The organism is Rhodopirellula sp. UH5 (assembly GCF_056839225.1).
Genome location: NZ_CM166390.1, coordinates 6,944,875 through 7,175,560, shown reverse-complemented (window position 1 = coordinate 7,175,560; position 230,686 = coordinate 6,944,875). Strand labels below are relative to the sequence as shown.

Below are 230,686 nucleotides of genomic sequence, written 5' to 3'. Positions count from 1 at the left end.
CGTGGCGTTTCAGCGACGCAGCCAGTTCGGATTCGATCACGGGCAAGCTTTGCCGAAACGTTTCGAATACCAACGGCAACATTGCTTCGCTGATTTCTTCCCCGTGTTCCCGCATCGCCGCTGAGATCTTTCGCGCCAATTGTTCCCGCTTGGGTTTCGGCAGCAACGTCGCGATCACATCATCGACTTTGCCCGACGAGCGATGCAGGGTTGCGTCAAGTGATTGCTCGGGATCCCAGAACGGGCTGACCGAATCGAGATCCATGGGTGCGTACAACGTCAGCGTCACCGTTTTTGCGTCTGGATCAACCTGCCCAACGTGCCCCACCTGATGCCACTGATCTCGATCCATGTCCTTCGCAAACGCTGCGTCACCCATGCTCAGAGCCGACGTCGGATCCGACAGGACCACCGATTGCGTTGGTGTCCAAACGGCTGACACCAAGGGGCGGGCACCACCGCGTGAGGAAGCGATCAACCAACCGCCGCCGATCACCAGGCACGCCAACCAGAACGCTGCGCCCAAAAAACGAGTGGTCTGCGTTGTCATGCCGAATCTTTCTTGAGAGCTCGCAGTCGGTCGACGTAAACCGCCGCGACAATGATCACACCCAACAAGATGTTTTCAATGTGGTTTTCCAATCCCAACGAGGTGCAACCGTGAGCGATCACGCTCATGATCAACACCCCGCACAACGTTCCGACCACGCTGCCGCGTCCTCCCAGCAATGATCCACCGCCGATCACCACCGCAGCGATGATCTCCAGTTCCAATCCCATCCCCGCCGACGCGTCGCCTTTTCCGAGCCGGGCGATGTCGACACAGCCTGCCAAACCAAACAACGCACCCGCGATCACGTAGACCAAAATCTTGGTTTGACGGACCTTCACACCGCACAATCTCGCCGTCGCTTCACTGGATCCAATCGCGAACACGTGACGGCCAAACACCGTTTGATGCATCAGCAGTGCGGTCGCGATCGCCAAAGCAACGGTCAACCAAACACCCCAACCAAAGTTGGGCATCACCGGGTAGGCGATCCATTCCGGACTGGGAAACGGCGTCACCGATGCCCACAACCACTCAGGGATTGTTTCTGCCGGAGGTGTGATCGTGCCGCCCTGATCCGACAGGCTTTTCCCCAATCCCATGAAGATCGTCATCGACCCCAACGAGATGATGAACGGGGTCAGCCTCAGTCCCGCGATCAAGACACCGTTGAACAACCCGCACAGTGCGCCCGCGCCGACCGCCATCGCCAGCGCCGCGAAAATCGACCATTCGTTGTCGAGCGTCAGTGCCGCGACACAGCCACACAAGGCCGCGGCAGTTCCCGCGGACAAATCGATGCCGCCACTGACGATGATCAAGGTCATTCCCAGCGACGCGATGCCGATTTTGACGCTCTGAACGCCCACCAATCGCACGGATGCCATGGACGCGAAGTTCCCATCGCTCCCGGTCACCCATTCCGCAACGGCAAAGAACAGGACAACGATCACCAACGCCAACAGGGGTCCAGCGGTATTCAATCCTCGCTTCAACAACGCAGTGGGTTCCTTATGAAAAGATGACAGACGCGAATCAGGTGGGCTTTTGCCGCTCAACCCGGCTTCGCAAACGCAAGCAGAGCAGTGTACCAGCGCAAACGCTCCGGATCAGTTGGGTTGTGCGGCTTGCAGGGCCGTCCTGGCAAACATGGGAAACCTTACCGGCAATTCGCCTCAGCGAAACGGCAACGACTGGTCGATCGTTTCGGGTAGGCGGCAATTGGCAAGGATGTCAAGCCATTGTTGACTCCCCTCCCTTGTCATTCACCCAGTACCTGCTGTGTCCAGAAACCCATCCAATTTTTTGCGTGTCCATCGTGGCGATCATGCAACGGATTCTGCCAAGCTTGCTTCCAAGCAAAAGCAGATGAAGTCGCATAGCAAACGTGCGTTGGTGACTTCCGGTGACGCTCATCGTTTGGCCAATCAAGCCAACGAGTTGGCGGATCACTTGCAGGCACAGCAAGCGGTCCTGCGTCAGCAGCAAGTGGAACTGGCGATCCAAGCCACCTTGGCGGCCGGTCAGTCCTCGCGTCCCGATCCGACCGATAGCATCGATCGGCTGCTCGGCGACGCGACCTTGGCGACCGGCACCACGGCGGCGGCGGTGTACTTGCTCGACGACGAAACCGAGTTCCTGGCAACTCGATTTGTATTCGGCTTGTCACCCGCCGAACGCTTGGGTTCCCAGCGGCCACTTCGTGGTGCTCGTGGTGACTTGGAAGCCATGGTCAAAGGCTTGGTCGCGATTGACGACATGGACCTCGGCCCGATCAGCACGTGGCGTTCTCCGGAACCCTTCCCCTCCGGAATCTGCGTGTGTCTGGGTGAAGCCGAGATGCCAATTGGCACGATGTGGTTGTATGCCGCCGCTGTGACGGCATTCAACGACGTGCACACCGCCGCGGCCCGTTTGGCCGCATCCAACCTGCAGCAAACGTTGCTCCGCTTGGCAGAACAAGACGCCGCACCGGATTCCTCCATCCGGTTGATTCTGCCCAGCGACGTGACCCTGGATCATTCCCGTGATGTCTCGCCCCCACCCAACGAGACTCATGACGACATGGAAATGATCTGGGAGAACAATCCCACGAGCAACGCCGCTGCCCCCGTCGAGGAAAACTCCGATGGTGTTGTCCCTCCCGACACCATCGCGCCCCCAGCGGGTCTCATCGGCTGCCCTCCCGCCGATGAGTCCGCGTCCGTGGTTGGCCCGATCGCGGAAGATTCCTCCGATGAAGTCCCTCGGAAAGTCCCCTCGAGGGACCACCTGGATTTGATCGACGACGAGAGTTTGTTGGATGCGGCCCTGGAATCCGCCATCGAAGCCCAACTGGTCAAAAGCGACGAATTGATCGCCGACCTGCAACGCGATTCGGATTTCCACGCGGAACCCGAGTTCGGGCTGTATGCCGCAGAAGAGGATGACGACGCCATTGACGATGCTCCGGTGCCGGCCCAGGACGCCGACGCAGAACAATGGCCGCTGCTGTCCGGTTACGACGAAGAAACAATGCGTCTGGCAGCCAAATTGGACATCCAGGACGCTCAGTTTCTAGCCGGTGAATACGACCCAACCGAGATCGACCAGTTCGACGCCGATGCGTTGGAGTTTCACCATGGTTGGGACAACGAGGAACTGGATCGCAACGTCGTCGACGATGAGGAATCCATGTGCAGTGACTTCGTCGACACCAGCGACGACGAAGAAGAGGATGATGACGGGAACATCGTTTCGTTTGATCTGTCACCCGACTCGAAGCCCACTCGAGAATCGGAAACAATCGAGGCAATCAACGATATCATCGCCCTCATCGATGACTTCGATGCGGACTTCCCCACCCGTGCACCGGAGCACGACAAGGGCGACGATTCGATCCTCACGAATCAAGCGATCGCCGAGGAAATTGAATCCGAAAACAGTGACTTGGCTCAGCAAGTTTCGATTTGGCAGCACCAAACGCTTCCGATGGGCACCAAGATCTGCCCGTCTTGGTACGCCGATGGGATGATTGAATCGCCGTTGGATGTGGCTCAAAGTTGGCACCACTGGGACATTTTGCCCGATGGACAGATTGCCATCGCGATTTGCCAGCCCAACGGCGGGGCGACTGCGAAGATCGATCTCAGCAACGTGATGGATGTGACCGTCATCCGAGCCGCCTTGCAGGCTCACATGGGTTACCGGCATCAACCTGCCGATGCGGTCCGCCGAGCCTACGACACGCTGTTCCAAATTCGCGATCACTCCTTCGCAGGCGAAGGGCATGGCAACGTTTCCTTGCTGTACGCCCACATCGATCCTGAAACGGGAGAAACGAGAATGGCGTCGACCGGGGACTGGTCGACGCTCGCGATCTCGAAGTTTGGATACCGGCCCGTCGGATGGTTGGACCGCGAATCCGATCGCAACCATCGTGATCTCGGAACCAGCGACCCGGAAACAACCTGTCTCGGCAACGTTGATATCACGAGCAGCCACCTGCACTTGCAACAGGGCGAAGTGTTCTTGGTCGCGGGCTGCCAATGGATGGGACTGCAACCGGCGACCGGTGTCCCCGGATACCCGCAGCATCAAATCGGAACCGCGATCACCCAAGCCATGCGGGAAGGCAAAGTCAGCCCCCTGGCCGCCCTCCGAACTTGGATGGCCCAGACGACGCTCAATGGCGAACGATCCGCCATGGCACTTCACCGAATGGGATGATCGGCGAACGACCAGAGATCGGTCACGTTCAGATGTCGATCACGCTCGCGACGGGCAAGACAAAGATCTTGCCGTCGCCGATCTGGCCCTCCGTTCCGGTTCGCGAAGCGTTGCGAATGATCTCGACCACCGGCTCTAAATCGTCGTCGTCGATCACCATTTCAAACGTGACCTTTCGCAACAAATCGATTTTGTATTCGTTGCCGCGAAACAACGCCGTTTGTCCACGCTGACGACCATAACCGAGCGCGTCCCCCACGATCGTGTCGCTGAAGCCCGCTTCATCGAGAGCGGACTGAACGTTGGAAAGTTTGGTCGGTTGAATGATGGCTTGAATCAAAATCATAGCGTCACCGTTTGGCCAGTCGTCATGGATGTTTCCATCGCCTCCAACATCCGCTGCGTTTCCAACGCTTGCCGATGATACTCCGCCCACGGAGGCGATGGCGAATCCCAAAGCTGTTCGTCGTCGCGTGTCGCGTGGATCCAACCGATCAATCGCGAAATCATGTTGTGCTCTTGGTGGCATTCGCAACTGAAGGGATGCACCTTGCCCGATGCCTCGTGCACCCAGCCCCGCGCCGGTTTATCAGGCCAAGGCCGTGTGAAATCATCACAAACAATGGATGCTTCTTCCCCCGCGATCTCAAACCATTTTCGCGTCGAGGTGTCAAACGCGCACGACATCGTCGCCGACACGTCGCGGGGAAAATTCATCATCGCAGTCACGCGGTACGGCACGCCGCCGCGCATCACCGCTTGCGCGTTCACCGTGAGCGGCAACGCCTCGTTGGCGAGGCGTAAAATCCCGGCCGCATACCACCCCAAATCCAGCAGGCACCCGCCACCCAGCGAAGCGTCTTGGCGGTGGTCGCCCGATTGGAACGGATTGAAAAACGAAACCGCCGAACTGACGTGACGCAGTGCCCCGAGTCGAAAGTCCGCTTCGCCTTGTGGAACGGTTGCACCTTTGACCCACTGACGAAACATGTCCGTGCGGTCGTGATGCAGCCAGGCGGTTGCATCGAGCCAATGCACGCGGGCCTGCGTGCAAGCGTCCGCCATCGCTTGAGTCGCCGGAACCGTCGTCGCCAACGGCTTTTCACACAACACATGTTTGCCAGCCGCCGCAGATGCAACCATCCATTCCGCATGCAACGACGGCGGCAACGCCACGTACACCGCATCCACATCGTCACGAGCGATCAAGTCCGCGTAACCGGACACGGCCTGGGCGATCCCATACGAATCAGCGTACCAACGCGCCCGCTCAGAAGTCCGACTGGCGATCGCGGTCACGCTCGCCCCCGGCGTCGATTGCAGGTCGGCAACCAACCGGCGAGTGATCCGGCCGGTGCCCAAAATGCCAAACCGGATCGGCTGGCGGTCGTCTTCCGTGAGGGTGGGTGCTGCCTGCAAAGGTTCGGTCGTTGCGTGGGAGGGAACGGATGTCATGGCGAAAGCCTAGCCGATCCCCCGGGCAATCGGCACCACCGGTCGGACCGTTCCTCTCATCGCAAGGAAACGGCTCGAATTCCGTTTTCTATCTTGCCATTCCGAGCACTGCCCCCCCTGCGTGCTAACTTTCCTACGGACGGAATTCTTTCTCGACGTATGCCCGATGGATCGATGAAAACGCAAACGATCATGAACGATCAAAGCCCCCGCAATGGCCTGCACGCCATTGCCGGTCGCTTGCGTTTTGCCTCGCTGGCCTGCGTTCTTTTTTCGGCACTGCTTTCCTCCGGTTGTGCCAACCTGCGTTTGCCCGCGATCAATCCCACGGGCGAAACCCTGTTTGCACCGCTGCCCACCACGACCAGCCTCGCTCTGCCCGGTTGCCTCGATGATGGCAGCTGTGGTTGCCTGGGTTGCCTTCGAAACCTGGGCACCTGCTTGAAATCCCCGTGCTTGGGAATTCCTAACTCGGCATTCCCCGAGCCCGAAGATCCGCCCAAGTGCGTTGATCCCAATGCCCAAATCGGCAGCGGCGTCGCGAACACCGGACCTTGCGTTCCCGGCCCCGGCTGCTCAGGCGATTGCCTGACTGGACCTCCGGCTGTTCTTTATGGCACCGAAATCACGGCTCAGAAAGCTTGCCAATTGCCACCTCGCGGCGATCGAGGCTGCATCCTGCTGACGCCGCAAAAGATCGTGGCCCCCGTCGGCGGCGAGGTCATGTTGCTGTCGGGCATCTGTGGCACCGACGGCTATCTGCTGACCGGTGAGCCGCTGGAATGGATGATGACCCGAGACAGTGTGGGCAACATCATCGAAGTCGGCGACGACGATCCCGGTCTCGTGCATCGCTTGACCAAGGTGCCCGTTGCCAAGAAAGAATCGCCAGGGTTCGCTCGCGGTGTGACCAGCACCAAAGAGATGGTGGTCACGCGTGGCAACGCCAGTGCCGCCGATGACATCAAACTCGAAAAGGGCCAAACCTACATCACGGTCAGCAGCCCCAGTGAAGGAACCAGCCACGTCACCGTGCTGGCTCCCGACAGCGATTGCTGGGACCAACGGAAAGCGACCGCGACGATCTACTGGGTCGACGCTCGTTGGCAATTCCCCTCGCCACAACGCGTCCAAGCGGGCACGGTCGTGGACCTGGTCACCCGAGTCACACGTGCTCAAGGCAGCTTGCCCGCCCGCGGTTGGAAAGTCCGCTACGAAATCATGAACCCCGAACTGGCGACGTTTGCCGGCACCGGTGGCTCTTCCTTCGTGGAGGTCAACGTGGACGATTCCGGCGACGCTCGCGCAACACTGGAACCAGTCGCCGGAACCAGCGGCAACGCCATCATCGACGTTCGCGTGATCCGTCCCGGTGGCACGTCGGACAACATGCCCGACCTGACACTCGGACGTGGCCAAGCCTATGTGACCTGGAGCAGCCCGCAACTGGAACTGCAAGCCGGTGGTCCCGAAGTTGCCTCGTACCAAATCCCCTTCGACATTTTCGCGAACCTGCGGAACCCCGGCGACCAAGACGCAACCGGCGTCAAAGTCGAACTCGGTTTCCCCGCTGGCGTGCGAATCATTTCCACCGATGCATTTGCCCAAGTCTTCACGAACACAATCGTGTGGGACATCGGCACCATGCCCGCGCAGCAACAATTGGACCTGGCTGTCAATCTCACCTCGCCCACCGCACTCAACCTGACGTTCCGCGCCTCGGGCGACTCCGGATTGATCGCCGAAGACACCGTTCGCGTCGACGTGTTCCGTCCCGCATTGGCTCTTCGTGTGACCCCCAAAACCGATCGCGTGACCGCGGGCGATCCAGCCACGTTTGACATCGAAGTCGAAAACACAGGCGATCGGGCCCTGCAAAGCGTCGAACTGCAAGCGACCGGCGACAACGCCATGACACACACCGTCACCAACAGCCGCGAAGTCGGCAACGAGAAAACCGATGGCCCACTGGAACCCGGCGAGATCTGGTCCACCAGCGTCACGTTCGTGCCCACCGATTCGGGGCAACGCTGCGTCGATGTGGTCGCCTTGGCCGCGGGAGGCCAACGGGCGCAGGCTCAATCATGTGTGATCGCAATCAATCCCGCTCCGCCCACCCCAGCCATCACCGCCAACCTGCAAGTCCGCGACCGTATGTCGGTCGGTGACCGGGTGCTGGCAACCGGACGAGTCACCAACTCGGGCAAAATCCCGCTGACCAATGTCCGAGCCTCCATGGCGTACGACGTGCAATTGATCCCGCGTCAAGCGACCACGGATTATCCCTATGTGATCGACACCCCCTATGTCATCGCCTGGACGATCCCTGAAATCGCCCCCGGCCAAACGGTTGTCTTGGAAACGGAATTCGAAGCCCAAACGACGGCCCAAAGCAGCCGCATCGTGTTTGCCACCTCCAGCAATGAAGGCGCGACCAACAGCGTTTCTGACAACGTTCAGATTTTTGCAGCCGCTCCCAGCAACGCCCCTTTGACTCCCGGCCCAACACTCCCGCCCGTCAGCCCCTCGCCCAACATCCCCGGCGGTGCCGGTACACCACCCGCCGACCCGAACGCCGGCCAAAGCACTCCGATCCCCGGCAACAACACGCCGGCTCGGGCGGGTGTGTTGCGGCTGCAAGTCTTGCAACGTGACGTCTCACCTCGCATCGGCGATCCAATTCGCTACGCCATTGCGATCACCAACGACACCGACCTGCTTGACTCGCAAGTTCAGATCCACTTTGACCTACCACCGGGCGTGATTGTGGAGCGATTGGTGCAAACCAAGAGCCCTGAACTGGAAGGTTTGACCCGCAGCGGCAACACGGTCTACTTCACCGAGATCAAGACCATGAAACCAGGCGAAACGATCGATTACGAACTGGTCCTGCGAAGCAACCAAGCCCAAGACTTCAACCTGATCCTCGAAGCCGAGAGCCGCAACGTTCCCCAAGGCATCGGAATCCGAGAACCCACCACCGTCTCACCGTAGTTGAGCCCCAAGCAATCTTGTTGGTTCAACCGAGGATGCTTCAGCCACAACCCGGGGCGTTGCCCTGGGCTGTCATCGGGCTGTCCCGGTGGGGCGAAGTCGTGGAACAAAACTTGGGCAAACCAATACGCTCCGCAACATCAAACATTTCGCAGTCCAAGCTAAGCAGGTCGCCAGGAGTCTTTCGGCATTTGGACTGTTTCGGTAAACGTCGTTGCTCCCACGTCCAACCGGGACCGACGCCCAAACGGCTCACATGATTGTGCCCGATCATTCCTGCCGATCTGCTTCTTGTTCCAGACACATCGACTCAATCGCCTGCCGCAGAACATCGGAAGTGATCCCATGTCCGAAGACACCCTTCTCATCCGTTGAACCTCCCTGATGCATGCCCGCCACCTCACCGGAATCGAACAGCAACGGCGCACCATCGGTCGCTTTCAATGACAGACGTTCATTATCAAACCGATAGCGAATGATTCCATCTTCGACATCGGTCACTTTCAATGCATGACACTTCTGACTCGGCGAGGCACCCGCGAAGACGGCGGTGACCATCCAGAGTCTCTGCCCCGGTTGAACGGATTGTTCAGATAGCTCCAGCATGGCTGGCTTGAATCTTCCTACCAGGTCAAACGCCACGACATCTGTTTCGGTGAACTTCTGCTCGGCCGCCTGATCACAGGGCTCATAGGGAGCCCCAATCTGTTTGACACCATCCGTTGCACCGAACACATCGCTCAGAAAGGTCGACTCAATCGAATCATGAAGTTCGGTCGGACGAATATCCGCTTCCAAACCACCTCCTGTGCCGAACAGATGCAATGCTGTCACGAAAACCGGCTTTGACTCTTCGCTCAATTGAAAAGCAAACCCCGTCCCAATCATATCGCTCCCACTCACATCGCCCACGTCCGTCATGAAGAATGGCCGCCACGCGGTGTACTCCTGCACGTCGGGAGCCCCTTCTGGCTTTTGAACGCCCATTCGTGTCGGCGGCGTAGAAGGCACCGGCGAACCGGGGCCGCATCCGGGAACCAAACACGACCACAACACCGCCAACAGAACAACGTTCAACGGCAACTTACCACGACAATTCGCATTGACCATATTCACAAACATTGTAAGGAACCGTTCGTTAATCACTTCGTCTTAAGCAGGTCGGCAGGAATGATCGGGCACAACCATGTGAGCCGTTTGAGCGTTCGCCCCGGTTGGACGTGGAAGCAACCACGCTTGCCACGACATTTCAAATGCCAAAAGACTCCTGCCGACCTGCTTACCAATTGAGCGGCATTGCGTTCGCGGCCATTCCGCTACTTCGCCTAATTTTTAACGCGATGCCTAAAGAGCAGATTCTTCGTTCGCAATCTGTTTGTCTTCCTGCTCAATCTGTTGCTGCAATTCTTCCCCGAGTGGAGGTGGGGTTTCATCCCCGCCGCACCCGCTCATACCCAAACAGACAACAAGGCACGCCAAACGCAGTGCGGTTTTTGCTCGACTCATAGTGACTCTCCACCAATGATTTCCCCGTCATCGCAAACGCACAGGTTCTTCCACAGCGTCGCGTCCACGTTGTACGAAAAGAATCGAACCGAGCCATCCACGAACGCGGCATTCAAACCAGATGCATGAGCCGCCCCAAAGTAACGATTCCAGTTCGTAAAGGCGTCATAAGATTGCGGGGGCAACGGAGCAACTGTTTGGCGGTCATGCTTTGGCGGAAAGTGCCAACGAAGCACACACTCGTCCCAACCGGCGTTGTTCCAGCGTTCGTTGTCTCCACCGTCGCGTCCATGTTGCGAGGTGTGAAGCGACTTTTCAGAGAAAATGATGGTGTTCGAGGTCCCATCGAGGATTCCAGCCAAAGTTCGCTTGTCACCCTCGCCAGGCCACACAATCGCTCCTCCCTTGGAGGGCTCCAGGCCACCGTTTGTCTTGGAACGCGTCGAAACGGCAGGGGCACCCAGTGGAGCTTCCGGAATGTAGTCGATCGTTGAGTCAGGGCGACCACTATAGAACCCTGCACAACCTGCATAGTCGACCCGTCCAAATCGTGCACTGCCGTATCCCTTCGGCGACCGCCGTGACGGACAGTAATAGGTTGAAACCAGGGCTTGGGCAACTTCGTCCTCGCCAGCATTGTTCGCAACGTTCGGCCAGTATGGTGGGTCATCCCGAGCAAGCTCGTAGATGTTATTCCCTTCAAGAAACGGAAGGATTTTGTATTGAGTGCTCCATCCTGTCCGGGTTGCTGCTCGGCAACAGGTGCCGTTTTTCGGATAGCCTGCAGAATTGGGGGCGTCGTCCGTTGTGATTGCGTTCATGGCGCCATCCAGCGGACCTTCTGGCAACTTCTTGTAGGTGCTCTCAAAGTTGAGAGCCGCCAGACTCATTTGCTTCAGGTTGTTCGAGCACTGCATTCGCCGCGCTGCCTCTCGAGCCGACTGAACCGCAGGAAGCAACAAGCCAACCAAAATACCAATGATTGCAATCACAACCAAGAGTTCAACCAGAGTGAACCCCTGGGCTTGGTTGCCCCCGTCCCTGCCCGTTCGTTTTGCACCGGAGCCAGCATCACTACCACGCGTCGCCTGTCTCAATCGCAACTCCATCAATCATACTCCCTGTATTGCCAAAGGTGATGTCCACTGGGCACGCAACCACGTCGATTGAAACATCTTCTCAACCGCTACGTGGTGGCCCTCATCTATAAGACTCAGGAAACTCAAGAGGTTTCCCCCATCCGCTCGCAAGCAAGCGAAGAGCTTGCCTTGGCGGGTCGCGAGAAGGATAGAAACAATCCTTGCATGTTCAATATGAACACGACTCATTTCGCAGATCCTTCACGCAATGCAAGCGGGACTTCGATTCATTGAGTGAATCGTGTTAACACTCGATGAAGCAACAGCTCCACAGAGGTAGCTGCACACCTCTACCTTGGCAGCCTGTTGATCGAGTCAGCCGGAACGCGATCCCGTCGGTTCGTCTCCGGTAACCGTGGGCGAGCGCCCGTCGGCTGATCGTTCGATCTGCGAAACGTTTTGAATCAACAGTCTGCTAGCCATCATGGGAAGCCGAAGAGATGCCGTTTCGCGAAAACAGAGTGCGCGACAATGAACGGAAGCGAAGCAGGTAGGTAGGCAACTGGGGAGCCAGCGATCGAAGCCAACTCGCAACGCAACCCTTTCACGATCAACATCCCCGCAGGCGTCTGACCGAATATTGCTGGCGGACACAAATCCATTCCAAACGCCGTCACTCAAAACCAGATCGTTGCCGAACCGAGGGCAGTTGCCTTGAGAAAATCAATGCCAATTTCGATTGCGGTGGTGCCGACCATGACATTCAATTCGCTTTCCGCCACTGGCTCATTGACGAACGACCACCATCGATCGCGTCTCCTGTCACCGGGCGAACACGTGTGCACTGCAACACAACCAATGGATTTTTGCGTTGCGTTCTCAGGTCCACATCGCCGAACTGGGGCACGGCGAGGCCACACGGGGTTGGTGTGCGGCGGAGATCACCCAATCGTGCGGATCAATGCCACCGTCACGCAGCGGCGTGATGTGACTCAGCGCGAGGTGGCTGGAACCATCCCAATCTCCTGGCAACATCCCAATCTAAAACGGCTCAAACGCGAATGAGCATTTTGTTGCGGGACGTTGGGCTGGCAGAAATGGGTCACCGCGGCTGGGCGTCTAGTTGACGCTCACAAGTTCGACGATGAAGTGCAGGTGGGCGTGAGCAGGAATGGAGCCTGGGGAACCACGCTCGCCGTAACCGAGGTGGGAAGGCACCCACAGTTCGATCATCCCGCCTTCTCCGACGAGCTGCAACCCTTCGGTCCAGCCGGCGACCACGTTTCCAAGTGGGAAGGTCGTCGGTTCGCCTCGATCATACGAGCTGTCGAATTCTTTTCCGTTGTCGAGCCAACCACGGTAGTGGACGCTCACGGTGCTGGCAGCCGTCGGCTTTCGACCGTTGGAATTTCGCAGCACCCGGTAGTTCAACCCGGACGCGGTTTCCGAAAACTCCGGTGCGGGCCCAGCATCCATCGGTCCCGTGTCAGCCTGAAGCTCAGGCTTGTCCAGAAACGAAATGGAGGTCCGTCTCGGAGGTTCCGGATCGAGGGTCCCCAGCTCGGACTCAATGGGTGGGGTGATCGGCGGGCTCGGCGGCGCCGTGGAGCGACATCCCAGCGTGAAGGACAGGAGGCCGAGAAGGCACCATGAAAACCAAGTATTCATATCCGCTGCAACGCTCCAATCACGCATCCCGCATCCATTTAAAACGCCCCTCAGAAATGAACCTTGTGTCCAAATTTCGGTTGGACGTTAGCGAATTCAGTTCCTGCTCGAAAGTCCGATCTTGGGCGGTCCCCGCTGCGGACAGCGGCGAGTCAACTGAAAAATGTGTGCCCCTGCCCTCCCGAGTCGAGCGTGTGCCCGGGGACGATGGCCATGGTGCCGGTGCCGCGAGCGTTTAGACTCAGGGGGTGAACCACGGACCAAGCTGGAAAAACAAGGGAGTTTGCTGAGATGAAAGTCATTGTCGATTTGTGCGTCGTCCCAATGGGCGTGGGTGTTTCGGTGGGCAAGTACGTCGCGGAGTGCCAGAAGGTGCTGCAAGAGGCTGGGCTAACGCACCAACTGCACGCCTACGGCACGAACATCGAGGGCGACTGGGACGAAGTCTTCGCGGCGATCAAACGTTGCCACGAACGGGTGCATGCGATCGGTGCCCCTCGCATCACCACCAGCATCAAAGTCGGAACCCGGACCGACCGCGAGCAAACGATGCAAGACAAGATCGACAGCGTGAATGAGAAGAAGTTTTAGAATTAGGCGTCAGAGCAGAGAACATTGGAAAAGTGATGTTCATTCCGAAATCCAAACCAACGCTCGAACTTCAGTCCACGTTGATCGATGAGGTTGGCGTGAGAGAGACGAATCGTGCGGAGAGTGGTCTCACAACACTATCGTTTCAAAGCCTTGAGTTCCCAAATCGGCACGCGTGGATTGACACTGACTTAGGAGGCGACATCTCGGTCGATCTGGAGGACTGCTCGACTGACGAAACGTGGGACAATGCAGTCGCCAGTTTCATTGCATGCAATGCCGAGTCCGCTTCCACTGTGACAGCACGCTGGCTTCAAGGAGAAAATCTAGAGTCTTGCCGAAACACAAATGGTGTGCGTGAGTCCAGTAGGCCGGATCGAGGAACGGAATGACGCCACTCTGGCAATGCACTTGAGCGGCCGTGTTGGATGAAGATTGAGTTGCTAAGCAGGCACGCAGGTGTCATCGGGTATGTGAGCCGCTGGCACTAGCCGCGGTTTTGACGCACAACCGGGGCTAACGCCCAAACGGCTCACATGGTTCTGCCCGATCATTTCTGACTACCTACTTAGAATGGCGTCTTGCTTGGTCCGGCCTACGTTCTGTTGCCGATGCCTCACAACCACAGGCTGGAAGCCTATGCCACTACGGTTGAGCGGAGAATCGACTGGCGACGTGTTCGCAGTTGATAACTTTTTCCACGAGGTCCAGTGGCACATAGAAGTAGTGGTTCGAAGCCTCGTAACCGATTCGTGAATCTTCGCTCACGACGTCAAACATGTCGCGGGCAAGAGAAACCTCGTTCTCGGTGATTTGCAAAATCTGTTCGACGAGCTTCTGCTTGGAATCGTCGCTGGAGGCCAACGCAGCATCCCGGGCAAGCACAAACCGTGCTTGGTTGGCAACACTCGCAAAGTGGAGGTGGGCAGCGCGAGCCACACTCAGGTCCGATTCAGCAGCTTCTCGCTGCATACCCGCTGTCGCCTGGACAGCTTGCTCCAAGTGGCGAATTCCCCCGGCCCATCCATCCGCAACCATCTCAAATTGCGAGGCAAAGGCGTCGGTGGAATAGGGGCTTCGCCAACCGTTGAGATCATCGTAGGGAAAGCACACCATCGTCGCTCGGTACCCCGTTGGGTCAGCGTACAACAAATTGGCTGGCCCCATTTGCTGCGGTGCTTTGTACATCACCGCACCGCTGTAGGGGAAATTTCGAAATGCATCGCTGAACGCGGTCCAGGCCTGGCGGACCAGAGGTGCCGCGTCGTCGCCAAAGCGATCTTGGGCGATCCGGTTGAGCACCGTTTCCTTCGTGGCTCCCGGTTCGGTTGAGAAAGACTGGGAGACAAGCAAATTGGGAGACGGGTAGCCGCCCAACGTCCAGCTCAGCATGGTGCCGTCCACGCCAACCTCACTCAAATTCTCGCAATGCTCCGCCACCAAATCCATCACGGGAAGAAACGGCACGGCGGATATTTCCCAAGTGTTGTTGACGGCAACTTTGGCGACGGTTTTGAGCCCGGCTTGCTGAGCCTGCTTCCAGTGCTTGGTCGCACGAGGTCCCGGCCCAACGGCAGACATGGAATACTCACCGATCTTGGATGCCACTCCGCCCCGTTCGATTGGCAGGGCCCATTCGCTGACCGACATCAGGGCGACATCCTTTGGAAGCAGTGAGATGATATCCGGCGCGTCACCGTGCCCCTTCCATCCCCAGTCCCAGGCGATCACTCGGGCATCTGGATTGGCCCGGTGGACCCCCTCTGCAATCGTCGCGTTGACTTCCGCAATGATTTCGGCATCGGTGCGTGTGCTGCAGTGAGGGCAGAGATGATGCTGCCCCTTGGATGCGCAGTTGGTGAGGTTTTCAGAAGCGGTGATTGTGAACACGCCGCCAAGATCCGGCACTTCGCCAAACACGTGGGCCAGCGAGTCGCTCATCCAGTTGCGGACTTGGGGTGTGCTCGTGCACATCGTCCAATAGTCACCTCGGCGAATGCCTGCCAGTTCTGGACGCGTTTCGAAAAACGCAGGCGGCATCGCGCGGGGTTCGTTGATGTAGAGATAGATCCCGATGCCGTACCGTTTGGCTTGAGCGACCAGTTTCTTCAACGTCTGAATCCTCTGCTCGTGGCCGGCTCCTAACTCGGGGAATGCCTCTCCGCCCGGAGCAAGTTGTCGAAGGACGACATGCATCCAGATGCCGTTGACGCCTTTGTCAGCCAACCGTGCGAGCAAGCCATCTGGAATCGGCTCGATTTCTGGTTCGATCAATGGATCGCCAAACAAACCAAAGTAGGAGTAGACCATCCGCAACGGTTGTTCACGATTGACGGTGTTGCGATCGGGTAACACGGTGGTTCCTTCGGTGCTGCTGAGTGTTTTCACAAACCGAAATCTTGGCTCGGACTCAACCAATTCCAAGTCGCCAAAATGTTCTCTCACGACCTGTTTGATTTCTGCGGCCCTTTGAACGGCGGCCTCGTCTGGTTCTTGATAGCGAAGGGGCTCGCACTTGGGCTTGAGATTCCCCAGTTTGATGTAGAGAAAGTCATCTTCACGCAACGTCAGGGCGAGTTCATCCGGAGTCATGTCGAGCAGTTCCAACATTTGCTCGTAGGGCAAGAGATGCCAGTTGCGGCGGATCAACGTGATGTAACCACGCTCACGCATCTCACCGGATACTGAGTCGACTTGGGGCAAGCCCATCGACTCAGCGATTCGTTCGATGTTGGTGGTTTCCGTTCCAACCAGTTGCGCCATTTTGGAGGGAGGAACCAGTTGCCAGTTTCGCCAGATGAATGCATGCAGCCGGCTGGGGAAATGAGGTGATTCGAGGGCGAGAGGATGAGTCCCCACCGGCAAGCGATCGAAAGCTGGCAGGGACAATCCGTGCAGCGAGACCAAGGTGACGATGCAGAAGTTGAAAACGATTGCAATGATGCGATTCATAGATGGGGTGTCCCCGTTGCAGAACGGACGCACAAGTTTTGAGATTGGGGCAGCGACATTGTAGTGCGCTAGATCAAGGATTGGGCGACGCTTTCACGGCGACAATGGGAGCCACCAGGTACTAAGCAGGTCGGCTGGAATGATCGGGCACAACCATGTGAGCCGTTTGGGCGTTAGCCCCGGTTGCGAGTGAAAACCGTGGCTAACGCCAACGGCTCACATACCCGATGACACCTGCGTACCTGCTTAGGGTTTGCCAGTGGTTGCAGAATCGTGCCGCGAGTCGAGCGGTTGGTTGGGTGATTGCGTGAGGGACCGGAGGGCTCGCGCCCTTCCGCTAAAACAGCGGTGAACTTTGTTAGCGGAGCGGCGCAAGCCGCCCGGTGCCGTCCTGCACATTTCCAGTTGACGAATCGAGCGATCGTTGCGGAAGGAAACGAGTTCTCCGTTTTTTGGGTAAAATACGAGCAGCACCGCACGGCTCGCGCCGGTAACGCAAGGTAGTGAAGAACGTGTCCGAACTGAACCGCTCATTGCACGAGGAGTATTGAGGTTGCAAGACGACCCAATTGCATTCTTTCTAACTTGGACGTGCTATGGAACCTGGATGCCAGGTGACGATCGCGGCTGGACCAAGTGGCATCACGGAGACCAGGTGCCACAACCTCGGCTTGCGGATTGGTGTCGTGGCCAGATGATTGAATCGGCAGTCGTTTTGGTACTAGAGCAGCGAACGATGATCGAATCCGTCGTTCGTGAACATTGCGAAAAGCGGTGTTGGAATTTACAGGCTGTCAATTGTCGGACCAACCATTGTCGTGTTGTAGTGACGGCACCGAACTACGACGGCGAGAAGGTTCGAGATCAATTGAAGTCTTGGGGCAAGCGGCGGACGAAAGAACGTGAGCGTCAGTTGGGTGTCGCTGAAGAAGGCGTGCGAGATCACTGGTGGACGCGGAAGGGAAGTGTGAGGTATCTGTTCGATGAAGATTCGCTTTCGGCTGCGACAGCGTACGCTTTGGAAGCCCAAGACGCGGGCGGTTCCAGTGCGAACTCGTCGTGATCCAGCGATGCGAGTTCGACGTCAGCTCGGTCGTTGCGTGTGGGACCGGAGGGCTCGCGCCCAGCCGCTAACAAAGTCAGGCGCAAGCCGCCCGGTGCCACGCTCCAACTTTCGAGCCGATGCCACAGGACAAAGAGGACTGGGTCAGCTCTGTTGGGAACGCAGTGGGACTTCGAGGTTGTATCGGTTCGGGGGAACTGCTTCGCCCTGCAAAACTTCGTTGTACAGGTTGACCTTCACGCCGCCCTCCACCGCTTCGGCGCGACCGAGGGGTGGGGATGGTGAGCCTTGATCACCTTGGCGAGGGTGATAGATCGAAACCGCACTTGGAGGCAATGGCTCGCCGTTGACCACCGGTGGTTGAAACACGACGGATACTTCAGGGACTTCCGAACGAGGGATCTTGGTGGTGGCGTAAATCTCAACGAAGGAGGTCGAGTGACCGTTGAACGAGAACGTCTCGCCTTCAAACCGCAACGCTCCCACACGAATTTCATCTTCGCGGTCATGGTCGGTTAAATAACAAGCGAACCAGGTGTGAGGCTCGCCGTCGATTTCCTCGGTGGACTCCTTTCTAACTTCCCAGGTGTAGGTGCCCGCTTTCCAGCGATAGGGTTTCCGGACGCTCACGAATTCTCCTTCGTAACCCGCGCTCTCGCACAACCCACCTTCTTCGGGACGGGCTGCATCGATGCTGACGGGCTCACCGCCCCACCGCGAAAAAATTGCTCCGGGGCCGGGATGGACGCGACGTTCTTCTGTTGGCGAGGGCCAGCCATTCACGTTCGACTGGATGCCACCGTAAAAGACAATTTTGTTGAGGTACTGGCCACCCATTGGGGAGATGTACAGGTTGACCGTGTCAGGCACGTCACGATCGACGGTGAAGGTCACGCCGATGGTTTCGACGTCATCGATGGTCCGTGAACCTCGCCATCTCACGTCCGTTGTGTGCCATGGAAGACGGACTCCACCGGCCTCGATGGGTTTGGTTTCTGCTTGTTTTTCATCGGCAGCGATGGCAGGAACCAACTGCAGGAAAACAGACAGTCCACTCAGAACCAGGACGCGACCAAGCTTGTTCATTTGATGCCTCGACTAGAAGATTGCGATTGAAATGCGTTCCGCCTCCTCCCATTGTTGAGGCACGGGTGCGAAATGCAACGCCTCGGAAAGGGCAGACGAATGGAGTCCGGTTTGCGCGGCCTTGTTGTCTGATAAAGGCGGCGGAAAATCCGATCCGACTTTCAAGCCAAAGGTTTGGTTGGTGGCATAGGATTTGGATCCTGCGAATCATCCCATGCGACCAAAGGCTGGAAGCCTATCAGGCTGTTGATTGAAAACGTTTCGCAGTTCGAACGATCAGCCAACGGGCGGTAGCCTAAGACGCGGGCGGTTCGAGTGCGAACTCGTCGTGATTCAGCGATGCGAGTCCGACGTCGGCTTGGTCGTTGCGTGTTGGGCCGGAGGGCTCGCGCCCTGCCGCTAACAATGTCGGCCGAGGCTTCGGTAAAGTCCTTCTCGCGGAGTGGCGCGAGCCACCCGGTGTCGCACTCCTCATTCCGAACGTGTGCCCAAGGCTCATCATCGATCTAATTCGACACGTCGAGCTGGATCGTTCGCAAACGCAGAGCGTTGCCGATCACGGAGACGCTGCTGAAACTCATCGCCGCGGCGGCGAGCATGGGGCTGAGCAAAATCCCGAAGAAGGGGTACAGCAGACCGGCGGCGATCGGGATGCCCAGTGCGTTGTAAGCAAACGCGAAGAAGAGGTTTTGGCGAATGTTTCGCATCGTCTTTTGGCTGAGCTGTTTCGCTGCCACGACGCCTCGCAAGTCGCCGCCAACCAACGTCACCCCAGCGGACTCCATCGCGACGCTGGTTCCGGTGCCCATGGCGATCCCGACATTGGATGCCGCCAAGGCCGGTGCGTCATTGATTCCGTCGCCGCACATCGCGACCGTTTTGCCCTCTTGTTTGAGTTGCTGAACAAAGTCGTGCTTGGCTTCCGGTGACACGTTGGCTCGGAAGTCATCGATGCCCAGTTGTTTGGCCACCGCTTCGGCGGTGGATTGAGCGTCGCCGGTCAGCATCACGACTTGCAGCCCCAGCGAGTGCAACGCCTTGATGGCCCCCGGCGTGCTGCCCTTGATCGGATCTTGGATGGCAATGATCGCGGCGAGCGTACGATCGATGGCGATGTAAACCACCGTGGCCGCGTCCGCTTGATGCGTCTCCGCTTGCCCGCGGACGCGATCCAATCCCGTCACATTCAAATCGGCCAACCAATTGGGGTTGCCAATCGCAACGTGTTTGCCATCGACATGTGCGACGACACCTTTTCCGGTTGTGCTTTGAAAGTCCCTGGCAACACGCTTTTCGAAACCCGAGGATTCCGCGTGCTCAACGATCGCGCGGCCAAGGGGATGTTCGCTCGATTGCTCCACCGCCGCGGCAATGGACAAGACATCCGATTCGCTCCAGTCACCCTGCGGTTCGATTGCGGTGACGGTGGGACGCCCGTTGGTGAGCGTTCCTGTTTTGTCGACGACGATGGTGTCGACCTTTTCCATGATCTCCAGGATTTCAGCGTCTCGAATCAAGACACCTTCTTTGGCACCACGCCCCACGCCCACCATGACGGACATGGGCGTCGCCAACCCGAGTGCACACGGGCACGCGATGATCAGGACCGCGATCGCGGACACGAACGCGTAGGCCAGCGATGGCTCAGGGCCAAGGATTGACCAGGCGATGAACGCGAGGATGGAACTGAGGATGACCGCCGGCACAAAGTACTGGGCGACTTGATCGACGAGTTTCTGGATCGGGGCTTGGCTGCGCTGCGCATCGGCGACCATTTGCACAATCCGGTGCAGAACCGTGTCGCTGCCAACTTGCGTCGCAGTCATCACCAGCGCCCCAGATTGATTGAGGGTCCCACCCGTCAACGCGTCGCCTTCGGTCTTTTCAACGGGGACCGGTTCGCCCGTCAGCATTGATTCGTCAACACGGGACGTGCCGCTGATGACTTCGCCGTCGACGGGGACCTTTTCACCTGGGCGAATTCGCAGGCGGTCGCCCGATTGAATCTCATCGAGGGAGACGTCGCTTTCGCTTTCTCCTTCGATTCGATGGGCGATGTCGGGGGTGAGCTGCATCAGTTCTCGGATGGCTCCACCGGTTTGCTGACGGGCTCGTAGTTCGAGGACTTGCCCGAGCAACACCAGCGTGATGATCACGGCCGCGGCTTCGAAGTACAACGGTGGCCTGTCAGCGTCGTAGAACGCAGCGGGGATCCAATCCGGGACCAAGACGGCCAGCAAGCTGAACCCAAACGCGGCCAGTGATCCCAACGCGATCAAGGAGAACATGTTGAGGTTCCACGATCGGAACGATTTGGCCCCCCGAACCAGCAGGGGCCATCCACACCAGAACACAACGGGCGTCGCGAGAGCGAATTGCAACCAGCCGTCGATACGAGGGGAAATCCAGCGATCGATCGCAAGACCGATCATCGGCCCCATCGAAAGGATCAACAATGGAACCGACAAGGCAACGCCGATCCAAAACCGACGCTGCATGTCTTTGTACTGGGCTTCGTCCGCGGTGGACGAGGGATCCACGAATTTTGGTTCGAGGTCCATGCCGCAGATCGGGCAATCACCTGGGCCGATCTGTTCGATCTCCAGGTGCATCGGGCAGGTGTAGACGGCGTCGGGGTTGGCGGGTTGGTCGCTGGTTTGAGACTTACTGTGCGAGCCGCCACAGCACGTCGGTTTGGTGCTACAGCACGAGGGTTCGGAACTGGCCGAGGCAGCCTCTTTTTGCTTGCGGGCCCGCAACACCGCTTCTGGATCCGCCTCGAATTTTTTCTGGCAGCCAGCGCTGCAGAAGTAGAACGTTCGCCCGTCATGGTGGCTGGAGAGTGAAGTCGACGGGGCCACCGACATGCCGCAAACGGGATCGATGGCTTGGATTTCGGTGGGATTCATTGTTTTGGCTTGGGAAGGAGGCTTCCCTGCAGCTTACGCAATTCTCATTCCGACTGTTCTGGGCCGGACAGTGCCATCGTACGATTGGAACTAGCTGCCTGCTGATTTCGTCAGCCGGAACGCGATCGTGTCCGGTTCGTCTCCGGCAACCGTGAGCGATCGCTTAATGGCTGATCGCCCAATCTGCGAGGCGTATTCAATCAACCGCCGGTTAGCGGACGACGATCGTGAGCCAACCGTCGCGAGCATCAATGCCAATGACTTTCGCCGAGCGTCCTGCGAGCGTGGGAAGCTTCAGCGTCGAGGGAAGCTTCCATTCGCGATGCAGCAGCGTCATCGGGAAAAGTTTGTCAAAGCCTTCTTCGATGTTCGCTTTGATGGCCGTCTGTGACAGCGTCAAACGACGGCCACCCGGAAACTTCAGATCAATCTCTTCGTCGCGAATCAACATCATCCGGCCGTCTTCCGTGATCGCGGGATGGTAGACGGCGGAGACTTCCAAGCGACGATCCAGTTCTCGGTCCCCTTGGGCGAAGCGGTCGCCTCGCAAGCCAATGCGAAGCGTTTGATCGCGAGCTTCGAAATAGACCGGACGGAAACCGGAGAAGTCGACTTCAAAGCTTTCGGGTTGCTCTCCCTCAGCGGCTGAGGCTTCGTCAGGGGTGTCGCTCTTGTCCGATGGGATCCCAAACGAACTGGTGAGGTCACGCAGTTTTTCAGGTGTGAAGGTTTCTCCGGCCAGCAACTTCATCACCGTGTTGTTGAGGATGCTCTCGTGAACCTGAATCGCGGCACTGTAGCCACCCGGGTAAGTTCCCGATGAGGCCGCGGTTCGGACCGTCGACAACGAGGGGCCTTCGCTGGGTGCCGACAATCCATACGGTCGCCGCATGGTCGCTCGAACGTGCACGGAATCCGTGGTGGATCCAATCGTGCGAACAGGCGAGGGCAAATCCAGACGACGCAGCCAAGGGCTCATCTTCGCGTCGAGGTCGGGGAACGTGCGAGTCGACGCTTCGTCGGTTTGCTGGCGAAAACCTTCCAACACTCGGTCTTGCAGTTTTCGGCGAGAGATCGCTTCGGCTTGCGGTTTCATCTCAGCCGCTTTCTTGGACGCAATTTTGCGGACCAGCTTGAGCGGGTGATTGATTTGGTTGATCTGCGTCGAAAGGCTGGCCGTTGCGATTGGTTCACCTGCGAAAATTCGTTTTTCCGTGATGATCAATTGCCGAGCCGCGTAGACCTGACCAAAGCCTGACGACCGGAGTGTCACAGGGCCGTTGTAGCCTTTCGTCGATGTCGAAAATTGACCGTCGAGACGAACCAACAAGCGGACATTGCCTTCGGATGGCAGCAACGAACCGGTGACGTTTCCGACAACTCGGGCGTCGCCGATGATGCGGGTGCCGAGCAAGCAATCGTTGACTCGTTCGGGATTGTTGACCGGACGGGTGATCGCGTCGCTGATCACGCCACCGTCGACATAGGCACGCAGGTTGGGCGACGAGTAGCGACCTGTGATTCGGGAAACCAATTCGTCGGCTTGATTGGCTGATGCCAGCGACTCGATGATCGATTCGATTTGGGCAACTTCTTCGCCCGAAAGGTCCGTCAGTGAACGAGGCGTTGAACCGGCTTCTTCATCAGCGGCCAAAAGCTTGGCGAGTGTTTCGAGCTGTCGTTCGGAGAGCGCGAGGCCACGTTCGGGATCACCATAACGAAGCGCGGCGAGGTATCGATCCAGTGAAGATCGCAATGCGACCAGACGCGAAAGTTCCAGCCCTTCTTCGGGGCCGCTCAAACGTTGGGACAGTTCAGTGGCGGCGTTGCCTCGTTTCGCGATCGATTCGTTGTTTTCAATCGCGGATCTCAGCGGTTCGAAATCGAGGAAACGCATCCAGGCCTCGTGATTGGCCTGATCCGTCACTCGCTGGAAAAATGCACCGGCGGCCTGCATCGACTCCACCACATCGGCTTCCGTGGCTTCCACGGACGGCAACTTCCCCGCGTCCAAACCCAATTGGGATTGATCAATCAACTGCAACCACTGAGCGGCTTCATTCGCGACGACACCTGCTGCGCTCAGGCAAACCGAGGCACCCGTCAAGGCGATCGCCAACACAAAACGAACTGAAACGGGAAGGACAGAGGAAGGCATGGGGCACGCTGTCGAGAGAATGTGCGGGTTGAGTGGAGTGGGTATTCTAGCTGGTGCTGGCGACACGCAAGGCCCCGGTTGGCTTCGCAATTCGATCCATCGGCTGGTTGAGCCTCTGGGATCGATTGCGGCGGGTGTCTGAATCGCAGCGATTGTGGTATTCGTTCCGATTGAACCGCTCAATTTCCCGCTGGAGAATACTTGGATGTCGTCTGACTCGGCCAATCGTGACCTTGCCCCTCTGATCGCCTTGATGGAAACCGAAGCTTTGCAGCGTGGGGAGTTCACGCTGGCAAGCGGCAAGAAGGCGAACTATTACCTGGACTGCCGCCGCGTCACCTTGCACCCCAAGGGCGCGGGCTTGATCGGACGAGCGATGCTGGACGTGGTGCTCGAGAACGCGAAGGAATCCGGCGTGATGCCCGCCGCGGTCGGTGGCATGGCGATCGGTGCCGACCCAATCACCGCGTCGATCGTGACGCTGGCTGGTGGTGACGACATCGACCTCAAAGGGTTCATGGTCCGCAAGGAAGCCAAGGGCCACGGAATGGGGCAGCAAGTTGAAGGCCCCGTCGCTCCCGGCCAAAAAGTCGTGATCGTGGAAGACGTGATCACCAGCGGCGGCAGTGCGTTGAAGGCCGTCGAAGCGGTCGAAGCATTCGGACTGGAAGTCCAGTACGTGCTCGCGATCATCGATCGCTTGGCCGGAGGTGCCGAGGCCTTCGCCAAGAAAGGCCTGGAGCTGAAAACGCTGACCACCATTCGCGACTTCGGCTTGGAACCCTGATCAGCCCTGAGGCGTGTCGATCTCGACATGCACAATGATCAACACGTCGCCAGCAGCGAACGAATTCATCGGCCCGTTGCCGGCTGAGGGTGCGGGTGCCAGATTGCCATTGATCGAAAGAACACGAGCGCCGCTCTTGCGAATCCAGCGATTGATTTGCCGTTCGAGTTCGGGCAGCTCGGAATCCACACCTTTGAAGAGTTTGACTTGTTGCACGAGGGTTTCCGGGGTCAGTTTTCAAGAGAAGCAGGACGTTTTCAGCCTTCATCGATCGCACCAGAATGCATCGGCGAAGGCCCGCATCGTAACAAATCCCAACCAAGATTGGCTGCCGGAGGGGCGGTTTGGTGAGATGCGGCCAACCCGGACGAAGGTCTCAGTCGTGGCCTGCCACCGGACGAGAACGGCCGACGGAGCGGAATGTTCGAATTAGACTGGTCGGTTGGTTTGATCCACTCAAAACAACCCGTCGGAGTGATGCCTGATGTTTGCTTCTGGCACCCAGTCAACAATCGTGAATCCGCTTGGGCATTTCGCCAAGGCTGTCTCCGCCCATCTGCCGGTCGCGGCCGCTTGGGTTGCAGCGACGCTGTGCATTTCTTCGTCGCTGCAGGCCGATGAATCGGGCAACCAGGCCATCGTGATCGAAGCGGCCCAAGCGACTTTGGTCACTGACCTCCCGCTCGCCGCACCGGTTGCAGGGCGAGTCCGGTCCTTGAGCGTGGTCGAAGGCCAGCAGGTTTCCCAAGGCGAACTGCTGGTTCAGCTGGACGATCGCCGCGCGAAAGCGGAACTGGAAGCGGCACAAGCAGCCTCTCAAGCGGCTGCGCTGCAATCCACCAGTGACGTTGACCAACGCTATGCCGAACGCACCCGTGAAGTCCGAATGCGAGAGCTCGAACAGAGCCTGGACGCGAATCGGCGTTTTCAAAACAGCGTCACCGCGACTGAGATTGATCGCTTGCAATTGGTGATCGACCAGGCGGGGCTGTCGATCGAACAGGCTCACAAAGAATCGGAAATCGCAGAAGCCAACGCGAACGAAAAACAGTCGCTCGTCAGAATGGCGGAACTTCGGGTGGCGGAGCATCGCCTGGAGTCACCGCTCTCTGGAAGCGTGGCGGAAGTGACGGTCTCTCCCGGCGAGTGGGTGGATGCCGGCCAACCACTGCTGCGTTTGATCTCATTGGATCCGATTCGTGTCAGCGGGTTCGTCGACGGACGCCAGCACGGAGCCGAACTGAACGGCCGAGCGGTTGAATTCGAGTGGACCGAATCCATCAACGGTCAAGAAAACATCACCGTGCTGCGTGGTGAAGTGACGTTTGTGTCATTGGAACTTCACCCGGTGAACTCACAAGTTCGGATGTGGGCAAGCTTGCGAAATCCAGATCGCAAGGCGCGACCTGGAGTCCGGGGGACACTGCGAATATTCCCCGCGGACCGCACGCTGGATTTGCCAGCTGAATGAACTGGCTGATTCGCTTCCGCTGCGGTTCATCCATGCGGTCCACAGAATGAACCGCGTGATGAAGGGGACATTCAATCAGGGAGCAGGCGGGACCAATGCGGCAGGCCCTGCATCCAAGTTGACTTCGGCTGCCAACAGCATCTTGTAGAGGTCAACTTCGTTGTCGATGTTCAGCTTGGTGAAAATGCTGCCACGGTGTTTCGACGCCGTTTGGACGCTGATGCTGAGTTCCTGAGCGATGCCTTTGAGTGGCGACCCACCGGCCAGCAGCAGCATGACTTCGGTTTCGCGAGGCGAGATTTTCCGCAGCAGGTCGAGAGCTTCCTTGCGAACTTGATGCCGAAAGCGATCGCGACGGTGTTTGCGAATGGCGCTGTTGATCGCATGCAGGATCTCTTCGTGCCGGAATCCCTTTTCGATGAAGTCGAAAACGCCTTGCTGGAATGCCGCTCGGCAGTTTTCCGCATCGCCGTGCCCGGTCACCAAGATCACAGGAACGGTCAGTTCCCGGCGAGACATTTCGGCTTGCAGTTCCAAGCCGCTCAGTCGCGGCATCCGCAGGTCGGCAACGACACAGCCGTGGGATTCGGCATGCAAGACTTTGAGAAGATCTTCGGCCTGATTGAAAGTTTCAGTCTTCAAGCCTTCTTGAGAACACCAGCGTTGCAACAGGTCCAATTCGGCTTGTTGATCGTCGACCAAGTAAACGACTGGTTCGGGACCAGCGTCCTCCTGGGGTGATGCATTGGGATCGAACAAGTCGGAGTTCAGATTATCAAGAGCCGTCATGGGAGAATCGTCCAAAGAGAACGCACGCGTTATGACCGCCAAATCCGAAGCTGTTGCTCATTGCGAGGTCAACTTTTTGTTCCCGAGGTTGATTGGGGACGTAGTCGAGGTCGCAACTTGGATCTGGCGTGTCGAGATTAATGGTGGGGGCAATCACATTGTTCTGAATGGTTTGACAAAGGATGACTGCTTCGATCCCGCCGCTAGCACCCAAGGAGTGCCCGAGGGCGCTCTTGGTGCTGCTGATGGCAACGTTGGGGGCGTGGTCACCCAAAACGGTATGGATCGCGCGAGTTTCAGCTTTGTCACCCAAGGGTGTGCTTGTCCCGTGAGCATTAATGTAATCGATTTCGTGGGCCGCGCGGCCACTGTCCTGAATTGCAGCGCGCATCGCGGCGGCAGCTCCCAATCCTTCTGGGTCGGGAGCGGTGATGTGGCCGGCATCGCTGGTGGTGCCATAGCCCAAAACTTCTGCGTAAATCTTCGCGTCTCGAGCTTGAGCGTGCTCAAGTTCTTCAAACACAAGCAGACCGGCGCCTTCAGCCAACACAAATCCATCGCGGTCGGAATCGAACGGGCGACTGGCTCGTTGTGGGTCGTCATTCCGCGTCGACAGGGCCTTCATGTTTTGGAACGCAGCCAATCCCATGCGAGTGATCGCCGCTTCAGTTCCGCCGGTGATCACGACATCGGTTTCGCCACCGCGAATGCTGCGAAGGGCATCGCCCATCGCGTTGGTGGCACTGGCACAAGCGGTCGCCACCGCGTAGTTCGGACCCTTGAGCCCGTATCGGATGGAGATGTTTCCGCCGGCAGCGTTGACCATCATCTTCGGGACGGTGAACGGGCTGACTCGATCGGGGCCTTTGTTGAGCATCCGCTCAATCTGCTCTTCAATTTCGTTGAGCCCGCCGATTCCCGAACCCAAGATCACGCCGCAGCGTTTGCGATCGGTTTTGTCCCAATCGATGCCCGAGTCCAGGACGGCTTGCGCCCCGGCGTGAACAGCGAACTGGGTGAAACGGTCCAGTCGCTTGGCTTCTTTCGCTTCCACGTGATCCGCGACATTGAAGTCAGGGATGTCACCGCCAAAGTGAACCTTGTACTTGGAGGTGTCCATGATGGACAACTCGTGGATCCCGGACTTACCAGCCAACAACGCCGACCAAAGGGTGGCGACATCGGATCCCAATGGCGTGACGGTTCCCAATCCGGTGATCACAACACGTCGTGATTTGGAAGGGTCGTAAGATGGCGTTGTGGAGGCGTCCGTCATGAGCGTGGTGACGAATGAACGTCATGCAATGTTGGGAGAAGGAACCGCAGGGAGCGTGACTGGCACCCTAGCAAAAAACGCCAATGAAACCTTGTCAATGTAGCGAAATGACAGGGCAAAATGGCGACGATGCGGTCTGTGATGCGGATGATTGCGATTGGCGAAAGATTGCCGGGGCGACGCCGAGCCCAGAAGTGCGTCGAGTCATCCGGTGTGCAGAAATCAAGTGAACGAAGCACCCGCCGCAGGATTCGGATGAGTCAAGCAAGCATGGCTGGAACACTCAGATCGCGATTCACACCAGGGACAACGACCGCGTCTGGCTTCGCCGTCTTGGATCGGAGCCCCTCACGGATCTTGCTTGGAAGATCCCGCGAGGCGTTCCGTGGTTGAGCATTGCATCCCACGGCGAGTGATTCGCCATGGATGCAATCAGATCGGGAACTAGGCGTCTTCGCCTTTTTCCTTTTCGATGAAATCAATCGCTTCGCCGACCTTTTGGATCTTTTCGGCGGAGTCATCAGGAATGCTGATGTCGAACTCTTCTTCGAGCTCCATCACCAACTCAACAGTGTCGAGCGAGTCGGCACCGAGGTCGTTGACGAACGATGTTTCGCGGGTGATTTTGTCTTTGTCAACGCCGAGCTGTTCAGAAACAATGTCGACCACGCGTTCTTCGATAGACGCCATGGGCGTAACTCCGATTTAAATGTCAGTTAGATTCGAAAAGGGAAAGTGCAAATCTGTGGGGCAGGGCACAACCGAGACGGCACTCCATAGCCGCTCGGGGCAGAACATAGGTGACGCAGCTAAAACGCGTCAATATGCCGTTAGCCGACCATTCCACCGTCAACGACAATGGTTTGCCCAGAAATGTAGCTGGCATCACGGCTGGCCAAGAACAACACCGCCGCAGCGACATCCTCCGGCTGACCAACCCGCTTGGCGGGGATTCGTTTTTTAACTTCTTCCAGGATGACGTCGCCCAGTTCAGCGGTCATTTCACTGGCAATGAACCCAGGAGCGACGGCGTTGACCGTGACGCCACGTGAGACGAGCTCCTTGCTCATCGTCCGCGTCATCCCAATCATCCCCGCCTTGCTGGCCGAGTAATTGGCTTGACCTGGGTTGCCGATCAGGCCTGAGATGCTGGCCATGTTGATGATTCGACCATACTTGCTGCGCCGCATCACTCCCGCGGCCGCGCGACAGCACACGAAGCAGCTGGTCAAGTTCGTGGCGATGACAGAATCCCACTCTTCGTCGGACATGCCCCGCATCAGCTTGTCACGCGTGATCCCGGCGTTGTTGACCAAGATGTCCAGACGACCGTGTTTTTTGTGGGTGCCTTCGATGGCTTCGGCGGCGGCTTTGCGATCGGTGACGTCGCAGGGCAGGGCTTCGCCCGTTCCCCCAGCGGCTTCGATTTCCGCGACGGTAGCGGCCAGCTTCTCTGCGTTGCGAGCGACGCAAACCACGTGGGCTCCGTTTTGCCCCAGTGCGACAGCGACAGCTCGGCCGAGACCTTGGCTGGCACCGGTGACAATGGCGACTTGATCTTTCAAATCAACCGACAGGGAGAGATCCATGGGGGCAGGTCTGTGGGGTTGGGAGGTTGGGGAGCATGGTTGTAAGAACGGACTGCCCCGCGATGTCAGGGGCGTTGTCTTCGTCGGTGGCGTTCGCAAGCGTCTGCACGATGGCCGGCATTTGTACGATGGCCTTCCAAGGCCGTCGAATGGTGTCTGTACGATGGCCTTCCAAGGCCGTCGGATCGGATTTCACCGGCTCAGGGCTGATCGCCGAAGCCGTCCGTTGGCGTTTTGCGAGCGATGCGTTTGATCGTGCCTCGCAGCACACGGCCAGTCCCCGCTTCCAGAAAACCATCCACGCCGTCACCAAGCATCGCGTTGATGGAATCGTCCCAACGGACGGGATTGACGACCTGACGTGCCAGCAGCTGGCGAATTTCCTCGGCGGAGGTGTGTGGTTTCGCGTCGACGTTGCTGTACACCGGAATTCGCGTGTCCGACAACTCGACCTCTGCAAGAGCCTGCGTGAGCAATTCCACTGCGCCATCCATGATGGGCGTGTGAAAAGCACCCGCAACACTGAGTGGCACGACCTTCATCGCACCCGCAGCAGTGGCGGCAGGTCCCAGGCGTTCCAAAGCGGATCGATGGCCCGACACCGCAATGTTGCCGGGGCACAGCAGGTTGGCAGGTTGCAGAATCTCGTCCCCGCTGCGGCACTCTTCGCAAACCGCGGTCAGCTTTTCGAGATCCAGCCCCAGTACGCTGGCCATGCCTGAATCGGTCGCGTCAGCACAAGCCTGCATGGCTTCGCCGCGTTTCTGAACCAGCTTCAGGCCATCGGCGAAGGACAGGCCTCCGGCGTAGCAAACGGCGGTGTATTCACCCAGGCTGAGTCCCGCGGCGGCAATGATTTTTTTTGCCAGCTCGGGGTTCAACTCGTCATGCACACGTGCAGCAGCGACCCCCACGACAAACAGTGCCGGTTGGCTGTGAACGGTTTCGTTCAGCTTTTCAGCTGGACCGTCCGCACACAGGGATTTCAGGTCGTATCCCAGCACATCGCCTGCTTCTTCAAACAGTTCGTTGGCGAGGGGATATTCCGCGCACAACCATGTCCCCATGCCGGGCGTCTGAGCACCTTGGCCGGGAAACAGGATCGCTGGTTTTGTTGCGTCGAGACTCACAGCAGGTCGTACTCAGTTCAATTGGTGGCTGGAATTACTGGTCAGTCGATTCAACGACTGTGCGACCTTGGTAATAACCACATTTCGGACAAACGACGTGCGTCGGCACTGCGGTGCTGCACTGCGGGCAGTAGGTCACTTGACGTTTTTTCAAGTGATCGTGGGCGCGGCGTTTGCCGGTACGGCTGTTGGAGTGCTTGCGTTTTGGGACGGCCATGGCAGACAAGCCCGCGAACGGGCGATCTTGGAATGGGTGGTGTGGACGAATTTCAAACCGCGAAAGATAAGCATCGGACGTGGGTTTCGTCAACGCGTCCTGGACCCAAAAGTCCCGCTTTCAATGGCCTTTTGCTCCATTCGGGTCACGGGGTGGTTGGTTTGCACCAATTCGGAAAGAGTCTCTGATTCCTCCGAGATGTCCGAACCAAGGCCCTCCCCGGTTGCATACGATTGAATCAGATAGGATTCACGCCCCAGAAGTTGCTTCCCAGCACCGACGCCTTTTTCCCCCGAGCCCACACGTGACCAGCCCTGTGCCAAGTCCCGAGAAAATCACGATGGATGCCCCCGAAGCCCGCGATTTGCAGCAATTGATCGACAGCGGATGGTCTTCCAAAACGGTCAAGCACGAGATTCGAGACAATTTCTCTCGAATGTTGGCTCAGCGAGAGGAACTGTTTCCAGGAATCATCGGATACGAAGACACGGTCATCCCAGAAATCAGCCTGGCGCTGCTGGCCGGTCACGACATGTTGTTCATGGGCGAAAAGGGGCAAGCCAAAAGCCGGATCATGCGGCAGTTGGTGCAATTCCTAGATCCCTGGGTTCCCTACATCGATCACCCTGATTTGCCGATCCATGAGGATCCGCTGAACCCGATCACGTCGCTAGGCAAGCGTCTGGTCGCCGATCGCTCCCCAGAGGACATCCCGATCGGATGGTGGCACCGCAAGGAACGTTACGCGGAACGCTTGTCCCCGGGCACGAAATTCGCCGACATCATCGGCGAAATTGATCCGGCCAAGTTAACCGGTGGCGTCAGCATGAGCGCCGAAGAAGCCCTGTCGTTTGGTTTGATCCCACGGATGCACCGCGGAATTTTCGCGATGAACGAGCTGCCCGAACTGGATGATTTGGTCCAGGTCGGCCTGTTCAACATCCTCGAAGAACGCGATGTGCAAATCCGCGGTTACCCGATCCGGTTTGACTTGGACGTGATGATTTTGTTCTCGGCCAACCCCTCGACTTACAACCGATCGGGGAAAGTCATCCCGCAACTCAAGGACCGCATCGGGACCATCGTCCAGACTCACTACCCCAGCGAGCGGACGCAGGGGATCGAGATCCTGCAGCAGGAGGTCGGCGACGATTTGGGTGGAGATTACCCGGTGCATGTGCCGCTGTTCATGTACCAGATCATCGAAGAAATCACCCACCAGGCCCGGCAGAGCAAGTACATCGACCAAGCCTCGGGTGTGTCGGCACGGTTCTCATTGGCGAACTTTCGGACGATCGTGGCCTCGGCTCGCCAACGCGGGATTGTGCACGGCGAGAACCCCGCGGTGCCTCGAATCAGTGACCTCGGGCACCTCTACGCGAGCAGCCTCGGCAAGCTGGAATTGGATTTGATGGGCACGCATCAAATGTCTGAAAAGCAAGTGATCGATTCGGTGATTGCGGAAGCGATTCACACCGTTTTCGCCGAGTACATCGAGGAACACGGGCTGGCAGAAATCGCAGAGATCTTCCGCGGCGGCGTTCGCGTGGAGGTGGGAACGATGCTGCCCAGCAGCGAGTACGCGGAGCGTTTGCAGCATGTCCCGCCGGCCTGGGACCGAGCGTTTGAGGTCAACGCCAGTGAAAACGAAGCGATGCGAGCCTCGTGTGTGGAGTTTGTGTTGGCAGGACTCTATAGCATGGACAAAATCAGTCGCTCACAGCGGCACGGCAAGATCAGCTACGAGACTTGAGTGCCAAGGCGAGCCTCGGATGCCTGGGTTGCCGGCCGGGTGGCTTCTTCGCCCTCGGCCCAAACCCGGCGATTTTTCAGTGTGTCATTGCTCGGGTGCAATTCTCTGGCAATGACGTGATTGCGGTGACGTGGTACAAGGTCGGCTCTCCTAATTCTGACCACCGACGCCCCAGCCATTGAAGGGTGACTCGCCACGATGAACCAACACAGCCCGTCTTACGCCATCACGATCCGTTTGCGTTATTCCGATTCGCCTGGCGCGATGGGCAAGATCACCACGGCAATCGGCGAAGCGGATGGAGCCATTGGGGCGGTCGACATCGTCAACATTCGCGGCGGAAAAATCTCGCGTGACTTCACGGTCAACGCTCGCGACGTCGATCACGGCAAACGAATTGTCGAGCACCTGCGAACGGTGGAAGAGGTCGAGGTCGTGCACACCTCCGACCGAGTGTTCCTGATGCACCTCGGCGGAAAAATCGAAGTCTTGCCCAAGATGCCAATCAAGACTCGGGACGATTTGTCGATGGCTTACACGCCCGGCGTCGCTCGGGTTTGCAACGCGATCGCGGAAGATCCCGATTCGTCCTTCGCACTGACCATTCGCCACAACACCGTGGCGGTCGTCAGCGACGGCTCGGCGGTGCTGGGACTGGGCAACATCGGCCCCCGCGCTGCCATGCCAGTCATGGAAGGCAAAGCGATGCTGTTCAAAGAGTTCGCGAACGTCGACGCGTTTCCAATTTGCTTGGACACACAGGACACCGAAGCCATCATCGAGACGGTTCGACAATTGGCACCGACCTTTGGCGGCATCAACTTGGAAGACATCTCCGCGCCACGGTGCATTGAGATCGAGCAACGATTGGACAAAGAACTGGAAATCCCGGTCTTCCACGACGATCAACACGGCACGGCGATCGTGGTGCTGGCGGGATTGAAAAACAGCTTGCTTCGCGTCGGGAAAACACTTGCGGATGTCCGGATCGTGGTCAACGGCGCTGGTGCGGCCGGAACCGCGATTGTCAAGTTGCTGCTGATCTCTGGAGCGAAAGACATCGTCGTCTGCGATCGCGAAGGAGCGATCCACGCCGGCGAACCCAGCCAGCCCGATGATTCCAAGCAATGGATCGCGGACAACACCAACCCTCGCGGTGCATCCGGCAAGCTTTCTGAAGTGATTTTGGGAGCCGATGTGTTCGTTGGCGTTTCGGCGCCGAACGTTCTGCAAACCGAAGACGTGGCCAACATGGGCAAGGACCCGATCGTGTTCGCTCTCGCCAACCCTGATCCTGAAATCTTGCCTGCCAACGCGGCCCCACACGTTCGGATCATGGCAACGGGGCGCAGTGATTTCCCCAACCAGATCAACAACGTGCTGTGCTTCCCCGGGTTGTTCCGCGGGGTGCTGGACGTTCGCGCGACAACGATCAACAACGAGATGAAATTGGCTGCCGCGGAAGCCATCGCGGCAACCATTCCTGAGTCCGATCTGTTGGACGATTACGTGATCCCCAGCGTGTTTGATCGCCGGGTGGCAAAGGTCGTCGCCCAAGCGGTCGCGAAAGCTGCGGTGGAGACCGGAGTCGCTCGCCGGCGAAACAAGGCCGCCGAAGACATCCTGTAAGAGTCCTGGATCGCTCCGCCAATCCAAGGTGGTGCCGCGAGAGTCGACCTCGTTCAGGTCTCGCCTGGCGTCTCGTTCGAGACCTTCGAACAAAACGCGGCGGACTGCGGTGTCGCACGGCGGCCCCCGCCTGCTGAGACAGAATCGGGAGGCGGAGCCTCCAAGACAGTGTGTTCCCAGGCAGAGCCAGGGAACAAGAAATTCGAAACTGCACGACCTCTTTCTCGGTGGAGACCACCGAGCGACAGGTTGTTGGCTCGCGGATCAGCCGTCGGCTGGCAAGCGTCCCGGCTCGATGACAGGGAAATCGCTCTGCAGACCCTGACGCATGAACTCGACCAAGTCCGCTTTCTCTTGCTCGGTCAGGTTCAGCGGCTTCATCTTGTCGCTGAGGTACGGGTTGGCGTGGCCACCCTTGTTGTACCACTCAATGACTTCTTCCAGTGTCTCTTGGCTGCCGTCGTGCATGTAGGGACCGGAGTCGGCGACGTTTCGCATCGTGGGGGTTTTGAACGCACCACGATCTTTGTCGTCCTTGGTGATTTCAAATCGGCCCAGGTCAGGTTTTTCCGTTTCCATGCCCACACCCAAGTTGTGGAACTGTTCATCGGTGAAGTTGGCACCCGCGTGACAAGCGGTGCAGTTGGCTTTGCCGAACGTCAGTTCCATGCCGCGAATCGATGATTCGGTCATCGAATTCTTGGCGGCCTCTGCCTGGAGCTTCGCGTATTGCTCGGCCAATTCGGGTTCTTCGTCGAGGTATTCCAGGTCCTCCGCAAACGTCTTTTCAAACGCCGACAACGGGGCGTAGTAATCGTAAGGAGCCGGCCCCGTCACGATGGCACGTTCAAACGTTGCAAGTGCCTTGCCAACGTTGTCGATCGTCACGCCGTCATCGAAGACCTTGTCAAACTGTGCCTTGTAAATGGCGTTGTCGGCGAGCGTCTTCACGCAGACATCGTGTGTGTTGCCCATTTCGATGGGGTTGGCGATGGGTCCCACGGCTTGCTCTTCCAACGAAGCGGCGCGTCCATCATGGAATTGATGCTTGCTGAGAATGCGATTGAACGAGACCGGTGAGTTGCGGTTTCCGGTGAGGCCGCGGATGCCCACGCCGAATTGAGTGGGGGCACCCCAGCCGGTTTCGGCGGCGTGGCAAGTGGCACAGGAAATCGTGCCGTCGGCTGACAAACGCGGATCGAAATACAACTGACGGCCCAGCTCAATCTTGGCCCGCGTCATCGGATTGTCTTCTGGGATGTAAATGTTTCCCGCGGCGGCATCGAGGCCCTTGGGGAGCGTGACATCCAGTTCGGCGTGGTTTTTCGAGTCGGCCATGAAACGTTGGGCTTGTTCCAACGTCAGTGGGCCTTCGCCAGGGATTCCGGCCGTCAGGGTTGGGTCGCCAAGCGAAACGGTTTCCGCGGCAAAAACAGTGGGGCTGGTGGCAACCAAGGTCGCCGCGGCACACATCAAAATGCGCTGAATGGTCATGGTGAAATCAAGATTTGTAGGAAGGCATCGTTGAAACGAAGGATCGGGCGGACAGCGCCGGTCTCATTCCCCTCGCGTCCGTCGCGGCGGAGGAATCGATCAGAAGGCGGCACAAAACACGTCGTTTTCTCGCCTGAAGGCAGGAACATCATTTTAGCATCTCTGCCAGCAGGTGTGACTGAAATCAGACCGATTCGACACGATTCGAATCTCGATGCGGAACCGCATTTGCCAACCCTGGCCTCGAGACTCAGATCTCTGAAAAAAGAGACCGCTGGGGACGGTCCAGCAACCGGACGATTTTGCGTCCGGTCACGGACATCGGCATGTCCGCCAGCTCGTCAATCGAGGCCCAACGCCAAGGCTCCGGTAGCGGCCCGTGTTCCTCGTCCGAGTTGTCGCCTGCATTCTGCCTAGCCAAATCGGCGAGGTGAATGTGCAGCGTCATTCGATAGCGAGTGACCGCGTGTTTGATGGTTTTCAAACGCATTCCGATCGTCACGTCGCCACCGAGATGCTCGGCCAACCACGATTCCATGCCGATCACGTCCTCGGCTTCTGGTGGTCCAGCACGTGGGAAATCAATCATCCCGGCGAACCGGACGCCCTCGGGGATGGTGCGAACCAAGTACTTTTCAGCCTGTGAAATCACGACGGCGATTTCCGTGCGTGACTCGTATTGAACCTTGCTGATCTTGCCAGGGATTTCTGCTTGCAGTCCCAATTGGTTGGCGTGGCACATTGTCGCGACGGGGCACACATCGCATTTGGGCGTCTTAGGCGAGCAGATCAGTGCCCCCAATTCCATCGCGGCTTGGTTGAATCCTGCCGGGCCGTTGGTCCGATCGCCAGCCTTTTTTCGTGGCAGCATCTTTTCCGACAATTCCCACAATCGCGCCTGAGCGATCTTTTCCGTTGGCGGCGTGGTCAGTCCGATCCAGCGGCTGAAAACTCGCTGGGTGTTGCCTTCCAAAATGGGGAAGGCTTCATTGCGAGAAATCGACAGGATGGCTCCCGCGGTGTAGCGTCCAATCCCGGGAAGCGCCAGCACGTCTTCAAACGAATCGGGGAACTCCCCTTCGTGTTCCGCCGCCATCTTTTTCGCCGACGCATGCAACGACCTGGCCCGGCGGTAGTACCCCAGTCCTTCCCACATCCGCATCAATTGGTTCTCGTCAGCGTTGGCCAAATCACGAATGGTGGGGTAGGTGCTGAGGAACCGCTCGAAGTAGGGCAGCACGGTGGCCACCTGAGTTTGCTGGCACATGATCTCGCTGATCCAAACCCGGTACGGCGAGTGGTCACGTCGCCAGGGCAGGTCGCGTGCATTTTCTGAGAACCAGGTCAGCAGCCGCTTGCGCACTCGAGACCGCCAGTTGGAATCACGCCAATTGCCGGAATCGATCTGCGGGACTTCGGTATCGATGGTGCTGGATGAAGGTGAGGCGTTGAAAGGCGGGCGAGAACAATTCGTCAGTGGCAGGCCAGTGCATCCGCCACACACAACCTTTAGGTTGGACGATGGCACGACGGACTTCCAATTGCGTCGGTGCCAATGACGTTGGACGGACCTGGACCCCCGTCGGACCCAAAGTCGATGGCAGGATGATGCATCAGTTGGGCTCAGTCAGTTTGCCAAGTTTCGCGTCGGTTTCATACTCGACGTTACGGCGTCGATATCCGATGCGAATGGTTTGCCCGGGGTCTCGCGTGTTGATGACGGCTTGCAGGTCCGCGAATTTACGAATGGGTTCGCCGTTGGCTTGAATGATCACGTCGCTGGGGAGCAGGCCTGCAACCTCGGCGCCGCTGCCCTCGACGACACTTTGAATGATGCATTCATTGAAGGAATCGTTGCAGCGGACCCCCAAGAAGCCGCCGCGTTTGAATTCGATGTTCAACCCCGGCAGGGCTTGCCGCAAGGCGTCAACTCGCTCGGTTGAGAGATCGGTGCCATTGAGGGTCAGCGAAATGCGAATCGGTAGCTTCGCAATCGCATCGATCAATTCATCATTGAGCGGGACATAACGGAATTCCAAGTGATCGATCGAATCCAAATCACCGATGACCTTCATCGTTTCGAGATCGATCTCGCCGTACAGCAACGACAGCGTCTTCAGGTCCGGCATTTGGATCACGCCCTTCAGCACGCTTTGCCGAATCGCGGCCCCTTCGATGCGAGCGAACTCGACCTTGTCGATCCAGCGAAGCAGTTCCAACAGCGAATCATCACCGGTGTAGTCCTCCGTGATCTCGACAATGCGTTGCAGATTGGTGGTCGCGTTGTAGACAAATTCTTTGACACCGATCATCGCTCCCTGCATCGACAGCGTTTGAATGGTCTGTGCCCGTCGAACTTGGGTGATTTCCTCCACCGCCATGGTGGCTCGTTCACCGCGACTGCCGCCCATCGTGGACAGGGCCAGCAACGTTTCCCACGCATCGGGTTCGTTGGGATCAGGTTGAGCCAATTGGGGACGATCGGATTCGCCTTCGAGAATCGGGCGAGCCATTGCGATCGATTGCAAAATGCCGATCGCTCGCTGGGTGGTTTCCAAGTCGCCGCGCTCGAGGACCTGCAACAAAGGCTCGATCGCGACCGGGCCGGCCTTGAGCAAGGCCTCCGTAGCGTTCTCGCGACGCAAATAGGAATCGCTGGACAAGCTTTCAATTTGAGCAGCAACCCCCTCAGGTGGGGCCGCTTGAACGGTCGGAAAGAGCGCCAGGAGCAACCCAAAACCAGCAATTTTCGTGCTTTGGTGAATCAACGAAACAAAACGCATGGGGCCACAGGATGGGTGGGAGGGCCGCGAAAGGGCATGGTTGAGGTCAGGATGACACCTTTGCAGTGCGGGGCAGGGTGTCCCGGGTCGGACCGTCACCGTATTCTACCGGAAATCATGATGAACGCACGTGTCGATTGCGTCGAGTGCGGTCTGCTTGCTCTTGAGAATTGAACTCGAGCAGTGACTCCATTGCAACGCAAGCGTGTGGCCCTCCCCACAGGCCGCTGGAACGCAAACTGGTGTGTCATGGTCCATCCTCCCCATCGACTTGTCACTGGAGACTCCCCGGAATGTTGTCACGCGTGTTAGTTGTCGTTTGTTTGCTCACGTGCACCCTTGGCGTGCCGCTGGCCGGCTTGCCGGCCTCCAGTCTGCTGGCACAGGACGAGGTGGCGCAAACCTCGGGCACGGAGCCCTCGACACCTGAAAATCCACCCACTCAATCGGAGGTTCCCGCGGCGGAAGCGGAAGCAGCCGACGAATCCGAAGCCCCCACGCTGGAAAGCCTGCAAGCGGGAGTCGATGAGGCCCTGCTGGCCGGTCACAACGGCTGGATGCTGGTTTGCTGTGCCTTGGTGTTGTTCATGACCGCACCGGGACTGGCCATGTTCTATGGCGGTTTGGTGCGGCGCAAGAACGTGCTCAGCGTGATGATGCAGTGCATCTTCTTGATGGGAATGATGACGGTGCTGTGGGCGTTGTACGGGTACTCATTCGCATTCGGTGGATCCGGCGGTTGGTTCGGCAACACCGAGTACTTGTTCATGAACGGCGTCCAGCGGTACTGGGACGATGACTTGGGCAAAGCCATCACACCGATGGAAGGCTCGATGACCCGCCTGACTCACATGTTGTTCCAAGGCATGTTCTTCATCATCACGCCCGCACTGATTTGCGGTGCGTTTGCCGAGCGGATGAAATTCAGCGCGATGGTGATCTTTTCGATCCTGTGGGGAACCTTCATTTATTGCCCGCTGACCCACTGGGTTTGGGACGAAGGACCACTCTCGTACTTCGCGGGTGACAAAGCCTTGGCGGGCGGAGCACTGGACTTTGCCGGCGGCACGGTCGTGCACATCAGCAGTGGGATCTCGGCCTTGGTCGCGGCTTTGTTGATCGGTCCTCGGATGGGTTACCCACGCGAACCTTTACAACCGCACAACCTGACCTACACCGCACTGGGTGCGGCGATGTTGTGGGTGGGATGGTTCGGTTTCAACGCGGGCAGTGAACTCGCATCGGATGACTTGACCGCCAGCGCGTTTGCGGTGACCCACTTTTCGGCCGCGGCCGGCGCCGTTGCCTGGGTGACATTGGAATGGCTGGTGCTCGGAAAACCAACCGTCCTCGGTGCCAGCAGTGGTGCGGTCGCGGGATTGGTTTGCATCACTCCTGCCGCTGGATTCGTTCAGCCCATGCCAGCCTTGCTCATGGGTGCTTTGGCGGGCGGGATCTGTTACTGGGCGTGCTCGACGCTCAAGCACAAACTTCGTTACGACGACGCGTTGGACGCGTTTGGTGTTCACGGCGTGGGCGGAACCCTCGGTGCGATCTTGACCGGAGTTTTCGCAACTCGCGCGGCCTGGGACGTCAGCGACGGTGTGCCAATCGGATTGATTGAATCGGGCGGCGACTTCACGTTGGTCATCGGCCAAATCGTGGCTGTGCTGGTCACCTACGTGTTCGCCGGGCTGGGAAGTTTGATTCTTCTCAAGCTGATCGACATCTTCATCGGTTTGCGAGTTCCCGCCGAAAGCGAGCAACGCGGCTTGGACATTTCGGACCACGGCGAAGAAGGCTACCAGTTCGCCTGATTTTCGCTTCGAAGATCCCATTCAAAAACGCTCGAGCATTCCGGTGCTCGGGCGTTTTTCTTTGGGATTGCGAACGCTAAGCAGGTACGCAGGTGTCATCGGGTATGTGAGCCGTTGGCGTTCGCCACGGTTTTCACGCACAGCCCAGGCTAACGCCCAAACGGCTCACGTGGTTGTGCTTGATCATTCCAGCCGACCTGCTCAACCGAATGAATCACCAGGCGAAGTAAGGCCAGGGTCCCGGCGCATTCGCATGGGGTGGCATCTCAATGAAGCCATCGGTCAGGGCGAGCGTTGCCAAGTCACCAGATCCCTTGCCGAGCACGAGTTCCGCAACACCGGGCTGGATCATCCGGACACCTCGCATCCAGTGCAGCGGCAGAGTCTTGTCGCCGACTTCGTCGAGCATCACGTGAGGCGGGAATTCGGCCCAGTCGCGTAGGCCGGCGAATTTGCGAATCAGCGGCATCGCGAAACGGCGGGCGCCCATCGTGGCGCTGACAGGGTTGCCGGGCAGGCCCAGGATCAACGTGGCCCCGGTTGGGCTGCTCTGAATCGCACCCAAGATCGGTTTGCCAGGACGCAGCGGAAGTTTGTGAAAGACAATCTCGGCGCCGACTTCTTGCAATATCCGAGGCACATAGTCGTAGTCGCCCATCGAGACCCCACCGGTCATCAGTACCACGTCGTGATGCTCGATCGCCTGCAGCACAGACGCTCGGAGAACGCTTGGTTTGTCGACCGCATGCATCGGCGACACGCTATCGATCCAAGGTTGATTGGCCAGCAAGCCGATCAGCGCCGACGCGTTGCTGTTGCGAATCTTCCAAGGCGGAAGCGGCGTTTCGTTTTTCGATGAGGCGGATGCCAATTCGTCGCCGGTCGTCAGCACGGCGACACGAACCGGGCGGTGGACCTGCAATTGTTGAACGCCAAAGTTGGTCAACGCAGCCAGGCGTGGCGAGGTGAGTTCCAGGCCTGCGGGAATGGCAACGGATCTTGCAGTCAGATTTTCGCCCTGGCAGCGAATGTTGGCTCCCGGGGGAATCGAGCGGGCTCGTTCGGTCCAGCGAATTTGGCCCCGTGAGTTTGGGCCCCGTGAGTTGGAATCGTCCGTCGATGTGCCTGCCAGTTCTTCGGTGTGCTCTCGCTGGATGACTCGGTCGCAACCTTCGGGGACGATTGCTCCGGTGAAGATCCGGATGACGCCAGAGTCCGAACGCGAAGGAGGTGGCGAACCAGGGACGCTCTCGCCGGTCACCTCGATGACGCCGTCACGTTTCAAATCGGATTCGTAGATCGCGTACCCGTCCATCGCAGAAACATTGGCGGCGGGGCTGTCTCGGTCCGCCAAGATGGGTTCCGCCAGGATGCGGCGATGAACCGATTGCAGGGAGGCAAGCGACGATCCGAAGTCCACGCTCTGGACGTCCGTCGGAGTGATTCGCTGAGAGAGAGCCTGGATGGCTTGATCAGGTGAGTCGAACGCAAAAGGGGAAGTAGCGTTCATGGTGTTTCAATCAGGTGTTGTCGAAAGGAGGGCCCAGGTCAGCGGGCGTGTTGACGTTGCGAAGTCGTTCTCGCGAAATCGCAACGGTCCGGTGATCGTTCGAACGAAGGCTACGATACAGGCTGCGGTGATCGGATTCGACAACACGTTGGATCTGTTGGACGCAGCCAACGGGATAGATGCCCACCAACGGTTGCAGGCGTTCCCGATCCGCTTGTTGGGCCAGGACGATTTGTCGAGGCGATTCCCGCCAGGCACGAACCAAGGTCAACAGATCATCAACCAGCAAATTGGGCAGATCCACGGGCGTGAACAAGCAGCCGTCGTCGCCGTTGGACGCCGCGTGTTGCAGGGCAACCCACACCCCCATCGCTGGTCCCATGGCAGGTTGGGCATCGAACAAAGCGGGAACGGAGGATGGCAATCGAAGTTGTTCTCGATGGGCCTCCGAGGCCAAGCTGACCACCACCTCATCCGCACAAACTGATTGCAAACGCTGGAGACTGTGGGTCAGAAATGTTCCCCCGCTTGGATGCGGCAACAAAGCCTTCGGCGTCCCCATTCGCGAGGAAAGCCCGCCGGCAAGCAACACGCCGAGCAGTCGAGGAGGAGCGGCGTGGGGCATGGCGATCAGGTCACTTTGGAACGCAATTCACTTCGCAACGCGACGTTGGTAGTCGGGCCAGACTTCGTCGGAGAACTTTTCTTCGCCGAGCGTGATGGTCTCGTTGACGTTCAAATTGCCTTTGACGATGTGAGCGGAGTTCAAAGCGTAGAAGCCTGGAACGCTGGTCACAATGTCGGGCAGGCGTGTGGAGTAATCGATCGTGGCAAGCGCCGCGACATACTTGGCGCGAGCGATCTTGAAATCCAGGACTTGATCGCGAGAAAAATGGTCGTACATCTTCTCCAGCGTCGACAGGCATTTTTCTTGATAGTCCTCGTCAGACTCGTTCAACCCTTCGTGGTCGTCGGGCAAGTACTTGGGCAGATAGACCAAATGATTGCCGCCCAGTTGCTTTTCGGAGTTCACGATCGTCGACATTTCGATCACGGCGGTCAATGGAACCCACGTGTCGGTGATGTTCGTCACGTAGTACTCGCTGATCGGTTTCTTCATCAGCATCGAGGCGCAAACCACACCGAGGTACCGAATCCCACGGTGCTTTTGCTTTTCGTCGTCGGACAGTTGCGGCACCGTGTCAGCGATGACGGGCGACGCGATGGTGGAAACAACATTGTCGAAGTTTTGCACGCGCCCATCGCCGAAGTCGACTTCGAACTCACCGCTGTCGAGTTTGGTGACTCGTCGAGCAGGCGACGACACCAGCGTTTCGGCGCCGCGTTCTTTCAGCCAGCCAACCCACTTGTCCAAAATTGTTGCGTAGCCACCGGGAACATAGCCGAACATTTCGGTCTTCATGCCGCTGCGGCGGGCTTTGTACATCCGAGCGGTGTGAGCCCAAATGAAGGCCGCGGAGGTTTGCTTGTAGGCTTCGCCCAGCTTGGCTTGTAAAAGAGGTTGCCAGATCTTTTCAAAGACACCTTTGCCGGACCAACGCCGCAGCCACTTTTCAACGGACAGTTTTTCGAGTCGACGCCAGTTTTTGATTTTCGAGGCGTAGAAAATGGTGCCGCCGAGCCGCAGTTTTTGAATCAAGTTCAGCGGCGGGAATTTCAGAAACTCCGCCGTATTGCTCATCGAAATCAGTTGGCCGTCCGAATAGAACCCCGTCTTGGTTTCCACCCAGTCCATCTGCGATTCCAGCCCCAGGTCGGTCAGGAGGTCTCGCAGTTTGGTGTCGCTGAGCAGCGTGACGTGATAGAAGCGATCCCAGATCACGTCGCCCAGATTCCAGGCACTCGTGAGCCCACCAAACGTGGGCGCAGCTTCGGCAATCGTGACTTTTTGTCCACGATCGACGAGGTCACGAGCGACTTGCAACCCCATCACACCGCCACCGATGACCAACCAGCGGCTGCTGGGGGTTCCGTCGTGGTTGTGATGGGATGGGATGGCAGCCGAGGAAGCCACGTCGGAGGTCGGATTGGACGGGGGAGCAACCGACATCAATCAGGCTCCCTTGACGCGGTGCCGGCCCAACATCTTGAGCGTCAACCAAATGGTCTTGAAGACTTGCATTTTGCTGTCGCCACCCTTTTGGTCGTATCGCAAACGCAGGGGCGATTCGCCAAACACGCAGCCTTGTTTGCGAAGCTTCAGCAAGATGTCCGCCATGCACGAAAAGCCGGTCTCGCCAACGAAGTCGTCGCCGTAGTGCTCAAACGCATCTCGCAGTGCCGATGCTCGGTAGGCTCGGTATCCGGACGTGTAATCGCGAACACCACGCGTTGGAAACAACACCGTGAACAAAACGCGCACCCCGATGCTGAGGAAGTGACGCTCAACCGGCACGCCCACGACTCGCGAACCATTCTGAAATCGGGAGGCGATCACGCAGTCGCAGCCTTCGTGGACCGACTGCACCATGCGGTTGATCAATCCCGGTGGGTGAGTGTTGTCAGCGTCCATGGTGACGATGATGTCGCGCTCCCCGGCGCGGTCAACGGCTTCTTTCAGGCCGTCCCGAATGGTGACGCCGAGCCCTTGATTGACCTCGTGCCGCACCAAGTGAATCGGCATCTGAAACGACATCTGCGAGGCGATCTTCGCGGTGTCGTCCTTGCTGCCATCATCGACAATGACGACTTCATAGGGCAGTCCACTGTCTGCGAAGGCTTCGCCGATTCGTTCCAGCAATTCTGGCAGGGACTGCTCTTCGTTGTAGGCCGGCAGGGCCATGATGACTTTGGCCGGGCGGAATCGATTGGTGATCGGGGCCGCGGTCGACGCGGAGACAGCCGCGGGAAGGGGGGATTCGGAGCCGAGGGTGGGGTCAGTCATGCTGTCAATCAAGGAGAGGTGGGATGCCGATTGTGACGATGGGGCAGAAAAAGACGCGGGAATCGTTTGGAGGGACCGCATCGATTCGGCAGGCGTCAGTCTATTCCGATGTTTTGGCACGGCAACCGCGACCATGAACAGACACACCCTACCCGCAGAGCTACACCAAAGTACCCCGGGCCAATTTCGCGTTGGAAACGCTACAAAACAGGGCTCCTTCGTGCTGGGGTGGCAGTTTGACTCACGTCGGTGGGGACGGATCCTGCCAGGTGCTATGGGAGAATTTCGCGTGAAAAGCTACTCTGAACGGGTCGCAGGTCACTCCGGAGGGTTCCGTTGAACCAGAAACTGGCTGCGGGGCGGTCTGAGGCACCTGATCGTCGCCGCTTCAGCACCAGTTCTGGCCAGTGGCCGTTTGGGCGGTGGATTTGAATTTCATTGAATGATTGTGGCGGCGAGTGGCTTCACGGCGCATTTCGTGCTGCATGCTATCAGGGTGGAAGTGGATCCTGCCGTTGCCCGGCATCTGATGATGGAGGTGTCGACCGAGAATCCGCTGTTTGCTGATTCACTGAATTTACTCGCCGGCACCCGTCGGCATTGATGGAACGACGTCTCATGTCATTAGCCGGTCCGATGATCGATCTTCGCCGTTTCGCTGACCGTGAACACTTGTTGCTGGCGTCCTACGCGATGCACAGTTCCGACACGGCGGGGCGAATCCATCCCGAGGAACCGCACGCTTACCGCGGCCCCTACGGTCGCGACCGAGATCGCATTTTGCACAGCAGCGCGTTTCGGCGGTTGTCGGGCAAAATGCAGGTGTTCACGGGAGAGATGGGCACCTACCACCGAACCCGCCTGACTCACACGTTTGAAGTTGCCTCGGTGGCCAGGACGTTGGCGCGTGTGCTGCGATTGAATGAAGATCTGACTGAGGCGCTCGCGCTGATGCATGACATTGGGCACCCACCCTTTGGTCATTGCGGTGAGGATGTGCTGTCCGAGTGCATGCGTTCGGTTGGCGGATTCTCACACAACCAATTCGCACTGACGATCGTTCAAGAGTTGGAACAACGTTATCACGCGTTTCGCGGGCTGAACCTGTCCCAGGAGACTCTGGCCGGCCAGGACACCAGGGCGCACAAAGCAGAGGCCGCGGTCGGCATTGCACCGTTGTTGGAAGTCCAGATTGTGGATGCGGCGGACTCCATCGCCTACGACGCTCACGACATCGACGACGCCCTGCAAATGGGATTGCTATCAATTGATGCGTTGTCGGAACTGGCCATCGTCCGCCGAACACTGCAACGCGTCCGCGAGAAGGCAGGGCAGTTGCCGGTCGGCCCGCTGCGGCAATTGCTGGTGCACGAGCTGATTGACTTGCAAGTCGGCGACTTGCTGCATGTTTCGATCGAGCGTCTGCAGAACATCGAAGGCCTGTCCGCCGACGCCGCGTGCCAAGCCGGAATTCGTGTCGGGCATTCACCAACCATGGCGTCCGAACGTGCCGAGTTGGAGAGTTTCTTGTTCGAGGCGGTTTATCGGCACGCTCGTTTGATGCCGGTCCGCGAAGCTGCCGCCGATCGAGTGCACACCTTGTTCGCTGCCCTGAGGCGAAACCCTGAACGATTGCCGATGCGTTTTCGCCGTCGACTGGAGCACAAACCCAAAGAGCGGGTGGTCGGGGAGTACCTGGCGGGGATGACGGATCGATTCTGCGATCAACAATTCTTGGTGCTGCAACAATCCAAGAACGGCCCTCTGTCCGACTGGTGAGCCGCGAATGTCGCCTGCTGGTGCTCCGACTGGGGGATCAAACCGACAGGGCTTGGCGACTCCACCGTCCGATGAGCTGCCTCCCACCGGCCTGTTTGCATTGTCGGAGGCCACTTTTTGTCGGCTTTCTGACGCAAAACGCCGTGTTTTACGGTTCAAACGAACCCCCTGGGCGTTCCAGCGGTAGCATCTACACTGAAGCCTCTCTTTCCGTCCCCCGTTTTTGCTGAAGCGGCGTTTTGACCAACGTCGCACACACCATGGCACTGATTGTCCTGCGATTCATCTTTTTGCTGTGCGCCGGAGGCGTTTCAGCAATCATCAACACCTCCCTGCCCAGCGGCGGGTCAGAGGCAGTGCCGTGGTTGACGTTTGTCGCCATCATGGGACTGGCTGTGGGGATTGTGGTGCTGGACATCTATGTCCCGCGAAAACGGATCGACACGATCACCTCGGTTTACTTTGGGGTTCTGATCGGTGTTCTGCTGACGTTCATCCTGACGATCGCCGCGGCGCCGTTGATCGAGATGACCAGCAACCTGCGAGTGTTCCAATTGGTCGTCGGTTTGGTGCTGTGCTATGTCTGCACGTCCGTCCTGTTGCAGACCAAGGATGACTTTCGGTTTCTCATTCCTTATGTGGAATTTGTCCGTGAAGTCAAAGGGTTCAAACCGTTGGTGCTGGACACCAGTGTGGTCATCGACGGCCGAATCGCCGACTTGGTCGCCACGGGAGTTTTCGACAACCAACTGATCATGCCGCGGTTTGCCCTGAGCGAATTGCAGGCGATTGCGGACAGCAGTGACAAACTGCGTCGCACGCGTGGTCGACGCGGTCTGGACGTGCTCAACCGTTTGCGTGCTGACGAGAATGTGGACCTGCAGATCTTTGATCGCGAATTGCCAGAACTGGCGGGGCAAACGGTTGACTTGAAGTTAGTCCTGTTGGCCAAGCACCTGGAAGGCAAAGTCGTCACGGGTGACTACAACTTGAACAAAGTCGCCAAGGTCCAAGGCGTGCCGGTCATCAACCTCAACGAGATCAGCAATTCGTTGCGGCCGGTGTTCTTGCCTGATGAGTCGTTCCGATTGCGGATCATCAAACCCGGCGAAGGGCCTGAGCAAGGCATTGGTTACTTGGACGATGGCACGATGGTTGTCGTCGAAGGTGGCCGCCACAAGATCGGGCAAGAGATTGATGTGCGGGTGACCAGCACGCTGCAGACCAACGCTGGCAAAATGATTTTCACCAAGGTGGACGGCCGCTAAGGCTCGTTCGCAATCGGCCTGAGAAACAATCGCGTCGCGGCGACGGTCCATCGCGACGACCAAGGGATTCATCGCGAACTCCCACACGATCCATCTGAATGTGCTCTTAAGAAACAGACATGGCAAAAAAGAAAACCGCGCCCAAAGTATTTGAATACGTGGAGCCGATCGGTGATCGGGTGCTTGTTCGAAAAGACGAGCCCAAGCGAGAGACCCGAGGCGGGATCGCGCTTCCCGATGCAGCCGAGATCCCAACGATCACGGGACGCATCGTGACGATCAGCACCGTGGTCGAAAACGACGAGGAGCTGCCCCTGCGCCAGTACGACAAAATCCTGTTCCACCCCAAGAATGCGATCCCGGTGGATTTGGAACACGACAATCAGCTGTTCGTGGTTCCCGTGGATGACATCGTGGCGGTCTTCCGCCGCGACACGCCGGAAGAGTGAGCCCTGGCGGCCGCTTCAACGGTCCCTTCACCGGCAACGGCGATCCTTATGAAACCAGGCCTTCTGTGACGCTCATGAAGACATCCTCGAGCGTTGGGTCTCGGTCGTAAAACGATCGCATCTGAACCCCTTGAGCAATCAAGTGATTCAGCAATGTGGCCAGCCCTGCGTCGTCGGTTTCCAGCTCCGCGATCACGCGATCGGGACGCAGCTCCAGGTCTCGCAACGCGGGACTGCTTCGCAGGATGGAGATCCCCGCTTCTGCGTTTTCGGTGAAGGCAATTTCGACCGTGCGGTTGCGTCGGATCTTGCGATACACCTGATCAATCGGTCCGCTCATCAGCAGTTGACCTCGCTCGATGATTCCAATCGAGGTGCAGCAGTCGGCCAGTTCGGTCAGGATGTGACTGCTGATCAGGATCGTTTTTCCCATCCGGCGCAGCTCTTTCAGCAACGCCTTGACCTCCACCCTGGCTCTCGGGTCCAGCCCGCTGGCAGGTTCGTCCAAGATCAACACGGGTGGATCGTGGACCAGCGTCTTGGCCAAGCACAAACGCTGCTTCATCCCTCTCGACAAACCATTGACGAAATCGTCTCGTTTGTGCCCCAGGTCCAGCAGTTCGAGCACGTTGTCGATGATCGGTCCGCGTTGCGATCGGGCGATGCCGTAGGCGACCGCGAAGAAGTCCAAGAACTCCCACACCCGCATCCCGTCGTAGACGCCAAAGTTGTCGGGCATGTATCCAATCGCCCGACGGACTCCCATGGGATCGTTCATCACATCGCAACCTGCGACCTCGCCGCGTCCGCGAGTGGCTCGCAGCAACGTTGCCAAAAAACGAATCGTGGTGCTCTTGCCAGCCCCGTTGGGACCGATGAAACCAAACGTTTCTCCGGCATCAATTTGCAGGTCGATGGATTCGACCGCGGTGAAATCACCGTAGTCTTTGCCGAAGCCTTCCAAGGTGATCATGGCGTTTCCTTCGAGGTGTCTGATTCTTCGGTGTTGGGAGAGTTCGACCGTTCTTGTTCGCTCGCTCGCTTTTCTTCCTCGAGCTTCGTCGTGCGTGGCCGGAAGTCGTCGGCCAAATTTTCGTCTGGCTGCGGCGTGTGCAGCGGTGAGTATTCCAGGTGAGCCAAGACAATCGTGCCGGCGTTCACTTGGCTGCACTTGGGAGAGATTTCCAATCCGCCCCAAGCGGAGCTTTCGTCCGCGTCGGCTTGGTCAGGCGGGACACTAGCAAGCCGTCCTAGCAAGCGAGTGGAGCCCGGCGGAACGAATGAGCTCGTCAGGATTCGCTGCATGCACAGTCGGATTCCCGAATCGACTTCGGACGAGACTCGGATCTGTTCGGCGGGTTGATAGGACAACGAGGGCGATTCCCCTGCGCAACTCCTCCCAGCACAGCGATTTCGACGTTCGAGGTCGCGTTGTCTCCCGACGGGCGACGAATCACATAGACATCCGTCAGGTCCAAGTTGGAATCGTTGCGAAGCGTGCCTCCGTCTTCAGAGAGCGACAGCGGGCCGCCAACGGAAACCATTTGTTCGGTGTGCACTGCGGCGAAGGAATTGCTTCCTACCGCGATCCCGTCCAGTCTCGGTCCTGCATCAAAACCAAGTTGCAGTGTCAGTCCATCGGAACCGAACAAATTCGCGTTGCGTGAGTCAGTCCGCCGAGTGGTCAGCATGGTGATCGCCGCGTCAGGGTTTTCGAATTGAACCGAGTAGTTGCTGGCCAACGAGTTGTACAGTGCGATGGCACGAGTCAGATGCCCGCGATCGTGTTCCCGTGGGATTTCCAAAAACGCCAGTTCGTTTCGACTGCGTGCGAAGCCCATGTCCAGTTGCGCGGCACGCGCGACCAGGAAGGCTCCCACCAGTGCAATGGGAATCATCGCCAGCCATGCCCACTCAAGTCGCCCCATCCAACGGAAGACCGCGTAGTTGAGAGGAATGAGAACGATCAAATAGATCAGCAAGCTTTTCACAACCAATGACGAGTCGGGGATCGTGACTCCAATCCGTTCTTGCAGCGAATTTCGAAACGAGGTCAGCACAGGGCTGTCGTCTTTCCAGCCGCCGACGCCGCTGACCGGGTGCAGCAGAGTTTCTGACTCGAGTCGGTTTCGGTAGTCCCTGGGCGATCGAACGGAACCCCGTGGCGGTTCGTTGACGGATGTTGCGGGGGCGGGCGATGCGGTGGGTGTGCTCGGGGACGTCCCCAGTCGCATGTCGCGTGTGAACAGTCGAAAGCTGGAGTTGATCGATGGCGGCACATCTTCCAGCGTTATGCCCACCAGCTTCTGTTCGAAGGAGGGTTGATTGAGGACGGCTGCCATCTCTTCTTCGGAAACCGTGTCGATTTCATCCTCACTGAGGAACGGTCTTGGGACCATTGATTGGTAGGAGTTGACCGCCTGGCATCGTCGTGGTGGCCGAGCGAGCACGGCGCTGTTGAAGAAGCTGTCGTAGGACTTCCAAGCGGTCATCCATTCGCTCAGCAGGTCCACCCGACTTTGAACGATTCGCCCCCGCCCGATTCGGCGTTGATAGACCAAGTCGCCATCGCCCAGAGACGTGGCGTCGGAGGCGGGTTGGCCGGCAACCGCGACGGTGCTGTTGTCGCCGGACAGTCTGGCTTGGATCGCCGGGAGTGATTCGTCTGTGCGGACCTGATGCGACTTCAGAAAGGCAATCGCATTGTCGCTGTTGATTTCTTCATTGCCATCCGATTGGATCGGCAGCAGCGACTTCAGGTTTGCGTCCTCGATCGCGTCAGTTCCTGAGGGACCGTTGACGATCAGGATCCCGCCAAAGTGCACCCAGTCCACAATGGCGTTGCGTTGCCCGGGCGTCAGAGCAGACGATGTCAGATCGTCCCAGAAGAGAACCGCGGTCGAGGTCCAATCCAGCATCGTTTCGGAAAGTGGCAAGACGCCTTGCGTGGGGGGGATCACGATCCGGTAGTTTTCTCTCGGGCGATAGTATTCGTCGATCGCTCGCAGCGGCTCGACCCAGTCCGATGTCTGCAGGCGTGTGAATCGCTCGGATCGTTCGGTCAACACCACAAAGAAGAAGGACTGAGTTGGCAGGGCGGCAAAGGTGCTTGATCGCAGGGGCACGGAAGAACCGCTTTGCGACGAGATAAAGTCCCCATCAAGTTGAAGTCCTGCCAGCACCTTGCCCCCAGCTTCAGGAGCCAGGGCACGGGTTTCCAATTCCCGACGTTGGCCGCGTGGCAACACGGCAGGCCGGCGGACGCGGAAGGGCTTGCCGACCGTTCGAGCGGCAGCGTCCTCGAGGCTTTGTTCGATTTCGGCTTGCTCCAGCGTGTCAGCGAACGCGTCGACGGGGCGAGTGAGTTTCGTTTCCGTCTGGATCACGCCGCGTTCGTCTTCGCGGTTGCTCTTCAGTGCCACTCCCGCAGCAAACCAGTGCCCTGGCTTGATCGCTCCGTCCGTGGCACCTTTGGTTCCCGCGTCGGGTCGCGTCGCAGGAAAAGCCTTCGCGGAGCTGATCGTGAAGGGAGGCAGCTTCTGCTGTTCGACCTCATCTTTGAGATCAATGTCCTCGGTTTGGCGGCATCCATCGCAGCCAGCGAGCAGAGGCACCAGCATCAACCACGCAAACCACAGCCATGGGTTGGGGAGCGACGCTGGTTTCATCATGGAATCTCAATCGGAAAGGAAAGGATGTGGGGAGGCCTCAAGCGAGTCCTTCACCATCCCATCACCATATTGGATTCGATCGCGATGCGGGCTTGTTCGAGGTCGCAGCCAGTTTCCATTCGGTACAAACGGATTGCGTTGACCTTGTCGCCCGCTGATTTGCTCAGGCAATCGCGAGCTGTCATGCACGGGTCGAGCGTTCGGTCGGTCAGACCCAAAGCACCTTTGCTGATCACCCAAGAATCCCGAGGGCGTTTGGTGAGCCGCATCAGTTCATCTTCGGGGTACGCGTCATCCACCACTTCGCGAGCGGCGTCTTCATTTTCAGCCCAGGTGATGATGATGTGGGCGTCGGTTTCGATTTCGAACAAAGGCATGGTCGAGACGTTCGTTGGAGGAAAGGGCCGTGACGCAGCATGCGCTTGCTGGTCCTACATCCTAATCCACACCAGCACCGGGCTGTAGGTCCACCGCCAGCGATTCTCGTTTGCTCTTTGTGCCCCACCTCAGTCCCGACAGAGACGACGCGTTGGCGCCACGTCTCAACTCAGTCCCGATAGGGACGACATGTTGTCGCCACGTCTCAACTCAGTCCCGACAGGGACGACATGTTGTCGCCACGACTCACCTCAGTCCCGATCGGGACGACATGTTGTCGCCACGGGCGTCAGCCCGTGGAAACGAACTCCCCAACACCCACCAAGCCCGGAAGGGCAACGCCGTGAACGATTTTGAGGCCGCGATTTGTGGTGTTTTGCTGAACTGCCCTTGAAGTGTAAAAGCCGGATCCCCCTACCAACCAACTGAAACACTTCAGTCAGAAAGGAATCCGGCTGTGTCAAAGAAACTCGATTCTCACGAATCAAGCAAGGCCAAAGAACATGCTCGACAAAGGAAATCCAACCGAGCTAAGCGCAAGGTCAAGATCGAATCTCAGCGAGAGCGTTATCGGAAAGCCCAGACGCGCAACGCCAAAGAGTTCCGCAGTGCGATCGATTGGGTGCTGGGTGACGAGCAGGCAGTGCCGACGCAGGCCCACGGCAACACTGGCTGGAAGACAATGACTCTGATGATCCAAGCCTTGCTGTGGATCTTCTCTGACAAGGACAAGCTCAAGGATGCTTTTGATTCAGGCACCCGGCAATGCAAAAAGGTCCACGGGAGGATCGCATTTTCAAGTTACTCTGGACTGATCAAGGCGCTGGTTCGATGGACTCCCTGGTTGTCCGAGGTTTTGCTTACTCGGATTCACAAGCAAATCGAGGCAACCGCCGGCAAGCTTTGGAGGACGACTGGTTGGGTCGTCATGGCTGTCGATGGTTCTCGAAACACAACGCCGCGAACACTGAGTAACGAAAAAGCGTTTTGCGCTCCCAATCATGGTCACGGGACAACGGCTCGGTATCGAAAAAAGAAGACCAAAGGAATGCGCCGTCAGGCCATCGAGAAGAATCCACCGGCACCGCCAGTACCCCAGATTTGGATCACAAAGATTTGGCACGTTGCCACGCAACTGACTTGGTGCTGGAAACTTGGGCCTAGCAATGCGTCCGAACGAGCACACGTGCAAGAGATGCTAGAAAACGGCGAATTCCCGGGGAAAACGTTGTTTACCGGTGACGCGGGATTCGTTGGCTACGAATTTTGGAAGAGCATCATCGATGGGGGACACCACTTTCTCGTTCGCGTCGGCGCGAACGTCAACTTGCTGCATAGCCTCGGCTACGATGTCGAGCCTGGCGAAGACAACCTTGTTTACTGCTGGCCCAAGGACAAACGCCGTGAGGGCATGCGTCCCCTGAAGCTTCGCATGATTCAGATCCAACTCGGCCGCAAAGAGGCAGTTCTCTTAACGAGCGTTTTGGATGAGAAGAAGCTCACGGACGAGCAAGCACTGGTAATTTACAAGAGCCGCTGGGGAATCGAATTGGAATTTCGCAACCTAAAGCAAACGTATGGACGACGACAACTTCGCTGCCGCCAGAGCGTCCGGGCGTTGGTGGAGTTGCATTGGTCGATCCTCAGTATTCTGATCGTCAAGCTGTATGCCTTGAAAGTACACCTCGCGAAGAAACGTCGCCGGGGTGATCCGGTCGCGATGCCTGGTCGAATCAGCTTCGCAGGGGTGGTGCGTTCTTTCCAACGCATTCTTGAGAACCTCAACGAGACCGATCTCGAGGAACCGAGCTTATCGGAGATGCTGAGGGATGCGCTGATCGATGATTACGAACGCAAGTCGAGCAAGGAGGCGAGGTATAAACCGAACAAGAAAGACAAGCCTCGTTGCGGTCTCCCCAACGTCACTCGCGCCACGAAAGAAGATCGCGATCGACTTCAAAAACTGGGGTTTTGTACCGTCGCCTAAATCGTTCACGGCGTTGCCGGAAGGGGCGACAGGACTCAATCCGCCCGCACAACCTGCCGTCCCTCCGGGACTTCGCCAATTCGTTTCCCTCGATACCCATCGGCTGGCGCCGATGGCTACATCCTGTCGCCACTTCGTGGCTGTTGCGTAAGGGCATCTGATCGCCCCGATTTCGCGATCGAACTCCATTCCAATTGGACGACACCCAGTGCTCGCGACTCAACTCAGTCCCGCCGGCACCACCTGCTGTCCCTCCAGGGCTTCGCCGACTTGTCTCCCTCGATACACTCGCGTCCACCGCCAACGCCCCTCTCGCTTTGATTTTCACGTTGCCCGCTCATGACCGCAGATTTGCAGCCGTCCCACCCCCCTGAGCCTGCACAACTTCGCCGTGACGTGGGTCTGTTCGGCGCCATGATGATGGGACTGGGATCGATCATCGGCACCGGGGTCTTTGTCAGCATCGGAATCGCGGCGGGAATCACCGGCCCATCCGTCGTGTTTGCGATTCTCGTTGCCGCCTTGGTTGCCGCCTTCAATGGGCTCAGCAGCGCACAACTGGCGGCGGTGCATCCAGTCAGTGGCGGCACTTATGAGTACGGGTATCGCTGGCTGACACCATCGCTGGGCTTCACGGCCGGCTGGATGTTTCTGTGTGCCAAGTCCGCTTCAGCTGCGACCGCCGCGTTGGGCCTTGCCGGGTACGCCCTGCAACTCCTCGAAATCGATCGCGTGGGTTGGGTCGTGCCAGTGGCCGTTGGTGCGGTGCTTGCAACGACGTTGTTGTTGCTGGGCGGGATCCGGCGGTCCAATTGGACCAACATTGCCATCGTCAGCACGACGCTGATCGCGCTGGCCAGCTTCGTGATCGCAGGCTTGCCGGTCGCTTGGCGAGAAGGCTTCGCCAACATGACACCGCTGTTTACATCGGATCATCCCGCGACCGCAACGCGGCAGTTCCTGGAGGCTTGCGCGTTGATGTTCGTTGCCTACACGGGCTATGGCCGAATTGCGACACTCGGCGAAGAAGTCCAGACCCCACACCGGACGATTCCGCGAGCCATCATTGCCACGCTGCTGGTGTCTTCGCTGCTGTACGCAATCGTTGGAGGCGTCGCGGTCGCGGCAGTCGGAACAGGAACATTGAGTTCCACCTCTCAACCAACCTCGCCGCTGCAACTCGTTGCGAACCAATTGAATTCACCGCTGGTCGCCAAACTGGTTTCGATCGGCGCCGTGACCGCAATGCTCGGTGTGCTTCTCAACCTGATCCTCGGCCTATCAAGAGTTGTTTTCGCGATGGGCCGACGCGGTGACTTGCCTGGTGGTTTGGCGACGGTCTCGCACCAGAGTTCCACGCCATACGTCGCCGTCATCGCGGTGGGAATGGGCGTGGGATCACTTGCGCTGATCGGTGATGTCAAAACGACTTGGTCGTTCAGTGCCTTCACCGTGCTGGTCTACTACGCGCTGACCAACCTCGCAGCAACGCGTCTGACCGTGAACGAACGCCTGTTCCCTCCGATTGTCCCCTGGCTGGGCTTGGCCTCTTGCCTGGGTTTGGCGTTCTGGGTGCAACCCAAAATCTGGATCATCGGACTCGCTTTGGTCGCGATCGGCTTGGTGTTCCAACGATGGATGCAGCAACGGAGTGAATTGGCAGACTGATCGCTGGTCAATCAAGCGGATCATCGAAATCTCTTGCCTACGCTTTTGAAGCTGTGTTCATTTCGTTGATGGCCAAAGGCCTTTGGCAACCCCATTCGTAACGTACCCTCCATCCATGGGCGATGCCGTTGTCTATGATGTTCATGGAAGATGGCCAATCAAACCAATCGACAAGACGCAACTTCAAAACTTGCAACGCGTCCCAGTGCATCAACAGTCAATGATCCGACTGGTGTGTTACCGGAGGGTACGCGTCCTTCCTCCTACTCTCGTCTCAAAAGTTCCTTCCCAATGATTTCGAAGCCAAACTCAAGAGCGCAAAGAGCATGCTTCATTGCCCACCCAAGACAAGCAGAATGAAAACCAAGAGTCCTGAACGATCTTTGCGCCCTTGGGGGCAACCTTGATGCTCGCTCTGGTCGCCCTGCTGCCGATCCTGACCGTTGGCGTGTTGTTGGTCGGGCTGCGTTGGCCGGCTGCACGCGCGATGCCGGTCGCGTTTGTCTTGACCGCCGCGTTGTCGGCTTTGGTTTGGCAAGTCCCCGCTCTGCAGGTCGCGGCCGCATCGATCAAAGGCGTGATCATTGCAGTCAGTTTGCTGTTCATCGTTTTCGGCGCGATTCTGCTGCTGGAATCCTTGACGGTCAGCGGCGCGATCAGCACGATCCGCTCTTCGTTCAGCAACCTGTCGCCCGACGCTCGGGTTCAAGCCATCATCATCGCGTGGCTGTTCGGATCGTTCATCGAAGGAGCCGCCGGTTTCGGCACCCCGGCGGCCGTCTGCGTTCCGCTGTTGGTCGGGCTGGGATTCCCAGCCTTGGCCGCGGTCTTTTGCGGCATGATCATCCAAAGCACGCCGGTCTCGTTTGGCGCGGTCGGGACGCCGATCTTGGTCGGCGTCGACAAAGGTCTGTCCGGATCCGCCGCCGCTCAAACGCTGGCGGTTGAGCAGGGACTCGTCCCCTGGTCCGAATTCCTGCAACTCATCGCAATCAAAGTCGCGGTGCTGCACGCGACCGTCGGGTTGTTCATCCCGCTGATCATGGTTTGTGTGCTGACCAGAACCTTCGGTGCCAACCGTCTGTTTTCCGAGGGACTGGCTGTCTGGCGGTTCGCTTTGTTCGCCTCGCTTTCAATGACGGTCCCGTACGTGTTGACGGCGATCTTCCTGGGTCCGGAATTCCCCTCGCTGATCGGTGCCTTGGTCGGTTTGACGCTGGTGACGACGGCGGCCCGTCGTGGTTGGATGATGCCACGGGACGGCAAGGTGTGGACGTTCGCGGAATCGTCCACGTGGCCTCCGGAATGGACCGGGCGAGCGCCGGACGCAAAGACAGAGCGGGACACGCTTGCGTCTCCCAACGCGATGCGGGTCCTGCCACCCTGGTTGGCTTGGACGCCGTACTTGTTGGTTGCGGTGCTGCTGTTGCTCACCCGCTTGGTCGCCCCCGTGACGGAAGCGATTCGTTCGGTCGCCTGGAATTTCGATTCCATTCTTGGCTGTTCGTCCGTCAGCGTTCGGATCGAACCGCTGTATTTGCCAGGAACGATTTTCGTGGTGGTTTCGCTGCTGACGGTCGCGTTGCACCGGACACCAACCGCAGCCACTCGCTTGGCGTGGCGTCGCAGCTTTCGCATGATCGCTCGGGCATCGATCCCGTTGCTGTTTTCAGTGCCGATGGTTCAAGTCTTCATCCATTCCGACGGCGGTCGCGATGGAACACTGGACAAAATGCCGATCGTGCTCGCAACGCAAGCAGGTCAGTGGATGGGCGACGGATGGCCGCTGGTCGCGCCGCTCGTGGGTGGCCTGGGAGCCTTCATCGCCGGATCCAACACGTTCAGCAACATGATGTTTTCCGAGTTTCAATTTTCGGTCGCTCAACACATCGGCACGGATCCGACTTGGGGTGTGGCGTTGCAAGCGGTTGGAGGTGCTGCAGGCAACATGATCTGCGTTCACAATGTGGTCGCCGCCTGCGCCGTGGTCGGCTTGCTCGGACAAGAAGGCCTGGTGCTGCGCCGCACCCTTCCCGCGTTCCTGTATTACACGCTGTTCGCAGGGATCATCGGTTGGATCATCTCTTGATCGTGTGTCTGCGCTGACTCGAGGAAGGATCGCGGCGCGCGAGCATTCCATCTCTCGTCGATCGAACCCATTCGCCTGCCGAAAACCAGCCCGCTGGAGAGGCTATGATGCTGTGCTTCGGAGCGTTTCTATCTGTGGAGTTTCAACATGAGTCGATTTGCGTGGCTGGCCGGGGCCGTGATTTTATTCTGCGGTTTCAAAGCACCCCCAGCGGTGGCTGCCGATCCCAACGTTGACGTGGTGGTGTACGGAGCCACACCAGCGGGCATTGCCGCGGCGGTGGCTGCTGGTAAATCCGGGCAGTCGGTTCTGTTGATCGAACCGACCAACCGAATCGGTGGATTGGTCACCAGTGGTCTGTCGCACACCGATTTCCATTCGCTCGAAAGCCTCAGCGGGGCGTTCCTGGATTTTGCGAATCGTGTTGAAGCTCACTACATCGAAACCGATGGCCCGGACTCGCCGCAGGTGGAGGCTTCCTACCACGGCACATTCGGCGAACCCAAAGTCAACCTCGCTGTGTTCCACGCCTTGCTGGACGAACAACCCCGCGTGGAACGGATCCATCAACACGCTCTCTCGGCGTTGAAGCTCTCTGAATCTCAATCGCAGAAACGCATCGAATCGGCCACCTTGGTTGACCCACAAGGCAACACGCGGACGATTCGCGGCAGCGTCTTTGTCGACGGCAGTTACGAGGGCGACCTGATGGCGATGGCAGGAGTCGAGTGGCGGGCTGGTCGTGAAGGACGCGATGAACACGGCGAATCGCTGGCACCAGAAGCCGCAGACGATCAACTGCAAGCCTACAACTTTCGCTTCATCATGACCCAAGAGGAATCCAACCGCGTGACCCCTGTCGCTCCGCCTGGCTACCAGCGTGAAGACTTTGTGGGCGTGCTGGATGCGATCGCATCAAAGAAGATCGAACGTGTTTTCGACTACCCGAGCAAATGCATTTTCAAAGCCCACCTGCCCGTGTTGCCCGGTGGCAAATACGACATCAACGATGTCTCGCGAGGCTTGGTGCGGCTTTCATTGCCAGGCAAAAACCTCGGTTGGCCAGACGGCACCGCAGAAGAACGCCAAGCGATTTATGACGAGCACCTCCGAGATCAAGTCGGGCTGCTGTATTTCCTGCAAAACGACCCGGAGGTTCCCGAAGCGTTTCGCCAAGAAGCCAAGCAGTGGGGATGGTGCCGCGACGAATTTCTGGACACCAATCATCTGCCACCGCAACTGTATGTGCGAGAAGCTCGCCGCATGCAAGGAGTTTCCATCTACACGCAGACGGACAGCGAGTACGCAGAGGAAGGCACGCGTGCCAAATTCCACCGCGACTCGATCGCCATGGCGGACTACGGGAACAACTGCCACGGCACCCACCACGAAGGGCCCCGTTTCGGCGGCAAACATAGCGGCGAGTTCTACAATCCCGTGCCGCCGTATCAGATCCCCTACGGAGTCTTGCTCCCCAAAGAGATCGACAACTTGTTGGTACCGGGGGCCGTTTCATCCTCCCACGTCGGATTCTGTGCGTTGCGGCTGGAACCGGTCTGGATGTCGTTGGGACAAGCCGCCGGGCACGCTGCAGCCCTGGCCGTGCAGCAAGATCAACCGGTACAGCAAGTCGACGTCGCGAGCCTTCAAACTCAACTGCACGCCAATGGTTCTGCCACGATCTACGTCAGCGACGTGCTGCCTGATTCACCCGACTTTGCCGGCGTGCAGTGGTGGGGCGCCGCTGGAGGACTGTTGAAACTGTATCCCGAGGGAACACCACGCAAACCACGCGGCAAGAAACTGCACGGGCAATACACCGAGGCCGCACCAGGGCACGCTGTCGAACTTGACCAACCGCTCGACGCCAAACTGGAACAACGCTGGCGAGCGTTGGCCGAGTCGATGAGTGTGCCGCTCGCTGGTCTTCCGAAGGCCAACGGCACCACCACCCGAGGCGATTTCATCCGCGCCGCGGCAACGGCAGCACGTGAATAGCCAGCCGCCTCCCCACCAACATCCCCACCTAAGAAAGCACCATGAAGACACAACTCGGACTGCCCACCTTGCTGATCGCAATGGCTTCGCTCTTTTTCGCTGACGATGCCCGTGCCGATGATCCGGTGACGCTGAACCAAAAGGCCGATGGCTACCGAGGCATTTGGTACATGAACCAGCCCTCGGGCGATGAATACGTCTACAAGTACAGCGGTGGCCTGGGAACTTACTGTGCCAAGCACAAACCGTTTGCGATCCACTGCGAACAAGTCAACAAAACGTTCTTCTGCTTCGGAGGCGCGACGGCAGACGACAGCCGCAAGTTGCTGCACATGGTTTCTTACTACGATCACGAAACCAACACCGTTCCCCGCCCCACGATCCTGCTGGACAAGCAGACCGACGACGCGCATGACAACCCCGTGATTTCCGTCGACGACAAAGGACACATTTGGATCTTCTCGACCTCCCACGGTCAGTCACGCCCGTCCTACATTCACCGCAGCAAACGTCCCTACGACATCGCCGAGTTTGAACTGGTGGAGGCAACTCGCGCCGAGGAAGACGGTCGCACGCCGATCAACAACTTTTCCTACATGCAGATGTGGCACTCGGACAACGGCTTCCAAGGTTTTTTCACCCGCTACAACTACCCCGCTGCCCGCACCATTTGTTTCATGAGCAGTCCTGACGGTCGCCAGTGGAGTTCGTGGCAACGCCTGGCCGCGATTGGGCAAGGCCATTACCAAGTCAGTGGCGTCGGCGCCGCCAAAGCAGGCTCGATGTTCAACTATCACCCGCAAGGCAAAGGACTGAACTGGCGCACCAATCTGTACTACCTCGAAACAGCCGACAACGGAGACACCTGGCGAACGGCCGGCGGCGACGAACTGACGCTGCCGCTCAAGGAAGTCCACAACCAAGCACTGATCCACGATTACGAAGCGGAAGGTCTGAACGTGTACCTGAAAGACCTTCGCTATGACACCAACGACCATCCCGTGCTGCTGTACATCACCAGCAAGGGATACGAATCCGGCCCCAAGAACGATCCTCGCACCTGGATGCTGGCACGCTGGACAGGTAGCGAATGGAAACGCTCGCCCATCACCACATCGGACAACAACTACGACGCCGGCGAACTCTGGTTGCTGGCCAAAGACGACTGGCGAGTCGTCGGCCCAACCGAACCCGGACCGCAGCCCTACAACCCGGGCGGCGAAGTCGCGATGTGGAAGAGCGTCGACCAAGGCGCGACCTGGACCAAGAGGCGGCAAATGACCCAAGGCAGCGAGATGAACCACACCTACGTTCGCCGAGCCCTCAACGCGCACCCGGACTTCTTTGCCATCTGGGCGGATGGACACGGACGAAAACCGTCGCACTCCCACCTGTACTTTTCCAACGCAGCGGGCGACGTGTTCCAACTCCCACGGATCATGACGTCCGAGACAGCTCGACCAACACGTGTTGAGCTGAAGTAACGTCACGGCAAACACCCCAGCTGCAACAATCCAATATCACGCTGTCGCAGCATCAAGAAAAGATCGACAGAGCTCTCGCCACCGTGGAAGTCGTTACGGATGCCAAAGAGCGAAGGTGATCGCGAAGCGACTAACGCAAACACCATTCATCGACCCGGCCCAACTCAAAACACCGTGCCACTGATCGAAAGCGGCCGCCCAAAGCATCGTCACGAACCGGAACGCGGATAGAGCCCTCCGTCAGAGCAGGCACCAACGGACAAAACCACCAGGGAACGGTCGCCGGCTCGCCCTCACCGCAAAGCGGCTCGCCTTGAATGAGCATTTAGATCCAGGCTCGTAACTCGCTGACCCTAAATCCCGAATAGTTAGGCGACCCCAACGCTACCGGCCGCACCAATATCCAGGACGGCGTTTTGCATGGGCAACTGCAATGACAACGATACGATCATCGTTAACGCGAAAAACCATTTGAAACGGAAACTTGATGACACTACAGGATTGGTGCCGATCGTCAATGCTGAGGAACCGTTTGGGATCGTCCATGATTGACGCAACCGCTACATCAACTGCCACCAAAAAGTTGCGAGCAGCTCTCGAACTTCGTTCGGCGTACCATTCGGCGGACTCGGAAAGTTCAATTGTCGCATCAGGGTGAAAATCAACCTGCATCGCGGACAGCGTGTTGTTCAAACAACCGGGCGCGAATCGTTGACCAGCTTTCAGTTTCGACAGTTCCAGTGTCAATCTCATTGCTGCGGCGGTCGATCTCAGCAAGCCACTCAGGTGAAAGACGTGGTGGATGGTCGTCGGGAACCGACGAGGCCAAGTCGTCGATCAGTCGAAGACGGTCGTCGATCGGCAGTTGCGTAGCGTTTGCAAGAATGTCTTGATATTCAGACATGGCTAGGTCGCCTAACGGAAGTTCTTCACGACACCGCTTCTCTCCGAAGCCAACAAGCGTCGCAACTCCAAACAGTTTACCAAAGGATTGCCAGGTTGCCAAAGATGCGGTGTCCGCGTCGTTGCCAACCAAAATGCGTCAACGAAGCGAACGACGCGGCAAACCAAACAACGCTCCAACGACGAAGCCGCGGCTCTGCGCAAAAACCCTGTTAGTGGCCGCGGTTGCTAGATGAAGATGGTGCAGAAACTGTCGCCAGATTCCAGTTCCCAAAACGGTTTCGAGAAATTGGCAGTGCAGTTTTTGCAGAGGCTGATCCATTGTGGAGCTTGACCTTTGATGGAAGCCATCGCGTCGAATTTCATGATGTCACCGCCGCACGCTGGGCACGGGCCAACGGCGTTCGGCAAAGCAGTCGGGCCAGTGTGTTCGTGCCTGAGCAGATTCTAAAGCGGTTGATTCGCGGCAAGTTGAAACACAAACTGCGATCCGAATCGTTCTTTGATTCGATTCCAGGCGAAATCTGGAAGGGCCGCTTTGTCGTCGACAGCGAAGCGGTCGGCAAAGGGACTCGTTGCCTCGTCCACAACCAAATGCTGCCCTTCATCAATCGACATCCCCTGCCTGCTGAGGAGGAAATTGATCCAGTTACGTGTAAACGCGTCTTAACTGGATTCGACCGCATGTTCGCGCATCCAAAATATCGTGACCGTTTCGGTGGGGCTAATATTTAGCGTTCTGAGAGCATCGCAGAAAGCATCGGCGGCGGCGTTGTTCCAGTGATTCATCCAAGTGAAGAAGATGGATGCGTCTCGCACGAGCTGGGCGGGCCATTCGGTTTGATCGAGGAGCTTGAAGTGGCGATTGCTCGCGCTGACGAGGTGTTTCCAGCGAGTCGATGCGTCAGATTCGTCAAGGACGTTGATTGCGCGCTGGTCTGCATCAGCGATCGGTGGATCGTTGTGGAAGCAGCCGGGAATCACGGTGAAGTCTTGCTATCGCACATCGCCGACTGACAGCAGTGCAACAACAACGCCGATCCCGCTATGGTCGAGATGAACAAATTGTCCGAGCGTGATTTGCATGAGCATTGGATCAGCCAATGACCGACAACGGAAGTCTTTTACGACACCGCGCTGAACGAAGCGAAAAACGTGGCACCTGGGGCGTTTCTACCAATGCCAGCCCAAGTCGCCTACAATCGAGGGCGTGCCAAAGGCCCTTGCGGCAACCCCCTGCTGGGCGAACCGGTCGTGAAAAAGGAACACTGGAATGAATATACAACTACCAGACGATGCGATGCAGTTTATTGAGGGTCTCGTCACGTCCGGCGAATTTGAGTCGACAAGCGAGGCGATCACCGAAGGGGTTCGGCTATTGATGAGCCGACAACGATTGCGAGCCGATATCCAGAAGGGCATCAACGAACTCGATGCGGGACTGGGAATTGACGGCGACGAAGTGTTTTCAGAACTGCGAGCACGCGCCAAAGCGGCAGTTGAAGACGCCAGCTAGATGGCAAAGCTATTCATTTCGCCGACAGCGAAACAGGACTTGTCCGATATCTTTGATTTCATCGCGAGGGACAAACCGAGCGCGGCAGCGAATTGGATCGAGAAGATCGAAGAGAAGTGCAGGCTCATTTCGACGGTTCCAGATTTCGGTGAATTGCGGAACGAGTACGGTGCCGACATTCGCAGTAGCGTTGTTGGGCGTTATGTCATCTTTTACCGATTAATTCAGGACGGAATCGAAGTCGCGCGGGTCATTCCCGGTGATCGTGACATCAGATCGCTCTAGGGTCGCCCAACGAAAGTCTTTTGCGACACCGCCCTAAGCGAAGCGTTGGAGTTTGAATCATCAGAAGGTGCACCATTGCCAACGCGCGTTGCCTACCAACGAAGGTGTGCCGCAGTCCTAGCGTAAAACCCCTGTTGTGCGGCCTACGGTTCTGGGATCCCAAGATCACGGCAGATTTTACGTGCCAAGTGATCAGAAATCTCGCGATGACGCGGCACCGCTGACCGTGCACCAGTAGCGGGATTGCCCCACCAAGAATGGTTGCCGCCCTCACGCACTAAAACGCAGCCACTGTCGTTCAAATGTCGAATGAGGTCACGGCGTTTCACGGTTGAATTGCCACCTCTTCGTATGCTGCGCCAGCAGCCTTACGGGCATCCTCGCGGTTCATTTCGATGGCCTCTGAAAGGGCCTCGCGCAGGTTGTCGATCAGTTCGTCACGGGTCGCACCCTGCGAATTGACGCCGGGCACCTCCTCGATCCACCCGATCCACCATTCGCCGTCTTGGCGGATTACAGCGTTATAATTGGGGGTAAGCATCGGTATTCCTTGGAGGAGTCCGCACAAAGGAAGTTATTCACGACACCGCCTAAACGAACGAAGCGACATCTGAACTACGGGAGATTGTACCAATGCCAGCCCGCGTGCCCAACCAAGGAAGGTGCTCCAAAGGACATTGCGTAAAATCCCTGTTGGCCGACCCTGCGCTACGGATCAGCCACCACCGCAAAACGGTCAAGCAGCAACTGCAAGTCATCGAGAGCGGTGCAAACCTGCGGTTGCAGCTCAGGCCACGGTGCATCGGAATCATCGGTTAGCGGAACAGCATGTGTGCGAATGTGGTCGATAGTTGCACGAAGCGCATCGGCGATGCGACGGGCGAGCTCAGGTGATTCCTGCAGATGGCGGTCAAGTGAGATTCCGCCGCAGTAGCCGCTGATCGTCAGTTGCTCGACGACGTCCGGTTGGTCAGTATGCAAGTCGGCGACACGCGCGACCAGCCATCGGTACACGGCATTGCGGATGATCCACGTGTCCTCGCTGGTCGGCGCAATCGAGATTGTCACGGACATTAGTGATCTCTGGGTCGGCCAACGGAAGGTCTTTACGACACCGCCCTGAACGAAGCGAGCGATGCTTGAACTACGAGAGATTCTACCACCAGATGGAGGCTTGAACAAACGACAGCGGTGTGCCGCAGGCCTAGCGTAAAAACCATGTTAGACGCCGCGGGCCATCAGTAGTCGACGCCCAAGTGCCAGCGAACACCCACGGATTTCAAGCGAGTCAAAACGGTCTGAAATTCAGCAAGGTCGGATAGAACGCCTGCGAAATCCGGTATGGAATCTGGATTATCAGAAATGTGTTTGGCGATTGCGTTAACGGTTGCCAGCCCACTATCCGCGTCGAACCAAGTGGCAGGCGGTAACTCGATGTCAGCATCACCGCCCTCGTCCTCCATGAATGCGGCAGCTTCGGCAGGGTCGATGCTGAAGAAGTCCATCAGGCCCGCAACGCCGAGATCGGCCGCGATCGACGATAGTTTGTGTTCGGCAGCCGATAAAGCCTTGCCATTTACGAAGGGGTCGAAATCAGGGATTTCACGTTCGGTGACGATGTAGAGTGCTGCGCCCATGAATCACCAGTAATCTAGCGGCGTCTAACGGGGTTCTGGACGACAGGGTGTCGTCTAGGCTTGGAAATGGGGGAGAAAGGGTGTTGACTTTAGCTGAATGGGGCTCGGTCTGCAGCACTTGCGCGACCGGGCGTGGATGGCGTGACGCGGGGTTGCGTTCGCTGCTTCCGAGGCACGGGTGCAAAAGACGGTGTTTTTCACCCGTGCCTCGGTACCAGCGAAGGAAGCGGCCCCAAGCGGAGCGATCGTTTTTGATGGTGTTGACGGCGTAGACAGGTACGCAGGTGTCATCGGGTATGTGAGTCGCTTGGCGTTGGCCACGGTTCCTGCACTCAACCTAGGCCCACGCTGGACTGCGAAATGCTCTGTGTTGTGAAGCATTGTGGTTGCGCGAGTTTTCATCCCGGCAGGGATTCAAGACGGTAGCCGTCGGCAAGCGATCGCGCCACCGACGGACATGTCAATCCCACCTTCCCGTTCCGCCTCCCGCCGTGGCCGATGGCCACGGCGGGAGGCGGAGTATTTGGGGGTACGTTCGTTTTCCGGTGGTGCGCTGCGTTGCAGCGACCACCGGCTACCGTCTGACATCCCTACCGGGATGAAAACAGCCGGTCTCGCGATCCGGCCCCGAGCTATCAACGCAGACTCCTCCGGAGCCATCCATGCTCATCCCCTCAGATGTGCCTCCGCTTTCAAGCTCCGGGGTCAGGAGATGCTGGCGAGTTCCTGTTGCAGTACCGCCATCGTTTCTCGTTGGCGGTTTTCGACGAATCGGCGTGCCTCATCCGCCTTGGCTTTGGCCGCGTCCAAGTCATTTGCCATCTGCAAAACCGCCGGCACGATGCGGTTGCGATCCGTTTCCGAATCCAGATCGAACAACCAGTCCCCCAAGCCGATGTCCTCCCACATGTAGCCTTTGCTGGTTTGTTCCTCGAACCGACAAACGATCGCGGGGATGCCGTGACCGATGCACATGATCGGCGAATGCATTTCATTGCCGAACAACCCGGCGCTCTTCATGTAAACGCTGACCGCTTCCCCCGCCAGCCAATAGTTCGGACGCCAAACGACTCGCGACAGCACGTCCTGTGGCAATCGATCGATCAGCATCTCCTTGCCCACCGCCATCTGCGTTCGGTCTTCCGGGCACACCAAGACCTTGCGATCGGTTTCGCGAACGACTTGCACGATCGCTTCGCGAAGCTGCGCATGGTCGTGCTCCTTCATCGCTTCGTTGCGAGCGTGCTTGACGGGATCAAATTTCACATTGGGTTTGATGGTCCAGTACGGCGTGTAGCGCAGTCGCGGGATGCAGCATAGAAATTCCTGCGGTTTCAACTGGTTCTCTTCCAAAAAATGATCGGCAGCAGGCTCATCTCGCAAGTCACAGGCGAAGGCTCCGTCGGGACCGAATTCCATCACCGGCGACGAGGCACCGAGACTCTTCGCGAGAGCGAGCGATTTGCTATCGCGGAAGAACACAAACCGGGCATGACTCAATACTTCGACCGAACGAGCCATCGCGTCCTCGTTGCGAGCCCTGGTCGCGGAGGATTTCTTCATTGGGAAAGTGATCCCGTAGATGCCGTACGGCTTTCCCGTTTCCTCTCGCCATCGGATCAAGTCACGTTCGGCGACGATGGATGCTCCTGATCCGTGCAGTAGGAAATCGCATTCCCGGAAGGCTTGCTTCAATGCTTCGGATCGCGGCTTGGCAATCTTCAGTTTGGGAAATTCCTTTCGCAGCAATTCCTCCACGCCGTTGTCAACGTTGGACGGCCAAAGCGTGACCTCCACGTCGGGCAGGTGCTCGCGAAGGATGCTCAGCACGCCTGGCGTGTGAGCGATGTCGCCGATGTTGACGGTTTGCCAGGAGGATCGCAGCAAGACTCGTTTCGGCGGCTTGCCATCGTCGGCGGAGGCCAACGATGGCAACAGCGAACTGTTCAATCCCAGTGTTCCTGCGGCCATCCCCAGCTTGGCAGTGCCGCTCAGGAAAGCGCGTCGATCGAGGGCGGAAGATCGTTTTCCAAATTTTGAATGAGTCATGCAAACGTGCGATAAATGAGGCGGGGACGGGCAAGCAAACGTTTGTTCACGCCAGTCTTTGAGGTGGGAATGAGGGTTCCATCCTACTTCAGCCGCCAAGAATGCTGGGGGACATGGCGGAGCAGAGAATGACAAAATTCAAAAAATCCGATCGCTTTCATGTCATGATTGGATTCGAGCGGATAAGGAACTCATGCAAGCCAATTCTCAGGAGTTTTGAGTGGACGATTCAACACGCCATGCGACCCGATTGTGGACCTCGGCTCAGCCGGTGGTGGCTGCTTTCGTTGCGTCGGTGGTTCGAGATCGGCGTGACCGTGAAGACGTGCTGCAAGAGACAGCACTCGCGGTTTTGAACTCATTTGAATCCTACGATTCCTCGCAAGCGTTTCAGGGCTGGGCGATCGGCGTCGCTCGCAACCAAATCAGTTTGTACCTGCGCCGCCGACGACGGGACCGGCTGGTCTTCAGCGAGGAAACGATCGCGAATTTGCAGTCCACGTTTGAACAGTCCTCTCCCCCCGAAGAACTCGATCACCTGCCCACATGCCTCGATCAACTGCCCGGCCGTGCTCGAAAGATCTGCGAATTGCGATATCAAAAAGGACTCAAACCGATTGCGATCAGCGAACAAATCGGCATGACAGCGAACTCGGTCTCCAAAGCCTTGCAGCGGATTCGAGAGCAACTGCGTGAATGCATCGAAGACAAGTTCGTCTCCGAAGGAGCGAACGGATGAACAACCGCCACCCAACCTTGATCGACGGCTACCTGGATGAAACTCTGACGCCGGATCAACTGTCTGAACTGGAAAGCTGGATCAATGCGAATCCGGATCACGCCAAGCAGTTCGCTGACACGGTTCACTTTGACGAGCGAATGACGGCCGAATTGAGCTGGCAACAGTTCACCCAATCGGGACCTGATGAATCCAATCCCGCGGAGCCCACGTCCAGACCAGTCGCTCTCGCCACACATCGACGAAGTCAGCGACTCACGTGGGGCGTTGCCGCCATCGCGGCGACCGTGTTGCTGGTCACTGGATTGGTGATTCGGACCAAGGTCGATCCCTCGAAGTCTGGCCGACCAACCACCCCGTCCGTCGCACAGAATCCCTCTTCGCCGGCATCCCCCGACAACGAAATCGACACAACGTTCGCGACTCTGGTTCAGTCCATCGATGCCACCTGGGAAAGCGATCACGCGTCCCAATCCGGCGACCGGTTGAACGCTCGAACCATTCGTCTGCGATCCGGCATCGTTCAAGTTCAATTCGACAGCGGCGTCGAAGTCACGCTGGAGGGCCCGGCATCCTACGAACTGCAATCGATGGATCGGACCAAGTTGGCCTACGGACTTCTGTCCGCCACCGTGCCGCCGGGCGCAGAAGGTTTTCGAGTCGACACACCCTCGGCACAGGTCATCGACTTGGGAACCGCGTTTGGGATTGAACTGGAACGCGATGGACTGTCAAAGGTCTCCGTCTTTGACGGCGAAGTCGAGGTGGTCACGGACAAGGATCATCACAAGCGTTTGCTGACCGAGGGGCAGAGCGTCGAATTGTCTTCGGATGGCAGCATGAGCGACATCGCGTTCGACACCGGGCGTTTTGAAAAGTTGTGGCCGTTTGGGTCGGGAATCGTCAAATCAACCGGTGCCTTCCGTTTTGCTCCTCCTTGGCCGCGATTGGTCAACCGGATCCAAAGCGACCGTCGGATCTTTGTGTTGCCCGAGGGCTATGCGACTCGATTGCAGTCACCATGCTCCGTCGATCTCACGGTCCCCGGACGGTACACAAAAGCGGCGTTATTGTTGCCCGCAGAGGTTTCAACGGGTCACCGCGTTCGCTCGTTTTTATTGATGTTCAATCCGAAGATTCCGATCGACACCGAGAACAATCGCCAGCGTCCCACGATTCGCGACTTGGAATTGGTCGAAGGCAGCATCACGTTTCAACAGCCGATTCTCGGTGTGATTGTTGAAGACAAAACGCTGTTCGCAACGGATGGCCGATTCTCACTGCGGAGTGCAGCCAGCCTGCCGTTCGGACGAGGCCTGGAACTGGATGCGTCACGCATCAGCGATGTCATCACGCTCAGTGAAGACGGCCGAACAATCGATCTCAGTTTGATGTCATTTGGTCGACGAGGCGATCACGTCCGTGTGATTGTCGACGCGTCCATCCACTCGCGTTTTTCACGACGACCTTCGTCGTCCAAATCCTTGCCTCAGTTCTCATCGAGGAGTCAACCATGAAGACCGAAACCGAAAGCTTGGTTCAATCGGCAGAAGAACATCCCCAGCGACGTCGTTTCTTGTTGAAACTGCTCGCCGGCAGCACGGCGTTGCCGCTGATTTCGTCGGTCGCGTTCGCTCAAAAGCCAAATCGTTTGGACAAAGATGGCGAGCGTGACCCACAAGCCCGCCGTCGCGCGGGGGCAGGGTTGCAATTGGATCCGACCAAGATCGCAGCGAAGCTGATCAAGGACCACGACAAGGATGGTGACGGCGCACTCAATGAAAAAGAACTCGCGGCAGCTCTGACGGCTTTTCGCGAGGGTCGAACGCAAGGCATGCGTGGCCGCCAAGGCGAAGGGCGTGAACGCATGCGACCGGGTGCCGACGGCCAGCGAGCGATGCGAAATCAGGACAAGGGGGTTCAGCCCAAACGTCCCGGTGAATGATTCGCCACGACCGTTTGCTCCGCGTGGACGGATCCCTTCCTTTTCTCCACTTGCCACCATGCTTGCACGTGTCGCTATGAAACCATTCGTCATTCCTCTGTTGGTCACTTCGCTGAGCGTGCTGAGCACGTTTGAGTCGCAGGGTCAAGAGACTGCGGGAATCTCTCCGGAACAACTTGAGTTCTTTGAGAACCGAATTCGTCCGGTGCTGGTCCGCGAATGTTACGAGTGTCACTCGGCCGAGTCCGGCAAGACACGAGGTGGACTGAGACTGGACACCCGTGACGGGTTGATGCTCGGCGGTGAATCGGGTCCTTCGGTCGTTCCTGGGCACCCGGAAGACAGCCCCTTTTGGGACGCGGTGACGTACAACGGTTGGGAGATGCCACCACGAGGACAGTTGCCCGACGATGTGCTGGCGGATTTCAAACGTTGGATCGAAATGGGTCTGCCCGACCCTCGCGTTCGCGAATCGATCACGGTGGAAAGCAAGGTTGACTTGGAATCCGGACGGGAACACTGGGCATTTCAAAAGCCTCGTGAGCAAGAATTGCCCGAGGTTCAGCACACCCAATGGCCCAAGTCGGACGTGGACGTGCATGTGCTGGCAAAATTAGAAGGCAAGGGTTTGCAACCGGCGCTCGATGCCGACGCGGCAACCCTGTTGCGTCGCCTCTCGTTTGACTTGACCGGGTTGCCCCCCACTCCCGACGAAGTCCAATCCTTCCTCCGTGCAACAGCCAGGGATCGCGACGCGGCAATCGAATCCAAAGTCGACGAACTGCTCGACAGCCCCCGGTTTGGCGAACGCTGGGGTCGTCACTGGATGGACGTCGCTCGCTACGCGGAATCGTGTGGCAACAGCACCAACAACACGTATCCTCATGCGTGGCGCTATCGCGATTATGTGATCGATTCTTTCAACGCAGACACTCCCTACGATCGCTTCATCGCGGAACAGGTCGCCGGTGATTTGTTGCCCGTCAAAACAGATGAACAGTGGCAACGCAACTTGATCGCGACCGGTTTCTTGGCGATCGGAACGAAGAACCTCGTTGAACGCAATCCACGGCAAGTCCAAGCCGACATCGTTGACGAGCAAATTGACACCGTCACCAAAGCCTTCTTGGGTTTGACGGTCGCCTGCGCCCGTTGTCACGACCACAAATTGGATCCGATCCCAACGACGGACTACTACGCGATGGCGGGGATTTTCCAGAGCACCGACACGTACTATGGAACGGCCGAGGGGATCACGAACCGCAACGCATCAGATCTGTTGCAACTGCCGATCGCGGATGACATGGCTGCGGGCCGAGTGTATTCAACCGACGAGATCGAAGATCTGAACGAACGGATGCGGGACCTTCGTTCCCAAATGGCCGAAGCGGTTCGCGATCGGGAAAATCCATCGCAGCAGCAAACCGTGATTCGGCTGCGGGCTCAAGTCGCGTTGATCCAGGGAGTTTTGTCAGAGATTGATGATGACGGAACGCCGCGAACGTTGGCGATGGGAGTGCAAGAATCCGATTCATCCCAAGACGCCGCCGTCCTGGTTCGTGGCGAGGTGGAAACCCCAGCGCAACGTGTGCCACGCGGGTTTGTCCAAGTCCTACCGCACAGTGCAGACTTCTCGATCCCGGCCGATTCCAGTGGGCGAATCGAATTGGTTCAGTGGCTGACGTCAACCGAGAATCCGTTGACCGCACGTGTGATGGTCAATCGCATCTGGTTGCACCTGTTCGGCGAAGGTCTGGTCTCAACACCCAACAACTGGGGAATGACCGGGCAAGCCCCTTCCCATCCCGAGTTGCTCGATCACTTGGCCATCGAGTTTGCCAGGGACTGGTCCGTCAAGTCCATGATCCGCACCCTCGTTCTATCGCGAACCTATCAGATGAGTTCACGAATGAACGAGACCAACTACGAGGTCGATCCAGACAACCGATTGCTTTGGCGTGCCAGTCCGCGTCAGTTGGATGCGGAGTCCATGCGGGACGCGGTCCTCGCCATCGGCGGCGGGTTGAACCTAGAACGTCCGGTTGGATCGCCGATCGCTCGCTATGGCAACAACCGAATTGGGCGAACTCTTGACGCGTCGCTCTTGGACGGCCTGAACGATCGCCGGTCGGTGTACTTGCCCATCGTTCGTGACGCTGTGCCTCGTTCGCTGGCGCTGTTTGACTTTGCCGATCCGAGTCTTAGCAACGCGAAACGCGACGTGTCGAATGTTCCCACTCAAGCGTTGTACTTGATGAACGATGAATTCGTTTTGCAAAACGCGGAAGGACTCGGCCGACGCCTTTTGAAAGAACACAAGAACGTTCGTGACAGTGTCTCGGCAGCGTTTTTGGCGACGTACGGACGGCCTGCCACCGACTCAGAAATTCGAAGTTGCGTGAACTTCTTTCAAGAGTTCATGGGACCGGCTCGCAGCAAGTCGAATCGTTTTGTGCAAACGCAGCAACTCGCGATGACAGCATTCTGCCAAGCGTTGATCGCCTCGGCCGAATTCCGATGTCTGAACTGAAACCTTGTGGCATAGGCTTCCAGCCTGTGGGTACTCGTTCACAGGCTGGAAGCCTATGCCACATTGAATTGATGCACCGGGCGGCTTGCGCCGCTCCGCTAAGGAACCATTCCGAAACAACTTCGCGATTTCAAAAGATAGCGGAAGGGCGCGAGCCCTCCGGTGACACACCGGGCGGCTCGCGCCGCTCCGCTAAGAAGACTCGATCACTCCACTTCGCTCTCTCATCAGGTTCCGTCATGTCCGATTCAACCACCCTGTCGCGTCGCGGCGCACTCCAAGCCGTCAGCAGTGGATTCGGCTACCTCGCGTTTGCTGCGTTGGCGACGGAGCAAGCTCGAGCCAGCAGCCCGTTGGAAGTGAAAGAACCTCACTTTGAACCGAAAGCGAAACGGGTGATCTTTTTGTCCATGCGTGGCGCACCCTCACATGTCGACACGTTCGATCACAAACCACAACTCACGCGAGACTCCGGCAAGGTCGGCAAGTATGGTGGGACCGGACGGCTGTTGGGATCGCCTTGGGAATTCCGCCAGCGGGGCGAAAGCGGGTTGTGGATCTCGGATCTGTTCCCGGAACTTTCCAAGCAAGCCGATGAACTGTGTTTGCTGAGAGGCATGCATTGCGACCAACCCAACCACCCGCAAGCCACCACGCAGACTCACACGGGTAACTTTCAGTTCCCGCGACCATCGATGGGTGCTTGGACGCTGTATGGACTGGGAACCGAAAACGAGAACTTGCCTGGGTTCATCGTTTTGAATCCCTCGCCTGGTGACAGTGGCAATTACGCCAGCTCGTTCCTGCCGGCGATCTATCAAGGCACCAAGATGAAAGCGGGTGGACGAAGCCGCGGCGGGTTCGCTCAGAACATGATGCGATCAAACACGTCGAATCAACCCGGCCGATCCCGACGCGGGCTGCAATCCGGCATGGGCGGCGACCTCCGCCGGCGCTACGCGGAGTCACGGATGGGCATGTCCGGCGGCGCGGAAGCGCCGATGCAACAACGTCCCTTCGGCCGCCCCCTTCGCGATCAATTCACACAACGCGAAGACAGTGCGATCCCCAATTTGACAAACCGCATGTTGGATCCGGAATTGCAACGCATTCAGTTGGATTTGATCCAAAACCTGAATCAGAACAAACTCGATCGCGACGGTCATCAACCGCAAGTCGAAGGCATGATCGAGTCGTTTGAGTTGGCTTATCGCATGCAATCGGAAATGCCCGAGGCCGTCGACTTGTCCGATGAATCGCAGGACACGCTGGAACTGTACGGCATCAACGGTTCGGGGACCGACGACTTTGGTCGCCAGTGTTTGATGGCGAGACGTTTGGCGGAACGCGGCGTCCGCTTCATCGAATGCGTGAGCCCAGGTTGGGATCACCACCGAAACCTACGTGACGAACTGGACGATCACTGTTCGCAGATCGATCAACCCATCGCGGGCTTGCTGCAAGACCTCAAGCAACGTGGCTTGCTCGACGAAACGCTGGTGATTTGGGCCGGTGAATTCGGTCGCACGCCGCACGCCCAAAACGGGGATGGCCGCGACCACAACAACAAGGGCTACACCACCTGGATGGCGGGCGGCGGAGTTCGCGGCGGCTTCAGTTACGGCGCCACCGACGAACATGGGTATGAAGCGGTCGAAGGCAAGTCTCACATCCACGATTGGCACGCCACGATCCTCCACCTGTTGGGGTTGGATCATGAACAGCTGACGTACCGCTATGCCGGACGTGACTTCCGATTGACCGATGTTTATGGAAGTGTGATCCGCGACATCGTTGGCTGAACCGCCTGTCGATTTTGTCAGCCGGAACGTGATCGCGTCCGGTTCATCTCCGGCAAATGTGGGCTAGCGTTGGGCTGCGAAATGTTTGCTATTGGCGTTCTGATAACGGATGCAATTTCCCATCCGGCTTCTGCCTTTCTTCATCCCGGGAGGGATGTCAGATGGTAGCCGTCGGTAAGCGATCGCGCCACCGACGGACATGCAAATCCCGCCTCGCCACTCTCCATCCCGCGGTGGCAATGGCCACCGCGGGATGGAGAGTGCTTTTTTGGGGCTCGTTTTCCGGGGGTGCGCTGCTACGCAGCAACCCCCGGCTACCATCTGATATCCCTCCCGGGATGAAGACTTGCGCTAACGAAGAGGCTTCACGACACCAAATTTTCAGCAGTCCGGGCTAGCGTCCATCGGCTGATCGCCAAGCGATGAGCAGGTTGCTCATCCAAGCCGTTGGAAACCCAACATTCGTCCATGAACGGGTGCACGGAAGATGTCATGGATCACGGCGTCGACGTGACTTGGTTTCAAGTGATCCGGCAACACCGGCCCGATGAAGGGTTTGTTCTCTGGCGGTGCAAACATATCCGTTGAGCGAGCAGATTGCATGACAGCACGGTCCGTTGGATCGGGTCCCACCACGGGTTCCGATTCCAACTCAATCGTGCCCTCATTCAACCGCACTTGCTGGAGATCCAGTTTCGGCGGTGTCAGACAAGCCGCGTTTCGCGATTGATCGAGTTCAATTTCGAGGAGGTTGCCGTCGCGACCGAGCACCGGTTGGGTCGAAAACACATAAGCGACCACAATGCCATTTTCTTGATCGACATTGGCGATGAGGGCTGCTTTGTTGTCCCAGATTGCTCCCGGTCGTATGTCTTCCTTTTCGATCTGCACGAGTTTGGGATTGAACTCGAATCGAATCTCAGCTGCCCTGAGAGCGGGAGCGTCTTCGACTCGGATTGAGGCGACTGACTCTTGCTCTGGAGCGGGCCCCAAGGCGTCCAATGAAACACTTGCCATCAAGTGTCGACCTTCCAAGCGTTCGGTCGTCAACACGCGACATGTTTTGGCCATCCTGGCTCCCATGTATGTTTCCGAATGGAATCTTCTGTTCATCGCGAGTGCAATGAACGCCCAGTTCGTTGTTTTGAAAAGCGGTGCTTTCCATCCAACGCCGGGACTTCAATCGAAGAAGTAATCCAGGCTGAACATTTGTGTCAACGTCACCTAGCCTCACTCTGCAAGAATCAGCCGGCGCAGATTCGAGTTTCATTGACGGGGTTCACACCGCCCCAGGAGGATACTTGGCTGGGCAGCACCAAGCCGAGATTTGTGAAGTTGCGTCTACTTTGCTTGCTGGCCAACGGCCATATTCAATCTAAAACGTGTGGGTTGATGGTCGCCGTTGGCCAACGAAACCCACTGCAGAAACGCAATTTCAATACGCGTCCGCAAGGCACGAATGAGTACATTGCGTCAGTTCCACGCCGTCGAAAACATTTGCTCAAAACAGATTGCTTGCAAAGACTTCGTCCACCGCAGCGGTTTCATCTGAGTCGTCGTCGCTGGACCCAACGGGGGATCCCATCGCCGCCGTCTGTGCGGCCGCGACGCTTGACGCGGTAGAAGCAATCGGCGAGGTGGATGCTTCATCGACCAAGGGTTCGCCGCTGGCGGTTGAATCCGATGTCGCGGGGGTCGTGGACTCGGTGCCGCTGGAGGACGAAGTGGATGCCGCCACCACACTGGAACTGGCTGCAACGGAGCTTGCTGAACTGGCACTGGCGGTTGATTCCGCAAACGCATTGATGTCAGTGATCGCGTCTTTCCAGGTGTCGGAACCGACAGGCAACACCGAGGAAGTGTGCAGACGATTGAAGATGTACTGAGGAAGCAAACCCAGTTCGCGGAAGTTCTGATCGTCGAGCGTCGTGCCCTCGACCAGCGTGACGGTCAGCTCATTGACACCACTGTCCAGGTAAGCGACCGGTTGGGACTGAACAATTTCATATTCACCGGGTGCCAAATCCGTGAATTCGTAACTGCCGTCGGAATCAGTGGTTGTCTGCAATTCCGCCCCCGTGGAAGTGTTTGTCAGCGTGATCGTGACGCCCGGAATGGCTTCGCCAGTTCCAACAGCGTTGTCATTGTTGGCGTCCGCGTATACAAATCCAGAGATCGAGTCATCGCCCGTCGCAGCCGCGGTGATCGTGATCAAACCATCGGTCGAATCAGAACCGGACACGGGGGCGGGATCGACTGAGATTTGCCCTTCGTTCAACGTGACAAGTGTCAGGTCGAGCACGGTGGTGCTATCCAGCACCGCATCGCTGGCCACTGAAAATGGAAGTTCCACCAGACTGCCGGAGACGTCAGTCAGTTCACTGGAGGCTGAAACAAAGATGACCACTGTTCCTGCCGCATCGTCCACATTCGCTGTGACTTGGGTGTCGTTCCCGGTCCCCCAAACACTGCCGAAGTCGATGTCATCGGCATCGAGGTCCAACACCGACGTGTCGTAGCTCAGACGGATCTCCGCCGCACGCACTCCGGTTGCCGAGTCAATGTTCACAGGAACGGACACGATTGCATCGGGTGCAGAGGTGAGGTCGTCGGGGACGTTGACAGCCGCTAGCAACCGACGCCCTTCGAGCGATTGAATGGAAAGGCGACGGGATCGAAAAGGTTTCATCAGAGTTTGCCGGAGTCTTTCTGGATTGTTCACAGCCACGATCAAAGGTGGAACGACGCTTGTTCTCACCACCAGCTTGTCGGGCAATTCGCATCGACATCAATCAATCAGCGTGTCTCACACTGGTCTTTGCACCGCACTTGCAACGTTGTTCGTCTTCACCTGACGGTTTCCAACACCAATTCCTCAAAACCGGAATAACCGGATTGATCCGTCAGGACGGGGGTGCAAATGTCACACTCAACGATACCTCTGACGCACGAACTCACAAAAAATTTCTTAGAAAATTTCAAAAGCCCAGTGACGAAAATCATCGAATGACGTCTTAAACTCTCAGTGGGCTCGAATTGAGCACTACGTTTGTCGCCAGGGACCGCGTGACAATCCACACCTCAGCAGGGACGGCAGAATTGCTTTTCTATCGACTTCCGTCGAACAAGGTCCTCCATCGATGAAACCAGTTGTCCAGCGTCTTCTCGCTCGTCTGACTTCGAATCAATCCCGCCATTCCCGTCACAAGAACCGATATCTCGGATCCAGTGATCGACGATTGAAGGTGGAATCGCTGGAGTCACGTCGGGTGCTGGCTGCCACGATTGCTTCCTTTGCTCCCACTCCATCGGGCTTCACCGCCGAACTGAGTGAAGAAGTCAGCATCCCGCAACTCAGCCTTTACGACACCGAAGCAGGCGACGCCGGTGCGGCCGACGTGACATTGCAGGGTGCCACCACCGGCGAAGTGCGTGGTTCACTCGTTGTAAACGGCACAACCGTTACATTCATTGCCACCGATGGACCGCTCGCAGCGGACACTTACACGGCGACCCTTCGAAGTGCCAGTGACGGATTCACGGACCTCGCCGACGGAGAACTTCTGGATGGCGATGGCGACGGAACGGCGGGTGGCAACTACGTCACCACGTTCACGGTTGCCAGCCCCGCCTCGTTGGTCGTTGGTTTGCCTGACATCGTTCGCGGCCCCAGCCAAACGGTTCAGTTGCCGGTCGGCGGCAGCGGAACCGAGTTGCCCGCCGGATTGCCCATTCAACTCAGCAACGCCGATGGCGTGACCTCGGTGACGCTGACAATTCAGTACGACCCGGCCATGCTGGACATCTCCGGTGTCCAACTGGGCGAAGACGCCCCGACCGGAAGCCAAGTCGAAGCGAACCTGGACACCCCCGGTGTCGCCACGATCACCTTCTTCAGCCTGGAGGCAATGGATGCCGGCCAAGCGGACATCATCGATCTCATCGCCACCATTCCTGAGGACGCACCGTATGGCTCGACGGGAACACTGACGATCAGTTCCTTGGAAGTGAATGCCGGGGGCATGACCGCCACCGCGGACGACGCCATTCAAGTCGTGGCGTTTCCTGGCGACGTCAATGCAAACCGCCGCTACGACGCAGAAGACGCGCGTTTGGTTGCTCGAGTTGGAGTTGACCTGGACACCGGCTTCGTCATCACAGATGCAACCGGATCGGGCGAGGCCTTTGTGCCCTTCGCAGCAATCGACCCTGATTTGCTCGGTGATGTGACGGGACAAGACGGATTGAGCCCCTTGGACGCCAGCGACCTCCTGAGACGGGTCGTTGGTTTGTCGACGCCAAACATTCCTGACCTGCCGGATGCCCAAGCGCCGACAAGCATCAGCCTCTCCACCACCACCATCGCAGAAAATGTGGCAGTCGGGACTTCCGTGGGAACATTCTCCACGATGGACCCGGACTCCGGTGACACGCACACCTATGCCTTGGTTTCTGGAACCGGCAGCACCGACAACGGTTCGTTCACCATCTCAGGCAACACCTTGGTGACCGCGGAAGTGTTCGACGCATCCGTTCAAGACACCTACACCATTCGTGTTCAAACCACCGACTCGACCGGACGCACACTGGAGCGTGTCTTCACGCTCTCCGTCACCGATCAAAATGTCGCTCCCACGGCAATCTCGCTGAGCGACTCATCGATCGCTGAAAACGAAGCAACCAGCACAGCGGTGGGCGATTTGTCGACCACTGACAGCAACACCGGTGACACGTTCACCTACAGCATCGTTTCCATCGATGGCAGCACCACCGACACGACGTTCGCCATCTCCGGCAATTCGTTGGTCGCCACCGAAACGTTCGATTTCGAAACCAAGAGCAGTTATTCCGTCGTCGTTCGCACGACCGACCAAGGCGGGTTGTCATTCGATCAAACCTTCACGATCAATGTCGATGACATCAACGAGGCGCCCACCGCGATCGCTTTGAGCGACGATTCGATTGCCGATGATTCGGTTTCCGGGACCGTGGTTGGCTCCTTCACCACCACCGACGTGGATGCCTCCGACACGTTCACTTATTCGTTGGTTTCCGGCACGGGGGACACCGACAACGCTTCGTTCACCATCGTCGGCAATGAACTGCGAACCGCGACGACGATCGACTTTGACACGCAAAGCAGCTACAGCATTCGGATTCAGACGACGGATTCAGGCGGCGAAACGTTTGAGCAAGTCTTCACGATCGTTCAAAGCAACGAAGGGCCGACCGCGATCACACTCAGTGATTCCACCGTCGCTGAAAATGGATCGGCAGGAGACACCGTTGGCACATTCAGTTCCACCGACCCGACATCTGGCGACACATTCACTTACACCTTTGTGACCGGAGAAGGTGACGACAACAACGCGTTGTTCGCGATTTCGGGCGACGAATTGCAAGCCGCTGGATCGCTCGACGCCGAAACACAAGGCACGTTGACGATCCGAGTTCGCAGCACCGACTCAACCGGCGAATTCATCGAAGAAACCTTCACGATCACGGTCTCCAGCGTCAACGAAGCACCGACCACGATCTCCTTGTCCGGCACCCATGTCGCCACCGGCGAGCCAAGTGGCACGACGGTCGGAACCCTGGGTACCGACGACCCCGATGTTGGCGACACGATCACCTACACCTTGGTTTCCGGAACCGGCGACACCGACAACGCCTCCTTCACGATCTCCAATGGAGAACTGATCACCGCGTTTGCCGCCGACCAGTCATCGCAGTCTTCCTACTCGGTCCGAGTGCAGGCTCAAGATGCGGACGGTCTTTCCACCGAAGAGACCTTCACGATCACGATCACGTCCACGAACGTGGCCCCCACCGCGATCGCGATTGACAACAACGACGTGGAAGAAAACGCCGATGTCGGCACCACCGTTGGCACTCTCAGCACGACCGATGCCAACGCGATGGATTCGTTCATCTACACGTTGGTGAGCGGCACGGGTGACACCGACAACGCCTCCTTCGCGATTGACGGCAACGATTTGGTGACCGCCGCATCGCTGGACTTTGAAACGCAATCGTCTTACTCGGTTCGAATCCAAAGCACGGACCCGTTTGGTTTGTCGACCGTGGAAACCTTCGCGATCGCTGCCACGGACGTGAACGACGCGCCAACTGCGATCGCGATTGACAACGCCACGATCGCCGAAGACACCGCATCGGGAACAACCGTCGGTGCCTTCACCACAACAGACGACGATGCGTCGGACACATTCACGTACGCCTTGGTTGCGGGAGATGGTGACACTGACAACGCCGCCTTCACGATCAGTGGTGGCAATCTGGTGACGGCAACCACGTTCGATTTTGAAACACAGTCGTCCTACTCGATTCGAGTTCAGTCAACGGACTCCGCTGGCGCGACTTTCGAGCAAGTCCTCACGCTCACGGTGACCGACACCAATGAAGTCCCCACCGCAATTGCGTTGGACAACAGCAGCGTTTCGGAAGACGCCGCCTCCGGAACCACCGTGGGTGCCTTCAGCACGACCGACGCCGATGCGTCGGACACCTTCACCTACACCTTGGCCAGTGGCGATGGGGACACTGACAACGCCGCCTTCACGATCGACGGTGGAAACTTGGTGACGGCCACCACGTTCGACTTCGACACCCAGTCGTCTTATTCGATTCGAGTTCAAACCGAGGATTCTGCGGGAGCCACGTTTGAACAAGTCTTGACGATCACCATCACCGAAAGCGAAGCCAACGTCGCACCGACCGCGAATTCGATCGACAACACGGACATCGAGGAGCACGCCACCGTCGGAACCACCGTCGGAACGCTCAGCACCACCGACGCGAACGCTTTGGACACATTCACTTATGCCTTGGTCAGCGGCGATGGCGACACCGACAACGCCGCTTTCACCATCGATGGTAGCGACCTCGTCACGGCAACCTCCTTTGACTTCGAAACACAGTCCTCCTACTCAATACGGGTGCAAACCACTGACTCCGGTGGCGCCACGTTGGAGCAAACCCTGACCCTGTCAGTGACGGACTCCAACGACGCCCCCACATCACTGGCACTGGACAACTCGACGATCGCTGAAGACGTCGCATCGGGAACAACCGTCGGTGAACTCAGCACCACCGACGCGGATACTGGCGACACCTTCACCTACGAACTCGTCAGTGGCGATGGCGACACCGACAACGCTTCCTTCGTCATCGATGGCAGCAATCTGGTGACGGCGACCACCTTCGACTTCGACACCCAGTCGTCCTATTCGGTCCGAGTCAAATCCACGGATTCGAACGGCGCGACCATCACACAAGTCCTGACGATCACCGTCACCGACACCAGTGTGAACGCGGCTCCCACGGCGATCGCAATTGACAACAGCAGCATCGCAGAAGACATCGCTTCCGGATCCACGGTCGGTGAACTCAGCACCACCGACGCGGATGCCGGCGACACGTTCACATACGCTCTCGTCAGCGGCGATGGCGACACTGACAACGCTGCCTTCACCATCGACGGCAGCAACTTGGTAACAGCGACCACGTTTGACTTCGATACCCAAGCGTCTTATTCGGTTCGGATTCAAACAACCGATTCGGCCGGAGCCACCTTTGAGCAGGCTCTGACGATCACGATCACCGACGCCAGTGTGAACGCGACTCCCACCGCGATCGCGATTGACAACAGCAGCATCTCAGAAGACACCGAATCCGGATCCACGGTCGGTGAACTCAGCACCACCGATGCGGATGCCGGTGACACGTTCACATACGCTCTCGTCAGCGGCGATGGTGACACCGACAACGCTGCCTTCACCATCGACGGCAGCAACTTGGTGACGGCGACCACGTTTGACTTCGATACCCAAGCGTCTTATTCGGTTCGGATTCAAACAACCGATTCGGCTGGAGCCACCTTTGAGCAGGCTCTGACGATCACGATCACCGACGCCAGTGTGAACGCGACTCCCACCGCGATCGCGATTGACAACAGCAGCATCGCGGAAGACACCGCTTCCGGATCCACGGTCGGTGAACTCAGCACCACCGACGCGGATGCCGGTGACACGTTCACATACGCTCTCGTCAGCGGCGATGGCGACACCGACAACGCGGCCTTCACCATCGACGGCAGCAACTTGGTGACGGCGACCACGTTTGACTTCGATACCCAAGCGTCTTATTCGGTTCGGATTCAAACAACCGATTCGGCTGGAGCCACCTTTGAGCAGGCTCTGACGATCACGATCACCGACGCCAGTGTGAACGCGACTCCCACCGCGATCGCGATTGACAACAGCAGCATCGCAGAAGACACCGCATCCGGATCCACAGTCGGTGAACTCAGCACCACCGACGCGGATGCCGGTGACACGTTCACATACGCTCTCGTCAGCGGCGATGGCGACACCGACAACGCGGCCTTCACCATCGACGGCAGCAACTTGGTGACGGCGACCACGTTTGACTTCGATACCCAAGCGTCTTATTCGGTTCGGATTCAAACAACCGATTCGGCTGGAGCCACCTTTGAGCAGGCTCTGACGATCACGATCACCGACGCCAGTGTGAACGCGACTCCCACCGCGATCGCAATTGACAACAGCAGCATCGGAGAAGACACCGCATCCGGATCCACGGTCGGTGAACTCAGCACCACCGATGCGGATGCCGGTGACACCTTCACATACGCTCTCGTCAGCGGCGATGGCGACACCGACAACGCGGCCTTCACCATCGACGGCAGCAACTTGGTGACGGCGACCACGTTTGACTTCGATACCCAAGCGTCTTATTCGGTTCGGATTCAAACAACCGATTCGGCTGGAGCCACCTTTGAGCAGGCTCTGACGATCACGATCACCGACGCCAGTGTGAACGCGACTCCCACCGCGATCGCGATTGACAACAGCAGCATCTCAGAAGACACCGCGTCCGGATCCACGGTCGGTGAACTCAGCACCACCGACGCGGATGCCGGTGACACGTTCACATACGCTCTCGTCGGCGGCGATGGCGACACCGACAACGCGGCCTTCACCATCGACGGCAGCAATTTGGTGACGGCGAACACGTTGGACTTCGAAACTCAATCGTCCTACTCGGTTCGAATTCAAACAACCGATTCTGGCGGAGCCACTTTTGAGCAAGCTCTGACCATCACGATCACCAATGTGAACGAGGATCCCACCGCGGTTTCGATCAGCAGTAGCGTTATCACAGAAGAATCAGCCTCGGGCACCACGGTTGGAACATTTGGGACCGCTGACGTCGATGCATCGGACACCTTCACCTACACCTTGGTCGCTGGTGATGGAGACACCGACAACGCATCGTTCACTGTGGATGGTGAAAATCTGGTGACCGCAACGACGCTCGACATGGAAACTCAACCGTCCTACTCGATTCGAGTGCGAAGCACCGATGCCGGCGGTTCTTTCGTGGAGCAAACGTTCACAATCACCGTGACGGACACCAACGCAGCCCCCACCGCCATTTCGCTTGACGACACCGCGGTCGCGGAAAACGCAGCCATCGGCACGGTCGTGGGTGGTCTCAGCACCACCGACACCGATGTTTCCGACACGTTCACGTATTCTTTGGTCGGTGGTGTGGGTGACACTGACAATACCTTGTTTGCGATCGACGGAGACAACCTGGTGACCGCCGCGACCTTTGACTTTGAAACTCAATCGACGTACTCCGTTCGCATTCAAAGCACCGATGCAGTCGGAGCCACGGTCAGCCAATCCTTCCTGATCGGGGTCACTGATATCAACGAAGCCCCCACTGGATTGGCTTTGGCGTTCCCTGCCGTTGCCAGTGGTCAAGCCAGCGGGTTTCTGATCGGTGAACTGGGAGCGATCGACCAAGACGCCGGCGACACCTTCACGTTTGAATTCGCAGATGGTGATGGTGACCTCGACAACGATAAATTCACATTGATCGACGGGGCCTTGCGAACCGCTGAAGCAACCGATGATGCCATCCAAGCCCTCTACTCGATTCGCGTTCGCGTGACCGACTCCGATGGACTCACCTTCGAGGACACGGCGGATTTGATTGTCACCGAAGACAACGTTGCACCGACTGGCATCCTGCTGGACAACAGCACCGTCGCGGACGGTGCATTGAGCGGCACGACGGTCGGAAACTTGTCTGCCATCGACGCCAACGACTTCGACGACCACACGTTCGAATTGGTCGCCGGAACCGGTGGCAGCGACAACGCTTCGTTCACCATCGTCGACGGCGTTTTGCAAACCAACTTCGAGGCCGACGAATCGACTCAATCCAGCTACAGCATTCGTGTCTTGTCAACTGACCGGTACGGAGCGGCCGTGGAAGAAGTGCTCACGATCACCATTGAGACCACTGTGTGATCGTTGTCGTCCGCCCCACCCACGTTTGACTTCGGCCCAACGTGGGTGGTCGGATGATGAATTGAAACGGGACTGCGAGAGCATCATTCCGCTCGCCCCAGTGCTTTCGCGTGCATGCGAACGTCGCATCAGAACTGGAACGCAGCCCCGATGTTCAATCCGTGAGCAATGAAGCTGCTCGTCGTCAGTTCGTACGCCGGTTGATTGCTTCCCGTCGGTGCTTCCGGTGGGAACTGCGAGACGTTGCGATCGATCGCGTCGTCCACTCGAACGGCATCGGACCAAACCATCAGGCTGTATCCGATCGTCAATTTCATGTCGCGATGAACTTGAGTCGTCAAGTTCAATCCGATTTCGGGGAGCGCCATGAACGACGAATCGTCATAGCTCCCGATGTTGGTCGACTGGGCCAGCAAACCGCCCGCGAAAGTTGCTGACCCTCCGGCCGGAACGGTGTTGGTCGTTTGCCCCGCGATGGTTGTTTCGCCTCGATTGACTCCAAACGCGATCTTGGCGTGGGCGTCCCAGGTCGTCGCACCGACGCAGCGCTGAAACTGCAGGCCAATTTGAGCCCCATGGAATTGGTTGTCCGCTTCGAACTGATCAAACAGGTCCACGGTTGTGCCTGAGATGATTGGTCCTTGGGCTGCTGTGTACACCGAGGATTGATCGACCCGCAGCATTTCGTTCAGGTTGCCGTATCGATATCCCACCAGGAAATCCACACGTTGGCCTCGCATGGAAGACAACACTTGGCGGCGGTTGAACTCAAACGACGCCAACTCGCTTTCCGCTTGGACGTTGACAGACCCTGTCAGAAAATCGGGGTGAGCGATCAACATCGATGACTCGGCCCCCGCTTCGGTGTCAAACACAGGACGAGCCAACAAGCCTCGATTGCTTTGATAGGTCTCGTCGTCTTGGAAGATTCCCAGGCCGCTGAGTTCAAATCCGTTGCCACAATGGTCATCGCTCCATCCCAGCGTCACACGCAAACCGGACCGCATCGAATCCAGCACGTTGCTGTTTCCAAACAACGTCGTTGTTCCGGATTGCCCCAGCACGCCGGTGTCCTCTGGGTCGGTGCCAGCCGGACTGGTTGTCACCAAAGGTGGCAAGTCCATTCCATCGAGCGACCACAGCAAGTATTCCGCACGGACCCAAAATCGACGTGCCGATCGACGAGAGATGCATTGATCGCAATCACCACATCCGTCACACGAACGGATGCCGTGAAAGGGTTCCTCGTAAACCTCGTACTCGGGTGAATCGAAGTACTGGGGTGAATCAAACGAAACGCCTTCCACCACGGAGTCGGTCAGAACACTCCCGTTGAGGGAATCGGCGGGTGCAGCCTCAGTGCTCTTGCCGTTGATCGACTGGGGATACCAAGTCATCTTTTCAGTTGGCTTCGCCGCTTTGGCCCGACTCGACGCCCCGTTTGGACTTTGAGCCGAGACGTTCTGCGGTGCCAGCATGCACCCCAGAATCGCGAACCACGGTAGGAGTCGGACAATATTCATGAATGAATGGGACGCCGGGGGAGACCCGTCGTCGTTCAAGTTCAGAGATTCTGATTCAAAACAGCGGTGAATCGTGGCGGCCTGATCCGCCTCAACGCTTGGTCCCTCGAATGTTCAGAGAGACCGTGCGTGCGCACCTCGTGCCACGTCAACACTGCAACCATGCTGTACTACACACCAGCGAGCCTCGCCAACAAGAGAGTCTGGTGAAATTCCGACCGGAATCCGATCAACCGGCTCTCACTTTGAGTTTCCCGGGCAGGAAGGTCAGCCGCCTCCCAAGGTCATGCGTGGACACCCCCTTGTCACCTTTCGAATACAATCGCGGCGTCCCTCCTGCCACAGAGTGTCTCGGACCGAAATCGAAATTCGGTTTCGCGAATCGGTCCCCTGGTCTCTCCTCCCCGCCAGCACGTGCTCCATGATCTCGCTACCCAACTCGCTGCATCTCCGAAAACAGCTGATCGCGTTGCTCGTTGTTTCCTTTGCCTTGCACGCCACTGAATTGGTGCAATCCCAAGACACGCCCGAGGCCGATCTCGTCATCGCTGATTTCGAAGGCGACTCCTACGGCGACTGGATCACCCAAGGCGATGCATTCGGAACGGGCCCCGCCAGGGGAACCTTGCCGGGGCAAATGCAAGTGAGCGGGTACGAAGGCTCCGGATTGGTGAACTCGTTCCGAGGAGGCGACCGGGCAACCGGAACTCTGACGTCGCCACCGTTCGCCGTGGAACGCGATTACCTCACGTTTCTGATCGGAGGCGGTGGGCACGCCAACAAGACTTGCATGAACCTCCTGGTCGACGGACAAGTCGTTCAGACGATCACCGGTGAAAACACCCAATCCGGTGGCAGCGAAGCTCTCGCACCCGCGTTTTGGAATCTCAGCGAGCTTGCTGGCCAGACCGTCCAGCTCCAGATCGTTGATCAAGCGACCGCCGGGTGGGGACACATCAACGTCGACCACCTCGTTCAAACGGATACCAAACCCAACCTGCCCGAATGGGATCGTCGCGAGAAAGCGTTCGTCGTCACGGACACTTACCTGGTCATCCCCATCGAAAACGCGGGACGTGGCAAGGGACAAATCCAGCTCTTCGCAGATGACAAGGAAGTCCGTCGATACGATTTGACGATCGCCACGTCCGCGGAAACAACCGACTGGCACGCGTACTTCACAATCGACGCCTACCAAGGCCAGAACGCTCGGGTTGTTGCGACCAAGGTGACCGACAAAGGTTTCGCCGCGGTTCGACAGTCGAACAGCGTTCCCGGCGAAGGTGAGTTTTACCGAGAACCGCATCGACCGCAGTTTCACTTCACCCAAAAAGTAGGCTGGATCAATGACCCCAACGGCATGGTCTATCACGACGGAACGTGGCACTTCTTTTTCCAACACAACCCGGTTGCCTTGCCCTGGGGCAACATGACCTGGGGACACGCAACCAGCCAAGACCTGCTGCACTGGGAACAACAACCCAACAAGCTGTTTCCCAAAACTATGGCCACCGGCAATTGTTTTTCAGGCGGAGCCACGGTGGACAAACACAACACCAGTGGGTGGGGCGAAAACACACTGGTGGCGTTTCTCACGGACACCGGTTCCGGCGAAGCGGTGACGTACAGCAACGACGGCGGCAAGACGTTTCAGTGGTACGAAGGCAACCCGATCGTCAAGCACCAAGGCCGCGATCCTAAAGTCATCTGGTACACCTACGATGACGCCGACACCCCGCTGAATGAAGCGGCGAAAGAGCTTGGCGGTCACTGGGTGATGGTCGTTTACGACGAACATCCTGAACACGGACAAAACGCCGCTTTCTACACGTCCATCAACCTCAAGGATTGGACGCTGCAAAGCCACCTCCCCGGCTACTTTGAATGCACCGAGTTGTTCGAATTGCCCATTGATAGCGACCAAGCCAATTCGCGCTGGGTCGTGTTCGCGGCCGATGCCAAGTACGCCATCGGCTCATTTGATGGCAAAACCTTCACGCCGGAACACGTGGGCAAACACCAAGTCCACTGGGGCAACTACTACGCCTCCCAAACCTTCGACAACACGCCCGATGGCCGAAGGATTCAAATGGGCTGGCTGCGAATCAACGCGCCGGGGCCGTACAACCAACACTTCAGCTTCCCTCACGAACTGTCGCTGCGAACCACCGAGGACGGAGTTCGCATGTTTGCTCAACCAATCGATGAAATCGAAGCGTTGAGGTCCAATCGCCATCAGCTTCCGCCGCAAGACTTGACCGCCGACGAAGCGATCTCGCTTCCCGTCGGGTCCGATCTGCTCGACGTTCAATGCACGATTGAGATCGGAACCGCCTCCTCGTTGGAACTGACCGTTGCCGGCCGAACCATCCGGTACGACGCGAAGACACAAAATCTCAACGAAACGCCGCTGAAGCCGATCGATGGCAAGATCAGTGTGCGAGTCCTCGCCGATCGATCACTGACCGAAATCGTCGGCAACGAGGGCCGCGTCTTCATCAGCGGGCCGGGACCTGCGAGACAACCGTCCACCTCCATCACGGTCACGGCACGCGGCGGAACGGCCAAGCTTCTCAAGTTGGACGCCCATGAATTGCGATCCATCTGGAGCGACGCAGACGGTTCCCGTTGATCGCGATCGAGCACCCGCCCGCAACAATCACCGTCAGCGACGTTCAAACCAACCCGCGTTCGCGTTGGGACCCCAAAAAAAAGACCTCGCAAAACAAAACGCTTTGCGAGGTCTTTCATAGCAGCGGAGGACACGGGACTCGAACCCGCAATCCATTGCTGGACAACTGATTTCGAATCAGCCTGCTAGCCATTCGCTTATCCTCCGGGCTTGAACGTCATTCTGACAAAAGCCGTCATCCCGTCAAGTCATCGTGAGACGGGACTTCGACGTTGAACTCAAATTGTTGCTGTCCCGGCAGTTGTTGCCGGATCTTCGCCATCAAAGTGCTCTCTCGTGAGAGGCGATCCTCGATCTCAGCGGCTCGGGGGTGGTCCGAGGCCACTCGAATCTCATCGCCGGACAACTGCAGATTCACTTCGGATCCGGGTGCCAATCCCATGTCTCGCAGGAATTTCCCCAGAGTTTCACGGATTGCCTGCAGACCACCCTCGGATTCGTTCGCAGCCGAACCGCCTTCACTTGCGGTGGCGGCAAAAATGTCCGCAAACGAATCGCCCGATTCCTTGGACTCACGCAGATTCTCAACCACGTTCCCCGCTGATTCGATCCACTGCGAGGCAACCTGCCCCGTTGCTTGGACGGCGCGGATCGCCAACCCCGAATAGATCGGCAGCGACATCAGCGGTAGCAATAGAGATCGGTGAGCCATCAAAGCCAGTCTTTCAAGCGAGAGGGTGCGGAGACGTCACTCAGTGTTTGTGCTGAGTCTCGAAGCCGTATTCCTTCAACCAGCTTTCCCACTTGTGGGCTTCTTCGTGCGTTTTCAGTTGCAACGTCTTCCATTCGACGCAGCGGTACTTCAGATCGTCGTGACCGTTGTGAGCGTGACGCTGAGTCTCGCATTTCAGGGTCTTCAGAGTCTTTTCGATCGTGTCAGCCGCTTTTTTATCGTGAATGTGCTTGGCTTTCCATTCTTTGCAGCGATAGTTCACGGTTTCGGCAGCCGAAACTTCTGCGGCGGACGGAGTGGCCAGCGAAAAACCAGCGACCATCAATGACAACAAAACCAGACGAAACATGGGGTGGGAATCCTGGGTAGGGAACACAAGGAGGGAAGTTCACAATGTGTTGATTACCCCACAATCCGTCCTCAGGTCAAGCCAAACTCGTTGCAGGACATCTCCCCGGCTGCCAGTCGGCTGCCAACGCGAGATTCGAATGTCCAGCCGTGTCCAATGCTCTGCTGGCTCAACCGCAACGAAAGGTCGGGATCACTGCCCCCAACCGGCCACGCTGATCAGCATGTCGGTCAGTGCGCTGACAGGAGCCGAGGGCTCTGCGTAGCTCCACATGTTGCGAACCAAGTCGGTCATCAACATGCCGCCCAAGCTCATCACGCTGAGGATCAGCAGCAGTCCAACGGTTTGAAGCAAGGTGAACGGGACTTCGTATCCGCCCCGCATGCCTGCACCCGCTGCTGCGACGGTTGCGTTTTCGTCAATCAAGCCGTCGTCGGCGTCCATCGGGTCGCCCAACGCGTCGACTTCCGCGACGTCATCGTCCATTGCGAAACCGCTGTCGCCAGCATCGCCGAAAGCGTCGACCTGATCGGCAGCGTCGAAATCCACTTCTTCAATGTCGACCGCTCCGGAGTCGACCACTTCGATCACTTGCGAAGCACTCTCCTCGTTGCCATCGAGCTGCATGCCCGAGGCCGACAATTGGAATTCGTCGTCGCCTTTGAAATCGATCCCCGATCCCATTTCGCTGGCGGGAACCAAGCCACTTCCACTGCGACCGCTGCCTGTTCCGGAGCCTTCATTCAGCTCGGCACCCAAATCCAACGCGGAAATGCTGCTGCCAGCCAGATCCAAGGGCTCACTTTCCAGTGACAAACCACTGTCGGAAGGGCTCATCAAGTTGATGCCACTGTCGCCGGCGATGGAAATGTCGCTGCCTGCACCGCTGACCACCAAGTCATCGTCGTCATCCGCGATGATCAGATCGTCGTCATCAGCCAACGCGTCATCGACGCCGGACGAACCGCCTGATTCCACCGACATCAGCGAGCTGCCCAGCAAATCGCCGCTGCCCGATAGCAAACCGCTTCCGCCAGCATCGCCGGCCAACAAATCCAATTCACTCAAGACGTCACTGCCGGCGTGGCTTTTTGATTCGATGGCAGACGGGCTGCTGTCCAAATCGAGATCGCCCATCAATTCAAGGCTGCTGGCCTGTTCATCCGAGCCGATGTCACCGAGGTCCAGTTCCCCGTCGCTGTCTTCTCCGCCGATCCCCGACAAATCGGACTGACTTTGGGCTGGGGCACCGGGGGTGGTTCCTTTGACAGGTTCCAACGACAGGTCATCTGAATCGCTGTTCAGTTCCAAAGAACTCCCAAGGTTGAACTCGTCGCTATCACTGTCAGCTTGAGGCCCGGGGGTTGCGGATTCCAAGTCGATTTCCCCACTGTCGTGCGACAGGGCCGAACCGGACAGATTCAGATCATCCAGATCGATCTTCAATGGCGCGTCGCTATCAGCTTTTCCACCAGGCACGATGGTCACGTCGCTGCCGTCACCCGAATCACTGGCGATCAGGTTGACGTCGCTGCCGCCCGCAAGGGAATCGATGTCCAGATCCAACCCACTGTCGTCGCTGGCCGAGTTGTCGCCACCGATCACAGATCCAATCTTGGATCCGCCACCGTCAACCGCCAAGATCCCGGATCCCAGTCCGGACATATTGGGTAGTTCGTCCTTCAGACGCTCGATCTCTGCCTCGGGGAACTTCCAGCTGGAACCATCGCGAAAGCCCCGGACCTGACCTTGGCTGCGAAGATCAATCAGTTTGTCGGCGGGAATTCCGAGTTGTTTGGCGGCGTCTTCGAGAGACAAATAAGAGGCCATGGCAACGCTGAGATGAGGATAGGGGGCGTCGAAAGTAGTCGTTTTGATGTAGCTTCCCTGCCATCCCCATCTTAATGGCCGTCGCGGCGAATCGCCAACAGAAACAGGCCGTTCAGATGCAGAATTGCCGCCTCAACGTGGTTTCGCGTTCCCTTGCATGCGACGAATGTCGTCCGGCAGGGGTGCCGTGGCGTTGAGTTCCAATGAAAAATCGGCATCGATAGCGCGGCTGCTCACCAGTCGGATCTCGCCATCGGGACCCACATGATACACCGCCATCCACAGTTTTCCTGTGTTTACCAAACTAATTACCTGCGTTCCCGATTCATCCACATGGGAAAATCCGATTATTTCGCCTGAAGCCCCCACGTCGCGTCCCGGGCGAGCCTGAATGAGTGTGGGATTCCCCTCCAACGGGCGAGCCCCGTCCAGCAGAGCCTCGGGTTGGCGAATGACGGGAGATTCTTGCGCGAACGCGTCGTCAGCGGAGTCCGAGGCCAAGCCCAGCCCGATCAACACGCCGAGTCCAACGCAAATCATCGAGGCAACCAGGTTCGTACGCACAGCGACTTCTCCAGAAAAGGACCGTTGAGGGAAGGATTTCCCAAGCATTGGGGGGGAGTCCACACAGCTCGTTACCCACTCTAGAACAGCGACTCGGTTCCGGTCCAGATCGCTCGGTTGCATAGCGGATCGATCTTCCTGGCAGAGCGTCCCAATGCCTACTCTCTGCGATTCAACATCAGGCGATTCACCACCAGCAGTTCTGGCCGGATCGCACCGTCGCGAAAACCGAATGTTAAAAAATGCGGATTCGATGGAGTTCGCCGGTTGTAACGGTCGATCCTAGCGACGTGGTGTGTGCGATCGGCTGTGCCGTTCCGCGCCATGAATCGCCGTTCCGTCCGGAAGGAGTCCGATGAAGCCTCACGATTTCAACGTCCACGACACGCTTTCTCCCGCGGATCACTGGGGAGAACCGGTGGAGCCTCCGACGGAATTGCAGGGCGTCGGGCAGGCTGCCGGCAAAAACACTGCTGCGACGTCTTCGACGACGGAGTCAGTGAACCTGGTCGATTCGCCTTCGATGTTTTCCAAAGTCGTCACCGCCGTCGGTCCGATTGGATTGGGCTTGGCCCTTTCCGTGGCGTTCTACGGCGTCGTGTTCGGTGCCAATTGGGCTCCGCTGAATCGCTACTTCCTCGGACACCCCGTGGCGGTCGCTGCGGCAATCCTGTTCTGCGTCGCCGTCGCGATTCTCGCGGTTCGCGCCGTGCAGATCGCTCGGGATCGGCACCAATTGGAATTGTTGCGTGATGAAGACCTGCTGGCACACTCGACGAGTGCCGCGTCGACCTCCCCCGCACAACGATGGTTGCAAGAAAATGACGCTGGGGCGATCGCTCGTGTCTGGCGCAAATCGTTGCGTTCGCTTCCGTCTGCAACACGAAACTCGCTGCTGGTTCGCCGTCTCAACGAAGTGCTGGGACGCCAATCCCATCGCAGCGGGACCGGCGATCTGCCGCAAGATCTGCGAGAGCTTTCGGAGCGAGACGCGGATGCCGCGCACGATTCCTACGGCCTGATCCGGATCATTGTCTGGGCCATTCCGATGCTGGGATTCTTGGGGACGGTCATCGGGATCACCCAAACCCTCGGCGGTCTGGACTTCACCGACGGCACCGCCGCCGTGGATCGATTGAAAAGCGGACTGTATGTTGCCTTCGATACCACCGCCTTGGGTCTGGTGTTGTCGGTGCTGGCGATCTTCTTGCAGTTCCCCGTCGAACGCTCCCAACAAACCTTGCTGGCGGACGTCGACCAACGCGTTCGTGACTTGGTTTCGGAAGCTTTGCCCAGTGACGATGCGGGCGACAGCCAAACCGCCTTGGTCACCCAGTTGTGCGACGGCATTCGCGTCGCCGTGCAGGAGTCGCTGGCAACGCAAGCCAAACTGTGGCGAGAGACAATCGAAGAGGCCCAAGCCTCCTGGCGAACGCAGCACAACGAAGGCTCCGAGCAATTCCGCAAATTGATGCAGGCCTCCTTGCAACCCGCACTGACCAGCCACGCGGATCGAATCGAAGCCACCGTGTCCCGCTTGGACACGATCGGAAACGGCGTCAGCCAGACGTTGCAGGATCAAACCAAGGCCTGGAATGACGCGATGCACACCACCGCGGTGGAAGTCCAAACGCATCGACGCACATTGATGACACACACCGAAGCGATGACTGCGTTGGCCGCCCAACAAAGCCTGCAAACCAACCTCGACGCACCCGTCGTGGAATTGGATCCGGTGATGGGGGACGCGATGCGAACCTTGGCTCGCGCCGTTGATTCGTTGTCACAACGTTTGCCCGCCGCGAAGGTTCCTAGCGGCCGTGACGATTCCACCAACAACAGGCGTGCGGCATGAGTCGGCGACGCGCCTCGCTGTCTCCCTCGTTGTTCCCGTTCCTTGCGGTGCTGGTCTGCACGCTGGGTACCTTGATCCTGTTGTTGGCCCTGGTGGCCGAAAAAGCTCAGGACACCTCGGTCCCACAAGTTGCTCAGCAGGCGGGATCGGTCGCACCAGCGCTCGATGAACCAGTCGATGAAGATTCGTCGAACGGGAGCGGTGCGGACTCGCAGACAGACGCAGACGCTCGACCGGCCATGACAGCGGCTTCCGCCGACCAACTGCTTGAAGAAGAACAATTTCGCGTCGACCAATTGGTCGCTCACCGTGAAAAGCAAACGGGCAACGTGGAACGACGTCGGGATGAGTTGACGCAGATTCAAACGGCAACGCAAAAACTGCGTGAACGTTTGAAACAACTCAGCCAGGAAGTCGAGGCCGCCGTCACTCCCGACGAGGCAATCGAAGTCGACGAGCAAGCCATCGTGATGATGCGTGAAGAGATGGAAGCGTTGCGTCGCGAAATCGAAGAACTGGAACAAGTCAAATCCGGCGACAAACCGCGCGTTGTCATTGTGCCTCACCGCGGTCCCAATGGCACTGCTCGACGCCCCGTCTACGCCGAATGCGACGAACACGGGATCACGATTTGGCCCGAGGACACACGGATCACCTACACGCAATTGTTGGCGGGAGTTCAATCGGGATCACCGCGTAGCAATCCGTTGGATGCCGCGCTTCGAGTGGTGCGTCAGCACGCGATGCAAAACTATGGTGATTCCGTTCCGCCCTACCCTTTGTTGATCGTTCGCCCGGATGGGATTGAAACGTTCGTTGCCGCCCGAGCCGCGATGAAGGACTGGGATGACCAATACGGTTACGAATTGGTACCCGCCGAGGTTGATTTGGCGTTCCCCAAAGCGGACCGTGTCTTGAAGCCCAAGATTGAACTGGCGGTCCATGAAGCCGCCAATCGCAACCTCCATCAGTACATCGGCGGTTCCGGCAGTGGACGCGGTGACGGTGGCAACGGAACCGGCCGCGGCAGTTTGAGTGGCGGCTCGATGCTTGGCGGTGCTTCGCAACCATCGTCCGGTGGGGAATTTGCAAACGCAGACACTTACAGTGCCAAACCAAGCACCGGTTCCGCTCCGTTCCGCGGCAACGTCACGGACAACACGTTCAGTGGGCAGGCCGCTGGAGCCACCTCACAACTCGGCGATCCAAGTGGCACGTCGAAGCAACAGACTCGCAAACCGCTGCCCACCTTGTCGGCGCGATCCCTTGACCGGCAAGCCAGAGCGAATGGATTCTTGGCACCTCGTGATGCGGGGCCTCCGTTGCCCGCGGGCGGTTTGGCAGAGCCGATTCCTGGATCCAGCCAATCCAGCTTCGGTGCCGTCAATTCCCGGTCCGATGCCCTGAATGACTACTTGGCTCAAAAGGACAATCCACTGCTGGACGATGCCCCAGGCAATTCCAGCCTCCCTCCGTCCGGCGCGGCAGGCTCCATGAGCGATCCATCCGCCGATGGCTCGGATGGCGAGTCCAATGCGGACGAAAGCGATCCTGATTTCCGTGGTTCCAGCTCGCCCGTCAACGGCGAACAAATTGCGGGGATGCAACAAGCAAGCGGTGGTCAATCCGCCTCTGCGTCCGTTTCGCAGTCGTCGGCTTCGCCCCCATCCTCGAACCAAGCTCCCGATTCGGCGAATCAAGCACCGCCGAGTGTCAACATGCAGTCCCAGCAGCAGGCATCCAACACGGTTCGCCGTGAAGGCAAAGACTGGGCACTGCCGCGTTCGATGGCTGGGATCAATGGAACTCAAGTCGTCCGTCCAATCGCGATGGTCTGCTACCACGATCGATACGAACTCGTTCAAAACAACACGGTTGTCGCCACGTTCCCATTCGAAAATGATTCGGTCTACAACGCGACGCTGAAGTTAGCGACCGCCGTCCGCGACCGAGTGGACGGTTGGGGAGCCACGCTCCCCGGAGGCCGTTGGCAACCTCGACTGGATGTCTTGGTTGCGCCCCATGCCGATCAACGTTTCCATGAATTGCAAACGTTGATGCACGACAGCGGCGTTGAAATCACGCGGAGGGTTCGATGAGTCGACGCAGACGCACGACATTGGAACTCGGTCACGATGCCTTCTTGGACATTGTTGCCAACCTCGTTGGGATTTTGATCATCCTGGTGGTGGTGCTGGGAACCCAGACACAACGGATCACCCGTGCGTTGACGTCGCCCGACGAAATCGCTCAAAAACCTGGTGAGCTGGTTTCGCCCGAGGAACCGCTTCCGCCGCAACCCAAGCTGGCAAGCGATGCGCAGCTTTCACAACTGGCGCAAGTGGCCATGCGAGCCGCGTCGGCACAACGCGAATCCATGCGTCTGGAGAACATGGTCAAGCGCTATGACGCGGAATTGGAACAAACCAAACGTGAACGTGGTGCCCTGCTGGACCTGTTGACCTTGGCCGAAGAAGCCTGGGCTGAAAAGCAAAAGCAACTTGACCAAACCAAGGTCAAGGCAGCCAAACTCGGTCGCGAAATGCGAGAGGTCAGCTCCAGCCTGGCGGCATTGGCCGGCACCAAGGAACGGCTCGAAAACCAAGAGTCGCCCGTGGTCGCGGTGGAACACCTCCCGACCCCCATGGCCAAAACCGTCTTCGGCGATGAGATCCATTTGCGACTGAAGAACGACCGAGTCTCTGTCGTTCCGATCGAACCGCTGCTCAAAGCCATCAAAGAAGACTTTGGCCGTGTCATCCGTGGTTCACGAGACGGACGTTCCTCGTCCGCCGTCGGCCCCATTCGCGGGTACGTCGCGCACTACGCGATGGACAAATCCTCCGGGCGAGTCACCCAGGGTGGCAAGACTTCGATGGGCACCCGGGTTCAACTGGCAGGCATGGTCATCGAGCCACTCGAAGAACCACACGGGCAGCCGATTGATCAAGTCCTCTCATCCAGCCGATTGCTCGACGTCGAACTGGCAGGGCGAGACCCATCCAAAACGACCATCACGGTCTGGGTTTACCCCGAGAGTTTCGCCGCGTTTCGAACGTTGAAAGAACACTTGTACCGACGCGGCTTCGCAACCGCGGCTCGCCCCTTGCCATCCGATCGAGCGATCACGGGCGGTCCCAGTGGTTCTCGCTCGCAAGCTCAATGAGGTGGACTCCCCACTGCGTTGTTAGAAGTCGCGCCGTTTTCTGAGACCGCGCTTCGGCGGATTTCCACATGGCGCACCTCTCCCGAAACGAAGTTGGGGGAGTGGTCGAGCGACGCCGTTCAGGCGTACGTGAGGGTGAGGGCCGGGTATGGGAAGCGGCGCGCACTGCCCTCCCCCGGAAATCTCGCTCAACGCTCGCTTTCCGACCCCTCCCGCTGAGGACGTTCGAAAAACAAATGGTGGCTAGCGTCTGGGTTTCGCCCCGGATGGGGCCGTCGTGGGAGTTGGGGGCGTCCCTCGCTCACGCTTTTTGAAGTTGCGTTCTTTCCTCGAATGGCCAACGGCCAAATTCAATTCAAAACGTGTGAGTTGATGTTGGCCGTTGGCCAACCAATTCCCCTTCATTCTCGATCCCTGGGGCGATGCCCCAGGCTACGATGACGAAGGCCTTTGGCCAAGAAAACCGAATGCAAAAAGCGCAACTTCAAAATGCCAGAGCGAGGTCCGAGGGCAAGAAGCAGTCCAGAACCTCGGTTTCCGGATGTTCGATCAGTTGGTTGCTGGAGTGGAGCAAGATAATTCAAACGGTTGGAACTTGGCTTGGTTGCGATGAAGTTTGGCAATCCTGAACGGCCCGACGGAACAGTTGAGGACAACTGTTCTACTCGGATCCTCCAACGTGTCATGCCCAAAGGACTCGTTGCCTCGTCCACTACGACAGGGATTCCGTGCGTTGCTTAGCAACCGCTTTCCATTTCCGCCAACGTTTGCTTGACGACCTCGGCCGAATGGCGAAATGCCGCCTGTTCATCGTCGGACAAAGTTGGACGCAACACGCGAGTGATTCCCTGGCGTCCGATGACTGCCGGCAAAGACAGGCAAACGTCTTTCACGCCCAAGTATCCATTGACCAAAACACTGACCGGCAGGGTGTGTCGCAGGTCATAAACAATGCTGTCCAGGATGGTGATCGTCGCCATGGCGATCCCGTACGAGGTGTGTCCTTTCAGACGAAACACCTCGTATCCCATCGCTTTGGTTTCTTCGAACATTCGCCGGGACGTGTCGCTGGGGTAGAACCGTTCGCCACCTGTCATCGCGATGGATGATGCGGCAAATTGTGAATCACCGTGCTCGCCCAAGATGTACGCACGGATGTCTTCGGCGTGGATTTGCAATTCGGTCGACAACAACGCTCGATATCGAATGCTGTCCACCAACGTTCCTGTGCCGATGACGCGAGTGGAATCGAACCCTGTCAACCGGATGGTTTCGTAGGCCAAGGCGTCGACCGGGTTGCTGACCATCACAATGATCGCGTTGGGGCTCGCCTTGGCGAGCGCCGGCATCCATTCCCGAAGGATGGGCATGTTGTCCTGGCCCATTTGCAAACGTGTTTGACCGGGATACCGAAATGGAACCGAGGCGGTGAACACGATCACATCGGAATCTTTCGAATCTGCGATTTCCCCCGCCCAGATTTTCATGTTGCTGTTGACGAGCGCCGCGGCGTGCGTCAAATCCATCGCGTCCCCTTGGGCCTTCTCGCGTGAACGATTGAGCAGCAACAATTCGCTGGCCAGAGGATTGATCGTCAATCCAAATGCAATCGCGGACCCAACCCGTCCTGTGCCAACCAATGTGATCTTCATGCGATTCATCCTTTGCGATGTCCAGTTCGGTTCATTCTAAGCAGGCCTGCAGAGGTCTTCGGGTATGGGAGCCGTTTGGCGTTCGCCACGGTCCTCAAGCACAACCGGAGCGAACGCCCAAACGGCTCACATGGTCTCCCCCCATGATTCCTGCCGACCTGCTTCACGCCGCCAAGTCGCGTATCCGAACCAAGCCTTTCGTGCTCGGCAATGCCCCGCCGGACAGGGCCGGTTCCAACGGAGCGAATCCCCGGGCTTCCAACCACATGCGGGGAAGAAGACTGACCTTGGAACTGCGGGCAGAGAGCAGACAAATTGCAACCGAGAACGAAAAAAGGCCAGCAACCCGAAGATTGCTGGCCTCATTCGAACTCACGTGAACGTGAGAGATGATTTCAATTCGACCGACGGTCGAAGGTCGCTCTTCAGCAGCCACAGCCCGATGCAACTGGTGCGGCCGAACCGCATCCGCTGCATCCGCCACAACCAGCTCCGCCGTTTCCGGCAGCCGATCCACATCCGCTCGAAACGGGGACTTCAACCGTTTGAGGAACCATGATCGTCTTGGTGACTTCGACTTCTTTTTCAACTTGGACTGGCACGCAAACGGTGTAGTCTTCGGTCTTTTCTTCGTTGACTTGGTCCATCACGGTGACGGTGTAAGGGACTTCTTCGGTGACGGTGTCACACTCGGTGACGGTGTACTCACGAGTCTTGGCTTCAGGAACCATGACGGTGACTTCACGAGTCCGAGCTTCCGTTGTCATGGTCGTTTGAGGAACCATGCGAGTGCGAGTTTCGGCAACCATCGTGCACACTTCTTTCGAACGTGTACGAGTTTCGCTGGTGTAGCTGGTGCGTTGCTCTTTGCGAACACGTTGTTCGGTGCGGCACTTGGTGACTTGGTACTCTTGCGTGCGTTGTTCTTGACGGCAACGACGAACAGGGATCTGACGAGTGCGAACTTCACGTGTCATGCGAGTCACTGGAACCATACGAGTACGGGTTTCCAAGTGGCATTTGGTGACGTTGACCATGCGGGTCTTTGTTTCGTTGCGGTACTTGCAAACCGTCACAGGACGGGTGCGAGTTTCGGTGCGGCACTTGTTCACGGTGTACGTGTAAGGCTCTTCCGAACGTTCGCTGACGTACTCGGTGTAAGGAACTTCTTCGCTGACCAAGTTAGGAACCCAAACGCGTTTGGTGATCGTTTGAGTGCATCCGCCACAGCTGCTGCCACATCCGCAAGCGTCGGAGCATCCGCCGCACGATCCGCATCCACCACAGCTCGATCCACAACCGTTGCCGGCAGGAACTTCTTCGGTCACACACTGGAAGCTACCCATGTCTTTGCAGACAGTGCGGGTCTTGGTGACAGGAACGCGTTTGCAAACGGTACGCGAAGCGGTCAAGGTTTCCGTGTAAGGAACTTGAACGGTGTAGGTTTGCTCAACCGTTTCGGTGTAAGGCACGCGAACGGTGTAGGTTTGTCCAACTTGCTCGGTGGTTGGGACGCGAACGGTGTAGGTACGCTCGACGTTTTCCGTCACAGGAACGCAAACCGAGTAGTTCTTTTCGACCATTTCGGTGTAAGGAACGTTGACGGTGTAAGTGCGAGTCGCGGTTTCGGTGTAAGGAACCTGAACCGAGTAAGGCACTTCGACTTCGGTCGTGACAGGAACTTGAACCGTGTAGGTTTCTTCCACGGTGCTCGTCTTCGGAACCATCACGGTGTAAGTCTGTTCGACTTCATTCGTGACAGGAACTTGAACGCTGTATTCTTCGGTCTTGGTCGAGGGGACCATGACGGTGTAGTTCTCAGTCTTCACGACTTGGCGAGGAACTTGCTTGGTCACCATCCGAGTGCGAGTTTCAGTGCGAGGCACTGATTTCACAACGGTGTAGTTGCGTTGACGCGTTTCTTGCCGCATCTCCGTCACGGTGACCATCTGTTTTTCGGTAACCTGTTGAGGCACCATGATGGTTTGAGTCGTCATGGCAGGACCACAACCTTCGGCAACCGCGGCGTGAGCAACTGCAGCGTCAGCAGCAGGAGCACCTTCCGCAGGCGATGCTGAAACGACGGCACCACAACCACCACAGGCGGGAGCAGGAACAGGGGCGCCACAACATTGAGCGTTGGCGGTCGTGCCGTAAGCCATTGCGGTCAGTGCAATCGCGAACGAATAGAACAACTTCTTCACAGGGATACCTCAAGAGATTCGAAAAGAGCGATGGCCATGACAAACATGAACCCATCAGCTTGGACGGTTGGTTTTGCCGGAGCCCGAGTCGAACTCCACGTCGCAACTTATATAACTCGCACTCGGGGGGATCGAAATTGATTCCGATCAGGTAGTTCGAATCAAGTCCGGAAAGCTCGCCGGTCGCGTCATCCGCACCGGTTGTGACGATTCCCCGGACTCCGGAGGTGATCAACTCGGTGAACATCACAAAAAAACCCCGCCGGATTCAACCGACGGGGCTTTCGTTGTTCTCAAGGTTCGGATTCGAACTCAGCTGTTCCCGAGGATCATGTCGATCGCGTCACGGAACGCAGGGTATTCACTCTCGACCAAATCTTCGAGGCTGGCATCGAAGTCGAAGTCATTGACTCCGCCGAGCAATTGAACCGCGGTTCCACTCGCGTTGACTCGCAGGTGTTCGCCACTCACTTGTGCCGTTCGCACATCGCCATCTTCTTCGATGATGGTGAGCAACGCCGCGTCGTTGTTCCGATTCATGGCCAATTCCGCGTACTCGACGCCTTCAAAGCCGCTGCCGGCCAAGAACATCGATTGACCGCCACCACTGCCGAATGAAACAAATCCGCCTTCGCCATCTTCAACGCCTTCGGGAACACCGCTGCCGCCGTTGGTGTTGGTCGACAGAATCGAGCTGTTGCCTTGGCCGGCGTCACCCAAACTTGCGAACGCGAACGTTCCCACAGGTGAGGCTCCGCCTTCCGATCCGATTTCAATCGGGATGATCCCGTCCGCTGCCTCTCCGGCCGCAACCGCATTGTTAGGCAGGATGTAGATCACTTGGTAACTACCCGGTGCAACGTCCTCAAAGGTGTATTCACCGTCCAGGTTCGTCAGAACAACCAAGTCAACGTCTTCGCCGAGTTCATTGTCGCTGGCAGGTGAGACCAAGCGGACTGCGACACCACCCAAGGCGGTTTCACCAGAATCGCGAACCCCATTGCGGACTGGATCAGCACCGTGGTCGATCACATCCCGAATGTTGGTGATCGCATCAACGAACAACTGACCCGACACAACCGAGGGGCTGAAGTCATTGACGGTGACTTCGACTGTTGCGGTGTCCGTCGACTGACCATCGCTCAGTTGATAGGTGATCGTCACGGTACCGACAAAGTCCGTGTCGGGCGTGAAGACCAATTCGTTGTCGGCGTTGACAGTGACTGTTCCGTCAGCAGGCTGAGTTGGCACCGAAACCGTCGCGGTTTGGTTCTCGTTGGCTGGTCCGAGCGAGTCATTCGACAAGACGTCGATCGTCACCGCACGGTTGCGTACCGTGGTAGCGGTGTCGTTGCCGGCAACCGGAGCATCGTTCACTCCCGCCACAGAGATGCTGATCGTCCCCGTGTCAGTGGCACCTTGTGAGTTGGTGACTGTGTAAACCAGGGAATCGCTTCCGAAGTAGTCCGCGTCAGGCGTGTACGACAAGGTCGAGTTGGTCAGGTCCCCGGAAGTGCCGCTGACACTCGCGTTGCCATTGACAGGCGAGGTGCTGATCGAGATCGTCGCCGCGTCACCCGCGTCCAAGTTGATCAACGTCGACAGATCCAACGTGACCGTTCCGGCATCTTCGGTGGCCGACAACGAACCGTTGTTAGCAACCGGTGGCGAAACCACGTCGGTGACATTGACGGTGACCGTTGCGGTGGTCGTCAAGCTGCCATCGGTGACTTGGTAAGTGAACGAGTCCTGTCCGTTGAAATCAGCAACAGGTGTGTAACGAATCACGCCGTCGCCCAGGGCAGTGGCCGATCCATTGCTAGGATTGATTGCCACTGTGACGACCAATCCGGTGCTGTCGACATCAGCGACGTTGCCACTCAGGTCGATCTCAATGCTGTTGTCTTCCAGCACGGTGACAGTCCGGTCCGTCGCTGTGGGGGCATCGTTGACGGGCGTCACGTTGATCGTGATGGTGCCCTCATCGGACAACTGCGAGCCTTGCGTGCTGGTCGCACGGTAGACGATCGTCGCGGTGCCGTTGGCGTTCAGAACCGGAGTGAAGGTCAATGTTCCGTTGGCTGCAACCGCGGAAGTTCCAATCGCGTCGGTGCCGCTGACCTTGCTGAACGTGACCGTGTCGCTGCCTTCCAGGGTGACAAAGCTGCTCAGGTCGATGGTCAATGTCCCGGAATCTTCATCGACGGTTTCCGAACCGTTGCCGGCAACCGGAGCGTCCAAGACATCCTGAATGTCAATGTTCACAACGGCGGTCGAGGTACCACCCTGGCCATCGCTGATGGAGTAGGTGAACGAATCATCGCCATCGGAGACCGACCCCGTCGAGGTGTAGCTGATTCGCGTGCCATTCTCGGTGATCGTCGCAGTTCCAAAGGAAGGCGTCGTCACGGAGGTGATGGTCAACACACCGCTTTCGCCGGGACCGTCGAAATCATTCGCGAGCACATCCAGCGTGACCGTCGCACCTTCGTTGACAGGGAAATCATCCGAGGTGGCAGTCAAATCGGTGTTGTCAGCAGTGATATTGACGGTGATGACGCCGGTGTCACTGCCAACGTCATTGCTGGCCGTGTAGGTGATCGTCGTGGTGCCAAAGTCATCTTGAGCGGGGGTGAACAAGATTTGGTCGCCACTGAAGTCGACGCTTCCGTTGCCGCTCGTGATCACGGCGTTGTCCAGCGTGAACGTGCTGCCACCGGTGTTGATGGTGATCAGGTTGTCGGCGCTGAGGTCAGCGACCAAGACTTCACTGGTGGTCCCGCCACCGTTGTCTTCATCGATCGTGACGGTCTTGTCGGCTGCGTTGATACCGACTTGACTGTTCGAGACCGTCACCACCACGTTCGCAGTTGCGGTCAGGGCTCCGTCAGCCACGGTGTAGGTGAAGGAATCGGTTCCGGAATAACCAGCCGCAGCGGTGTAGCTGATCTCACCATTGGAGATGATGGCTGTTCCACCGTTGACGGTGGTGATCGTGGTCGCTGGGTCTTGCAACACCAAGTCAGCGATGTCCTCACCTGGTCCTGCGGAATCATTTGCCAAGACGTCGATCGAAACCGACTCGCCCTGTTCCACGTTGGCGGTGTCGTCGACCAAGGTCGGTGCATCGTTCACACCCGCGATGGTGGCCGCAATGGTGCCGGTGACCGTGTCGGTGCCGTCGCTGGCGGTGTAAACCAATTGATCGCCGGTTCCGAACGCGTCTGCGTCAGGCGTGTAAGTGACGATGCTGCCACTGAGAGTGAAGTCGCCTAGGTTTTCGGTTTCCGACGAGATGGCGTAGGTCGTTCCCGCGGGGTTGCCCGAGTTCAGCGTTGCCAGATCGATCGTCGTCGCAGCGTCGTCTTCGGTCAGGCTGAGGGTGCTGTTGGCAGCCGTCAATCCGGAGCTCACACCAGTGACATTCAGGATGAATCGCGATGATGCGTCCAACTGAATCATGTCATCCGGCACGCTTTCATTGCCGACTTCCGTGCCGTAAATCAGAACCTTGTCGCCCTCATCGGGCACGTCCAGGCTGACCGCCAACCCAGTGGTGGGTGCGACCGCGCGGACGGGAATGCTGAAGACGTCGTAAGCGAGAGCAGGATTGAACTCGGATCCCAACTCATCGGGAATGTTGTTCGTTGGGCCGAGGGCACCGATTTCGTCGAACAAGTCAACGGGCCCACTGCCCAAGTCTTGATTCAGTTCGAAGGAACCAAAGACGCGGTTCTTGCCGTAGATTTGGGCGTTGTCCGCATTGCGGCTGTTCAGTTCCAACGCTGCCAAGATAGGTGCGCTGTTGAACGAGCCGTCTGCGTTCTTGACGTCGACCTGCCCCACGTTGACCGGCCCTGCCGATCCAGACAACAGCACACTGACCTGCAATTGAGGAACATCGACGTTGATCAAATCCATGCCGCTGTAGGTGATGTCCAGCGTGAACGCTCCGCCACCGCTGGGTCCACCCGAGTTCGAGTCGGTATTCGCACTGATGTTGATGTCGTCGACCGAATCAACCAAAGGACTCAATTCAACAATCACTTCCGCCAGATTGGCCTCGGTCGCTGCATTGTTGGCTCCTAAGAAATCGAGCAAGTTCTTCGTGGTCGTCGTCCCTGAACCGTCCGCATAGGAGAAGGTGACCGTGTCGGTAGCACCAGCATCAGAGAAAATGGTGTTGTCAAACACGACCTGTTGCAGCTCACCGACGGCTGGTTCCAGCACACCCGACTGATCGGCGATGATGTCGGTCACAGCACGGAAGACACCCGTTTCCATCCGCGAGCGAAGGTCTTTGACGCCAACTTCCAGCTTGAAGACTTCGTTGACATCGACGTTGTAGGTCAGTTCGACGTTGTCGTCAGGCAGGACATCGGTTGCTCCGGTCGTGTTATCAACCAGCGTGTCATCCAGGTTACGAGCCGCCAACACGAACTCGACCAAGGGCATGTCCGCTTCGCCTTCGCCCCGGTTCAGAGCGTTGATCACGCTCAAGGCGTCCAAGGCTGTCACGCGATTGTCACCGGTCACATCGACAAAACCAGTGAATTCATCGCCTTCGGTCAGGGCTTCGCCTTCCCCACGGCTGTTGAGGTGATTGATCACCATCAAGGCGTCCAACGCCGTCACATATTTATTGTTGTCAACATCGTAGGCCCGCCAGTAATTGTGGGCGACCGCGTGAGTGCTCTCTTCCTGAGGAGCCGTGTCAACCACCGACGGAACGTCACCAGCCAGCAATTGTCGGGCTTCCAGCGATTCGCTGAGCAATCGACGCTTGTTGGAACGGTTAGCACGCGACCGGTCTTCGCTTCGCTTTCGTGATGACGACGGGCTCACGCTGCGAAGCAGTTGACGCAGATTTTTCATCTGTTTTCTCGGCAATTCGAATGGTTGGGCTGGGTCGATGTGATGGGTCTTCGCATTCGTCAAAACGCCCCGATATCGACGGGCATTTCAGCGATCCGCGCAAAGTTAGAACGGGCTCCCGCAAACCGCTTCCACGGCCGGGACCGCCAGCGTAATCCAAAAACTTTGGGCGGGTGCGAAATTTTGAAAAGCAAGTCCATCTTACCTAGCCCACCGTCTTTATCAATCTTTGCTTCAGTGGAGCGAACAAAAACGTGGGGCTGGTCGCGGTTGGACGGATTGTGCGGCCGAATAGTTCCAGTTTGACTCACCAAAAACCAAAAAATTGACGACAAGCGGCTCCACACCCCCTCGTCCATCCAATCGATTCTGATTGCCCGACCCTCACAACTCACAGCTCGCTGGTCCGCCACGGCACGGATCGAACGCCCCATCCACTCAAAAACTCCCCCTCGGATTCCAGGCGTTTCAAAGCGTCCCCTGAATCCAGCCCCGCACTTTTCGCCCCCCAAGTTTCGAAGCTGCCGGCAACATTCTGTGACCTACCCTTCAAAAACTCACTCCATGCCAGCCAATCGATCCGACCTATCTGATGTCACACCGTTCAACTTCGCCATTGAGTCCCACTCAAACGGATTCCGACGCTTTGGAATTGCCGACACCGGCGATCCAACCCTGCGAAGAACGTTTGGCTCTGTCGGCCTCGTTGATGGGAGCTTGGTTGGCAGATTGGGCGGATCCAATCCAACCCCTGCCAGCGTGTTCTGCCGATCAATGGGCGTCCCCCTCCACGGACGCTTCGGCCCCCACCGAAATCCCCATCGCGGCTGCGATTGTCCCTGCCCCCGCACTCGCGGAAAACGAATCCCCTGTTCTTGGTCCCTCGCTCCCGGACACTGCTCTCAATTCGCAGCCGAACGCTTCCCCGGGCAGTCTGCCCCCGACCAACGATACGGCACTCAATTTCAACACCCTCCTCGAAGGGCAGTCGGCGGGTTCGCTTTTTGAGCAAGCCCAATCACTTCGTCAAAACGGAGGACTGCTCGGCGAAAGCTCGTTCGGCAGCAACTGGGACGGCAGCGGCCAAACCATCGCAGTCATCGACAGTGGCATCGCCTACGACCACGTGGCGTTGGGCGGAGGCTACGGCCCCGGCTATCGGGTCGTCGGTGGCTATGACTTCGCCGAAAATGATGACAACCCGTACGATGACGCGCCTGCCGGATACCACGGGTCCCACGTCGCTGGGCTGATCGCTGGAAACGGCAACCTGGATTCGGGAGAGGCCTTCCAAGGACTCGCGCCCGGCGCTGACTTGGTCGGACTGCGCGTCTTTGACGACGCCGGCAACGGCAACCTGCAGTGGATCGAGTCCGCTCTGCAATGGGTGATTGAAAACCACGACACGTTCGAGAATCCGATCACCACCGTCAACATGTCGCTCGGCACCGAACTGACCGATGCCAATCGATTCGACGCAATGGGAATGCTGGAAGACGAACTGCAAACGCTCTATGAAGCCAACATCATGGTTTTCGCGGCAGCAGGCAACTCCTTCGGCACGATGGACCATGGCACCGCCGACGAGTTGATGTACCCCGCGTCCAGCCAATACGTCGTGGGCGTCGGATCCGTGGACGCCAATGATGTCCTGAGCAGTTTCTCCCAGCGTGAAGACGGCATCCTGGCCACCGGCGGACAAGCGATCCGAAGCAGCGTCCCCGAACATGTTTATGGCGCAGATGGATTTGTCAATGACTACGCGCTGCTCAGTGGCACCAGCATGGCCAGCCCTCAAATCGCGGGTGCGTCGGTCTTGGTTCGCCAAGCCATGACGGATGCAGGCATGTCGCCCACCGTCGATTCCATCCTGGCTCGACTGCAGGAGACCGCCGATCAACACACCGATCCAGTCACTGGAATGGAATACCAAACCCTGAATCTGGAAGCCGCGCTCGCGTTCTCAGTCTCAGAACCTGAACCCACCCCTTCCCCCGACCCAACTCCCAATCCGACACCGACACCGACTCCCGAGCCAGTCCCCACTCCAACGCCAGAACCCACACCAACGCCTCCCAGCGAGCCAGCGATCTCTTCGCTCAGCGAATACCAAGGCACCTCGGGATCCGATGAAGTTGTCTTGGACCTGCGAGACCTCTCCTCGATCACAAACGGTGGCGTCGACGGGAAAACACTGCTTTCCGATGCAAGCGGCAACTACACGCTCGATACAACGCAAACCATCGTCATTGACGGCGGTGCCGGTGGCGACGTGCTTCGAATCATGGGATCGGCCGAAGCCGAGAGCCTGCTCCTTCGCCCACCGACCAGCGAAGATGGGATCAGCCGTTTGACCTTCCTCGGCGGCGTCATCGAAATTCGCGGCTTTGAAAACATCACCTTCGTTGGCGGCGGCGGACTCGATCTGGCGACCATGTACGACAGCACCGGCGACGACGTGCTGACCGCCTCCAGCCAGACCGCTCGCATGTCCGGCGCTGGCTTTGAATTCCGCGTCGACAACGTTCCCAAACTCTTCGCCCACGCCACCTCCGGCGGTGACGACACCGCGCATTTGAACGATTCCGCCGGCGACGATCGCTTGGTCATCCGGCCACAATTCAGCTCGCTTCGCAACGACACACAGACGCAAGCCGTGTTTGGATTCGAACGCGTCTATGCTTATGCCGAAGCGGGTGGCCACGACACCGCCGACCTCGGGGATTCCGCCTCCGACGACGTGATGTCGATTTCACAAACCCGCGCGACGATCAGCAGCAGCGGCTATCGAGCCACCGCGATCGGCTTCGATGATGTCACCGCCAAAGCATCCGCTGGCGGCGATGACACCGTTCGAATTTATGTCACTCAACCCGGCGGCACCTGGCACACCACCGATTCACTGACCCAGTGGAACGGGGCCGACGGGACCTCGCGAATTGCTCGTGGGTTCGAACACAGCGAAACCTTTGAGCGAATTGAATCCGCCGCGCTATCGACGGACGAACCAGTGCCCGCAGGCGAACCGCTGTCCGCCGGCGATTCTCCGTCAGCAGCCAGCGTCTTGCCCAAACCGCTGGCCAACCCATTCGATGAAGACGCCCACCGCGACGCACTTCGCCGCATGTTTGAAACCCTCTGAGGTGGCGTGGCTCGTTCAGTGCCTTGTTTCGCCCACAAAATGTCGTGAGCGGCACCCAGCCTCCGAACCTGCGTGACGGCCCCCCGCTCTTCCAGGTGGCTGGATCCCACCAACAGATCGAGCGACTCGATTCAATTCGATACGGAAACCGACTTGCGTTCTCAACGGTCGCTTTGCAAAGTGATCCGGTCAAACAGAAGGCCAATCCGCGATCGAGCCCTCTCGATTTAAACACTTGTTTAAAACGACTGTTTAAATCATGATTGCGGCAACCGTTCTGCCCGAGACTCTCGTCCCGCTGCTTCATGACTGAATCCCCCGCTCCCGCAACGATCGACCCGACCCAACGTTTGCTGGCGGCCGCTGGCCCCGTCTTTGCCGAGCGAGGTTTCGATCGCGCGACGGTCCGAGAGATTGCCAACGTCGCTGATGTCAATGTGGCCGCGGTCAGCTATTACTTCGGTGACAAGATGGGCCTGTACCGCGCTGTCATCACCGCCATCCGGGAGAAACGCGAGCGTGCCTACCCGACGCCTGAAGTTGGCAAACAGACCCCACAACAGGATCTGGAACGGCTGATCCGCACCCTGCTCTCACGCATGCTCGCCGCCGACGAAACCGGTTGGGAAGCGATGTTGATGATGCGCGAGATGCAGACCCCAACGCCCGCCTTCGAAGGCATGATCCACGGGTATTTCCAACCGCTCTACGAAGCGCTTTGCAAAACCATCGAGTCCTTGCTGCCACCGCTTGATTCAAAGTCCGCGTGGCAAACCAGCGCCCTGGTGCCCCAGATGGCTCTCGGCGTGGTCGGCCAATGCCTTCACTACCGGATCGGGCGCCCCGTGATGGCACATTTGATCTCACCCAAATTGATTCAAACCCACTACGGGTTGGATTCATTGTGCAATCAGATCACCGCGTCCACGCTGGCAGCGTGTGGCGATCAAACTGTGATCGATCAATACAAGCTTCTCTTCCCATCGCCGCTCAACGAGCCTCACGATGTCTCTTGTCAACAATAACGAGTCGACGCCCACGATGACCGACGAAGAAACTTCCGCTGAGGCCAAAACCTCACTGGATTCGACATCGTCCGTGCCGGCGAAAACGGATCCGCCACGCTCGCCGTACGAATCCGGGATCGAAGTCGACTCGACTCGCCGGGACGACAACGTTGTCCAGCTCGTCGATTCGTCCAACACGATGCAGTGGGTGCTGTTCAACATCGGTGCGCCGCTGTTGCTGCTCGCCGTGGCCGGTGGCTTGGTCTACGCACTCGGGTCGGTCCAACCCTCGACCCGTCCGCCTGCCGACAACACACTCGCCGGACGACTCCAAGCCTTGCCGGCCGTGGATGTGGTTCCGATTCAGTCGCTCGCAGACAGCGGCCAGATCCTGCACCTGAACACCGACGGCACCGTCGTCCCGTTTCGCGAAGTCATTCTGGCAACTGAAGTCGCCGGCCGCATCGTCGAAAAGTCGCCGCAATGCGAAGCCGGCCAATACGTCACCGCTGGCACCGTGCTGATGCGGATTGATCCGACCGATTACGAACTCACCGTGCGTCGCTTGGAACAAACTCAGCAATCCGAATATGAAGCGATCAACGAAGTCGACCAGGAACTGATCAACGCGGCTCGTTTGTTAGAAATTGCCAACGCAGACATCGAGCTCCAAAGCCGCGAAGCCAAACGCCTGGATTCATTGCCAGAAGACTTTGCCGCCCGCCGCGACGTCGACGCGGCACGCCGAGGCGTCTTGCAAGCTGAACAGCAAAAGGTGACGGTCCAAAACCAAATTGATTTGCTGAAGAAACGACGCACGCGATTGGAACTGGCCGAACAGCTTGCTGCCACGCAACTCAAACAAGCCAGCATCGATCTGCAACGGACTGAAATCCGAGCCCCGATCGACGGGGTCATTGCCAGCGAACAAGCCGAACTGAACACATTCGTTTCCCGCGGCAATCCCGTCGTCACGATGGAAGACACTTCCAAGGTTGAAGTGGCCACCAGTCTGCGAACCGACCAACTGTACTGGGTGCTGAATCAGAAAACGACGCAATCCCCCATGGAAGAATTGAACGCACCCGCCAACGGCGCTCACCGCGGTTACAAGTTGCCGCCCACGGAAGTGAAGGTGCAATACCAACTGTCCGGGCGCGACGATGTGACGTATGTCTGGGATGGCCAGTTGACCGGCTATGACGGCATTGGGCTGGACGAACAAACTCGGACCGTCCCCGTTCGAGTGGTTGTCGACCAACCTCAGATGTTTGAAATCCAACGCCGAATTGACGATGAGTCGCTCGCCCCGACCACTTCCGAAAACGTCGTTTCGACCGGCCCCACCGCGCTCGTGCGTGGCATGTTCGTGCGTTTGCAATTGCAACTGCACCCCGCCGTGCCACTTGTCATCCTGCCGTCCGAAGCCCTCAAGCCGGGCAATCGGGTTTGGGAATTCATCCCCGACGATTCCGTTCTGGACCTTCCGGCAATCGACGAAAAAACCGCTAACGCCGAGGGTCCAAACTCGGAACAGACGGCCGAAACCGTCGCCGATTCAGAAACGAATCTCGCGGACAACGTCGCCAAGCAGGGCGACGACGAATCAGACGCACCACAGGCCGATTCGGAACTTGCCTTCGTGGCTGAAAATTGGTCCGCGGGACGCTTGGTGATTCGCCATGACGTTCGCCCCATCGATTTGTTGACGGCGGTCGGTGGAAGCTCCAATCAGTGGATCTGTGAAGTGCCGAACCAATCGGTCACCGGCAACAGCTTTGTGGTTGTCTCACCACTGGGCAGCATCGAAGCGGACACGTTCCCAGTTCGCGCCCCCAAGGGAAACCTGACGCCACCAATCGATGAAAAATCGGACGCGCCTTTGACCGCAGCAATCACCGATCTTTGACGCCGCCGAACCTGGACAGCGATCCATACTCCTCTGGAGTTTCGATCCCCTGAGAAAGCGATCGTCTTGACGACCACCGCTGCCGCTCACAAGCACCTCCCGCTGTGCAGCCAACCGACACTCTTCCGCCATTCCTTCCATTCAAAGAACCTTCGATGAAACGTGTCCTCGCTTGGGCCATCGAAAACGCGCCCGGCATGAATGTCATCATGCTGGCGTTGATGATTGTGGGTGCTTCCGCATTCGTCGGCATGCGTCGGGAAGTGTTCCCCGAATTCGAACTCGAAGTCGTGATGATTTCGGTGCCGTACCCCGGTGCCACCCCACAAGATACCGAAGAAGCGATCTGTCAAAAGATTGAAGAAGCCATTCGGTCCATCGACGGGATCAAGAAGGTCACCTCCATCGCCATGGAAGGCCGCGGCTATGTCTTGGCGGAACTGCAAAGCGATATTCAAGACGTCCAAAAGGTGATGTCGGAGATCGATCGCGAAGTCAACCGCATCCCAAGTTTCCCTGATCTCGCCGAAGATCCGGAGATCGAACAGATCACGTTCCGCGACACGGCCATCCGCCTAGGAATCATCGGACCTGATGACCGATCCCGGCGTGGGGAACTGAAACTTCGCGAAGTCGCCGAGTCCGTGCGAGACGAATTGTTGATGCTTCCCAGCGTCACGGTCGCCGAATTGATGGGAACACGCAACTATCAAATCGACGTGGAAATCCCCGAGGCAACTCTGCGTTCCTATGGCCTGACGCTGGACCAAGTCGCCTCCGAGATCCGGCAACACAACGTGGAATTGCCGGGTGGGCAGCTCAAATCATCCGGTCAAGAAATCCTGCTGCGTGCCAAGAACAAAGGCCGCGTCGGCCCCGAGATTGAACGCATCCCGCTGATCACTCGCCAAGACGGCGTCGTCCTGACGGTGGGCGATTTGGGCAGCGTTCGCGATGAATTCGAAGACGTCACGGCGGTGGCGGAGATCAACGGCGAACCCGCGATGGTCATCAATGTTCAACGCACCAAATCAGAGGACTTGCTGAACCTGGTCGACAATGTGCGGGGCTACGTCGCCCGCACCGAACCTCCCCCCGGATATCGATTTGTTCTATGGGGTGACACGTCGACCGACGTCCGAGACCGGATGGCATTGCTGCTTCGCAACGGTGTCCAAGGTCTGGGACTGGTGTTCTTGGTCCTGGCCCTGTTCTTGGAGGTCCGCCTGGCATTCTGGGTGGCTCTCGGGATTCCAATCTCCATCATGGGTGCCGGTGCCGCTCTCTCCTGGGGCGACCAAACACTCAACATGCTCTCCTTGTTTTCGTTCTTGATCGCTCTTGGGATCGTGGTCGATGACGCGATCGTGATCGGCGAAAACATCTACGCCCACCGGCAGATGGGCAAATCGCTGCACGACGCGGCGGTCGACGGGGCCACCGAAGTGTTGCCCAGCGTGGCGGCCTCGATCACCACGACCGTCATCGCCTTCGCCCCCATGTTCTTCGTGTCTGGGGTGATGGGCAAATTCATGGCGGTGATCCCGTTCGCCGTGATTGCGATGCTGCTGGTCTCGCTCTGGGAAAGCACGTTTGTGTTGCCATGTCACTTGGCCCACAGCCATTCAGGGTTCTTCCGAGTCGCGACGATCGTGACCTACCCGCTGCGTCCATTCATGCTGCTGTTGTTCTGGTTCAATTCGAAAGCCAGCACCGCGATGGAATGGTTCGCTGAAAAAGTTTATGTGCCCACGCTCCACTTCTGCTTGCTCAATCCAGTCCTCCCCATCGCCGTCGCCATCGCGTTGTTTGTCGGCACCATCGGCATGATTCGCGGGGGCGTCGTGACGACCGTGTTGTTCCCCAAATCGGACAACAACTACCTGCAAGCCTCCGTCGTCTTCCCCAACGGCACTCCTGCCACCGCAACCGAAGTTGCCACCCAGCGAATGGAACGAGCCCTTCAAAAGGTCAGCCAAGAGATCGCGTTGGAACGCGCCGCCAAAACGAAGGAGCCGCTCGAATCACTGTACCCGCTCCCAGAAGGTGACTATGTCGGCCCGGTCCGTTTCGCCTACCGCGAAGTCGGCTCGATCAGCAACACCGCCGGCCCGATGGGCGGGCAAGGATCCAGCGGCAGCAACGCCGGCCAGATCTTTGCCGAACTCCACGGCACCGAAATCCGTGACATTCACAGCGACCAACTGATCGCTCGTTGGCGACGTGAAGTGGGCGAAATCGCCGGCGTCGAACGAATCACCTACGGCAGCATCGGCACCGGCCCCGCCGGAACCCCCATTGAATTCAAATTGCTCGCCTCCAGTGAACACGTGGACGAGTTGCTGGCCGCAACCGAAGTCATGAAGCAAAAGGTCGGCACCTTCGCTGGTGTTTTCGACATCAGCGATGACAACACGCCGGGCAAGTGGGAATTCCAATTTCGCGTCAAAGACAGCGCCCTGGCGACCGGTGTCACGCCGACGGATCTCGGACAAACTGTTCGCAACACCTACTTCGGCGCCGAAGTCATGCGTCTGCAACGCGGTCGTCACGAAGTGAAGTTGATGGTCCGCTACCCACCGGAAGAACGCACGTCGCTCGTCAACTTCCGAGAGATTCGCGTCGGAGGTGCCGATGGCATGCAACGTCCCATCAGCGAATTGGCTGAGATCAATTTGCAACGAGGATTTTCTGAGATCAACCGCGTCGATCAACAACGCAGCATCACCATCTCGGCGGACCTTGATGAGACCACCGCCAACGCCGATTTGATCATCGCCAGCCTGCAAGAACAGATGGACGGCTTCAAAGCCCAATTCCCAAATGTTTCCCTTCGCTGGGAAGGTCAACAAGAACAAAGCCGGGAATCGGTGGGCAGCCTGATGGTCGGCTTCGCCATCGCGATTCTGTGCATGTTTGTCTTGCTGGTCCTTCAGTTCCGGTCGTACATGCAGCCGCTGTTGATCTTGGCGATCATTCCCTTTGGCATGATCGGTGCCGTCTGGGGACATGCACTTCTCGACCTGCCGCTGACGCTCTTCAGCATGTTTGGGCTGGTTGCTTTGGCGGGTGTCGTCGTCAATGACTCGATCGTTTTGATCGACTTCATCAACTCACGCGTCCGAGCGGGTGACGACCCCATCCAAGCCTTGCTGGAGTCGGGCCGTCGACGTTTCCGACCGATCATGCTGACCAGCATGACCACGATTGCGGGCTTGGTGCCATTGCTGACCGAGCGATCTTTCCAAGCTCAATTGCTGATCCCAATGGCCAGCAGTCTTGCCTTTGGGTTGATGCTCGCCACCGCCTTGGTGCTGCTGCTGATCCCCGTCTTGTACATGCTTTATCTCCTCACCCTCCAATCGCTGAACATCCCGTTCGTCGAAGTCGAGGAATAGACGCTACTGGTCTGTCATAGCTAAAAGTTAGGGTTGATCGTAGTGGACGAGGCCACGAGTCCTTGGATTTGACGCCAGTTCAGGACTCGTGGCCTCGTCCACTACCCTAAAAACAAGTCCTGACAGACCACTACCCAATCTGGGTGATCCGGAAGCCTGTTGGAAAGCTTGCTTCAACAGGCTTCCTTCCGCTACCAGAATCGCCAAAGATTCTCCTTGAGCCACTCTGTGAAGCCGTCACCGCGGAAGTAGCCCAAGGCCATGCCCAAAACTCCACCGGCAACGCCGCCGGCAAAAAATGCAACGACGGCCCATCCGGTGAACGCCAGCGAGACCGAGAATCCCAGCCCCGCACCGCCTACCGATCCCAGCAGTCCCCCTGCAATCAGGTTGACGACTGGGTCTTCGGTTCTCGCTGAGTTCCGCTTGGCGTTCAAATCGGAATCATCCCGATTCTGGTATGAGTCGGGTTCAATCATCCTGCGGTCCTGTCACCGTTGGTTTTCTGCTGCGACGCAACTGCGACGATCCCACAATCGTCAGCACGGATCCAATCAGCGAACACGCAATGTAGGACATGAACGAAACGTTCCATGCTGACCACGGTGAGTCGGATTCTCGACCCAGAGCCAGCAAGTCGCTGCTAATGGAGTCCAACTGGCTTCCTAGCTGATGGATTTCTTGGGCTGTCATCGTGTTTGAATCCGCTTGCGCAACGAAGGCCTCCAAGACGTCCATCCGATCTCGGACACGCTCTCTCGCATTCCCTAACTGCTGGCGTTGCCAAGCATGCATCTAGAGAAGAAGCAATCCAAGCACAAACACTGCGATTCCAAACCATTGCAGTCGGTTTCCATTCTTCATCCGCATCAATCGCTTTCGAAGAGAAGCCTCAACCTCTGACAAAACGGTGTCCTCGAGACAATCAGGATGAGGAGGGCGTCCCAAATGTTTCGGCTCATCCGACGGAAGGGTGCGTCCGAGGTTTTCAAGGCATGCACCGATGTCCGAATGTTCAACGATGGACGGCGTCCGTGTTGAAAACAACCCACCGGCATGGCGAGCATGCCGGTGGGCCGCGAAGCACCTTCGGCGCATCGGAGACCAAGCTATTCCTTGGCAAGTTGCTCCTCAGCAGAGCTTGCTTCCGCTTCACTTGGCAACTCAATTCGAACGCCTCGAAATGGTCTATTCAAACTTCGGGCATCGGAGAAATCCCTCCAAAAACCTGAAGTCAGGGTACCGCGCACGCTTCCGTCGGATGAGCCAATATAAACGTGTTCCTCGAGCTGCGTGATTCTTCCTCGCCAATTCTGAGCCTCGATCACCACCTCGAAACTCGCATCGGACTGGTTCATGCAAATCAGCCGAACCGAAATCTTCGTGCTCTCTGTGCCCTTCGTGGTGAAGAATATTCGCCGGCAAATGCACCACGAAGGACTCGAAGGGCACGAAGGTTCAGTGTGAACGTGAACATGTTGCCAACCGTCCGCGAACGTTATCCTTCGCGTTCGCTGCGTCTCTTCGTGGTGACACGAAGATCTGCATTCGACTCATCCCCCTACTCACGAGCCGGCGACATCAGATTCAAAGCACAAAACGACGAAGCCCGTCCTTGAGCCGTGTCACATTGAAGTTGATCAAAAGCCCCGTCCGGATTCCCGCCAACTTCATGTAAGTCAGCAATTGTGCCTCGTGAATTCCCTTCAATTTCTCGACACTCTTCAGTTCGAGAATGATGGAGCCCTCCACCAACAAATCGATCCGATAGCCACAATCCAACGCCACGTCTTTGTAGCGAACAGGCTGCGGGTGCTGGAGCTGAAACTGAATGGAGCTCTTACGGAGCTCATGGGCAAGGCATTGCTCATAGGCAGACTCCAGCAACCCAGGCCCCAATTCGCGATGCACTTCAATCGCGCACCCAATCACTCGGTGAGACAGTTCATCGAATTCCATCTTTCTCCCCCCTCAACGCACCGCCTCCCCACGCTTGAAACCACCCGACGTGGATGGATCGACGATTGATTCATCGTAGCAAATCTCAAAACCACGAAGGACGCGAAGAGCACGAAGTGGTGGCTCGGGTCTAATCCGTGATCACGATTTCACTTGCATCTTCAGGCTGGAGCAACTTCAGTTTCTGGGCCAGTTTGCCCGGGAAATACGGCGATTCATTGACGTCACCAGAAATCTTCTTGAGCTCATCGCTTTTCGACCGCAGATGCACGTGAAAGTGCTCTTTATCATCAACGGCGGCCGAACCACCCCATCCAGCGGTTCAGTGAGTCACCAAGGCCTGGTCATCACTGACAGGCCATCCCAACGCCCATTGCAAACGAAACTGAGCTTGGTTGTGAGCGGTGACCGCTTGCAGGTAAGCACGGCGTGCAGATTCCAATGCCTGGACCGCTTGCAGCACTTCAATCGGCAAACCCTCGCCATCTTGGATTCGTTCCGAATTGGATTGATAGGATCGTTCGGCGGTGGCGATCGCCTGCTGCGTCAAATCCATTTGCTGGCGACGGAATTCGACCTGACTTGCCGACTCGGAGATTTCCGCAGCGACCTGGTCCATCACACGAAGCTTCTCATACTTGGCTTGCTGAACCCGCGCGGACGTCCGATTGCGAGCAGCTCGTTCACCCAGTCCAAAGTTTCGAATCTCCCACGTGACCACGGCATCGAAGTCATAGCGACCGTCCACATCATTCAGGTCATTGCCCAAACCACCTCCAAAACCGCCAGTGCTGTACCCCAGCAAAACACTTGGAACAAACGGAGCGTACCGTTCGCGTTTGTAGGCTTCACAGGCGGCGGCGACCAACGACTGCGACTCTTTCAGTTCCGGCCGCGAAGCCAAACCGGTGCTGATCAGCGAGGCTTTGTCAGTTCCGGCGGCCATCAACTCCAATGGCACCACGGTGACATCCATGGGTAGAAGCGTCTCGCCCGAGTGCATGCTGATGGCTTGGGCAAGGCGTGCGGACGCAACCGCGACGCGTTCCTGCCCGCCCACCAATCGGCTGTCGATCAATCGGAGTTCCGTTTGCATGCGATCCGCATCCGCTTGCATCCCTTGCCCCGCTTCGGCGAAATCAGATGTGATTCGTGCAAGTTGCCTCACCCGTTCCCGAGACTCTTCCAACACGCGAGCATCCTGGTACGCCTCCAGCAATTCTGTGTAAGCGGTCGCAGCCCGCAACAGTTGCTGATTCAAAACACCCGCGGCGGCGTGCCCACGTGCCCAGGCCGTTTTCTCTGCGACCTTGGGCTGGAAGATTGCATCGGCCATGTGAAATTGAGCCACCAGCCCTGGTCGCGTGTTGGTGGTTCCCGCACCGGTGGCACCCGCTCCCAACCCGTACTGAAACGAATTCCGGTTGACGTCCACGATGTCACCGTTGCTGGATTGGTAATTGCCATCGTGGCGATGAAAGCTGAACCCGGCTTGAATGGATGGCAACCACAGTACCTTGGCCTGATCGAGCGCTGCATACGCTTCACGGGTTCGCCACTGTGCCAAGCCGACCGCGGGGTGCTGGGAGTCGATCATCGCCAGCGCCGTTGGAAGGTTCATCTGAACGGTTTGCGGCGAGACCATCGCCACACCGGATGTTTGTCCCATCGAATCAAGGACCACCGGTTCTGGAGTCAGCCCCACCAAACCGCTTTCGGGCACCTCCAACAAGGGTGCACTTTCATAGGCGGTCAACGAATGATCGCTGCTGCGGGCGCCGGATTCTTCCTCGAGAGGTTGCAACCGGTATCGTTTGCCGTCGATCGTCAGAACCGAGTCGGTCGTCGAAGCTTGATCGGCGGCGGGCTCACCGAAATCACGATGGGCCACCGGGCGAATCTCCGATTTGGCAAGCGTGGTTTCTTCCGTGGCCGCTTCAACACCGGAAACCACCGTGGCGGAACTCCCGGTGATTGCCGCTGGCAGAGGGGAACTCTGCACCGATTCCTGGTTCATGTGCCCCACACACCCGATCGCTGGAACGGTGCTCGAAAGGGCGATCAGCGTGTATAGGAACGAACGGGACATCCATGTTCTCCTGGTTCATCTGTTCGGAAGACAGCGTTCGTTCGCCTTGCTCAGCTCGTCCGGAACGCATCAGTTTCTACTTATGCACTTCGGCAGATGATGATCCAGATGGTAACGATTGAATGCCTTGGAATAGTCAGATCCTGTCCGCTGCGCATCGAAAACGCTCATTGCGCGAACTAGACTGCATCGACCGCTTGGCGAACCGCGCCCGGTCAGATCGATTCTTCCGATTCCCCCAAATATTCCAGCGGAGCCAAGGACGCCAGTCCTCGATTCACACAATGCCTCTCGCAATCCCGCCTCGACTCTCTCCTCCACTCGCGACAGTTGCGGTGCTGTGCTTCCTGACCGGTTGTTCCGACGCGAATCGCGTGGCCAAGAAAACTCAGCCGCAGCCGGCCACCCCGGTCAAAACGGTGGCCGTCACGCCCACCGAGGTCACACGGACCAGCGTTCAGCCCGCGACGGTTCACGCCTACTACCGAGCCGAACTCCGCTCGCAAGCGTCGGGCTATGTCGAATCGTTCACTGCGGACATCGGCGAATACGTCGAAGCAGGCACCGTCCTGGCCACCATTTCGGTTCCAGAGAAGCACCAACAACGGCGGGTGATCGAAGCCAGGATTGGTCGCTTGGAAGCCCAGGAAAAACAAGCTGCCGCAGGAGTCCGATTGGCAGAGGCGTCCAAACGCTCCGCACAAGCCAAGCTGGCTCAAGCCAAGTCGGAAGGCGCCGCCGTGGAAGCTTCCCTGGCCGCAGCCAACGCGGAATTCAATCGAACGGAAGACCTGGTCAATCGAGGCTCCTTGCAAAACCGGATGCTGGACGAGGCCCGGATGAAACGCGACAGCGAGTCGGCTCGCAAACAGGCGGTGGAGTCAGCCGTTGCCTCAGCACAAGCGGACGTCGAAGTCGCGTCCGCCAGGGTCGAGTCAGCACAAGCGGATCTCGAGACGGCACAAGCGGAAACCGAAGTCACGCGGCGCGAACGGGATGAAGTGGATGTCTGGATCGACTACGCCGAGATCAAGGCTCCGTTCTCGGGCATCGTCACAGAACGAAATATCGAACCAGGTGACTTGGTCCGCGCCGCCAGCGAAGTCGGACTTGGCAAGCCCCTGTTTGTTCTCTGTCAGATCGACCGAGTCCGCGTGCAAGTCCCCGTCCCCGAGAGAGATGCTCCCCTGGTGGATCCAGGTGATGAAGTCAGTCTCACGTTTCCATCATTCGCATCCGAACCTCCCCTGACCGCGCAGGTCACACGGCGCAGCGGAAGTCTCGATGCCCAATCACGAACCATGATGGTGGAAGTCGAAGTCGACAACACGGATGGCAAGCTGATCCCCGGGATGTTCGGACAAGCCTCGATCGAACTGACCACGCAGACCGCCGCCAACCTGCTGCCCGCCCAAGCGATTCGCTTCGACGAATCTGGCAACGCCTTTGTGTACGTGGTCGCCGGCGACGACACGATTTCGATCCAAGAAATCTCGACCGGAGTGGACGACGGCAACTTCATCGAGGTCCTCTCCGGTGTCGAGCCAGGCCAATCGGTCGTGGACGCTCACCTGAGCCGCTTCATCGACGGGCAAAAAGTCGCCGTCGTGGGGGCCACTCACTGATGTCGTTGATCCAATTTTCCCTTCGCAATCGATTTGCGGTTCTGGCTGCATCCATTGCCTTGTGTGTGCTCGGTGCAACCGTCATCCCGGGCATCACGATTGATATCCTCCCGGATTTCAAAAAGCCGGTTGTGGTCAGCTACTTCTCCTACCCTGGTCTGCCGACCTTGGACATGGAGAAATCGGTCACCTCACGTGTCGAACGTGCGCTCACGCTGGCGGGCAAGATCGAGCACCAAGAATCGAGAACGGTTCCTGGCGCCGCGGTGATCAAAGTCTTCTTCCAACCCGGTGCTGACCCAAGTTCGGCGATGAACGACATCGTCAACTTGGAAGCCAGCGATATGTTCCACCTGCCGCCGGGCATTGAGTGGCCGTTCACGCTGCGGAGCGAACCGTCCAACCTGCCTGTGGTGCTGGCAGCGATCTCCGGCGAGGGACTCAGTGAATCCGAGCTCTACTCGATCGGCTACTACGCAGTTCGCAACAAGATGGGCGGACTGAAAGGCGTGCAGATCCCGCACCCGTTTGGTGGCAAGTTCCGCCAGATGATGGTCTATGTCGATCCCGCTAAACTTCAGGCCTACCACATCAGCGCGACCAATGTGGTCGACGCGCTCAAGAAGTCAAACTTGGTGCTCGCAGGTGGCACCGCAACGATGGGTGGAACGGACTACCAAATTCACCCTCGGAATACCCTGCCTGATATCGAAGAAATCGCAGCGATTCCCATTGCCGTTCGCGACGATCGCCCGATTTTCATCCGCGACGTGGCAACCGTCAAAGACGACGCGGCGTTGCAATACAACATCGTTCGAGTCAACGGAAAACGCAGCGTCTACTGCCCACTGCTTCGAGAACCCGGGGAGAACACCATCGCGGTGGTGGACCGCATCTACGACGGGATCGCGGAAGAGATTCCCAAGATGAAAGAGCGTGGTGACATTCCAGAAGCGACCAGCGTGACGCTGGTCTCGGATCAATCCATTTACATCCGCAAAGCGATGTCGAATTTGATGTCGCAGATTGGTCTCGGTTCCGTGCTGGTCGCGCTCGTGGTGCTCATCTTCTTGCGACGCCTGCTTCCCACCGTGATCATCGTTTCGACCATTTTGCTGGCCATTTTGATTGGTGCCTTGGGATTCGCATTCTCCGGCCAAACCATCAACGTGATGACATTGGGGGGAATCGCACTGGCGATCGGCACGGTGGTCGACGCCGGAATCGTGGTCGTCGAAAACGTGATCCGTCACGGGCGAATGGGCAAATCCCCCATGGAGGCTGCACGCGATGGCACCCAGGAAGTTTCAGGCGCAATCCTCGCAGGAACCATCACGACCTTGGCCGTCTTCTTGCCTGCAATCTTCTTGACGGGAATGATCAAGTATCTGTTCGCTCCCCTCTCGTTGGCCGCCACCCTCACCATTGGCGCCTCCTACATTTTGGCGTTGACCGTTGTCCCCGCTTTTTGTGCGACCTTCGTCCGGGAACGTGTGCAAGCCAAAACGCAAGCGACGCAGCCAGACGATCAGCAGGCGTCTTCAACCAAGCCCTCGGGGCTGTATGGACGCTTGCTTTCAACCGCCATGCGATCACCCGCGTTGTCAGCGTTGATCATCATCATTGGGGTAGGCGGCTCGTTCTTTTTGCTGCCTCACATCGGAACAGAGCTGTTCCCGAATGTTGATTCGGGCAGCTTCGAAATCCGCCTGAAAACAGTCCCCGGAACCTCCTTGCAGAAAACCGAGGAATTGGTCGCCAAGATCGAGGAATCCATCCAACAAGTGATCCCTGAGGAATCCATCGACACCATCATCTCGAACATCGGTTTGCCGGTTGGAAAGGGAGCCGGATTCTCCACCGTCTTGAGTTCCAACTCGGGCCCAGACACAGCCTACTTGATCGTGAATCTGAAGCAGGAAAATCAGTCGGTCGACACTCAGACCTACATTGACACCTTGCGAGAAAAGCTGAACAACGAATGCCCGCTGGAACAGTTCCTGTTTGTTTCGGGTGGCATCGTCAACATGGCCCTCAACGAAGGTGTTCCCACTCCAATCAATGTCCAAATTTCCGCGGGCACACTGCAACAGTGTCGCGACGCAGCCGAACGAATCGTCAGGGAAATCTCTCCGATCGAAGGCACACGAGATGTCCAGATCGCCCAGTCGCTCGACTACCCCCAATTCGATGTGCAAGTCGATCGAACACGGGCAAAGTACTTGGGGGTCGATCAAGAACAAGTCGCGCAAACCGTGCTGACCGCGTTGGGATCCAGCGTGGGCTATTCACCGACCATTTGGATTGACCCGAAGAGCGGTGTCGACTTCTTCATGGGAGTTCAGTACGCGTCCAATCAGTTCCAATCGCTGGATGAGTTGCGGAACATGCCACTTTCGCTCGACACCCCCGACGGCCCCGTCACGATTCCGCTCTCAAACATTGCCACTGTCAATCGAGTCACGATTCCAGGCGAGATTGCCCACTACAACATTTCACGGGTCAACGACATCCATGTCAACGTCGCGGGGCGAGACCTGGGAAGCGTCGCGGCAGACATTGACGCCGTGCTGGCGGACATGGAATTCGAAAACGGGGTCTCCGTCGCTCTTCGCGGGCCGATTGAAAAGATGCGTGGGGGAATGAACATGCTGGGAACCGGACTCGCAGTGGCAACGCTGCTTGTTTACCTGGTTCTGATGGCCCAATTCCGATCGTTCCTCGATCCGCTGATCATCATGTTGTCCGTCCCGTTGGGGATCGGAGGTGTTTTGATTTCTCTTTATCTGACGGACACGTACCTCAACATCCAGTCCTTGATGGGCACGTTGATGATGATCGGTGTCGTCGTCAACAATTCGATTCTCCTGGTCGAATTCGCGAATCAACGACTTGCCACTGGGGTGACACCTCGAGAGGCCGCCCTGTCCGCGGCTCAAGTTCGCTTGCGCCCCATCCTGATGACCTCGTTGACGCTGGTCGCCTCGATGTTGCCGCTTTCGTTCCAACTGGCACCGGGAAATGAAGCCATGATTCCGCTCGCTCGTGCGTTGCTGGGCGGGATGGTGGTCTCAACGCTTCTGACGTTGATTCTCGTTCCTTGCGTCTATGTGTTGCTCCATCGCAAACAAACGGTTCCGGTCTAACGCATCCAGTCGAAAACGAGTGACATAGCGGAAGGGCGCGAGCCCTCCGGTTTCACACCGGGCGGCTTGCGCCACACCGCTTAAATCGTCACTCGTTGCTCACAGATTCACGCTCCAACAGCGCACGAAAAAAACCACCGACACGACTAAGTCGTGCCGGTGGTTTGTGTTCCGGACCTTGCTCTTGTCGAGAGCAATTTATCGACTGAGAACTTCGACCGAGGTTTCGATCAGATCGTCTTCGGCTTGCAGCGACGTGGTGTTGGGGTTGGTGATCGTGACCCAACCTTCGGCGTCGGGTTCCGCACGACTGATCGCCGATGCCAACGCGACGGACTCTTGTTGATCCAGTTGCATCGTTTCACCAGCGTTGTTGGCGAACGCGGCCGGTGGCAATGACGCGGCGGCTTCGATGCTGGCACAGCATCCCATCTCGCAGCCACCAACATCACAACCGGATTCACATCCCGCATCACAGCTTCCGCTGTCGCAGCAACCGGCGCTGCATCCCTTGCCACATCCGAAGATACCACGGGCACGGTGACGGCAATCGGGGCAGCAAGTGATGGCAGACCAATCGTAAGTGCAGACCGTCTTTTTCTTCTTGTCCGTGACCAGCTTTTTGACGGTGCGAACCTTGCCGCACTTCTTCAACGGGCCACATTCCCATGGGAAACGCAACGGTGGGATGCAAATGGTTTCGCATTCGACGTCGAAGCAAGTGACCTCCACTTCTTCTTTGTCAACTTCCACGTTGCAGCGTCCGGCTTGGCAGAAACAGCAGGCGGGTCCGAAAGCACTGGCGGTGCTCGAGAAGACAACCGAGGCGGTCAACGCGAAAAGTCCCAGGCAGGCGACACGACCGAATTGAATGGATCGGCTCATTTGAAATTCCTTTTTCAGTTCTGTGCGGTTGGTGTGCGGGGCTGGTGTTCAGCCCCGCACGTAGAATGCTTCTGTGATCAACGGTTTGCTTCTGGCAACTCAGAAGTCGACCATAAAACGAGTTCCGAAGATCAGGAAGTTCCCGGCTTCCACCGGTGCGTCGAGCGAATTGTTGCCATTGGCGGCCAATCCACTCTCGCTGATTTCACCCCATACCAAGTTGTTCTGAACCTTCGAGTAAGGTGTCCAGTGCCAGTTCAAACCAGCCGTGTAGAGATTGCCCACGCCGCCGTTGACACCACCATCGGTTAGATCGAGGTGGTCATATCGGAGAGCGACCTGCCATGCTCCCCAGCCATTGCCGCGACATCCGTTGCAGCGATCCACCAAGAAGAAATTCTCGTGGGGTGTCACGCGTGAGAGCGTTCCCGTCGACCGGTTGTAGGGCATGTGCTCGCCGGTCAAGAAGTACGATGCGTAGATGTAACCACCGTGGAAGAACAAATTGTCATCCACCCCCGCAGCCGGATCCTCCACCTGCATTGGAGTCATGATGTATTCCCCGGTGATTTGCAGCGAACCGAGGTTCAGGATGTTTTCAAACCCAATGTTTTGATACCAGTCTGCACCGTCGATGCGACCGGTGTTCAACCAACGTTGCGAGCTTCGTGCAAGGGGCCGAGTGCGGAACCGCCCTTCGTTGCTGTTGGTGTCGTTCGCTCCGGCATCGCCGTCCGGCTTGGCAACCGCACCAGCCAAACCCCAGTGCCAGTACCCACGTCCGCCGCTGGTGTCGTCGTACCAAGGCGATCCCCAAAGACGCGAGTATCCACCGGCTTGGGCCGAGTCACCAATGAAACGTCCATCCGTGTTGATGTTCTCGAGATTGTAAATCCCGTACGCCCAACCGATCGACTCTTCATTGTTGTGACCATACATGGTCAAACCAAACCGACGAGCGTCTTCGTTGAATGCTTCCACTGCCAAGGGGCGTTCGGCGAACACGTTGAAGCGAGAGCTGTTCAGGTGATCCAAACCGAGCGGCCGCTTCTGGTTGCCAAGCAACAACACCTGATTGTTGGGCAAATTCGACCAGCCAATGTAGGCGTCCTTGATCTCGGGAGTCTGCGGGTTGTTGAAGTCCACTTGCAAGCGATAACGCATGTTCTGAGGAACGTCCCCGGAAAGTTCCAGACGCAGACGCCGGAACCCAGTGATATTCTCGGGACTCTGATTGGGATCGCCGGCGACTCCACCGATCCGACCGCTTTCGATTTGGTTGATTCCCGGATCGGTGTTGGAGAACGACCAGTGATCGATGTGAACTCGCCCGCCAATTTTGAGCGTGGACTTCTTTTTCTTCGCCTTGGCCTCGGCCGCCAACTCGTCCTGATAGTCCGTCCACTCTTCATCGAGTGTATCAAGGGCATCCAAACGCGAAGCAAACGCTTCCAAACGATCTTCAAACGACTCGTCTTCAGCCAGAGCCTTTTGGTTCTGCTCATCCCTTGCCTGGGAACTGAGACCGGAGGGCTCCTGATCCACGTCGGCAGGCAGCGATTGCACTGAGCCTTCGATCAAGCTGTCTTGTGGACGCATCGGTGCGGCGCTGTATCGGCTGGACAGCATGCTGTCAAAACCATTCTGCGTTGGCTCTGTTTCAGGTGCAACGAGAACCGAATCGGTTCCGGCTTGGTTCGCAGGTGCCCACCATTCGTCGGCGTTTGCAATTGCTCCACCGCCGGTGACCAAGCAGACCAAAGCCGCAAGGGTTCGTCTGGCAACGCTTCCGCCGCGTCGCAAGGTTGATGATTCCATCGATTCAAGACTCCGTTCGTTTGATCAAAGCACCAACCAATCCATTGGTTGATGTCGCCTTACAGAGTTTTCATCGATCGTGTCGTGTCGATTGTGCGGCTGATGATCGCCGAGCAAGAGAATCTCGATATTTCTTAACAATCGTATTTACTGCATTCCGACTAATCGGCACAATCGCCCCTCCGCAGGGTGACAAATTCAGCGCCATTGTGTCTCCCAGAGAGCATTCACTTGCTCTTTCGGGAGAGCGTGCAGTAGTACGCTCCAACTTCACCGTTTGGAAGTTTGAAAACGGGAGCCAGCTGGTGGGAACCTTCCGCCAATTCGATCTCCATCGTCACGACCAGGTCATCTGATGCGACGCTCGTGCTCGCAATCGACTTCCCATCCACGCGCACCTCGGCGGACTTCACGGGGATCGCCCGGCCTGCTTGGGTTCGATAGGCGCGAGAAGAGCCGGGCACGTCTTGCCCAGGCGGTACAGCCGCTCCAATCGGAATCCCCGACTCTTCCGGCCAACGCCGCAACGCAATTTCAAACGTCCCTGCTTCATGCACTTGGATCGCCCAATGCCCTTGGTGCGTCAGTCGTTGCTTCGCCTTCTTCGGGAAAACAGCCGCTGCGGCACGGATCGCGGACTGATTCCATGGCGGAGCTTGTCCGATCCAGTCATGAGCCGTGAACGTGACCACGGGATGATCGGGATGACCGACGGTCATTTCGGTGGTTTGCGAGAACGTGGGTTCCAGCTCCGCCCACCAAGCATCGTAAAACGCACGCATCGAGGCCACTTGTTCGGGATGATCGCCCGCAACATTCTGTTCTTGCCCTGGGTCATTGGAAATGTTGTACAGCTCTGTGCCGTTGATCAAACGCCACTTGTCTTGCATCACGGATGACTGACGCCACTTGATCGGGTCGATCACACGCTGCGAATCGGTGATCAGCATGCGCTGCGTGAACGACGATTCTGGTTCGTCCTTCAACAGCGAAACAATCGAGGTGCCATCGAACTTGATTTGTTCGGGAGCGTCGACGTCACACAATTCCAACAGCGTCGGCACCACGTCCACCGCGTGACACAGCGTGTCATTGCTTCGAGCAGTGGCAAAGCCGCCTTCGGGATAGTGCATCACAAAGGGAACACGGTGGCCGCCTTCATACGGGCTGCCCTTTCGCCCACGCATCCCCGCGTTGTAGACCGATGCACCGCCCGCGGTTCCATTGTCGGTTGTGAAGATAAAAATGGTGTTGTCATGCACGCCCAACTCACGCAGCAGTTCGCGGGTCCGTCCGACGTTCTCGTCGATGTTGGTGATCATCCCCAAAAAAGTGGCCACGTTGTCGCTCATCTCGGGATAAAGGTCGATGTACTTCTGCGGGGCGTGCAATGGCCCGTGCGGTGCATTGGTTGCGATGTAAGCGAGAAACGGCTCGTCCGCTTCGACACAATCGCGAATGAATCGATTGCCTTGTTCAAAGAACACGTCGGTGCAGAAGCCTTCGGCTTTGACGGCTTCTCCATTGTGGAAATACGAACCGTCGAAGTACGCGTTGTCCCAGAAGTCAGGCGTTTGCCCGACGCCGCCGCCCCCGTGGCGATAGACCTCGGTGAACCCGTTGTCCTCGGCTCGGTAGGGATAGTTGTCGCCGAGGTGCCATTTGCCAAACATGCCCGTTTGGTAACCGGCATCACGGAAGATCTCACCGAAAGTCACCTCGTTGTCTCGCAACATCGAACGTCCGCTGATCGTGTGCCACACGCCGGTTCGGTTGGTCCAGTGCCCTGTCACAAACGCCGAACGGGTTGGTGAACAAGTCGGCGCGACGTGGTAGTCCGTCAACACAGACGACTCCGCTGCCAACGAATCAATGTTCGGTGTCAGAACAACGGTGTTCCCAGTGAACCCACAATCGCCGTAGCCTTGATCATCCGTGATGACGATCACCACGTTGGGACGATCTGCCGCCGAAACAGGTTCCACGAGCAGCCCTCCAGACCACGAACCAACGGACAGCAGGACCAAACAAAACAACCAACGTGACATAGAAGCAACTCAAACTGGAGGGATGAAACGAAGGGGAGACGCACCACAAGCATAGCTGAACCGTGCGGCCCGTCAGTGGAAGATCACGTCTTCGGACGGCAAGAATGCGACGTCTCGAAATTCACACTCTGAGCGTAGCAGTCACGCTAAACGGTGAAGTTGTTCCGACCCTGCCGAATTCGTCTTCGGAATCGGCTGGTATAAAGCGTCTTAAGCAGGTAGGCAGGTGTCATCGGTTATGTGAGCCAATCATTCTTGCTTACCTGCTTAGCGGAACGGCGCAAGCCGTCCGGTGCCGTGATACCGGAGAACTCGCACCCTGCCGCTAAACGACCGGAAAGCCAAAGCTAATTTTGAGGCTTTGCTTTCGATTCGGACTGCTTCGCCTGAACGTACTCATGGGAGATTTCGATCGCCTTCTGACGGTCTTCGTCACTGTCATCCCAGAATTCCTGGACAACCTCTTCCACGGCAGGGTAATGAGACCCATCGTCGCCCACGCGTTGGCGAAGTTGTGCCAAACGTTGCTTGAGGTCCGATGCGACTTCGGCGTACTCAGGATTGTCGATTTGGTTGACCACTTCCGTCGGATCGTTCACCAAATCGTAGAGTTCCCAACCGGGAGGCGTTTGCAGCTTCCCTTCGTAGTTGACGCCGTAGTAGTAAATCAACTTGTGAGTCTTGGTGCGAATCCCAACGTGACCGGGATTGTCATGGTGAGCCATGTGCATCCAGTAGCGGTAGTACGCCTCCTGCTTCCAACCCTCGGGTTCCTGACCGGTCTCGCAAATTCCGCGAAAGCTTTTGCCTTGCATGTACTCAGGGGTTTCCACGCCGGCGAACGCCAACATGGTGGGTCCGTAGTCCACGTTTTCCACGATCGCATTGCTGCGTGAACCGGCAGCAATCGACTTGGGGTAGCGAACCAAGAACGGCATCCGCTGCGACTCGTCGTACATCCATCGCTTGTCCATGTAGTCGTGCTCACCGAGCATGAACCCTTGATCCCCGGTGTAGATGATCACGGTGTTGTCCATTTGCCCGGTCTCTTCCAACTTTGCAAACAAACGAGCCAGGTTGTCGTCGACGCCTTTGACACAGCGAAGGTAGTGCTTCATGTAGATATTGTACGCCTCACGTTTGGCGTCTTCATCACTGAGCCACGAATCGACTTCATAGTGATCCACATAATTCCGACGCAGGTTGCGGCGTCCGATTGAGGTGCCGATGTAGGGCATCAATTCATCGTCTGCACCACGGGTCGCCAGGGAACCGAAGAGCGGCTGACTCCAAAGATTCTTGGGTTCTGGGATCGCGATTTCGGCCAGGTACTCTTCATAGCGTGGCGCGTACTCGAAGAAATCGTGTGGCGCCTTGTAGTGATGCATCAAGAAAAACGGCTTGTCATCTTCGCGAACTTCATCAAACCAGTTCAGTGTGATGTCAGTGATCGCATCCGTGCTGTGCATGCCTTCCTTCTTGATCAAGTTCTTCGGCCACGGCTTGTCACCTTGAACACGGAACTCAGGATCAAAGTACTTGCCTTGTCCAGGCAGCACACAGTAGTAGTCAAACGCAGCCGGTTCAGCTTTCAAGTGCCACTTGCCAATCATGGCGGTTTGATAACCAGCCTTCTTCATCTCTTTCGCAAGATGCTGATTCTTTGGTTCGATGCGGCCGTTCAGATCAAACACACCGTTGGTGTGGTTGTATTGCCCCGTCATGATGCAAGCGCGACTGGGTGTGCAGATCGAGTTCGTGCAGAATGCATTTTCAAACAACATGCCTTCCTTGGCCAAACGATCCAGGTTCGGCGTCGGATCCAGGTAGGCCAACCGACTGCCATACGCCCCCACCGCTTGGCTGGTGTGGTCATCCGACATGATAAACAGAATGTTGGGTCGCTCATCAGCAACCGCCCAGGGCGCCATCGCAATGGCAAGCATCCAAATCAGGGCACGTGACCCAATCGCAGTGTGTGACATATTCAGTTCATCTCGTGGTGGGGAGGGATGGTGGAGACGTCGACTTTTTGCTGAATGGCATGGGGGTTCTCGAATCACAGGCTAATGGTCTGTCAAGACTTTCGTCTTGGGGTAGTGGACGAGGCCACGAGTCCTGAACTGGCGTCAAATCCAAGGACTCGTGGCCTCGTCCACTACGATCACTCCAAACTTTTAGCTGCAACAGAACACTAGCAGCCTATGCGACAATATTCGCAGGCTGGAAGCCTATGCCACTGTTGGTTCCGACAACTTCAAGCGGTCAAACGTTTGAATGCTTCGATCGTGTTGCGAGCCGCAGTGTCCGAATCGGGCAACGCAAACGCTTCGGCACACAGGTACCCGTCGTAGTCGATGTCTTTGAGAGCCTGGATGATGGGCGCGTGGTTCATGTGCCCCATCCCAGCGGCTTGGCGATTGGAATCGACAAAGTGAATGTGCCCGACGTAGCCCTTGCCAGCACGGATGGCAGCGGCCAAGTCGGCTTCTTCGATGTTCATGTGGAACAAATCGGCCAACAGTTTGACGTTGTCCGTTTTCAATGTCTTGCAAAACTCGACGCCTTCCTCGACTGTGCGAAGCAAGTTGGTCTCGTAGCGGTTCAGTGGCTCGTAGAACAGCGGCACGTGATACTGGGTGGCGTAAAGCCCCAGTTCATCGAGCGATTCTCGCAAGAACCCCAAGGCTTGATCTCGCGAAACATCGCCGCCCCATTTGCCTTGCATGGATCCGATGATGGCGGGAGCGTTGTAGGCGCCACCGAAGTCGATCATTTGTTTGACGAAGTCACGAGCCTTCGAACGATGCTCCGCGTCGGGATGCGTCAGGCTGAGCCCATGCTTGACCATCCCAGCACCGGTGCCGACCGCTGCGACAACCAAGTCATGCTTTTGCAGCAGGCCTTTGAGTTCGGCCTCATCCACCGCGTCAGGCCCGGGGGCGAATATTTCGATCGCGTCAAAACCGAGCGCCGAGGCCTTTTCGCAAGCGTCTCGCAATCCGTCCCAGAAAACGAAGGGACCGCCGCGAGCTTCTTCGACCAGGCTGACCGTGATGGCAGATTGAAACGTCATGTTGTTTCTTTGTGAGAGAGTTTTGAGGGGAGATGGACTCGAAGTGGCATAGGCTGAACTCAGGAGGCGACCGGTTCGTCGTTGTTTTCGGGGCGGCCTTCGATGTAAAACCAATTGTGGATCGGTTTCAAAATTTCTTGGACTTCAGCAACCAAGACTTCGTCGATGGGCTCTTGCGCCCACTCAACCCACTGCGCGACTCGCTTTGGATTGGCCGACCCTGGAATGCAGGTCGCAAAATTTTCGTTGGCAATGCTGAACTGAAGTGCGATTTTCGCGATGTCACTGCCACGGTCCGCGCAGTGCTTGGCGGCGGCCGCAGCGACCTGGCGAACTTCGGGTGTGGCTTTGTGCCAAGGCGGCAATTCTGCGTTGGTCAACAGACGTGCCGAGAACGGAGCGCCGTTCATCAACCCCACTCCTTTCTCCTTGGCCAACGGCACCAAGTCCAACGCCATGTCGTTTTGCAACGTGTAGTGGTTGTAGGTCAGCAGGCAATCGATGTCCGTGTTTTCCATCACGTACTGGAACATCTTCATGGGGTAGCCGCTGACGCCAACGTAGCGGACCTTGCCCTTTTCGATTTCGCGACGGATCGCGGGAATGGTTTCTTCGACGATCTGCGACATCTCGACGAATTCCAAATCGTGACAGAGCACGATGTCGAGGTGGTCGACCTTCATTCGTTCGAGCGACGTGTCGATGCTTTCGGTGACGCGTCGGGCGCTGAAATCGAAGTGCTCGCCGGTGTAGCGTCCCAGTTTGGTGCCCAAGTAGTACTGATCACGCGGGAAATCTGGCAGGACGCGGCCGAGCATCATTTCGCTCATCCCGCGTCCATAGAATGCGGCGGTGTCAATGAAGTTCATCCCACTTTCGAGCGCCACTCGAACCGCTTGCAAACTCTCACCCAAATCGACGCTTCGGAACTCCTGTCCGATCGAAGACGCTCCAAAAGAGAGCGTCGTGAGTTCCATGTCCGTTTGGCCTAAACGTCGACGAGGCAGCATCGTGGCAGTTCTTGGGGTTGAATGGTGGGGATGGATTTCAGGGCAACAAGAATCAGCGAGTGTAACCTCGCGTTGCCACCGATGCCAACGCACCCGGACCCAAAGAAAACAGGCTTAGGGCTATAGACTTCAGCCCCTTTGCGACGAGAGATCCTCCCGTCGGTTTCCCATCATCAGCCCATGAAAAAAGGCCGGAGGTCGAGGCACGATTGACTCGTGCACCCACCTCCGGCCTTTGCCAGAACGATCGCGTTGAACGCGCCGCCCGTCACTCAACCTGTCGACTCAAACGCACTCGGCGGAATCGACGCAGGATGGAATCGTGATCAACGCAAGCTCGAACCAAACGCGGTCTTGAGCTTGCCAAGATACTGGTCCGCTCCATTGATTTCGCTCAGGATCTTTCGGCTGAGGTCCTCCACCGATTTATCAGCCTTGGCCAGCAACGATTGAGCTTGGTTCTGTTGAGCGAGCATCCACTCATTCAGTTCCAACATCTGCTCACGATGAGCTTCGTTGACCTTGGCGGCGACCTTGGCTTTGGACGCTTCCATTTGGCTGGCGATGGCCGTTTTCGCGGCGTCGTTGAAGACTTGCCCCAAGTTGGTGTTCAACTTCAGATCGATGTCTTCCCAAGTCCCGTTGAACTCGGCATCGATTTCAACTTGATCCACGTTGGCCAGGGACTGGTTCATTTGAATCGCCGCGGCGGAAGATCCCGCCTCACCTTGAACATCCAAACGCATGTTGACGCCGGTTTGCTTGCTGACCAAACGACCTTCGAGTTGTTCACCCCGACTGCTCAGCTGAACCCACACTTCACGAACGCCGCCTGCAATGGCAACGCCAACGTCTTTGCCGCGTCCCAAGTGAATCGGGTCCGCGTCCATTTGTGGCCAATGAAGTGTCAAACGATCCAGTTGCTCACCTTGTCGACGATCACGGATGTAGTCGACATCGACGGTCTCGGGACCTTCCAAACGCAAGCGAGCTCGAGTCGGATCGGCCAACAGCTCCGGTGTGGGCGTCATGTTTTCGACCACGCCGGTCAGCGTGAAGACCTTGCCATCGGCACGCATGGTGCCGCTGACGTCGCAGTGACGGATCATCAACTCAGGACGACGATTGCGTCCCAAGAAGTCATAGTCTTCGCCACGAACACGCTCGGTGTCCGGTGCAACGACGGTGTAATTGGCCAGCGTACGACCGCTGTCGAGATAATCTCGAAGTTGGGTGAGCGAACGCCGAATTTCAGCGCTGACCAAATCGACGCCGAAGTTCTTGGACTCACTCAGATCGCCTGGCACAAACGCATCGACTTTGTCGAGGTCGGCTTGCTTGGCACTTTCCAATCGAGCCAAATCGGCCTTCATTTGATCGGGCATCGCGTTCATCGCGTTTCGCAACGAGATCAACTGTTCACGAGCGGCTTCGGATTCCGCCAGCGTGCGTTGCAACTCCGGCCAATCCCGCAACGGGTTGTCGATGCCGCTGGCAGCTTCCCGAATGGTCTCGACGCGTTGTTCCAGTTCTTTGGTTTGTTGCACCAATCGTTCGTATTCGCTTTTCCAACGACGACGAATCTCTTCGCCCGTGCGAACGGTCTCCAGATCTTTGCCGAGTGCTTCGGCGCGATCGCTGAGTCCATTCGTCGCTGATGAAAGCAAGTTCCCGATCATGGATGGACCGGAATCTTCCGTTTCCTCCGGTGCCTCTTCCAGGTGCCCGCTGGATTCCCGGGTGGTGCCGATTTGCAAACCAGCGATGCTGCCCTGGCGAATCACCCAGCGACGACGCAACAACGCATCGCCATCGATGACCAAGTTCACCGAGTCCGCTTGGAAAGCGTTCCGGAATTCCTTGTCATCTCGAGGATCGGCGACATGCACCGAATCGAATTGGATCTGCGGCGGGAACAAGCCCACGCGAGTCGCACCGATATCGGCTCGAGCTCCCGTCGAGGCTTCTAACCCGCGGACCGTGATGTAGCTGGCCATCGGGCCGAGGCCCCAAAACAGCAGCATCAAAATGGTCGCGACAACGATAAGCCGTGTCAGTAAGAATCTCCAACGAATCATGCTGCATCCTTGTCTTGCGAATCGCGCAATTGACGAAGCAAATAACTGAGCGCTTCATCGATTTTGTGTTGGTCGTCGTTCGTCGTAACCGGATCGGGTTGGCGTGAACCGCCAGACACCGATGCCATCGTGTTCGTATTGGAAGCCGTCTGCAGATTGGAATCTGCGTCGAGCACTTCGATGTGGGTGGTTTGCTTTCCATAAGAAGCATCCGAAGTCGACGCTTCATTCACGGCCAAGGCTCGTTTCGCGTTCGCGTTTTCGTCACGACCGGGCGTGATCTTGGCGAGCACGGGTTCGGCATCGTCCACGCGGCGAAAATCAAACACACGTCCAGAGTTGGCCTCGATCACTTCGTCGCTGCCCGACACGAACGCTGGTTCAGGCGAGAAGTGAGGCTGACGTGTCTGGGTGTGCGGGGGATCCACAGCGTGCGCTGTCGACGTTTCGCTGGACCGACGCTTGCGAACAGGCGTCACCAGCAACTCCTCTTCGAGATCCTCGTCTTCCCGCCCGTTGCCCGAGACCGCTTTGAAGAGCGGGTACGACACAGCGAAGGTGGGAACAAGCGAAGCCAGTCCAATCAGGAAACTTCCCATCACAACGGTGTTGTTCAAATCCGTCCAAGGCACCAAGGGCAAGTCCCAGGCTCGTGCCATGACTTGTGAGACGCCTTCTTGATCGAAGAACCACTGCGCCAGTTGCTCCGAAATCGGATCCAAACGCGGTGCCACCATCGTCACGCCGATCGCGGTCAAAGCGACCATCGCGTGATTGACACGCAACATCAAAACGCCAAACACCAACGCCACCGCCAGCAGGTTGCCGTGCGGGATCAGCCCGATGAGAAGTCCGAACGCCAATCCCCACGCGAGCTGAGAAGGATACTTCCTCCCCGCAATCGCTTTGCGAAGACTGCTGAGCAGCTTGATCGAAAACAGAATCATAAACCCGGACCACACGGCTGATCGATGGATGTAACAATTGGAATCCTCGTTAGCATCGGCATCTTGAGGACTGACATTTAGTACAACCGTCAAATTCGACGTGGCTAGGTCAATCGGAGACGCGGCGGAGCAGAACCGGCTTTGAAGAACCCGGCCACTCTATAGAGCCAATTGAGTTTCACGCGGTTTCTGCTTGCTTCGCAGATCCATGCAAAGGTGACTGAACTCCAAATGTTTGCGAGAGCATTTGCATCGATCTGCTACAATGAGTTTCCCGCCTGCCACCCTCCCGTCCCGCCCATCGCTGTGGTCTTGCTCTCCATGCGTTCTTCTTTGTTCTTCTTTGATTTTTCCCGGTGGACGGCTGTTTGCCTGTTCGGACTCGCCTGCTCCTTGGGACTGTCGGCACACGCGGATGAATCCCAGATCTCGTTCAATCGCGATATCCGGCCGATCCTGTCGGAGAACTGCTACTTCTGTCACGGCCCTGACGAAAACAACCAGCAATCCGGTTTGCGTTTGGATAGCCGTGAAGCAGCCATCGAATTTGCCGCCATCATTCCGGAAGACGTGGAAGGCAGCGAGTTGGTTGCCCGGATCGACCACGACGATCCAGACGCCGTCATGCCGCCGCCAGCTTCACACAAGACACTGACCGAAGAACAAAAGCAGTTGCTCAAGGACTGGATCGCGGAAGGCGCGATCTATGAAGACCATTGGTCCTTCACCCCCATCCGCCGGCCAGACATCCCCAACCTGAGCGAGTGGGACGAGACCGTGGTTTCGGATCCCGTCCATCCGGTCGATGCCTTCATTCGCGCCAGGTTGCTCGCGAAGGGACACGATCTTTCAGGGCCAGCTCGAGCAGACCGTCTGCTCCGACGGATGCACATGGACTTGGTCGGCCTGCCACCCACCTGGAAAGAAACCCAGGACTTCTTCCAGCGTTCTCAAACCTCGCAGGCATCCTCTGATGACCGGGCCGCGTTGATCGATCAGAAGCTGGACGAACTCTTCGCGAATCCTCACCACGGCGAACGCAGGGCGGCGTTCTGGTTGGACCTTGTTCGGTTCGCGGACACCGTTGGCTACCACGGGGACCAAAACCAGCACATCTTCCCTTACCGCGACTGGGTGATCGAAGCGTTCCAGAACAACATGCCGTTCGATGAATTCACCATCAAACAGCTTGCCGGAGATTTGCTTCCCAATCCCCAAACAGACGACTTGATCGCATCCGGATTCAATCGTCTGAACATGATGACTCGCGAAGGTGGTGCGCAACCGGGCGAGTACCTGTCCAAGTACGCGACCGATCGAGTGCGAACCGTTGGCATGGCCTGGATGGGACTGACGACCGGATGCGCCGAATGCCACGATCACAAATTTGATCCCTTCACGGCCAAGGACTTCTATTCCCTCGGTGCGTTCTTTGCCGACATCGAGCAATGGGGTGTCTACAGCGATTACGGTTACACCCCCAACCCGGACCTGAAGGGCTACAACAACAACTTCCCGTTCCCACCCGAAATCGAAGTCACCAGCCAAGCGTTGCTGCGGGAACAAACGCAAGCCAAGCAAGAACTCACCGAACTGGCTCGTTCGCAACACGAGGCATTGCCGGACGATCAGAAAACCGCCGCGAATCAATGGCTGGCGAACGTCCATGATTGGCTTGAACAAAACGCGGACGGATGGCAATCCATTGAGACGACCAACGTCCCGTCGACCGACAAGAAGCAACGAGCATGGAAACTGGATGCGAGTTCGACCTCGCCTGGATCTTTGTCGCCTCAGTCCATTCAAGTCAGCTTGCCGACCAAGCCGAACCAAACGCCGCTCGCGGTGGAAGTACGTTTCTACATCGAGGAATTGGAAACCGTTCCCGCGGACAAGTCGGCGGAGAACCAAGAGGATGAAAAGAAGCTCAAACGAACCACTGTCGCTGTTTCACTCGCACGAGCGAACCGCTGGATGCCTTCGTTCTCCAACACAGTGGCCCAGCAAAACGTGGCCTCGCGTTGGGCGGTTCCCGCGACCGATGCCGACGGGCACGCGGCCAAACAGCGACCGCATCAATTCATGATTGACCAGTCCAAGCACGCGGACGAACCGATGCAAGCCGTGTTTGAATTGTCCGCACCGCTGCAATTGAAAGACGGCCAATCATTGATCGCTGAGATCAAAGGGTTGCCCGCCGACATCGCGGCGACATTCGAAGCGTCACCGCTGATCCGATTGCGGCCGTTTGACCCAACCGAATTGGAAGCAATCCAAGTCTGCGACTCGGTCAGCCAACCCAACGCTTTGTTGAGCTGGATGATGTCCAACCCCAAACAAACCAAAGACGCCGGTGCCAAGAACCATTGGCGCGACCGCTACCTCGCCTGTCGGGATGGCCGAACGTGGACGATGGTCACGCAGGCCACCGAGCCGATCAAAATGCGGGTGCTACCGCGTGGTAACTGGCAAGACGAAACCGGAGAAGTCGTCCAACCGGCCACGCCCGAATTCTTAGGCCAATACGGAATCGACTCCGACAAGAATGCTGATGCCAACCACTCTGATTCGAAACGCTTGACTCGTTTGGACCTGGCTCGCTGGATCGTGCACCGCGACAACCCGTTGACGGCACGCGTCGTGGCCAACCGACTCTGGAAACAATTCTTCGGCGTTGGACTGACCATGGCTGTCGATGACCTCGGAACTCAAGGCGAGCCGCCATCCCATCCAGAACTGCTCGATTATCTCGCGATCGAACTGATCGAATCCGGTTGGGACCTGCGTCATGTGACTCGATTGATTCTGACCAGCCAAACCTACCAACAGGACAGCCGTGTTCGACCGGAACTGTCCGAGATCGATCCTGAAAATCGTCTGCTCGGCTACCACCCGCCGCGACGTTTAGAAGCCGAGATCATTCGGGACAATGCACTTGCCGTTTCTGGATTGTTGAACCTGGAAATCGGTGGTCCCTCGGTCAAACCCTATCAGCCCGGTGGCTACTATTCGAACTTGCAATTCCCCAACCGGACCTATCGCTCGACAACGGGTGACAACCAGTATCGCCGTGGCATTTACATGCACTGGCAGCGCACGTTCTTGCATCCGATGCTCGCGAACTTCGACGCCCCCAGTCGGGAGGACTGCGTCGCGATTCGGGCCAACGCGAACACGCCTCAACAAGCGTTGACGTTGCTCAACGACCCGACGTTCATCGAAGCGGCTAGCGAACTGGCGTGGAGCATGAACGAACAATCCGATTCCGATGACAATCGATTGCGAGCCATGATTCGTCGGTCCCTGCAACGCGAAGCGACCAGCGAAGAGATCGAGCGTCTGTCCGTCTTCCTGGACCAGCAACGCGAACTGTTCTTGGCTGACGAAGCCTTGTCAGTGGAATTGACCAGCGTTGGCCAATCCGCCGCACGTCATGGCAAATCGCTCACGCATCCCGAAAGAGCGGAATGGGCGGCTTGGACCGCCACAGCTCGAATCGTCTTGAATCTGCACGAAACAATCACCCGCTACTGAGTCACGCTGGAATCTCACCATGAACACATTCCCCTCCATTCAGCGGCGCAGCTTTCTCAAACGCGGCACCTACAGCGTCGGCATGGCCGCGCTCGGTTCGATGCTCGCCCGTGAAGGCCAAGCCAGCCAAACCGGTTCCCCTCAGCCACACTTTCCCGGCACGGCGAAAACGGTCATTCACCTCTGCATGGCCGGCGGCCCCAGCCACATGGAATCGCTGGATCCAAAACCGGAACTGGACAAGATCAACGACCAACCCTTCCCGGCATCAATGACCGACGGCCAGCAGTTGGCTCAGCTTCAAGGTTCGAAGTTGATCGCTCGAGGGTCGTTTTGCAAATTCAAAAAGTGGGGCCAATCGGGTCTTGAAATCAGCGAACTGTTTCCCAACATCGGATCGGTCGCCGACGACCTGTGCATCATTCGCTCCATGCACACCGAGCAAATCAACCATGACCCAGCTCATGCGTTCATGAACACGGGCTCGATTCAAAAGGGTCGCCCGAGCATGGGTTCGTGGCTCTTGTACGGACTGGGCGCGGAAACGGAGTCGCTGCCAGGTTTCATCGTCTTCACCAGCCAAGGACGTTACGGGGCTCAACCTGTTTCGGCGCGTCAGTGGAAAGCAGGCTTCCTGCCCAGTCGCTTCCAAGGCGTTCAATTTCAATCGCAAGGCGACGCCGTTCACTTCGTCCGCCCACCAGGTGGCATCACCGACACGACTCAGCGAGCCACGATCGAAGCGGTCAACGCGTTCAACCAAGCCTTGCTGGCCGATCGCGGCGATTCCGAAATCGCGACTCGGATCAGCCAGTACGAAATGGCATTCCGAATGCAAACGTCGGTTCCCGAACTGTCGGACATGTCGGACGAAACCCAAGAAACGTTGAACCTGTACGGGATCACGAAACCCGGCGATGGATCGTTTGCCAGCAACTGTTTGATGGCTCGACGGTTGGCCGAACGCGGCGTTCGTTTCATCCAGCTTTATCATCGTGCGTGGGATCACCACAGCAACCTCGAAGCCGGCATGAAGGACAGCGCAAAGGCAGTCGACCAAGCCTCAGGAGCTTTGATTCAAGATCTCAAGCGACGCGGCATGCTGGACGACACATTGGTGATTTGGGGCGGTGAATTTGGCCGCACTCCGATGAAACAAGGCTCCGGTCGCGATCACCACATCAACGCGTTCTCCCTGTGGATGGCCGGCGGTGGCGTCAAAGGCGGTATCTCCTACGGCAACTCCGACGAACTCGGCTACCGCTACCTGAAAGACGGCGAAGAGACCCACGTTCGCGACTTGCACGCGACGATGCTGCACACCTGCGGACTCGATCACATGAAACTGTCGGCGAAGTATCAGGGTCTCGATGTTCGCTTGACCGGCGTCGAACCCGCTCGTGTCTTGAAACCGATTCTGAAAAATGCTTGATCGAACGCCACCACCACGCGTGCTTTCCGTTGCATTGGTTTTCACGAGCCTGATTCTGCTGCTCGCCGGACCGGTGCTGGCCCAAGACGGCAACGTGCTGTTCCACCAAATGTTGAAAGACGGCCTATCGTTGACCGACGACGTCACGGCTCCCCTTCCGGCACCGACATTCCTGGGTTCATCGAACGACACCTTGCCCCCATCGGAAGTCGAGAAACGACTGCAGAAACTTGCTCGCGCTGGTGGTGTCAAGCGTTTCGTTCGCAACTCGGCCGTCGCTCCCATTGCGATCGACACGGACTCGATTTCCAATTCAGAAGGCCAACGCATCGGGCACCTGTTGGACGTCACCTTCATCGTGCACGCCCCGCTCGATTGGGTGCAAGATTCCGATGCGTTGAATTCATTGCTGGGAGTCGACGCGTCAGCGGATGAAACGGAGGACGCTGGTGCAGCGAGCCAAGTCAGCCCTGAGGAACTCGCCAAGCTTGGAATCGCCCCGACGGCGGAAACGGAATCGTTTGGCAGGATCAGCTTCCCGTTGCTCGATCGAGTCATGGTCGAGGGCGTGATCCATGCGGAAACGCAGCGTCACATCGAAGGTGCCCCAGGTGATTTTGTGACGGTTGCTTGGCACCTGGACCCACGGTTCGAAAATTCGTGGAGTCCCATCGAACGCGACGACCTGGGAAAAGAAACCACGGGCGACGCGAAACCTTACCGAGGTCTCGGCGGCCTGATCACGGCGACACGATTGCCGGCTGAGATTGCAGGCACGAAATCCGAGGCAACCATTGTCCAAGCCCGATTCGTGGTGCACGAACCGGTGGATTGGTTCGGCGGTCGCAATCAACTGCGAAGCAAACTGCCGCTGATCATCCAAGACCGAGTGCGTGACCTGCGCAGGAAACTCGCGGACAGTCACACGTCGTCACGGTAAGCAGGTACGCAGGACTGATCGGGTTGAATCTCGTGAGCCGTTTGGGTGTTAGCCTGGACCGCGACAAGTTTGGTTTTGTGGAGCGTATTCGTGGACAGTTTCTTGCCTGTTACCTCTCCTCCGACGAAGTTGGGGGAGAGGTGACTTGTTGATGCGAGGCAGAAACTTGCGCACACCAGAAACGCAACCACCCCAAAGATTGAACAGCCCAGCGATCGCCCCGGTTGTGAGTGGGAACCATGGCGAACGCCAAATGACTCAGTAAATCAACAGACCGCTCGCGCCCTTCCGCTCCTACTGACGAGGATACCTTGCGAACGCGCCGGGTTGTGATTGGGAGGCGAGACAATGCCGGAGGCATCGAAGCTCACAAGTACTTGGCCAGCTCATCGCCGCGAGTCGCTCTTGCGTCGACCTTAGCGGTCACTTCGGCGTCTTCCACCAGCAGCGGAGCGTGATGCGGTTTGACGCGAGCGTCGATGATCAGTGGCCCCCGACATCCCCAGTGTTTGTCCACCACCTGGACACCAACACCGTCGACATCCATCGCCGGATTGCTGCGAGTGAACGTCAGCCACAACCAATTGTTGAGCGTCGCTACGGCGAACTCGGAATCATCACACAGCGTGATCAGCGGCACGCCGGACAGGTCGCCCTGGCCTGCCAGACGCTCGGCCAAAGCTCTGACGTCCGCCTTCGATGAATCGCCAGTGAATGGTGTGGCGGAAACGGCAATCACACCGGGCATGACCAACCGCGGATCCGACATTCCATCGGGCAAGGACAAGCCCGCAGGGAGCTCCGTCGCCAGTTCTCGAATCGGTTGCCCCGTCGCTGCGACGACCACCTTGGAACCTTGATTCATCCCCGTGCCGCTGTAGTCGAGCGTGTCGATCGTGGTCTTGGTTTGAAAATGCAAATCGCGACGCCAGTCGACTCGGCGAAGGATGTGCTGCATGAACGGGCCAATGTCATGAATCTTGAGCGAGTCGTCCGGGTCGTCCGTGATCCACAGGTACTTCGCCAGCGACAATTGCCCGTTGCCCAAAATCGCATTGGCCTGTGTCAGCAACTCCTGCGGCTCCTTGACTCTTAAATAAGGCATGTAGCGTTCACTGCCGATCGCCAACAACAATGGATGCACGCCCGCCGCATCGACCGCATGAACGGCTTTCACACCCGGGATGACCGTCGGGATGATCGGATCGGTCAGTTCATGGATCAACTGGCCAAACGTCGTGTCTTCTTGCGGAGGGCGGCCAACAACCGTGAACGGCCAGATCGCGTCTTTGCGATGCCAAACGTGGTCGACTTTCATGAACGGGAACGGGTGCTGCAGCGAGTAGTACCCCAGGTGATCCCCGAACGGTCCTTCCGGCATCGTTGCGTTCGGATCAACTCGTCCCACGATCGCGAAATCAGCGTCGGCATACACCGGTGCATGCGAACCTCGAATCATGCGAACTCGTCGCCCGGAAAGAGCCCCCGCGAAGGTCAGCTCGGTCAGGCCCTCGGGAAGCGGCATCACGGCCGCCAGGCTCATCGCCGGAGAGCCACCGACGGTGACGGCAACTTGCAAGGACTCATTGCGATCCATTGCCTCGCGATGATGCACTCCGATGCCGCGGTGGATTTGGTAATGCAGTCCGACTTGGGCCTCGGGATCGTATTGGTTGCCTGCGAGCTGCACTCGGTACATGCCCAGGTTGACTCGCATCAGATTCTCGGGCGCGGTGGGGTCTGCCGAGAGAACTTGCGGCAACGTCACAAAGGAACCGCCGTCCATCGGCCAGGACTTCAGCCCCGGCAATTCACTGAGCCGGCACTGATTCGCTTGCACAGCCCCTCGGCGAGTGAACCGGGGCAGCATCGTCAGCGCCGTCATCGGCACGCCGGCGTATCGCAGCGGGCTCTTGGGCAGGGCGGATGGATCGAGCTTGACCTCGATCAATCGACGCACACGTTCAAGCGTGTCACGAAAGAGATAGCGGGCTTGATCCAACGACGCGAAAAGGTTCGACGCCATCGGGAACTTGCAGCCGCGAACGTTGGTGAACAGGATCGCAGGTCCGCCTCGCAAGTAAACGCGGCGCTGGATCTCAGCCATTTCCAGATTCGGATCGACTTCGTCTTCGACCGTGATCAGCCGACCTCCGGCGCGCAGATCCTCCACGACGTCTCGGGTGCTTCGATGTTTCAACGCTTCAGCTTTCAGTTGAGAACCAGAATTCCGATGACTCGCCCGAGCCCTCAGGTGATCACCCGAAAGCGTCAGCGGGAAGCAACTCCGAATCCGCTGGTCATTTGAATTCGTCTTCGAACGCCGCGAAGTCGTCACCGCCTTCGGCGACAAACTCCCCGCCGAAATCATCGCCCTCCGCAGGAACGGCCGCAAATTCATCCCCGTCGACCACTTCGATTTCTTCGGCGTCCGCCATCATTTCTTCTTCGCCTTCGGGCATGGCGGCGACGGCAGGTCGAGGCTTGCGGTTTTTGAATCCAACCACGGCCACCGCCAGAATCATCGTGAGCAAGAAAACGACCCAGCAAATGAAATAGATCATGGGAGACAGGTCAGCCGGAAAAGGAGGGGGTCGTGGAGCGAAACAAGAAAGCAGCCCCACATCCTAATTGCCACCGGTCGAGTCGGCAAATTTGACTCCCGCAATCGCTCCCAACCCACTTTCCACGCGTCATTCGCCGAACCGTTCAGCCGAACAACGCACCAGTGACAGCCCCCAGATGGGAGAGATCGACGAAGATCATGACTGCAAATCTGCTTGACGCGGAGTCGCGGCCGACGGCATGCCGTTGACACCAATCGACCCACGAAACAGGCAAACAGGAATGAGCGGGCAGAACCACGTGAACCGTTTGGGCGATGGCCCCGGTCGCACGTGGGAACAGTCCCGTTTGACAAAACAGCTCGAATGCCGAATGACTCCTGCCGACCTGCTTGGGTCGGCAATCCACTCAGTGGGTGTAACTCAGCCCGAAGTGGATGCCCTGCACGTAGAACGTGCTGTCTCGCATCGCCGATGACGGCAAGACATTGTTGGTGTCGTTGACGTTTCGGTCGAAGATCCCAGAGACCTGAATGGCGTCCGTCATGGCCATCAGGTGATAGCCGACCGTGACATCAAAGTGGTCGAATCGATGCCAGCCCAAGTTGACGTCGAATTCGGGAACCCAACCAAACGTGTCGCTGGTGAAGGTGCCTTCGTTGGTATCCGCGTCGACAAACAAACCACCCTCTTGCGCGGTGTCGGGAGGACCGACCGTAGTGCTGCCTTGACGATCCGCCGTGCGACGAACGTTGCCAAACGCGGCCTTGGCCAACCAATTGAAGCTCCAGCAACCTTCGCGATAGCGACCGGCCAGACCAAATTGGGCTCCGTGGAATTCGCTGGTCGCTTCAAAGGAATCACGAATCGAGATGTAGTTGCCCGCGTCGGTGCCCTCTGTCAGCGTTGAGCTGGACGCGATATTCAAACCTTCCGACAGCCGCATGTATTGGTAACCGTAGAGCACGTCGAACGTGGTTCCCAAACCGCCTCGCCAAAACTGACGCACCGAGATGTCACCACCGTGCAGTTCGCTGTAGGCATTGACGCCGACCGCACCAAAGCGACCGTTGATCGCAGGATCGGCCGGAGCATTGGGGAACACGACCACGTTGGAATCTTCTGCGTCGGTTGCGACGTTGAAGAACGGAATCGCGAGCACCTCAAAGTTTCGTTGATCGGCACCGAAGCTGTAGTTTTCATCGCCCGCGACCCAGCCTCGGAAGACCAGACTGCGGCACTGATGGCGGTCCAGCCACAAACCGAGCGTCAAACGTCCGCCTGCAGCAGCGTCTTTCAACACGGAATCATTCCCAGCCAAAACCGTCCCGGTATCGAGCGATCCAGTGTCCGGCGCGGTATCGGTCGTCACCAACGCTGGCAATCGATCGCCCTTGCGGAACATGATCATCAATTCCGCTGAACCAAACCAACGATTCGGATCGACACAAATCGCTCCACCAGGCCCACAAGAAGGCCCACACATGCCATCGCAGCCACCATAGCCACAACTGTCGCAGCCATACGATTCCAGCCCACAACCAGGACCTTCCAGCCCACAGCTGACGTCGAAACCACAACCGCAACCTTCCACGCCACACCCCGGGCCTTCCAGACCACAACCGGGACCGTGCAATGCCATGGGTGTGCCCGATCCGATGATCGTTTCACCCGAAAACGTGGGGTGTTCCATCACGGTGACCGTGCCAGATGCTTTGCGGATGACACGAGCCGGTCGCATGGAAGCACCACCAGCATTCGCATCGCGATCAATCGACATGGCCGAAACAGGCCGGACGATTTGGGCGTTGGCTGGCTGAGCGTTGGAGCCGGCTGTCGCGCCGAGCGTTCGCAACTTCAGTCCGCGAGGTTCTTCCAGAACTTGCAAACCGCTGTCCTCTGCGTCCGCAGGAACTGCCACGTCGTCATAACCGACTTCGTCAATCTGAATGCGACTGAGGTCCGAACTGGCGTCGGGATACAATTCCCAATCGCCCGTCATTGCCGAGTCACCGCCACGGACGGGTGCTTGATAGGTGTTGCGGTCCGGTTTCTTGACACGGACCTGTGCAGCCAACGGTGAGCATGCCAGGCATGCCACGAGGACCACACCGTGTTTCGCTAACCGGGGAAGTCGGCGCCAGATCAAAGAGTTCATGGGGTAGTTCGCTTGGATTCAATCGTCGGGGGTAGTCGCGAATCGAAGTGGCCGGCCCGCGTCTCGGCTGCATGTTGTCCACACGCCACCTCGCGCAACACCAGATGCCACGTGAACTGGTATCGGATGAGACGATCGTGGCGGTTGAGTCGTTTTGGCAAACTTTGCCGGTTAGGGCACGAATGCGGCCGGCCAGCAGTTTCACGCGGGCGAGGTTTCACGGAACAAACCCCGTCCATCCCGCGAAAAACCACCCGACCTCGGCTCAACGAGTTTGCTACCATGAATTCGCGGACCTCTCGGACTTTCTGTTCGCGCTCCTCATGCCCCACTCACCGCCGGAGTCCACCGATATGTGCTCACGTCGCAAATGCCGTCCGGTTTGTCTGTTTCAATCGCTCGCCAAAATGGGATGGATTGCGGTGGTTGCGGTGATGGGACTTTTGACAGCCTCGGCCCAGCCCGCCATCGCTTGCACGGTCATGCGACTGAATATTCACGGGCAATTGGTCATCGCACGCAATCACGACTGGCCGTTTGGGGAAGCCCTCGTGATCACCAATCTGCGCGGCATCGAGAAAACTTCGCTCGCGCCGATCAAACCCGCGACTTGGACCTCCAAGTACGGCAGTGTTTCGTTCTGCCAATTCGGCCGAGAGATTCCGTTTGCCGGGATGAACGAAAAAGGACTGACCGTGGACTTGTTGCGTTTGCCTCAAGCCACCTTTCCGGATCCCGTGAAAGTGGAAGCAGATCCCGATCTCACCGCGGTCAACGCAATCCAGTGGGTCCAGTATCAACTCGATACCGCCGAAACCGTCGCGGAAGTGGTCGACAGCCTCTCCACCGTCGTGCCCATCCCAATGCTACCGATGGTCGAAACCGTTCACTACTTTGTCACCGATGCACGCGGCGATGTCGCGGTCGTCGAATTCATCAACGGCAAAGCAGTCGTTCGGCACGGCGACGACTACTGCATGGACGACGGCAACCCCAAGACGCGAACCTGCGTGCTGGCAAACTCGTCGTGGGAAGACTCCCAAACCAACCAAGCCAACAACACCAGCCTGTTGCGATACGACCGGGGCATTCGCTTGGTCGAACTGGCAAATGACTTGGGCGATCAACAGGCTCCGATCGAATACGCCCACCGCTGCTTGCAAATCGTGGCGCAAGGCCCTCTGACTCAGTGGAATTTGGTCTATCTGCCGGAGCAGCGTCGGATTCATTTTCGAACCCAAACGTCGCCCCAACAACGATGGATCGATCTGGATGATCTGTCCTTCGAGTCCGATCAGCCCCCGCAAGCAATCGACATCGACCAAGACATTCAGGGCGATGTGGCGTCCCACATGAACGATGTCACTCACGCTGACAACGAACGGATCGTGAACCACGCGTTTGATCACTTTGTCCCCGCTGGCTTGCCGAGCCTGGTGATCAAACAGCTTCTGCTGGACTACCCGAGCAAGCTTCGGGGGCCGCAAACGGCACCCTGAGAGCCGGTTTCACTTCCGGAAATAAAGTTTCCTGGAAAATTTTCTCGATGGACCGAAACCCCGCCACAGGACCAATCGCTTCATTTATGAAGCTTAGCGAAACATTAATCGCACCTGAACGCGGCTAGCACGCACGCAATCCAGACGTCGATTTTCGCTGATTTGTCGCCCACCTCGGTTCATCAAACCTTCACCTAGAGCGTCGACGTTTCTTCACAGGGCTTTCATACAGTCCCGCCAAATCTTCAACGGCGGCTCATCAGCGACCCCGCTTCCCGTCGTTGCCCACCTCACAAAATTTGACGGAAGTTTACGAATGACTTGCCTGACGACCCGATTGAGTCGCCGATCCCCAGCCCAACCCTGCAAGAACCAAACCCCCGCCCGCCAAGCGACCTCACCCCGCGGATTCACGCTGGTTGAATTGCTGGTCGTGATCGCCATCATCGGCGTGTTGGTTGGCTTGCTCTTGCCAGCCGTTCAATCGGCTCGCGAAGCCGCCCGTCGCATGCAGTGCGGCAACAACCTCAAGCAAATTGGCTTGGGACTTCACGTGTATCACGACACGTTCAACAAATTCCCCTACGGCTGGGACAACCGCGGCATGACCTGGAGCGGACACATCCTGCCTCAGATCGAACAAGCCAACCTGTATCAAACCTTGATCTTTCAAGAGTCGGGCCTGGGCAACTGGGCCACCGACGACGGCCCCAACGAAGAGGCCTGCGAGACGGTCATCCCAACCTACCGTTGCCCCAGCATGGCGCTGCCACTGCACATGGATTACAACGGCATCCCACAACGCGTTCCCGCCAGTTACCGCGGTGTCGCCGGAACCTTGGCGACGTCGGATGACACCAGCACCGCTCTGCCCGACACGATCTCGTTGGAAAGCTTGGACCAAGACGGCATCTTCTACGCCTGCAGCAAAACCAAGTTCCGTGACATTCTGGACGGAACTTCGAACACGATCATGATCGGCGAAAGCTACAACAACCCCAAGTTCGTCAAAGACGGTCAGGGGATGGATTACTGGTACATCGGTGCCCCTCAAACAGACCCCTGCGGTTGCAACGGCGGAACGGGAGGCACGGAATTCTCGGAAGTCGCTGGCGTAACAATCACTCCCATCAACGCTATCAAACGAGCCCCATTGATGAGCGGCCGATTGATGGAACTGGCGTTTGGAAGCTACCACGTCGGTGGGGCCCATTTCTTGAAGTGCGATGGCTCGGTGGCATTCCTGACCGAATCGCTGGCAGAAGACGTCTACGACGCTCTTGGCTCGCGTGACGGCGGTGAAATCCCCGGCGAAATTTGATTCGCGACTCCTCTCCATCATTCCACCCAACACTTCTTTGAAACTTCCATGATCGTTCTGTACTCAGCAATCAAGCAAGCAGCCGCTCTAACCCTGGTCGGTTGCCTTACACTCACCTTGGCAACCAGCACCGGCTGTGGATCAGGTGACGACGCGGATTATGCCTCCATTGGACTGGTTCCGATCACGGGCACAGTCACTCTGGACGGGCAACCTCTCGAAGGCGCCGTCGTGATGTTCGAAGCCCCGGACACGACGTTTTCCTACGGCACCACCAACGCCGATGGCAACTATGAAATCAAATTCAACAGCGAAGTGATGGGCGTTCCACCCGGAGACAAAATTGTGCGAATCAGCACGACCGCGTCGACCGGTGAAGTGGACACCGAAGGCGCGGATGATGATGACGACGACGCAGCTGCTCGACGCAAAAAGAAGAAAAAACGCAATCCCAACGAACAGGTTCCCGAAGCCTACAACGAGGATTCGCAAATCAAGGCGACGATCAGCGACAGCCAAACGGTTTATGACTTCGCCCTGAAGGCCGATGGCTCGCCACTCTAAAGATTCGCTCGGCCAGTCGCCTGGCTGTGGCGAGCCAGACGTCTGATGATTGACTCAACGACAACGGGTGCTTCCCAATGGGAGCACCCGTTTTTCGTGCGCCGAAATGATTCGGCGTTCCCCTGGGCTGCTAAATCCTTTGGTTTGACACTGCTTTGGACGGCGCAGGTTTTGTCCCACGACTTCGCCCCAACCGGGGGCGGTCCGAGCGGGTTTTGAGGACTCTTTCTTAGGGCCGTCCCGCTGGGGCGTAGGACAGAACAAAAATCAACGTCGCATTCTCTGTGGCAACCCTCAAGTTTTAGCGGCCCAACGCTGTCCTAACCATGCAAAAGCGCTTTACGACGTTACTGCTCGAACCGCGTCGATCAAGGCTTGCGGCGAATCGTGCGAGTAGGTCACGTCTTGCGACTCTTTCGACGCGAGCGTTTTGACTTGCACCGTGCCGGCCTCCCATTCGTTGCCGCCCGCGACGAGTGCGACAGCGAATCCTTGCGAGTCCGCGTACTTGAGTTGTTGGCCGAGCTTCTTGGGCTCGGGGTAAACCTCGACGCCGATCCCCGCCGTGCGAAGCTGCGTTGCCAACTTCAAGTAATCGTCGCGGTGCCCCTTGTCGAAGAATGGAACGAACACAGCACACGGCTTGCTCACACCTGACAATCGGCCGAGGCTTTCCAGTGCGGCGAGCAAGCGGTCCAACCCAAGCGACGCTCCGATGCCGGGCAAGTGTTGCTTGGTGTACAGCCCCGCCAAGTTGTCGTAACGACCACCGCTGCAAACGCTGCCGATGCCAGGCAGGTCATCCAGCGTCGTTTCGAAGATCACCCCGGTGTAATAATCCAGCCCGCGAGCGATTGAGACATCGATCTTCAAGCGGTCCGGGCTGACACCGGATGCCAAGGCACCGCGATAGATTTGGGTCAATCGTTCAATGCCCGCGGCGGCGGTTTCGTTGCCGCCCGTGATCTCGGGCAACGATGCCAAAATGGATTCCGCATCGCCATCGCATTCTGCCAATCGCAACACCGCGTCGGCTTGCTCGGCCGTCACCCCCGCCGACTCAATCATCTCGTTGGCTGTTTTTTCACGGCCGATCTTTCCAAGCTTGTCCAGACTTCGCAGCACCGGTGTCGTCTTGTCACCCAGGCCCAACGATTCCAGCAACCCGGTCAAGATCGCCCGGTTGTTGATGCTGATCGTGAACGCGTCGATCCCAATCGCCCGCAGCAACGCATCGATCACACAAACCGCTTCGATGTCAGCGAGTTCCGACGTGGTGCCGATCGTGTCAAAGTCACACTGCACAAATTCGCGGTAGCGGCCTTCTTGCGGTTTCTCACCACGCCAAACCGGAGCGATGTGATAACGCTTGAACGGGGTTCCCAACGTGCCGATGTGCTGGGCGGCAAAGCGAGCCAACGGCACCGTCAAGTCAAATCGCATCCCAACCGCACGGCCGCCGTTGTCTTCAAACGAATAGAGCTGACGATCGGTTTCATCGCTGCCTTTGCCTGTCAGGATTTCCAGGTGTTCGAGCGTCGGTGTATCGATTGGAGCGAACCCGAAACTGCGAAACACTTCGCGAGCGGTTTGCATCAATTGTTCCCGCGGAATCATCACGGCGGGCAAGTAATCGCGGAATCCCTTCAGCGTGCGAGGTTGAATCATGGGGGTCGGTGAGTGGGAAGAAGGAAAGTGGAGGGTGTGAGTCGTAGCGGAAGTCGTCAAGACTTTCGATTTGCATCCAAATTTGCCGAAACTCTTGACGAGTTCCGCTACCCAACGACCGGGAGTCCCGTCGGCCGTCGACTGCGGATCGAGTCGATGTCCCGGTCGGCTCCTTCGGGAAACTGCGGGCCAAACAGGGCATCAGCGTACTCGTCGATTTGCTCCGGCGTTTCGAAGTACTTCTCGTAGCACCAGTCGTCCTCGAACTCACATTCCTTCGTGGTGTACTCACGACAGATTTGAGGCCGGGTGTCGTAGATGCCGCATCGATAATCGTCTTGCAAGTGCTTGCAAGTCGTGTGAACGAGCAAGTACCACGTGTCCTCGTCCACAAACACGGTGGCTCGATCGTGCAGCAAATACCACCGCATGAAGTCAAAATCTTTTCGCGTCACCGGCTCGTCGATCGGCAGCGCGAAGTAATGACAGCATTTCGCTGTGCAATGATCGCACAAATTCGCATCGGCGGGAAAATCGGATCGGCGACGGCCAGTGACCGAGGGCGGCGTGGCGACGGGCAACTTGGATGCGGTGGGCATGATTGGGTCGAATGTGATAATTTGCAAATTCGTCGGGCCAACAGTTTCCTCGCAAAAGCCTCCACATGGAAGTCGTCATCACCGCCTTGGGACCGGATCACTCCGGTTTGGCAGATCCGATCATTCACCACGTCACCGCGCGAGGGGCTCGGATTTCCGAAATCCAGATGTATGACCACGACGAGGAAGAACTTTTCGCGATGCTCTGCCGCCTGCAGTTCGACGCTGGCCCCGACCCGCAACGATTGTTCACGCAGTTGCAGGACGAAATGAAACAAATCGGCGAACACACCGGGTTGTCCATCCGGGCCTGGAGCCCCGACGCTCGTTCGAGTCGCCCACGATTGGCCGTGGCCTGCACCTATGTGGAGCACACACCACGAGCCGTTTTGGAGGCAGTTGCCTCCGGCCAAATAGCCGCCGAAGTGCCGGTGATCATCTCCAACCGAAAGAAACTCGGGTTTCTCGCGGACGAATTCGACTCTGACTTCCGGATGATCGGCGATGGCACGGGAGCGGTCGATGACGCCGCACTCCTGGCCACCCTGGATGAATACGACATCGACTACCTGATTCTCGCTCGCTACATGCGGATTCTGCCTGCCGACGCCTGCTGGCAATTCGCAGGCGGACGGATCATCAACCTTCACCACGGGTTGCTGCCTGGTTTCCCAGGATTCCGCCCGTATCACGACGCCCACAACGCCCGGATGCTGACGTTTGGGGCCACCTGCCATTTCATCATTCCCGAACTGGATGCTGGCAATCAAACGATCAACCAGCGAACGTTCTCAGTCGTTCCAGGCACTCCCCTGGACAAAATCATCGCTCAGGGCGAGTCCGAAAATGAACCGGCGTGTTTGGTCGAAGGCTTGCGCCGCGTGGTCGATCGCGAAGTCCACCTGCACTTTCACCGCGTCGTGCCCCGCAAGGATGTGGTGACCGCGGCCCAGAATGCCCAGTAGCTGGGATCCAGATTGAGAAGCTGGGGATCCAGATTGAGAAATTCTGGCCGACGCTGCGTTTTTTGCTGAAGCGGCGGCGATCCGGAGCGACCAACGCGGGTGAACCGTCTGATCGACTGGAGTGGCTCCCCCCGTCTAATCGCGCAAGACTGCCACAACGGGTGCAATAGGAATGAATTTCAATCGGGTTGGCCGCACGACCGGACCTGAACCAGATCGCCCCGAAGATTCTCCGCCCGGCGCGTCGATACCGTCGGCGTCTGATGCTCGCAGTGACCAGATGGCCCCTGTCACCCAGGGACAAACTGTCACGCCGTGGAGGCGTGACACCATCGGCATCAGACTCCCCGTTGGACGAAAGGATGTTGATGATCGGGTATTCTCTCGAAACGATCGATTTGCCGCTACTGCGTCGCCAAGTCGAAGACAAACTGTGCGAATTGGGACACCTTGAACCCCATCAGTTCCCGCTGACTCAGCGGGAAGTGGTTCGGCGAGGAGCCACCTGCGGCCTTTACTTCTGCTTGCACGGTCCCCGAAGCGTCAAACTCACCGCGATTGCTGACCTCAAAACCAAATCCATGGTTTATTACGGGGTCGACGGAGTCCGGTGTGAAACGGTTCCGATGGAAAACCTCACGAGAGCCGCTGCCTGAACCCGATAAACCAGAAACTGGTGAATCACGCCTCGGCTAACAAGCGTCTTGGCGGCCCCGCAGCATTGCGACGCGGCCGTTCAAGGCTCGATGAACCGAGATGACTCAGCGACGCCAAAACGCCCAGGTTCACGCACGATCGAAACAGTGGTTTCAGATCAAGGTTGAAAGCGGCGTTTTCGGCATAAAACGGCCGTACTTTCCGTTTCCTCGGTTGTGGGGTGCGGTGTTAGGTCGTTATGATTCGCGGCCTTCACCGCGACGAGTGTGGTATTTACTGCTGCTCGGACGCGACACTTCATTCCTCGACTTGGAGGATTTGGACCATGCAAACGATTGAATTGAAAGGGTTTACGGAGCGGCAATGGTAAAGTTATTGGTGCGTGATCGGGAAACGATTCAGGAGGCAGTCCGCCGGTTTAGAAAATTGGTCGAGCGAAGCGGTATCAAAAAAGAGATGCGTCGCCGCGAGTTCTACGAAAAGCCGAGCGAAACCAATCGCCGCGCCCGCCTGCGTGCCGAACGCCGCAACAAACGCACCCGCATGTTGTCCCGCTGATCGGCTGTCGCACGTCAAGTTGCGACCGTGCGAACAGAACCACCAGCGCCGAGTCACTCCGTTGTTAAAACGGAACCTGGCCGATGCCACAGGCCTGGACTGCTGAACCAGTCCGGGCACACCCCAGAAAAGTCCATGACTTTCTGAACGGGCGATTAGCTCAGTTGGCTAGAGCGCCTCGTTTACACCGAGGATGTCGGGGGTTCGAGTCCCTCATCGCCCATCAAGCTCCGCTTTTTAGCGGGGCTTTTTTCATGCGCCAACAACGCCACCCTGTAAGGTGCCACCCGCCACCCTGTAAGGTGCCACCCACCATTCACCCTGTAAGGTGCCACCCTGTAAGGTGCCACCCTGTAAGGTGCCACCCTGTAAGGTGCCACCCTGTAAGGTGCCACCCACCATCTGCATCTGAAGGAACGGCCGGTTCCACGCCAGATCCAGGCACCTGTCGCCCCTCCGGGGCTTGCTGAATGTGGCTTGCCTCAACTCCACGGGCTGACGCCCGTGGCCACTGCGTGTCGTCCCTTCGGGACTGAAGCAACTTCGTCTCCCGGATGGTGCGCCTCCCGGATGGTGGATGGCACCATCCAAAAAATCCTGCAAGGTGCCACCCACCATCTGCATCTGAAGGAACGGCCGGTTTCACGCCAGATCCAGGCACCTGCCGCCCCTCCGGGGCTTGCTGAATGTGGCTTGCCTCAACTCCACGGGCTGACGCCCGTGGCCACTGCGTGTCGTCCCTTCGGGACTGAAGCAACTTCGTCTCCCGGATGGTGCGCCTCCCGGATGGTGGGTGGCACCATCCAGAAAATCCTGTGGGTGGCACCATCCAGAAAATCGCTCCGAGCAGTGGATTCACTCCCGACACGCTCAATTCGACTTTGCTTTTTCCAGCATGGCCTGCACTCGCTGCTGCTCCTTCGCCAGTGCCGCTGGCGGAATTGGCATCGGCTGGAAATCGGGCGATGGGCGAAGGGTCTCGCCACTTGGAATTTCTCGCCAACGTAGGTTGCGATACCAAACCGGCTGACCGTGGTCCTGGAGCCAAAGCTCGCCGCCACGGCCAGTGAGATCGCCACCCCGGATCGCCAACAACTCCACCATCTCGGCCCACTTTGGATCCGTGTAGTCAAAGTCCAGAACCTTTTGCCCGTTGAGCCAATGCTGAATCACGGTTCCCTGGCAGACCACCCTCCCTCGATTCCATTCGCCCACGGGACGTGTTGCATCTCTGGACGGCGCCATGCAGAAGAACAACGAAGCCGCGGATTGCCGTGGGTTCTCTCCGTAGGGACTGTCCACGTTATCAAGCACCTGATATTCGACTTGACCGGGCCGGTAATAGATGCCGCTGTTGCAAGCCTTGGAAACTTTCCAATCGAACCGTAGCTCGAAGTCATCCGGAACGGATTGGTGCTTGTAAGTGAGTGGTCCACCGCCAGCAGCACGAAAGAAAGCCCGGTTTTCGATTCGCCAGTTGCCACTGTGCTCCCAACCGTCGAACGTTTTGCCATCAAACAACTCAACAAAGCCCTGGCGATCATCGGCTTGCTTGGCTTGGCCACCGGCCTCCAAAGGAGGTGCGGCAGCCACAGGGTTGCCTGCGGCGTTCAAAAGCGAGCATGCCAAAACGCTCGCCATCCAGAACATCCCATCGGTCAACACGAGTTTCCGACGGAGTTGATTCGAGCACGTCACGGCAAATCCTAGGCTACAAAGGGAGAGACACAAAAACGTCCTCCACTTTATCAGCCCGCGAAAGCTGCGGGGAATCGGAACAACCACAAACGCCAACGACAAGGATCGGCTTCCACGGCATGGCCACGAAGGCGATGGACGGCGAACCGTCCGCGATGCCCTGCGGCATCCGTGGCACAGTGTCCCAGGACCATCGCTCGACTGCAGCGTCAAACCTGGCGATGATGCGTGCCGCTCACGCGGCTCGCAACAGGACCCGACTGCGGGGGACTTGGTCGAGCGATTCCCCACCGTAGCGAGCCAGCGTTCCATTGGCGACTTCGTAGCCATGCCGAAACAGCAGGCTGAACTCTTGGTGGTTCAACCGGCGAAGGGTCGTCTCAATTCTGGAGACGCGATCGACTTCTTCGTCCGTGAGCGAGGGCTGCTCCGTCCAATGAGATTCGCGAATTCCGGAAGTGCTGGCGGCAGCATCCGCGGGTTGATGGGCACGCAGCGTTGACCGCTTGCTCTTCAGGCCGAGTCGCAGGTAGGCGCCGCTGCCGGGGTTTTTCTTGAAGTGATCAATCAGCATCCGAGCACGCAGGCTGCGGACTTGATCGGTGGCCACATCGACCAGTCGCATCGAGGCCTTGAGGTACCCGGGACGCCACTTGGATCGACGCGATTCACTGCCCAGTGGTCGCGAGGCATCGCAGACGATCAGGAAATCGGTGCCGTCGACCAAACCAGTGCCCGGCTTGAACAAGGCTTCCACACCGAGGTTGTCGTACACGCCACCATCCCAAAGGTGAAGCCGTTTGTACTTGGCCGGGATGGAATGCCATTCATCGTTTCGCATTTCTTGCCAGCGATGGTGCTTGGCCTTCACAATCAACGGGCCGATCAAACCAGGCACGGCGGCGGAAGCTGCCAGTGCGTGTGAGAGCCGAAACTTGGGATCCACTATGTACTTGGTTTGATAGTCGCCCATCAAATCACGCTGGAACCGCCAGTTCTTTCCCGTTTGATAACAAGTCGCGTTGATCAACCAGCGAGGCGATTCGGGCAGGTCGGCCAAGTCACCTTGAATTTGCCAGCGGCGTTCCAGCTCGTCGCCCAAAACTGCGGCGCGACCACTGAGAATTTGCCAGGGGAACATCAACGACTTGATCACATAGGATCGCTGCAGGTTTTGGGTGGTCAGCAGACGCAGGATTTTTGGGACGACTTCGTGAAGATACTCCTCGCTGCTTGGCCAGCGATTGTTCGTTGCAGAAAACACCAGCCCTGCGGCGAGGCTGCCGCCAGAAACGCTGGAAATCATCTGGACGTTTCCCAGCAAGCCTTCGCGTGCGAGTCGCGCAAGAACACCCAAGTGAAACACGGTGGCGCGAACGCCACCACCAGAGAAAGCCAGGGCGATTTTCATCTTGGTTTGCGAGTGGATATCCGGGAAGTCGAGGCGGAATGGCTCGGTGAGATTACCGGGAAGCGAGGCTTCATCGCCACGGCAATCCGTCGGATTCGAGGGGCGAGGGAATGTGGCTAGTTGCGGAAATCGCACGAAAAAAGGGCACCCATCGAAATGGATGCCCTGGGTGGGGGTTGCCCGAACTTCACATCGTTCGGTTCGCAGAGGACGATCACAGGCTGGACGCCTATGCCACATCAGAGGCCAAGCGACTCGAGCGTCGGTGCCAAGGCGTCGGCCCAGATCTCGTAGCCCTTTTCGGACAGGTGCAGGTAATCAGGCATGATCGCGGGATCGATCGTGCCGTCTTCGTTGAGGAAGTGATCGCCCAAGTCGACGTAAACAATGTTCTCGCCATCGGCCATCTTCGCGATCCGATCGTTGACGGCGATGTTGTTCAGCCGCATCAAGTCCATCTTGGTTTTGCCTCGCGGCATGATGGCTTGCAACACGATCTTGGTTTCCGGCAATTTCTCTTGCAGGATCGACAAGATTTCTTCCACGCCTTCCGCGATCTGGGTTGGGTCCTGCATGAAGTGACCGGTGTTGTTGGTGCCGATCATCAGCACGGCGACTTCCGGTTGAATTTTGCCGAGGTTGCCATGTGTGAGCCGCCACACGATGTGCTCGGTGCGATCGCCTCCGATGCCCAAGTTGATCGTGTCGAACGGGGCGTAATTGTCTTCCCAGACTTTCTTGCCACGGCCTTCCCAGCCTTGGGTGATCGAATCGCCGATGAAGGCCAATTTGGGCTTCGCTGTTTTCGCCAGCCTGGACATTGCCATGTTACGCTTTTGCCAGCCCGGTTCATCGCCACGCGTGGCGGGAATGACGGCTGTGTTGACGTCATACAAATCACGCAGGTCGACGTAACGTTTTTTCAAGCCGGCCAAAATTTCGGCGTATTCTGGTTCGCCGTGGACGGACTTCAATTCGAGGGGGTCCGTTTCCAAATCGAACAAGTTCCATTCGCGGCTTCGCGGGAAGAACATCAGCTTGTAGCGCTCGGTTCGCACGCCATCGTGAACGGGGACCATGTGCACAGCCGCGTTCTCGTAGTACGCGTAGTACACCGCATCCCGCCAAGTCGAGGATGCACGGCAGCCATCGTTCATCATCGACACCATGCTGCGTCCCTGGATGGCCTCGGGGATTTCTGCTCCGGCGGCCTCCAAAAAGGTGGGCGCGTAGTCGATGTTCTGGATCGGCGCGGTGCTCTGGGTGCCAGGTTCGATCACGCCGGGCCAGCGAATCAGGAACGGCATGCGAAGCGATTCTTCAAACATCCAGCGTTTGTCGTACCAACCATGTTCGCCGAGGTAGAACCCTTGGTCGCTGCTGTAGATCACGATCGTGTTTTCGGCGAGGCCTGATTCATCGAGGTAGGCCAGCAATTCACCAACGCTGTCGTCGACCGCCTGAACGGTACCGAGATAATCCTTGATGTAGCGTTGATACTTCCATTTGGTGACGTCTTTGCTGGACAGTTTGCCAGCTTTCATGTCAGCGATGAACTTCTGGTTCTCGGGCTCGTAAGCGGCGTCCCACGCGGCTTTTTGCTCCTCGTTCATGCGGCCATATTCCGCGTTGCCCAGACGTGGCAAGAATTGTTCAGGGAACAAACTCTCGCCATGGAACTTCATGTCGTGCCCCCAATAGAAATGGTTTTCCAGCGACATCTCGCTTTCGTGCAGCAACTTGGAGCGGCCCGCATAATCGTCGAACAACGTTTCTGGTTCGGCGACCTCCACACCCTTGTACAAATCAAAGTGACGTGGTGGAGGCGACCAGTTTCGGTGAGGAGCTTTGTGCTGGCACATCAACACGAACGGCTGGTCTTCGTCGCGATCGTTCTGCAACCAATTCAACGTGTTCTCGGTGATGATGTCGGTGACGTAACCGGTGTATCGTTTACGTGATCCATCCATCTGGATGAAGTCAGGGTTGTAGTAATTGCCTTGTCCGGGCAGGATTTCCCAGTGATTGAAACCGACAGGATCGGTGCCCAAGTGCCACTTGCCGATCAGCGCGGTTTGGTAGCCGACGTCCTGCAGCAGTTTGGGAAACGTGACTTGCGAGCCATCAAAGCGGTTGCCGTTGCGAAGGAAACCGTTGATGTGGCTGTGCTTGCCCGTCAGGATGCAGGCTCGCGAAGGGCCACAGATCGAATTGGCACAGAACGAATTGTGGAACACGGCGCCTTCGTTGGCAATTCGATTCAGATTCGGCGTTTGATTGATTTTGGATCCATACGCGCCGATGGCTTGCAATGCATGGTCATCGGAAAACACAAAGACGATGTTGGGCCGCTTGGCTTTGCCGGGCTCATCGGCGGAGGTCGCGAGAGGCTGAATCCCCCCGAGCAACGCGGATGCGAGGAGGGCAAACGCGACGTGGCGTTGTGTCCAGCGAGGAACGTGGCGAGAAACCAGGAGTTGATTCATGGTGATGCCGGAGTCAGAGGTGGGAAGGTCGGTTGGAAGCGGCTAGTTTAAACCGAAACCGATTCTCTGTTGTGGCGCCGTCAGGTGTTTCTCGTTCATCCATTGGGTGAATCAAGCCCAACGGAACTGACATTCACACCGGAACCTGATGAAGTGAAAATCTGGATCGATGCTGATGCGGCACCGCGAGACGTCAAGGACGTTGTGTTCCGTGCCGCAAAACGTTTGGACGTGGTAACGATTTTGGTCGCGAACGCCCCGGTGGGAGTGCCTGCCAACGCGACGACCGTTCGGTCGGTGGTGGTTCGCGAGGGAGCCGATCAAGCGGATCGGTACATCGTCCACCACGGTGAAAAAGGGGATTTGGCGGTGACAGCGGACCTGCCCCTGGCGGGATTGCTGGTCGAAAAAGGTCTGTTTGTGATCGATCCCCGCGGCGAAGAGTATTCTCCCGCGACCATCACCAGTCGCCTTTCGATGCGAAATTTCATGGACGATCTTCGCGGTGCGGGGGTCGAAACCGGCGGCAGCGCCCCTTATGGCCCCAAGGACAAAAAGGCGTTTGCGTCCACGTTCGATCGGTTGCTCACCAAGGCTCTGCGGAGGGCTCAAACGCCCTCGGAGTGAGCGGTTCGCGTTGAACTGCAGGAGCGATTATCCTGCGACGGCCCAATCTGTTCTCGACCGTTGCGTTTCTGGCGGACCTACCGCGCTCGGTGCAGACGGATTGCATGTGCCTGGCGATCGTTGTCCGCAAACCTCAATCGAGTGAGTTCATTGAGATCTACCAATTGTTTGGGTCGGCTGATGCTGACCATTTCGGTGGCGTGTCTCGCCGTCGTTGCTCACGGCCAAGACATTCGTGGAGTGGCCCCCGTCGTGGGGCTTCGCACCCATTCTCCCACCGACGTGTTGCTGACCGGAGCAACGCTGGTGGCCAATCCCGATCACTACCTGAAAGACCTGGGGTCGGAGGATTCAGCCAAGGACTCGGATGAGAACGCGTCCACGGGCGATGTTCTGATCCGCGCTGGTCGCATTGTCGCGGTGAGTGATTCGATCGAACCACCACCTGGGTGTCGCGTCGTGGATTGCTCGGGCAAGACCATTTACGCCGGATGGATCAACGCTTGGCAAGAGGTTCCCAGTGACTCATTGACCTCAGGCGATGACTATTGGAATGCAAATATCGTGGCCAATCGCAAGGTTCGCGATTTGTCGAGCGTTCCAGATGCCGGCAAGCTTCGCAGCCAAGGGTTCACGACGACGGTGCTGGCACCAAAAGGACGCATCCTTGGCGGGCAGCCTTCGGTGTGGTCGCTGAATGAATCCAAGGACGACCCCGACAACTCGCACGCAGGGCCGCAACGCATTGCGGATCTGAAATGGATGACGGCCGCGCTGTCCGTGCCACGCGGAAACGATTCCGGGGAACGATATCCCAACTCACCGATGGGCGCGGTGGCACTGCTTCGCCAGTCGCTGTACGACGCGCAGTGGTACCGTGATGCGTCAGCGGCCCATGACGCGAATCCGTCGTTGCCGCAACCGGATCACAGCGAAACGTTGCAGACATTGCATCAGGCGTTGGTTGGATCGACGTTCGTGTTTGATTGCCCGAACGAACGAATGGCACTGCGAGCTCAGAAGATTGCGAACGAGTTCTCGCTGCGATCCATCGTCCGCGGGTCCGGCCGAGAGTACCGCGAGGCGGCAGCGATCGCGGCTCTGGATCGTGTGCTGTTGTTGCCGTTGGATTTTCCAGAGGCCCCCGACGTGGCGACGCCCGAGTCCGCTCGTGAAGTGGACCTGGTCAACCTGATGGATTGGAAGTTCGCTCCCACGAACCCAGCCGAAATGGTTCGCCAAGGCGCGACCATTTGTTTGACCACCGATCGGCTGGATGATCCGGGCAAGTTCCTGGCTCGCTTGCGAACGGCAGTCAAACGAGGGTTGTCACGTCGCGACGCCATCGCCGCGCTCACCACCACACCGGCTGGAATGCTGGGGCTGGAGCGGTCGCATGGCCGCATCGCCGCCGGGATGTCTGCGAATTTGATTGTCGCGAGTGGCGATCTGTTTGAAAAAGACACGAAGGTTTGGAAGGTCCTGGTCGACGGCCAAGAGTTCGTTGTCAACGAGGAGCCCGAGACCAAAGTGGCGTCGCTGGTCGGCTCGTGGAAGCTTCGGATGCCGGCGGATTCGGCAACCCAAGTGAAGCTCGCGATCACACAAAAAGACGGCCGCTTGTCGGCAGATTTGATTGGCACCACCCCCAAGGAAGAGACGGACGAAGAAGTGCTCGAAGGCGAGAAAGAAAACCTGAAGGAGTCGAGCGACGAATCGGTTGATGGCGACACCGCCAGCAGCAAAACGGACGACGAAGAGTCGGACACTGAAAGCGAGTCCGATGCCTCAGACGAAACGAAATCGGAAGAGGAAGGCTCGAAAGAGAACAAGGACGAGGAACCCAAGGAGCAGACCAGCAAGCAAAAACTGAAGAAGATCGTTCAACGATTGGATCAGTTCGCTGGCCAGATCACTTGCGAGGATTCGGAAGACGCTTTGTGCCAGGCTCTCGGATTGCCCGAAGGCACGCACCGAGTGGTGATTCGTTCGGGTGCCAAATCGTTGGAGAAGGTATCCGAATCCGAGCCGCTGTCGATCGAGTTCTATCCGATCGGGAAGCCAGCCCGGCGTTTTGAGACCAGTTGGGTTGAACCCGAAACGGACTCCGACAAGACACCCGAAGAAGAGTCAACGGATGAAAAGGCGTCTGACGACGAGGCCCCTGAAGACAAGGACGTCGAAAGCGAGGACTCTGACGATTCAAAGGATGCGGATGGCGAACAACCTCCAGAAGGTGAGGTGGCATCGGCAGAGCCCGAGCAGGCCCCCGAAGAATCCGCGGCGGACGAACCTGTTGTTGAAGAACTGCAAGTTGTTCGTCCTCTCGGGGTTTATGGGCGAAGCGAACCGGTCGCTCCCGTGACGCGAGTCTTATTTCAAGGGGCTTTGGTTTGGACCTGTGAGGATCGCGACGACCTCCGAGTCCCGGAAACACCGATGGATGTGCTGGTTGAAAACGGCCGAATCGTCACCGTCGACGAACACATCACGGTGCCGACGGGGGAAGACTGCACGATCATCGATGCATCGGGCAAACACATCACTCCGGGTCTGATCGATTGCCACTCGCACGCGGCGACTGACGGGGGCATCAATGAATCCGGACAAGTCGTCACGTCGGAAGTTCGCGTCGGTGACTTCATCGACAACACCGACATCACGATCTATCGGCAGTTGGCCGGTGGGGTGACGACCGCGAATATCCTGCACGGCTCTGCGAATCCGATCGGAGGCCAAAACCAAGTGGTGAAGTTCCGTTGGGGAGATTCGATGGATGACTTCCGGTTCCAAGACGCTCCGCTGGGGATCAAGTTCGCACTCGGCGAAAACGTCAAGCGAAACACGTCGCGTTACCCCAACACGCGAATGGGAGTCGAGCAATTGCTCCGCGACCAATTCCTGGCGGCCCGCGAGTATGCCGGGGCGCATCGTCGCTGGAGTTCGGGGCAACGCGACACGTTGCCGCCACGAGTGGATTTGCAGCTGCAAACGCTGGTGGAGATTCAGGATGGCAAGCGTTGGATTCACTGTCACAGTTATCGCCAGGACGAGATCATGGCGACGCTGGATGTGCTTGATGAATTCGGGATTCGGATTGGATCGTTGCAGCACATCTTGGAAGGCTACAAAGTGGCTGACCGGATGGTGGAGCACGGTGCAATGGCATCCTCCTTCGCAGATTGGTGGGCCTACAAGTTCGAGGTCTACGATGCGATTCCTTACAACGGTGTTTTGATGCACAACAAAGGCATCGTGGTTTCTTACAACAGCGATGATGCTGAGATGGGACGGCACCTCAACACTGAGGCTGGCAAAGCCATCAAGTATGGCGGCGTGCCACCAACGGAAGCGTTGAAGTTCGTCACGCTGAATCCGGCCAAACAACTTCGGATCGAAGACCGTGTGGGTTCGATCGAAGTCGGCAAAGAGGCGGACTTGGTCGTTTGGAGTGGCCCCCCGATGTCGACGACTTCGCGTTGCGAACAGACATGGATCGACGGTCGTCCGATGTTCCGGTTGGAGGACGAGGCGAAACTGCGTGCTCGCGACGAGGCCTGGCGAAACGAACTGATTCAGGAATTGCTTGATGGCAAGCCGAAGACCGATTCGGAAGAACCGTCCAAGGACGACGACGAGAAAGCATTGGCAGACCACCAAACGATGGAACTGAAGGAGGAGGAACGCTGGCTGCGTTACGACGAGTTCTGCAATTCTCGCGGTGCTCAACAAAGTGTTCAACAAAACGCCCGGCAAGCTGCCCAACAAGCGGCGAAGTCACAACGATCGGCGAAGTCACAACGATCGGAGGAAGTCCAATGAGCCATTCCATGAACAAGAATTGCATGAACAACCGGTCATTTTCGACGTTGCTCGTTGTCGCGTTCGCGGTGGTCTGCAGCCAGACAGGCTGGCAAGTCAACCTCCGGGCGCATGACATCGTTCCTGGTTCGCCCCAAAAGCAACCCATCGTGATCCGCAATACCACGCTGCACTTGGGCAACGGATCGATCGTATCCAATGGCTCGATTCTGTTTGAGGACGGAATGATCAGCGAAGTCGGCGATTCAGTCCGGCTACCCGATTCGGCTCGCGTGATCGATGGAAAGGGCAAACACGTGTACCCAGGTTTGATCGACTCGTACACCGACATCGGACTGCGAGAAATCACGGCGGTGGATGTGACGGTCGACAATGTCGAACGTGGCGAACTGAATCCGAATGTTCGTTCCTGGGTCGCGTTCAATCCGGACAGTGAACTGATTCCGGTGGCACGAGCGGGCGGCGTGATGTTGGCGCACGTGGTTCCGGGCGGACGTTTGTTGCAAGGGCAATCCGGCGTGATGCAGCTCGATGGTTGGTCGTACCAAGACATGTTGGTCAAAGGCCCGGCCGGTTTGTGCGTGAATTGGGAATCCGTGATGCCTCGCGGCGGTGATTCCAAGGACAAGGCCAAACGTTATGACGAACAGATTCAGGAACTGGATGATTTGCTCGAACGAGCCCGCCGGTATGGTGAATCGATTGCGGCGGACGACAGCGGTTCCACGGATTTGCGATTGGAAAGCTTGATTCCAGTGATTCGTGGTGAGCGTCCTGTGTTCGTTCAAGCGGATCGTTTGGGCGCGATCGAATCAGCGATTTCGTTCTTCACGTCGCGACGGATTCCGATGGTGTTGTGTGGCGGTGCCGACGCGATGCACTGCGTCGATCGCTTGGCCGCTCACGATATCCCGGTGATCTTGATCGCCACGTATCGCTTGCCACGCCGGCGTTCAGACCCCGTCGATGCACTGTATTCATTGCCAGCTCAACTCCGTGAGTCCGGCGTGCGTTTCGCAATTGCTGGAGAGGGTGCGGGCTATCCCGGTGGTGCGTCGAATCTTCGCAACCTGGCCTATCAGGCGGGTGTTGCGGTCGCGCATGGTTTGCCACATGAAGAAGCCGTCCGAGCCATCACGCAGTCTCCCGCCGAGATCCTAGGCGTGGCAGATCTGGTCGGGACATTGGCAGCAAAGCATCATGCGACGCTGATCATTGCCGATGGCGACGTCTTCGAATCAGGCACGCGAGTGGTGGATGCCTATGTGCAAGGTCGCCAAGTCGACTTGGGAAACAAGCACAAGCAGTTGTACCGCAAGTACGAACAGTTGCCCTGACGCATCGTGTGTCATGAGAACGAATTGACCTTGCTTCACTCGCCGCGTTCCAGGCTGTTGATTGACTCAGCCGGTACGCGATTGCGTCCGGTTCGTCTCCGGTAACCGTGCGTTAACGCTGGGCTGCAACATGTTTGGAGTTGTGGCGTTCATTTTGGTTCTGTCCCACACCCCAACGGGGCTTTGCAATCTTGGTCCCGCCGTAACCCAGGGCGTTGCCTGGGCTGATAAAAATGAAATCAACCAGGCGGTTTGGGCGGTTTCCGACGAATGGTATTGATACGGCGTTTGTCGTTATTGAAAAAGTTAAAGTGCAAATTGACAATTGTAAAATGCCGGAATGCGTGGATGAAATCGCATCAATTTGCATTTTTCAATTGTCAATTTAGCTTTTTCAATGAGTTGCATTCGGTTCGCACACTTACCACCCTGCCAACATTTCCATCAGCCCAGGCGTTGCCCTGGGCTGTTATAGGGCCGCCCCCGTTGGGGCGAAGTCGTGGAACAGAACTTGCGCAAATCGATACGCTCCACAACATCAAACGTTTCGCAGCCCAGCGTTGCCCCAGGCAAAGTGGTGGGTTGATATACTGGCTCGCTGCGCCAGCAGGAGAGTGTTTCGATTCACTCACTTGCGAATTGGGCTGGTTCTTTCGCGATGATTGTCAACACAGTGAAACGGGACGGTGATGGAATGAAAAAGATGCTTTTGGCGGGAATCGCCTGTTTCCTGATGTCGTGTGAATTCAGTTGGGCTGAGACACCAACGTTTTCAGAAACTGACTGGCCCTGGTGGCGCGGTGCCGATCGTCAGGGACACGGCGTCGGCGATCAAGATCCTCCGACACAGTGGAGTGATTCGGACGATGGCACACGGAACATCATCTGGAAGACCCCGCTTCCCGATCGTGGTCATGGTTCACCGATTCTGCTGGGCGATCGGGTTTACCTGCAAGTCGCCGACAAGGCTCGAAACTCGCAATTGCTGGTGTGCCTGAACCGCGATTCAGGGGAACTGGTTTGGGAAGCCGTGGTGCATGAAGGTGAATTCGACACCGTCGACCAACGCGAACCCAACACCAGAGCTTCCTGGGCATCCTGCACTCCCGCGACGGACGGGGAACGTGTGTTTGTCAATTTCTACTCGAACAAAGCCGTCTACACGTCGGCGGTGAGCTTGGACGGCGAACTGCTGTGGCAGCAAAAGCTTTGTCGGTACCAGATTCACCAGGGATACGGTTCTTCGCCCACGGTTTATGACGACCTTGTGATCGCGTCGGCGGACAACAAAGCAGGTGGGCAAGTGGTGGCGATGGACCGCGTCACCGGAAACGTGGTTTGGCGTCATCAGCGTCCGAAAGAACCGAACTACCCTTCCCCTGTGGTTTTGTCCGTGGCCGGGAAAGATCAGTTGGTTCTGACGGGGTGCGATTTGGTCACCAGTTTGGATCCGAAAACCGGAACAGTGAACTGGGAGATCGAGGGGGCGACCACCGAGTGCGTCACGACCACCGTGACCGATGGCAAGCACGTCTTCACATCGGGTGGTTACCCGCAGAGTCACATTTCCGCCGTGGTGGCGGATGGATCGGGCGAGATCGCTTGGGAAGTTGGCACCCGGGTTTACGTGCCTTCGATGTTGCACCAAGACGGGAACTTGTTCATGACGCTGGACGCCGGGGTTGCGATGTGCGTTGATTGCGAAACGGGCGAGACGAAGTGGAAATCACGCTTGGGCGGTGATTTCACATCGTCACCGGTGCTGGTCAACGAACGCATCTATGCCGTCAATGAAGAAGGCACCTGCTTCATCTTCGCGGCCGACAGCGAATCGTTCGAGTTGATTGCAGAGAACAAACTCGGGGATTCCGTGATGGCCACCCCGGCCATCAGTGGCGGACGCATTTACTTGCGAGTCGGTGTGCAAGAAGGTGACCAACGCCAAGAGTACTTGTACTGCATTGGCGAGTGATCACCTGCCCGTGTCATTCCGCAGCGGGTTGATACTGTGCCGGCAATTCGTGGCCGTCTTGCGGTAGGAATCGCAGCACCGAACGCGGTGGATCAGAAATACTGTCGGGACATTGATGCATCACCCAGGTGACGCCGTTGGGGCCTTGGACCGTGTCCCCGTCTTCGAACGGTTCTTCGCTTTCGATCAGGTGACAAGTGATCAGGCGAAGCAGTTCGTCGATGTCATTGAAGTCGTAGGCTTCAGCGAGGAACAAGGCTTCGATGTCCGGCAGATCCAGTTGGTTGTTGCCAACCGTGTCCATGGCCGCGAATCCATCGTCCAAGCTGTAGAGTCGAACGTTGGCCCACAAATCCAAGGGTGGAAAGTCGTTGTCCTCCGATTCTTGGATGACCTGGTTCATTCCTTCCAGGCTGCGGATCGTTTCGCCGGCAGGGTTGAAGTAGGCGATGGCCTGAGGCAGCTCGGTCAGTGCCGCGGCGACTTCGGTGATCAGCGCGAGTTCATCAAACGGTTCGTACGCTTCGGGCGTCAGCGGCGCGTCGTCTTCGTCGGTTTTGAGGATGTAACTGCTGCGGATTCGCAGAAACGCAGTGTGCTGGGGGACCTCTTCTTTGCCCTCGTCCCAGACCCACAGTTGCTCGAGGGCACGCTGCAGTGACCCCGGAAAGGTATTGGGTCCAAACGAACCGTTGGACCACGCTTGGCGAACGTGGGAATCAGGATCATCGATTTGCATGTCGTCTGGCCAGGGTTGGTCGACGAGGTCGATCGCCAGATGACCGGGCGTTTCTTCGTCCATGTCCATGATCAATGACGGTCCCGCGATCGCCCAGTCCGCTGTGGCGGGCAAGGGATCCGACGGTTCGTATTCATCGATTGCGGCAGCAATTTTACGCATCGACACGCGTTCGCGCAGCAAAACAACGACGCACTGGGTGTAGAAGCCTTGGGGCATCCGAGAGAACCTTAGAAGGAGCAAAATCCGTTTGGCAACACAAGAAGTGCGGTGAGTACAGATCACCACTGAGAAGCTCTTGTGTTGAGCGTGTGTTCAACACGCCAACGATGGATCAACCGACCAGTTTAAACCGCCAGTTGGCCCGTCGAAAGCCGGGCGCGGCTTGCCGAGGGATCGGAATGACGGGCTTTTTGAGTCCGCCTGCCGGCTTGCTTTTGAGCGTCGAACCGGCTTGGGGGAGTGTCGGAACAGGCGAGATCGCCCATCTCGACGCCAAGCGGAGTGGATCGTAAGGTGTGGGCCACTTCTCTGACGTCCCCGCCTCACTCTTGCCCCCCAGAATGCCTTGATCACGCCTCCGCACCAGCGACGTCCGGCGGCGATGGCATTCATCCTGTTGACATTGTTGATCGACATTTTGGCAATCGGAATCATCATTCCGGTGTTGCCCGAATTGATCAAACAGTTTGTGGGCGGCGACACATCACGAGCCAGTTTTTACGTCGGCGTGATTGGCGCGACGTATTCGCTGATGCAATTCTTCTTTGCTCCTGTGTTGGGCGCTCTTTCCGATCGATTCGGACGGCGTCCGGTGATTTTGGCGTCTCTGTTTGGCTTGGGCGTCGACTTCATCGTGACCGGGTTGGCACCTTCGGTGGGATGGTTGTTTGTCGGGCGAATTGTCGCCGGGGTGATGGGGGCCAGCTTCTCGACCGCGAATGCTTACATCGCTGACGTTTCAACGCAAGAAACCCGGGCTCGCAACTTTGGGTTGGTCGGCATGATGTTTGGGCTGGGGTTCATCATTGGGCCCGCACTGGGTGGCGTGCTGGGCGGCGTGCACATTCGATTGCCGTTCTTCGTGGCAGCGGGATTGTCGTTGGTCAATTGGTTGTACGGGTACTTTGTCTTGCCCGAGTCGTTGCCACCTGAAAAACGAGGCTCGATTTCACTCGCCGCAATGAACCCGCTCGGAACGATCTCGCGACTTCGGAATTACCCGATGATCGCCGGACTGGCCGTCGCATTCATGTTTTCCTCGTTGGCTCAGCGTGGCTTGGAAAACGTTTGGGTGTTGTCGATGGGGTATCGTTTCGGATGGAACGAGGTCACCAACGGCTTGACGTTGGCGTTGGTCGGTTTGATGGCGGCGATCGTCCAAGGCGGCTTGGTACGTCCCATGATCAAACGCTTGGGGGAACGGCGGACGGCAGTGATGGGAACCTGTGTTTCGTGCATCGCGTTCTTAGGATACGGATTGGCATCGCAGGGATGGATGATCCCTTGCATCGTCGTGTTTGGTTCATTGGCAGGGTTGGCGGGACCCGCGATTCAAAGTTTGGTGGCGGGTCGAGTCAATCCCGAAGAACAAGGCAAGGTGCAAGGCGCGCTGACGTCCCTGATCAGTTTGACCAACATCCCGGCACCGCTGTTGTTCACCAGCGGTTTGCTGGGTTACTTCACATCAGAGAACGCACCGTTTGAGTTCCCTGGTGCTCCGTTTGTGTTCGGGTCGGCATTGTTGGCAATCGCGGTGGTGATCTTGATCCGGGTGTTCGTCAAATTTCCTGCCAGCCAGGATCCCGCGGTCGATCCAAGTGCGGCAGACACGCAGGATGGGAACACGCCCGAATCCGACGACGGCTCGACCTCCGATTCATCGCCTGCATTGGAGCCTGCCTGATGCGGGTGATCGTCACTGGCTGCAGTGGATTTTTGGGCGGAGAAATTGTTCGCCAGTTGTTGCGACGTGACTGGGAAGTTGTCGGGCTGTCGCGTCGCGAAACCCCTGATTTGGTTCGCGCGGGGATGACGCACCACCGCGGCGATTTACTGGACAACGGTTACTTGGACCGGGTGATCGCAGACGCCGACGTGGTGATTCACACCGCGGCCGTCGCTGGGGTCTGGGGAACCTGGCAGCACTACTTTGACAACAACGTCGTGGCGTCACGAAATTTATTGCGAGCCTGCCAGGAAGCTCGCGTTTCGCAGCTAATCTACACGAGCAGTCCCAGCGTCACGTTTGATGGCAGAGATCAGCGTGACGTCGATGAATCGGAACCGTATCCGACGTCCTGGATGTGCCATTACCCGCACACCAAGTCGATTGCCGAACAGGAAATTTTGGCGGCGGATCAGCTGGGTGGGATGCGAACGGTTGCGCTGCGCCCGCATTTGATCTGGGGACCCAATGACCCGCACTTGATCCCTCGTGTTTTACAGCGTGCTCGCAGCGGACGGTTGCGAATCATTGGCGACGGCAGCAATGTGATTGACACGGTTCACGTGATCAACGCCGCCGCGGCTCACCTGGACGCGATCGATGCCTTGCGAGAGCGGCCTGAAGTGGCGGCAGGGCGAGCGTACTTTGTCACGCAGGACGAGCCTGTCAATTGCTGGGATTGGATCGCGAAATTGTGTCGGGTTCATGGCGTCGATCCGCCGACCAAGTCGATCTCCTTCGCGGCCGCGTACCGGATCGGTGCAATGTTGGAAACCGTGTATCGATGGACAGGACGAACCAGCGAACCACCAATGACTCGCTTTGTCGCTTCGCAGCTCGCGAAAGATCACTCGTTTGACATCACCGCCGCCAAAGAACGGCTCGGCTATCAGCCCCGCCTCAACATGGACGCGGGGCTGCAGACATTGATGGGCGACACCGCTGTTACCAACGCCCCGTCCACTGGTCAGTGACCACGATTCGTTTGGCTTCGTCACTGATCCCATACGCCAGGTTGGGTTGGTTCAGTTCCAAGAACACCGTGTACTTTTGGTGCACAGCGTCGCTGAAGACCACCGGGGCGTGAGTCAAACGCAGGAAGTGAACAGGGGCACCGTTCCAACGTTTGGTGAACACACCGGCTTCCAGGGTGGGTTCCCGGGCGAGTCCATAGTGCGATTGGATCGTCGTCACCAAACGCGAAGGGTCTCCCGTGAAGCCATGCAACGAAATCCGTTGGACCGAACCAGAACGATCAAAGTAGTACGTCAGCGTGCCAGCCAAATCGGTGGTTTGGGTGCCGGTGACGATCGGCACTCGCAGCCCCTCGAGTTGCAGATCCGCTAGCACGGTCGAGACTCGCGAAAACCGATTCAGTACCGCTTGGGTCGTCAAGTCGAAACGCAAAACCTCTCGCAAGTCGGCGACGTTGTTTCCCGCCAGCGACGGTGTTTCGTCTGTGGCGGGGATCGCACCGAGCTTCTTGGCGATTTCAGGTTCGTAGCGGTAACGCTGGGATGAGACCCCACGAAGCGTTTCGACTTGGTGGTGCGAGTGAACCGGGTAGCGGTCCGAATCGGGGGAGTGGGTGACGCCGCCAATCGGTGCTTCACCAGATCCCCAACCCGTGCCAGAAATTCCTTCCCCCCGAAAGACATTGGTGACGGAACCCGCGGCACTGCGTCCCCAATCGGTTTCCGAAGCGACGTAAGGGCCTCCCGCGGCGACGGCGAGCACCGTGATTTTGCCCAAGCGAGTGACAAGCATGACGAAAGAACCTGCGAAGGAGTTGGGAGGAGATGGCGTGTCGTGAAAGGAACACCCTTCGTCCGTATCGGTTCCCTGGCCAGCAAAGTCGCCCTGTTTTCAATCTCCTCGCAGAACCGGAAAGAACGAGGCAACCGGTGCATTCGTTAGCCCACGAACAAGCGATCCTGCCCCACCATTGCCTCGAGTCCAGATCCCAGACACTTTCGCGGGACAGTCAGGCGACAATCTGTCCAGCGACCGGAATCCGGAGTGGTCGGCAGATGCTGATCGGATATCTTGTCGGCATCATGCCTTCCAACGACGACATCGAATCGCAGAACGACGACCTGGCCAACACGCTGGATGGCAAGTTGGAGGCTGCCCACTCCGACACGGACGCCATCCCTTTCGACAGCAATCGATTGAATGACATCGGTCGAGATGAAATTGATCGGGATGACGACGACGGCGAAGAGGATGACGCAGAAAGCTTCGAACTCGAACCGTTGCCCAGCGATGCGTTGTCCGGTCGACGAATGGTGATCGTCGGGCGATTGGGAGGAATGAACCGTCGCGAAGCCACGAACTTGCTGCGTTCGTATGGCGCGGTGGTGGTCGAAAGCGAGGCGTCGTCGGTGGACTGCATCGTGATTGGAGCCGAAGAATCCCCCCTGGCCGAAGCCGAGCTGATCGAACGAGCGACAGAGCGGCGAGGGGACGACGCGGATGTCGAGATCTTGCACGAGACCGATTTGTGGCAACAACTCGGATTGGTGGATGCGGAGCAATCCATCCGCCAACTTCACACGCCAGCCATGTTGGCTCAATTATTGGGCGTTTCCGTGCGAGTCATTCGCCGCTGGCATCGCCGCGGACTGATTCGTCCCGTGCGGACGCTGCACAAACTGCCGTACTTTGATTTTCAAGAAGTCGCCACTGCGCGACGGTTGGCGGCGTGGGTTGCATCGGGGGCCAGTCCCGAGGCCATTGAACGGCGAATCATGCAGTGGGTGGAAGTCGTTCCCAACTTGAGGCGTCCCTTGGATCAGTTGTCCATCTTGGTCGAAGGCAAACACGTTTTGCTTCGTCAGGGCGAAGGACTGATCGAACCAGGAGGTCAATTGCGATTCGATTTCGACGCGTTGGAGGGTGCCGATGAGTCAGCAGCGGAAGTCCCGATGGACACTTCCATCCTGCCGTTTTCGCGCCGGGTCAATCGATCGCCGATGAATTTGGTATCAGGTCATCGGATCCGATATCGGCTCGAACGTCGTCGCCTACCGCCGGGCTGAGCACCAACGGAACCGAGACCGCAACCGGACATGATTCGATGCAGTTCCCGCCCGCCGAAGATCTGGTGGACGACGAGGATGACTTGTTGCTGTCAGCGTACCAGGCGGAAGATTCCGGAGAACTTGAATTCGCGATCGATTGCTACCACGCCGTGTTGGCTCGGGATGGAGCTCGGTCGGACATCCATTTCCAGATTGGCGAGTTGCTGTACCGAATCGGGGAAACCATCGCCGCGCGAGAACGCTACTACGCGGCGTTGGAGGTCGACCCCGATTTTGTCGAAGCCCGCTCGAGTTTGGCGGGGGTTTTGGCAGAAACCGGCCAGCCCGAGTTGGCGGTCGCGGCCTATCGAGGTGCGTTGGCACTGCACGATGACTACCCCGACGTGCACTACAACTTGGCCCGGATCCTCGAAGACCTGCACCGCAGCGTGGAAGCAGAGCATCATTGGCGGCGATTCCTGCAGCTTTCGCCGGGCAGCCCCTGGGCGGACGAGGCCCATGCCCGGCTGGAAGAACTGCGTCAATCCGAACAATCGGACTTCTGATTGGACGCTGAGTCCCAGTTGCGAACGTGTTTCTGATCATGCAGAAAGCTGGTCTGAAGAAAGGTGAATCCGTGGTGCGACGGATTAGAATGGGGACGCTTCTCATTCGTCATCTTCGCCAACCCTCGGATTTCCCGAATGGCTGACCGTTTTTTCGATCGCTTCCTCGTCGCCATTTTTGCCGCTGGCTGGATCTTTGTCAGCTTGGGATCGCTCAGCGTTGTCGCTCAAGAGACCGTGGAGGAGAGCGAATCGGTTCGACTGCCACCCGATCCGGTGGTGGTGCAATTGAAGTTGAAAGCCACCGGCGGACCGGAAGCACTCGGTCGCAGCCTGGACGCATTGGCACGCATTCGGGCTTGGTCGGCAGTGGATGAACTGTTGAGGCCGCTCGCCAACAACGCCCCCGCGGCCGATCGCGCCGCGCGAATCGCTTCCCAAATCGGCTCCGACCAGCGTCTTCGCATATCGTCCGCGACGGAAGTTTCCGACGAAGCCAAGACGGCTCTCGACGGGATCTTTGAAGCTCGTGCCAAAACGCTTCGCGACCCGAGCAGGTTGCAGGCGGCGATCAAGAAGTTGACCTCGGCCAGCGACGACGAAAAACTCTCGGCCTATCGCACCTTGTTCCGAGCTGGCGAGTACGCGTCCGCGGCATTGATTGGCGACATCGTTCGAACCACGGATTTGAATCAGCGACGGGAAGACTTGCGAGTGTTGTTGAAGATCGATCGTGACGCCGGCATCGCTGGCCTTCGCCGCGTTGCATTGTATGGAACCGATTCGGCTCGCTCGAAGGCGTTCGATGCACTGGCGATGTCGGGTTTGCAAGAAGTCCAAGTCGATCTACTCGCACGACGACTGGAAGCGGCGTCGAAGACGGATCCGGAGACGCGAGAGCCTGCCCTGCGAGTCATGCGGTTGGCGCTGCACGATGCGATGAACGAATCCATTGGCAGCCAACATGATTTTGGTGATGTCTCGGTTTGGGCGATCAATGCCAAACGCGACGGTGTGGTTCCAACACAAGCGGCGACCTGGGTGGTGGCATTTCGAAACGCAGCCGATGCGGCAGCGCGACTGAGCCGAGTCGGTGACGAAGATTCCAGCAGCGTGGTCCAACAACTGACCGCCCAGTTGGCATACCGAGTCGCAAACGACCCTGATTGGGGAGACGCCAAGAATCGCGATGAATTCATCCAAAGCTTCTTCGGAAAAACGGCCGCCGAAGAGGTTTTGGCCGCGTGGGCGTTGCCAGTGCTGGAGAACAGCGTTGAAACCGACAACGATCCGGCGGCGGTTGGTGTGTTGCGATTGATTGACGGAGAACTCAGCCGTGGTTTGGCGGCGGGTTTGCTGCGGCGAGGTGCCGACCCGAGTGTGTTGATCGAAACAGTGGATCACCCCAGTGCCACGGTACGCTATGAAGCCGCTGCCACGATCGCGCGGTTGCTGACGGCTGACCCCAAGCTGACATTCGCTGGGATGTCACGCGTTCAGGATCGTTGGCTGCAAATGGCGACGCTCGGGGAGCAAGGCGTCGCGATCATTTTGGAGAATCGCCCCGAGATCATTTCCTCTTGGCAACGAATCATGGCGGGGGCGGGATTCCAACCCAAACTTGTTTCGTCAGTCGCTTCCCTGGAGCGAATGTTGTCGCTCGGCGATGACGTCCGGCTGGTCGTTTCGAAAGAACAGCCGCGAGACGCATCGGCGATTGAGATGATCGATGTGGTTCGGCGAATGCGAGTGGGGCGTGATGTTCCGCTGTTGATCTATTCGCCCGCACCGATGATTGAGACCCCCGAAGTGATCGAAGAAGAAATCGATCAACGCACCGAATCACAGAAAGAGTTTGACGCCAATTTGCCCGACCAATTCGGCGTTCGCGGCGGGATCGATTCACTCGACATCGCGATCGAAGCCAGCCTCATCCATGGGGCAGTGCATCGCGACTGGACGAAACGACGTGGTTTGGATCTGCAGCTGATTGGCCAAACCCGCTGGGCGGATGAATCGCTGCGGGCGGGTCTGATTCGTTCCATGCCACGGCCGCGGTCCGCCGCAGGATTGTACGAGATCCTGTTGGACAGTCGCCGGCGTGCTCACCTGCCAACGCTTTCGCCAAGCGATCGGGTGCGCTATCGCCTGTTGGCTCTGGACGCGATCGCAATGACCACCGAAGAGTGACGGATCACGGGGCCGATTTGGCATCCCGTGAAGCCCCGTCACTTCACTGTCCTGTCACTTCACCGTGTCGCGTAAGCGCGAGGTGAAGTCGGGGAACGCCGCCCGGACGCGAGTCCAGTTGGGGATCGATGGGTTGCCACTGGGATCCTCCGCGAAGATCTCACCGGCTTGCGTGACACATTGGGCGAACGCTTCGATGGCCATTTCTTCAGAGTGACGATCGTAGGCCAGCGAGTTGACTCGCGCGTCAGCGGCGTACTGGCGAATGCAGTCTTGAGCGATCCGCAGGAACGAGGCTCGCAGGGTCACAAACGTTGACTCACCAAACACGATGCCCTGGCTAGCCAAGGTTCGGTAGATCGTGGTCAGAATGTCGAGCGCCATTTTGATCAAGCCGCTGGAGGGCTGATCAACCGCAAGCGTTTGGTGCTTGTGCTCATAGAGGCGAGCCAGGTCGACTTGGCAAACACGTTTGTGAGATGTGTTGCGGTAGACGTCCGCGAGGGTCCCCACTTCCAATCCCCAATCGCTGGCCACTCGGTTGGTACGGGCCAAGTTGCGGGTCAGGGAGAATTCGCCCGAGAGCGGGTACCGGAAGTTCCCCAGGAATCGCACAAATTGATTCTCGGGAAAACATTGCATCAAGGCTCGCAGCAAAGGAGCCACCAACAGCCGCACCACGCGGCCGTGCATTCGATCCGTGACCCGCGCGTAGTAGGCCTTGCAGAACTCAAAATCGAGCCCCGGGTGCACCATCGGCAGGCACAGTCGCGAGAGCAGTTGACGGTCGTAATCGACGATGTCGCAGTCATGCAGCACAAACGTTTCAATGTCTGGATCATCCAACAGGAACCCAAACGCGGTCCAGACACTGCGGCCTTTGCCAGGAACGGAGACATCGATGCCGGAGTCAATCAGTTCGTTGTAGAGACCTTGAACGTCGGGGCCGTCCGTCCAAAGGACTTTGGCACGGTCGCCCAGAGGGGCGATTTTGGCACAGGTTTCGTCGAAATCACTTTGATTCGGAGCGACCCCCAGGCTGACGACGATGGAGGCGATGTAATCGGCTTGGGCCAATTCTCGAACGATCACATCGAAAGGTTCGGCTCGCATATCCGATGCGGTGACGGGCAACACGAGGCCGATCGCATGATCTTCAGTCGATTCGCGAAGCATCGACTCCAAGTGGTCCAGCTTGGCCGAACGAAGATCGTGGATCGTCGTGATCATGTCGTGTTGATAAAAGTCTGGCATGCCAACCTTTTCTGTCATCGAGAATCGTGTGTTTTCGGCACCAATGCCGCAATGTCAGCAGTCTGAACGAATGTGATGCGATCGGCAACGAGTGCAAATTTTTCGCAGGGGCTGGAACGCTCGTTCCAATTGTGCGGGATGTGCCCTTTTCAGATTGGTGAAAGGGGAAAGAATCCGTGCAGAACTGCAGCTCGCCACGATCCTCACTGTACGTTTGAATGGTTCTGGTTCGTACCAGAGCAAAGCCCCCCAAACGTACGGATAACGCAGCAACCCAATGCTCGTCTCGGATCTCATCGCAATCAGTGTGTCCACGCTGTCACCGTCTTCGGTGATTGGTGCGGATCTGTATTGCCGGGTGGGATCCACCGAGGAAGCGAAGCTTTATCGAGGTGCGAACTACCCGATGAAGTCCCAGGATCTGAACAAATTGAAGTCACGAGGGGTGACCAAGCTGTTCATTGAAAGGGAGGGACGTTCCAGCTACCAAGAATACCTCCGCGACATGGCGGCGGGTGGTGGTGATGAATCGGTCACCAATTCGCAGCGTTCCGCGGCGCTCAACGAGGTCGTGCTGGATGTGCTGAAATGCAGCTTTGCCGGTCACGACGAAGACACCACGGTCAGTGCCGCCAGCGAGCTAGGCGGATTGGCAGCCAAATTGGTTTCACGCGATGACTTTGCCGCAGGCGACCTATTTCGCGTATTGCATCACGACTACGCCACCTTCACACACAGTGCCAACGTCGCGTTGTACGCCGGAATGTTGGCGGATGAACTGGGCATGAACCAGCGTGAGGTCGAATTGGTGGTCGCGGGCGGGTTGTTGCATGACCTTGGAAAGCTCGAGATCCCCGATCAGATTCTGACAAAACCAGGACGCTTGGACGAAGACGAGTTTGCAATCATCAAGAAGCACCCCGGGGATGGCTTCCGGCAATTGGCTCTTCGCGATGATTTGACGTTTGGTCAACTGATGATGGTGTACCAGCACCATGAACGACTCGATGGCGGTGGCTATCCCGTCGGCAGTGCCGGCGACGAAATTCACCCCTGGGGGCGTTTGTGTGCGGTCGTCGATATCTACGAAGCGGTGACCAGTCAGCGTCCCTATCGAACACCGATGTCACGCGAAGACGCGTGTAACCTGATTCGTCGCGAAAGCGGCAAGGCCCTTGACCCGGAGATGGTGGAATGTTGGATTTCGATTATCCAAAGCACTATGCCGAAGTAGTCCGGGCGACCGATTGGGAAATCGATCTCCCAGAGGCTTGGTCAGACTTCTTTCATGAGTCCGGCGTGGCCGCGGTGAATTACTGCGACCAAAGACAGGCTCAACGCCGCATCGTGCGAACGTGCGGGGTGATGTACTTCGAAAAAGCGCTGCCGAGTTTGCCTCGTGCGTTTCATCCCATCGGGGTCTTCACGCGAGACTTCTCAAAGAATGCGTGCGGAATCGTCACGCCTTTCGAGTTGTTTCCGCAGGAAGAGGTGCGATTGATCTTGCCCACGTTTTGGCTGCAGCTGCGTGTGGTCCGAGCGCGTCGTCATCAATCCAAGTGCTACGAAATCGGAATGAGGCTGTTGCACCGCAACAGCCCTTCGCGAGAAGCCTTCGTGGTCGGTGGACGATTCACAGAAGCCCGTCCAGCCTGATTCGGCAGTGCCCGCACCTCGGTTGGTGCGATTCCGGCACCGCCGTGCTTTGCCATCATCGGGAAACTGATTCGGGATAGCTTCAGGACTTGGTGCGTTCGCCGGTCCACCAGGAAGACGAACTGTCCGACGATCCGTCCGAGCTGGACCGGGTCGCTTCATCGTGAACCAAACTGCCGATCGCTTCCGCTTCGCTGACAACCGCTTGCATTTCGCGGTCCTCTGCGTCCAGCCACTGATTCCGAGCGGCTTCCGCAGCAGCTTCCTCCGCATCAATGTGACCGTCGGCGGGTTCGCGTTGGAACCACGCCCAACCGATGGCATCCGGTGAGCTGACTTCCTCGACCACTTCACGTTCGATTTCAGGCTCAGGTTCCGGTCGCCGTTCGGGACGCTGGATGATCAGCTCAGGACGACGCACGCGTCGATTTTGCCGGGCCACATCTTGGAACTTGTAGTGGAACTTGGACTTGGGTTTGACTGGACGCCGGTCTTCCACCACCAATTCGATCGGCTTGGGGGCAGGTTTGACCACTGGGGGCGCCACAACGACGACGGGTTCCGGTTTGGGGGCCTCCACGACGATCGGAAGTGGCTCGGGAGTTGGCTCGGGTTCTGGTTCCGGAGCCACTTCTTCCATTTCCATTTCCGGTTCTTCTTCGACGTACTCTTCTTCGTATTCGTACTCTTCCTCGTAGGCCTCTTCCACTGGCGGTGGCAAGATTTGGGCTCGTCCGGGAGTTCCCTGGGCGGGCATCTGCCGCACCTCCACTCCGATTTGGTGGAAGATATCAACGATGTGGTCGTGACAGGTGAACATCATGACTTGATGCCCCAGTTCAGCGAACGTCTTCAGAGTGCGAGCGGCGTGTTCGGCGCGTGCCCCGTCAAAGTTGACGAGCACATCATCCAGCACCAATGGCAACATCACGCCACGGCGAGCGTAGGCAGCCGCGAGAGACAATCGCAGAGCGATGAAGACCGCTTCCCCGGTTCCCCGACTGAGGACTTCCAACGGCAATGAGTTGCCTTCGGCATCATCAATCTTCAGTTGATTGGACCCCAGCGGCGTCCAGATGCGAACGTATTTGCCGTCGGTCAGTTGGTTCAGGAACGACGAAGCTTCGCGAAGGGTTTCCGGTTGGCGTTCATTTTCGACCGTGCCGCAGACATCCTCCAGCAGGCAACTGGCCATCGACAGAGTTTGCCAACGACGTGCGAGTTGGTCGAGTTGACGTTCGATGCAACCCAATTCCAAGCGTGCGGTCATCAACCGATCATCGTCGCCAAGTTGTTTCATCGACTGGGCCAACTCGCCCTGCGCGGTTTGCAGTGTCGCGATACGGGCCTCCGTCTCGGTCATCCGAGCGGTCAAAGCATCCCAGCGTCGTTCCAAATCGGTTGACTTGACACCCTCGATTTCACGAGCGACATCGTCGTATTCGACGCTGTTGCCAACCATCGAGCGGACCTGTTGGTCGATCGATTTGAATTGCGAGTTGTATTCGACCAGCAACGATTTCCGGTCGACGATCTCATAGAATTGCTCCGGTGTCGCCACACCGCACTTGGCCCACAAAGCGCGACGCTGTTGTTCGGCCCGTTCGATGGCACGTGAATGCCCGAGTTGTTGCTTCTTCAGCTGCAGGTCGTGCTCCTTGAGCTGACGACGCTGTTTGACCCAGTGTTGCTGGCGAGCGACTTCTTCGTGCAAGTGATTGAGTTGATCCAAGGGATTGGATCGCATCGTCACCGGACGTTTATTGCGATTCGACTCCGTCTCGCTGGACCGGTTGTCGTCACGGCGATCACGATTTCGATTGCGTTTTTCGTTGCGACTCTTCTTGGGATTCTTTCGCTGAGAACGAGCGTAGGATTCACTGTAGTCGTCCTCTTCGACGTCTTCGTACTCGTTCGATTCGTAATTGTCCGTGTACTCGGAATCGTATTCCTTCGACGGATCAGCCGATTCGGATTCGCCATCCGCCATTGCGGTCAACGCGTGCTGGGTGGCATCGATCGCTTCGAGATAAAGCGTTTCAATTCGCTTTGCGAGCGATTGACGTTCGCGTTGACGTTGGTTGCGTTCCTCTTTCAGTTCGATCAACCGGCGCATGCTGGTTTGCAAGGCTTCGTAGCCATCTCCCAGAACGCGGACACTTTTGGGGGACAACGTCGTTGACAACCCCAAGCGATCCAATGTCGCCGTCCATTCGCGACGAGCGGCCTTCAGACCTTCGGCCGCCTTCTGAGCGCGTTTGTAAGCGGCTTGGTAGGACTGGTGAGCCGCTTCGTGAGCGTGGTAGAGCGGCATCGATTCGTCGAGTTCCCCAAGCAAGACTTCGGATTCTCGCAAGCGAGCTTCCAGCGACTCATTGCTGACCGACAGCGATGAATCCAAGTCTTCGCGTTCCGTTTCGATCTCGCGAAGTTGACGTCGAACGGAATCGATTTGACGTTCGCAGTCGTCCAAGTCACGGGCGGTATTGCGTTGACCTTTCTCGCGTGAAAGGTAGTAAACCAACAGGGCCATCGCACCGAACATGATGCACAGCATGCCCTGGGTCGGATTCGGCTCAGCGACAAACGTCGTGATTTGAAACACGTTGAACATGCCATACAGCAGCAACATGCCGCCGGCGATGAATGGCAACGACAGCAACCACAGCCGATCAATCGGCACGGCTTCATCGGTGGTCAGTTCCACCGATTCGCGTTCGAGGTCTTTGTGGTGACGTTTCAGCTTTTCCAGATGCTGGCCAAGCTGAATTCGTTGGCGAAGCGTGGCAATGTTGTCGTTTTCGCGGCGGATCGCTTGTTGCAAATCCGTCGCGTGGGCGCGCTGCAAGACTTCCTGCAGTTGGTCGTGTAGTTTCTCTTTGCGGACCTTGTGTGTTTTGCCTTCGTCGCGAGCTTGTTTGAGCAAGAACAATTGTTCTTTGACGTGCTTGGCTGGCGCTGACAACGCGGAAAGAGTCGAACGCGACAAGTCAGGCAGATCGCCGTCGTCACCTTCCCCCAGTCGCAAACGTTCGTCTTCTTCGATGCCCAGTCGATCCGCATCTGCGTCGACTTGGTTGCGAGCCTTTTCGACTTGGTTGTCGAGCCGATCGATCTGTTCTTCCAGGGCTTCGATCCAAGTGGCCTGTTGCGACGCCGCCTCGATGCGACCTTGCAAGTCGAACAATCGCTTGTTGATCGGAAGCTGCTCGGATTTGTCTCGCAATCCACGGCGTTTGGTTTTGATCTCTTCGAGTTTGGTACGACGCTCCTCGAGCATCGCTTCGATTTGAACAAGCTGCCCCGGGGCTTCGTCGGGAAGGGCGGCTTCGCCTTCAATGGCATCGATTTCGCCGCGAATTTGATCGCGTTCTTGCCATTTTTCGTAGACGCTGGTCGCGATTTCGACGCAGCGGGCTTCGCGTTCCCAGGCGATCATGCGGCCGCGAAGCGTTTCGATCTCTTGGCTTTGCGTGCGGCGCTGAGTCGCCAGCTCACTCCAGCGGCGGGTGCTGCCACTCAATCGCTGAATCTCGTCACGCAGCTTTTCACGGCGCGACATCATCGATGCGAGTTTGCCGATCGCGGCTTCGTTGTCGTCGGATTCCGATTCGCGTTTGCCGACTGCTTCGCTGCGTCCGGCGCGAAGACTGCGCAGCACATCGACCAACGAGACTCGATCCAATCCGCTGCTGAGTTTGTAAAGTTCGTCGGCCGCGGAGGTGTCATCCAGCGTCGACAATTCTTGCAATTCGCGAATGCCGATTGCGAACACATTGGTGAAAATGGGTTCGTCGATTTGCCCCAACAACATGCCCAGGCGATGTTGTCCTTGGGCCAACCCGTCCGAGCCCATGACGGTCAGTCGGCCGGTCACATCGGAGTCCGTCAGTTGACTGTGTCGGCGGACTTCGTAGCCGCCCCCAGGGCCAGTGACTCGAATCGCACCGCCGGGAGTCCCGCCGTGGATGGGTGGCAAGTATTTCTGCCGGCGTTCTTCGGTGAAGCCATACAGCATCGCTCGCAGAAACTGCATGAGCGTCGTCTTGCCGGCTTCGTTTGGGCCGTAGAACAGCGTCATGCCTTCGGGCAAGGAGTCGACCGACAAACCGGTCCAGACGCCAAAACCGTCGATTTGGATGTCTTTGATCTTCATGATTTCCGTCCCCAAGAGGGTTTGCCACCGCGAAGCAATTCGACGCCCATCAAAGTGGCGTCCGCAAGAATTGATTCGCGTTGGTCGGCGGGCACGTCCCCCAACAAGGACGACGCGGTGCTGGACAGGTCCGTGTGTTCTTCCGTGAATGGCATCAAATCCAACCGGTCGCCGGGTAACGAGGGTCCGGCGGAATCATCGGCAGTGGTGCTGCGAACGCGAGCACCGGCAAATTTCTTGCTGGCTCGCAAGAAGTCACCGAGGATGGTGTCTTCGTCTTGCCAAGATTTCGGGTAGTTGTGCGGCGGACGCACGGTCAACCGAGTGGTCCAAGCCGCCGGGTTGGTGGTGCCATGGTCGCGGCGCAAATTGCGAAGCAATTCGGTGGGGTCGCCGACGGAGGGCAACACTTCAGCGTTGTCCAGCGTGACTTCCCAAGAGATCAAAAGGTGACGCCCACCGTGTTCGTTGGTCAGCGTGCCAATCTTTTGTCCCAACAGATTCCGAAGGCTGCCGGCGGAACGAATTTCGTCGGAGTCAATCGCGACGTTCAGGTAACGGAATCGATCCGTTTCGACACGGCGGATGCGAGCGGTGTGCTCGGCGTCGACATCGACGACAACGTAGCCGTGAGGTCCGGATTCGTCGCTGTTGCGACCTTGAGGTGATCCAGGGGCGACAGCTCCGGCGGGAGCACCGCCTTCGATTTCGGTGTGGTTGTGTGGTCCACCGAGAGCCCAGTAGTCCATGCGGGCCCCGGACAGGGCACTTGCGTCAGCGATCCCATGCCCGATTCCGACCGTGAATTCGTCGGTGGTTTCGGTTTGGAATCCCGCGACATGCAAGGTGGATCGGCCTTCGCTGCTGCGTCCGATGATCGAACAAACCGTTCGCCCGGCGCGCTGATGCGGGATCGCGACGGCGCGATCGCGTGGGAACAGGGTCACATTGGGCGGCAACGGAACCGCTTCGGGCCATTGCTTGGGATCGTCCGCGATTCCGGCGGCCCAGTAGACCGCTGTGTTGGCGGCATGCAGCTTTTCAAATCCATCCAGCAACAACGACATGCCGTGCGGACCAGCCGCGACGGGATGCAGCAAGTCGCCAGACAGGACTAAAAAATCAATGTTTTCGGCCAGTGCGGCTTCGAAGACTGCCGCGGCGGCGTCTCGAGGAGCAGTCGCCATCGCTGCCCGCAATTGCGGCGGCAGATGGTCGAGGTCACCCAGCGGGGTTTCCAGGTGAAAGTCGCTGGCATGAACGAATCGAAATGATTCTCCGGACATCGTTTCCTCCTTGAAACGGCAATTTTCGGCCGCGCAGGCCAATCCTGGTCCTACGCTCGCGTGAAACTGTAGCGAAACATCGCAGATCCTGCAAAATCAATTTGCGGGAAACTCGCGGAATCCCTCGATCGGCATTTCGACCGAGTACAGCGATTTTCTCGCGGTGACGTACATGGTTTTGAATTCCGGACCGCCAAACGTCACGTTCGCAGGGATCTCAGGAAACGCAACGATCCCACGTGCTTCACCCTTGGGCGAGAAAATCTGGATTCCCAAATGAGTCGTGAGGTAAAGGTTTCCCTCCACGTCGATGGCCATCCCGTCACCACCGCGAGCGGATTCGCCCTCGACCTGCTTCACGGTGCAGAGAACTCGCGGGGAACCAATTTTGCCAGGTCCCAAAACGTCGTAGGCCAGCATCTCGGCTTGCATCGATGGGATCACGTAAAGCGTTTTGCCGTCGGGCGACAATCCAATCCCGTTGGGGGCGTTGATGTCGCCGGTCAAACGAGTGACCTGCGGATCGGTCTCAAAATTCGCGACGTAGTAAACACAGCGTTCGGTTTGCGGCCAAGGTTCCGGAGCCCGGTACTGCGGGTCGGTGAAATAAAGTCCGCCGTGGTGGTCGACGACCAAGTCGTTGCAGGCGTTGAAGCGTTTGCCAGCAAAGGAATCCGCCAGCACGATGCGGTGGGGAGAGTCGCCAGACAGATCGTGCATCACCACGGCACCGTCCATTTCGCAGGCCAACAACTGGGTGCTCGACAGCGGCCACAAACCGTTGGCGTGATTGGATTGATCGGTTAGCAGTGACAGTTCGCCGGTCTTGGAAAGACGATGAATGGCGGTGTTGGGGATGTCCGTGAAATACAGCGTCCCGTCGTCCGACGCGGCGGGACCTTCGGTGAACTGGAAACCGGTGTGGACTTGTTGGATCGGACCGGTGGGCTGGATCGTTTGGCCAGCCGCCGAGGAATAGAGGCTAACGATCGAGGCAAACAACAAAGCAAAACGCGAATTCATGGAGGCGCCATCGGGGTGGGACGAGGTGGGGTGGCAACGCCGCCATTGTAGATCAACCCGAGATGGGAAAGCGAAGCCGAGTACCATCTTGCAGTTCGGTACTCGCAAGCTGTAAATCGGCGCGGCCCTCGCCGAGATCACCACTCCCAAACCGGTCGCCCGGTGGTCCCCCACCGAGACGAGCACTGCTTTCGGCATGGACTTTCTCGCGCATTCGCCCTCACCGAAATTCGATCGATCGGCTGAGGTGGTGCTCACGGTGGGGACCACCGTGAGCCAGGTTCTGCTGCAGCAGCTTCAGCGAGTCCGGACTAACCTCGCTGGCAGGTGCGCCGCATCCGATCCGCGGCGGCTTCGATGTGATGACGCTGGTGGACGGATTGGCGTCCGGTTTCGCCCAACCCCGTTCGTCGGTCGGGATCGTTCTTCAGTCCGATCAAATCGCTGACCAACGCGTCCGTGTCTTCGGGATGGAACAACAAACCGCCGCCCGTCGAACGAACCACTTCCGTGAACGCACCATGATCGGGCTGGACGACGGGAACACCGCAGGCCATCGCTTCCAACAAAAACAATCCCTTGGGATCTTCGTAAGGTGCCGGGACGCTGAGCACATCCATTTGCCGCAGCAGATTGATTTTCGTTGGTTGATCGGGGCTGTCGTGCACCACAAATCGATCTGACAGGCCAGCCGCGGCGACGCGAGATTGCAATTCCTCGAGGTAGGCACGGTTGTGTTCCCCCAGCCATCCGGCCGCGTGCAACGTGACGTTGGCGTGCTCGGGCATCGCGCCGATTCGAAGGAAGGCATCGACCAGGTGGTGCAGACCTTTTTCCGGTGCTAGGCGTGCCAGGTATCCGATGCGGAATTCGTTTTCCTGTTTGCTGGGTGCCTCGGCGAGGCGGTCACTTGATTCAGGGCGGTCAAACGGTGCCAGGTCAATCGACAGCGGGTGCACGTCAAAACGCTCGGGCGGGATGCCCAGCAACGCTCCCATTTTGTCGCGATAGAACTCGCTGTGCGAAACAAACACGTCGACCTGTTCGGCCAGTTCCGAGCACAACACGATGGCTTGGGCTCGCGCGTCATGGGGCAAGTGATCCAAGAAGATGTCGTCGCCTTGCAGAGTCACGACCAAACGCGTGTCAGGCAACCGCCGGCGGATTGTTGGGATCGCACCTCCGATCAACAGGTTGCTGAAGATGATCGCGTCGGGCTGGATGTCTTTGACCAACCAATCCACCAACCGACTGACTTCTTCGAACTGCCTTCCATGTTCGCCTCGCAGCATCGACAGCGTCAGGGCGCCCAGTTTAGCGGGGTCCGTTTTGACTGCTCTGCGAGTCAGCATGCGGATCAGGCCGGGGTGATCCATCCATGACCGAGTCCAACGCGGCAACCACCGCAGCCAAGGCATTTGCTGCAACAGATAGACATGGATGCCACCAAAGAAAACTTGTTGGGACGCGATGGTGGCTTCGTCGGTCCGGATCGGCGTGTAGACCGGTTGAAGAAGAACGTCGTCTCCGCCAGCACGCATCGCTTTGGCGATCGCGTTGTCATGCATGCAACTGCCACAGTACATCCCTGCGGCACCGGCGGTTAAGAAGACGATTTTCAATCGACTGACTCAAAGTCTTCGAAGTCGTCCAAGTCGTCGTCCAGTCCCTCTTCGCTGTCATCTCCAGCGGTGTTCAGGCCGAACTCGGCACTGATCTCGTCGTCGATTTCGATTTCGTAGTCGTCCTCAAGCTCTTCTTCGAAGTCGTCATCAAAATCATCGTCGAAATCGTCTTCATCGATGTCGTCAAATTCATCAACGTCGTCATCGATGTCGTCGAGGTCATCGCCGACGCCGGGGGTGTCATCAGCGTCCGCGCTATCATCCTGGTCATCGGAATCGTCTTCTTCTTCCGCCATGGTGGGGCTGACGCTTGGAATCGCGATCGTCGGGATCTTCCCCGATGCGGGTGCCAAACCTGGATTCACCGAGGTGCCAGGCAAAAGGGTGCCGGGCAGGAGAAGCGGATCGGTTGCGTCGAGTCCCAAATTCACGGGAGCAACAGGATCAGCAACGGGGGCGGTCAGGGTGGCAGGCATGAACAGATTGTGAATGCGGGTGTGGGGGATGGAAGTTTGAGAAACTGGGGGATTCTCGCAGTCCGCAACGGTTTGGTGAACCGTGGGGGTTTCAAGGATTCCATCGAGGATCGGGTCGACGTGGGGTCGATCATTTTGCTAACTGGCACAGCATTCACAAGCCGACAAGCCGGAATTGTTTTCGGAAATTCGCTGACAGAACACTTTCTGAATCAGGTTTTCCGGTCAATGACGTTGATTCGGCCCACTCAATACCGGGTGAACAACCGCGATGAATCGCATTTTTCAAGACGAATCGGCAGAAAACTCTTTGGATCCCAATTTGCGAACTTCTGCAGGTGAACTTCTTTCGCGGCGGAAAATTTTAGCGGCAGCCATGCTGCGGATGACCGCGGGAGTGGCCATTGTGGGGGCGGGAACCACGGGATGTGCCTCGCGGCGGTACGGACATTTGCTCGCCAGCGACGAGAAAGACATGGTTGGCAGCCACGAAGCAGGGGCCGCGACCTGGAATCCGCTGGTCGATGAAGCCGTTGCGAAGATCTTGGGACGTTGCCCACCACCCAACGAAGCGGTCGTCTTCCCGGGACAATTTGCCGCCAATGGAACCCCGGCCCAGATGGCCAGCCACTCGTCTGGGGCCATGGAAACGATGGTGGATCCCGCCACGGGTGAGACCATCATCGGATCTCAGGTCGCGGTTCCAAACGCCGGTCCATTGGTGCAGGGGCCGGCCAAAGTTTGTTTCATTGGAATCGAAAATAAAAGCGCCGAGGAATTGGTCGACTTCAAGGACCAGCTCTACGAACGCATCGATTCGCAAATCAACTCCGGAAGCTCGTTCCGAAGCATCAGCCGCCGAATGGTCGATGCGGCGTTGGTGGAGACTCGTCTCCGTCCCGATTCGTTGTTCCTGCCACAGAACCGAAGCGCGTTCGCCGCAGCTTTGGGACGGCAGGGAGCTCCGGTCGACTACCTGCTGTACGCGACCATCACGTCGGGAACGACCGATCGCAACAAGTCGACTCAACGGGATTACTTGCTGACGTTGGAAATGGTCAATTTGCAATCGGGGGACTACATCAAAGAGTCGTCCAAGATCCGCAAGGGCTATCACAACACGCGAGCGGGCAAGTGGTGGAACTTTGGCTTATTCGATCAAGCCGACGGATGATCTCAGCGAACGACTTTCGAGCGTTCCTGTTGTTCGCTGCGTTGTTGCCGACAACGCTGGCAGGTTGCGCTACAAAACTCGCGCACATCGACACGGCTCGCAATGCGTTCGCCGCTGGCGATCCAGACACCGCTCGGGAAGCGTTGTCAAAGGTCGCCCAGGGACGCGGGCGATTTGCCACGCCGGCCAAGTTGGATTTGGCGATGGTCGATCTGGCGGTCGGCGATGCAACGTCCGCCGAGAAAACACTGCGTGAACTACGGGATGAGTTTGACTCGTCATTGAAGGTCGCTCCGCTGCACGAAGCGGCGGCGATGGTGACCGACGACACCGCTCGGAAGTTCCGTCCGGCGGGCTACGAGCAGGTCATGATCCGCACAATGTTGGCGATGTGTTCTCTGGTTCGCGATGGCGATGACGCGGAAAGTTACATCAATCAAGCCGCGATGTTGCAAACAAAATTGCAACAGGAACATGACGAACGACGCAGCAGTGTGTTCGGTGAGGCCGTCGCGGACACGCTGACCGCGAATCCGCACCAAGAGTTGGCGTTGGCGCCGTATCTGCGAGGTGTGTTGCGGGAAGAGAACCTGCATGATCTTGATGACGCTCGTCGTAACTACCGATTGGTCAGTGCGATTCGTCCAAGTTTTCTGCCGGCTGCCGATGACTTAAAACGCGCGACCGAAGGCATGCACAGCCAACCAGGACACGGTGCGTTGTATGTGTTTGCGTTGGTCGGTCGCGGACCGGTGTTGGAGGCGGTTGATGCCCCGGCAACGACCGCGGCGATGACCGTCGCCAACGCATTGATGCTGAACCAAGACAACAAGGAAGACGACGTCGCCACATTGCCCAAGATCACCTCGGTCAAAGTCCCCCGTGTTGTGATTCCGCCCAGCGATGTTGCTTCGGTGACAGTGGCCAGCTACATCCCGACGGGGCCGGACACGTTGCCACTGTATGAACTGCACGGTGCAACTCAACCGTTGACGGATGTGGCCGGGATGGTGCAGCAACAGGTCGATGCGGAAATGCCATGGACCATCGCTCGCGGCATCATTCGGCAGGGAGGCAAGGAACTGGCGGTCGCCTCCGCTCGCAAAAACCTTGGTTTGACCGGACCGGCCGGAACCATGTTCCAGTTCGCGACCTCGACCGCTTGGACGGCGACAGAAACCGCCGACACCCGGTGCTGGGGTTTGCTGCCGCGAGAGATTCAGGTTCTGCGAGCCGAATTGCCGGCGGGGGATCACACGGTCGAATTTGCACCGGTTCGCTACGACGGCCAACCGATTGCCTCGCCCAGCCAAGTGGCACTGCGAATCCACAACGCGAAGAACACGTACGTGTTGGTCGTCGCCCCGACCCAGCAGATCTACGTCGTGACCGCCGCGAATCGATGAGCTGATGGACGTGGATCGCTTCGCTGATCTCACGTCTCGGCCTGCTTCGCTGGTCAACATGGGATCGGCAGAGCAATCCACGACAATTTCGGTCGTGGCACTCAGCCCCCTGAACTCGACAATTTCCTGGGCTGCGACGATCGGGGTTCTTTCGCTAAGTTGTGGGGAAATAGAGTTGTCCATTTTCCCGCACCCCACTGACCACGATGCTCGATCGCAAATTCATCCTGCAAAACGCCCAGCTTGTCGCCGAAAATTCCGCCAAGCGAGGCGTTTCCGTCGACGTCGACGCGATCTGCCGTCTCGAAGCCGAGCGGATGGAAGCGCTGAAGCAAGCCGAGGAACTCAATCGGCAGGCCAACGAAGTCAGCAAGCAGATCAAATCTGCCAAAGACAATGACGAGCGTCAGGAGTTGATTTCCAAAGGTCGCAGCCTTCGCGAGCAAAAGGATGCCGCCGGTGCCCAGCAAGATCGCTTGGAAGCCGAGATCCTCGAGCTGCAAACCATCCTGCCGAACATGACTCACCCTGACGTGCCCGAGGGTGGCGAGCACGATGCGAACGAAATCGGCCGTGGCAAAACGCCGGTGCCGAAGTTGGATTTTCAACCGCTGGACCATTTGCAGCTGGGCGAAAAACACGACTTATTCGACTTCGAAGGCGGCGCCCGTGTTGCTGGTTCGGGGTTTTACTTCTTGCGAAATGCGGCCGTGCGTTTGGATTTGGCCCTGCAACAATTCGCGATTTCGCACTTGGCCGGCAAAGGCTTCACCCCCGTTTCAACGCCCGACCTGGCGCTGACCAGTGTTCTGCAAGGAACCGGGTTCAACCCGCGTGGCCCGGAAACGCAGATCTACAGCATCGAAAACACGGAACTGAATTTGGTCGCGACGGCGGAAATCCCCTTGGGCGGGATGCTCAGCGGACAAGTTCTCGCCAGCGAAGAATTGCCGCTTCGGTATTGCGGCTTGAGTCATTGCTTTCGAACCGAAGCCGGTGCGGCCGGACGAGCCAGCAAGGGGCTGTACCGCGTTCACCAATTCACCAAAGTCGAAATGTTCGCGTTCACATCGCCCGATCAGAGCACGGCGATGCACGAAGAGATGCGTGAACTGGAATGCGAAATCTTTGACGCGTTGGAGGTGCCCTACCGAGTGATCGACACCGCAACCGGTGACTTGGGCGGCCCCGCGTATCGCAAGTATGACTTGGAAGCTTGGATGCCCGGACGTGGCGAATCAGGTGATTGGGGGGAAGTGACCAGTACCAGCAACTGCACCGATTATCAGGCTCGTCGTTTGAATGTTCGATCGAAAACAACCGGCCAGAAAGGGACGGACTTTGTCCACACTCTCAACGGCACCGCCATTGCGACCGGACGCGCGATGATTGCCATTCTGGAAAATCATCAACGTGCCGACGGAACGATCAATGTGCCCAAGACATTGCGGCCATGGGTCGGCTGCGATGTGTTGGAATGCGTGAGCGAGTGATGTGTCTGCCCATCGTGATGCCAAACGGAACCTGCCGACGAAGACCTGCCCGGTCTGCCGGAGGGAGTTCGCCTGGCGAAAAAAATGGGCTCGCGATTGGGAGCAGGTCCGGTATTGCAGCCAGGCTTGCCGGAAAAAGGCTCCCACGCTGGGAACCAATCCATGAGTTGTCGGGTACAATTGAATGGACACCCTGAACTGAAATGCGGGGTTGTTGCCGCGAACGGGTAACAACCCGTTCTCAAACCGTTTCTCCCTCGACAAACCTGCGCCATGAGCCAACGGACCGCTGACGAAATTCTGGATGCCTCGTACCTGGAAGTTCGAGCCAAAGTTTTGGAACTGGCGGCGGTGCTGGACCGACTGGACCGTGCTCCGGGAGGCAAGGATCCTTCACCGCGTCGCGATCAGCTCACGCATGCGATGGAAATGTTGCTCGCTGAGGATCCCGACCGAGCCGCCAAGGTTCAGCATTGGTTCTCTCGCCAGTACGACCCTGATTGGAAGACCAACCTCGGTGTGGGAACGCCGAGTTCGAAGTGAGCCCAACGGCCACTGACTGACATCGCTCCCTTGCCCTCCTAAAAACACTCCGACCCACTGACCAGCAACATGGACTTCATCGACCCGCACATTCACATGGTCAGCCGCGTGACGGACGACTATGAAACGCTCGCTCGGATGGGATGCGTTGCCGTCAGCGAACCGGCCTTTTGGGCTGGCTTTGACCGTGGCACGGTCGACGGTTTTCGCGATTACTTTGAACAATTGACCGCGGTGGAACCCAAACGTGCGGCTCAGTTTGGCATCCAGCATTACTGTTGGCTGTGCATCAACGCCAAAGAAGCCGAGAACGTTTCGCTGTCTCGCGAAGTCATCTCGATGATTCCCGAGTTCCTCGATCGCCCCGGTGTGCTGGGGATCGGCGAGATCGGACTGAACAAGAACACCAAGAACGAAGCGACGGTGTTCCTCGAACACATGGAGTTGGCGATCAAGTACGACCAGCCGATCTTGATCCACACGCCGCACTTGGAAGACAAGTACCAAGGCACGCGAATGATCTTGGACATGCTCTGTGACGATTCACGCATCAATCCAGATCGAGTGTTGGTCGACCACGTCGAAGAACACACCGTCAGCGAAGTGCTCGATCGAGGTTTCTGGGCCGGGATGACGCTTTATCCGGTCACCAAGTGCACGCCTGATCGCGCTGCCGATATGATTGAACGCCATGCGGGTGAGCGATTGTTGGCCAACTCGGCTGGCGATTGGGGCATCAGCAAACCGACCGCCGTGCCCGATTTGATTTACACGATGCGACGTCGCGGAATGGACGAAGCCTTGATTCGCAAGGTCGTGCATGACAACCCGGTCGAGTTCTTTTCGAAAAGCAAACAGTTTCACTACACGCCTCGGTGATTGAATTTCGTGAGCGAGCCAAGCAGCAGCGAATCCACGCTCACGCTGACCACACCGATTCAGTATTTGCCAGGCGTGGGCCCCGCGCGAGCAACCAAGCTTCGCAAGTTGGGACTGCGAATCGCTCGCGACATCCTGTTTCTGTTTCCACGGAATCACGCCTTCCCACCTCCGCCGACCCAAGTGGCGGATTTGTCGGAGGGCCAACCGGCGACCTTCATCGGGACGATTACCGACGCCGAGTTGGTTTCTCGCACGCCCGGCAAATCGATCTTTGCCGCGATTGTCGAAAATGATTCGGGCGCGGTTCGAATCGTGTTCTTCAATCAACCGTTTCGCGCCGAACAATTGACCTTTGAAACGAAGGTGCGAATCAGTGGCACGCCCAAGTTGGCGGGACTGCGGTGGGAGTTCACGCATCCTCAATACGAAGTCGTTCAGGAAGGCGAGTTGCCAGACGAGGATGCGCCGGGCGGATTGATCCTGCCCAATTACCCGCTGACTGAAGGCGTCAAGCAATCCGATCTGCGGCGTTTGGCTCGTCCGCTGGTCCAGGAACTGTCCGCTCAATTGACCGAGGTGTTGCCTGAACGGTTGCGATCCGATGCTGCCAAACGATTGAACGCAGCGGGGATGGAATTGCCCGACGTGCTGCCTGGTATTTCGGAGGCCTTGCGAGGCATCCACTTGCCGGAAAGCGAAGCGGACCTGTCTGCGGCCCAAACTCGGTTGGTGTTCCAAGAGCTGCTGGTGATGCAGTTGGCACTGGCGATGCGACGCCGGTCGCTGACCAGCGAACTGCGAGCACCCTCATTGGAGTGCTCTGCCACGGTTCGCAATCGAATTTTGCGGCGATTCCCGTTTGAACTGACCGGCGATCAACGCCGGGTGATGGACGTGATCGCAGCCGACATGGCACGCCAGTTTCCGATGAACCGATTGCTGCAAGGCGACGTCGGCAGCGGCAAAACCGTCGTCGCCATTTTCGCGATGCTGGTCGCCGTCGCGGGAGAACACCAAGCCACCTTGATGGCCCCGACGGAAGTGCTGGCGAGGCAGCACCACGCGACGCTTCAGCGGATGCTGGCGGACAGTCGCGTGCGGATCGGTTTGCTGTGCGGATCACTCGGTGCGGCCGAGCGACGTGACACGGTCGAGAAAATCCGGACCGGTGAATTGGACATCGTGATCGGCACGCAAGCCTTGCTGTATGGTGTCGAGTTCCATCGACTGGGGCTGTGCGTGATCGATGAACAGCACAAATTTGGTGTCAAACAACGCGTGACGCTTCGCGATGGCGGCGTTGACCCGCACTATCTGGTGATGTCTGCCACGCCGATCCCACGCAGCGTGGCGATGACGCAGTTTGGCGATGTGGACCTGAGCACGCTGCGAGAGAAACCGGCCGGTCGTGGTGCTGTGCACACGTACTTGGCCGGTGACAGCTGGCGTGATCGCTGGTGGTCATTCGTCAAAGAACGCGTGGCAGAAGGACGGCAAGCCTTTGTGGTGGCCCCGCGAGTGGGACCAGAAGTCGAATCGGCGGACGAAGAGTTGTCGGAAGTCATCGATGCGACGGAACCGCCTGCGGAAGACATCACGTCGGTGCACTCAACCTATGAACAACTTCGCACGGGCCCGCTGAAAGGTTTGCGCGTCGGGTTGCTGCATGGCCGCATGCCCTCGGATGAAAAGCAACGTGTGATGGAGCTGTTCGCAGAAGGTGAGCTGGATGTGTTGGTCAGCACCACCGTGATCGAAGTTGGGATCGATGTTCCCAATGCAACCGTGATGGCGATCTTGGGTGGCAATCGATTTGGGCTGGCTCAGTTGCACCAGCTTCGCGGGCGGGTCAGTCGCGGCACTCATGCGGGGCACGTTTGCGTGTTTGTCGATGGTGACAAACCACCGCAAGAAGACGAACGATTGAAAGTCTTTGAGCAAACACTCGATGGGTTCGAATTGGCTGAAGCGGACTTTCGCTTGCGGGGCCCTGGAGACGTGTTGGGCCAACGTCAAAGCGGCGACGCTCGATTGAGAATCGCGGACTTGCACCGCGATGTCGAGATTCTGCAAGTCGCTCGCGAGATGGCGCAGGACTGGATCGACCAAGACCCCGAAATGGAATCGGAAGGCCTGGAAGATCTCAAATCCCAAGTGCTCCGCCGCTACGGCAATCACCTCGACCTCAGCGACGGTGCCTGAACCGAGACCGGTGCATCGAAATGCGTGGGATGCTGTTGCCTCAATCGCCGGCGTTTCCCAGCGGAACGAACTGCACCGCGTCAGCGATGACATAACCATCGGAATCGTCATTGCGGATTTCCACGATCGCATTCGCGCCGAACTCGAATTCACCCAGCTTGGCTCGCCCGCCAGACTTCGCATCGCGTTGGTTCACGCGAACCTCGTGTTGCTGACCGGCGGCGTCTGTGATCTTCACCAACGTGTTGCTGGCTCGGTTGGAATGCACCGGCCACAGCAAGTTCACCAGGTAGCGTCCCGGTTGTTTCAACGGAGCCCGATAGATCACGACGCAATCGCCCTTGCTGGCGTCACTGTCGTGCAAGTAGTCGATCCCAACTCGATTGCCAGTCGAACTGCTGGGGATCCAACTGCCTGCCGTTTTCGCTTGTGAGTTGTCGACAACAATCCCGTCGAGGGACTTCGGATCGATTCCCGGCTTGGGCTTGGGACCGACGTAAGCCAGAACTTGTTTGTCTTCCACCAAACGCTTTGCCAATCGTTCGTAGTCAACCTTCTGAACCGCGACTTGGTCGTCGATCGCCATGGCGGCTGCGGTTGCGGAAGTTTGACCGAGCACCATGAACACGGGCTCCATCCGGATTGATCCGAACGCAATGTGCGAAGCGGACAAACAAACCGGCACCAACAAGTTGGAGACCTCGCGTTGCTTGGGAACCAACGATCGGTAGCTGATGCCGTACGGTGGGAAACCGCCGACCTGCACGTCTCCTTCATTCCGCACGTGACCGCTTTCATCGACGTAGCGTTGTTGATGGTGCGAATCCATCGTGTAGGCCGCCAATCCGATCGGGTCTTCGATCGGCAGACCTTGGCAATTTTTCTGCGTCATCACGTACTCGCCGACCATTCGCCGGGCCTCGCGAATGTAGAGTTGCTCTTGCCAGCCATTGCCCTCTTGAAACTCGTCCTTGCACATCCCCCACCGAGCGACTTGTTTGCGCACGTTTTCGGGCATGCGGGGGTGATTGGCCAGAGTCCACATCAACCCTTGTTGATACAGTCGATGCTCGGCAACAATTTTTTCGCGTTCTTCGTAGCTAGCTTCGGGGTAGTCGTAATTCTGGCCGATGAAGTCCGTCGAGAATCCCAATCGGTTGTTGGTGTCCGTCTTGCGATTGGGCATGCCAGAATTGATCCACGGAGCCGCGTTTTCGCCGGCCTCGTAGTTGCGAAGCAACAGCTCGTACCAAAGCGGTTGATAACCATCGGGCTTGTGAAACGGGATGCGATTCTGCGGATGATCGGTCAAGCACATCCGAAAACAGTACGCTTGCACGCGATGATCTGCGGCACCTTCTTCTCCGGGCCCATTGGGATCGATGTGCGGGAGCAATCCGCTGCTCGGGTCTCCGGGAACGACGTAGGGATCAATGCCTTTTCGCAGTTGGTGGTAGATCCCCATCTTGGTCTGCACACCGTTGAGCGTTTCGCCGTATTGCTCGTTGGCTTCCCGGCCAATCGTGTAGCTCACCCCGGCGGCGGCCAACAGATCGCCTTCGTAGGTCGCGTCAATGAACATCCGCGCCCGGTACGTTTCACCCGACTCCATCCGAATCGCAATGATCCGGGCCGGCAAACTGCGGGTCGTCATCACCGAGGACCGATCCAACCGTTTGCCGTAGTCGACCCGGAGGCCGTCTCGCTCAATCCAATCTTGATAGACCGCCAACGCGACACTGGGTTCAAACGTCCACATCGCGGATTCACCCGCTGCGGTTCTGGATTGGCCACCGCCTCGGTACTCCTCCTCACGCTGCCAATTCCAAGCGGAGGGATCCTCGTAGTGGGCCGCAATGTCTTCGTAAAATTCGCGAGCGATCCCACCGATGGCGGCTTTGTTGCCAATGTCGGTTTGCCCCAGACCACCCGTTGTGAGTCCACCGACGCGTTGGCTTGGTTCAATCACGATCACCGATTTGCCCATTCGGTGTGCTTGCACCGCGGCAGCGATTCCAGCGGACGTTCCGCCATAGACCACCAAGTCCACGGGTTCCGGATCCACAGCGCGAGCGGGCATCGACCAACCGACCAGTAACAACAGCATCACTGCCACAGCAAGGTTTTGTCTTGGTGTCAAACTCATGTAAATCTCCATCAAAGGCGGGGCATCGGGGAAGGTGCAAGGCACGGCATTCACGAACGAAATTCGATCAACGGTGCGTGCTGAATCGGAATCGGGTTCCGATTGTCATGGGTTGCGATTCAAAGAAGTGGATTCTGGTTCTGGGCGAGGTTCCCATGCGTCATAGTGTTTGGCGGATTGCCCCGACCAAAAGGGCGATGATCCCCACAACGGAACCGTCGTCAACATCGATTCCCAGGCCCCCAATTCGCGAAACAGTTCGCGGAAACGGGTTGGTTCTTGGGTCGACAAGTCGTTGCTTTCCGAGACGTCGGTGGCAACCTCAAACAACTCGGCGGGTCGATGCGAGGGACGCAGCAATTTGTCCGTGCCATCCAAAATCGCGGTTTGCCCCTGCAGTCGCCAGTACAAACGACGCTTGGGCGGTTCGCTGCCGTCAACCAAATGTGCGGTCATGTCGATGCCGTCATGCGTTCCGGCCAAGCGATTCATTCGTTTTCGATTCGACGCGTCCTCGTGCGACATGGGAGCGGACAACGCCAACGGCTGAGCCCCCGCAGCGGAACAAAACGTCGGCAGCAAATCCAATGAACTGATCACGCCGTCATAGCGTGTGCCGGCAGGAAACTTGGCCGGCCAAGTCCAGATCATCGGAACGCGAATGCCGCCTTCTCGCATCGATCCTTTCACACCACGAAGCGGCCCATTCCAACTGGCGTTGGTGGTTGCGCCACCGTTGTCGGAAAGGAAAACCAGCAACGTGTTCTCCCACTGCCCGGTTGCTTCCAAGTGCTTGCGAATTCGCCCCACACCGCGGTCGAGGGCGAACATCATCGCGGCGTAGGTTCGGCGTTTTTGATTCTTGATGTTCGCAAAGCGTGCCAAGTCCGCTTCCGTGGCGTGCATCGGTGTGTGAGGTGCGTTGTAGGAGAAGAAAACGAACCAAGGCTGGTCGGGCTCCGCAGCTTCGTGCTGGTCGATGAATCGCAACCCTTCATCGGTGAAGAAGTCCGTCAGGTACTCGCTGGAAAAATCCTCCACCCGCTGACCGTTCCGTTCGATGACGTGATTCATCGTCGCTGGGAAGTAGTGATGACCGCCGGTGAGCATGCCACAGAAATGGTCGAAGCCGCGGCGATTGGGATGATGCATTTCCCCCATCCCCAAGTGCCACTTCCCGATCAATGCGGTCGCGTAGCCGGACGCCCCGAGGTGATCACCGAGCGTTTTTTCGCTGGCAGGCAACCCCAGCAACTCCGGCCGAGTCGCATAGTTTGCATCGGAGGCATTCAAATTGCCTTCATAGCCAAACCGTCGTGGGTCACGACCAGTCAACAGGCCCGCTCGCGAGGGCGAACACACGGCGCTGGCCACGTAAGCTTGCGAACACAACACCCCGGACTCAGCGAGCCGATCCAGGTTCGGAGTTTGCAGAGTTTGGCTGCCCATGCAACCCATGTCACCGTATCCCATGTCGTCCGCCAAAATCACAATGATGTTGGGCCGGGTCGCTTCCGCGGCAACCGAGGCACCTCCCACCAAGATGACCAGCAACAAGCAAACGAGACGAGGAATCACAGCGAAAATCGACACTGGCATCATTCAGGCAGGGCGGGCGGGATTCGGAAGGCATGAAGGCGGGGCAAGACACAGTGTATTTGACACGGGTGCAGGTACCCAAGATGCTAGCGACTCCAGCGACGAAGAACGTGAAAAACATCCATCCCCACCCGCCGTCGCTCCACAAGTGTTCACACTCAGTTCAGCCCCCCTGCATTCCCACCGCAATTCGAATTCCCACCGCGTTTGGACGCATCTTCCCCACCCACTCATTCAACCAAAATGCCAAAGCCAACCTTTTTCATGAGGGCTGCTGCAGCCCTTTTCTGCTGCGTCTTCCTGGCACCTTCATTCGCCGCAGCGGAAACTCCCGACCAGCCAAACATCCTGTTCATTTTGGCCGATGACCTGGCTTGGTCCGACCTGGGTTGCTACGGGCATCCCTGGCACGACACGCCGCACCTGGACGAACTGGCGTCCGAAGGTGCCCGCTTCACAGAAGCCTACGCGTCCGCCCCGATCTGCTCCGCATCCCGCGCATCAATCTTGACCGGCAAGACGCCTGCACGTTTGCACTTTGAGTTCGTCACCAAGGACGCTGCGGGCCAACAGAAGATCGACTTCCCGACGCCGTTGTCAGCACCTCCGCTGACGTTGAACCTGCCGCTTGAAGAGCGAACGATCGCCGAGTGCTTGAAAGACGAAGGTTACCAAACGGCGTTCTTCGGCAAGTGGCATGTCAGTTCGCACCATGAGCGCTACCTCGGTTGGAGTCCCACGCACGGGCCCAAGAAGCAAGGCTTCGAGGTGGCGGAGGAAGACTACGGGGCGCACCCATACAACTGGAAACGCTCGCCCGTCGAAACGATCACCGACGTAGGCAGCTTTGCTTCCGATTCGATGGTCGACCGAGTCGGTGCCTTCCTTCGAAAGAAACACGATCACCCGTACTTCGCAATGGCGTCCTCGTTCTACGTCCACACACCCGTCCGCACGCCTTGCCAATGGCTGCGAAAGAAGTACGACGCTCGGGTGCCTTCGAATTCGAAGAAGCGCAAGAACCGAATCGAGTACGCTGCCTTCGTGGAGACGTTTGATCACCATGTCGGGCAGATCCTCGATTCACTCGAGGCATCCGGCGAAGCCGATCGGACCATTGTGGTTTTCTATTCCGACAACGGGGGGCATCCGGAGTACACCGCCAACGCGCCGCTACGTGGCTCCAAATGGAACTTGTACGAGGGTGGCATCCGCGTGCCGATGATCGTTCGTTGGCCCGGCGTCGTCCAAGCAGAAACAGAAATCGAACGTCCGGTCATCGGGGTCGACTTGCTGCCCACGATGGTTGATTGGGCAGGCGGCGATCCACCGAAGTGTGACGGTCAAAGCGTCGCTGGCTGGATGAATGCCAATCCTCAATCAGCCGAGCAAGAACGCTCGTTGATTTGGCACTTCCCGTATTACCATCCGGAGAAAGGGTTTGCCAAAGCCCCCGACAACATCGGCATCGATGACTTTGCGACCAGCCGGACTCGCCCTCAGTCCGCCATCCGTCGCGGCCAGTACAAGCTGCTGCAATTCGCCGAAGACAATCGCGTTGAGCTTTACGATCTTGCGAGCGACATCGGTGAACAGAAGGACCTATCCGCTCAGCGATCCGATCTTGCCGCCAAATTGCAACATGAATTGCAACAAACACTCACACGGCAGGATGCTCGACAACCAACGGTGAGATGATTCCTTGACCGTTGCCACTGGCCTTTCGTGGCGATGTCAAACCTTGCGGGCATTGCAGGTTCTGGGTGCGGAGAAAATTGAACAGTGGGCGAGTCCCGATTATCCCGATTGATCCGAGTATCCCCAACACTTCCAGGATGCTCGATATGCGATTGTGTTTCACAGCGACAACTGTTTTTCTCGCGCTGTATTCGACCGTGGTTCACGCCGATCACCCCAGCCGGAAATCTCTGGCCGACAAGCATGCCCCGGCCGGCATCATGGGCGATCACTTGCACGACAAGGGCGAGTGGATGGTCGAGTACAAGTACATGGTCATGTCCATGGAAGACAATCGCATCGGTGAAACCACCATCAGCGACCAAGATGCGATCGGGCCGGCGGGACCTCCCGGTGGCATTGTGGTCGATGGTATCCAAACCAACGGCGGGGCCACACCGACTCAGATGACCATGGAAATGCACATGGCCCACATCATGTACGGGGCGTCGGATGACATCACGCTGTACACGATGTTGATGATGCCCGCGCTGACCATGGATCACATTCGCGGGGACGGAAACCCGGCAGGTCGCGGTGGCGAATTCACGACTCACAACAGTGGCTTCGGCGACACCTCCCTCGGTGCCTTGCTGCGGCTCTACAGCACCGACTCCCAAGACCTGCTCTTCAACCTCGGATGCTCGGTTCCGACCGGTGACATCTATCGCGAATCAACCGCACCGACCAACGGCATGATGTCGCAACCACTGCCTTACCCCATGCGGCTCGGCAGCGGTACCTTCAACGCTCGTCCCGGCGTGACGTGGAAGTACTTTCGCGATTGGTGGAGCGGTGGTGTCCAGTTCCAAACCGATTTGCCGATCGGCCGCAACTATCGCGGGTACAGCGTCAGCGACGAGTTCCGTTTGAATTCCTGGACCAGCGTTCTGTTGACCGACAATTGGTCCGTTTCCCTCCGCGGCGAACACCTCTGGCGAACGGATTACGACGGATCCGATCCCACGGCCGACAATCTGGTGATCTCCACCAACGTGGAGGAGTTCCGTGGCGGTTACTGGTACAACCTCGGCATCGGCACCCAGGTGATGGCTCGCGGTCACTACTTCAACTTCGAGTTCGTCCCCACCATCGCTCAAGACCTGGATGGGATCCAATTGGAAACCGATTACTCGGTCATTGCCAGCTGGTCCAAGGCCTGGTGAGCAGACGCTAACCAAGTCGCTCCTCATTCGGCCGGCTTCCGGCCGAGGAACAAGTAATACGGTGCCTTCAGCAGCGGCATGTAGGGAACGCTTCCCAGTCGCTCGTCGCAACGTTCCATTTCAAATTGCCGGTTCAACATGGCCAGATGGTCGCTGGACAAGGAAACATTGTCCGACGCAAACCAGAGCGACCAAAACGTCCGCCGCAACCAACCATGTTGGCGACTCGTCGAAGCAGCATGCTTTCGCGAAACGTGAAAGTCGGTCACCGCAATCCGACCACCGGGTTTGAGAATCCGCCGGGCGATCAAGATCGACTCGAACCAGTCCGGAATCATCGTCAGCGAATACGAAAACGTGACGACGTCCACGCTGTTTTCCGGCAGCTCGAATTTGGTCGCGTCAGCGTGATGCAGCGTCACGTTGTTCAGCCTGCGTTCCTCCACTCGTTCGGCCGCGACCTTCAGCAGTGATGGCGACAGGTCCACCAAGTGGATTTTCGACAGAGACTTGGACTGTTCTTCGGCGGAAAACAGATTGTGTCCCGTCCCGGCACCGAAATCGACCCACACGCCCTCGGCGGGGAAGTCCACCCAAGACATCAATTCCGATCGACCGTGCAAGAGTCGGGCGCGAAACGAATCGTAGTGAGATGCTTGGCCTTCATAGAAACTCTCCAGTCGTTCACCGTGTGTCGTGCCGCGAACGGGACGAAATAACAGATGCCAAAGTACCTTGAGATCATCGAAACGCGACTTCGTTTGAGCGATCTCACTCATGCTGCCACACCAGTTGCCCCGACTGCTTCCGTTGTCACTGCTGTGTCATCGGACAGTCGACCAAACAGATCGGCAATGTAGAAACTGCCATAGGTGTGAACACGGTCCCGAGCATGCAACGAGGTCGCCAACTCGTCGTGATAGTGAAGCAGATCACCCAACTGAACGGCGCTGCCTTCATGTTGCAACATCAAAGGGTTGACGAAATCGACCGCCAGTGCGGCGCTCCGCCATAGCACTCGCGCGTCGGACGTGGCGCGGTTCAGAATGCTTTGCCACTCCGACACCAACAATTCGGGATGACGGTCGTACAGCCAATCCATGTGATCGAGCAACACAAAGCGAGAAATCGGTTGATCGTGCCCGGTCAAGAACCCCTCGACCGTGTTGGTGTGCGTGTGAACGCGATCCACCAAACCGCCCTTCAGTCGTTCGAAGTTTTGTTCCTTGAGGTATTCCGGGCAACAATCGGGTGTGTAACTGCCCGTCAAGTAAACCCGCCAAAAGTAGTTGTCACGCAGCGGCAACGTTTTGAAAACGGCTTCGATTCGGTCCTGGATAAAGCCACCAATCCCGCCAGGATAACATCGGTCCAATTGGTTGCGTTGGCTGCGTGGCACACCCAGCATTGCAAGCGTGGTGTCACGTCGCAGAGCCCAGCGAAGTGGTTTGCTCCACAGCAACCCGTTGATATCCCGCTGTTGGTAGACCTCGCGTTGACGATCGACGGATTCCGCCTGCAGCAATTCGCCGATCGCTTCTTTCAATCCCGCCGGACGCTTCAAATAGCCATTGACCAACCAAGCGAACAATCCCGAGGTGCCGCGAAAGTAAAAGCTTTTCCGGCGAGAGGTTCCATCAAAGAAGTCCAGACGTCGGTCCCAAATCCCACGTGCTTCCGCGGTCAGCGAACTGCGAATGTGATTGTGATAGAGCGACTGCCAATCGGCATGAAATCCGCGTCCAAACACATCAAAGAAGTCATCGTAGTTCAGCGTGCGAATGGCGGCACACTTCAGTTCCAGCAGTGCGTTCTGAAGTGGGTTCATATCCACCGCGTGCACCGAACGGGGTGACTGCAACGCATAGTCCAATGCATTGCAACCGGCGGAGGTGATCACCAGCACCGAATCATCGGCCCCCAGCGAAAGTGCTTGACGATCAATGCGAGGGTCCTCCCAGCACGTGTTGTAGACGAGGTTCTTTTGGTGAACGACCCTGAAACACTTGTTGCCAAGCCAATTTGCGACCATGCGAAGTTGTCTTTCAATCAGAGTTGGAGTTTGGTTGTGTGTCACGCATCACGCCGCGTAAACACGGGATGCCGTTCCGGCGCTCGCCGCAACGAGTTCTCGTTCGTCCAGGCTGGTTGCCTTTTTCACTGGGATTTCTTTGCGAAGGGGCCCGCGTTGAGAGGGAAGGCGAAGAATCAGGTCTTCGTCATAGCGGCGGACCAAATGCAATTGACCATCGTGACGCTCCACCAACCCGGTGCAGTTCTCGATCCAGTCACCGGTGTTGCAGTACCACATCGAATCGCCGGTCACGATGTCGGGCGTGTGGATGTGTCCGCAGATCACACCGTCGCAATCCTGTTCTTTGGCGTGGTGCAGAAGTTTGTTTTCGAAGCCACTCACAAAGCGAATCCAACGTTTGACGCGGTCCTTTAAAACCGCACACTGACCGTGAGGATTGCAATCTCGGTGCTGCCAAATTTTGTGATACCAACGGTTCAAACTCAAACAAACGTCGTACAAAGCGGTCGACCCCTTGGACAACCACTGAGCGTTGAGTTCAACACAGTCAAAGAGGTCGCCGTGCGTGATCAAGAACTTCCATCCAGCACTCGTTTCCAACACAAATTCATTTGCGACTTCAAACCGGGGCAAGGTGGCCAAACAACCCGCTCGAAACGCTGGGTTTCGCAGAAAGGCATCGTGATTGCCAGCGACGTAGCGAATCGCAGTTCCCTGTTGTGCGAGTTGGATCAGATGGGCAATGATTTCATCGCATGCATTCGACCAATGCCAACCCGTGTTGATCTTCCACCCGTCGATGAAGTCACCAACCAAGTAGAGTGAGTCGGGTTGAAACTCACGCAGGAACGCGAGGAACTCTTCGGCTCGCGAGTGCTTCGATCCCAGGTGCACGTCGCTCACCAAGAGGGTCCGAACCGGCGTGGGGGCGGGCCGCTGCATACCAACTTCCTTGGCTTGGAAGGAATGGAAACGGCCGCCTCCTGGTCAAAAGAAATTCATCCTTGACCCCGGGAGTGCAATCCAATGCTGAACGACCATCGCTTTGAACTTGAATTCGAGCGAAGGGTACCAATCCAGTGTGACGTTCTCGTTAACGGCTGATGCGGGTTGCAAAAATTTTCCTGAACCGCACCGTCACGTCGGTTTGAAAGGTCATCGAGCGCATGCTCGTGTCGCAACCGAGAGAACCGCACAGGCAAAAAAAATCGCTCGATGTGAGACACATCGAGCGATCAAGTCGTAGTTCGGCTTTGAGAGACGCGGCTTAGAATCGCGTCTGATACTGGAAGTAGAAGAAGTCGGCGTCCAAGTTTTGAACCCCGGCCGTCGTGCTGTAGTACTTGCCTGAATTGAAGTGTGAGTACCCGATCAAGGCGCTGTTGCGTGGGTTCAATGCGACTTGGAACAACACATCAATCTCGTGTCCGAGTTCACGATCGCCCGCTGCGTTCCCTGGATTCGACGGGTTCATCACCACGTTGAACGGCGTGGTTTTCTCGTCCAACATGAAGTAGTGATACCACAGAATCAACTTGACCTTCTCACCAAAGAAGGGCGTGATGAACTGAGCGTTGATGTCGTGGATGTTACGACGACCAAACAAGTCCATGAATCCCAAGTACTTGTGAGCCAGAGGGAACATGTGATCGAAACCATCGCCACCGCGAAGATCGTCGTCACCGCCCGAAGCGTAGTCGTACCACATCCAAAACGTTGGCTTCCAATCGCTCGTCATCGCGACCTGACGCCCCAGACCTCCGGTGAAGAAACCGGCGCTGTGGTCCGTTCCATCACTGTTGGTCCCGAACTGCGTGCCGCCTTCGTACTCGTACAGCCAATTGGAACCCGTCTTGCCCACGATGCGACTGCCAATTGTGTGGTAGTCAAAATCGCCCGCGTCATCGTTGAAACCAAGGTAGTAGTTTTCCCACTGCCCCAACCAAGTGTCTTTCCGTGTCATGTAGACGCCAAAGAAATCCACATCGGTGTTGGTGGCGTCCCAACGATCATCGTAGGCGGCGGTCCGTCGGACAGGATTCGTGTAGAACGCCTCCAAAGAACCATCTTGATTGGCGTAGGTCGCACGCACACCGTCAAACGTGCGACGGGTGTTGGCCCAATCCAATGGTGAGATCAATCGCTGAGCTCCCATCAACAACTCTTGACGTCCCCCGCGGACCGACAAGTTGTCCGTCAGCTGAGCTTCGAGGAACAGGTTCTGGGCTTCCCCGCGGTTCTCTTCGATTGGCCGGCTGGCGAAGGTCTCGCCACCGGAATCAGCGTACAAGTACTCCCCGTAGAACCGGACGTTCTCGGAAAGATGCCAGTTGGCGAACATGCGATAGCGAGTCAGCCAAAAGTTGTCGTCGTTGCCGGTGATCCCCAAGCCGCGGTGGTTGTTTTCGCTGTGGTAGCGAACCCGTGCTTCCCCACCCACGTCCAACGTTCCGTCCAACAATCCTTTCAGCGAATCACCAAAGAACGAAGGACCGTCGTAACAAGGATCGTCCAGGTAGCTGAAGTCGTTGGCGTAGAAGACGCCTTGGTAGGCACCTTTCATTTTCGCCGTCGCGGCTTCTTTCTTTTTCTTCGTGCAGCATCCATTTGCACAGCAAGTGCAGGGCGCTGAGTAGGAAAGGTCAGCGTCCGAGTAGGCAGACGAGTCCAAAACCGGTTCTGCGATCGACGACTGCGATTCCACAATCGAAGAAGCTGCGGGCGATTCGTTCGGAGCGGTTGGGGACGGACCGGGATCCGTGAGCGCCCCCGAACCCTGTTGAAAGACCAGGACTTCCACCTGCTCGAGACCGGAAGTGTCTTGCGCATGAAGGGGAGTCGTAAAGGCCGCGGTTGAGAACGCGATCGCGATCGCACCCACAAGACGGCGTTTCCAGTGGCGTTGGGACATTGAGTTGTATCTCCATCATGGAGTTGATTGAAAGTTCGGATCATCCGGATCGTGCACTGGATCGTCCTCGATTCTTCCGCCTGGAGAAAAAGGAACGGCAATGAATTCAGAGATGATTCGGAATCAAAATCCGGGCCTGCAGAACGATCCTTTTTGGCTATCGGCGCATTCAAAGTGACGCTGCATCCACAAAGCCCGGGTGGCTCAAGATGCACCCTCGTCGGACATGCTCAATCGGCGCAACGCTCAAACTCCCAGATGTCGAGCGTCCGACCAGCGCAGCCGACGCCTCGTCGAGAACGACCGAATCCTGATGCTTTCAAAGGGTTCAAGAATCGACATTCTCCGAGTTGTCATGTGACTCTCAGGCAGGTGTCGACAACACCCCCACATCGACTGCCTAATCAACAGGCATACCACCCGTTGGGGTGCTCAACAATTTGGCATCCCCAACCATCGACAAAATTTCCAATGCGTGACGCAGCTCCCGAAAGGAAATGAAGCAACCTTTATTCGCGCACACAGGCGGCTCCTTCAACCGTACCAACACAGACGCATTTCTCACCCCTGTCCGTGGCATGACGGTTGCGAACCGTAAAACCTGCATCACCGACGCCACTTTATTGCACACCGTTATCAGCTCTCTTCTCGACGGATAGTTTTCCTCATGCCTTTTTGCCCTTCCGGCTTTTGCCTTGAATCGGAAAGCACCCCGTTCATTTCATCGGATTCGTCCTCGTCCACTCGAAGCGGACAAACTCAGGAACAACAGGCTCCCCGCCCCCAACGCGCCACCGGATCGATGCGAGCCATCGCTGCCGTCAGGGTCAATCCGTTCCTGTTGTTCGGCTGCCTTGCACTGACTGGACTGATGACCGGTTGCAGTGATTCCACGGTCACACTGGCCGATCTCGAAGCCGCCGCATCCAAGGTCGACATCAGCAAAATTGAAGTCAGTGTCGATCCTTCAGCCGCCGCTGAGATGCTGGATTTGGAGAAGTCGGACCTGACCTTCGGGTTCATCAAACTGACCGATTGTGCCCCCTTGGTGATCGCGAAGGAGATGGGCTACTTCGATGATGAAGGCCTGAACGTGACGCTCGAAACCCAGTCAAACTGGAAGATCCTGCTCGACAACGTCATCAACGGGCAACTCGACGGAGCTCACATGCTGGCCGGCCAGCCCATCGGTGCCACGATCGGTGTTGGAACCAAGTCGCCGATCGTGACCGCCTACAGCCTGGATTACAACGGCAATGGGATCACGGTCAGCAACGAAGTCTGGGCCCAGATGCAGGAGAATGACCCGGCTCTCAACAGCCCAACCCCCAAGCACCCCATCAGCGCAGCAAGCCTGAAGCCAATCGTTGACGAGTACCTGCAGGATGCCGGTGAACCGTTCCCAATGGGAATGGTGTTCCCCGTCAGCACACACAACTACGAGATTCGATATTGGTTGGCCGCGTCGGGGATCCATCCTGGCATGTACACAGAATCCGACCTCAAAGGCTTCACCGACGCGCAAGTCAAATTGTCGACGGTTCCACCACCCAATATGCCACAGAACCTGGAGGCGGACATCGTCAAAGGTTACTGCGTTGGCGAGCCTTGGAATCAAAAGGCGGTCGTGACAGGTATCGGGGTCCCGGTCACCACCAACTACGACATCTGGAAGAACAACCCGGAAAAGGTGTTCGGCGTCGCGGAATCCTGGGCGGAGGAACATCCACAAACTCACCTGGCTGTGATCAAGGCATTGATTCGAGCCGGCAAATGGCTGGATGCCACCGACGCCACAGGCAAACTGATCAACCGAGAGGAAGCCGTCGACATCCTCAGCAGCAAGGACTATGTCGGAGCGGAAAAGGAAGTGATCAGCAACTCGATGATGGGCACGTTCGTCTTTCAATCCACCGATGTTCGCGAAATGCCGGACTTCAACGTGTTCTTCAAACACGAAGCCAGCTACCCGCACTACAGCGACGCAATTTGGTTCCTGACTCAAATGCGACGCTGGGGACAAATCACTGAATCGAAACCGGCCAGCTGGTATGCCGAGGTAGCCAAACAGGTCTACCGTCCCGAAATCTACCGCCAGGCCGCTGAACTGTTGATCAGCGAGGGCAAGCTGGATCCGAACGAGATCCCGGCTCCTGACTACGACGGCTACCGCGCGGTCACCACCGAATTCATCGATGGCAACCAGTACGACGCCAAAGACCCGATTGGCTACATCAACAGTTTCGACATTGGCAACAAGGACGACGAGTCCCTGGCCAAGAAATAGCCGCGACCACCGGGGTCGTTTGACCCTGGTTCCTGTTCCTTCTTGTCTTCTATCTCCCACCTTTTCTGGACGTATCCCCTGATGAACTGGCGTGGCAATCTTCTCCGTTTTTGCGATGTGGCCGGACTTCCAATTCTCGAACCGTTTGTTCGCTTGGCAGCAGGTGAGGACAAACGCGAACAGTGCATCGGGATCGCAAAGTTCATTCTGCTACCCATCGCTGCAGTTTGCGTGTTCTTGATGTTGTGGGCGGGGGCTGCCTCCACGGTGGTGACTGACAGCGCTAAACTTCCCAGCCCCCAAGCGACTTGGTCGGCGGGCAAACAGCTGATCGCGATGCACTACGACCAACGTGCCGCTGACAAAGCTGCCAAGCAAGAGAAGTTGACCGAAGCTGTTCAGCTCGTCGCCGAAGCCAACGCTTACACCGCCGCGGCAGCCACCGCATCGGGTGAGACACAAACATTGCTCGTAGACAAATCGACCGCGTTGAAGAAACGCGCCCTCGCCGCAGCCAACTTCACCCCATCAAGCGCCCCGACTTTCATCGACCAGATCTGGACCAGTGTCAAAACCGTCTTCTTCGGTTTTTTCTTGGCCACGATCGTTGCCGTGCCGGTCGGCGTTCTTTGCGGGATGAGTCCTTGGTTCAATGCGGCGGTGACCCCGTTCATTCAAATTTTCAAACCGGTCAGCCCACTGGCTTGGTTGCCTTTGGCGTTCATCGTCATCATGTGGTACTACGCTGGTTACTCCAGCGGCGAAACGTTTTTCAACAAAGCGTTTCTGATCTCAGCGTCAACCGTCTGCCTGTGCTCGCTGTGGCCCACGTTGGTGAACACCACGCTTGGCGTTGCCAGTGTCGACAAGGATTTCATCAATGTCGCTGACGTGCTTCGTCTTTCATGGTGGCAACGTCTGACCAAGATCATCTTGCCCGCCAGTTTGCCACTGATGTTCGCTGGCATGCGAATCAGCTTGGGGGTGGGTTGGATGGTTTTGATTGCCGCCGACATGCTCGCTCAAAACCCTGGCCTCGGAAAGTTCGTCTGGGATGAATTCCAAAACGGCAGTGAGCTGACCTACGCACGAATCGCCTTCAGTGTGATCGTGATCGGAATGATCGGATTGGTCTTGGATCGCATCATGATCTTCTTCCGCAACCTGGTCAGCTTCGGCAACCCTTCCCCCGTTTGATCGTGGATGTCACGGCTTCTCTTCCTTCCTCATCCAGCGGTGCAACCATGAGCACAGTTCTCGAAACGACGCCCAAGTCCAACCGACGAGTCGTCTCGTCCGCTCCCAAGCCCATCGTGCAAATGCGTGGCGTTTGCAAGGGGTACGGCAGTGGTGTGACACGAAACGAAGTCCTGCAGAACATCAACCTCAACATTCGCGAAGGCGAGTTTTTGGCAGTGGTGGGCTTCAGCGGCAGTGGCAAAACGACGTTCACGCAGTTGTTGGCCGGATTGATCGCTCCTGACCAAGGCACGATCACGATGGATGACGAGCCGATCAAGGGCCCATCCCCCGACCGCGGCATGGTGTTCCAGAATTATTCGCTGCTGCCATGGCTGACTGTCCGAGGGAACATCGCCTTGTCGGTCAACGCGGTTTTCAAAGGATGGTCGCGAGAACAACGACGCGAACACGTCGAAAAGTTCATCGACATGGTGGGACTCAGCCACGCGGCGCATCGAAGGCCTCACGAGTTGTCCGGCGGGATGCGCCAACGAACCAGTCTGGCAAGGACCTTGGCATTGAAACCGAAAGTTCTGCTGCTTGACGAACCGCTCTCCGCATTGGACGCACTGACACGCGGTCAACTCGGTGACGAGATCCTGAAGATCTGGGGCGAGGAAAAACAGACGTGCGTGATGATCACCAACGATGTGGACGAAGCGATCATGGTCGCCGACCGAATCGTGCCGTTGAACCCTGGCCCGAACGCTTCGCTTGGTCCCGTGTTCACCGTGGGCATCGATCGACCTCGGAACAAAACCGAACTCAACGACAACGATGAGTTCAAAGGATTGCGGAACGCCGTCACGAACTACTTGGTCGCAGTACGTCAAAAGGCCCGTCGCGATGAGTTGGCGGCCAACCCGACCCAAGCCTTCCACTTGCCTGACATTGAGCCCTCTGATTTGTCGCGTCCCTCGCGGGCGGTCTTCAACACAGGTCCTCAATAGGCGTCCCCATTTCGAACGCGTTGGCAAACCTGCCTCGCGTTTTGACGGCCCGTCTTTCAGACGCGTGAATCCCCAACACCTTCCACCTTCCAACACAGTGCACCGAACATGCGTGGCTACGTTGAAATGTTCCGTCTCGGCAAAACTTACGACACCCACAATGGGCCCGTCGTGATTGTCGAGGAATTTGATCTCAACCTTGAAAAAGGAGAGTACGTCTCGCTGCTTGGCCACTCCGGTTGTGGCAAGAGCACCGTGCTCACCATGGTCGCCGGACTCAACCCCATCACCAGCGGTGGCGTTGCCATTGACGGACGCGAAATCGACGGCCCGGGTCCCGATCGCGGCGTCGTGTTCCAGTCGCCATGTTTGATGCCCTGGATGACAGCTCTTGAAAACGTGATGCTCGGGGTGAACCAGGTCTATCTGCAAGCCAGCAAAAAGGACCGTCGTGACTTGGCATCGTACTATCTCAACCTGGTCGGGCTGGGCAGCAACCTGCACAAGCGAGCCAAGGACCTCAGCCAAGGCATGCAGCAACGTGTTGGGATTGCCAGAGCGTTTGCACTGCGTCCCAAAATGCTGCTGCTCGATGAGCCGTTTGGCATGCTGGATTCGCTCACGCGGATGGAACTCCAAGAGATCCTTCTCGAGATCTTGATCCGCGACAAAGTCACCACGGTGATGGTCACCCACGATGTCGACGAAGCGCTCTTCATGAGCGATCGCGTGGTGATGATGACCAACGGCCCTCGGGCCAAAGTTGGTGCGATCTTCAGCTTGCCGTTCGACCGCCCTCGGGTTCGCGCCGATGTGCTCGATCATCCCGAGTACTACGACTTTCGCGGCAAGATGATTCAGTTCCTGGAAGACCAGGACCACAAGAAGCTCAAAGCGGACGCGGAGAAACGTGCGACGGCCCAAGCAGCAGAACTCGCAACCGCCGATGCCACCTAAAGGGTTGCCAACATGACTTCAATCTCGATCTCAGAACCATCCAACGCCACCATCACTTTGCGTCACTCATTGCCACCGCTTGCCGTTTCCGATCCGTGCTATCTGCAAGGCGTTCATGTCTGCGATGTCATTGCCCCGGGCGACTTTTCTTCCGATTGCGATGCCAATGCGTTGCCGATCGCAAAGCGATGCCTTGAAGAGGCTGACGCGGTGGTGGTGCAAGAACCATCGTTGTTGCCCTCGGAGGCAGCCGCAGCGATGGCGATACCCGTTCATTGCGGAGGCGTCATTCAGTCCGTCATTGTCTTGTTCGCGAAATTGCCGTCTGAGTCCCTTCCCGATCCAGTCGGCGTGTTCGAAGTCTGGCGTCCCGTCGGTAAATACGATGAAGTCGCACTGCGAGAAGGCTACTACGGCAAACTCGAGCGATTCCAAAACGTCAGTTCCTTTGTGCGTTTTGAAAAGGGCAACGGACTTCCCGGCGTCGTTTGGGAACAGAGCCGAGCACTCGCGCAAGACGACCTCGCCAACCACATGGGTTTCCTGCGGGCGGCGGGCGCGTCCGCGGATTTGCTCAACTCGGCAGTTGGGCTGCCCGTCTTCGCCGACCAATACCTTTCCACCGCCGTCCTGATTCAATCCAAACGCTCCCCGATGGCTCGTGCGATCGAAGTTTGGAACGTCGACGGCAACGAATGTGAATTGACCAGCCAAGCGTATGGGGAAGTCGAACAAGCCTTTCGACTCCCGCCTGCCACACGAATTCCATTGATGACCGGAATCCTCGGATTGGTGGCCGAGCATCAACGTGTTGTGTTGCTCGAGGACATGGAAGCGTTGCTGCTCACTCGTCCTGCTGATCGCGCGTTGCCATGCCCAACCGCTGGACTCGCCATCCCATTTTTTGAGGGCTCCGACCTCAGCTCCATCACCGTTTTGATGTTCTGATTCTTATGTCCAGTCTTCTCCCCACCGAATCGAACTTCGCTCCACCCGTCGGCGCCGTGCCCACGACGGGATTGCCCCTGGACGGACAAGGCGACTCGTTTGATTTGGTCAGCATGCTGCTGAACGAACAGCAAACGTTGACCGCCGTGGAGGACTTCGCGGCGGCACATGAATCCGGCCTTGCCGAAGAACAGATGGTGGCCCCACCGGCGGGTCAGCCCGCTCAGGCTCGTTACTATTCCAAGCTGATGCCCGCCAGCCCACCGGGTCCAGGACAACAACTCGCCTTTGACGTCAACCTTGACACCTGCAGTGGCTGCAAGGCCTGCGTGGTGGCCTGTCACACGATGAACGGTTTGGACGAAACCGAAAGTTGGCGTCGGGTTGGCACGCTGGTCATCGGTGAAACCGATGACGACTCCGCCACTGAAACAGCGACGATCCCGGCCGCGATTGGTGTGCAACACATCACCACGGCCTGTCACCACTGCGAGGACCCAGGTTGCCTCAACGGTTGCCCAGTCAAGGCCTACGACAAAGACCCCGAAACAGGAATCGTTCGACACCTCGACGATCAATGCATTGGGTGCAAGTACTGCACGATGATGTGTCCCTACGAAGTCCCCAAGTACAGCAAACGTCTGGGCATCGTTCGCAAGTGTGACATGTGCCAGCAAAGGCTCGCGACCGGCGAAGCTCCTGCGTGCGTGCAATCCTGCCCGAACGAAGCGATCGCGATTCGAGTCGTTGATCAACAGATTCCAGGTACAAACCCTGAGGATCGCTTGGTCAGCGGCGCCCCCCTTTCATCGATCACACGTCCCACCACCATATTCCGCAGCAAAGACCCAAGCAAACGATTGCAGGGCCACGCCCAAGACCATGGGATTGATCGCCCCGCTGAAGATCACTGGCCGCTGGCTGCCCTGTTGATTGCCACTCAAGTCGGCGTGGGCATGCTGTTGACCGAACGCGTGCTGGCGGCGATCGGATGGTTGGCCGGTTCCGCCATGCCAACGGAGACGACTCGCTGGACAGCCACAGTTGCCTTGGTGATCTCCATGGTGGGGATGAACTTGGCTCCACTGCACCTCGGACAACCGCTGCGATCCTGGCGCATCTTCCTGGGACTCCGAACATCGTGGCTCAGCCGCGAAGCCGTGTTGCTGGGCAAATTCGTGGGGATCCTGACCTTGGCCGTCGTCACGATGTGGTTGCCTGCGGTCGCTCAATACCTGCCGACCTGGGTTTCCATTCCCGCCTGGGTCCCCGGCATGATGTTGCTGGGAGCCATTGTCTTTGGCATCGCCGGTTTGTTGAGCAGCGGCATGATCTACATCGCCACGAAACGCATCCTTTGGCGTTTTGATCGCACGATGATCCGGTTCCTGGGTACCGCAGCGATCGGAGGCATGTCCACCAGCGCGTTGGTGATCGCCGCGACCACGCAACAACGAACCTCTGTCACTCTCTTGCTCGGCCTGACGACGTTGGCGCTGAGCGCGAAACTGGCTTGGGAAAAAAGCATCTTGCTCCGCCGCCAGCCGGGCAACACCGACGACCCTTGGGATCGACGGAGCCAACGACTGGTCCGCCATCACCTGGCCAAGTGGAGTCTGGGACGACTCGCGCTAGGTTGGACCAGTGTGACGCTGCTGGTCCTTTCAGCCGCCTTGGCACTCGCGGGCTCCATGACATTGGTTGTGGCCTGCACACTGGCCGCCACGTTGCTGCTCGTCACTGGCGAGTTCATCGAACGATTGATTTACTTTTCAAGTGTTGTTACCGATCGCATGCCGGGGACCCTCCGATGAGCATCTCAGCCAAAGACCTCCCACGAGGCAACTCAAAAGGTCTCCAACTCCCCACGCTGTTGCAACGGCGGACGGGCCCGATGACTCGCGAGTTGATCTTGCGCCCAGGCGATCACGGCTTGGGGATGACGCATGACTCGATGACCGCGGACACGACCACGACCGCCACCTGTGGCTACTGCGCCACCGGCTGCGGGTTGCGATTGCATTTGAAAGACGGGGAGGCCGTCGGCCTGACTCCCGAAACAACCTACCCGGTCAATCTGGGAATGGCTTGCCCCAAAGGTTGGGAAGCCCTGCGTGTCTTGGATTCTCCCGAGCGTGCCACGCAACCGTTGCTTCGTGACCCAAATGGCAAACTGTCATCGATCCCGTGGGACGATGCGTTCACCACCTTTTGCGATCGCATGAAAAAGGTCCAAGCCGAACACGGGACCGAATCCGTCGCTTTTTTGTCCACCGGACAAATTGCCAGCGAAGAAATGGCCTTCCTCGGTGCCCTGGCACGCTTTGGCATGGGCATGCGTCACTGCGATGGGAACACGCGTCAGTGCATGGCCACCGCGGTCACGGCTTACAAAGAGTCCTTCGGGTTTGATGCCCCGCCTTATACCTACGACGATTTCGAACAAAGCGATTGTTTGGTTTTCATCGGAGCCAACCCCTGCATTGGCCATCCAATCATGTGGGAACGAGTGCTTCGCAATCCCAACAATCCCGAAATCATCGTCATTGACCCGCGTCGGACCGAAACGGCTGCTGCCGCCACTCAGCACTTGCAAGTGCGGCCTAAAAATGACTTGGCTCTGCTGTACGCGATCACGAACGAGTTGATCGCGAGAGACTTTGTCGATCATGACTTTGTCCAAAACCACACCCAGGGTTTCGAAGCACTTCAACAACACGTCGCCCAATTCGATCTGGCAACCGTTTGCGAACAAGCGGGCCTGGCCGTGGAAGACGTGTCACATGCGGTGGAAGCGATCGGACGTGGCCGCGCCGTTTCACTTTGGTGGACCATGGGGGTCAACCAAAGCTACCAAGGGACACGGACCGCCCAAGCGATCATCAACATCGCTCTGATCACCGGAAACATCGGACGCCCAGGAACGGGTGCCAACAGCATCACTGGGCAATGCAACGCGATGGGATCGCGATTGTGGAGCAACACAACCAACCTGTTCGGACACCATTCCTTCTCTGACGAAGCCGATCGCAACAAGGTCGCCGAAGCACTCCAGATCCCCGTCGAACAGATTCCAACAACATCCAGTTGGAAATACGACCGCATCATCGAAGGAATCCGCAACGGCGAAATCAAAGGCCTGTGGGTCGTCGCCACCAATCCAGCGCACAGCTGGATCGATCAAGAGGACGTTCGCGAACTGTTTGCGAAACTGGACTTCCTGGTCGTCCAAGACATGTACGAAACGACCGAGACTTGCTCCCATGCGGATTTGATTTTGCCGTCGGCGGGTTGGGGAGAAAAAGAAGGCACGTTCATTAACAGTGAACGTCGCTACGGATTGCTCAAAAAAGTTCGCCACGCTCCCGGTCAAGCCCTCGCCGACTTTCAGATCTTTCGAGGGATCGCACACCGCTGGGGACTTGGCGAGATGTTCGCCGACTGGTCTTCGCCGGAAGCGGTGTTTCAGATCATGCAGCGAGCCAGTCGAGATCAACCCTGTGACATTTCAGGCATCCAGGGCTACGAACAACTCGATCGTTGCGGCGGCATTCAGTGGCCATGGTCAGCCGATCACGCCAGCGGCGGTTTTGAACCGGAACAGCAGCGCCGCCTGTTTGCCGATGGCCAGTTCTTCCACGACGACAACCGAGCTCGCCTGATTGTCGATGAAATCACACCGATGCCTGAGCCGGCCGACGCCCATTACCCCGTCGTGTTGCTCACCGGTCGAGGCACGGTCAGTCAGTGGCACACGCAAACCCGAACACGGCAAAGCCCACTGCTTCGGTCGCTGTATCCCAACCAACCGTACGTCGAGATGCACCCCCGCGACGCGGCGGAACTGGACGTCGAACACGGCGATCTCGTTCGTGTTCGATCTCGACGCGGCCATGCCGATGTGACCGCGTGCTTGACCCACTCGGTCCAGCCTGGACAAGCCTTCATGCCGATGCATTACGAGTGCACCAACCGGCTCACCCTTTCTCACTTTGACCCACACAGTGGCCAACCCAGCTACAAGGATTGTGCGGTCCGAATCGATCCCGTTTTGACGAGCGACCATGACTGATCAACAGGACTCCAAACCGTTTTCGGACGAACAACAGCAATACCTCGCTGGCTTCACCTTCGGTGCCGATGTGGCTCGCGCCGTCCAAGGACTGCCCGTTGTCTCAGGCTCCGGCGGAAAAGGCACGACACTGGCGATCGGCGGAAAACCAACGACGGTTGATGGCGAGGCAATGCCCTCGGGTCCCGACCGATTTGCCTTCGAAGCTCAATCGGCGGTCCTTGCATCCGGCAAAAAGCTGTCGAAAGAGGAACAAGCCAAACGCGAGAAAAACCCACTGGATCTCTGGGACGAAATGCAAGCTCGCTGTGAGGCGGGTGAGTTCCCCAAGGGCACCGATGTGTTCCTGCAAAAGTTCCACGGGCTGTTCTTTGTCGCCCCGGCGCAAGACAGCTTCATGTGCCGGTTGCGACTTCCCGGCGGTCAAATCCAAGCCTGGCAATTGCGGGGACTGGCCGATCTGGCGGACCAATCGGCGGGTCCGTACCTGGACCTGACCACACGCGGCAACGTGCAGTTGCGAGAGATCCCCGCCGATCAAGCCATGAACATTTTATTCGGGACTCGTGAACTGAACATCGTGCCGCTGGGCAGCGGCGGCGACAACATTCGCAACTGCACCAGCAGCGCCATGTCCGGCTTGGATGCCGATGAACTGATCGAGACTCTGCCGCTCGCCAAACGCATGCACCACTACATCCTCAACCATCGTGAGATGTACGGGTTGCCTCGAAAATTCAACATCGCTTTCGAAGGCGGTGGACGAATCGCGTCCCTGGAAGACACCAACGACATCGGCTTCAAAGCCGTTCGCGTGCTCGATGAAAACGCGTCGGATGACTTGCCCGCGGGCGTCTATTTCCAGCTTTGTCTGGGTGGCATCACCGGTCACAAAGACTTTGCTCGCTACACCGGCGTGTTGCTTCGTGAAAGTGAATGTGTTGCCGTCGCTGCCGCGATCGTTCGAGTCTTCATTCGCACGGGTGACCGGACCGACCGCAAAAAAGCTCGCCTGAAGTACGTGCTCGACGAGATGGGATTTGAGAAATTCATCGCGGAGGTCGAGGCACAAATGGGCCAGACGTTGACCAAGGTCGACGTGAATCGGTTGACCGTCCAAGACATCGAGGACCGCAGTGCTCATGTCGGTGTGTTCCCTCAGAAACAACCCGGTTTGAATTCCATTGGGGTCGTCTTTCCCGTTGGCCGCATGACAACCGACCAAGCTCGTGCTCTCGCGGATTTGTCACTCCGCTACTCCAACGGCGACATTCGTTTGACCGTCTGGCAAAACCTGATCCTGACCAACATCGCCGACGATGATTTACCAGCCGTCCAAGCCGGAATTCGCGAGTGTGGACTCGACTACGAAGCCAACTCGATTCGCGCCGGATTGGTCGCCTGCACCGGTAGCGCGGGTTGCAAATTCGCGGGAGCACCGACCAAGGCCAACGCGATGGAGATCGCCGAACACGTGGAAAGCATGTTGACACTGGACCAACCCATCAACATTCACTTGACCGGCTGTCACCACAGCTGTGCTCAGCACTACATCGGCGACATCGGACTGATCGCCTGCCAAGTCGAAGTCGGCGAGGACATGGTCGATGGCTATCACGTCTGCCTCGGTGGGGGTTGGGGATCACGCCAAGGCATCGCTCGCGAAATCTATTCGTCGATCCCATTCACAAATGTCCCCGCCTTGGTCACCGGCATTCTGTCGAGCTACCAACAACACCGACTCGACGCCAACGAGTCCTTCAATCAATTCGCAACCCGGCTGAGTGATGAAGAACTGAAGGGCTTGGTGGAACTGCCCACCGAATCGTCCGTCGTCTGCTAATTCGTGAATTCACGCCACGCGAAAACCGTTTTTCGCTAACACGGCACCGACCTCATCCAGCTTCCAACCACCTTTCGATTCATTCCCAGGATTGATCCCGATGACCAGCTTCATCCCAGAGACCGCCCCCTTCAACGAACAACAACGAGCCTGGCTAAATGGTTTCTTGGCGGGCTGGACCGGGATCACAGAGTCCGTTGATGGGAACGCAGCCACCGCGATGGCTGCCGGACTGCCCTCCGCTGACACGAATGTCGAAGAGGAAGAAGACTTCCCCTGGCATGATGACTCACTGCCCATTGTCGACCGAATGGAACTCGCCGATGGCAAACCACTGGACCGAAAGCTGATGGCTGCAATGGCTCAGCTGAATTGCGGTTCCTGCGGTTACCTCTGCCAAACGTACAGCGAAGCGATCGCGTCGGGCGACGAAAAAAATGTTTCTCTCTGCAGTCCTGGCGGTAAAGAAACGAAACAGATGATCAAAAAGCTCTTGGCGGAAGCGGGTGACAGCGTCCAACCATCCAGCAATGGCAACGGTTCGAATGGCTCCGAGCTGAATGGTGCCGCCGCCAACGGAGCCGCCGCATGGTCTCGCAAGAATCCTTATTCCGCCAACTTGATCGAGTCCCGACCACTCAACCAAGAAGGCTCCGCAAAAGACACCCGGCACGTCGCAATTGACTTGGTCGGGTCAGGAATCAAGTACGAAGTCGGAGACGCCCTGGGAGTCTACCCGACCAACTGCAGTGACTTGTGCATGCAAATTGTGGATCGTTTGGCAACGGACTCGCACGTCAAAGTGGCGACGCCACAAGGCAACACGAAAACTCTGCTGGAAGCACTGCACGAGGATTGCTGCTTGAAGGATCCAACCGACGAACTGCTGGAACTGCTGGTCGGACGCACCCCCAACGCAGACGCTCAAGCAACTCTCAACCACTTGCTCGCCGAAGGGGTTCCCGACGGTTTTGATGTCCTGGACGTCTTGGAGGTCGCCGGGGAATCAACCATCACCGCGACGGAATTCCTGGAATGCCTCGATCCTCTGAACCCTCGCCTGTATTCCATCGCCAGCAGCATGAAGGCGGTCGGTGATCAAGTTCATCTGACGGTTGGCAAGGTCGTCTACGAACGCGAAGGGCGTGTGCGAAAAGGTGTCGCCAGCACCATGTTGGCCGACCGAGTCAACTGCGGCGAAAGCATGCGAGTCTTCGTGCAGCCCAACCACGGTGGTTTCACCGTTCCGGAAAAAGATGCCACCCCCATGATCATGGTTGGCCCCGGAACCGGGATAGCTCCCTTTGTGGCCTTCATCCAAGAACGGGCCGCTCGCAAAGCTTCCGGTGACAACTGGTTGTTCTTTGGTGATCAACACGAAGCGTACGACTTCCTGTATGAATCCGAACTGACCGAGCACGTGCACTCGGGCGTGCTCTCACGACTGGACACCGCATTCAGCCGCGACGGCGACACGAAGGTTTATGTCCAAGACAAAATGCGAGAGAACGCGGCGGAACTTTGGGCATGGTTGAACCGTGGTGCCCACTTTTACGTTTGCGGCGACGCCACCCGGATGGCCGCCGATGTCGACCGAGCCTTGCTGCAGATCATCACTCAAGAAGGCGGCATGTCAGAAGACGAAGGCAAGGCCTACTTGAAAACCATGACGTCCGAGAAACGATACGTCCGCGATGTTTATTGATCGTCGGTGTCAGCCGACGGCTGTTAGGCCCGGTTATTCGACGTAAGTCTCACTGTGGCGATCCAGGGACGACTCATTGAACAAGCTAAATTGACAATTGTAAATTGTAAACTTCTGAGCTGAACAATCGATTTCGGTAGCGCGGTGAATTGACACCGCCTTCGAAACGCACTGCCCGCCTAACAACACAATATCGAGTGGCGAAGGGTTCTGATATCGAAGCTTTTGATTCGCGAACTCAATCACCAAACCAATTTCATCTTTGCAATTGTCAATTTAACTTTTTCAATCCCCACGCTCCCCAAACGCCCTCTCACCTAAACCTTGCGAAGCAGGTGCATTCCCTCGCGACCGCGATAGGTCAACAGCAACGCGCCGACCGATCCGCGAGCGTCGACGACGGTTTCGAAGAACTCGTTTTCGCCGGGCCACGGGAACGCGAAAAAGAGGTCAAAGTCTTCGATCTCCAATCCGATCTCGTCGTAGATGTCACCCTCTTCGGTGTCGACGTTGCGTACCTCGCGAGCGATCTCGGACAACTCATCGACGCCGCGTGGCACAAAGCTTCCACAGTGGATCTGAGCGTTGTTGCGAAGCGAATCAGCGACCTTCTGAGCCTCCGCCACCAATCGGGGTTCGATCTCGATCCCGACGGCTTCCATCCCTCGCAAGGACGCCAGCATCGCGCCAACGGCGAACCCGGCACCGAGTTCGCAAAAACGATTGCCCGCCAACAAGTGATTTTGATCGATCCAAGTCATCGCTTGATCGAGCAAATGAAAATCGCAAGTGACGAAGTTTTCAATCACGGTTTCGTCCGCCAACATGAACGCTTCGATGGCGTCGTTGGCGGAGTCGATCAAGTGCTCCGCTGAATCATGATACGGGAGTTTTTTGATCGAATCCGGAATCTCAATTTCCTGCCACGCCATCGCATCGCTCCTGTTGCAAACTCGGTGGCGTTCAAAGAACTCGGATGCGTTGACCGTCATCACTCAGCGCAAACATCGGGGGTTCGTGCCCCGCGACAACCTGGTGCACTTGTTCGACGGTGATCGATTTCCCGGACTCGTTGGCTTTTGAGACCAGTTCTTCGACGGGGGCGAAACCGTCTGCGTCCAACGTCAAACCGATGGATTGCGGTTCGTGCCGCAGAATGAAGGTCAGGTACTTGCTGATTCGCGTGAGTCGTTTGTTCATTCCGCCCAGTCTAAACACGAATGGTCCATTCGTCGCCGGGGGAAATCCGGGCGGAGCACATTATCGGTCCTTCCGGGCTGGTTGTGGCGACGTCAACGATGCCGGGACGTTCACCCCGTGCCGCGTAGCGGTGCCGCAGGCGAGTCGCTCAGATCGTTGTAGTGGTGAGCAGTGCGTTCGACCGTGAAGCGAATTTGCTCTTCGCTGTGTTCGCTGGTGATGAAGAACCGCAGACGTGCCGCGGACTCATCCACCGCGGGGTACAAGATCGGCTGAACGTTGATCCCATCCTTCTTCAATCGATTGCTCAATCGCAGTGCGACGAGGCTGTTCCCCGTGATCACAGGAACCACCGGGGTCCCGCCACTGTCGCCGGTGTCCAAGCCTGCCTCACGGCATAGATTCAAGAACAGTTCGCTATTTTGACGCAGCCGATGAACTCGCTGGGGCTCGCGTTCCAGCACTTCCAAGGAAGCAATCGCGGCGGCAACTTGCCCAGGAGGCATGCCCACGCTGAACACAAACCCAGGGGCCGTGTAACGCAGCAATTCCACCAAGGCTTCACTGCCCGCGATGTATCCACCGCACGAGGAGGCTGATTTACTGAGCGTGCCCATCCAGATGTCGACATCGCGAGCGTCGAAATCGAAGTGCTCCGCGATCCCATGACCGGTCTCGCCCATGGTTCCGAAGCTGTGAGCTTCATCGACCATCAGCATTGCCCGGTGACGCTTTTTCACCTCGACGAACTTCGGCACATCGGCGAAATCGCCGTCCATGCTGTAGACGCCTTCGATGATGATCAGCGTTCGACGGTACTGACCACGCAAAGCGGTCAGCATTTTGTCGAGCGCTTCGTAATCGTTGTGCGGGAACGGACGTCGTTTGGCACCCGACAACAATGCGCCTTGCACGATGCTGTTGTGCGAAAGTGCATCGTGCAGAATCAAATCGCCGGGACCAACCAGGTGCCCGATCGTGGTTTCGTTGGTGGAGTGACCGCCGACCATCGTGATGGAACTGTCGACCCCGACCCATTTCGCAATTTTGCGTTCGAGTTCGCCGTGAATCGGTTTCTCACCGCTGACCAAACGACTGGCTGAGACGCTGGTCCCATACTTTGCGATCGCATCCGAGGCGGCTTTGGAAACCTCGGGATGACCGCTCAGGCCCAAGTAGTTGTAACTGGCAAAACTGATCAACGTTTTGCCATCGACAATCGTTTTGTCGCCGACCACGCAGTCATGAACGGTGAAGTACGGGTTGGGCACACCCGTCAATTGCATTTGCCGCATCGTCGATTTCAAACGACGGTACTCAGCAAACTGCGTGACGTCGTCTTCCGGTTCGACCTGAGGCGTTTGCATGACACGAGCGAGCGGACCTTCGCCGTCCGTGCTGGCTTCGCCGTTGGCATTTGTGTTGACGAGGTCATCGTCACCATCTCGCTGCGTGTCGCCTCGCCCCGCCAAAAACTGCTCGGCGCGTCCGAGTGCACCGGCGGGCAAGTAACGTTCCACCGCCGTCGCGATTTGGCCGATCGTTTCGATTTCGTCCAGCACCTGTTCGGGGAACCGGCCCCCGAAAGTGCGTTCCAAGTTCCTGGCAATCTCGAGTCGTTCCAAACTATCGAGCCCCAAGTCCAGGACGATGTTGGTGTCGGGATGAATCGATCCTGCCCGTTCACCAGCGATCGCTCGGACGTGCGACACAATCGCTTCCGCAACCACGGGATCAGCGACCGAATCCAAACCGCCTGCGTCCGATGCGGCAGCGGCCTTCATCATGGTTTCGCCAGCCAAACCGGCGTTCTGAAGCGAAGACTCTTCGCCCCGAATCCACTGGGCGATGACCTTCAATTCTTTGTCGCGAACCGCATGCAAGCAGGCGTGACGTTGGATTTTCCCGCTGCTGGTTTTGGGCACCGAACTGTTTCGAACCAAATAAATCGCGTCAGGCGGTAGATCGTGATCTTCGGTCACCGCTCGGCGGATCGACTGCAAATGGTCGTCCCAATCCAAGTCTCGCTTGCGAACCGTTTCGGCCACAATGATCAGCTTTTCGCGTCCCGTCTCCGTTTCGTCACTGTCCGCGTTCATCGCGAACGCGGCGACGGACCCCGCCTGCACGACGTCGCTGGCGTGTTCCACGGTCGCTTCGATGTCCTGTGGATAACGATTGACGCCACGGACGATGATCATGTCTTTCAGGCGGCCGGACACATACAACTGCCCGCCGTACAAGAATCCAAGGTCGCCCGTTCGCAGGAACGGGCCTTCACCTTCCGAAGTCATGGCGGCAAAAGTTTTGGTCGATTGCTCGCGACGCTGCCAATAACCACGACCGACCGAAGGACTCTGAACCCAGATCTCGCCGATCGCATCGGGCGGCAGCGTTTGCCGCGTGTCAGGGTCCACAATCAGCACACGCTCGCTGGGCAAGACTCGGCCGCAACCAACCAGTTCTCGCGTTGCCCGTTTCGACGATCCGATCACCGTCTCCGCGTCGGTGCCAGGTTGCTCATCCTTGGCTGGGGACACCTCCACGGCGGGACGAACCGCCTTTTCATCCAGTGCAGGCCCGTCAAATTGCTGCAGAATGGGACGCGGGGCAATCGGACCACCAGTGACGATCAACGTCGTTTCCGCCATGCCGTAACACGGCAGGTGGGAACTGTGCCGGAATCCGTATTTTCCAAAACGTTGTGTGAATGCATCCAGCGTCGAGGAACGAACCGGCTCAGCCCCATTGAAGGCGATTTCCCAAGACGACAGGTCGATGCCTTCGAGTTCTTCGTCGCGAATTTTGTCGACACACAATTGATAAGCAAAGTTGGGGCCGCCGCTGATCGTGACCTGATGCCGCGAGATCGTTTGCAGCCAACGACTCGGTCGCTGCAGGAACGCCATCGGGCTCATCAAAATGTTGTGGCGTCCGACAAACATCGGCATCAACACGCCGCCGACCAATCCCATGTCGTGGTAAGTCGGTAACCAAGACGCACCAATGATCGTCGATTGCGGTTCGAAACCGTGCAGAATCAACTCGCTGTTGGCGATCAGATTGGCCTGCGTCAGCATCACCCCCTTGGGCGATCCCGTCGAACCGGATGTGTATTGCAACACACCCAGCGCTTCGTTGCGAAGTTTGGGGCACCGCCAATGGGTTGCGTCACGTTTGCTGGGGACGTCGGTTCCCAGCAACTGCACGCCAACCAAGTCTTCGTGCAGTTCGTTGCCCGACAACTGATCCACCACCGACCGAGTGGACAGAGCCCACCGCGCATCAGCGTCGACGACAATCGAACGAATCCGAGAAGCCTTGCGGTTTCGACGCGGCGGATACGCCGGAACGGCAATCGCACCGGCCGCGTGGGTCGCGAACAATCCGATGACGAAATCCAGCCCCGGCGGGTAAAGCAGCAACACCCGGTCACCCGCACGGATGCCACAACGACCTTGCAGGTACCCGGCCAGTCCGCGGACCTCTTCCCACAATTCAGCGTAGGACAGCGTCTGGTCCGAGCCTTCCCCGTCGGTGAACGTGAAGGCGGGCGCATTCGGGCGCACCTGCACCCAGTGCCGCAAAACCGAGACAAAATGGTCGCGAGGAGGCGTTTCGTTTTTGAAATACTGTTGGAGGTCCACCAAATTCAACCTGTTGCAATGATGCCGTCGCAGAACAATCTCGTTCTCTCTTGACCGCACTCTTGGACGCTCCATGAACAGTCATTCGGTGCGGGGAGGCAATCAGTCATTGCCGCAATGATGCACCAACGGGGCTGATCGGCCAAGGGTGACCCCACACAGACGCTCCGGGCCATCCATGAGAGGGGGCCAAATTCACTGAGTTTCTCAGTTTGGATGTCAGTCCGCACGGCATCTCAAGATCGAGTTGCTACCCCGCTATGATGGCGTATTCGAGGTGTTCAACGCCACCTGACATTGGCGAAAAACAACCACGTTGTCTGCTAAGCGACCTTTCCGCTACACCAGACACCGCCTGCTCGCCTTTTTCCGATCCAACTTTCCCTTTGCAGATGAGTTTGCCAAACATGAAGGATTCCTACGATTGCGTGGTGATTGGTGGAGGCCCCGCCGGCTGTACTGCTGCTTCGATTGTCGCTGAATCCGGTGCCAGCACCCTGTTGATCGAACGAGATCCGGTGCCCCGGTTCCACGTCGGCGAATCGCTGATGCCAGAGTGCTACTGGCCACTGGAACGACTCGGTTTGATCGATCAAGTCAAACGATCAGGATGGCAGACCAAGAAAAGCGTCCAATTTGTCACTCACACGGGCAAAGAATCTGCCCCCTTCTTTTTTCGCGAACATGATGAACGGGAGTGCAGCACAACCTGGCAAGTCGAACGCAGCGAATTTGACAAAATGCTGTTTGACCGAGCCTCCGAACTGGGTGCCGACTGCCTCGACCAGACCCGATTGGTCGACGTCCACACCGAACCCGGCGAAAGCCCCGATCAACCGGTGGCCCGTGCCGTGGTCGTCCGAACCGCCGATGGCACCGAACGCACGATTCGCTGCCAAGTCGTCGTCGATGCGACGGGCCAACAGTCGTTCATGGCCGGAAAACTGGGGCTTCGAGAGATCAATCCGGATCTGAAGAAGGCTGCGATCTGGACGTATTACCGCGATGCGGTGCGGGGAGAAGGCGACAACGACGGCGCCACCATCATTCTGTACACCAAGTCGCGAGACTCATGGTTCTGGTTCATCCCACAATCCCGGGGAGTCACCAGTGTCGGATGCGTCGGTGACAACGACTTCCTGCTCAAGGGCCGTGGGACGCCCGAACAAGTTTTCGAGGAAGAACTGGCCCTGTGCCCTGGCCTGCAGCCACGACTGGCCAATGCCACTCGCGTGGCCAAGATCACCACGGCCAAAGAATTCAGCTACATGACCCGCCGCCACGCCGGCCCCGGCTGGGTGCTGATCGGTGACGCACTGGGTTTCATCGACCCGGTCTACTCTTCCGGAGTGTATTTCGCACTGGAAATGGGCGTGCGGGCCGGTGACGCAATCGTGGACGGTTTGAAAAAAGACGACCTGTCCGCCGAGCAACTTGGAAACTGGACCGAGGATTTTAAAGAAGGTGCGTCAAGGATTCGCGAACTCGTGCACGCTTTTTACAACAAAGATTTCAGCATCGGTCGATTCATGAAAGAACATCCCGAATACCGCGGCAATGTGACGGACTTGCTGATTGGGCGGGTCTTCCACGAAGATGCAGGCAAAATGTTCCCAGCCCTCGATCGTTCCATCGAAATGGCCCGGGCCAACGCCACGTCCAAATCGGATTCCATGGCTGACACCAAACCCATGTCGACTTAATGCCTCCATCTGAAACTGACACTGCCTCGCTCCTTCGCCCCGATGATTCCGGCCAATTGCCGCTGGAGTCCGTGATCGCCCATGATTTGGCGGGTCGCTACGAAGGCTTGATCTTCGACTGCGACGGAACGCTCACCAATTCGATGCCGCTGCACTACCTGGCGTGGCACGAAACGATGACGCGTCACGGGATCGAATTTCCTGAACCACGGTTCTACGCCATGGGGGGGATGCCCAGCGAAAAGATCATCGAGGTGCTGAGCTCGGAACAAGGGGTGACGATCGACGTCGACTTGGCGACCGAGGAAAAGGAAGCAGCTTTCATCGCTCGCATCCCCGAAGTCGAGCGTCTCGCCCACGTCATCGAAATCGCCGAACGCCACCTCCACCGCATCGCCATGTCCGTGGCCAGCGGCGGCATGCGAGACATCGTCGCGGATCAACTGCGAACCATCGGCGTCGCAGATTGGTTCCCCGTGTTGGTCGGCAGTGAAGACACGGAACTGCACAAACCGGAACCCGATGTGTTCTTGTGTGCTGCGGAACGAATGGGCATCGATCCAAAACGCTGCCTCGTCTTTGAAGACAGCCCACTGGGTTTCGAAGCGGCTCAACGAGCCGGCATGGACTGGGTGGACGTTCGCATCAACGCCTGACCACTTCGACGGTCATCCATTTCAGACGTCGTCCCGTTTCAGCCATCGGCCCGAACGCTCAACGACGTCGCGTGTCGAGGCGTCCATGGTCACAGTGCGGGCATCGCAATTTGCCAGCCCCTTTGCAGGTTGGGCAGCGTTTCTTTTTGACAACGGGGGCGTACACGTCGCCGGAGATCCGGGATGAGGAGACGACCTCCCGCTTGCGATAGCTCTGGGCTCCGTTCACACAGTTCGGACAATCTTGGTAGGCAGTGCCCATGCAAGCCACGCACCAGGTGTTTTCGATCATCAGTGATTCGCTCGGCCCAGTGCCATCAGCAACGTCGCTGAACAATCCATTTCCTGACTTCACGCCCCAGACAAACACCGGCACCACAGACGCTTTTGGATCGAATCGTTTCTCCAACGGCAGATCCTCGACACTGGTCAACGAGGTCGTCCGCACATTGCGATTGAACCAGGACCGAATCATCCGCGCACCAAAGGCTCGCCCACCGGTTTCCAATTCGTTCTTTGACATGGCAAAGACAATCCCGTGGACGGCTTTGTCGTCGCCCATCAATGGTCCGCCTCGGTTACCACCCGTGGTTTCGTTGGAAACGTTTTGGACACCCTGACGATTCGGTTCGGTCGACACGCTCCCCAGAAATTCCTGCACACCTTCTTTGACTAGATTTTGCCCCGGGTCATAGCCGTAGAGTTTCAACTCAGAGGCCACACCGGGCGTGTCATCGGCGATGCAAAGCGGCGTCAGGTCCAAACCCGGAACGTGCAGCGCAGCCAACTCGGCATCCGATGAACCGGCGCGATGAGGTGTGATCCGAAACCGCGTGACCGATCCGACGGTCGTGTTGGTGCGGATCACGATCCCATTCCGCGCCGAAATCTTCGGGGCGGTCATCAAGCAATTCTTGCAGGTCAGTGTCTTGAAGATGCCGTGTTGATACGAACCCACGGTCAGCATCTTGGGGCCATCGGATTCTGTGTTGGTGATCACGTCGGTGGATGTCAGCACCATCCCGGGAGACACGACAAAGCCCGTCCCGATTGCCACCAACTCCATGAACACGCTGGGACTGTCCAGTCCCTCGATCTTGCGGTTTCCTGCGCCAGCCTCAATCGGAAGATCAAAATCCAGTGTGTAATACAGACTTTCCTTCAGATTCGGTTTGGACGTGCTGACGTCAGCGGACGCCAACGTGACCAGCAATTCGCTGCGAAGTCGCGGTGCCAACTCGATCAAACCTGACCGCTGAGAATCAGTTTGAGCCAGCAATTGCATGTTGTGTTCCAGCACCGCCGACACCACGTTGGAGGATTGGACCCCCGCGATGAACGACGATGCCGCTGGATTGGCTTCTTGCTGCTTGAGCGCCACCACACCCAAGTTGTTCCGAGCCGATGCCAAGGTCATTGAGTGGCGCCCCGCCATGACTTCTTGTTGAGCTTCGATGCGTTTGATCGCTTGCAACAACAACCGCTTGGAGAGCTCCAA

Annotated in this window: 160 protein-coding genes, 2 tRNA genes and 1 pseudogene (2 of these 163 running past the window's edge); 77 read left to right on the top strand and 86 right to left on the bottom strand. The window is 57.7% G+C overall.

Annotation, left to right across the window (positions count from 1 at the left end):
- Together UH5x_RS25720 and UH5x_RS25715 are read right to left on the bottom strand one after the other, a co-directional pair.
- Positions 1-550: the beginning of a hypothetical protein gene (locus UH5x_RS25720; protein WP_482634128.1), read on the bottom strand. Its footprint begins 743 nt before the window's first position; the window shows 550 of its 1,293 coding nt (coding positions 1-550); it begins with the start codon at positions 548-550; the stop codon falls past the left edge of the window.
- The gene (locus UH5x_RS25715) at positions 547-1,608 is read right to left on the bottom strand and encodes an ABC transporter permease (RefSeq protein ID WP_047814306.1); all 1,062 of its coding nucleotides are present in this window, start codon (positions 1,606-1,608) and stop codon (positions 547-549) included. Before UH5x_RS25715 ends, UH5x_RS25720 begins: the two co-directional genes overlap by 4 nt.
- A gap of 310 nt (positions 1,609-1,918) precedes the next feature.
- Here UH5x_RS25715 and UH5x_RS25710 point away from each other — a divergent pair, with 310 nt between their 5' ends.
- The gene (locus UH5x_RS25710; protein ID WP_482634127.1) at positions 1,919-4,258 is read left to right on the top strand and encodes a hypothetical protein; all 2,340 of its coding nucleotides are present in this window, start codon (positions 1,919-1,921) and stop codon (positions 4,256-4,258) included.
- Between the two features lie 28 nt (positions 4,259-4,286).
- On the opposite strand, the gene UH5x_RS25705 is transcribed toward UH5x_RS25710, so the two are convergent.
- Both UH5x_RS25705 and UH5x_RS25700 read right to left on the bottom strand, forming a co-directional pair.
- Positions 4,287-4,604, bottom strand: coding sequence for a P-II family nitrogen regulator (locus UH5x_RS25705; RefSeq protein WP_047814308.1), 318 nt, complete (start codon positions 4,602-4,604; stop codon positions 4,287-4,289).
- The gene (locus UH5x_RS25700; RefSeq protein ID WP_047814309.1) at positions 4,601-5,713 is read right to left on the bottom strand and encodes a Gfo/Idh/MocA family protein; all 1,113 of its coding nucleotides are present in this window, start codon (positions 5,711-5,713) and stop codon (positions 4,601-4,603) included. The genes UH5x_RS25705 and UH5x_RS25700 overlap by 4 nt, the downstream gene beginning before the upstream one ends.
- Positions 5,714-5,872: 159 nt before the next feature.
- On the opposite strand from UH5x_RS25700, the gene UH5x_RS25695 reads away from it, so the two are divergent.
- Positions 5,873-8,707, top strand: coding sequence for a COG1361 family protein (locus UH5x_RS25695; RefSeq protein ID WP_482634126.1), 2,835 nt, complete (start codon positions 5,873-5,875; stop codon positions 8,705-8,707).
- Between the two features lie 270 nt (positions 8,708-8,977).
- Here the strand turns inward: UH5x_RS25695 and UH5x_RS25690 are convergent, their stop codons facing one another.
- The 3 genes from UH5x_RS25690 to UH5x_RS25680 form a co-directional block, all read right to left on the bottom strand.
- Positions 8,978-9,829 (bottom strand): hypothetical protein, encoded by an 852-nt coding sequence (locus UH5x_RS25690; RefSeq protein WP_482634125.1) that lies wholly within the window; start codon positions 9,827-9,829, stop codon positions 8,978-8,980.
- Between the two features lie 380 nt (positions 9,830-10,209).
- A complete protein-coding gene (locus tag UH5x_RS25685; protein WP_482634124.1) occupies positions 10,210-11,322 on the bottom strand; it encodes a DUF1559 family PulG-like putative transporter in 1,113 nt (370 codons plus the stop codon).
- A 1,089-nt stretch (positions 11,323-12,411) separates the two neighbouring features.
- Positions 12,412-12,987, bottom strand: coding sequence for an FKBP-type peptidyl-prolyl cis-trans isomerase (locus tag UH5x_RS25680; protein WP_047814313.1), 576 nt, complete (start codon positions 12,985-12,987; stop codon positions 12,412-12,414).
- Between the two features lie 264 nt (positions 12,988-13,251).
- On the opposite strand from UH5x_RS25680, the gene UH5x_RS25675 reads away from it, so the two are divergent.
- Positions 13,252-13,551, top strand: coding sequence for an MTH1187 family thiamine-binding protein (locus tag UH5x_RS25675; RefSeq protein ID WP_482634123.1), 300 nt, complete (start codon positions 13,252-13,254; stop codon positions 13,549-13,551).
- Positions 13,552-14,196: 645 nt separating this feature from the next.
- Here the strand turns inward: UH5x_RS25675 and UH5x_RS25670 are convergent.
- A complete protein-coding gene (locus UH5x_RS25670) occupies positions 14,197-16,503 on the bottom strand; it encodes a hypothetical protein (RefSeq protein WP_482634122.1) in 2,307 nt (768 codons plus the stop codon).
- A gap of 607 nt (positions 16,504-17,110) precedes the next feature.
- Here UH5x_RS25670 and UH5x_RS25665 point away from each other — a divergent pair.
- Entirely contained in the window at positions 17,111-17,566 is a 456-nt protein-coding gene (locus tag UH5x_RS25665) for a hypothetical protein (RefSeq protein ID WP_482634121.1), read from the top strand.
- A gap of 144 nt (positions 17,567-17,710) precedes the next feature.
- On the opposite strand, the gene UH5x_RS25660 is transcribed toward UH5x_RS25665, so the two are convergent.
- The 3 genes from UH5x_RS25660 to UH5x_RS25650 all read right to left on the bottom strand — a co-directional run bounded on the left by UH5x_RS25660 (position 17,711) and on the right by UH5x_RS25650 (position 23,719).
- On the bottom strand, positions 17,711-18,652 hold the full coding sequence (locus UH5x_RS25660) for a hypothetical protein (protein ID WP_482634120.1): 942 nt from the start codon (positions 18,650-18,652) through the stop codon (positions 17,711-17,713).
- Positions 18,653-19,158: 506 nt separating this feature from the next.
- On the bottom strand, positions 19,159-21,561 hold the full coding sequence (locus UH5x_RS25655) for a heavy metal translocating P-type ATPase (RefSeq protein ID WP_482634119.1): 2,403 nt from the start codon (positions 21,559-21,561) through the stop codon (positions 19,159-19,161).
- A 211-nt stretch (positions 21,562-21,772) separates the two neighbouring features.
- On the bottom strand, positions 21,773-23,719 hold the full coding sequence (locus UH5x_RS25650) for a hypothetical protein (RefSeq protein WP_482634118.1): 1,947 nt from the start codon (positions 23,717-23,719) through the stop codon (positions 21,773-21,775).
- 205 nt (positions 23,720-23,924) lie between these two features.
- On the opposite strand from UH5x_RS25650, the gene pyrE reads away from it, so the two are divergent.
- The gene (gene pyrE / locus UH5x_RS25645; protein WP_482634117.1) at positions 23,925-24,506 is read left to right on the top strand and encodes an orotate phosphoribosyltransferase; all 582 of its coding nucleotides are present in this window, start codon (positions 23,925-23,927) and stop codon (positions 24,504-24,506) included.
- Here pyrE and UH5x_RS25640 read toward each other — a convergent pair whose 3' ends face one another.
- A complete protein-coding gene (locus UH5x_RS25640; protein WP_047817370.1) occupies positions 24,507-24,722 on the bottom strand; it encodes a hypothetical protein in 216 nt (71 codons plus the stop codon).
- A 268-nt stretch (positions 24,723-24,990) separates the two neighbouring features.
- On the opposite strand from UH5x_RS25640, the gene UH5x_RS25635 reads away from it, so the two are divergent.
- A complete protein-coding gene (locus UH5x_RS25635; RefSeq protein WP_482634116.1) occupies positions 24,991-25,977 on the top strand; it encodes an efflux RND transporter periplasmic adaptor subunit in 987 nt (328 codons plus the stop codon).
- A 75-nt stretch (positions 25,978-26,052) separates the two neighbouring features.
- On the opposite strand, the gene UH5x_RS25630 is transcribed toward UH5x_RS25635, so the two are convergent.
- The 6 genes from UH5x_RS25630 to rpmF form a co-directional block, all read right to left on the bottom strand.
- Positions 26,053-26,766 (bottom strand): response regulator transcription factor, encoded by a 714-nt coding sequence (locus UH5x_RS25630; RefSeq protein WP_047817368.1) that lies wholly within the window; start codon positions 26,764-26,766, stop codon positions 26,053-26,055.
- Complete coding sequence (gene fabF, locus UH5x_RS25625) at positions 26,753-28,042, bottom strand: beta-ketoacyl-ACP synthase II (RefSeq protein ID WP_482634115.1); 1,290 nt, start codon at positions 28,040-28,042, stop codon at positions 26,753-26,755. Before fabF ends, UH5x_RS25630 begins: the two co-directional genes overlap by 14 nt.
- 444 nt (positions 28,043-28,486) lie before the next feature.
- Positions 28,487-28,732, bottom strand: coding sequence for an acyl carrier protein (locus UH5x_RS25620; RefSeq protein ID WP_007324899.1), 246 nt, complete (start codon positions 28,730-28,732; stop codon positions 28,487-28,489).
- A gap of 140 nt (positions 28,733-28,872) precedes the next feature.
- Positions 28,873-29,631, bottom strand: coding sequence for a 3-oxoacyl-[acyl-carrier-protein] reductase (gene fabG / locus UH5x_RS25615; protein ID WP_047817366.1), 759 nt, complete (start codon positions 29,629-29,631; stop codon positions 28,873-28,875).
- A gap of 200 nt (positions 29,632-29,831) precedes the next feature.
- Positions 29,832-30,761 carry an ACP S-malonyltransferase gene (fabD, locus tag UH5x_RS25610; RefSeq protein WP_482634114.1) on the bottom strand — a complete coding sequence of 310 codons (930 nt, stop codon included), beginning with the start codon at positions 30,759-30,761 and terminating at the stop codon, positions 29,832-29,834.
- A 34-nt stretch (positions 30,762-30,795) separates the two neighbouring features.
- Positions 30,796-30,978: a 50S ribosomal protein L32 gene (gene rpmF, locus UH5x_RS25605; RefSeq protein ID WP_007331836.1), complete on the bottom strand. Its 183-nt coding sequence runs from the start codon at positions 30,976-30,978 to the stop codon at positions 30,796-30,798.
- A gap of 340 nt (positions 30,979-31,318) precedes the next feature.
- Here rpmF and UH5x_RS25600 point away from each other — a divergent pair, with 340 nt between their 5' ends.
- Together UH5x_RS25600 and UH5x_RS25595 are read left to right on the top strand one after the other, a co-directional pair.
- Positions 31,319-32,731, top strand: coding sequence for a magnesium chelatase (locus tag UH5x_RS25600; protein ID WP_482636080.1), 1,413 nt, complete (start codon positions 31,319-31,321; stop codon positions 32,729-32,731).
- 198 nt (positions 32,732-32,929) lie between these two features.
- Entirely contained in the window at positions 32,930-34,360 is a 1,431-nt protein-coding gene (locus UH5x_RS25595; protein ID WP_047817363.1) for a malic enzyme-like NAD(P)-binding protein, read from the top strand.
- A gap of 264 nt (positions 34,361-34,624) precedes the next feature.
- On the opposite strand, the gene UH5x_RS25590 is transcribed toward UH5x_RS25595, so the two are convergent.
- The 3 genes from UH5x_RS25590 to UH5x_RS25580 form a co-directional block, all read right to left on the bottom strand.
- On the bottom strand, positions 34,625-35,854 hold the full coding sequence (locus UH5x_RS25590) for a cytochrome-c peroxidase (protein ID WP_482634113.1): 1,230 nt from the start codon (positions 35,852-35,854) through the stop codon (positions 34,625-34,627).
- A 250-nt stretch (positions 35,855-36,104) separates the two neighbouring features.
- Positions 36,105-37,382 (bottom strand): A/G-specific adenine glycosylase, encoded by a 1,278-nt coding sequence (gene mutY, locus UH5x_RS25585; protein WP_482634112.1) that lies wholly within the window; start codon positions 37,380-37,382, stop codon positions 36,105-36,107.
- 85 nt (positions 37,383-37,467) lie between these two features.
- Positions 37,468-38,517: a PDZ domain-containing protein gene (locus tag UH5x_RS25580; RefSeq protein WP_482634111.1), complete on the bottom strand. Its 1,050-nt coding sequence runs from the start codon at positions 38,515-38,517 to the stop codon at positions 37,468-37,470.
- Between the two features lie 413 nt (positions 38,518-38,930).
- Here UH5x_RS25580 and UH5x_RS25575 point away from each other — a divergent pair, with 413 nt between their 5' ends.
- On the top strand, positions 38,931-40,454 hold the full coding sequence (locus tag UH5x_RS25575) for an ammonium transporter (RefSeq protein ID WP_047817359.1): 1,524 nt from the start codon (positions 38,931-38,933) through the stop codon (positions 40,452-40,454).
- 214 nt (positions 40,455-40,668) lie between these two features.
- On the opposite strand, the gene UH5x_RS25570 is transcribed toward UH5x_RS25575, so the two are convergent.
- Genes UH5x_RS25570 through UH5x_RS25555 form a run of 4 tightly spaced genes read right to left on the bottom strand, consistent with a single transcriptional unit; the run spans position 40,669 to position 44,869 of the window.
- Positions 40,669-41,964, bottom strand: coding sequence for a molybdopterin molybdotransferase MoeA (locus UH5x_RS25570; RefSeq protein ID WP_482634110.1), 1,296 nt, complete (start codon positions 41,962-41,964; stop codon positions 40,669-40,671).
- A gap of 10 nt (positions 41,965-41,974) precedes the next feature.
- Positions 41,975-42,589 (bottom strand): molybdenum cofactor guanylyltransferase, encoded by a 615-nt coding sequence (locus UH5x_RS25565; protein WP_482634109.1) that lies wholly within the window; start codon positions 42,587-42,589, stop codon positions 41,975-41,977.
- Positions 42,590-42,616: 27 nt separating this feature from the next.
- The gene (locus tag UH5x_RS25560; protein ID WP_482634108.1) at positions 42,617-44,035 is read right to left on the bottom strand and encodes an NAD(P)/FAD-dependent oxidoreductase; all 1,419 of its coding nucleotides are present in this window, start codon (positions 44,033-44,035) and stop codon (positions 42,617-42,619) included.
- Between the two features lie 3 nt (positions 44,036-44,038).
- Positions 44,039-44,869 (bottom strand): glycosyltransferase family 2 protein, encoded by an 831-nt coding sequence (locus tag UH5x_RS25555; protein WP_482634107.1) that lies wholly within the window; start codon positions 44,867-44,869, stop codon positions 44,039-44,041.
- A gap of 442 nt (positions 44,870-45,311) precedes the next feature.
- Between UH5x_RS25555 and UH5x_RS25550 the strand changes: the two genes are divergently transcribed.
- The 4 genes from UH5x_RS25550 to UH5x_RS25535 all read left to right on the top strand — a co-directional run bounded on the left by UH5x_RS25550 (position 45,312) and on the right by UH5x_RS25535 (position 48,365).
- Positions 45,312-45,473, top strand: a complete 162-nt coding sequence (locus tag UH5x_RS25550; protein ID WP_160311512.1) for a hypothetical protein — start codon at positions 45,312-45,314, stop codon at positions 45,471-45,473.
- A gap of 32 nt (positions 45,474-45,505) precedes the next feature.
- The gene (gene dgt / locus UH5x_RS25545; protein WP_047817450.1) at positions 45,506-46,648 is read left to right on the top strand and encodes a dGTP triphosphohydrolase; all 1,143 of its coding nucleotides are present in this window, start codon (positions 45,506-45,508) and stop codon (positions 46,646-46,648) included.
- A 260-nt stretch (positions 46,649-46,908) separates the two neighbouring features.
- Positions 46,909-47,916 (top strand): PIN/TRAM domain-containing protein, encoded by a 1,008-nt coding sequence (locus tag UH5x_RS25540; protein ID WP_047817449.1) that lies wholly within the window; start codon positions 46,909-46,911, stop codon positions 47,914-47,916.
- Between the two features lie 119 nt (positions 47,917-48,035).
- Positions 48,036-48,365 (top strand): co-chaperone GroES, encoded by a 330-nt coding sequence (locus tag UH5x_RS25535; protein ID WP_047817353.1) that lies wholly within the window; start codon positions 48,036-48,038, stop codon positions 48,363-48,365.
- A gap of 46 nt (positions 48,366-48,411) precedes the next feature.
- On the opposite strand, the gene UH5x_RS25530 is transcribed toward UH5x_RS25535, so the two are convergent.
- From UH5x_RS25530 to UH5x_RS25515, 4 genes are read right to left on the bottom strand one after another with little or no spacing between them, the layout of a single operon-like run.
- Positions 48,412-49,338, bottom strand: coding sequence for an ABC transporter ATP-binding protein (locus UH5x_RS25530; protein ID WP_482634106.1), 927 nt, complete (start codon positions 49,336-49,338; stop codon positions 48,412-48,414).
- Entirely contained in the window at positions 49,335-49,670 is a 336-nt protein-coding gene (locus tag UH5x_RS25525) for a hypothetical protein (RefSeq protein WP_482634105.1), read from the bottom strand. Before UH5x_RS25525 ends, UH5x_RS25530 begins: the two co-directional genes overlap by 4 nt.
- A complete protein-coding gene (locus UH5x_RS25520; protein WP_482634104.1) occupies positions 49,655-52,036 on the bottom strand; it encodes a hypothetical protein in 2,382 nt (793 codons plus the stop codon). The genes UH5x_RS25525 and UH5x_RS25520 overlap by 16 nt, the downstream gene beginning before the upstream one ends.
- A 50-nt stretch (positions 52,037-52,086) precedes the next feature.
- On the bottom strand, positions 52,087-52,413 hold the full coding sequence (locus UH5x_RS25515; protein WP_047817350.1) for a DUF6793 family protein: 327 nt from the start codon (positions 52,411-52,413) through the stop codon (positions 52,087-52,089).
- Between the two features lie 458 nt (positions 52,414-52,871).
- Between UH5x_RS25515 and UH5x_RS25510 the strand changes: the two genes are divergently transcribed.
- From UH5x_RS25510 to UH5x_RS25490, 5 genes are all read left to right on the top strand, one after another.
- Complete coding sequence (locus UH5x_RS25510; protein WP_482632748.1) at positions 52,872-54,401, top strand: transposase; 1,530 nt, start codon at positions 52,872-52,874, stop codon at positions 54,399-54,401.
- A 339-nt stretch (positions 54,402-54,740) separates the two neighbouring features.
- Complete coding sequence (locus UH5x_RS25505; protein ID WP_482634103.1) at positions 54,741-56,069, top strand: APC family permease; 1,329 nt, start codon at positions 54,741-54,743, stop codon at positions 56,067-56,069.
- A gap of 406 nt (positions 56,070-56,475) precedes the next feature.
- Complete coding sequence (locus tag UH5x_RS25500) at positions 56,476-58,158, top strand: L-lactate permease (protein ID WP_482634102.1); 1,683 nt, start codon at positions 56,476-56,478, stop codon at positions 58,156-58,158.
- Between the two features lie 279 nt (positions 58,159-58,437).
- Positions 58,438-60,156 (top strand): FAD-dependent oxidoreductase, encoded by a 1,719-nt coding sequence (locus tag UH5x_RS25495; RefSeq protein WP_482636079.1) that lies wholly within the window; start codon positions 58,438-58,440, stop codon positions 60,154-60,156.
- 41 nt (positions 60,157-60,197) lie between these two features.
- Positions 60,198-61,640, top strand: coding sequence for a BNR-4 repeat-containing protein (locus UH5x_RS25490; protein WP_482634101.1), 1,443 nt, complete (start codon positions 60,198-60,200; stop codon positions 61,638-61,640).
- A 384-nt stretch (positions 61,641-62,024) separates the two neighbouring features.
- Here UH5x_RS25490 and UH5x_RS25485 read toward each other — a convergent pair whose 3' ends face one another.
- Positions 62,025-62,312: a type II toxin-antitoxin system RelE/ParE family toxin gene (locus UH5x_RS25485; RefSeq protein WP_482636078.1), complete on the bottom strand. Its 288-nt coding sequence runs from the start codon at positions 62,310-62,312 to the stop codon at positions 62,025-62,027.
- The gene (locus UH5x_RS25480; protein ID WP_482634100.1) at positions 62,302-62,544 is read right to left on the bottom strand and encodes an addiction module protein; all 243 of its coding nucleotides are present in this window, start codon (positions 62,542-62,544) and stop codon (positions 62,302-62,304) included. Before UH5x_RS25480 ends, UH5x_RS25485 begins: the two co-directional genes overlap by 11 nt.
- 329 nt (positions 62,545-62,873) lie before the next feature.
- Between UH5x_RS25480 and UH5x_RS25475 the strand changes: the two genes are divergently transcribed.
- Positions 62,874-63,278, top strand: coding sequence for a hypothetical protein (locus UH5x_RS25475; RefSeq protein WP_482636134.1), 405 nt, complete (start codon positions 62,874-62,876; stop codon positions 63,276-63,278).
- Here the strand turns inward: UH5x_RS25475 and UH5x_RS25470 are convergent.
- A complete protein-coding gene (locus UH5x_RS25470) occupies positions 63,210-63,527 on the bottom strand; it encodes a DUF2947 family protein (protein WP_482634099.1) in 318 nt (105 codons plus the stop codon). The genes UH5x_RS25475 and UH5x_RS25470 overlap by 69 nt on opposite strands.
- 289 nt (positions 63,528-63,816) lie before the next feature.
- On the opposite strand from UH5x_RS25470, the gene UH5x_RS25465 reads away from it, so the two are divergent.
- Positions 63,817-64,059 carry a ribbon-helix-helix domain-containing protein gene (locus UH5x_RS25465; protein ID WP_482634098.1) on the top strand — a complete coding sequence of 81 codons (243 nt, stop codon included), beginning with the start codon at positions 63,817-63,819 and terminating at the stop codon, positions 64,057-64,059.
- Positions 64,060-64,344, top strand: a complete 285-nt coding sequence (locus UH5x_RS25460) for a type II toxin-antitoxin system RelE/ParE family toxin (RefSeq protein ID WP_482634097.1) — start codon at positions 64,060-64,062, stop codon at positions 64,342-64,344.
- 143 nt (positions 64,345-64,487) lie between these two features.
- Here UH5x_RS25460 and UH5x_RS25455 read toward each other — a convergent pair whose 3' ends face one another.
- The 5 genes from UH5x_RS25455 to UH5x_RS25435 all read right to left on the bottom strand — a co-directional run bounded on the left by UH5x_RS25455 (position 64,488) and on the right by UH5x_RS25435 (position 68,030).
- Positions 64,488-64,622: a type II toxin-antitoxin system HicA family toxin gene (locus UH5x_RS25455; RefSeq protein ID WP_482636077.1), complete on the bottom strand. Its 135-nt coding sequence runs from the start codon at positions 64,620-64,622 to the stop codon at positions 64,488-64,490.
- Between the two features lie 47 nt (positions 64,623-64,669).
- A complete protein-coding gene (locus UH5x_RS25450; RefSeq protein ID WP_047817341.1) occupies positions 64,670-64,885 on the bottom strand; it encodes a type II toxin-antitoxin system HicB family antitoxin in 216 nt (71 codons plus the stop codon).
- Between the two features lie 167 nt (positions 64,886-65,052).
- Positions 65,053-65,418 (bottom strand): hypothetical protein, encoded by a 366-nt coding sequence (locus tag UH5x_RS25445; protein ID WP_482634096.1) that lies wholly within the window; start codon positions 65,416-65,418, stop codon positions 65,053-65,055.
- A gap of 164 nt (positions 65,419-65,582) precedes the next feature.
- The gene (locus UH5x_RS25440; RefSeq protein ID WP_482634095.1) at positions 65,583-65,981 is read right to left on the bottom strand and encodes a hypothetical protein; all 399 of its coding nucleotides are present in this window, start codon (positions 65,979-65,981) and stop codon (positions 65,583-65,585) included.
- Positions 65,982-66,686: 705 nt separating this feature from the next.
- Positions 66,687-68,030, bottom strand: coding sequence for a polysaccharide pyruvyl transferase family protein (locus UH5x_RS25435; RefSeq protein ID WP_482634094.1), 1,344 nt, complete (start codon positions 68,028-68,030; stop codon positions 66,687-66,689).
- A gap of 220 nt (positions 68,031-68,250) precedes the next feature.
- Here UH5x_RS25435 and UH5x_RS25430 point away from each other — a divergent pair, with 220 nt between their 5' ends.
- The 5 genes from UH5x_RS25430 to UH5x_RS25410 all read left to right on the top strand — a co-directional run bounded on the left by UH5x_RS25430 (position 68,251) and on the right by UH5x_RS25410 (position 75,046).
- A complete protein-coding gene (locus tag UH5x_RS25430) occupies positions 68,251-68,769 on the top strand; it encodes a sigma-70 family RNA polymerase sigma factor (protein WP_047817337.1) in 519 nt (172 codons plus the stop codon).
- Positions 68,766-70,286, top strand: a complete 1,521-nt coding sequence (locus UH5x_RS25425) for a FecR domain-containing protein (protein WP_482634093.1) — start codon at positions 68,766-68,768, stop codon at positions 70,284-70,286. The genes UH5x_RS25430 and UH5x_RS25425 overlap by 4 nt, the downstream gene beginning before the upstream one ends.
- Positions 70,283-70,714 carry a hypothetical protein gene (locus UH5x_RS25420; RefSeq protein WP_482634092.1) on the top strand — a complete coding sequence of 144 codons (432 nt, stop codon included), beginning with the start codon at positions 70,283-70,285 and terminating at the stop codon, positions 70,712-70,714. Before UH5x_RS25425 ends, UH5x_RS25420 begins: the two co-directional genes overlap by 4 nt.
- A gap of 58 nt (positions 70,715-70,772) precedes the next feature.
- Positions 70,773-73,244, top strand: coding sequence for a PSD1 and planctomycete cytochrome C domain-containing protein (locus UH5x_RS25415; protein WP_482634091.1), 2,472 nt, complete (start codon positions 70,773-70,775; stop codon positions 73,242-73,244).
- Positions 73,245-73,483: 239 nt separating this feature from the next.
- Positions 73,484-75,046, top strand: a complete 1,563-nt coding sequence (locus tag UH5x_RS25410) for a DUF1501 domain-containing protein (RefSeq protein WP_482634090.1) — start codon at positions 73,484-73,486, stop codon at positions 75,044-75,046.
- A gap of 435 nt (positions 75,047-75,481) precedes the next feature.
- Here UH5x_RS25410 and UH5x_RS25405 read toward each other — a convergent pair whose 3' ends face one another.
- Both UH5x_RS25405 and UH5x_RS25400 read right to left on the bottom strand, forming a co-directional pair.
- A complete protein-coding gene (locus UH5x_RS25405; protein ID WP_047817332.1) occupies positions 75,482-76,117 on the bottom strand; it encodes a cohesin domain-containing protein in 636 nt (211 codons plus the stop codon).
- Positions 76,118-76,547: 430 nt separating this feature from the next.
- Positions 76,548-77,735: a cohesin domain-containing protein gene (locus UH5x_RS25400; RefSeq protein WP_482634089.1), complete on the bottom strand. Its 1,188-nt coding sequence runs from the start codon at positions 77,733-77,735 to the stop codon at positions 76,548-76,550.
- Between the two features lie 451 nt (positions 77,736-78,186).
- Here UH5x_RS25400 and UH5x_RS25395 point away from each other — a divergent pair, with 451 nt between their 5' ends.
- Positions 78,187-85,410 (top strand): cadherin domain-containing protein, encoded by a 7,224-nt coding sequence (locus UH5x_RS25395; RefSeq protein WP_482634088.1) that lies wholly within the window; start codon positions 78,187-78,189, stop codon positions 85,408-85,410.
- Positions 85,411-85,538: 128 nt separating this feature from the next.
- Here UH5x_RS25395 and UH5x_RS25390 read toward each other — a convergent pair whose 3' ends face one another.
- Positions 85,539-86,933, bottom strand: a complete 1,395-nt coding sequence (locus UH5x_RS25390; protein ID WP_482634087.1) for a BBP7 family outer membrane beta-barrel protein — start codon at positions 86,931-86,933, stop codon at positions 85,539-85,541.
- 421 nt (positions 86,934-87,354) lie between these two features.
- On the opposite strand from UH5x_RS25390, the gene UH5x_RS25385 reads away from it, so the two are divergent.
- Positions 87,355-89,565, top strand: a complete 2,211-nt coding sequence (locus tag UH5x_RS25385) for a glycoside hydrolase family 32 protein (RefSeq protein ID WP_482634086.1) — start codon at positions 87,355-87,357, stop codon at positions 89,563-89,565.
- Between the two features lie 124 nt (positions 89,566-89,689).
- Here UH5x_RS25385 and UH5x_RS25380 read toward each other — a convergent pair.
- The 5 genes from UH5x_RS25380 to UH5x_RS25360 all read right to left on the bottom strand — a co-directional run bounded on the left by UH5x_RS25380 (position 89,690) and on the right by UH5x_RS25360 (position 93,041).
- Positions 89,690-89,771, bottom strand: a tRNA-Ser gene (locus UH5x_RS25380).
- A gap of 29 nt (positions 89,772-89,800) precedes the next feature.
- Positions 89,801-90,277: a hypothetical protein gene (locus tag UH5x_RS25375; RefSeq protein WP_482634085.1), complete on the bottom strand. Its 477-nt coding sequence runs from the start codon at positions 90,275-90,277 to the stop codon at positions 89,801-89,803.
- Between the two features lie 40 nt (positions 90,278-90,317).
- The gene (locus tag UH5x_RS25370) at positions 90,318-90,647 is read right to left on the bottom strand and encodes a hypothetical protein (RefSeq protein WP_047817329.1); all 330 of its coding nucleotides are present in this window, start codon (positions 90,645-90,647) and stop codon (positions 90,318-90,320) included.
- 192 nt (positions 90,648-90,839) lie between these two features.
- On the bottom strand, positions 90,840-92,477 hold the full coding sequence (locus tag UH5x_RS25365; protein ID WP_482634084.1) for a helix-turn-helix domain-containing protein: 1,638 nt from the start codon (positions 92,475-92,477) through the stop codon (positions 90,840-90,842).
- Positions 92,478-92,609: 132 nt separating this feature from the next.
- Positions 92,610-93,041 (bottom strand): hypothetical protein, encoded by a 432-nt coding sequence (locus tag UH5x_RS25360; protein ID WP_150122714.1) that lies wholly within the window; start codon positions 93,039-93,041, stop codon positions 92,610-92,612.
- A gap of 355 nt (positions 93,042-93,396) precedes the next feature.
- On the opposite strand from UH5x_RS25360, the gene UH5x_RS25355 reads away from it, so the two are divergent.
- The 3 genes from UH5x_RS25355 to UH5x_RS25345 are packed head-to-tail and all read left to right on the top strand — an operon-like array spanning position 93,397 to position 98,062.
- The gene (locus UH5x_RS25355) at positions 93,397-94,896 is read left to right on the top strand and encodes a MotA/TolQ/ExbB proton channel family protein (protein WP_482634083.1); all 1,500 of its coding nucleotides are present in this window, start codon (positions 93,397-93,399) and stop codon (positions 94,894-94,896) included.
- Positions 94,893-96,995 (top strand): hypothetical protein, encoded by a 2,103-nt coding sequence (locus UH5x_RS25350; RefSeq protein ID WP_482634082.1) that lies wholly within the window; start codon positions 94,893-94,895, stop codon positions 96,993-96,995. The genes UH5x_RS25355 and UH5x_RS25350 overlap by 4 nt, the downstream gene beginning before the upstream one ends.
- Positions 96,992-98,062 (top strand): hypothetical protein, encoded by a 1,071-nt coding sequence (locus UH5x_RS25345; protein WP_482634081.1) that lies wholly within the window; start codon positions 96,992-96,994, stop codon positions 98,060-98,062. The genes UH5x_RS25350 and UH5x_RS25345 overlap by 4 nt, the downstream gene beginning before the upstream one ends.
- A gap of 737 nt (positions 98,063-98,799) precedes the next feature.
- Here UH5x_RS25345 and UH5x_RS25340 read toward each other — a convergent pair.
- The 3 genes from UH5x_RS25340 to UH5x_RS25330 form a co-directional block, all read right to left on the bottom strand.
- A complete protein-coding gene (locus UH5x_RS25340) occupies positions 98,800-99,714 on the bottom strand; it encodes a lactate/malate dehydrogenase family protein (RefSeq protein ID WP_047817322.1) in 915 nt (304 codons plus the stop codon).
- 425 nt (positions 99,715-100,139) lie between these two features.
- Positions 100,140-101,918 carry a hypothetical protein gene (locus UH5x_RS25335; protein WP_482634080.1) on the bottom strand — a complete coding sequence of 593 codons (1,779 nt, stop codon included), beginning with the start codon at positions 101,916-101,918 and terminating at the stop codon, positions 100,140-100,142.
- Between the two features lie 312 nt (positions 101,919-102,230).
- The gene (locus tag UH5x_RS25330) at positions 102,231-106,793 is read right to left on the bottom strand and encodes an Ig-like domain-containing protein (protein WP_482634079.1); all 4,563 of its coding nucleotides are present in this window, start codon (positions 106,791-106,793) and stop codon (positions 102,231-102,233) included.
- Between the two features lie 592 nt (positions 106,794-107,385).
- Here UH5x_RS25330 and UH5x_RS25325 point away from each other — a divergent pair.
- The 4 genes from UH5x_RS25325 (at position 107,386) to UH5x_RS25310 (ending at position 116,249) form a co-directional block, all read left to right on the top strand.
- On the top strand, positions 107,386-109,935 hold the full coding sequence (locus UH5x_RS25325) for a S8 family peptidase (RefSeq protein WP_482634078.1): 2,550 nt from the start codon (positions 107,386-107,388) through the stop codon (positions 109,933-109,935).
- A 305-nt stretch (positions 109,936-110,240) separates the two neighbouring features.
- Entirely contained in the window at positions 110,241-110,960 is a 720-nt protein-coding gene (locus UH5x_RS25320) for a CerR family C-terminal domain-containing protein (RefSeq protein WP_482634077.1), read from the top strand.
- Positions 110,941-112,851, top strand: a complete 1,911-nt coding sequence (locus UH5x_RS25315) for an HlyD family secretion protein (protein WP_482634076.1) — start codon at positions 110,941-110,943, stop codon at positions 112,849-112,851. Before UH5x_RS25320 ends, UH5x_RS25315 begins: the two co-directional genes overlap by 20 nt.
- A 155-nt stretch (positions 112,852-113,006) precedes the next feature.
- Positions 113,007-116,249, top strand: coding sequence for an efflux RND transporter permease subunit (locus UH5x_RS25310; protein ID WP_482634075.1), 3,243 nt, complete (start codon positions 113,007-113,009; stop codon positions 116,247-116,249).
- Positions 116,250-116,440: 191 nt separating this feature from the next.
- Here UH5x_RS25310 and UH5x_RS25305 read toward each other — a convergent pair whose 3' ends face one another.
- The 4 genes from UH5x_RS25305 to UH5x_RS25290 form a co-directional block, all read right to left on the bottom strand.
- A complete protein-coding gene (locus UH5x_RS25305; protein ID WP_236696735.1) occupies positions 116,441-116,728 on the bottom strand; it encodes a hypothetical protein in 288 nt (95 codons plus the stop codon).
- Between the two features lie 1,108 nt (positions 116,729-117,836).
- On the bottom strand, positions 117,837-118,208 hold the full coding sequence (locus UH5x_RS25300; RefSeq protein ID WP_047817312.1) for a GxxExxY protein: 372 nt from the start codon (positions 118,206-118,208) through the stop codon (positions 117,837-117,839).
- A gap of 130 nt (positions 118,209-118,338) precedes the next feature.
- Positions 118,339-118,479 (bottom strand): hypothetical protein, encoded by a 141-nt coding sequence (locus UH5x_RS25295; protein ID WP_482634074.1) that lies wholly within the window; start codon positions 118,477-118,479, stop codon positions 118,339-118,341.
- 51 nt (positions 118,480-118,530) lie between these two features.
- On the bottom strand, positions 118,531-120,297 hold the full coding sequence (locus UH5x_RS25290) for a TolC family protein (protein ID WP_482634073.1): 1,767 nt from the start codon (positions 120,295-120,297) through the stop codon (positions 118,531-118,533).
- A 284-nt stretch (positions 120,298-120,581) separates the two neighbouring features.
- Between UH5x_RS25290 and UH5x_RS25285 the strand changes: the two genes are divergently transcribed.
- Both UH5x_RS25285 and UH5x_RS25280 read left to right on the top strand, forming a co-directional pair.
- Complete coding sequence (locus UH5x_RS25285; RefSeq protein ID WP_482634072.1) at positions 120,582-121,922, top strand: efflux RND transporter periplasmic adaptor subunit; 1,341 nt, start codon at positions 120,582-120,584, stop codon at positions 121,920-121,922.
- Positions 121,922-125,068, top strand: a complete 3,147-nt coding sequence (locus UH5x_RS25280) for an efflux RND transporter permease subunit (protein WP_482634071.1) — start codon at positions 121,922-121,924, stop codon at positions 125,066-125,068. The genes UH5x_RS25285 and UH5x_RS25280 overlap by 1 nt, the downstream gene beginning before the upstream one ends.
- 198 nt (positions 125,069-125,266) lie before the next feature.
- On the opposite strand, the gene UH5x_RS25275 is transcribed toward UH5x_RS25280, so the two are convergent.
- The 8 genes from UH5x_RS25275 to UH5x_RS25240 all read right to left on the bottom strand — a co-directional run bounded on the left by UH5x_RS25275 (position 125,267) and on the right by UH5x_RS25240 (position 136,930).
- The gene (locus tag UH5x_RS25275) at positions 125,267-125,953 is read right to left on the bottom strand and encodes a hypothetical protein (RefSeq protein WP_047817309.1); all 687 of its coding nucleotides are present in this window, start codon (positions 125,951-125,953) and stop codon (positions 125,267-125,269) included.
- A gap of 99 nt (positions 125,954-126,052) precedes the next feature.
- Entirely contained in the window at positions 126,053-127,771 is a 1,719-nt protein-coding gene (locus UH5x_RS25270) for an OprO/OprP family phosphate-selective porin (RefSeq protein WP_482634070.1), read from the bottom strand.
- 227 nt (positions 127,772-127,998) lie between these two features.
- Complete coding sequence (locus tag UH5x_RS25265) at positions 127,999-129,819, bottom strand: arylsulfatase (protein ID WP_482634069.1); 1,821 nt, start codon at positions 129,817-129,819, stop codon at positions 127,999-128,001.
- A 347-nt stretch (positions 129,820-130,166) separates the two neighbouring features.
- Positions 130,167-131,804: a sulfatase family protein gene (locus UH5x_RS25260; RefSeq protein WP_482634068.1), complete on the bottom strand. Its 1,638-nt coding sequence runs from the start codon at positions 131,802-131,804 to the stop codon at positions 130,167-130,169.
- Between the two features lie 272 nt (positions 131,805-132,076).
- On the bottom strand, positions 132,077-132,895 hold the full coding sequence (locus UH5x_RS25255) for a TIM barrel protein (RefSeq protein ID WP_482634067.1): 819 nt from the start codon (positions 132,893-132,895) through the stop codon (positions 132,077-132,079).
- 59 nt (positions 132,896-132,954) lie between these two features.
- The gene (locus tag UH5x_RS25250; RefSeq protein WP_482634066.1) at positions 132,955-133,905 is read right to left on the bottom strand and encodes an aldo/keto reductase; all 951 of its coding nucleotides are present in this window, start codon (positions 133,903-133,905) and stop codon (positions 132,955-132,957) included.
- A 326-nt stretch (positions 133,906-134,231) separates the two neighbouring features.
- Positions 134,232-135,983 carry a TIGR03545 family protein gene (locus UH5x_RS25245; RefSeq protein WP_047817303.1) on the bottom strand — a complete coding sequence of 584 codons (1,752 nt, stop codon included), beginning with the start codon at positions 135,981-135,983 and terminating at the stop codon, positions 134,232-134,234.
- The gene (locus tag UH5x_RS25240; RefSeq protein WP_047817302.1) at positions 135,980-136,930 is read right to left on the bottom strand and encodes a DUF2062 domain-containing protein; all 951 of its coding nucleotides are present in this window, start codon (positions 136,928-136,930) and stop codon (positions 135,980-135,982) included. Before UH5x_RS25240 ends, UH5x_RS25245 begins: the two co-directional genes overlap by 4 nt.
- A 216-nt stretch (positions 136,931-137,146) precedes the next feature.
- Between UH5x_RS25240 and UH5x_RS25235 the strand changes: the two genes are divergently transcribed.
- From UH5x_RS25235 to UH5x_RS25225, 3 genes are read left to right on the top strand one after another with little or no spacing between them, the layout of a single operon-like run.
- On the top strand, positions 137,147-140,464 hold the full coding sequence (locus UH5x_RS25235; RefSeq protein WP_482634065.1) for a PSD1 and planctomycete cytochrome C domain-containing protein: 3,318 nt from the start codon (positions 137,147-137,149) through the stop codon (positions 140,462-140,464).
- 19 nt (positions 140,465-140,483) lie between these two features.
- Positions 140,484-141,896 (top strand): DUF1501 domain-containing protein, encoded by a 1,413-nt coding sequence (locus UH5x_RS25230; RefSeq protein WP_047817301.1) that lies wholly within the window; start codon positions 140,484-140,486, stop codon positions 141,894-141,896.
- Positions 141,889-142,836: a hypothetical protein gene (locus UH5x_RS25225; protein WP_482634064.1), complete on the top strand. Its 948-nt coding sequence runs from the start codon at positions 141,889-141,891 to the stop codon at positions 142,834-142,836. The genes UH5x_RS25230 and UH5x_RS25225 overlap by 8 nt, the downstream gene beginning before the upstream one ends.
- A gap of 367 nt (positions 142,837-143,203) precedes the next feature.
- Here the strand turns inward: UH5x_RS25225 and UH5x_RS25220 are convergent, their stop codons facing one another.
- The 3 genes from UH5x_RS25220 to UH5x_RS25210 form a co-directional block, all read right to left on the bottom strand.
- Positions 143,204-145,036, bottom strand: a complete 1,833-nt coding sequence (locus tag UH5x_RS25220) for a UbiD family decarboxylase (protein ID WP_482634063.1) — start codon at positions 145,034-145,036, stop codon at positions 143,204-143,206.
- Between the two features lie 100 nt (positions 145,037-145,136).
- Complete coding sequence (locus UH5x_RS25215) at positions 145,137-145,400, bottom strand: hypothetical protein (RefSeq protein WP_047817299.1); 264 nt, start codon at positions 145,398-145,400, stop codon at positions 145,137-145,139.
- A 409-nt stretch (positions 145,401-145,809) separates the two neighbouring features.
- Positions 145,810-147,558: a BBP7 family outer membrane beta-barrel protein gene (locus UH5x_RS25210; protein WP_482634062.1), complete on the bottom strand. Its 1,749-nt coding sequence runs from the start codon at positions 147,556-147,558 to the stop codon at positions 145,810-145,812.
- A gap of 407 nt (positions 147,559-147,965) precedes the next feature.
- On the opposite strand from UH5x_RS25210, the gene UH5x_RS25205 reads away from it, so the two are divergent.
- The 3 genes from UH5x_RS25205 (at position 147,966) to UH5x_RS25195 (ending at position 150,942) form a co-directional block, all read left to right on the top strand.
- On the top strand, positions 147,966-149,057 hold the full coding sequence (locus UH5x_RS25205; protein ID WP_482636076.1) for a linear amide C-N hydrolase: 1,092 nt from the start codon (positions 147,966-147,968) through the stop codon (positions 149,055-149,057).
- A 316-nt stretch (positions 149,058-149,373) separates the two neighbouring features.
- On the top strand, positions 149,374-150,378 hold the full coding sequence (locus UH5x_RS25200; protein WP_047817297.1) for a DUF1559 domain-containing protein: 1,005 nt from the start codon (positions 149,374-149,376) through the stop codon (positions 150,376-150,378).
- Positions 150,379-150,426: 48 nt separating this feature from the next.
- Positions 150,427-150,942, top strand: a complete 516-nt coding sequence (locus UH5x_RS25195) for a carboxypeptidase-like regulatory domain-containing protein (RefSeq protein WP_482634061.1) — start codon at positions 150,427-150,429, stop codon at positions 150,940-150,942.
- A 339-nt stretch (positions 150,943-151,281) separates the two neighbouring features.
- Here UH5x_RS25195 and hisS read toward each other — a convergent pair whose 3' ends face one another.
- Positions 151,282-152,610, bottom strand: a complete 1,329-nt coding sequence (gene hisS / locus UH5x_RS25190) for a histidine--tRNA ligase (protein WP_482634060.1) — start codon at positions 152,608-152,610, stop codon at positions 151,282-151,284.
- Between the two features lie 107 nt (positions 152,611-152,717).
- Positions 152,718-153,209, bottom strand: a complete 492-nt coding sequence (locus UH5x_RS25185) for a YkgJ family cysteine cluster protein (protein WP_482634059.1) — start codon at positions 153,207-153,209, stop codon at positions 152,718-152,720.
- Positions 153,210-153,274: 65 nt separating this feature from the next.
- On the opposite strand from UH5x_RS25185, the gene UH5x_RS25180 reads away from it, so the two are divergent.
- From UH5x_RS25180 to UH5x_RS25165, 4 genes are all read left to right on the top strand, one after another.
- Entirely contained in the window at positions 153,275-154,174 is a 900-nt protein-coding gene (locus UH5x_RS25180) for a formyltransferase family protein (RefSeq protein WP_047817294.1), read from the top strand.
- Between the two features lie 368 nt (positions 154,175-154,542).
- The gene (locus tag UH5x_RS25175; protein WP_236696727.1) at positions 154,543-154,830 is read left to right on the top strand and encodes a hypothetical protein; all 288 of its coding nucleotides are present in this window, start codon (positions 154,543-154,545) and stop codon (positions 154,828-154,830) included.
- A gap of 364 nt (positions 154,831-155,194) precedes the next feature.
- Positions 155,195-155,389 carry a 30S ribosomal protein S21 gene (gene rpsU / locus UH5x_RS25170; RefSeq protein ID WP_007338941.1) on the top strand — a complete coding sequence of 65 codons (195 nt, stop codon included), beginning with the start codon at positions 155,195-155,197 and terminating at the stop codon, positions 155,387-155,389.
- Between the two features lie 149 nt (positions 155,390-155,538).
- A tRNA-Val gene (locus tag UH5x_RS25165) sits at positions 155,539-155,612 on the top strand.
- Between the two features lie 647 nt (positions 155,613-156,259).
- Here UH5x_RS25165 and UH5x_RS25160 read toward each other — a convergent pair.
- The 3 genes from UH5x_RS25160 to UH5x_RS25150 form a co-directional block, all read right to left on the bottom strand.
- Entirely contained in the window at positions 156,260-157,087 is an 828-nt protein-coding gene (locus UH5x_RS25160) for a 3-keto-disaccharide hydrolase (RefSeq protein ID WP_482634058.1), read from the bottom strand.
- Between the two features lie 235 nt (positions 157,088-157,322).
- Entirely contained in the window at positions 157,323-158,498 is a 1,176-nt protein-coding gene (locus UH5x_RS25155; RefSeq protein ID WP_482634057.1) for a patatin-like phospholipase family protein, read from the bottom strand.
- A 239-nt stretch (positions 158,499-158,737) separates the two neighbouring features.
- Complete coding sequence (locus tag UH5x_RS25150; protein ID WP_482634056.1) at positions 158,738-160,984, bottom strand: sulfatase/phosphatase domain-containing protein; 2,247 nt, start codon at positions 160,982-160,984, stop codon at positions 158,738-158,740.
- 153 nt (positions 160,985-161,137) lie between these two features.
- Here UH5x_RS25150 and UH5x_RS25145 point away from each other — a divergent pair, with 153 nt between their 5' ends.
- The 4 genes from UH5x_RS25145 to UH5x_RS25130 all read left to right on the top strand — a co-directional run bounded on the left by UH5x_RS25145 (position 161,138) and on the right by UH5x_RS25130 (position 168,742).
- Positions 161,138-161,611 (top strand): YaiI/YqxD family protein, encoded by a 474-nt coding sequence (locus UH5x_RS25145; RefSeq protein ID WP_047817434.1) that lies wholly within the window; start codon positions 161,138-161,140, stop codon positions 161,609-161,611.
- A 180-nt stretch (positions 161,612-161,791) separates the two neighbouring features.
- Positions 161,792-165,433: an amidohydrolase family protein gene (locus UH5x_RS25140; protein WP_482634055.1), complete on the top strand. Its 3,642-nt coding sequence runs from the start codon at positions 161,792-161,794 to the stop codon at positions 165,431-165,433.
- 8 nt (positions 165,434-165,441) lie between these two features.
- The gene (locus UH5x_RS25135; RefSeq protein WP_482634054.1) at positions 165,442-166,770 is read left to right on the top strand and encodes an amidohydrolase; all 1,329 of its coding nucleotides are present in this window, start codon (positions 165,442-165,444) and stop codon (positions 166,768-166,770) included.
- A gap of 694 nt (positions 166,771-167,464) precedes the next feature.
- Entirely contained in the window at positions 167,465-168,742 is a 1,278-nt protein-coding gene (locus tag UH5x_RS25130; RefSeq protein WP_482634053.1) for a PQQ-binding-like beta-propeller repeat protein, read from the top strand.
- A 13-nt stretch (positions 168,743-168,755) separates the two neighbouring features.
- Here UH5x_RS25130 and UH5x_RS25125 read toward each other — a convergent pair whose 3' ends face one another.
- Positions 168,756-169,643 (bottom strand): DUF4261 domain-containing protein, encoded by an 888-nt coding sequence (locus tag UH5x_RS25125; protein WP_053061195.1) that lies wholly within the window; start codon positions 169,641-169,643, stop codon positions 168,756-168,758.
- Positions 169,644-170,049: 406 nt separating this feature from the next.
- Here UH5x_RS25125 and UH5x_RS25120 point away from each other — a divergent pair, with 406 nt between their 5' ends.
- Entirely contained in the window at positions 170,050-171,387 is a 1,338-nt protein-coding gene (locus UH5x_RS25120) for a TCR/Tet family MFS transporter (protein WP_047815235.1), read from the top strand.
- On the top strand, positions 171,387-172,403 hold the full coding sequence (locus tag UH5x_RS25115; RefSeq protein WP_482634052.1) for an NAD-dependent epimerase/dehydratase family protein: 1,017 nt from the start codon (positions 171,387-171,389) through the stop codon (positions 172,401-172,403). Before UH5x_RS25120 ends, UH5x_RS25115 begins: the two co-directional genes overlap by 1 nt.
- On the opposite strand, the gene UH5x_RS25110 is transcribed toward UH5x_RS25115, so the two are convergent.
- On the bottom strand, positions 172,375-173,196 hold the full coding sequence (locus tag UH5x_RS25110; protein WP_047815233.1) for a DUF6690 family protein: 822 nt from the start codon (positions 173,194-173,196) through the stop codon (positions 172,375-172,377). The genes UH5x_RS25115 and UH5x_RS25110 overlap by 29 nt on opposite strands.
- A gap of 263 nt (positions 173,197-173,459) precedes the next feature.
- Between UH5x_RS25110 and UH5x_RS25105 the strand changes: the two are divergent.
- A pseudogene (locus UH5x_RS25105) lies at positions 173,460-175,018 on the top strand (helix-turn-helix domain-containing protein).
- A 138-nt stretch (positions 175,019-175,156) separates the two neighbouring features.
- Entirely contained in the window at positions 175,157-177,208 is a 2,052-nt protein-coding gene (locus tag UH5x_RS25100; RefSeq protein WP_482634051.1) for a hypothetical protein, read from the top strand.
- A gap of 54 nt (positions 177,209-177,262) precedes the next feature.
- Here UH5x_RS25100 and UH5x_RS25095 read toward each other — a convergent pair whose 3' ends face one another.
- A complete protein-coding gene (locus UH5x_RS25095) occupies positions 177,263-178,462 on the bottom strand; it encodes a glycosyltransferase family protein (protein WP_482636075.1) in 1,200 nt (399 codons plus the stop codon).
- Positions 178,463-178,739: 277 nt separating this feature from the next.
- On the opposite strand from UH5x_RS25095, the gene UH5x_RS25090 reads away from it, so the two are divergent.
- Positions 178,740-179,696, top strand: a complete 957-nt coding sequence (locus UH5x_RS25090) for an HD-GYP domain-containing protein (RefSeq protein WP_482634050.1) — start codon at positions 178,740-178,742, stop codon at positions 179,694-179,696.
- Positions 179,657-180,118, top strand: coding sequence for a PilZ domain-containing protein (locus UH5x_RS25085; protein ID WP_236696355.1), 462 nt, complete (start codon positions 179,657-179,659; stop codon positions 180,116-180,118). The genes UH5x_RS25090 and UH5x_RS25085 overlap by 40 nt, the downstream gene beginning before the upstream one ends.
- Before the next feature lie 82 nt (positions 180,119-180,200).
- On the opposite strand, the gene UH5x_RS25080 is transcribed toward UH5x_RS25085, so the two are convergent.
- From UH5x_RS25080 to UH5x_RS25060, 5 genes are all read right to left on the bottom strand, one after another.
- Positions 180,201-184,274 (bottom strand): ATP-binding protein, encoded by a 4,074-nt coding sequence (locus UH5x_RS25080; RefSeq protein WP_482634049.1) that lies wholly within the window; start codon positions 184,272-184,274, stop codon positions 180,201-180,203.
- Positions 184,271-185,602: a metallophosphoesterase family protein gene (locus UH5x_RS25075; protein ID WP_482634048.1), complete on the bottom strand. Its 1,332-nt coding sequence runs from the start codon at positions 185,600-185,602 to the stop codon at positions 184,271-184,273. The genes UH5x_RS25080 and UH5x_RS25075 overlap by 4 nt, the downstream gene beginning before the upstream one ends.
- Before the next feature lie 54 nt (positions 185,603-185,656).
- Positions 185,657-186,583, bottom strand: a complete 927-nt coding sequence (locus UH5x_RS25070; RefSeq protein WP_482634047.1) for an SMP-30/gluconolactonase/LRE family protein — start codon at positions 186,581-186,583, stop codon at positions 185,657-185,659.
- Between the two features lie 311 nt (positions 186,584-186,894).
- Complete coding sequence (locus tag UH5x_RS25065; RefSeq protein WP_482634046.1) at positions 186,895-188,205, bottom strand: glycosyltransferase family 4 protein; 1,311 nt, start codon at positions 188,203-188,205, stop codon at positions 186,895-186,897.
- A complete protein-coding gene (locus UH5x_RS25060) occupies positions 188,202-188,684 on the bottom strand; it encodes a hypothetical protein (RefSeq protein WP_482634045.1) in 483 nt (160 codons plus the stop codon). Before UH5x_RS25060 ends, UH5x_RS25065 begins: the two co-directional genes overlap by 4 nt.
- A 271-nt stretch (positions 188,685-188,955) precedes the next feature.
- On the opposite strand from UH5x_RS25060, the gene UH5x_RS25055 reads away from it, so the two are divergent.
- The 7 genes from UH5x_RS25055 (at position 188,956) to recG (ending at position 196,384) form a co-directional block, all read left to right on the top strand.
- On the top strand, positions 188,956-189,858 hold the full coding sequence (locus UH5x_RS25055) for a hypothetical protein (protein ID WP_047815224.1): 903 nt from the start codon (positions 188,956-188,958) through the stop codon (positions 189,856-189,858).
- A complete protein-coding gene (locus UH5x_RS25050) occupies positions 189,855-191,264 on the top strand; it encodes a COG3014 family protein (protein ID WP_482634044.1) in 1,410 nt (469 codons plus the stop codon). The genes UH5x_RS25055 and UH5x_RS25050 overlap by 4 nt, the downstream gene beginning before the upstream one ends.
- 206 nt (positions 191,265-191,470) lie before the next feature.
- Complete coding sequence (serS, locus tag UH5x_RS25045) at positions 191,471-192,757, top strand: serine--tRNA ligase (protein ID WP_047815222.1); 1,287 nt, start codon at positions 191,471-191,473, stop codon at positions 192,755-192,757.
- Between the two features lies 1 nt (position 192,758).
- Positions 192,759-192,923 carry a DUF2256 domain-containing protein gene (locus UH5x_RS25040; RefSeq protein ID WP_482634043.1) on the top strand — a complete coding sequence of 55 codons (165 nt, stop codon included), beginning with the start codon at positions 192,759-192,761 and terminating at the stop codon, positions 192,921-192,923.
- Between the two features lie 107 nt (positions 192,924-193,030).
- A complete protein-coding gene (locus UH5x_RS25035) occupies positions 193,031-193,300 on the top strand; it encodes a hypothetical protein (protein ID WP_047815221.1) in 270 nt (89 codons plus the stop codon).
- 69 nt (positions 193,301-193,369) lie between these two features.
- Positions 193,370-194,179: a TatD family hydrolase gene (locus tag UH5x_RS25030; RefSeq protein WP_047815220.1), complete on the top strand. Its 810-nt coding sequence runs from the start codon at positions 193,370-193,372 to the stop codon at positions 194,177-194,179.
- Between the two features lie 9 nt (positions 194,180-194,188).
- The gene (gene recG / locus UH5x_RS25025; protein WP_482634042.1) at positions 194,189-196,384 is read left to right on the top strand and encodes an ATP-dependent DNA helicase RecG; all 2,196 of its coding nucleotides are present in this window, start codon (positions 194,189-194,191) and stop codon (positions 196,382-196,384) included.
- A 40-nt stretch (positions 196,385-196,424) separates the two neighbouring features.
- On the opposite strand, the gene UH5x_RS25020 is transcribed toward recG, so the two are convergent.
- Together UH5x_RS25020 and UH5x_RS25015 are read right to left on the bottom strand one after the other, a co-directional pair.
- The gene (locus UH5x_RS25020) at positions 196,425-198,530 is read right to left on the bottom strand and encodes an FAD-dependent oxidoreductase (RefSeq protein ID WP_482636074.1); all 2,106 of its coding nucleotides are present in this window, start codon (positions 198,528-198,530) and stop codon (positions 196,425-196,427) included.
- Between the two features lie 105 nt (positions 198,531-198,635).
- A complete protein-coding gene (locus tag UH5x_RS25015; RefSeq protein WP_482634041.1) occupies positions 198,636-200,108 on the bottom strand; it encodes a sulfatase-like hydrolase/transferase in 1,473 nt (490 codons plus the stop codon).
- A 264-nt stretch (positions 200,109-200,372) separates the two neighbouring features.
- Between UH5x_RS25015 and UH5x_RS25010 the strand changes: the two genes are divergently transcribed.
- Positions 200,373-201,827, top strand: a complete 1,455-nt coding sequence (locus tag UH5x_RS25010; protein ID WP_482634040.1) for a sulfatase — start codon at positions 200,373-200,375, stop codon at positions 201,825-201,827.
- 137 nt (positions 201,828-201,964) lie between these two features.
- Positions 201,965-203,032 carry a transporter gene (locus tag UH5x_RS25005; protein ID WP_047815218.1) on the top strand — a complete coding sequence of 356 codons (1,068 nt, stop codon included), beginning with the start codon at positions 201,965-201,967 and terminating at the stop codon, positions 203,030-203,032.
- A gap of 23 nt (positions 203,033-203,055) precedes the next feature.
- Here the strand turns inward: UH5x_RS25005 and UH5x_RS25000 are convergent, their stop codons facing one another.
- From UH5x_RS25000 to UH5x_RS24985, 4 genes are all read right to left on the bottom strand, one after another.
- The gene (locus UH5x_RS25000) at positions 203,056-203,811 is read right to left on the bottom strand and encodes a class I SAM-dependent methyltransferase (RefSeq protein ID WP_482634039.1); all 756 of its coding nucleotides are present in this window, start codon (positions 203,809-203,811) and stop codon (positions 203,056-203,058) included.
- Positions 203,808-205,064: a BtaA family protein gene (locus UH5x_RS24995; RefSeq protein ID WP_482634038.1), complete on the bottom strand. Its 1,257-nt coding sequence runs from the start codon at positions 205,062-205,064 to the stop codon at positions 203,808-203,810. The genes UH5x_RS25000 and UH5x_RS24995 overlap by 4 nt, the downstream gene beginning before the upstream one ends.
- A 48-nt stretch (positions 205,065-205,112) precedes the next feature.
- Positions 205,113-206,009 (bottom strand): UDP-2,3-diacylglucosamine diphosphatase, encoded by an 897-nt coding sequence (locus UH5x_RS24990; RefSeq protein WP_482634037.1) that lies wholly within the window; start codon positions 206,007-206,009, stop codon positions 205,113-205,115.
- A 325-nt stretch (positions 206,010-206,334) separates the two neighbouring features.
- Positions 206,335-207,978, bottom strand: coding sequence for an alginate export family protein (locus UH5x_RS24985; protein WP_482634036.1), 1,644 nt, complete (start codon positions 207,976-207,978; stop codon positions 206,335-206,337).
- A gap of 802 nt (positions 207,979-208,780) precedes the next feature.
- Between UH5x_RS24985 and UH5x_RS24980 the strand changes: the two genes are divergently transcribed.
- From UH5x_RS24980 to UH5x_RS24940, 9 genes are all read left to right on the top strand, one after another.
- The gene (locus UH5x_RS24980) at positions 208,781-210,265 is read left to right on the top strand and encodes a CmpA/NrtA family ABC transporter substrate-binding protein (protein ID WP_482636073.1); all 1,485 of its coding nucleotides are present in this window, start codon (positions 208,781-208,783) and stop codon (positions 210,263-210,265) included.
- A gap of 81 nt (positions 210,266-210,346) precedes the next feature.
- Entirely contained in the window at positions 210,347-211,462 is a 1,116-nt protein-coding gene (locus UH5x_RS24975; protein ID WP_482636072.1) for an ABC transporter permease, read from the top strand.
- Positions 211,463-211,509: 47 nt separating this feature from the next.
- Complete coding sequence (locus UH5x_RS24970; RefSeq protein ID WP_047815273.1) at positions 211,510-212,457, top strand: ABC transporter ATP-binding protein; 948 nt, start codon at positions 211,510-211,512, stop codon at positions 212,455-212,457.
- Positions 212,458-212,565: 108 nt separating this feature from the next.
- Entirely contained in the window at positions 212,566-213,414 is an 849-nt protein-coding gene (locus UH5x_RS24965) for an ABC transporter ATP-binding protein (RefSeq protein ID WP_047815210.1), read from the top strand.
- Between the two features lie 12 nt (positions 213,415-213,426).
- On the top strand, positions 213,427-214,362 hold the full coding sequence (locus tag UH5x_RS24960) for a GAF domain-containing protein (RefSeq protein WP_482634035.1): 936 nt from the start codon (positions 213,427-213,429) through the stop codon (positions 214,360-214,362).
- A 5-nt stretch (positions 214,363-214,367) separates the two neighbouring features.
- The gene (locus UH5x_RS24955; RefSeq protein ID WP_482634034.1) at positions 214,368-216,176 is read left to right on the top strand and encodes a DmsC/YnfH family molybdoenzyme membrane anchor subunit; all 1,809 of its coding nucleotides are present in this window, start codon (positions 214,368-214,370) and stop codon (positions 216,174-216,176) included.
- Positions 216,173-218,434, top strand: a complete 2,262-nt coding sequence (locus UH5x_RS24950) for a molybdopterin oxidoreductase family protein (RefSeq protein WP_047815207.1) — start codon at positions 216,173-216,175, stop codon at positions 218,432-218,434. Before UH5x_RS24955 ends, UH5x_RS24950 begins: the two co-directional genes overlap by 4 nt.
- The gene (locus UH5x_RS24945) at positions 218,427-220,277 is read left to right on the top strand and encodes a NirA family protein (protein WP_047815206.1); all 1,851 of its coding nucleotides are present in this window, start codon (positions 218,427-218,429) and stop codon (positions 220,275-220,277) included. Before UH5x_RS24950 ends, UH5x_RS24945 begins: the two co-directional genes overlap by 8 nt.
- Before the next feature lie 100 nt (positions 220,278-220,377).
- The gene (locus UH5x_RS24940; RefSeq protein WP_047815205.1) at positions 220,378-221,982 is read left to right on the top strand and encodes a sulfite reductase subunit alpha; all 1,605 of its coding nucleotides are present in this window, start codon (positions 220,378-220,380) and stop codon (positions 221,980-221,982) included.
- A gap of 317 nt (positions 221,983-222,299) precedes the next feature.
- On the opposite strand, the gene UH5x_RS24935 is transcribed toward UH5x_RS24940, so the two are convergent.
- The 3 genes from UH5x_RS24935 to UH5x_RS24925 all read right to left on the bottom strand — a co-directional run bounded on the left by UH5x_RS24935 (position 222,300) and on the right by UH5x_RS24925 (position 226,829).
- A complete protein-coding gene (locus UH5x_RS24935; protein WP_482634033.1) occupies positions 222,300-222,974 on the bottom strand; it encodes a class I SAM-dependent methyltransferase in 675 nt (224 codons plus the stop codon).
- Entirely contained in the window at positions 222,946-223,182 is a 237-nt protein-coding gene (locus UH5x_RS24930; protein ID WP_047815203.1) for an RNA 2'-phosphotransferase, read from the bottom strand. The genes UH5x_RS24935 and UH5x_RS24930 overlap by 29 nt, the downstream gene beginning before the upstream one ends.
- Before the next feature lie 110 nt (positions 223,183-223,292).
- The gene (locus tag UH5x_RS24925; protein WP_047815272.1) at positions 223,293-226,829 is read right to left on the bottom strand and encodes an aminotransferase class I/II-fold pyridoxal phosphate-dependent enzyme; all 3,537 of its coding nucleotides are present in this window, start codon (positions 226,827-226,829) and stop codon (positions 223,293-223,295) included.
- 392 nt (positions 226,830-227,221) lie between these two features.
- On the opposite strand from UH5x_RS24925, the gene UH5x_RS24920 reads away from it, so the two are divergent.
- Positions 227,222-228,532, top strand: coding sequence for an NAD(P)/FAD-dependent oxidoreductase (locus UH5x_RS24920; RefSeq protein ID WP_482634032.1), 1,311 nt, complete (start codon positions 227,222-227,224; stop codon positions 228,530-228,532).
- Complete coding sequence (locus UH5x_RS24915; RefSeq protein WP_047815201.1) at positions 228,532-229,188, top strand: HAD family hydrolase; 657 nt, start codon at positions 228,532-228,534, stop codon at positions 229,186-229,188. The genes UH5x_RS24920 and UH5x_RS24915 overlap by 1 nt, the downstream gene beginning before the upstream one ends.
- A gap of 58 nt (positions 229,189-229,246) precedes the next feature.
- Here the strand turns inward: UH5x_RS24915 and UH5x_RS24910 are convergent, their stop codons facing one another.
- Positions 229,247-230,686, bottom strand: the 3' portion of a protein-coding gene (locus tag UH5x_RS24910; RefSeq protein WP_482634031.1) for a zinc finger-like domain-containing protein. 423 nt of this gene lie beyond the right edge of the window; the window shows 1,440 of its 1,863 coding nt (coding positions 424-1,863); its start codon lies off the right edge, out of view; the stop codon is at positions 229,247-229,249.

What these genes read in the sequence shown, in the direction of transcription:
- UH5x_RS25710 (WP_482634127.1), top strand. Translation starts at nt 1,919, where the DNA reads ATGAAGTCGCATAGCAAACGTGCGTTGGTGACTTCCGGTGACGCTCAT.
- UH5x_RS25705 (WP_047814308.1), bottom strand. Translation starts at nt 4,604, where the DNA reads ATGATTTTGATTCAAGCCATCATTCAACCGACCAAACTTTCCAACGTT.
- UH5x_RS25700 (WP_047814309.1), bottom strand. Translation starts at nt 5,713, where the DNA reads ATGACATCCGTTCCCTCCCACGCAACGACCGAACCTTTGCAGGCAGCA.
- UH5x_RS25695 (WP_482634126.1), top strand. Translation starts at nt 5,873, where the DNA reads ATGCCCGATGGATCGATGAAAACGCAAACGATCATGAACGATCAAAGC.
- UH5x_RS25690 (WP_482634125.1), bottom strand. Translation starts at nt 9,829, where the DNA reads ATGTTTGTGAATATGGTCAATGCGAATTGTCGTGGTAAGTTGCCGTTG.
- UH5x_RS25685 (WP_482634124.1), bottom strand. Translation starts at nt 11,322, where the DNA reads ATGGAGTTGCGATTGAGACAGGCGACGCGTGGTAGTGATGCTGGCTCC.
- UH5x_RS25680 (WP_047814313.1), bottom strand. Translation starts at nt 12,987, where the DNA reads ATGCGTGATTGGAGCGTTGCAGCGGATATGAATACTTGGTTTTCATGG.
- UH5x_RS25675 (WP_482634123.1), top strand. Translation starts at nt 13,252, where the DNA reads ATGAAAGTCATTGTCGATTTGTGCGTCGTCCCAATGGGCGTGGGTGTT.
- UH5x_RS25670 (WP_482634122.1), bottom strand. Translation starts at nt 16,503, where the DNA reads ATGAATCGCATCATTGCAATCGTTTTCAACTTCTGCATCGTCACCTTG.
- UH5x_RS25665 (WP_482634121.1), top strand. Translation starts at nt 17,111, where the DNA reads ATGCCAGGTGACGATCGCGGCTGGACCAAGTGGCATCACGGAGACCAG.
- UH5x_RS25660 (WP_482634120.1), bottom strand. Translation starts at nt 18,652, where the DNA reads ATGAACAAGCTTGGTCGCGTCCTGGTTCTGAGTGGACTGTCTGTTTTC.
- UH5x_RS25655 (WP_482634119.1), bottom strand. Translation starts at nt 21,561, where the DNA reads ATGAATCCCACCGAAATCCAAGCCATCGATCCCGTTTGCGGCATGTCG.
- UH5x_RS25650 (WP_482634118.1), bottom strand. Translation starts at nt 23,719, where the DNA reads ATGCCTTCCTCTGTCCTTCCCGTTTCAGTTCGTTTTGTGTTGGCGATC.
- pyrE (WP_482634117.1), top strand. Translation starts at nt 23,925, where the DNA reads ATGTCGTCTGACTCGGCCAATCGTGACCTTGCCCCTCTGATCGCCTTG.
- UH5x_RS25635 (WP_482634116.1), top strand. Translation starts at nt 24,991, where the DNA reads ATGTTTGCTTCTGGCACCCAGTCAACAATCGTGAATCCGCTTGGGCAT.
- UH5x_RS25630 (WP_047817368.1), bottom strand. Translation starts at nt 26,766, where the DNA reads ATGACGGCTCTTGATAATCTGAACTCCGACTTGTTCGATCCCAATGCA.
- fabF (WP_482634115.1), bottom strand. Translation starts at nt 28,042, where the DNA reads ATGACGGACGCCTCCACAACGCCATCTTACGACCCTTCCAAATCACGA.
- UH5x_RS25620 (WP_007324899.1), bottom strand. Translation starts at nt 28,732, where the DNA reads ATGGCGTCTATCGAAGAACGCGTGGTCGACATTGTTTCTGAACAGCTC.
- fabG (WP_047817366.1), bottom strand. Translation starts at nt 29,631, where the DNA reads ATGGATCTCTCCCTGTCGGTTGATTTGAAAGATCAAGTCGCCATTGTC.
- rpmF (WP_007331836.1), bottom strand. Translation starts at nt 30,978, where the DNA reads ATGGCCGTCCCAAAACGCAAGCACTCCAACAGCCGTACCGGCAAACGC.
- UH5x_RS25600 (WP_482636080.1), top strand. Translation starts at nt 31,319, where the DNA reads ATGGATGCCCCCGAAGCCCGCGATTTGCAGCAATTGATCGACAGCGGA.
- UH5x_RS25595 (WP_047817363.1), top strand. Translation starts at nt 32,930, where the DNA reads ATGAACCAACACAGCCCGTCTTACGCCATCACGATCCGTTTGCGTTAT.
- UH5x_RS25590 (WP_482634113.1), bottom strand. Translation starts at nt 35,854, where the DNA reads ATGACCATTCAGCGCATTTTGATGTGTGCCGCGGCGACCTTGGTTGCC.
- UH5x_RS25575 (WP_047817359.1), top strand. Translation starts at nt 38,931, where the DNA reads ATGTTGTCACGCGTGTTAGTTGTCGTTTGTTTGCTCACGTGCACCCTT.
- UH5x_RS25570 (WP_482634110.1), bottom strand. Translation starts at nt 41,964, where the DNA reads ATGAACGCTACTTCCCCTTTTGCGTTCGACTCACCTGATCAAGCCATC.
- UH5x_RS25565 (WP_482634109.1), bottom strand. Translation starts at nt 42,589, where the DNA reads ATGCCCCACGCCGCTCCTCCTCGACTGCTCGGCGTGTTGCTTGCCGGC.
- UH5x_RS25560 (WP_482634108.1), bottom strand. Translation starts at nt 44,035, where the DNA reads ATGTCGGTTGCTCCCCCGTCCAATCCGACCTCCGACGTGGCTTCCTCG.
- UH5x_RS25555 (WP_482634107.1), bottom strand. Translation starts at nt 44,869, where the DNA reads ATGACTGACCCCACCCTCGGCTCCGAATCCCCCCTTCCCGCGGCTGTC.
- UH5x_RS25550 (WP_160311512.1), top strand. Translation starts at nt 45,312, where the DNA reads ATGATTGTGGCGGCGAGTGGCTTCACGGCGCATTTCGTGCTGCATGCT.
- dgt (WP_047817450.1), top strand. Translation starts at nt 45,506, where the DNA reads ATGATCGATCTTCGCCGTTTCGCTGACCGTGAACACTTGTTGCTGGCG.
- UH5x_RS25540 (WP_047817449.1), top strand. Translation starts at nt 46,909, where the DNA reads ATGGCACTGATTGTCCTGCGATTCATCTTTTTGCTGTGCGCCGGAGGC.
- UH5x_RS25535 (WP_047817353.1), top strand. Translation starts at nt 48,036, where the DNA reads ATGGCAAAAAAGAAAACCGCGCCCAAAGTATTTGAATACGTGGAGCCG.
- UH5x_RS25530 (WP_482634106.1), bottom strand. Translation starts at nt 49,338, where the DNA reads ATGATCACCTTGGAAGGCTTCGGCAAAGACTACGGTGATTTCACCGCG.
- UH5x_RS25525 (WP_482634105.1), bottom strand. Translation starts at nt 49,670, where the DNA reads ATGCAGCGAATCCTGACGAGCTCATTCGTTCCGCCGGGCTCCACTCGC.
- UH5x_RS25520 (WP_482634104.1), bottom strand. Translation starts at nt 52,036, where the DNA reads ATGATGAAACCAGCGTCGCTCCCCAACCCATGGCTGTGGTTTGCGTGG.
- UH5x_RS25515 (WP_047817350.1), bottom strand. Translation starts at nt 52,413, where the DNA reads ATGCCTTTGTTCGAAATCGAAACCGACGCCCACATCATCATCACCTGG.
- UH5x_RS25505 (WP_482634103.1), top strand. Translation starts at nt 54,741, where the DNA reads ATGACCGCAGATTTGCAGCCGTCCCACCCCCCTGAGCCTGCACAACTT.
- UH5x_RS25500 (WP_482634102.1), top strand. Translation starts at nt 56,476, where the DNA reads ATGCTCGCTCTGGTCGCCCTGCTGCCGATCCTGACCGTTGGCGTGTTG.
- UH5x_RS25490 (WP_482634101.1), top strand. Translation starts at nt 60,198, where the DNA reads ATGAAGACACAACTCGGACTGCCCACCTTGCTGATCGCAATGGCTTCG.
- UH5x_RS25485 (WP_482636078.1), bottom strand. Translation starts at nt 62,312, where the DNA reads ATGCAGGTTGATTTTCACCCTGATGCGACAATTGAACTTTCCGAGTCC.
- UH5x_RS25480 (WP_482634100.1), bottom strand. Translation starts at nt 62,544, where the DNA reads ATGTCTGAATATCAAGACATTCTTGCAAACGCTACGCAACTGCCGATC.
- UH5x_RS25465 (WP_482634098.1), top strand. Translation starts at nt 63,817, where the DNA reads ATGAATATACAACTACCAGACGATGCGATGCAGTTTATTGAGGGTCTC.
- UH5x_RS25460 (WP_482634097.1), top strand. Translation starts at nt 64,060, where the DNA reads ATGGCAAAGCTATTCATTTCGCCGACAGCGAAACAGGACTTGTCCGAT.
- UH5x_RS25450 (WP_047817341.1), bottom strand. Translation starts at nt 64,885, where the DNA reads ATGCTTACCCCCAATTATAACGCTGTAATCCGCCAAGACGGCGAATGG.
- UH5x_RS25445 (WP_482634096.1), bottom strand. Translation starts at nt 65,418, where the DNA reads ATGTCCGTGACAATCTCGATTGCGCCGACCAGCGAGGACACGTGGATC.
- UH5x_RS25440 (WP_482634095.1), bottom strand. Translation starts at nt 65,981, where the DNA reads ATGGGCGCAGCACTCTACATCGTCACCGAACGTGAAATCCCTGATTTC.
- UH5x_RS25435 (WP_482634094.1), bottom strand. Translation starts at nt 68,030, where the DNA reads ATGACTCATTCAAAATTTGGAAAACGATCTTCCGCCCTCGATCGACGC.
- UH5x_RS25425 (WP_482634093.1), top strand. Translation starts at nt 68,766, where the DNA reads ATGAACAACCGCCACCCAACCTTGATCGACGGCTACCTGGATGAAACT.
- UH5x_RS25420 (WP_482634092.1), top strand. Translation starts at nt 70,283, where the DNA reads ATGAAGACCGAAACCGAAAGCTTGGTTCAATCGGCAGAAGAACATCCC.
- UH5x_RS25415 (WP_482634091.1), top strand. Translation starts at nt 70,773, where the DNA reads ATGCTTGCACGTGTCGCTATGAAACCATTCGTCATTCCTCTGTTGGTC.
- UH5x_RS25410 (WP_482634090.1), top strand. Translation starts at nt 73,484, where the DNA reads ATGTCCGATTCAACCACCCTGTCGCGTCGCGGCGCACTCCAAGCCGTC.
- UH5x_RS25405 (WP_047817332.1), bottom strand. Translation starts at nt 76,117, where the DNA reads ATGGCCAAAACATGTCGCGTGTTGACGACCGAACGCTTGGAAGGTCGA.
- UH5x_RS25400 (WP_482634089.1), bottom strand. Translation starts at nt 77,735, where the DNA reads ATGAAACCTTTTCGATCCCGTCGCCTTTCCATTCAATCGCTCGAAGGG.
- UH5x_RS25395 (WP_482634088.1), top strand. Translation starts at nt 78,187, where the DNA reads ATGAAACCAGTTGTCCAGCGTCTTCTCGCTCGTCTGACTTCGAATCAA.
- UH5x_RS25390 (WP_482634087.1), bottom strand. Translation starts at nt 86,933, where the DNA reads ATGAATATTGTCCGACTCCTACCGTGGTTCGCGATTCTGGGGTGCATG.
- UH5x_RS25385 (WP_482634086.1), top strand. Translation starts at nt 87,355, where the DNA reads ATGATCTCGCTACCCAACTCGCTGCATCTCCGAAAACAGCTGATCGCG.
- UH5x_RS25375 (WP_482634085.1), bottom strand. Translation starts at nt 90,277, where the DNA reads ATGGCTCACCGATCTCTATTGCTACCGCTGATGTCGCTGCCGATCTAT.
- UH5x_RS25370 (WP_047817329.1), bottom strand. Translation starts at nt 90,647, where the DNA reads ATGTTTCGTCTGGTTTTGTTGTCATTGATGGTCGCTGGTTTTTCGCTG.
- UH5x_RS25365 (WP_482634084.1), bottom strand. Translation starts at nt 92,477, where the DNA reads ATGGCCTCTTATTTGTCTCTCGAAGACGCCGCCAAACAACTCGGAATT.
- UH5x_RS25355 (WP_482634083.1), top strand. Translation starts at nt 93,397, where the DNA reads ATGAAGCCTCACGATTTCAACGTCCACGACACGCTTTCTCCCGCGGAT.
- UH5x_RS25350 (WP_482634082.1), top strand. Translation starts at nt 94,893, where the DNA reads ATGAGTCGGCGACGCGCCTCGCTGTCTCCCTCGTTGTTCCCGTTCCTT.
- UH5x_RS25345 (WP_482634081.1), top strand. Translation starts at nt 96,992, where the DNA reads ATGAGTCGACGCAGACGCACGACATTGGAACTCGGTCACGATGCCTTC.
- UH5x_RS25340 (WP_047817322.1), bottom strand. Translation starts at nt 99,714, where the DNA reads ATGAAGATCACATTGGTTGGCACAGGACGGGTTGGGTCCGCGATTGCA.
- UH5x_RS25330 (WP_482634079.1), bottom strand. Translation starts at nt 106,793, where the DNA reads ATGAAAAATCTGCGTCAACTGCTTCGCAGCGTGAGCCCGTCGTCATCA.
- UH5x_RS25325 (WP_482634078.1), top strand. Translation starts at nt 107,386, where the DNA reads ATGTCACACCGTTCAACTTCGCCATTGAGTCCCACTCAAACGGATTCC.
- UH5x_RS25320 (WP_482634077.1), top strand. Translation starts at nt 110,241, where the DNA reads ATGACTGAATCCCCCGCTCCCGCAACGATCGACCCGACCCAACGTTTG.
- UH5x_RS25315 (WP_482634076.1), top strand. Translation starts at nt 110,941, where the DNA reads ATGTCTCTTGTCAACAATAACGAGTCGACGCCCACGATGACCGACGAA.
- UH5x_RS25310 (WP_482634075.1), top strand. Translation starts at nt 113,007, where the DNA reads ATGAAACGTGTCCTCGCTTGGGCCATCGAAAACGCGCCCGGCATGAAT.
- UH5x_RS25305 (WP_236696735.1), bottom strand. Translation starts at nt 116,728, where the DNA reads ATGATTGAACCCGACTCATACCAGAATCGGGATGATTCCGATTTGAAC.
- UH5x_RS25300 (WP_047817312.1), bottom strand. Translation starts at nt 118,208, where the DNA reads ATGGAATTCGATGAACTGTCTCACCGAGTGATTGGGTGCGCGATTGAA.
- UH5x_RS25290 (WP_482634073.1), bottom strand. Translation starts at nt 120,297, where the DNA reads ATGTCCCGTTCGTTCCTATACACGCTGATCGCCCTTTCGAGCACCGTT.
- UH5x_RS25285 (WP_482634072.1), top strand. Translation starts at nt 120,582, where the DNA reads ATGCCTCTCGCAATCCCGCCTCGACTCTCTCCTCCACTCGCGACAGTT.
- UH5x_RS25280 (WP_482634071.1), top strand. Translation starts at nt 121,922, where the DNA reads ATGTCGTTGATCCAATTTTCCCTTCGCAATCGATTTGCGGTTCTGGCT.
- UH5x_RS25275 (WP_047817309.1), bottom strand. Translation starts at nt 125,953, where the DNA reads ATGAGCCGATCCATTCAATTCGGTCGTGTCGCCTGCCTGGGACTTTTC.
- UH5x_RS25270 (WP_482634070.1), bottom strand. Translation starts at nt 127,771, where the DNA reads ATGGAATCATCAACCTTGCGACGCGGCGGAAGCGTTGCCAGACGAACC.
- UH5x_RS25265 (WP_482634069.1), bottom strand. Translation starts at nt 129,819, where the DNA reads ATGTCACGTTGGTTGTTTTGTTTGGTCCTGCTGTCCGTTGGTTCGTGG.
- UH5x_RS25260 (WP_482634068.1), bottom strand. Translation starts at nt 131,804, where the DNA reads ATGTCACACACTGCGATTGGGTCACGTGCCCTGATTTGGATGCTTGCC.
- UH5x_RS25255 (WP_482634067.1), bottom strand. Translation starts at nt 132,895, where the DNA reads ATGACGTTTCAATCTGCCATCACGGTCAGCCTGGTCGAAGAAGCTCGC.
- UH5x_RS25250 (WP_482634066.1), bottom strand. Translation starts at nt 133,905, where the DNA reads ATGCTGCCTCGTCGACGTTTAGGCCAAACGGACATGGAACTCACGACG.
- UH5x_RS25245 (WP_047817303.1), bottom strand. Translation starts at nt 135,983, where the DNA reads ATGATTCGTTGGAGATTCTTACTGACACGGCTTATCGTTGTCGCGACC.
- UH5x_RS25240 (WP_047817302.1), bottom strand. Translation starts at nt 136,930, where the DNA reads ATGATTCTGTTTTCGATCAAGCTGCTCAGCAGTCTTCGCAAAGCGATT.
- UH5x_RS25230 (WP_047817301.1), top strand. Translation starts at nt 140,484, where the DNA reads ATGAACACATTCCCCTCCATTCAGCGGCGCAGCTTTCTCAAACGCGGC.
- UH5x_RS25225 (WP_482634064.1), top strand. Translation starts at nt 141,889, where the DNA reads ATGCTTGATCGAACGCCACCACCACGCGTGCTTTCCGTTGCATTGGTT.
- UH5x_RS25215 (WP_047817299.1), bottom strand. Translation starts at nt 145,400, where the DNA reads ATGATCTATTTCATTTGCTGGGTCGTTTTCTTGCTCACGATGATTCTG.
- UH5x_RS25210 (WP_482634062.1), bottom strand. Translation starts at nt 147,558, where the DNA reads ATGAACTCTTTGATCTGGCGCCGACTTCCCCGGTTAGCGAAACACGGT.
- UH5x_RS25205 (WP_482636076.1), top strand. Translation starts at nt 147,966, where the DNA reads ATGGGATGGATTGCGGTGGTTGCGGTGATGGGACTTTTGACAGCCTCG.
- UH5x_RS25200 (WP_047817297.1), top strand. Translation starts at nt 149,374, where the DNA reads ATGACTTGCCTGACGACCCGATTGAGTCGCCGATCCCCAGCCCAACCC.
- UH5x_RS25195 (WP_482634061.1), top strand. Translation starts at nt 150,427, where the DNA reads ATGATCGTTCTGTACTCAGCAATCAAGCAAGCAGCCGCTCTAACCCTG.
- hisS (WP_482634060.1), bottom strand. Translation starts at nt 152,610, where the DNA reads ATGATTCAACCTCGCACGCTGAAGGGATTCCGCGATTACTTGCCCGCC.
- UH5x_RS25185 (WP_482634059.1), bottom strand. Translation starts at nt 153,209, where the DNA reads ATGCCCACCGCATCCAAGTTGCCCGTCGCCACGCCGCCCTCGGTCACT.
- UH5x_RS25180 (WP_047817294.1), top strand. Translation starts at nt 153,275, where the DNA reads ATGGAAGTCGTCATCACCGCCTTGGGACCGGATCACTCCGGTTTGGCA.
- UH5x_RS25175 (WP_236696727.1), top strand. Translation starts at nt 154,543, where the DNA reads ATGATCGGGTATTCTCTCGAAACGATCGATTTGCCGCTACTGCGTCGC.
- rpsU (WP_007338941.1), top strand. Translation starts at nt 155,195, where the DNA reads ATGGTAAAGTTATTGGTGCGTGATCGGGAAACGATTCAGGAGGCAGTC.
- UH5x_RS25155 (WP_482634057.1), bottom strand. Translation starts at nt 158,498, where the DNA reads ATGAAAATCGCCCTGGCTTTCTCTGGTGGTGGCGTTCGCGCCACCGTG.
- UH5x_RS25150 (WP_482634056.1), bottom strand. Translation starts at nt 160,984, where the DNA reads ATGAATCAACTCCTGGTTTCTCGCCACGTTCCTCGCTGGACACAACGC.
- UH5x_RS25140 (WP_482634055.1), top strand. Translation starts at nt 161,792, where the DNA reads ATGCTGACCATTTCGGTGGCGTGTCTCGCCGTCGTTGCTCACGGCCAA.
- UH5x_RS25135 (WP_482634054.1), top strand. Translation starts at nt 165,442, where the DNA reads ATGAACAAGAATTGCATGAACAACCGGTCATTTTCGACGTTGCTCGTT.
- UH5x_RS25130 (WP_482634053.1), top strand. Translation starts at nt 167,465, where the DNA reads ATGAAAAAGATGCTTTTGGCGGGAATCGCCTGTTTCCTGATGTCGTGT.
- UH5x_RS25125 (WP_053061195.1), bottom strand. Translation starts at nt 169,643, where the DNA reads ATGCGTAAAATTGCTGCCGCAATCGATGAATACGAACCGTCGGATCCC.
- UH5x_RS25115 (WP_482634052.1), top strand. Translation starts at nt 171,387, where the DNA reads ATGCGGGTGATCGTCACTGGCTGCAGTGGATTTTTGGGCGGAGAAATT.
- UH5x_RS25110 (WP_047815233.1), bottom strand. Translation starts at nt 173,196, where the DNA reads ATGCTTGTCACTCGCTTGGGCAAAATCACGGTGCTCGCCGTCGCCGCG.
- UH5x_RS25100 (WP_482634051.1), top strand. Translation starts at nt 175,157, where the DNA reads ATGGCTGACCGTTTTTTCGATCGCTTCCTCGTCGCCATTTTTGCCGCT.
- UH5x_RS25095 (WP_482636075.1), bottom strand. Translation starts at nt 178,462, where the DNA reads ATGCCAGACTTTTATCAACACGACATGATCACGACGATCCACGATCTT.
- UH5x_RS25090 (WP_482634050.1), top strand. Translation starts at nt 178,740, where the DNA reads ATGCTCGTCTCGGATCTCATCGCAATCAGTGTGTCCACGCTGTCACCG.
- UH5x_RS25085 (WP_236696355.1), top strand. Translation starts at nt 179,657, where the DNA reads ATGTTGGATTTCGATTATCCAAAGCACTATGCCGAAGTAGTCCGGGCG.
- UH5x_RS25080 (WP_482634049.1), bottom strand. Translation starts at nt 184,274, where the DNA reads ATGAAGATCAAAGACATCCAAATCGACGGTTTTGGCGTCTGGACCGGT.
- UH5x_RS25070 (WP_482634047.1), bottom strand. Translation starts at nt 186,583, where the DNA reads ATGAATTCGCGTTTTGCTTTGTTGTTTGCCTCGATCGTTAGCCTCTAT.
- UH5x_RS25060 (WP_482634045.1), bottom strand. Translation starts at nt 188,684, where the DNA reads ATGCCTGCCACCCTGACCGCCCCCGTTGCTGATCCTGTTGCTCCCGTG.
- UH5x_RS25055 (WP_047815224.1), top strand. Translation starts at nt 188,956, where the DNA reads ATGAATCGCATTTTTCAAGACGAATCGGCAGAAAACTCTTTGGATCCC.
- UH5x_RS25050 (WP_482634044.1), top strand. Translation starts at nt 189,855, where the DNA reads ATGATCTCAGCGAACGACTTTCGAGCGTTCCTGTTGTTCGCTGCGTTG.
- serS (WP_047815222.1), top strand. Translation starts at nt 191,471, where the DNA reads ATGCTCGATCGCAAATTCATCCTGCAAAACGCCCAGCTTGTCGCCGAA.
- UH5x_RS25035 (WP_047815221.1), top strand. Translation starts at nt 193,031, where the DNA reads ATGAGCCAACGGACCGCTGACGAAATTCTGGATGCCTCGTACCTGGAA.
- UH5x_RS25030 (WP_047815220.1), top strand. Translation starts at nt 193,370, where the DNA reads ATGGACTTCATCGACCCGCACATTCACATGGTCAGCCGCGTGACGGAC.
- UH5x_RS25020 (WP_482636074.1), bottom strand. Translation starts at nt 198,530, where the DNA reads ATGAGTTTGACACCAAGACAAAACCTTGCTGTGGCAGTGATGCTGTTG.
- UH5x_RS25010 (WP_482634040.1), top strand. Translation starts at nt 200,373, where the DNA reads ATGCCAAAGCCAACCTTTTTCATGAGGGCTGCTGCAGCCCTTTTCTGC.
- UH5x_RS25005 (WP_047815218.1), top strand. Translation starts at nt 201,965, where the DNA reads ATGCTCGATATGCGATTGTGTTTCACAGCGACAACTGTTTTTCTCGCG.
- UH5x_RS25000 (WP_482634039.1), bottom strand. Translation starts at nt 203,811, where the DNA reads ATGAGTGAGATCGCTCAAACGAAGTCGCGTTTCGATGATCTCAAGGTA.
- UH5x_RS24995 (WP_482634038.1), bottom strand. Translation starts at nt 205,064, where the DNA reads ATGGTCGCAAATTGGCTTGGCAACAAGTGTTTCAGGGTCGTTCACCAA.
- UH5x_RS24990 (WP_482634037.1), bottom strand. Translation starts at nt 206,009, where the DNA reads ATGCAGCGGCCCGCCCCCACGCCGGTTCGGACCCTCTTGGTGAGCGAC.
- UH5x_RS24985 (WP_482634036.1), bottom strand. Translation starts at nt 207,978, where the DNA reads ATGTCCCAACGCCACTGGAAACGCCGTCTTGTGGGTGCGATCGCGATC.
- UH5x_RS24980 (WP_482636073.1), top strand. Translation starts at nt 208,781, where the DNA reads ATGCGAGCCATCGCTGCCGTCAGGGTCAATCCGTTCCTGTTGTTCGGC.
- UH5x_RS24975 (WP_482636072.1), top strand. Translation starts at nt 210,347, where the DNA reads ATGAACTGGCGTGGCAATCTTCTCCGTTTTTGCGATGTGGCCGGACTT.
- UH5x_RS24970 (WP_047815273.1), top strand. Translation starts at nt 211,510, where the DNA reads ATGAGCACAGTTCTCGAAACGACGCCCAAGTCCAACCGACGAGTCGTC.
- UH5x_RS24965 (WP_047815210.1), top strand. Translation starts at nt 212,566, where the DNA reads ATGCGTGGCTACGTTGAAATGTTCCGTCTCGGCAAAACTTACGACACC.
- UH5x_RS24960 (WP_482634035.1), top strand. Translation starts at nt 213,427, where the DNA reads ATGACTTCAATCTCGATCTCAGAACCATCCAACGCCACCATCACTTTG.
- UH5x_RS24955 (WP_482634034.1), top strand. Translation starts at nt 214,368, where the DNA reads ATGTCCAGTCTTCTCCCCACCGAATCGAACTTCGCTCCACCCGTCGGC.
- UH5x_RS24950 (WP_047815207.1), top strand. Translation starts at nt 216,173, where the DNA reads ATGAGCATCTCAGCCAAAGACCTCCCACGAGGCAACTCAAAAGGTCTC.
- UH5x_RS24945 (WP_047815206.1), top strand. Translation starts at nt 218,427, where the DNA reads ATGACTGATCAACAGGACTCCAAACCGTTTTCGGACGAACAACAGCAA.
- UH5x_RS24940 (WP_047815205.1), top strand. Translation starts at nt 220,378, where the DNA reads ATGACCAGCTTCATCCCAGAGACCGCCCCCTTCAACGAACAACAACGA.
- UH5x_RS24935 (WP_482634033.1), bottom strand. Translation starts at nt 222,974, where the DNA reads ATGACGGTCAACGCATCCGAGTTCTTTGAACGCCACCGAGTTTGCAAC.
- UH5x_RS24930 (WP_047815203.1), bottom strand. Translation starts at nt 223,182, where the DNA reads ATGAACAAACGACTCACGCGAATCAGCAAGTACCTGACCTTCATTCTG.
- UH5x_RS24920 (WP_482634032.1), top strand. Translation starts at nt 227,222, where the DNA reads ATGAGTTTGCCAAACATGAAGGATTCCTACGATTGCGTGGTGATTGGT.
- UH5x_RS24915 (WP_047815201.1), top strand. Translation starts at nt 228,532, where the DNA reads ATGCCTCCATCTGAAACTGACACTGCCTCGCTCCTTCGCCCCGATGAT.